This is a genomic window from Deinococcus sp. NW-56, from assembly GCF_002953415.1.
Classification (GTDB): domain Bacteria; phylum Deinococcota; class Deinococci; order Deinococcales; family Deinococcaceae; genus Deinococcus.
Window position 1 is genome coordinate 845515 of record NZ_CP026516.1, and the last position, 218962, is coordinate 1064476.

The 218962-nt window shown below is 70.6% G+C and carries 222 protein-coding genes and 3 tRNA genes (2 of these 225 running past the window's edge); 143 read left to right on the forward strand and 82 right to left on the reverse strand.

Annotation, left to right across the window (positions count from 1 at the left end):
• The 15 genes from C3K08_RS04320 to C3K08_RS04390 form a co-directional block, all read left to right on the forward strand.
• Positions 1-624, forward strand: the 3' portion of a protein-coding gene (locus tag C3K08_RS04320) for a sensor histidine kinase KdpD (RefSeq protein ID WP_104990187.1). It extends 528 nt beyond the left edge of the window; 624 of the gene's 1152 nt are visible here — the last part of the coding sequence; the start codon falls outside the window, past its left edge; its stop codon occupies positions 622-624.
• Between the two features lie 446 nt (positions 625-1070).
• A complete protein-coding gene (locus C3K08_RS04325) occupies positions 1071-1406 on the forward strand; it encodes an NADH-quinone oxidoreductase subunit A (protein WP_104991910.1) in 336 nt (111 codons plus the stop codon).
• A 121-nt stretch (positions 1407-1527) separates the two neighbouring features.
• The gene (locus tag C3K08_RS04330) at positions 1528-2064 is read left to right on the forward strand and encodes an NADH-quinone oxidoreductase subunit B family protein (RefSeq protein ID WP_104990188.1); all 537 of its coding nucleotides are present in this window, start codon (positions 1528-1530) and stop codon (positions 2062-2064) included.
• The gene (locus tag C3K08_RS04335; protein ID WP_104991911.1) at positions 2061-2678 is read left to right on the forward strand and encodes an NADH-quinone oxidoreductase subunit C; all 618 of its coding nucleotides are present in this window, start codon (positions 2061-2063) and stop codon (positions 2676-2678) included. The genes C3K08_RS04330 and C3K08_RS04335 overlap by 4 nt, the downstream gene beginning before the upstream one ends.
• Positions 2675-3901: an NADH dehydrogenase (quinone) subunit D gene (gene nuoD, locus C3K08_RS04340; protein ID WP_104990189.1), complete on the forward strand. Its 1227-nt coding sequence runs from the start codon at positions 2675-2677 to the stop codon at positions 3899-3901. The genes C3K08_RS04335 and nuoD overlap by 4 nt, the downstream gene beginning before the upstream one ends.
• 60 nt (positions 3902-3961) lie before the next feature.
• Positions 3962-4591: an NADH-quinone oxidoreductase subunit NuoE gene (gene nuoE, locus C3K08_RS04345; RefSeq protein WP_104990190.1), complete on the forward strand. Its 630-nt coding sequence runs from the start codon at positions 3962-3964 to the stop codon at positions 4589-4591.
• Complete coding sequence (gene nuoF, locus C3K08_RS04350; protein ID WP_104990191.1) at positions 4588-5928, forward strand: NADH-quinone oxidoreductase subunit NuoF; 1341 nt, start codon at positions 4588-4590, stop codon at positions 5926-5928. The genes nuoE and nuoF overlap by 4 nt, the downstream gene beginning before the upstream one ends.
• Positions 5925-8105 carry an NADH-quinone oxidoreductase subunit NuoG gene (nuoG, locus tag C3K08_RS04355; protein ID WP_104990192.1) on the forward strand — a complete coding sequence of 727 codons (2181 nt, stop codon included), beginning with the start codon at positions 5925-5927 and terminating at the stop codon, positions 8103-8105. The genes nuoF and nuoG overlap by 4 nt, the downstream gene beginning before the upstream one ends.
• Positions 8105-9274 (forward strand): NADH-quinone oxidoreductase subunit NuoH, encoded by a 1170-nt coding sequence (gene nuoH / locus C3K08_RS04360; protein WP_104990193.1) that lies wholly within the window; start codon positions 8105-8107, stop codon positions 9272-9274. The genes nuoG and nuoH overlap by 1 nt, the downstream gene beginning before the upstream one ends.
• A gap of 37 nt (positions 9275-9311) precedes the next feature.
• On the forward strand, positions 9312-9851 hold the full coding sequence (nuoI, locus tag C3K08_RS04365) for an NADH-quinone oxidoreductase subunit NuoI (protein ID WP_104990194.1): 540 nt from the start codon (positions 9312-9314) through the stop codon (positions 9849-9851).
• Between the two features lie 43 nt (positions 9852-9894).
• Positions 9895-10482 (forward strand): NADH-quinone oxidoreductase subunit J, encoded by a 588-nt coding sequence (locus C3K08_RS04370; RefSeq protein WP_104990195.1) that lies wholly within the window; start codon positions 9895-9897, stop codon positions 10480-10482.
• 5 nt (positions 10483-10487) lie between these two features.
• The gene (gene nuoK, locus C3K08_RS04375; protein ID WP_104991912.1) at positions 10488-10790 is read left to right on the forward strand and encodes an NADH-quinone oxidoreductase subunit NuoK; all 303 of its coding nucleotides are present in this window, start codon (positions 10488-10490) and stop codon (positions 10788-10790) included.
• Positions 10791-10796: 6 nt separating this feature from the next.
• On the forward strand, positions 10797-12713 hold the full coding sequence (nuoL, locus tag C3K08_RS04380) for an NADH-quinone oxidoreductase subunit L (RefSeq protein ID WP_199776992.1): 1917 nt from the start codon (positions 10797-10799) through the stop codon (positions 12711-12713).
• Positions 12710-14134 (forward strand): NADH-quinone oxidoreductase subunit M, encoded by a 1425-nt coding sequence (locus C3K08_RS04385; RefSeq protein WP_104990197.1) that lies wholly within the window; start codon positions 12710-12712, stop codon positions 14132-14134. The genes nuoL and C3K08_RS04385 overlap by 4 nt, the downstream gene beginning before the upstream one ends.
• A complete protein-coding gene (locus tag C3K08_RS04390; protein WP_104990198.1) occupies positions 14135-15595 on the forward strand; it encodes an NADH-quinone oxidoreductase subunit N in 1461 nt (486 codons plus the stop codon).
• Positions 15596-15656: 61 nt separating this feature from the next.
• Here C3K08_RS04390 and C3K08_RS04395 read toward each other — a convergent pair whose 3' ends face one another.
• Together C3K08_RS04395 and C3K08_RS04400 are read right to left on the reverse strand one after the other, a co-directional pair.
• Positions 15657-17138, reverse strand: a complete 1482-nt coding sequence (locus tag C3K08_RS04395) for a diguanylate cyclase (protein WP_104990199.1) — start codon at positions 17136-17138, stop codon at positions 15657-15659.
• The gene (locus tag C3K08_RS04400; RefSeq protein ID WP_104990200.1) at positions 17122-18645 is read right to left on the reverse strand and encodes a hypothetical protein; all 1524 of its coding nucleotides are present in this window, start codon (positions 18643-18645) and stop codon (positions 17122-17124) included. Before C3K08_RS04400 ends, C3K08_RS04395 begins: the two co-directional genes overlap by 17 nt.
• 103 nt (positions 18646-18748) lie before the next feature.
• On the opposite strand from C3K08_RS04400, the gene C3K08_RS04405 reads away from it, so the two are divergent.
• Both C3K08_RS04405 and C3K08_RS04410 read left to right on the forward strand, forming a co-directional pair.
• Positions 18749-20626 (forward strand): ABC-F family ATP-binding cassette domain-containing protein, encoded by a 1878-nt coding sequence (locus C3K08_RS04405; RefSeq protein WP_104990201.1) that lies wholly within the window; start codon positions 18749-18751, stop codon positions 20624-20626.
• Between the two features lie 43 nt (positions 20627-20669).
• Positions 20670-21236, forward strand: coding sequence for a hypothetical protein (locus C3K08_RS04410; protein ID WP_104990202.1), 567 nt, complete (start codon positions 20670-20672; stop codon positions 21234-21236).
• Positions 21237-21242: 6 nt separating this feature from the next.
• Here the strand turns inward: C3K08_RS04410 and C3K08_RS04415 are convergent, their stop codons facing one another.
• The 6 genes from C3K08_RS04415 to C3K08_RS04440 all read right to left on the reverse strand — a co-directional run bounded on the left by C3K08_RS04415 (position 21243) and on the right by C3K08_RS04440 (position 26342).
• Positions 21243-22553 carry an erythromycin esterase family protein gene (locus tag C3K08_RS04415; protein WP_104990203.1) on the reverse strand — a complete coding sequence of 437 codons (1311 nt, stop codon included), beginning with the start codon at positions 22551-22553 and terminating at the stop codon, positions 21243-21245.
• Between the two features lie 2 nt (positions 22554-22555).
• The gene (locus C3K08_RS04420; protein ID WP_104990204.1) at positions 22556-23212 is read right to left on the reverse strand and encodes a phosphoribosyltransferase; all 657 of its coding nucleotides are present in this window, start codon (positions 23210-23212) and stop codon (positions 22556-22558) included.
• Positions 23213-23270: 58 nt separating this feature from the next.
• Positions 23271-23972 (reverse strand): uridine kinase, encoded by a 702-nt coding sequence (locus tag C3K08_RS04425; RefSeq protein ID WP_158679845.1) that lies wholly within the window; start codon positions 23970-23972, stop codon positions 23271-23273.
• Positions 23969-24151 (reverse strand): hypothetical protein, encoded by a 183-nt coding sequence (locus C3K08_RS04430; RefSeq protein ID WP_104990205.1) that lies wholly within the window; start codon positions 24149-24151, stop codon positions 23969-23971. Before C3K08_RS04430 ends, C3K08_RS04425 begins: the two co-directional genes overlap by 4 nt.
• Positions 24148-25368, reverse strand: coding sequence for a toxic anion resistance protein (locus C3K08_RS04435; RefSeq protein ID WP_104991914.1), 1221 nt, complete (start codon positions 25366-25368; stop codon positions 24148-24150). Before C3K08_RS04435 ends, C3K08_RS04430 begins: the two co-directional genes overlap by 4 nt.
• 113 nt (positions 25369-25481) lie before the next feature.
• Positions 25482-26342 carry a protease complex subunit PrcB family protein gene (locus tag C3K08_RS04440; RefSeq protein ID WP_104990206.1) on the reverse strand — a complete coding sequence of 287 codons (861 nt, stop codon included), beginning with the start codon at positions 26340-26342 and terminating at the stop codon, positions 25482-25484.
• 57 nt (positions 26343-26399) lie between these two features.
• On the opposite strand from C3K08_RS04440, the gene gatC reads away from it, so the two are divergent.
• The 4 genes from gatC (at position 26400) to C3K08_RS04460 (ending at position 30948) form a co-directional block, all read left to right on the forward strand.
• Entirely contained in the window at positions 26400-26714 is a 315-nt protein-coding gene (gatC, locus tag C3K08_RS04445) for an Asp-tRNA(Asn)/Glu-tRNA(Gln) amidotransferase subunit GatC (RefSeq protein ID WP_104990207.1), read from the forward strand.
• Entirely contained in the window at positions 26714-28006 is a 1293-nt protein-coding gene (gene serS / locus C3K08_RS04450) for a serine--tRNA ligase (protein WP_104990208.1), read from the forward strand. The genes gatC and serS overlap by 1 nt, the downstream gene beginning before the upstream one ends.
• A 400-nt stretch (positions 28007-28406) precedes the next feature.
• Entirely contained in the window at positions 28407-28985 is a 579-nt protein-coding gene (locus tag C3K08_RS04455; protein WP_104990209.1) for a hypothetical protein, read from the forward strand.
• Between the two features lie 34 nt (positions 28986-29019).
• A complete protein-coding gene (locus C3K08_RS04460; protein WP_104990210.1) occupies positions 29020-30948 on the forward strand; it encodes an endonuclease in 1929 nt (642 codons plus the stop codon).
• On the opposite strand, the gene C3K08_RS04465 is transcribed toward C3K08_RS04460, so the two are convergent.
• Entirely contained in the window at positions 30926-32035 is a 1110-nt protein-coding gene (locus tag C3K08_RS04465; RefSeq protein ID WP_104990211.1) for an erythromycin esterase family protein, read from the reverse strand. The genes C3K08_RS04460 and C3K08_RS04465 overlap by 23 nt on opposite strands.
• Positions 32036-32073: 38 nt before the next feature.
• On the opposite strand from C3K08_RS04465, the gene C3K08_RS04470 reads away from it, so the two are divergent.
• Positions 32074-32478 (forward strand): hypothetical protein, encoded by a 405-nt coding sequence (locus tag C3K08_RS04470; protein WP_104990212.1) that lies wholly within the window; start codon positions 32074-32076, stop codon positions 32476-32478.
• A gap of 17 nt (positions 32479-32495) precedes the next feature.
• Here C3K08_RS04470 and C3K08_RS04475 read toward each other — a convergent pair whose 3' ends face one another.
• A complete protein-coding gene (locus tag C3K08_RS04475) occupies positions 32496-32789 on the reverse strand; it encodes a hypothetical protein (RefSeq protein ID WP_104990213.1) in 294 nt (97 codons plus the stop codon).
• Positions 32790-33128: 339 nt separating this feature from the next.
• On the opposite strand from C3K08_RS04475, the gene C3K08_RS04480 reads away from it, so the two are divergent.
• Genes C3K08_RS04480 through C3K08_RS04495 form a run of 5 tightly spaced genes read left to right on the forward strand, consistent with a single transcriptional unit; the run spans position 33129 to position 35793 of the window.
• Positions 33129-33671, forward strand: coding sequence for a hypothetical protein (locus C3K08_RS04480; protein ID WP_369848473.1), 543 nt, complete (start codon positions 33129-33131; stop codon positions 33669-33671).
• A gap of 22 nt (positions 33672-33693) precedes the next feature.
• Entirely contained in the window at positions 33694-34317 is a 624-nt protein-coding gene (locus C3K08_RS04485; RefSeq protein ID WP_104991916.1) for a ComF family protein, read from the forward strand.
• Positions 34318-34373: 56 nt separating this feature from the next.
• Positions 34374-34541 (forward strand): hypothetical protein, encoded by a 168-nt coding sequence (locus C3K08_RS18240; protein WP_199776993.1) that lies wholly within the window; start codon positions 34374-34376, stop codon positions 34539-34541.
• A 47-nt stretch (positions 34542-34588) separates the two neighbouring features.
• Complete coding sequence (locus C3K08_RS04490) at positions 34589-35095, forward strand: hypothetical protein (protein ID WP_104990214.1); 507 nt, start codon at positions 34589-34591, stop codon at positions 35093-35095.
• Positions 35096-35100: 5 nt separating this feature from the next.
• Complete coding sequence (locus C3K08_RS04495; protein ID WP_234009161.1) at positions 35101-35793, forward strand: DUF2259 domain-containing protein; 693 nt, start codon at positions 35101-35103, stop codon at positions 35791-35793.
• Positions 35794-35842: 49 nt separating this feature from the next.
• On the opposite strand, the gene C3K08_RS04500 is transcribed toward C3K08_RS04495, so the two are convergent.
• From C3K08_RS04500 to C3K08_RS04515, 4 genes are all read right to left on the reverse strand, one after another.
• Positions 35843-37492 (reverse strand): VOC family protein, encoded by a 1650-nt coding sequence (locus C3K08_RS04500; protein WP_104990215.1) that lies wholly within the window; start codon positions 37490-37492, stop codon positions 35843-35845.
• Positions 37493-37559: 67 nt separating this feature from the next.
• Positions 37560-38045, reverse strand: a complete 486-nt coding sequence (locus C3K08_RS04505) for a MarR family winged helix-turn-helix transcriptional regulator (protein WP_104990216.1) — start codon at positions 38043-38045, stop codon at positions 37560-37562.
• Positions 38046-38230: 185 nt separating this feature from the next.
• On the reverse strand, positions 38231-39502 hold the full coding sequence (locus C3K08_RS04510) for an aminopeptidase (protein WP_104990217.1): 1272 nt from the start codon (positions 39500-39502) through the stop codon (positions 38231-38233).
• Positions 39503-39546: 44 nt separating this feature from the next.
• Entirely contained in the window at positions 39547-39993 is a 447-nt protein-coding gene (locus tag C3K08_RS04515; RefSeq protein ID WP_158679846.1) for an HIT family protein, read from the reverse strand.
• 40 nt (positions 39994-40033) lie between these two features.
• Between C3K08_RS04515 and C3K08_RS04520 the strand changes: the two genes are divergently transcribed.
• The 3 genes from C3K08_RS04520 (at position 40034) to queA (ending at position 41916) form a co-directional block, all read left to right on the forward strand.
• Entirely contained in the window at positions 40034-40216 is a 183-nt protein-coding gene (locus tag C3K08_RS04520; RefSeq protein ID WP_104990219.1) for a hypothetical protein, read from the forward strand.
• A 109-nt stretch (positions 40217-40325) separates the two neighbouring features.
• The gene (locus C3K08_RS04525; RefSeq protein ID WP_104990220.1) at positions 40326-40883 is read left to right on the forward strand and encodes an NYN domain-containing protein; all 558 of its coding nucleotides are present in this window, start codon (positions 40326-40328) and stop codon (positions 40881-40883) included.
• Complete coding sequence (gene queA, locus C3K08_RS04530; RefSeq protein ID WP_104990221.1) at positions 40852-41916, forward strand: tRNA preQ1(34) S-adenosylmethionine ribosyltransferase-isomerase QueA; 1065 nt, start codon at positions 40852-40854, stop codon at positions 41914-41916. The genes C3K08_RS04525 and queA overlap by 32 nt, the downstream gene beginning before the upstream one ends.
• Here the strand turns inward: queA and C3K08_RS04535 are convergent.
• Positions 41913-42881, reverse strand: a complete 969-nt coding sequence (locus C3K08_RS04535; RefSeq protein ID WP_234009162.1) for a GNAT family N-acetyltransferase — start codon at positions 42879-42881, stop codon at positions 41913-41915. The two genes, queA and C3K08_RS04535, sit on opposite strands and share 4 nt — an antisense overlap.
• 86 nt (positions 42882-42967) lie before the next feature.
• Between C3K08_RS04535 and C3K08_RS04540 the strand changes: the two genes are divergently transcribed.
• From C3K08_RS04540 to C3K08_RS18385, 3 genes are all read left to right on the forward strand, one after another.
• Positions 42968-45028 (forward strand): M3 family metallopeptidase, encoded by a 2061-nt coding sequence (locus C3K08_RS04540; protein ID WP_104990223.1) that lies wholly within the window; start codon positions 42968-42970, stop codon positions 45026-45028.
• A 434-nt stretch (positions 45029-45462) separates the two neighbouring features.
• The gene (locus C3K08_RS18380) at positions 45463-47319 is read left to right on the forward strand and encodes a hypothetical protein (protein WP_234009163.1); all 1857 of its coding nucleotides are present in this window, start codon (positions 45463-45465) and stop codon (positions 47317-47319) included.
• Positions 47320-48158: 839 nt separating this feature from the next.
• A complete protein-coding gene (locus C3K08_RS18385) occupies positions 48159-48461 on the forward strand; it encodes a BTAD domain-containing putative transcriptional regulator (RefSeq protein WP_234009219.1) in 303 nt (100 codons plus the stop codon).
• 9 nt (positions 48462-48470) lie between these two features.
• Here C3K08_RS18385 and C3K08_RS04550 read toward each other — a convergent pair whose 3' ends face one another.
• Positions 48471-49091: a Rad52/Rad22 family DNA repair protein gene (locus C3K08_RS04550; RefSeq protein WP_104991918.1), complete on the reverse strand. Its 621-nt coding sequence runs from the start codon at positions 49089-49091 to the stop codon at positions 48471-48473.
• A 92-nt stretch (positions 49092-49183) separates the two neighbouring features.
• Here C3K08_RS04550 and C3K08_RS04555 point away from each other — a divergent pair, with 92 nt between their 5' ends.
• Positions 49184-49951: a 3-hydroxybutyrate dehydrogenase gene (locus tag C3K08_RS04555; RefSeq protein WP_104990224.1), complete on the forward strand. Its 768-nt coding sequence runs from the start codon at positions 49184-49186 to the stop codon at positions 49949-49951.
• A 6-nt stretch (positions 49952-49957) separates the two neighbouring features.
• On the opposite strand, the gene C3K08_RS04560 is transcribed toward C3K08_RS04555, so the two are convergent.
• From C3K08_RS04560 to C3K08_RS04570, 3 genes are all read right to left on the reverse strand, one after another.
• The gene (locus tag C3K08_RS04560) at positions 49958-50443 is read right to left on the reverse strand and encodes a CAP domain-containing protein (protein ID WP_104990225.1); all 486 of its coding nucleotides are present in this window, start codon (positions 50441-50443) and stop codon (positions 49958-49960) included.
• A gap of 105 nt (positions 50444-50548) precedes the next feature.
• Positions 50549-51064: a chromate transporter gene (locus C3K08_RS04565; protein ID WP_104990226.1), complete on the reverse strand. Its 516-nt coding sequence runs from the start codon at positions 51062-51064 to the stop codon at positions 50549-50551.
• Entirely contained in the window at positions 51061-51615 is a 555-nt protein-coding gene (locus C3K08_RS04570) for a chromate transporter (RefSeq protein WP_104990227.1), read from the reverse strand. The genes C3K08_RS04565 and C3K08_RS04570 overlap by 4 nt, the downstream gene beginning before the upstream one ends.
• A gap of 84 nt (positions 51616-51699) precedes the next feature.
• On the opposite strand from C3K08_RS04570, the gene C3K08_RS04575 reads away from it, so the two are divergent.
• Positions 51700-52185, forward strand: coding sequence for an NUDIX hydrolase (locus C3K08_RS04575; RefSeq protein WP_234009164.1), 486 nt, complete (start codon positions 51700-51702; stop codon positions 52183-52185).
• Here C3K08_RS04575 and C3K08_RS04580 read toward each other — a convergent pair.
• On the reverse strand, positions 52144-52878 hold the full coding sequence (locus C3K08_RS04580; protein ID WP_199776994.1) for a hypothetical protein: 735 nt from the start codon (positions 52876-52878) through the stop codon (positions 52144-52146). The two genes, C3K08_RS04575 and C3K08_RS04580, sit on opposite strands and share 42 nt — an antisense overlap.
• A 115-nt stretch (positions 52879-52993) precedes the next feature.
• Between C3K08_RS04580 and C3K08_RS04585 the strand changes: the two genes are divergently transcribed.
• The 4 genes from C3K08_RS04585 to C3K08_RS04600 all read left to right on the forward strand — a co-directional run bounded on the left by C3K08_RS04585 (position 52994) and on the right by C3K08_RS04600 (position 56463).
• A complete protein-coding gene (locus C3K08_RS04585; protein WP_104990228.1) occupies positions 52994-54001 on the forward strand; it encodes an ATP-binding cassette domain-containing protein in 1008 nt (335 codons plus the stop codon).
• A 63-nt stretch (positions 54002-54064) separates the two neighbouring features.
• Positions 54065-54868 carry an ABC-2 family transporter protein gene (locus tag C3K08_RS04590; RefSeq protein ID WP_104990229.1) on the forward strand — a complete coding sequence of 268 codons (804 nt, stop codon included), beginning with the start codon at positions 54065-54067 and terminating at the stop codon, positions 54866-54868.
• Positions 54865-55653, forward strand: coding sequence for an ABC transporter permease (locus C3K08_RS04595; RefSeq protein ID WP_104991921.1), 789 nt, complete (start codon positions 54865-54867; stop codon positions 55651-55653). Before C3K08_RS04590 ends, C3K08_RS04595 begins: the two co-directional genes overlap by 4 nt.
• A gap of 120 nt (positions 55654-55773) precedes the next feature.
• Positions 55774-56463 carry a hypothetical protein gene (locus C3K08_RS04600; protein ID WP_158679847.1) on the forward strand — a complete coding sequence of 230 codons (690 nt, stop codon included), beginning with the start codon at positions 55774-55776 and terminating at the stop codon, positions 56461-56463.
• Here the strand turns inward: C3K08_RS04600 and C3K08_RS04605 are convergent.
• Positions 56460-56876, reverse strand: a complete 417-nt coding sequence (locus tag C3K08_RS04605; protein WP_104990231.1) for a GNAT family N-acetyltransferase — start codon at positions 56874-56876, stop codon at positions 56460-56462. The genes C3K08_RS04600 and C3K08_RS04605 overlap by 4 nt on opposite strands.
• Before the next feature lie 92 nt (positions 56877-56968).
• Between C3K08_RS04605 and C3K08_RS04610 the strand changes: the two genes are divergently transcribed.
• Positions 56969-58063: an NADH:flavin oxidoreductase/NADH oxidase gene (locus tag C3K08_RS04610; protein ID WP_104990232.1), complete on the forward strand. Its 1095-nt coding sequence runs from the start codon at positions 56969-56971 to the stop codon at positions 58061-58063.
• A gap of 49 nt (positions 58064-58112) precedes the next feature.
• On the opposite strand, the gene C3K08_RS04615 is transcribed toward C3K08_RS04610, so the two are convergent.
• From C3K08_RS04615 to C3K08_RS04625, 3 genes are all read right to left on the reverse strand, one after another.
• Positions 58113-59330, reverse strand: a complete 1218-nt coding sequence (locus C3K08_RS04615; protein WP_104990233.1) for a VanW family protein — start codon at positions 59328-59330, stop codon at positions 58113-58115.
• Positions 59331-59409: 79 nt separating this feature from the next.
• Positions 59410-59901 (reverse strand): fasciclin domain-containing protein, encoded by a 492-nt coding sequence (locus C3K08_RS04620; protein ID WP_234009165.1) that lies wholly within the window; start codon positions 59899-59901, stop codon positions 59410-59412.
• A gap of 217 nt (positions 59902-60118) precedes the next feature.
• Positions 60119-60877: an ABC transporter ATP-binding protein gene (locus C3K08_RS04625; RefSeq protein WP_199776995.1), complete on the reverse strand. Its 759-nt coding sequence runs from the start codon at positions 60875-60877 to the stop codon at positions 60119-60121.
• Positions 60878-60897: 20 nt separating this feature from the next.
• Between C3K08_RS04625 and C3K08_RS04630 the strand changes: the two genes are divergently transcribed.
• On the forward strand, positions 60898-61590 hold the full coding sequence (locus C3K08_RS04630) for a Crp/Fnr family transcriptional regulator (RefSeq protein WP_104990236.1): 693 nt from the start codon (positions 60898-60900) through the stop codon (positions 61588-61590).
• A 65-nt stretch (positions 61591-61655) separates the two neighbouring features.
• Here the strand turns inward: C3K08_RS04630 and C3K08_RS04635 are convergent, their stop codons facing one another.
• A complete protein-coding gene (locus tag C3K08_RS04635; protein ID WP_158679848.1) occupies positions 61656-62846 on the reverse strand; it encodes a class I SAM-dependent rRNA methyltransferase in 1191 nt (396 codons plus the stop codon).
• Between the two features lie 53 nt (positions 62847-62899).
• Between C3K08_RS04635 and C3K08_RS04640 the strand changes: the two genes are divergently transcribed.
• Complete coding sequence (locus tag C3K08_RS04640) at positions 62900-63655, forward strand: alpha/beta hydrolase (protein ID WP_104990237.1); 756 nt, start codon at positions 62900-62902, stop codon at positions 63653-63655.
• Positions 63656-63702: 47 nt separating this feature from the next.
• Here C3K08_RS04640 and C3K08_RS04645 read toward each other — a convergent pair whose 3' ends face one another.
• From C3K08_RS04645 to C3K08_RS04665, 5 genes are all read right to left on the reverse strand, one after another.
• The gene (locus C3K08_RS04645) at positions 63703-64458 is read right to left on the reverse strand and encodes an ABC transporter ATP-binding protein (RefSeq protein WP_234009166.1); all 756 of its coding nucleotides are present in this window, start codon (positions 64456-64458) and stop codon (positions 63703-63705) included.
• A complete protein-coding gene (locus C3K08_RS04650) occupies positions 64455-65231 on the reverse strand; it encodes an ABC transporter ATP-binding protein (RefSeq protein ID WP_199776996.1) in 777 nt (258 codons plus the stop codon). Before C3K08_RS04650 ends, C3K08_RS04645 begins: the two co-directional genes overlap by 4 nt.
• Positions 65228-66205: a branched-chain amino acid ABC transporter permease gene (locus tag C3K08_RS04655; protein WP_104990239.1), complete on the reverse strand. Its 978-nt coding sequence runs from the start codon at positions 66203-66205 to the stop codon at positions 65228-65230. Before C3K08_RS04655 ends, C3K08_RS04650 begins: the two co-directional genes overlap by 4 nt.
• Positions 66202-67062: a branched-chain amino acid ABC transporter permease gene (locus tag C3K08_RS04660; RefSeq protein ID WP_104990240.1), complete on the reverse strand. Its 861-nt coding sequence runs from the start codon at positions 67060-67062 to the stop codon at positions 66202-66204. Before C3K08_RS04660 ends, C3K08_RS04655 begins: the two co-directional genes overlap by 4 nt.
• A 129-nt stretch (positions 67063-67191) precedes the next feature.
• Entirely contained in the window at positions 67192-68352 is a 1161-nt protein-coding gene (locus tag C3K08_RS04665) for an amino acid ABC transporter substrate-binding protein (RefSeq protein ID WP_104990241.1), read from the reverse strand.
• Between the two features lie 109 nt (positions 68353-68461).
• On the opposite strand from C3K08_RS04665, the gene C3K08_RS04670 reads away from it, so the two are divergent.
• The 4 genes from C3K08_RS04670 to C3K08_RS04685 are packed head-to-tail and all read left to right on the forward strand — an operon-like array spanning position 68462 to position 71583.
• Complete coding sequence (locus tag C3K08_RS04670) at positions 68462-69535, forward strand: alpha/beta fold hydrolase (RefSeq protein ID WP_104990242.1); 1074 nt, start codon at positions 68462-68464, stop codon at positions 69533-69535.
• A complete protein-coding gene (locus tag C3K08_RS04675) occupies positions 69528-70241 on the forward strand; it encodes an alpha/beta fold hydrolase (protein ID WP_104990243.1) in 714 nt (237 codons plus the stop codon). The genes C3K08_RS04670 and C3K08_RS04675 overlap by 8 nt, the downstream gene beginning before the upstream one ends.
• Before the next feature lie 17 nt (positions 70242-70258).
• Positions 70259-70954 (forward strand): CoA transferase subunit A, encoded by a 696-nt coding sequence (locus C3K08_RS04680; protein ID WP_104990244.1) that lies wholly within the window; start codon positions 70259-70261, stop codon positions 70952-70954.
• A complete protein-coding gene (locus tag C3K08_RS04685) occupies positions 70954-71583 on the forward strand; it encodes a CoA transferase subunit B (RefSeq protein WP_104990245.1) in 630 nt (209 codons plus the stop codon). Before C3K08_RS04680 ends, C3K08_RS04685 begins: the two co-directional genes overlap by 1 nt.
• A 52-nt stretch (positions 71584-71635) precedes the next feature.
• Here C3K08_RS04685 and C3K08_RS04690 read toward each other — a convergent pair whose 3' ends face one another.
• A complete protein-coding gene (locus C3K08_RS04690; protein WP_104990246.1) occupies positions 71636-72994 on the reverse strand; it encodes a cytochrome P450 in 1359 nt (452 codons plus the stop codon).
• A gap of 93 nt (positions 72995-73087) precedes the next feature.
• On the opposite strand from C3K08_RS04690, the gene C3K08_RS04695 reads away from it, so the two are divergent.
• The 5 genes from C3K08_RS04695 (at position 73088) to C3K08_RS04715 (ending at position 78689) form a co-directional block, all read left to right on the forward strand.
• Complete coding sequence (locus C3K08_RS04695; RefSeq protein WP_104990247.1) at positions 73088-74758, forward strand: acyl-CoA carboxylase subunit beta; 1671 nt, start codon at positions 73088-73090, stop codon at positions 74756-74758.
• A gap of 155 nt (positions 74759-74913) precedes the next feature.
• A complete protein-coding gene (locus tag C3K08_RS04700; protein ID WP_104990248.1) occupies positions 74914-76116 on the forward strand; it encodes an acyl-CoA dehydrogenase family protein in 1203 nt (400 codons plus the stop codon).
• 465 nt (positions 76117-76581) lie between these two features.
• The gene (hpf, locus tag C3K08_RS04705) at positions 76582-77145 is read left to right on the forward strand and encodes a ribosome hibernation-promoting factor, HPF/YfiA family (protein WP_104990249.1); all 564 of its coding nucleotides are present in this window, start codon (positions 76582-76584) and stop codon (positions 77143-77145) included.
• Positions 77146-77248: 103 nt separating this feature from the next.
• On the forward strand, positions 77249-78313 hold the full coding sequence (locus C3K08_RS04710; RefSeq protein ID WP_104990250.1) for a butyrate kinase: 1065 nt from the start codon (positions 77249-77251) through the stop codon (positions 78311-78313).
• Between the two features lies 1 nt (position 78314).
• Positions 78315-78689, forward strand: coding sequence for a hypothetical protein (locus C3K08_RS04715; RefSeq protein WP_104990251.1), 375 nt, complete (start codon positions 78315-78317; stop codon positions 78687-78689).
• A gap of 85 nt (positions 78690-78774) precedes the next feature.
• On the opposite strand, the gene C3K08_RS04720 is transcribed toward C3K08_RS04715, so the two are convergent.
• Positions 78775-78851, reverse strand: a tRNA-Met gene (locus C3K08_RS04720).
• Between the two features lie 126 nt (positions 78852-78977).
• Here C3K08_RS04720 and fni point away from each other — a divergent pair.
• On the forward strand, positions 78978-80000 hold the full coding sequence (gene fni, locus C3K08_RS04725) for a type 2 isopentenyl-diphosphate Delta-isomerase (RefSeq protein WP_199776997.1): 1023 nt from the start codon (positions 78978-78980) through the stop codon (positions 79998-80000).
• A 3-nt stretch (positions 80001-80003) separates the two neighbouring features.
• Here fni and alr read toward each other — a convergent pair whose 3' ends face one another.
• Positions 80004-81062 (reverse strand): alanine racemase, encoded by a 1059-nt coding sequence (gene alr / locus C3K08_RS04730; RefSeq protein ID WP_104990252.1) that lies wholly within the window; start codon positions 81060-81062, stop codon positions 80004-80006.
• A 116-nt stretch (positions 81063-81178) separates the two neighbouring features.
• Between alr and C3K08_RS04735 the strand changes: the two genes are divergently transcribed.
• Both C3K08_RS04735 and C3K08_RS04740 read left to right on the forward strand, forming a co-directional pair.
• Entirely contained in the window at positions 81179-83158 is a 1980-nt protein-coding gene (locus C3K08_RS04735; protein WP_104990253.1) for a hypothetical protein, read from the forward strand.
• Between the two features lie 68 nt (positions 83159-83226).
• Positions 83227-83682 carry a hypothetical protein gene (locus tag C3K08_RS04740; RefSeq protein WP_104990254.1) on the forward strand — a complete coding sequence of 152 codons (456 nt, stop codon included), beginning with the start codon at positions 83227-83229 and terminating at the stop codon, positions 83680-83682.
• A 63-nt stretch (positions 83683-83745) separates the two neighbouring features.
• On the opposite strand, the gene C3K08_RS04745 is transcribed toward C3K08_RS04740, so the two are convergent.
• A complete protein-coding gene (locus tag C3K08_RS04745) occupies positions 83746-84432 on the reverse strand; it encodes an ABC transporter ATP-binding protein (protein ID WP_104990255.1) in 687 nt (228 codons plus the stop codon).
• Positions 84432-85592 carry an ABC transporter permease gene (locus C3K08_RS04750; protein ID WP_104990256.1) on the reverse strand — a complete coding sequence of 387 codons (1161 nt, stop codon included), beginning with the start codon at positions 85590-85592 and terminating at the stop codon, positions 84432-84434. Before C3K08_RS04750 ends, C3K08_RS04745 begins: the two co-directional genes overlap by 1 nt.
• A 702-nt stretch (positions 85593-86294) precedes the next feature.
• Between C3K08_RS04750 and C3K08_RS04755 the strand changes: the two genes are divergently transcribed.
• Genes C3K08_RS04755 through C3K08_RS04760 form a run of 3 tightly spaced genes read left to right on the forward strand, consistent with a single transcriptional unit; the run spans position 86295 to position 88288 of the window.
• Positions 86295-87554, forward strand: coding sequence for a DUF4127 family protein (locus C3K08_RS04755; RefSeq protein WP_104990257.1), 1260 nt, complete (start codon positions 86295-86297; stop codon positions 87552-87554).
• Between the two features lie 9 nt (positions 87555-87563).
• Entirely contained in the window at positions 87564-87731 is a 168-nt protein-coding gene (locus tag C3K08_RS17845) for a hypothetical protein (protein WP_158679849.1), read from the forward strand.
• Entirely contained in the window at positions 87728-88288 is a 561-nt protein-coding gene (locus C3K08_RS04760) for a hypothetical protein (protein ID WP_158679850.1), read from the forward strand. The genes C3K08_RS17845 and C3K08_RS04760 overlap by 4 nt, the downstream gene beginning before the upstream one ends.
• A gap of 3 nt (positions 88289-88291) precedes the next feature.
• Here the strand turns inward: C3K08_RS04760 and C3K08_RS04765 are convergent, their stop codons facing one another.
• From C3K08_RS04765 to metG, 5 genes are all read right to left on the reverse strand, one after another.
• Positions 88292-89164 (reverse strand): DMT family transporter, encoded by an 873-nt coding sequence (locus C3K08_RS04765; protein ID WP_104990259.1) that lies wholly within the window; start codon positions 89162-89164, stop codon positions 88292-88294.
• Entirely contained in the window at positions 89161-89913 is a 753-nt protein-coding gene (locus C3K08_RS04770; RefSeq protein ID WP_234009167.1) for a glucodextranase DOMON-like domain-containing protein, read from the reverse strand. Before C3K08_RS04770 ends, C3K08_RS04765 begins: the two co-directional genes overlap by 4 nt.
• Before the next feature lie 78 nt (positions 89914-89991).
• Positions 89992-91263, reverse strand: coding sequence for a uridine diphosphate-N-acetylglucosamine-binding protein YvcK (yvcK, locus tag C3K08_RS04775; RefSeq protein WP_104990261.1), 1272 nt, complete (start codon positions 91261-91263; stop codon positions 89992-89994).
• Between the two features lie 53 nt (positions 91264-91316).
• Complete coding sequence (gene rapZ, locus C3K08_RS04780) at positions 91317-92156, reverse strand: RNase adapter RapZ (protein ID WP_104990262.1); 840 nt, start codon at positions 92154-92156, stop codon at positions 91317-91319.
• A gap of 81 nt (positions 92157-92237) precedes the next feature.
• A complete protein-coding gene (metG, locus tag C3K08_RS04785) occupies positions 92238-94256 on the reverse strand; it encodes a methionine--tRNA ligase (protein WP_104990263.1) in 2019 nt (672 codons plus the stop codon).
• 269 nt (positions 94257-94525) lie between these two features.
• Here metG and ruvA point away from each other — a divergent pair, with 269 nt between their 5' ends.
• Together ruvA and C3K08_RS04795 are read left to right on the forward strand one after the other, a co-directional pair.
• Positions 94526-95128, forward strand: a complete 603-nt coding sequence (gene ruvA, locus C3K08_RS04790) for a Holliday junction branch migration protein RuvA (protein ID WP_104990264.1) — start codon at positions 94526-94528, stop codon at positions 95126-95128.
• Positions 95125-96363: a low temperature requirement protein A gene (locus C3K08_RS04795; RefSeq protein ID WP_104990265.1), complete on the forward strand. Its 1239-nt coding sequence runs from the start codon at positions 95125-95127 to the stop codon at positions 96361-96363. Before ruvA ends, C3K08_RS04795 begins: the two co-directional genes overlap by 4 nt.
• A gap of 16 nt (positions 96364-96379) precedes the next feature.
• On the opposite strand, the gene C3K08_RS04800 is transcribed toward C3K08_RS04795, so the two are convergent.
• On the reverse strand, positions 96380-98182 hold the full coding sequence (locus tag C3K08_RS04800) for a hypothetical protein (protein WP_104990266.1): 1803 nt from the start codon (positions 98180-98182) through the stop codon (positions 96380-96382).
• Positions 98183-98417: 235 nt separating this feature from the next.
• Here C3K08_RS04800 and C3K08_RS04805 point away from each other — a divergent pair, with 235 nt between their 5' ends.
• The 7 genes from C3K08_RS04805 to C3K08_RS04835 all read left to right on the forward strand — a co-directional run bounded on the left by C3K08_RS04805 (position 98418) and on the right by C3K08_RS04835 (position 105206).
• Positions 98418-100421 (forward strand): protein kinase, encoded by a 2004-nt coding sequence (locus tag C3K08_RS04805; RefSeq protein WP_234009168.1) that lies wholly within the window; start codon positions 98418-98420, stop codon positions 100419-100421.
• Positions 100418-100678 (forward strand): glutaredoxin family protein, encoded by a 261-nt coding sequence (locus C3K08_RS04810; protein ID WP_104990268.1) that lies wholly within the window; start codon positions 100418-100420, stop codon positions 100676-100678. Before C3K08_RS04805 ends, C3K08_RS04810 begins: the two co-directional genes overlap by 4 nt.
• A 43-nt stretch (positions 100679-100721) precedes the next feature.
• A complete protein-coding gene (gene ftsY, locus C3K08_RS04815) occupies positions 100722-101678 on the forward strand; it encodes a signal recognition particle-docking protein FtsY (protein ID WP_104990269.1) in 957 nt (318 codons plus the stop codon).
• A 59-nt stretch (positions 101679-101737) separates the two neighbouring features.
• Complete coding sequence (gene hisB / locus C3K08_RS04820) at positions 101738-102331, forward strand: imidazoleglycerol-phosphate dehydratase HisB (RefSeq protein WP_104990270.1); 594 nt, start codon at positions 101738-101740, stop codon at positions 102329-102331.
• The gene (hisH, locus tag C3K08_RS04825; RefSeq protein WP_104990271.1) at positions 102328-102966 is read left to right on the forward strand and encodes an imidazole glycerol phosphate synthase subunit HisH; all 639 of its coding nucleotides are present in this window, start codon (positions 102328-102330) and stop codon (positions 102964-102966) included. Before hisB ends, hisH begins: the two co-directional genes overlap by 4 nt.
• Before the next feature lie 102 nt (positions 102967-103068).
• Positions 103069-104952: a 1,4-alpha-glucan branching enzyme gene (locus C3K08_RS04830; RefSeq protein WP_104990272.1), complete on the forward strand. Its 1884-nt coding sequence runs from the start codon at positions 103069-103071 to the stop codon at positions 104950-104952.
• A complete protein-coding gene (locus C3K08_RS04835; RefSeq protein ID WP_104990273.1) occupies positions 104949-105206 on the forward strand; it encodes a hypothetical protein in 258 nt (85 codons plus the stop codon). The genes C3K08_RS04830 and C3K08_RS04835 overlap by 4 nt, the downstream gene beginning before the upstream one ends.
• Positions 105207-105211: 5 nt before the next feature.
• On the opposite strand, the gene C3K08_RS04840 is transcribed toward C3K08_RS04835, so the two are convergent.
• Positions 105212-105859, reverse strand: coding sequence for a methyltransferase domain-containing protein (locus C3K08_RS04840; protein ID WP_104990274.1), 648 nt, complete (start codon positions 105857-105859; stop codon positions 105212-105214).
• Between the two features lie 235 nt (positions 105860-106094).
• On the opposite strand from C3K08_RS04840, the gene trpE reads away from it, so the two are divergent.
• The 4 genes from trpE to C3K08_RS04860 are packed head-to-tail and all read left to right on the forward strand — an operon-like array spanning position 106095 to position 110325.
• Positions 106095-107516 (forward strand): anthranilate synthase component I, encoded by a 1422-nt coding sequence (gene trpE, locus C3K08_RS04845; protein ID WP_104990275.1) that lies wholly within the window; start codon positions 106095-106097, stop codon positions 107514-107516.
• Positions 107517-107569: 53 nt separating this feature from the next.
• Positions 107570-108187: an aminodeoxychorismate/anthranilate synthase component II gene (locus C3K08_RS04850; protein WP_104990276.1), complete on the forward strand. Its 618-nt coding sequence runs from the start codon at positions 107570-107572 to the stop codon at positions 108185-108187.
• Positions 108184-109212, forward strand: a complete 1029-nt coding sequence (trpD, locus tag C3K08_RS04855; RefSeq protein WP_104990277.1) for an anthranilate phosphoribosyltransferase — start codon at positions 108184-108186, stop codon at positions 109210-109212. The genes C3K08_RS04850 and trpD overlap by 4 nt, the downstream gene beginning before the upstream one ends.
• Positions 109213-109248: 36 nt before the next feature.
• On the forward strand, positions 109249-110325 hold the full coding sequence (locus C3K08_RS04860) for an aldose epimerase family protein (RefSeq protein WP_104990278.1): 1077 nt from the start codon (positions 109249-109251) through the stop codon (positions 110323-110325).
• 3 nt (positions 110326-110328) lie between these two features.
• On the opposite strand, the gene C3K08_RS04865 is transcribed toward C3K08_RS04860, so the two are convergent.
• Positions 110329-110790, reverse strand: a complete 462-nt coding sequence (locus C3K08_RS04865) for an Lrp/AsnC family transcriptional regulator (RefSeq protein WP_104990279.1) — start codon at positions 110788-110790, stop codon at positions 110329-110331.
• A 158-nt stretch (positions 110791-110948) separates the two neighbouring features.
• Between C3K08_RS04865 and ablA the strand changes: the two genes are divergently transcribed.
• From ablA to C3K08_RS18390, 5 genes are all read left to right on the forward strand, one after another.
• Positions 110949-112400, forward strand: a complete 1452-nt coding sequence (gene ablA, locus C3K08_RS04870; RefSeq protein WP_104990280.1) for a lysine 2,3-aminomutase — start codon at positions 110949-110951, stop codon at positions 112398-112400.
• A 54-nt stretch (positions 112401-112454) separates the two neighbouring features.
• Complete coding sequence (locus C3K08_RS04875) at positions 112455-112850, forward strand: four helix bundle protein (protein ID WP_104990281.1); 396 nt, start codon at positions 112455-112457, stop codon at positions 112848-112850.
• A 45-nt stretch (positions 112851-112895) separates the two neighbouring features.
• On the forward strand, positions 112896-114254 hold the full coding sequence (locus tag C3K08_RS04880; protein ID WP_104990282.1) for an acetyl ornithine aminotransferase family protein: 1359 nt from the start codon (positions 112896-112898) through the stop codon (positions 114252-114254).
• 96 nt (positions 114255-114350) lie between these two features.
• On the forward strand, positions 114351-114854 hold the full coding sequence (locus C3K08_RS04885; RefSeq protein WP_104990283.1) for a Panacea domain-containing protein: 504 nt from the start codon (positions 114351-114353) through the stop codon (positions 114852-114854).
• 9 nt (positions 114855-114863) lie between these two features.
• On the forward strand, positions 114864-115289 hold the full coding sequence (locus C3K08_RS18390) for a hypothetical protein (RefSeq protein WP_234009169.1): 426 nt from the start codon (positions 114864-114866) through the stop codon (positions 115287-115289).
• A 10-nt stretch (positions 115290-115299) separates the two neighbouring features.
• Here the strand turns inward: C3K08_RS18390 and C3K08_RS04895 are convergent, their stop codons facing one another.
• Positions 115300-115758 carry a peroxiredoxin gene (locus tag C3K08_RS04895; protein WP_104990284.1) on the reverse strand — a complete coding sequence of 153 codons (459 nt, stop codon included), beginning with the start codon at positions 115756-115758 and terminating at the stop codon, positions 115300-115302.
• A gap of 35 nt (positions 115759-115793) precedes the next feature.
• On the opposite strand from C3K08_RS04895, the gene C3K08_RS04900 reads away from it, so the two are divergent.
• Together C3K08_RS04900 and tilS are read left to right on the forward strand one after the other, a co-directional pair.
• A complete protein-coding gene (locus C3K08_RS04900; protein WP_104990285.1) occupies positions 115794-116699 on the forward strand; it encodes a DUF72 domain-containing protein in 906 nt (301 codons plus the stop codon).
• A complete protein-coding gene (tilS, locus tag C3K08_RS04905; RefSeq protein ID WP_104991925.1) occupies positions 116696-118291 on the forward strand; it encodes a tRNA lysidine(34) synthetase TilS in 1596 nt (531 codons plus the stop codon). Before C3K08_RS04900 ends, tilS begins: the two co-directional genes overlap by 4 nt.
• 24 nt (positions 118292-118315) lie before the next feature.
• On the opposite strand, the gene C3K08_RS04910 is transcribed toward tilS, so the two are convergent.
• From C3K08_RS04910 to C3K08_RS04930, 5 genes are all read right to left on the reverse strand, one after another.
• A complete protein-coding gene (locus tag C3K08_RS04910; RefSeq protein ID WP_104990286.1) occupies positions 118316-118561 on the reverse strand; it encodes a hypothetical protein in 246 nt (81 codons plus the stop codon).
• 153 nt (positions 118562-118714) lie between these two features.
• Positions 118715-120592, reverse strand: coding sequence for a 1-deoxy-D-xylulose-5-phosphate synthase (dxs, locus tag C3K08_RS04915; RefSeq protein ID WP_104990287.1), 1878 nt, complete (start codon positions 120590-120592; stop codon positions 118715-118717).
• Positions 120593-120655: 63 nt separating this feature from the next.
• On the reverse strand, positions 120656-121348 hold the full coding sequence (locus tag C3K08_RS04920) for a DUF3108 domain-containing protein (RefSeq protein WP_234009170.1): 693 nt from the start codon (positions 121346-121348) through the stop codon (positions 120656-120658).
• Positions 121349-121474: 126 nt separating this feature from the next.
• On the reverse strand, positions 121475-122188 hold the full coding sequence (locus tag C3K08_RS04925) for a PspA/IM30 family protein (RefSeq protein WP_104990289.1): 714 nt from the start codon (positions 122186-122188) through the stop codon (positions 121475-121477).
• 150 nt (positions 122189-122338) lie between these two features.
• The gene (locus C3K08_RS04930; protein WP_104990290.1) at positions 122339-123130 is read right to left on the reverse strand and encodes a hypothetical protein; all 792 of its coding nucleotides are present in this window, start codon (positions 123128-123130) and stop codon (positions 122339-122341) included.
• A 129-nt stretch (positions 123131-123259) separates the two neighbouring features.
• Between C3K08_RS04930 and C3K08_RS04935 the strand changes: the two genes are divergently transcribed.
• The 3 genes from C3K08_RS04935 (at position 123260) to C3K08_RS04945 (ending at position 125982) form a co-directional block, all read left to right on the forward strand.
• Entirely contained in the window at positions 123260-124288 is a 1029-nt protein-coding gene (locus C3K08_RS04935) for a PIN/TRAM domain-containing protein (RefSeq protein ID WP_104990291.1), read from the forward strand.
• Between the two features lie 45 nt (positions 124289-124333).
• On the forward strand, positions 124334-125194 hold the full coding sequence (locus C3K08_RS04940) for a hypothetical protein (RefSeq protein WP_104990292.1): 861 nt from the start codon (positions 124334-124336) through the stop codon (positions 125192-125194).
• A 62-nt stretch (positions 125195-125256) separates the two neighbouring features.
• Entirely contained in the window at positions 125257-125982 is a 726-nt protein-coding gene (locus C3K08_RS04945; RefSeq protein ID WP_158679851.1) for a MerR family transcriptional regulator, read from the forward strand.
• A 54-nt stretch (positions 125983-126036) separates the two neighbouring features.
• Here C3K08_RS04945 and C3K08_RS04950 read toward each other — a convergent pair whose 3' ends face one another.
• The gene (locus C3K08_RS04950) at positions 126037-127254 is read right to left on the reverse strand and encodes a saccharopine dehydrogenase family protein (RefSeq protein ID WP_104990294.1); all 1218 of its coding nucleotides are present in this window, start codon (positions 127252-127254) and stop codon (positions 126037-126039) included.
• Positions 127255-127296: 42 nt separating this feature from the next.
• Here C3K08_RS04950 and C3K08_RS04955 point away from each other — a divergent pair, with 42 nt between their 5' ends.
• From C3K08_RS04955 to C3K08_RS04965, 3 genes are all read left to right on the forward strand, one after another.
• Positions 127297-127572 carry a hypothetical protein gene (locus C3K08_RS04955; RefSeq protein ID WP_104990295.1) on the forward strand — a complete coding sequence of 92 codons (276 nt, stop codon included), beginning with the start codon at positions 127297-127299 and terminating at the stop codon, positions 127570-127572.
• A gap of 47 nt (positions 127573-127619) precedes the next feature.
• Positions 127620-127895 (forward strand): hypothetical protein, encoded by a 276-nt coding sequence (locus C3K08_RS04960; protein ID WP_104990296.1) that lies wholly within the window; start codon positions 127620-127622, stop codon positions 127893-127895.
• 61 nt (positions 127896-127956) lie between these two features.
• On the forward strand, positions 127957-128511 hold the full coding sequence (locus C3K08_RS04965; RefSeq protein WP_104990297.1) for a DUF1572 family protein: 555 nt from the start codon (positions 127957-127959) through the stop codon (positions 128509-128511).
• 3 nt (positions 128512-128514) lie between these two features.
• On the opposite strand, the gene C3K08_RS04970 is transcribed toward C3K08_RS04965, so the two are convergent.
• Positions 128515-128934, reverse strand: coding sequence for a hypothetical protein (locus tag C3K08_RS04970; protein ID WP_104990298.1), 420 nt, complete (start codon positions 128932-128934; stop codon positions 128515-128517).
• A gap of 58 nt (positions 128935-128992) precedes the next feature.
• Here C3K08_RS04970 and aroA point away from each other — a divergent pair, with 58 nt between their 5' ends.
• The 7 genes from aroA (at position 128993) to C3K08_RS05005 (ending at position 135588) form a co-directional block, all read left to right on the forward strand.
• Positions 128993-130318 (forward strand): 3-phosphoshikimate 1-carboxyvinyltransferase, encoded by a 1326-nt coding sequence (gene aroA, locus C3K08_RS04975; RefSeq protein WP_104990299.1) that lies wholly within the window; start codon positions 128993-128995, stop codon positions 130316-130318.
• Positions 130319-130363: 45 nt separating this feature from the next.
• Entirely contained in the window at positions 130364-131455 is a 1092-nt protein-coding gene (locus C3K08_RS04980; protein WP_104990300.1) for a sorbosone dehydrogenase family protein, read from the forward strand.
• Between the two features lie 67 nt (positions 131456-131522).
• A complete protein-coding gene (locus C3K08_RS04985; protein ID WP_104990301.1) occupies positions 131523-132557 on the forward strand; it encodes a hypothetical protein in 1035 nt (344 codons plus the stop codon).
• A 12-nt stretch (positions 132558-132569) separates the two neighbouring features.
• On the forward strand, positions 132570-133394 hold the full coding sequence (locus C3K08_RS04990) for a nitroreductase family protein (RefSeq protein ID WP_104990302.1): 825 nt from the start codon (positions 132570-132572) through the stop codon (positions 133392-133394).
• Positions 133391-133822 carry a hypothetical protein gene (locus C3K08_RS04995; protein WP_104990303.1) on the forward strand — a complete coding sequence of 144 codons (432 nt, stop codon included), beginning with the start codon at positions 133391-133393 and terminating at the stop codon, positions 133820-133822. The genes C3K08_RS04990 and C3K08_RS04995 overlap by 4 nt, the downstream gene beginning before the upstream one ends.
• 18 nt (positions 133823-133840) lie before the next feature.
• Positions 133841-135016, forward strand: coding sequence for a PLP-dependent aspartate aminotransferase family protein (locus tag C3K08_RS05000; protein ID WP_104990304.1), 1176 nt, complete (start codon positions 133841-133843; stop codon positions 135014-135016).
• Positions 135017-135027: 11 nt separating this feature from the next.
• Positions 135028-135588, forward strand: coding sequence for a DUF99 family protein (locus C3K08_RS05005; protein ID WP_104990305.1), 561 nt, complete (start codon positions 135028-135030; stop codon positions 135586-135588).
• Here the strand turns inward: C3K08_RS05005 and C3K08_RS05010 are convergent.
• From C3K08_RS05010 to C3K08_RS05020, 3 genes are all read right to left on the reverse strand, one after another.
• Complete coding sequence (locus tag C3K08_RS05010) at positions 135585-136673, reverse strand: M48 family metallopeptidase (RefSeq protein ID WP_104990306.1); 1089 nt, start codon at positions 136671-136673, stop codon at positions 135585-135587. The two genes, C3K08_RS05005 and C3K08_RS05010, sit on opposite strands and share 4 nt — an antisense overlap.
• Positions 136673-137827, reverse strand: coding sequence for a YjgN family protein (locus C3K08_RS05015; RefSeq protein ID WP_104990307.1), 1155 nt, complete (start codon positions 137825-137827; stop codon positions 136673-136675). Before C3K08_RS05015 ends, C3K08_RS05010 begins: the two co-directional genes overlap by 1 nt.
• Before the next feature lie 118 nt (positions 137828-137945).
• Positions 137946-138224, reverse strand: a complete 279-nt coding sequence (locus C3K08_RS05020) for a cold-shock protein (RefSeq protein ID WP_104990308.1) — start codon at positions 138222-138224, stop codon at positions 137946-137948.
• Between the two features lie 217 nt (positions 138225-138441).
• On the opposite strand from C3K08_RS05020, the gene C3K08_RS05025 reads away from it, so the two are divergent.
• The 4 genes from C3K08_RS05025 to C3K08_RS05040 are packed head-to-tail and all read left to right on the forward strand — an operon-like array spanning position 138442 to position 140587.
• Positions 138442-138969, forward strand: coding sequence for a gamma carbonic anhydrase family protein (locus tag C3K08_RS05025; RefSeq protein WP_104990309.1), 528 nt, complete (start codon positions 138442-138444; stop codon positions 138967-138969).
• Positions 138966-139769, forward strand: a complete 804-nt coding sequence (locus tag C3K08_RS05030; RefSeq protein ID WP_104990310.1) for a hypothetical protein — start codon at positions 138966-138968, stop codon at positions 139767-139769. Before C3K08_RS05025 ends, C3K08_RS05030 begins: the two co-directional genes overlap by 4 nt.
• A 45-nt stretch (positions 139770-139814) precedes the next feature.
• On the forward strand, positions 139815-140252 hold the full coding sequence (locus tag C3K08_RS05035) for a hypothetical protein (RefSeq protein WP_234009171.1): 438 nt from the start codon (positions 139815-139817) through the stop codon (positions 140250-140252).
• Entirely contained in the window at positions 140249-140587 is a 339-nt protein-coding gene (locus tag C3K08_RS05040; RefSeq protein ID WP_104990312.1) for an RNHCP domain-containing protein, read from the forward strand. Before C3K08_RS05035 ends, C3K08_RS05040 begins: the two co-directional genes overlap by 4 nt.
• A 58-nt stretch (positions 140588-140645) precedes the next feature.
• Here the strand turns inward: C3K08_RS05040 and C3K08_RS05045 are convergent, their stop codons facing one another.
• Positions 140646-141431, reverse strand: coding sequence for an ABC transporter substrate-binding protein (locus C3K08_RS05045; protein ID WP_104990313.1), 786 nt, complete (start codon positions 141429-141431; stop codon positions 140646-140648).
• A gap of 207 nt (positions 141432-141638) precedes the next feature.
• Between C3K08_RS05045 and C3K08_RS18245 the strand changes: the two genes are divergently transcribed.
• The 11 genes from C3K08_RS18245 to C3K08_RS05095 all read left to right on the forward strand — a co-directional run bounded on the left by C3K08_RS18245 (position 141639) and on the right by C3K08_RS05095 (position 152446).
• Positions 141639-141812 carry a hypothetical protein gene (locus tag C3K08_RS18245; RefSeq protein WP_199776998.1) on the forward strand — a complete coding sequence of 58 codons (174 nt, stop codon included), beginning with the start codon at positions 141639-141641 and terminating at the stop codon, positions 141810-141812.
• Between the two features lie 41 nt (positions 141813-141853).
• Complete coding sequence (locus C3K08_RS05050) at positions 141854-142765, forward strand: MBL fold metallo-hydrolase (protein ID WP_104991926.1); 912 nt, start codon at positions 141854-141856, stop codon at positions 142763-142765.
• Positions 142765-144018, forward strand: a complete 1254-nt coding sequence (purD, locus tag C3K08_RS05055) for a phosphoribosylamine--glycine ligase (protein ID WP_104990314.1) — start codon at positions 142765-142767, stop codon at positions 144016-144018. The genes C3K08_RS05050 and purD overlap by 1 nt, the downstream gene beginning before the upstream one ends.
• A 33-nt stretch (positions 144019-144051) precedes the next feature.
• Positions 144052-144134, forward strand: a tRNA-Leu gene (locus C3K08_RS05060).
• A gap of 58 nt (positions 144135-144192) precedes the next feature.
• The gene (gene secG / locus C3K08_RS05065) at positions 144193-144417 is read left to right on the forward strand and encodes a preprotein translocase subunit SecG (RefSeq protein ID WP_104990315.1); all 225 of its coding nucleotides are present in this window, start codon (positions 144193-144195) and stop codon (positions 144415-144417) included.
• A gap of 349 nt (positions 144418-144766) precedes the next feature.
• A complete protein-coding gene (locus C3K08_RS05070; protein ID WP_104990316.1) occupies positions 144767-146527 on the forward strand; it encodes an ABC transporter substrate-binding protein in 1761 nt (586 codons plus the stop codon).
• Positions 146528-146606: 79 nt separating this feature from the next.
• Positions 146607-147587, forward strand: coding sequence for an ABC transporter permease (locus tag C3K08_RS05075; protein ID WP_104990317.1), 981 nt, complete (start codon positions 146607-146609; stop codon positions 147585-147587).
• Between the two features lie 13 nt (positions 147588-147600).
• Positions 147601-148737, forward strand: coding sequence for an ABC transporter permease (locus tag C3K08_RS05080; protein WP_104990318.1), 1137 nt, complete (start codon positions 147601-147603; stop codon positions 148735-148737).
• 127 nt (positions 148738-148864) lie between these two features.
• Entirely contained in the window at positions 148865-149911 is a 1047-nt protein-coding gene (locus C3K08_RS05085; protein ID WP_104990319.1) for an ABC transporter ATP-binding protein, read from the forward strand.
• The gene (locus tag C3K08_RS05090; protein WP_234009172.1) at positions 149908-150963 is read left to right on the forward strand and encodes an ABC transporter ATP-binding protein; all 1056 of its coding nucleotides are present in this window, start codon (positions 149908-149910) and stop codon (positions 150961-150963) included. The genes C3K08_RS05085 and C3K08_RS05090 overlap by 4 nt, the downstream gene beginning before the upstream one ends.
• A 187-nt stretch (positions 150964-151150) precedes the next feature.
• A complete protein-coding gene (locus tag C3K08_RS05095; protein ID WP_104990320.1) occupies positions 151151-152446 on the forward strand; it encodes a DUF4139 domain-containing protein in 1296 nt (431 codons plus the stop codon).
• Between the two features lie 87 nt (positions 152447-152533).
• Here the strand turns inward: C3K08_RS05095 and C3K08_RS05100 are convergent, their stop codons facing one another.
• From C3K08_RS05100 to C3K08_RS05115, 4 genes are all read right to left on the reverse strand, one after another.
• A complete protein-coding gene (locus C3K08_RS05100; protein WP_104990321.1) occupies positions 152534-153286 on the reverse strand; it encodes a methylenetetrahydrofolate reductase in 753 nt (250 codons plus the stop codon).
• Positions 153283-156963: a methionine synthase gene (gene metH / locus C3K08_RS05105; protein ID WP_104990322.1), complete on the reverse strand. Its 3681-nt coding sequence runs from the start codon at positions 156961-156963 to the stop codon at positions 153283-153285. Before metH ends, C3K08_RS05100 begins: the two co-directional genes overlap by 4 nt.
• 310 nt (positions 156964-157273) lie before the next feature.
• A complete protein-coding gene (locus C3K08_RS05110) occupies positions 157274-157591 on the reverse strand; it encodes a hypothetical protein (RefSeq protein ID WP_158679852.1) in 318 nt (105 codons plus the stop codon).
• Positions 157588-157845, reverse strand: a complete 258-nt coding sequence (locus tag C3K08_RS05115; RefSeq protein ID WP_158679853.1) for an SDR family NAD(P)-dependent oxidoreductase — start codon at positions 157843-157845, stop codon at positions 157588-157590. Before C3K08_RS05115 ends, C3K08_RS05110 begins: the two co-directional genes overlap by 4 nt.
• 779 nt (positions 157846-158624) lie before the next feature.
• Between C3K08_RS05115 and C3K08_RS05120 the strand changes: the two genes are divergently transcribed.
• Together C3K08_RS05120 and C3K08_RS05125 are read left to right on the forward strand one after the other, a co-directional pair.
• Positions 158625-159962: a multicopper oxidase family protein gene (locus C3K08_RS05120; RefSeq protein ID WP_104990325.1), complete on the forward strand. Its 1338-nt coding sequence runs from the start codon at positions 158625-158627 to the stop codon at positions 159960-159962.
• Between the two features lie 77 nt (positions 159963-160039).
• Positions 160040-160345 carry a hypothetical protein gene (locus C3K08_RS05125; RefSeq protein WP_104990326.1) on the forward strand — a complete coding sequence of 102 codons (306 nt, stop codon included), beginning with the start codon at positions 160040-160042 and terminating at the stop codon, positions 160343-160345.
• 1 nt (position 160346) lies between these two features.
• Here C3K08_RS05125 and C3K08_RS05130 read toward each other — a convergent pair whose 3' ends face one another.
• Positions 160347-161228 carry a prephenate dehydratase gene (locus C3K08_RS05130; RefSeq protein ID WP_104990327.1) on the reverse strand — a complete coding sequence of 294 codons (882 nt, stop codon included), beginning with the start codon at positions 161226-161228 and terminating at the stop codon, positions 160347-160349.
• A gap of 75 nt (positions 161229-161303) precedes the next feature.
• On the opposite strand from C3K08_RS05130, the gene C3K08_RS05135 reads away from it, so the two are divergent.
• On the forward strand, positions 161304-162710 hold the full coding sequence (locus C3K08_RS05135; RefSeq protein WP_104991928.1) for an amidase family protein: 1407 nt from the start codon (positions 161304-161306) through the stop codon (positions 162708-162710).
• Between the two features lie 61 nt (positions 162711-162771).
• Positions 162772-162846, forward strand: a tRNA-Val gene (locus tag C3K08_RS05140).
• A gap of 61 nt (positions 162847-162907) precedes the next feature.
• On the opposite strand, the gene C3K08_RS05145 is transcribed toward C3K08_RS05140, so the two are convergent.
• Positions 162908-164215 carry a hemolysin family protein gene (locus C3K08_RS05145; RefSeq protein ID WP_104990328.1) on the reverse strand — a complete coding sequence of 436 codons (1308 nt, stop codon included), beginning with the start codon at positions 164213-164215 and terminating at the stop codon, positions 162908-162910.
• Positions 164216-164288: 73 nt separating this feature from the next.
• Here C3K08_RS05145 and C3K08_RS05150 point away from each other — a divergent pair, with 73 nt between their 5' ends.
• Positions 164289-165644: an MFS transporter gene (locus tag C3K08_RS05150; protein ID WP_104990329.1), complete on the forward strand. Its 1356-nt coding sequence runs from the start codon at positions 164289-164291 to the stop codon at positions 165642-165644.
• Between the two features lie 17 nt (positions 165645-165661).
• Here C3K08_RS05150 and C3K08_RS05155 read toward each other — a convergent pair whose 3' ends face one another.
• Positions 165662-166156 carry a DUF6756 family protein gene (locus tag C3K08_RS05155; RefSeq protein WP_104990330.1) on the reverse strand — a complete coding sequence of 165 codons (495 nt, stop codon included), beginning with the start codon at positions 166154-166156 and terminating at the stop codon, positions 165662-165664.
• A gap of 17 nt (positions 166157-166173) precedes the next feature.
• The gene (locus tag C3K08_RS05160; protein WP_104990331.1) at positions 166174-166560 is read right to left on the reverse strand and encodes an Hsp20/alpha crystallin family protein; all 387 of its coding nucleotides are present in this window, start codon (positions 166558-166560) and stop codon (positions 166174-166176) included.
• A gap of 37 nt (positions 166561-166597) precedes the next feature.
• On the opposite strand from C3K08_RS05160, the gene miaA reads away from it, so the two are divergent.
• The 6 genes from miaA to C3K08_RS05190 all read left to right on the forward strand — a co-directional run bounded on the left by miaA (position 166598) and on the right by C3K08_RS05190 (position 173733).
• On the forward strand, positions 166598-167521 hold the full coding sequence (miaA, locus tag C3K08_RS05165) for a tRNA (adenosine(37)-N6)-dimethylallyltransferase MiaA (protein ID WP_234009173.1): 924 nt from the start codon (positions 166598-166600) through the stop codon (positions 167519-167521).
• 81 nt (positions 167522-167602) lie between these two features.
• Positions 167603-168844 carry a glucose-1-phosphate adenylyltransferase gene (gene glgC, locus C3K08_RS05170; protein ID WP_104990333.1) on the forward strand — a complete coding sequence of 414 codons (1242 nt, stop codon included), beginning with the start codon at positions 167603-167605 and terminating at the stop codon, positions 168842-168844.
• A gap of 128 nt (positions 168845-168972) precedes the next feature.
• Positions 168973-170910, forward strand: coding sequence for a serine/threonine-protein kinase (locus C3K08_RS05175; RefSeq protein ID WP_104990334.1), 1938 nt, complete (start codon positions 168973-168975; stop codon positions 170908-170910).
• Positions 170911-170979: 69 nt separating this feature from the next.
• A complete protein-coding gene (locus C3K08_RS05180) occupies positions 170980-171279 on the forward strand; it encodes a twin-arginine translocase TatA/TatE family subunit (RefSeq protein WP_104990335.1) in 300 nt (99 codons plus the stop codon).
• A gap of 76 nt (positions 171280-171355) precedes the next feature.
• On the forward strand, positions 171356-172234 hold the full coding sequence (locus tag C3K08_RS05185; protein WP_234009174.1) for a DegV family protein: 879 nt from the start codon (positions 171356-171358) through the stop codon (positions 172232-172234).
• Positions 172234-173733, forward strand: a complete 1500-nt coding sequence (locus C3K08_RS05190; RefSeq protein ID WP_104990336.1) for a YifB family Mg chelatase-like AAA ATPase — start codon at positions 172234-172236, stop codon at positions 173731-173733. Before C3K08_RS05185 ends, C3K08_RS05190 begins: the two co-directional genes overlap by 1 nt.
• A 15-nt stretch (positions 173734-173748) precedes the next feature.
• Here the strand turns inward: C3K08_RS05190 and C3K08_RS05195 are convergent, their stop codons facing one another.
• A complete protein-coding gene (locus C3K08_RS05195; RefSeq protein ID WP_104990337.1) occupies positions 173749-174009 on the reverse strand; it encodes a hypothetical protein in 261 nt (86 codons plus the stop codon).
• 127 nt (positions 174010-174136) lie between these two features.
• Here C3K08_RS05195 and C3K08_RS05200 point away from each other — a divergent pair, with 127 nt between their 5' ends.
• The 3 genes from C3K08_RS05200 to C3K08_RS18250 all read left to right on the forward strand — a co-directional run bounded on the left by C3K08_RS05200 (position 174137) and on the right by C3K08_RS18250 (position 177003).
• Positions 174137-174985 carry a hypothetical protein gene (locus C3K08_RS05200; RefSeq protein ID WP_104990338.1) on the forward strand — a complete coding sequence of 283 codons (849 nt, stop codon included), beginning with the start codon at positions 174137-174139 and terminating at the stop codon, positions 174983-174985.
• A gap of 31 nt (positions 174986-175016) precedes the next feature.
• Positions 175017-176759, forward strand: a complete 1743-nt coding sequence (locus C3K08_RS05205; RefSeq protein WP_104990339.1) for an SLC13 family permease — start codon at positions 175017-175019, stop codon at positions 176757-176759.
• A gap of 94 nt (positions 176760-176853) precedes the next feature.
• Positions 176854-177003: a hypothetical protein gene (locus C3K08_RS18250; protein WP_199776999.1), complete on the forward strand. Its 150-nt coding sequence runs from the start codon at positions 176854-176856 to the stop codon at positions 177001-177003.
• 84 nt (positions 177004-177087) lie between these two features.
• Here C3K08_RS18250 and C3K08_RS05210 read toward each other — a convergent pair whose 3' ends face one another.
• Positions 177088-178395: an MFS transporter gene (locus C3K08_RS05210; RefSeq protein WP_104990340.1), complete on the reverse strand. Its 1308-nt coding sequence runs from the start codon at positions 178393-178395 to the stop codon at positions 177088-177090.
• 225 nt (positions 178396-178620) lie between these two features.
• Between C3K08_RS05210 and C3K08_RS05215 the strand changes: the two genes are divergently transcribed.
• On the forward strand, positions 178621-179568 hold the full coding sequence (locus C3K08_RS05215) for a C40 family peptidase (protein ID WP_104990341.1): 948 nt from the start codon (positions 178621-178623) through the stop codon (positions 179566-179568).
• 134 nt (positions 179569-179702) lie between these two features.
• Here C3K08_RS05215 and C3K08_RS05220 read toward each other — a convergent pair whose 3' ends face one another.
• A complete protein-coding gene (locus C3K08_RS05220) occupies positions 179703-179930 on the reverse strand; it encodes a transcriptional regulator (RefSeq protein ID WP_104990342.1) in 228 nt (75 codons plus the stop codon).
• A 263-nt stretch (positions 179931-180193) separates the two neighbouring features.
• Here C3K08_RS05220 and murA point away from each other — a divergent pair, with 263 nt between their 5' ends.
• Entirely contained in the window at positions 180194-181477 is a 1284-nt protein-coding gene (gene murA / locus C3K08_RS05225; protein WP_104990343.1) for a UDP-N-acetylglucosamine 1-carboxyvinyltransferase, read from the forward strand.
• A 104-nt stretch (positions 181478-181581) separates the two neighbouring features.
• Here murA and C3K08_RS05230 read toward each other — a convergent pair whose 3' ends face one another.
• The 3 genes from C3K08_RS05230 to ald form a co-directional block, all read right to left on the reverse strand.
• A complete protein-coding gene (locus C3K08_RS05230; RefSeq protein ID WP_234009175.1) occupies positions 181582-182463 on the reverse strand; it encodes an aldo/keto reductase in 882 nt (293 codons plus the stop codon).
• A 45-nt stretch (positions 182464-182508) separates the two neighbouring features.
• Positions 182509-184344, reverse strand: a complete 1836-nt coding sequence (locus C3K08_RS05235) for an ABC transporter ATP-binding protein (protein ID WP_104990345.1) — start codon at positions 184342-184344, stop codon at positions 182509-182511.
• Between the two features lie 125 nt (positions 184345-184469).
• Positions 184470-185576, reverse strand: a complete 1107-nt coding sequence (gene ald, locus C3K08_RS05240; protein WP_104990346.1) for an alanine dehydrogenase — start codon at positions 185574-185576, stop codon at positions 184470-184472.
• A gap of 165 nt (positions 185577-185741) precedes the next feature.
• Between ald and C3K08_RS05245 the strand changes: the two genes are divergently transcribed.
• From C3K08_RS05245 to C3K08_RS05255, 3 genes are all read left to right on the forward strand, one after another.
• Positions 185742-186212, forward strand: coding sequence for an Lrp/AsnC family transcriptional regulator (locus C3K08_RS05245; protein WP_104990347.1), 471 nt, complete (start codon positions 185742-185744; stop codon positions 186210-186212).
• Between the two features lie 62 nt (positions 186213-186274).
• Positions 186275-186622: a hypothetical protein gene (locus C3K08_RS05250; protein WP_104990348.1), complete on the forward strand. Its 348-nt coding sequence runs from the start codon at positions 186275-186277 to the stop codon at positions 186620-186622.
• Positions 186623-186666: 44 nt separating this feature from the next.
• On the forward strand, positions 186667-187434 hold the full coding sequence (locus C3K08_RS05255) for a peptidylprolyl isomerase (protein ID WP_104990349.1): 768 nt from the start codon (positions 186667-186669) through the stop codon (positions 187432-187434).
• 3 nt (positions 187435-187437) lie between these two features.
• On the opposite strand, the gene C3K08_RS05260 is transcribed toward C3K08_RS05255, so the two are convergent.
• Genes C3K08_RS05260 through C3K08_RS05270 form a run of 3 tightly spaced genes read right to left on the reverse strand, consistent with a single transcriptional unit; the run spans position 187438 to position 189186 of the window.
• On the reverse strand, positions 187438-188094 hold the full coding sequence (locus C3K08_RS05260; RefSeq protein ID WP_104991930.1) for an LrgB family protein: 657 nt from the start codon (positions 188092-188094) through the stop codon (positions 187438-187440).
• A 25-nt stretch (positions 188095-188119) separates the two neighbouring features.
• Complete coding sequence (locus C3K08_RS05265) at positions 188120-188491, reverse strand: CidA/LrgA family protein (RefSeq protein WP_104990350.1); 372 nt, start codon at positions 188489-188491, stop codon at positions 188120-188122.
• Positions 188488-189186 (reverse strand): 5'-methylthioadenosine/adenosylhomocysteine nucleosidase, encoded by a 699-nt coding sequence (locus C3K08_RS05270; RefSeq protein ID WP_104990351.1) that lies wholly within the window; start codon positions 189184-189186, stop codon positions 188488-188490. Before C3K08_RS05270 ends, C3K08_RS05265 begins: the two co-directional genes overlap by 4 nt.
• A 307-nt stretch (positions 189187-189493) precedes the next feature.
• Here C3K08_RS05270 and C3K08_RS05275 point away from each other — a divergent pair, with 307 nt between their 5' ends.
• From C3K08_RS05275 to mnmA, 5 genes are all read left to right on the forward strand, one after another.
• Entirely contained in the window at positions 189494-189730 is a 237-nt protein-coding gene (locus C3K08_RS05275) for a ferredoxin (protein WP_104990352.1), read from the forward strand.
• 2 nt (positions 189731-189732) lie between these two features.
• A complete protein-coding gene (locus tag C3K08_RS05280) occupies positions 189733-190119 on the forward strand; it encodes a hypothetical protein (RefSeq protein WP_104990353.1) in 387 nt (128 codons plus the stop codon).
• Between the two features lie 44 nt (positions 190120-190163).
• Entirely contained in the window at positions 190164-190856 is a 693-nt protein-coding gene (locus C3K08_RS05285) for a Crp/Fnr family transcriptional regulator (RefSeq protein WP_104990354.1), read from the forward strand.
• Positions 190857-191030: 174 nt separating this feature from the next.
• The gene (locus C3K08_RS05290) at positions 191031-192200 is read left to right on the forward strand and encodes a S1C family serine protease (protein WP_104990355.1); all 1170 of its coding nucleotides are present in this window, start codon (positions 191031-191033) and stop codon (positions 192198-192200) included.
• Between the two features lie 60 nt (positions 192201-192260).
• Entirely contained in the window at positions 192261-193400 is a 1140-nt protein-coding gene (mnmA, locus tag C3K08_RS05295; protein ID WP_104990356.1) for a tRNA 2-thiouridine(34) synthase MnmA, read from the forward strand.
• Positions 193401-193471: 71 nt separating this feature from the next.
• Here the strand turns inward: mnmA and C3K08_RS05300 are convergent, their stop codons facing one another.
• Positions 193472-194224, reverse strand: coding sequence for a tryptophan-rich sensory protein (locus C3K08_RS05300; RefSeq protein WP_104990357.1), 753 nt, complete (start codon positions 194222-194224; stop codon positions 193472-193474).
• Between the two features lie 65 nt (positions 194225-194289).
• Positions 194290-195453 carry a bifunctional glutamate N-acetyltransferase/amino-acid acetyltransferase ArgJ gene (argJ, locus tag C3K08_RS05305; RefSeq protein WP_104990358.1) on the reverse strand — a complete coding sequence of 388 codons (1164 nt, stop codon included), beginning with the start codon at positions 195451-195453 and terminating at the stop codon, positions 194290-194292.
• A 129-nt stretch (positions 195454-195582) separates the two neighbouring features.
• Here argJ and C3K08_RS05310 point away from each other — a divergent pair, with 129 nt between their 5' ends.
• The 4 genes from C3K08_RS05310 (at position 195583) to C3K08_RS05325 (ending at position 198393) form a co-directional block, all read left to right on the forward strand.
• A complete protein-coding gene (locus C3K08_RS05310; RefSeq protein WP_104990359.1) occupies positions 195583-196107 on the forward strand; it encodes a hypothetical protein in 525 nt (174 codons plus the stop codon).
• A gap of 78 nt (positions 196108-196185) precedes the next feature.
• On the forward strand, positions 196186-197004 hold the full coding sequence (locus tag C3K08_RS05315) for a serine/threonine-protein kinase (protein WP_104990360.1): 819 nt from the start codon (positions 196186-196188) through the stop codon (positions 197002-197004).
• Entirely contained in the window at positions 196995-197897 is a 903-nt protein-coding gene (holA, locus tag C3K08_RS05320; protein WP_104990361.1) for a DNA polymerase III subunit delta, read from the forward strand. Before C3K08_RS05315 ends, holA begins: the two co-directional genes overlap by 10 nt.
• Before the next feature lie 58 nt (positions 197898-197955).
• A complete protein-coding gene (locus C3K08_RS05325; protein ID WP_104990362.1) occupies positions 197956-198393 on the forward strand; it encodes a hypothetical protein in 438 nt (145 codons plus the stop codon).
• 64 nt (positions 198394-198457) lie between these two features.
• On the opposite strand, the gene C3K08_RS05330 is transcribed toward C3K08_RS05325, so the two are convergent.
• Positions 198458-199471 carry a DsbA family protein gene (locus tag C3K08_RS05330; protein WP_104990363.1) on the reverse strand — a complete coding sequence of 338 codons (1014 nt, stop codon included), beginning with the start codon at positions 199469-199471 and terminating at the stop codon, positions 198458-198460.
• Between the two features lie 25 nt (positions 199472-199496).
• On the reverse strand, positions 199497-200486 hold the full coding sequence (locus tag C3K08_RS05335) for an NADPH:quinone oxidoreductase family protein (protein ID WP_104990364.1): 990 nt from the start codon (positions 200484-200486) through the stop codon (positions 199497-199499).
• Positions 200487-200608: 122 nt separating this feature from the next.
• Between C3K08_RS05335 and C3K08_RS05340 the strand changes: the two genes are divergently transcribed.
• The 4 genes from C3K08_RS05340 to C3K08_RS05355 all read left to right on the forward strand — a co-directional run bounded on the left by C3K08_RS05340 (position 200609) and on the right by C3K08_RS05355 (position 205194).
• Positions 200609-202687: a 3-hydroxyacyl-CoA dehydrogenase NAD-binding domain-containing protein gene (locus C3K08_RS05340; RefSeq protein WP_104990365.1), complete on the forward strand. Its 2079-nt coding sequence runs from the start codon at positions 200609-200611 to the stop codon at positions 202685-202687.
• Between the two features lie 10 nt (positions 202688-202697).
• A complete protein-coding gene (locus tag C3K08_RS05345) occupies positions 202698-202943 on the forward strand; it encodes a hypothetical protein (protein WP_104990366.1) in 246 nt (81 codons plus the stop codon).
• 24 nt (positions 202944-202967) lie between these two features.
• Positions 202968-204143 (forward strand): acetyl-CoA C-acyltransferase, encoded by a 1176-nt coding sequence (locus C3K08_RS05350; protein WP_104990367.1) that lies wholly within the window; start codon positions 202968-202970, stop codon positions 204141-204143.
• Between the two features lie 100 nt (positions 204144-204243).
• Positions 204244-205194: a ring-cleaving dioxygenase gene (locus tag C3K08_RS05355; RefSeq protein WP_104990368.1), complete on the forward strand. Its 951-nt coding sequence runs from the start codon at positions 204244-204246 to the stop codon at positions 205192-205194.
• 85 nt (positions 205195-205279) lie between these two features.
• Here the strand turns inward: C3K08_RS05355 and C3K08_RS05360 are convergent, their stop codons facing one another.
• Positions 205280-206926 (reverse strand): methylmalonyl-CoA mutase family protein, encoded by a 1647-nt coding sequence (locus tag C3K08_RS05360; RefSeq protein ID WP_104990369.1) that lies wholly within the window; start codon positions 206924-206926, stop codon positions 205280-205282.
• A 144-nt stretch (positions 206927-207070) separates the two neighbouring features.
• On the opposite strand from C3K08_RS05360, the gene C3K08_RS05365 reads away from it, so the two are divergent.
• The 4 genes from C3K08_RS05365 to C3K08_RS05380 all read left to right on the forward strand — a co-directional run bounded on the left by C3K08_RS05365 (position 207071) and on the right by C3K08_RS05380 (position 210664).
• Positions 207071-207640, forward strand: a complete 570-nt coding sequence (locus tag C3K08_RS05365; protein ID WP_104990370.1) for a type 1 glutamine amidotransferase domain-containing protein — start codon at positions 207071-207073, stop codon at positions 207638-207640.
• 153 nt (positions 207641-207793) lie between these two features.
• Complete coding sequence (gene typA / locus C3K08_RS05370) at positions 207794-209575, forward strand: translational GTPase TypA (RefSeq protein ID WP_104990371.1); 1782 nt, start codon at positions 207794-207796, stop codon at positions 209573-209575.
• Positions 209576-209724: 149 nt separating this feature from the next.
• On the forward strand, positions 209725-210258 hold the full coding sequence (locus tag C3K08_RS05375) for a hypothetical protein (RefSeq protein ID WP_234009177.1): 534 nt from the start codon (positions 209725-209727) through the stop codon (positions 210256-210258).
• Positions 210259-210454: 196 nt separating this feature from the next.
• Positions 210455-210664, forward strand: a complete 210-nt coding sequence (locus C3K08_RS05380; RefSeq protein ID WP_104990373.1) for a DUF1540 domain-containing protein — start codon at positions 210455-210457, stop codon at positions 210662-210664.
• Positions 210665-210730: 66 nt separating this feature from the next.
• Here the strand turns inward: C3K08_RS05380 and C3K08_RS05385 are convergent, their stop codons facing one another.
• Positions 210731-211618, reverse strand: a complete 888-nt coding sequence (locus C3K08_RS05385; RefSeq protein ID WP_104990374.1) for a cation diffusion facilitator family transporter — start codon at positions 211616-211618, stop codon at positions 210731-210733.
• 109 nt (positions 211619-211727) lie between these two features.
• Between C3K08_RS05385 and C3K08_RS05390 the strand changes: the two genes are divergently transcribed.
• Positions 211728-215018, forward strand: coding sequence for a UvrD-helicase domain-containing protein (locus C3K08_RS05390; RefSeq protein WP_199777000.1), 3291 nt, complete (start codon positions 211728-211730; stop codon positions 215016-215018).
• A 2-nt stretch (positions 215019-215020) separates the two neighbouring features.
• Here the strand turns inward: C3K08_RS05390 and C3K08_RS05395 are convergent, their stop codons facing one another.
• From C3K08_RS05395 to C3K08_RS05410, 4 genes are all read right to left on the reverse strand, one after another.
• Entirely contained in the window at positions 215021-215482 is a 462-nt protein-coding gene (locus C3K08_RS05395) for an NUDIX hydrolase (RefSeq protein ID WP_104990375.1), read from the reverse strand.
• 85 nt (positions 215483-215567) lie between these two features.
• A complete protein-coding gene (locus C3K08_RS05400) occupies positions 215568-216713 on the reverse strand; it encodes a branched-chain amino acid ABC transporter substrate-binding protein (RefSeq protein ID WP_104990376.1) in 1146 nt (381 codons plus the stop codon).
• A 184-nt stretch (positions 216714-216897) separates the two neighbouring features.
• Positions 216898-217233 carry a hypothetical protein gene (locus C3K08_RS05405; protein ID WP_104990377.1) on the reverse strand — a complete coding sequence of 112 codons (336 nt, stop codon included), beginning with the start codon at positions 217231-217233 and terminating at the stop codon, positions 216898-216900.
• A 41-nt stretch (positions 217234-217274) separates the two neighbouring features.
• A complete protein-coding gene (locus C3K08_RS05410) occupies positions 217275-218678 on the reverse strand; it encodes a hypothetical protein (protein WP_104990378.1) in 1404 nt (467 codons plus the stop codon).
• Between the two features lie 50 nt (positions 218679-218728).
• Here C3K08_RS05410 and C3K08_RS05415 point away from each other — a divergent pair, with 50 nt between their 5' ends.
• Positions 218729-218962 carry the 5' end (the start) of a metallophosphoesterase gene (locus C3K08_RS05415; protein WP_104990379.1) on the forward strand. The gene runs 456 nt beyond the window's last position, so 234 of the gene's 690 nt are visible here — the first part of the coding sequence; its start codon is at positions 218729-218731; its stop codon lies beyond the right edge, outside the window.

Here is a 218962-nt window from a genome sequence, read left to right on the forward strand (position 1 = left end):
CGGGTGCCCGCCGACCTGCGCGAACTGCTCAAGATCGCCCGCGACGAGACGCAGCACCTGCTGCACCTCTCGGTGAACATGCTCGACGTGCGCAAGATGCAGGCGGGCAAGATGCGCCTGCGCCCCGAGCTGGTGTTCAGCCCGATGTTTATGGACGTGATCGCGCAGGCCCGGGGCGACGTGGGCAGCGGCCTGCGCGACCGCCTGGTCGACGTGCAGGTCGCCCCCGGCCTCAGCCCCACCCGCGCCGACCCCGAGATTCTGCGCCGGGTGCTCGCCAACCTGATCAGCAACGCGATGAAGCACACCGCGACCGGGGGCGCCATCCGCATCCGCGTCGGGCAGGACGGCGACCAGACCCACATCAGCGTGGCCGATGACGGCGAGGGCATCCCGGAAGAAGATCTCCCCAACCTCTTCGCGGCCTTCGAGCAGTCACGCCTGACCCTGCATGGCCGCTTCGACACCGGGATGGGCCTGGCCTTTTGCAAGCTCGCCGTCGAGGAACACGGCGGGCGCATCTGGGTCGAGTCCGAGCGCGGCGTCGGCACCACTTTTACGCTGACCCTACCGCTCGCTGTCGATACCGAGGATGAGGACGAGTTCGTCGAGCTGCTGAGCTAAAGGAGCGGCGGGCTGAGCATGGTGACGGGCGGCAACCCGCAGCCGGTGGGCAGGGGGAGCTAAGCCAGTGCATTTCAGGTCTCAGCCCACCCGGAGACGGCCACAGCAGGGTGGTCATTTGGTGCTCTAGGCACTGAGGCGCCACTGTGCCGCTCGGAGGGAGGTGGGCATTCCGGACGGCCTGCGAGCAACTTATCTGTCTGATTCCTCCCCCTGGTTCGGGAACGCGCGAACCCACCGTCCTCTGGCTTCCACAGCGTGTTCGCGCACAACCTGAGGGGCCTCCTCGTGCTAGAACATGAGGCGTACCACAAGTCGGTTTCGTTACGGTTTCGTCAGGCCCGCTCTCTTTTTTTTGGCTCTTTCGTGCGATTTTTCACGAGCAGTTCAAGGATAGAGCGTCGGGCAGAAGGGAGCTTCCCATCGAGTACGCGAATTTCGTGATCATGCTGGTCATTGCCCTGGGCATCGGCGTGCTGGCCGTCATCGTCTCGGCGCTGCTGGGACCGAAAAAGGCCAGCCGCACCAAGCTGATGGCCTACGAGAGCGGCAACGACCCCGAACACGGCGGCGTGGGCACCGGTCAGCGCTTCCCAGTGCACTTCTACCTCGTCGCCATGCTCTTTATCGTTTTCGACATCGAGACGGCCTTTTTCTTCCCGCTGGCGGTGGCCTACCAGAAGCTGGTGCCGTTCGCCTTCTGGGAGGCGCTGACGTTCGTGGGGCTGCTGCTGGTGGGCTACTACTACATCCTCAAGAAGGGGGTGCTGGAGTGGACCTGAGCGCTGCGGGCGCTTCGCGCCGTCCAAGGGTCGAAGAGTCCAAGGGTCTAAGAGACCCGGCGGCCCATCTCCTTAGACCCTTAGCCCTTTTGACCCTTAGACCCCCTCCCGAGGTCCCCGCATGGCCCTGAAAGAACTGTTCGACCGCGACTGGCAGGAGCTGGAATCCGAGGGTATCCTCTTTTCCAGCCTGGAAAAGCTGGTGGCCTGGGGCCGCAGCAACAGCCTGTGGCCCGCGACCTTCGGGCTGGCGTGCTGCGCCATCGAGATGATGAGTTCGACCAACGGGCGCAACGACATGGCCCGCTTCGGCTCGGAGGTCTTCCGCGCCTCGCCCCGGCAGGCCGACGTGATGATCGTGGCGGGGCGCCTCTCCAAAAAGATGGCCCCGGTCATGCGCCGCGTGTACGACCAGATGCCCGACCCCAAGTGGGTGATCTCGATGGGCGCGTGCGCGTCCTCGGGCGGGATGTTCAACAACTACGCGATTGTCCAGAACGTGGACCACGTCGTGCCGGTCGACATCTACGTGCCGGGCTGCCCGCCCCGCCCCGAGGCGCTGATCTACGCCGTGATGCAGCTTCAGAAGAAGGTGCGCGGCGAGGCCTTCGACGAGCGTGGGCAGGAACTCCCAATGGTGGAGGCGTGGACCCGATGACCGCCCCTGACCGAAGCCAGGCCATGCGGCAGGCCGTCACCGAAGTCATCGCCAATTTCGGCCTGACGCCCGACGACAGCCTCGAACCCACCGTGGTCGTCCCGGCCCCGCGCGTGCGGGACGTGGCGCGGGCGCTGGCCGAGCGCGGCTTCATGCTGATGGACGCGGTGGGGGTGGATTACCTCGCCTACCCCGACCCCCGCCCGGCCCGTTTTGCCGTGCTGTACAACATCTACCACCCCTACGAGCACCTGCGGCTCTTCCTGCGGGTGTGGTTGGAAGACGGGCAGAGCGTGGACAGCCTCTACCCGGTGTGGCGGGCCGCCAACTATCTGGAGCGCGAGGTGTACGACCTGCTGGGCATCGTCTTTGACGGGCACCCCGACCTGCGCAAGATCCTGACCCCCGACGACATGGAGGGCCACGCACTGCGCAAGGATTTCCCGCTGGGCGAGACGCCCACCCTCTTCCGCGAGGGCCGCTTTATCGACCCGCCCACCTTCCGCGCCGGGCTGACCGGGGAGAGCCGGGGCCTGACCGGCTGGCGCGGCGAGCTGCGCCGGGGCCAGGGCGAGGACCGGGTGCCGCCCGTGATGCCGGAGGGACCACGATGACCGCCGAATCCCTGCGCCCTGCCACCGAGGCCCCCGCCGAGGGGGGCACGCTGCTGCACACCGAGATCATGTCGCTGAACGTGGGGCCGCAACACCCCTCGACCCACGGGGTGCTGCGCCTCGTGGTGGACATGGACGGCGAGCGGGTGGTGCGGGTCACGCCCCACATGGGCTACCTGCACACCGGCTTCGAGAAGACCTTCGAGCACCGCACCTACCACCAGGGCGTGACCTACGCGCCGCGCACCGACTACCTGCATGCCTTCGGGCACGAGCTGGCTTACGTCCTGAGTGTGGAAAAGCTGCTGGGGGCCGAGGTGCCCGAGCGGGCCAGGGTCGTGCGGGTGATCCTGCACGAGCTGGGGCGCATCCACTCGCACCTCGTCTTTGTGGGGACGGGCCTGCTGGACCTCGGGGCGCTCACGCCCTTCTTCTACGCCTTCCGCGAGAAGGAGTCGGTGCAGGACCTGTTCGAGGCCGTGTGCGGCTACCGCATGAACCAGGGCTACTTCCGGGTGGGCGGGCTCTCGCGCGACGTGCCCGACGGCTGGCCGGAGGCGGTCGCCCGCTTTCTGGAGCAACTCGAACGCGGCGTGGACGAGTACACCACCCTGTTCGCCGGGAACCCCATCTTCATCGACCGCGCCAGGGGCGTCGGCGTGATTCCGGCAGGGGTCGCGCTCGACCTCGGGCTGACCGGGCCGAACCTGCGGGCCTCGGGCGTGCCCCTCGACCACCGCAAGGACAATCCCTACAGCGGCTACGAGGAATACGACTTCGAGGTCATCACCAGCCCCGACGGGGACAGCCTCGCCCGCTTCAACCTGCGGCTGTGGGAGATGCGCCAGAGTGCCGCCATCATCCGGCAGGCCCTGAAGAAGCTGCGCCCCGGCCCGGTCAAGGACCCCAACCGCAAGATCAGCCTGCCGCCCCGGCAGGAGCTGGAGACGAGCATGGAGGCGGTCATCCACCACTTCAAGCTGGTCACCGAAGGCTTCCACCCCCCGCGGGGCGAGGTCTACGTGCCCACCGAGTCGGCGCGGGGCGAGGTCGGCTACTACATCGTCTCGGACGGCGGCTCGATGCCGTACCGGGTCAAGATCCGGGCGCCCAGCTTCGTGAACCTGCAAGCGCTGGAATACGCCTGCGTGGGAGCGCAGTTCGCCGACCTGATCACGATCCTGGCGACCATCGACCCGGTGCTGGGAGACGTAGACCGGTGAGTCCTGAGCTTTCGGCCGCCTGGCTGGCCGAGTGCTTCTCAGTAAGGAGATGAGGCCCCTTTGAGTTACTTCGCAGACAAACACTCCCTCGTCGCGGACATCTTCTCGCGCTACCCGGACAGCCCGCAGGGCCGCCGATCGGCGCTGATGCCGCTGCTGCGCGAGGTGCAGGACGCCGAGGGCTTTGTTTCGGAAGCGCGAATGGCCGAAATAGCGGCCCTGTGCGGCACTACCGCCACCGAAGTTCGCTCGGTGATGAGCTTCTACTCGACCTACCACACCCTCCCCACCGGGCGGTACCACCTGCAGGTCTGCTCGACCCTGATGTGTGCGCTGGCGGGCAGTGACGAGCTGTGGGACCACCTCGTGTCCCACCTCGACGTGCAGCCCGGCGACGTGAGCGCGGACGGGCGCTTCAGCGTGCAGAAGGTGGAATGCCTGGGGTCGTGCGGCACCGCGCCCGTCGTGCAGATCAATGACGAGGGCTACTACGAGAACGTGACCCGCGGCAAGTGCGACCGCTTGATCGCCGCCTTGCGCCAGGACGCCCCGCCCCCGCCCGACAACCCCGTGCCCGTCACCGTGCGTGAGGACGGGCGGCAGATGACGGCGACGGGCGAACGCGTCGGCGCGAGCATCCACGACCGGGGGCCGCTGCCCATGCCCGCCGGGGCCGGAGGTGAGGCATGACCGTCGCGGACCCCGCCCCCAGGGCGATCACCAGCGGGAAAGACCCCCGCTTCGCCCCCAGCCTGTACGCGCATGTGGGCCAGGACCGGAGCTGGACGCTGGACTATTACCGCGAGCACGGCGGCTACGAGGGCGTGCGCCGCGCCTTTGCGATGGGTCCCGACGCCGTCATCGACGAGGTGAAGAAGTCGGGCCTGCGCGGACGCGGCGGCGCGGGCTTCGCTACCGGGCTGAAGTGGTCCTTCATGCCGCTGAACGACGGCAAGCCGCACTTCATCATCTGCAACGCCGACGAGTCCGAGCCGGGTTCCTTCAAAGACCGCTACCTGCTGTCCGAAGACCCGCACCAACTGATCGAGGGAATGCTGATCGGCGGGTACGCGATGCGGGCGTCGGTGGGTTACATCTACATCCGGGGCGAGTATGTCCATGCCGCCGAGCGGATGTGGGCCGCCATCGAGGAAGCGCGGGAAGCAGGGCTGCTGGGCAAGAACGTGCTGGGCAGCGGCTTCGACTTCCAGCTCTACGTGCACCGGGGAGCCGGGGCGTACATCTGCGGGGAGGAAACCGCGCTGATGAACTCGCTGGAGGGTCTGCGGGCCAATCCCCGCCTCAAGCCGCCCTTTCCCGCCGCCGCCGGACTGTATGGCCTGCCCACGACCATCAACAACGTGGAGACCTTCTGCGCGGCGACCCAGATTCTGAAGTACGGCGCCGACTGGCACGCCTCGATGGGCACCGAAAAGTCCAAGGGCATGAAGCTCTTCCAGATTTCCGGCCCGGTGGCGCGGCCCGGCGTGTACGAGTTGCCGCTGGGAACCACCTTCCGCGAGCTGATCTATGACTGGGCGGGGGGGCCGCTGGAACCCATCAAGGCGATCATCCCCGGCGGGTCCTCCTGCCCGATGCTGCGCTGGGACGAGGCCACGCTGGACACGCCGATGGACTACGAGGCGATCGCCGCCGCCGGGTCCATGCTGGGCACGGGCGGGGTCACCCTCATCCCGCAGGCCGACTGCATCGTGGACGTGACGTGGAACCTCGTGCGCTTCTACGCCCACGAGTCCTGCGGCAAGTGCACCCCCTGCCGCGAGGGCATCAGCGGCTGGATGGTCAAGATGTACGAGAAGCTCGTGCGCGGGCGCGGCGTGCCCGGCGACGTGGAGCTGGTTCTCGACATGTCGGAAAACATCGGGGGCCGCTCCTTCTGTGCGCTCGCCGACGCCTGCCTGGGGCCGGTCCTCAGCTCCATCAAGCTTTTCCGCGACGAGTACGACGTGCTGGTGCAGACGGGCCAGCCTACGTACCCGGCCCGCAACCGCTGGAGGAACGAATGAAAGTCACCATCGACGGCATCGCCGTCGACCTCCCGGCGGGCACCAGCGCGATCGACGCGGTGTTTCACGCCGGGCGCGACGTGCCGTATTTCTGTGCCCACCCGTACCTCTCGCCCGTGGGCGCCTGCCGGATGTGCCTGGTGGAAGCCGGAACGCCCCGCAAGGGCAAGGACGGGCAGTTCGAACTCGACGAGGCGACCGGGCAGCCCAAGATCTTCTGGATGCCCAAGCCGATGGCGTCCTGCACCCTGCAGGCCACCGATGGGATGCACATCCGCACCGCCAAGACCTCGGACGTGGTCGCCAAGGCGCAGGCGGGCATGATGGAGTTCACGCTCCTGAACCACCCGCTCGACTGCCCCACCTGCGACAAGGGCGGCGCCTGCGAACTGCAAGACCGCGCCTTCGAGTACGGGTACGGGGCCAGCCGCTACGGCTTCGACCGCCGCCACGCGGACAAGCACTACGCCTTGTCGGACTTCATCATCCTCGACCAGGAACGCTGTATCCACTGCAAGCGCTGCGTGCGCTACTTCGAGGAGGTGCCGGGGCAGGAGGTGCTCGACTTTATCGAGCGCGGCGGGCACACCTTTATCGACACGGAGGAGGGCGGCCTGCCGGTCGGCTTCCAGGGCAACATCGCGGACATCTGCCCGGTGGGGGCACTGCTCGACAACGTGGCCCGCTTCCGGGGCCGCAACTGGGAGTACGACCACACCCCGACCACCTGCACCCTGTGTCCGGTGGGCTGCTCCATCGTCGTGGACGCCCGCAACGGCCGCCTGGAGCGCGTCGTGGCGGGCGAGAACCGCGACGTGAACGAGATGTGGATCTGCGACGCGGGCCGCTTCGGGCACGTCTTCGCCACCGAGGAGCGCCTGACCCTGCCGCTGGTGCGCGTCGGCGGCGAGCTGCGCGAGGCCACCTGGGACCAGGCCGTGGACGCGATGCGCCAGGGCTTCCTGGGGCACGGCGGGAGCGTGGGCCTGTACCTGAACGCCGACTCCACGTTGGAGGAGGGGGCGGCGCTCGTCGCCCTCGCCGAAGCCATCGGCACCGCCTCTCTCGACCACTGGCCGCGCTACGCCCATACCCCGATGGGCACCGCCACCCTGACCGACGTGGCGACCGCCGACGGGGTCGTGGTGCTGGGGGCTGACCTGGGCGAGGAGGCCCCGGTCGTCGAGCTGCGGATTCTGGAGGCCCTGCGCGGCGGCCTGCTGCCCGCCGAGTTCGCGCACGGCACCGCCATCGCGGACCTGCGCCTCACCGAGCGGCCCGCCCGCCAGCCCGAGAAACTGGCCGTGATCGGGCGCGAGTCGCGGCTGTGGGAGCACGCGGGGATCCGGGTTGCGGCCAGCGGGCCGGACGCCCTGACCCGCCTCGCCCGCCCCGACACCCCCGAACTTCAGGCAGCGCTGCGGCTGCTGGAAGGGGCCGAGAAACCCGTGCTGATCCTGGGCGCCGACGTGCTGAACGGGGCCGACGCGGCTTTCTCGGCGGTGCTGAACAGCCTCGCCGCGCGGGTGGGCGCGAAGGTGCTCGCCATTCCCGCCGGGGCGAACAGCCGGGGGCTGGGGGGCCTCAACCTCGTGCCTGGCACGGGGGGCCTGCCCTACGCGCGGCTGGACGGGGTGGGGGCGGCGTTCCTCTCGCGCCTGGACCCCGCCGCCCAGGGCCTGCCGGGCCGCGCCCGCGGCTTCACGGTCGTGCACGACACGCACCTCACCGCGACCGCGCAACTGGCCGACGTGGTCCTGCCTGCCGTCACGAACTACGAGAAGCGCGGCACCACCGTGAACCTCGAAGGCCGGTTGCTGCCGCTCACGCAAGCCCCGCTGCGGGCGGGCGAGGGAGCCGACCTGATTCGCGCCCTCGTCGCGGTGGCCGAGGCGCTGGGCATTCGGCCCCCGGTGCGTGGATTGCGTGGAGCACAGACCTGGCTGGAGGGCCGCTACGGACTGCGGCTGGCCGACGTGCCCGAGAAGGGGGTCATTCAGCCGCCCCGGCCCCCGCAGGACGCGGCCACCGGGTTGGCCTATAAGCCGCAGCTCTGGAAGCCGCGCATGGTGCCGCACCCCGAGCGCCGGGGCAGCGGTGTCCTGGGCCGCGAGGCCCGCACCGAGCTGTGGGAACTGCCGATGGCGCCCTCGCCGCAGCCGGGAGGAGACGACTGATGCCCGACTGGCTCGCCACACTGCTGATCACGCTGCTCAAGGGCGTGCTGGTCGCCCTCGCGCTGCTGACCACCTTTGCCTACATGACCCTGGTCGAGCGGCGGCTGCTCGCCCGGATGCAGATTCGCTACGGCCCGAACCGGGTGGGGCCGGGAGGCCTGCTCCAGCCCCTCGCCGACGCGGTCAAGAGCATCTTCAAGGAAGACCTGCGCGTCACGCTGGCCGACAAGCTGGTCTACACGGTGGCCCCCATCGTCGCCATCGGCATGGCGCTGACCGCCTTTGGGGGCATCCCGGCGGGTCCGGCGGGCTCGCTGTTCGGGGAAGACCCCTGGGTCTACCAGCTCGACGCGGGCATCCTCGCGCTGCTGGCGATCACCTCCATGGGCGTGTACGGCATCTTCCTGGGGGGCTGGGCCTCGGGCTCGAAGTATCCCATCCTGGGCGGCCTGCGTTCCAGCGCCCAGATGATCTCCTACGAACTCGGCATGGGCCTGAGCATTCTGGGCCTGCTGATGCTGGTGGGCAGCACGGCCTTCGTGAACATCGTGGAGTGGCAGGCCGCCAACGGGTGGATGCTGCTGTTCCAGTCACTAGGCTTCGCGCTGTTTCTCGTCAGCTCCTTCGCGGAGACCAACCGCACCCCCTTCGACCTGCCGGAAGCCGAGCAGGAACTCGTGGCGGGCTACCTGACCGAATACTCCGCGATTAAGTGGGCGCTCTTCCAGATGGCCGAGTACGTCAACATGATCACGGCCTCGGCGATCATGGCAACGCTCTTTTTCGGCGGCTACCGGGGGCCGGTCTTCCTGGAAGGCCTGATTCCGGGCATCTCGGGCTGGCCGATTCTATGGCTGGTCGTCAAGATCGCCTTCTTCCTGTTCCTGTTCATCTGGGTGCGGGCCACGCTGCCGCGCTTCCGCTACGACCAACTGATGCGCTTCGGCTGGAAGCTGCTGCTGCCGCTCGCGCTCGCCAACACCATGATGACCGCCGCCTACCTCGCCTTCGCGCGGGGCCTGGGGCTGTGGCCGCTGGCACTGCTGAGCCTGCTGGGGCTGCTCGCCCTCTTCGCCATGAGCGACCGGGTGCGCGTGCTGTGGAACAAGCCGACCGGACGCCGGGGCGCGGACGACTCGTGGCCCACGCGGCCACTGGGGGGGGACTGATGGTGCCGGTCCCCTCCACCCGAAGGAGGAGGCAACTATGAGCGTGCTCGACATCGCCAAGGGCATGGGCGTGACCCTGGGTAAGCTGTTTCAGAAGCCCGTGACCGTGAGTTACCCGGAGGAGCGGGCCACCCTCCAGCCGCGCTTCCGGGGACGGCACGTGCTGACCCGGCACCCCGGCACCGGCCTGGAAAAGTGCATCGGCTGCTCGCTGTGCGCCGCCGTCTGCCCCGCCTACGCGATCTACGTGGAGGCGGCCGAGAACGACCCCCTCAACCCCACCAGCCCCGGCGAGCGCTATGCGAAGGTCTACGAGATCAACATGCTGCGCTGCATCTTCTGCGGTCTGTGCGAGGAAGCCTGCCCGACGGGGGCGGTCGTGCTGGGCAACGAGTTCGAGATGGCCGACTACCGCTACCGCGACCTCGTGTACGGCAAGGAAGACATGCTCGTGGGCGTGGACGGCTCGCTGCCGCAGCGCCGCGAGGCCGCCCGCACCGGCAAACCCCTGCGCCGGGGCTTCCGGGTGGAGGGCGGCGCCCGCAAGGAACTGGAAGGGGTGGAGTACCCGACATGACCCAGGCAAATGACCTCAACTTCATTCCGGCCGGGGGGCAGCCATGATCGCCTTCATCCTTCTGGGAGCGCTCGCCCTCGTCGGCGCGGTGATCACGGTCGCGGCCCGCAATGCCGTTCACGCGGCGCTGGGACTGGTGGGCACCCTGCTGAGCGTGGCGGGGCTGTTTGCCAGCCTGAGCGCGTCCTTTCTGGCGGCCATTCAGGTGATCGTGTACGCCGGGGCGATTCTGGTGCTGTTTCTCTTCGTGATCATGCTGCTCAACGCCAACCAGCCCATCACCGGGCGCGACCCGGTGCCCTTCGTGCGCGAACTGGCGGGCCTCGGCGGGGTGATTCTGGCGGGAGCGCTGGCGATCATCGCTTTCTCCTACCGCGATCCCCGGCCCCTCACTGAAAGCGCAGCGGTGCTGCGCGGCGGCACGGCGGGCGCGGTGGGCGAGACGTTGCTGACGCGTTTCCTGCTGCCGTTTGAGGCGGTGAGCATCCTGCTGCTCGTCGCCATCGTGGGGTCGGTGGCGCTCGTCAAGCGGCCCGTGCCCCAGCCCGACGGCCTGACCGACGCCGAGGGCGTGGCGTTGCCCGGCGAAGCGCCCGAGCGCACGGCCCCCGAAGGCGGGGTGAGGGCCTGATGGACATGGCACCGACCGCCTACTACGTGGCCCTCTCTGGGCTGCTCTTCGCCATCGGGATGATCGGGGTGCTGACCCGCCGCACGGCGATCATGATCTTCCTCAGTGTCGAGCTGATGCTGAACGCCGCCAACCTCGCGCTCGTGGCCTTTGCCCGGTCGTGGGGCGACCTCGCCGGGCAGACGGCCGTCTTTATCGTGATGACGCTGGCCGCCGCCGAGGTCGCCATCGGCCTCGCCATCATCGTCGCCATCTTCCGCAAGCGCGAGACGACCAACGTGGACGACCTCGCCACATTGAAAGGCTGAGTGCGCGTGCCCCTGTATCTGCTTCCCCTGCTGCCGCTCATCGGCTTCGCGCTGCTGATGCTCTTTCCCCGTCTCTTTCCCGGTCGCTCGGCGGGCTGGCTCGCGTCGGGCACGGTGCTGGTGAGCTTCGTCATCGCCGTGATGCGCTACCTCGGTCAGGGCGACGAGCCCGCCCGCGAGGTGCTGTGGACGTGGCTGCCCAACATGGCGCTGAACGCCAACCTGTCGGTGGGCTTCTGGTACGACCAGCTCTCCGCGCTGATGGCCCTGATCATCACGGGCGTGGGCTTCCTGATTCACCTGTACTCGGTGAGCTACATGGGCCACGACCGGGGGTTCGCTCGCTTCTTCGCCTTCCTGAACTTCTTCGTGGCGATGATGCTGATTCTGGTCCTCGCCGACTCCTACCCGCTGATGTTCGTGGGCTGGGAGGGGGTGGGCATGGCGTCCTACCTCCTGATCGGCTTCTGGTTCTCGGGCCGCAACTCGGAGGCGTCCCAGAAGGATGTGCGCGAGGCCAGCGACCGTGAGGGCGTGGCGAACTCCAACGCCGCCCGCAAGGCCTTCATCATGAACCGCATCGGGGATCTCGGCTTCATGCTGGGGATGTTCCTGATCTACAAGCTGTACGGCACGCTGGTGATTCCCGAGCTGGCCGAGCGGGTGGAGGGGGCACAGGTGGCCGTCGCCGGAATCGAACTCGCCTGCCTCTTCCTGCTCGTGGGCGCGGTGGGCAAGTCGGGCCAGTTGCCGCTGACAACCTGGCTGCCGGACGCGATGGCGGGGCCGACGCCCGTCTCCGCGCTGATCCACGCCGCCACGATGGTCACGGCGGGCGTGTACCTGATCGCCCGCAGCCACTTCCTGTACGACCTCGCACCGACGGCCTCGACCTGGGTGGCCTGGGTCGGCGGCCTGACCGCGCTGTACGGGGCGCTCTCGGCGCTCAACCAGCATGACATCAAGAAGATCCTGGCGTACTCCACCGTCTCGCAACTCGGCTACATGTTCATGGCCGTGGGCCTGCACGCCTACTCGGCGGGCGTGTTCCACCTGCTGACGCACGCCTTTTTCAAGGCGCTGCTGTTCCTCTCGGCGGGCGCGGTGATTCACGCGCTGCACGAGGAGCAGGACGTGCGGCGCATGGGCGGAATGCGCAAGTTCATGCCCTTTACCCACATCACGGCCCTGATGGGCGTGCTGGCGATCGCCGGGATTCCCATCTGGAGCGGCTTTTTCTCCAAGGACGCGATTCTGGCCTCCGCCTTTGAAGCGAGTCCGGGCCTGTACGTGATCGGGCTGGGCGTGGCCTTCCTGACCGCCTACTACATGGGCCGCTGGTACTTCCTGGTCTGGCGCGGCGAGTACCGGGGCAACGTGACGCACCCGCACGAGGCCGACGGCCTGATGAAGGTGCCGCTGGGCATCCTCGCGGCGCTGGCGACCTTCGCCGGATTCCTGAATGTGCCGACCTTCCTGGGGGGCGGGCACGCCTTTGACGACTATCTGGGCCGGGCAATTCCGGTTCACGGCCACGAGATTCCCGTCTCGACCGAGTGGCTCTTGACCATCCTCGCGGTGGCCGCCGGGGTGGGCGGGCTGTTGTGGGCCTACGCCGAGCACCGCCGCCGCACGCTGGCCTCCGGGCCGCTGGGCGCGGCGAGCACGAACGCGCTGTACCTCGACCGGGTGTATGACGGGCTGGTCGCGGCCCCCAGCCGGGCACTGGCCGCCGGGCTGGACGCGGTGGACCGGGGCGTGGACGGCACGCTGTCGGGCGTGGCCCGCAACAGCGCGGCCCCCGGCGGGCTGTTCTCGCGCTGGCAGAGCGGCTTCGTGCGGACCTACGCGGTGTCCATGCTGCTGGGCACGGCCCTGCTGCTGGGCTACTGGGCGCTGCGGACGATTGGAGGCGGCGCGTGATTCACCTGATGATTTTCTTGCCCCTGCTGGGCGCCCTCCTGCTGCTCGTCACGCCGCGCACGTGGCGCGAGGAGGTGGCGGGCTTTTTCGCCGCGCTCACCCTGGGCCTGGGGCTGTGGCTGTGGCGCGACGGGGGAGCCGCCCTCTACAGCGCCCCCTGGGTTCCCGCGCTGGGCGCGACCTACTCGGTGGAACTCGCGGGGCCGAGCCTCGCCCTCGCCCTGATTACCGCGCTGATGACGCTGGTGGCCGTGATCTACGCGGCCCGCCGGATCGAGAATCCCGGCACCATGCTCGCGCTGGTGCTGGCGATGGAGTCGGCGCTGCTGGGGCTGTTCGCCGCCCGCGACCTCGTGCTGTTCTACGTGTTCTTTGAGGCGGCGCTGCTGCCTTCCCTGCTGATGCTGGCGATCTACGGCGGCCCGGAGCGGATGCGGGCGCTCGTCAAGTTCGCGGCGTACACGCTGCTGGGCAGCCTGCTGATGCTGCTCTCCATCATCGGGGTGCGCTACTACGGGGGCAGCCCGACCTTCGCGCTGGCCGATCTGGTGCGCTTCCCGGTGGAGGGCGCCGCGCAGACGTGGCTGTACCTGGGCTTCCTCGCGGCGATGGCGGTCAAGCTCCCGCTGTGGCCGCTGCACGCCTGGCTCCCCGACTTCCACGAGCAGAACCACGCCAGCGGGATTCCCGACCTGATGGGCACCCTGTACAAGGTGGGCGGCTACGGGCTGTTCGCCTTCGCGCTGCCCCTTTTCCCGGACGCCTCGCTGGAACTGCGCCCGGTGCTGATGGCGCTCGCGGCCTTTACCGCGCTGTACGGGGCCTGGATCGCCTTCCGGCAGACGAACTGGAAGCGGCTGCTGGCCTACGCGGGGCTCTCGCACATGGGCATCGTGGGGCTGGGCATCTTCAGCCTGAACGAGACGGCCACCGTGGGAGCGCTGTACCTGCTGGCCTTCCAGAACGTGTACACCGGGGCGCTGTTCCTGGGCGTGGGGATGTTGCAAGACCGCATCGGCAGCGTGGACACCCGCGTGGGCGGCGTGATGACGCAGGCGGGGGCCTTGAGCGGCCTCACGATGGCGCTGTGGTTTGCCTCCATCGCCGTGCCGGGACTGGCGGGCTTCATCGGGGAATTCAGCGTGCTGCTGGGGGCCTATCAGGTTGCGCCGTGGCTGGCGTTTATCGCGGGCCTCTCCACCATCGCCGCCGCCGCCTACGCGCTGACGGCCTTCCAGACGACCTTCTGGCAGGGGCGCCCGCTGGGGTCGGTGCGGGTCGCGGACCTGCGGCAGACCGAGTGGCTGGTGCTGGGCATCCCGCTCGCGGTCGCCATCCTCTTCGGGGTGTACTCGGCCCCCGCGCTCAACCTGATTCAACCCGCCGTGCGCGGGGTGCTCTCTGCCCTGGGGGGGCAATAAATGTTGCAAGCTCCTGATATCGCCCTCGCGCCGCTGCTGCCCATCCTGCTGGTGCTGGCGGGGGCCGTGTCCAGCACGGTGCTGGGCTTTCACCTGCCCCGGCGCACGCTGACCTACATCAACCTCGCGCTGCTGATTCTGAGCGGACTGGCGATGGGCCTGCTGTGGAGCGGCCCCGGCGAGGTCCCGGCGACCGCCTTCGGCGGCGGCCTGCAAGCCGACAACGCCGCCATCCTGCTGGGCCTCACGATTCTGGCGGGCAGCGTGATGACCCTGCTGGTGAGCCTGGACACGGCCTACCGCGCCCGCGTGAGCTTTCCGGAGTTTGACGCGATGCTGATGTACGCGATCACCGGGACGCTGCTGATCGCCTTCTCCGGCGACCTGATCGTGATGCTGATCGGGCTGGAGGTCATGAGTCTGGCAAGCTACGTGCTGGCGACCCTGCAGGACTCGCGCCGCGCCGAGGAATCCGGCCTGAAGTACTTCCTGCTGGGGTCGGTGGGCAGCGCCATCCTGATCTACGGTCTCGCGCTGGTGTACGGGGCGACGGGCAGCCTGAGCTACGCGGGCATCGCGGAGGCGACGGCGGGCCTGACTCCCGGCAATCTCGGCCTCCTCGTGGGCGGGGCGCTGCTGCTGCTGGCGGGCTTCGGGTTCAAGGTGGCGCTGGCCCCCTTCCACCAGTGGACGCCCGACGTGTACTCCGGGGCGCCCACCTCGGTCAGCCTCTTCCTGAGCACGGTGGTCAAGGTCGCGGCCTTCGCGGGAATGCTGCGGGTCTTCGGCGGGGCGCTGCAAAACGCGCCCTTCTGGGCCTCGGCGCTGCAACTCCTGATCGCGGCGACCTTGATTATCGGGAACGCGGCCTCGCTGTTCCAGACCAACTTCAAGCGGATGCTGGCGTATTCGGCGGTTGCCCACACCGGCTTCGTGGCGATGACCCTGCTGGGTACACCGGGGCTGGGCGGCGCGGCGCTGGGCTACTACCTGCTGATCTACACGCTGATGACGGCGGCCGCCCTGGCAGTCGTGGCGGCCCTGCAACGCAGCGAGGCCGGGATGGAGATCAGCGACTTGCGCGGGTTGTACTACCGGCACCCCGGCTACGCGATCGCGCTGGCGGTGTGCCTCGCCAGTCTCGCGGGGCTGCCGCCCTTCGCGGGCTTTTTCGGCAAGTACCTCGCGTTCCAGGCGGCCTTTCAGAACGGGTACGTCTGGCTGAGCATCCTCGCGGTGCTGGCGAGCGTGGCGGCGTTGGTGTACTACCTGCGCCCCGCGATGCTGCTGTTCATGCCCGACCGCACCCCCGCCCGCGAGTACGCGCACGGCCAGCGCCCCGCGACCAACCTGACGGTGGCGCTGGGCGTCGCCGGAATCACCGTGCTGGGGCTGCTGCCCAACCTGTGGTACGGGTGGGTGGCGGACCCGGCAATCTGGGAGCTGTTGGCGGGGCGGTAGGGGAGACGCCAAAGGAAGAGGAGCGAAGGCATCTGCTTTCGCTCCTCTTCCTTTGCTGGGGCTACTCCCGCTGCGCCTGCCCGTACTTCATCCGGTAGCGGCTGCGGCTGGCCGCTTCCAGCAGGTCGGCGGGGCCAGAGGTGTCCGGGCTGGTGGTCGCCGCCCCCACCGAGGCCCGCAGGGGCAGGTCGCGGTAGCTCAGGCCGTCCAGCGAGGCGATCAGGTTGTCCGAGAGGCCCCCGATCTCGGCGGGGCCGACGTTGTCGAGCAGCACGGCGAACTCGTCCGGTCCCCAGCGGAAGACGAGGTCGCCCCGGCGCTTCTGGGCCTGCAGGCGGGCAGCGAGGTCCCGCAGCACCTCGTCCCCCGCGCCGCGCCCGTACTTCTCGTTCACGGCCCGGAACCCGCTGAGGTCCACCAGCAGCAGCCCCAGTGGGCGCCCGGCGCGGCCCGGCCAGCGGTGCTCGACGGCGCGGGTAAAGGCGAGGCGGTTGCCCATCCCGGTCAGGGGGTCGCGGGTGCCCAGCGTCCGCAGGGTCCACCAGCGTTCCAGCGCGACGAGCGCCATACCCAGAATCGCGGCGACCGAGACGGTCACGCCGGGGAACCACAGGTTCACCAACCACAGCGGGGCCGCCAGCCCCAGCGTACCCAGCGCCAGCCCAAAGCCCCACAGCCCGCCCAGCCACGCCGCCAGCGCCGCCGCCGCGACCGCGAGCAGGGCGACCAGCCAGCCCGGCAGCAGGGTGGGCGGGGGTGCGAGCAGGGTGGACACCGCCTGGGCCTGCAGCACGGGCACCGGGGTAGGTTGCCCGGCCGGGTCGAGCAGGGTGGTGTCCGGCTCGCTGGCGGCCGTCACACCCAGGATCACCACCCGCCCCTGCAGGTCCCCGAAGCGCACATTGCCGTTCACCACGTCGCGGAAGGGGATGGCGGCCAGGCGGCTGGCGTCGCGCCGGAACTGCCGCAGCAGCCGGGGCTGGGGGTCGAGCGGCACCGTCTGCCCCGCACTGACGGCGAGCTGGCGCGAGAAGCTGGGTTGCAGCTCGCCTGAAGGGTCGGGGAGGGCCGTTCGGAAGCGCCGTACCATGCCCCGCGTGTCGGGGTCCAGGGTCACCACGCCGGTAGGAAGGCGCTGGCCTTCCAGGGGTGCGAGCGGCTCGCCGGGCGTGCTCGACAGCACCACGTTGGGCCGGGCGAACACCCAGGCGAGGTCCGGCGTCCGCGCCAGCGCCGAGAGCCGGGGGTCCAGGCCCACCGTCTGCACCCCGGCCTGATCCAGCGTGTTCAGGGCCTGCGCATACAGCTCGGGAGGCCACACGGTGGGCGGGCCATAGTCGCGCAGCGACGTGTCGTCCACCCCCACGACCACCACCCGCCCGTCCGGGGGCGCGGGGAGGGCACGGTTGAGGCTGTCCCACAGCCGCCCATTCTGCGGAAAGAGCAGCCCCACCCCCAGCCCCAGCAGGGCGGCGGCGGGCACCGTCAGCCGGGAGAGGGGCCGTTCCCCGCCCCCCCGGCCGCGCTCAGGGAAGGACCGCATACGCCTCGTTTCCGGCCTCGTCGCGCACGGTGACCCGCACCGGGGTGCCGTCCGGTGGGGCGGGGAGGGGGAGGTCCAGCACGGCCACCCCGTCCGGCCCCACGGCCACCCGGCGGGTCTGGGTCTCGGTGCCCAGCCGCAGCGTGAGCGTGAGGCGTCCGGCGCGGCTCTGGGCGGTGCCGAGGTCGCGCAGGGTGCCGGTCACGCGCAGCAGCCTCCCCTCTCGCTCGGCCCGCAGCCCGGTCAGGGAGGGGGGCGTGCGGTCCACGACAACCGTCACCCGCCGGGTGCGCCGCTGTCCGCGCCAGTCGGCCCGGACCTCCACCCGCGCCTCGCCCTCGGGGAGACTCGCCCCGGCGAGCCGGAAGCGGCCCGGCTGCCCGGCCACGGGGGACAGCGCCAGCACCCGGCTCCCCACCAGGGCGCTTACCGTCGCCCCCGGCTGGGTGGTGACCCCCAGGGAGAGGGACCGCGTGGGGCTGCTCACCGGGTCCAGCCGCAGGACAAGGGGCGCCAACACCTGCGCGTCCAGTGCCGGGTTGGGCAGGGGGGTCGCCCCGCTCCCCGTCGGCGCCGCGAATACCCCGAAGGTCTTGCGCAGGCCCGCGACCTCCACGGCAAAGGCGCTGCCCCGCAGTCCACTCCCCACCAGCGCGGGCTGCCCCGCCCCGCTGCGAACCACGTTCCAGGCTTGCCCCCGCAGCAGGCCCAGGCTGGTCGTACCGGACTCCGGCCCCGCCGTGGCCGTCAGTTCACTGTTCTCCTGAAGTCGCAGGTAGCCGCCTCCTAGAAAGCCCACCTCTGCCCAGGCGCCCACGCCGGTGCTCAGGCGGGTGCCGGGGTCCAGGGTCGCCCCCACCCGCGCGACCGTGCGCGTGCCGCCCGCCGTGACGTACACCGGCCCGCGCGTGGCCTGCACGCTGGCTCTCCCGGTGCCCGTCAGCCGGGGGGCGTACCACGGACCCTCCTCCTCGCGGAAGGCGGTCACCCGGCCGGTGCCCAGCGCGACAGCCTGCCCGGCCTTTAGCCGCGTGGCCTTGCCCGCGACCGTCACTCGTGCTCCGCCCGCCAGAACCGCGACCCGCTTGAGGCCCCCCACACCCAGGTCGGCCCGCACCTGCGCCCCGGCGTCCAGCGTGAGGGGCTGCCCCAGCGCAGTCAGGCTCAGCGGTCCCAGTAGCAGAAACCGGCCTTCCTGAAGCTCGGCCCGCCCGCCCGCCACCCGCAGCCGCGAGGCCGGGCCGAGGAGGAGTTTCCCCGTCGTGCCATTGCGAATGGTGGTCCAGACCAGCCCGTCGCCCCCCGTCCGCAGGCCCGCCGTGACGGTCGCGGGTACTCGCAGGGACACCCAGCGCCCCCCCGTCAGCGCTTCGGCCCGCCCTTGAAGCTGCTCGGCTTTGACGAGGGGGGATGGGCCGGAGGCCGCGTCCGCCGCCGGTCCCAGCAGCGCCGCGAGCAGGGCCGTGCGGAGGGGCAGGGAGGGGCGGGGCACGGGTGGCAGACTCACCCGGCCAGTCTACCGGGTCGCTTCCGCCCGGCACCCGGCAAAACACCACGAAGACGGCAACCGGAGAAGAGCTGCACTCACAGGGCGCCCTATACTGCCCGCCGTGCTTGTCGCCTTGCAGGACGCCACCAAGGAATACGGCCCCCTCACTGTGCTGTCGGACATCACCTTCGCCGTGCAGCCCGGCGACCGGGTGGGGCTGGTGGGCCGCAATGGGGCGGGCAAGAGCACCCTGCTGCGCCTGCTGACGGGCGAGTTGAAGCCCGACGGCGGCACCGTGCGTCGGGCGCCAGGGGTGCGGGCGCGGGCCTTGCGGCAGGACCCCACCTTTCCTGGGGGCGCGACCGTGGATAGCGTGCTGGAGGCGGCCTTTCATGACCTCGACGCGCTGGAGGCCGAGCTGAGTCAGGCGGCGGAGGCGATGGCGAGCGGCACCCCCGAGAGCGTCCTGCACCACGAGGCCGTGCTGGAGCACTACGTCCGCCGGGGCGGCTTCGAGCGCCGCAGCCGCAAGGAGGCGGTGACGCTGGCCTTCGGCTTCCGGGGCCGCGAGCACGACCCGGTCGCCGGGCTCTCCGGCGGCGAGCGCACCCGCCTAGGCCTCGCCGCCCTGCTGGTGGAAAACCCCGACGTGCTGCTCCTCGACGAGCCCACCAACCACCTCGACATCGTGATGGTGGAGTGGCTGGAGGGCTTCCTCTCGCGCTATCCCGGCGCCGTGCTGGTGATCAGCCACGACCGCGCCTTCCTGGACGCCGTGACGAACGAGACCGCCTACCTGCGCGGCGGCGGGCTGAGCGTCTACAAGGGCGGGTACACGACCTTCCGCGAGACGCTGGCCGCCGAACAGGAGCAGCAGGCCGCGCAGCACGCGCAGGACGCCCGGCAGATCGCCTCTCTCCAGGCCAGCGCCGACCGCATGAAGATCTGGGGCCTGGGCATGAGCAAGCTCGCCCGCCGCGCGAAGGCGATGCAGGCCCGCGTGGACCGGATGCAGGCCCGTGCCACGAGCGCCCCACCCCCGGAGGAACGCACCACCCGCATCACCTTTCACGCGCCCGAGAGCGGCGACGTGGTGCTCGACGCCCGGCACCTCACCCGCCGTCTGGGGGGGCGCACCCTGTTCGAGGACGTGAACGTGCAACTGCGCCGGGGCGACCGGGTGGCGATCATCGGGCGCAACGGGGCGGGGAAGACGACCCTGCTGCGGGCCTTGCTGGGCATGGACCCCTCCGACGACCCGCGCGGGCGGGTGCTGACGGGTGCCCGCGTCAGCGTGGGCTACTACGACCAGGCCCTGCGCGGGGTGGACCCCTCCCAGACCCTCTACGACGTGGCCCGCGAGTACGTGCAAAAGGACTTCGAGGCCCACAACCTGCTGGGCACCTTTCTTTTTCCCTACGACCAGCACGACAAGCAGGCCCGCATTCTCTCGGGCGGCGAGCGGGCGCGGCTGGCGCTCTTGAAGCTCGCGCAGGAAGACCACAACCTCCTCGTCCTCGACGAGCCGACCAATCACCTCGACATGGAGATGGTGGAGGCGCTGGAGGACGCCCTGAGCGCCTACTCCGGCACCCTGCTCATGGTGAGCCACGACCGCGCCTTTATCGAGGGCCTGGCCGACCGCATCTGGCTGATCGAGGACGGCGTGTTCTACGAGTACCCCGGCTGGGCCGACTACCGCGAGAAGCACCGACCCGCTGTGGTGGAGGAAGTCAGGCCCACGTCAAAGCCAGTGTCTGCACCCGCTCCGAAGGGCAAGGGCCTGTGGCACCTCAAGCGCGAGGTCGAGGCGCTGGAAGCTGAGATTGCCCGGCTGGAGGCCGAGCTGGAGGAGGCCCAGGCCGCCCTCGCCGCCGCCCCTCCCGACGCCGATTTCGTGGCGCTGGGTCAGGCCGCGCACGACCTCGAAGTGCGTCTGGAAGCGAAGATGACCGCCTGGGGCGAGAAGCAGGCGGAGGTGGAGGCGCGGGGGGGTTGAGACTCGTCAGGTTGCTTTCACCTGTGCCCCCCACACTGCGGCCATGAAGCGTCTCGCCTCCCTTCTTCTGGCACTCGCCGTGAGCGCGGGGGCCAATTCCTACGTGCCCCCGCGCCCGCTGCTGATCGGCTCGGACTTTGGGAGCTACGGCTTCAAATTCCTGCCGCATGGAGTAAATGACGCCAACGCCAGTGCGCGGGAGAGCTGGGGCGAACTGTTCGTGTTGCAGCCTGACGGCACCCTGAGAACCCTCTGGAAGCGCAAGCTCGTGAACATCCCGAGCCGCGTCCTGATCAGCCCGCGCGGACAGGTGGTCACGCTCGACAACTGGGCGGGCTCCGGCAGCCCGAAGCACGCCGTGGTGATCTATGACCTGCAAGGCAAGGTGACGGCGGACCTCAAGTTCTCCGATGTGGTTCCCGCCCCGGACGCCTGCCCGCGCTGCCAGTCGATGGACGGTCCCTTCCTGAGCTGGGGTTACACGCCCAAATTCACCTTCTACGGCGAAGACGTACATCTGGCGTTGCGAAACCCCCAGGGAAAAGGCCCCAGCCTGAACCTCGTCACCGGGAAACTCAAGACGCTCTGGAACGGCCAGCCCCGTCCCTGACGGCCTTCACAACCCCGCCGGGTACGTGTCCGGCACTTCCCCTTCCTCCTCCACCCCGGAGGTCGTGTCCAGCGGCACCAGCGCCGTCGTCCGGTCGAAGTGCAGCAGGGCGTCGTACATGTGCGCCGGGCGGGTGTGGACATAGTGGCTCCAGCGCTCGGTCTCGGGGCGGTAGATCACGCCGATGAAGCGCTGAAGTTGCTCCTCGTCCAGCACGTCGGCCACCTCCGCCGCCCGCAGGTCCAGCCAGAAGTCGCCGCCGACCGCGTGCAGCCGCTCTTCCAGGCTGCCCTTCATGCCGGGCCGCACCCGCTTGAGCCGTGCGGGTTCGTCCCAGTCGTCCGAGGCGGTCACGCTCCCGTGGTGGGTGGTCTGCCCGAGGATAAAGGTGTCCAGGGGCCAGCGCTCGCGCACGAGCTGCCCGAGGTTGTGCTCGCCCCGTGCCCACCCCATCTCGCTCGCGCGGGCGTCCCCCAGGTGCGAGTTGTGTGCCCAGACCACGACCTTCTGCGGCCGACCCTGCGCCTCGCCGTGGTCGACCAGCGCGGCCAGCGTCTCGGCCATGTGCGAGTCGCGGATGTTCCACGATTCCTCGCGGCCCCGGAACATGGAACGGTAATAGCTCTCGGCGTTCTTGGCGAGGCGGGCGTTCTGCTCGGCGTAGAAGAGTTCGTCGCCCCCCAGCGGCCCGTGGGCGGGGTCCGGCTCGCGGCGCTGGAGTTCGAGCAGTTGCGCGACGGCGGCGTCCTCGCACGGTTCCTGGCGGCCGGACTCGGCCGCGTACCCGTAGGCCTGCGGGTTGTCCCCGAAGTGGTCGAAGCAGGCGTAGCGCTTCCGGGCGCGGCCCGCCGCCTCGGGGTCTACCCCTTCCAGATAACGCACCACCTCCGAGACCGAGCGGTGCAGGCTGTAGAGGTCGAGGCCATAAAAGCCCGCCTCCCGCCCCGGCTGCCGTGCGCCAAAGTCCCGCAGCCAGCGGGCGAACTCAGCCACGTCCTCGTTGCGCCACATCCAGCGGGGAAAGCGGGAAAAGTCGCTCAGGGCCTCTATCGCGTCGCCGTCTTCCCCCTGGCCGCGCACCCAGCGGTTGACTCGGTAGGCGTCGGGCCAGTCGGCTTCGACGGCGACGGCGGTAAAGCCCTTCTCCTCGATCAGGCGCCGGGTCAGCCGCGCCCGCTCGCGGTAGAACTCGTGGGTGCCGTGCGAGGCTTCCCCGATCAGGACGAAGCGGGCCTCCCCGATGCGCTCCAGCAGGGCGTCGTAGTCGTGGGAGGCGCCGGTCAGCGGCCGGGCGGCGGTCTGGAGGGGGTCGGTCATGGTCACTCCTGGGGGCGGGCGGCGCGGGTCAGGGCCTCGCGCACCTCGTCGTCGGTCGTCTGGGCGAAGTCGCGGTAGAACTGCCCCACCGCCATGAAGTCGGGCGGGGTATGGAGGCAGACCACCTCGTCGGCCTCGACTTCTAGGGCGCGGGCGGTCTCGGGTGGGGCGACGGGGACGGCGACGACGACGCGGGCGGGGGAGAGGGCACGCAGCGCCTGCAACCCCGCCCGCAGCGTTGCACCAGTCGCGATGCCGTCGTCCACAAGGAGGACGGTGCGCCCGGCAATAGGGGCAGGGGTGCGGCCCTCCCGGTACACCTGCTCCCGCCGGGCGAGTTCGGCGCGTTCGCGGGCCTCCACCGCTTCAATCGCGTCCGGCCTGACCCCCGCGCGGCGAATCAGGTCGCCATTCAGGTAGCGCACGCCCCCGGAGGCGACCGCGCCCATCGCCACTTCCTCGTAGCCGGGCACGCCCAATTTGCGGACCAGAAACACGTCGAGCGGGGATCCGAGTGCCCGCGCCACCTCCGCACCCACGGGCACGCCCCCACGTGGGAGGGCCAGAACGGTGGTGTTCGGCCAGGCACCCCGCTCGCGCAACCGGGCGGCGAGGTGCTCGCCCGCGTCCCGGCGGTTCAGGAAAGGGGGATAGGACATGTCGGACCTCGCCCCGATTCTGGGTTGGTCCTGCCCCGCGCGGCTACCCCAACTCGCTTTACCCGGCTGTGGAAGTGGACTCACGCGGGGCGCCCACAGGTGAGAGCCGCACGACAAAGGGTGCGGCGAGGTCGGCATTGTCCACCACTACGCCCGCGTGCCGCTCTGGGTCGGCCTCGCGGAAATACAGGCGATTCCCCTCCACGTAGCGCCGGTTGGACTCCGCGTGCGGGTCGGGCGAGCCGTACCCCGACCCCCGCGCCCCCCCACGCGGCACCGACACCTCGAAGGGGACGTGCAGGAAAATAGAATCGTCCGACACGTCCCGCAGTTCCGGGCGATGCAGAAAGAGGCCGTCGAGAATCAGGAGGCTGCCGGGAGGGGCGACCTCCTCCGATTGATGCACGGGTGAGTCGGTGGTGCGGTCGAAGATCGCCGTTCGGTAGCGCCCCGACCCACCCGGCCCCAGCGGGTCCAGCAGCGCCGACCGCAAGCCCGCGAGATCATAAGAATCCCGGTAGAACCCCCACGGCGAGGTGCGCCCCCGGCGGTAGCGCACGGCCCTGGGAACGTGAAAGCCGTCTATCGAGGCTCGAATGACGGTTTGGCCTCTCGCCTGCAGAACTTCGGCCAGCTCGTCCGCGAAGGTCGTCTTGCCCGCGCCGTCCACGCCGTCCACGGCCACGCGCAGGACGGGGGCGGGGGGCTGGGCTTCCAAGCGGTCAGCCAGACGGCGCAGCAGTTCGGTGCGGATGTTCACCCCCGCCCACGGCTTTCACGCCAGATCATTACTCCAGCTCCGATCAGGTACACCACGCTCAGCACCGCATTGAAGACCCAGGACTCGCCCGCCTGCCAGTCGTTGAACGTTTCCGAGGCCCTCACGATGCCGAGAATCAAGACCAGCAGGACCAGGGCAAGCTTCCAGCGGTCCCTCACAACTTCAGGTCACCCCTCTCCGTCACGTTCAGCCCCTGCGCCACGTCCCGCGCGGCGGTCTGGCGTTCGCGGTCGAGGTAGGTCTGCGCCTGCGAGACCTCGCGCCCCAGCACCTGAATGGTGTCCTTGAAGCGGTCGAGGGCCTGGGTACGGTAGGTGCTGATGGCGTCGAGCGCCCCGTACACCTCGCGGAAGGCCTGCTGGATGATCTGCGGGTCCACCGTCGCGCTGCCCGCCTGCCGCTGAATCTCGGTGGACTGCTGGCGCAGCAGGCTGGCGGTCGAGCCGATCATCTTGCCGGTGGTGTCGTTGATCGCGGTGACCTGCCCCAGCACCGCCTGCTGGGTGCCCAGCGCCTGCGCGACCATGATGGCGGTCCGCAGGGCACTCACCGTCGTGGTGGTCGCCCGGTCCACCCCCTTGATGAGTTCGAGGTTGTTGCGCCGCACGAGGTCGAGGGCGAGGTACCCCTGAATCGCCACCGCGAGCTGGGTCAGCAGGTCGGTCACGCGCTGGCGCACCGCGAACAGCAGTTCCTCGCGCACCACGCGGGCCTTTTCGGGGTCAGTCTGCTCCAACGTGTGCAGCCGCACGGTGAGCGCCTCGTCCACCGCCGTCCCCACGTGGGCGTACTGGCGCAGCTTCTGCATGGTTTCCCAGAGGTGGACCTTCTCCGTCTCGATGCTGGCGTTGTCGCGCCGCAGCTCGTCCTGCGAGCGGTAGAGCGTCTCCAGAATCGCGTTGAGGTGGCTCTGGGCGCTCTGGTAGCGGTCCATCGCGTTCACGGCCTTGCGCCCACCCGGCAGCTTACGCAGGAAGCCCCGCGCGGTGGGCGTGCGGCCGGGGTCGAGGTCTTCCACCGTGCGCCGCAGGTCGGTCAGGCCCTTCAGGATGTCGCTGCCCTCGGCGAGCGAGCCTGCCTTGGTCGCCCGCAGGGGCCGCTCCAGCATCCGGCTGGACACCTGCGCCGCCGCCCGCTGCTCCGGCACGCCGAGGTCATGCACCGCGTCGAGCTTGCGCTTGAAGTCGGGGCTGTGCGTTCCGGCGTGCAGCACGTCCTCCACAAAGGCCCGCGCCATCGCGTCGAGCCGGGTGCGGTCCTCGGGCGAGAGGGGCACCATGTCCGGGGCTTCCTGCGCCTTTACCGGGGCCACCGCCTCGGGCGCTTGCAGCAGGGCGTCGGGCGGAGTCAGGGGGCCGGGCTTGTCAGCACTCATGCCCATCAGTACGGCACAGGAGCGGGCGAGGTTGCATCGGGCGAAAGGCGGAGGGGGCAGCAAGCCAAAACCCCACCGGCCGGAGCGGGTGGGGTCGGGGAGGAGGGGGGAGGTCAGCGGGTCTGGTCGCCCGCCCCGCTCCCGAGTTGAACGGGGCGGCCCGCCGCATCCACAAGCTGCACGCGGGTAAAGGTCCCCGGCACCCGCACCAGTGTCCAGGGGCTGGTGATGGCCTGGGTGGTGATGCTGCCCTCGCCGGGCGCCCGGACCTCCACCGTCAGGGTCAGGGTTCCGTTCTGCACGCTGGCCCCGGTCACCCGGATGCCGTAGCCCCCGGTGGGCCGCTGTCCCAGGAAGACGGCGACCACAGTTTCGCCGGAGCGTAGGGCGGGGGCGGCGGGGACGCCCGTCTGGTTGCCGTAGGCGACCCGGTACAGGGCGTTCAGGCCCGCCTGGGTGCTGGCGACCTGCACGGCGGGAGTGAATGCGGCGGCGTTGGTGCCGCTGGCGAGTTCGGTGACGGTCACGCGGCCTGCGGCGGTGGGAGGCGTCACGGGAGCGGGGGTCGTCGGCGTGGGAGAAGGCGTGATCGGCGTCTCGGTCACCGTGCCAGTCGCACCGCCCGTCGCGTTCGCCGTGAACGTCACCACGCCCGTGGGCAGCCCCGCCTGGGTCAGCCGTTGCAGGACGGCGACCCGCTGCACGGCGGTGCCCACCGTCACGCGCAGGCGGCCCTGGGCCGGGTCGAGTTCCAGCGCGGTCAGGCCGGGCAGCCCCTGGAGCGCCGCCGCCGCCGCTTGAAGCTGGGCGGCCGTGTAGCCCGACGGATAGGTGGCCGCGCGCGGCGGCGTGGTCTGCACCGGGGTCGTCTGGCTGGGAGCGCTCAGCGGCGTGGCGGGAATGGCGTTGACGCCCTGCGCGGCGGCGAGGGTGCCCGCGCCCAGGGCCAGGGTCAGGAAGAAGGTCCGGGTCATGCCCCCAGCCTCTCCCGCGGGCGCTGACCGTGCATGAGCGCCCGTATACTCCCGTTCATGATTGATCCCGTCAGCTCGGCGCCGCTGGACGTGCGGGAGGTCGAACACCTCGCCCGCCTCGCGCGGCTGGACCTCACCCCGCAGGAGCAGGGCGCCCTGCGCAGCGACCTCGGCCGCATCCTGGGGTACTTCGAGCAGCTCCGCACGGTGGACACCACCGGGGTGGAGGAGATGCAGCGCCCCGTCTCCCTCGTCAACGTCCTGCGCGACGACGTGCCCGGTGAGGTCTTCGCGCCCGAGGTCGTGGCGGCCCTCGCTCCCGAGATGGAGGGTGGATTCATCCGCGTGCCGCGTACAGTGGAGACCGACTGATGTTGGACCTCAAATTCATCCGCGAAAACCCCGAAGCCGTTCGCCACGCCACCAAAGTCAAAGGAATAGACCTGGACCTGGACGAGCTGCTGAACCTCGACCGGGAGGTGGTCGCCTCGCGTCAGCGCGTGGAGGCCCTCCAGACCGAGCGCAACGCGAACGCCAAGCTGGTCCCCAAAGCGTCCCCCGACGAGCGCCCGGCCCTGATTCAGAAGGGCAAGGACCTCGGCGAAGAACTCAAGGCCCTGGAACCCGAGCTGCGCAGCGCCGAGGAGCGGCTGCGCGGGCTGCTGCTGCGGGTGCCCAACATCCCCCACCCGTCGGTCCCGGTGGGCAAGGACGACTCGGACAACGTGGAACTGCGCCGCGAGGGGCAACTGCCCGAGTTCGCCTTCACGCCGCTGGACCACGTTGAATTGCTGGAGCGTCAGGGCTGGAGCGACCCCGAGCGGGTGGCGCGGGTGTCGGGCAGCCGCTCGTACCTCCTCAAGGGCGACGCGGTGATGCTGGAGATGGCCGTGTTGATGTTCGCCGTGGACTTCCTGCGCGGGCGCGGCCTGACGCCCCTCTCGACCACCGCGCTGGTGCGCCCGGAGACCTTCGTGGGGTCGGGCCACTTCCCCGGCGGCGAGGACCAGGTGTACAAGGTGGAAGGCGACGAGCTGATGCTGGCCGGAACCGCCGAGGTGCCCGTGAACAGCCTGTACGCGGGCGAGCAGCTTTCCGCCGAGCAGCTTCCCCTCGCCTACGCCGCGATCAGCGCCGCCTTCCGCTCGGAGGCGGGCTCGGCGGGGCGCGACGTGCGCGGCCTGATCCGGGTCCACGAGTTCCGCAAGGTCGAACAGTACGTGCTGACGCGGGCCGACGAGGAAGAGGCGCTGGGCTGGTTCCGCACCATCCTGGAAAACGCCGAAGCGCTGTTGCGGGCGCTGGAGCTGCCCTACCGGGTCGTGCAGAACTGCACGGGCGACATGGGCGCGGGCAAGGTGCTGATGTACGACCTCGAAACCTGGGTGCCCAGCGAGGAAAAGTACCGCGAGACGCACTCCTGCTCGTACCTGGGCGACTGGCAGGCCCGCCGCACCGGCCTGCGCTACCGCGACGAGTCGGGACGGCTGGTGTACGCCCACACGCTGAACAACACCGGCATCGCCTCGCCGCGCATCCTCGTGCCCCTGCTCGAAAACCACCAGCAGGCTGATGGCACGGTGCGCGTGCCCGCCGCCCTGCGCCCCTACCTCGGCGGGCGTGAGGTGCTGGGCGTCCCCGTGCGGGAACTGGCGACGGCGTAAACGGAAGGAGCCGCGAGCCGGGGCCTCCTCTGCGGAAAGCCCCAGCCTTCGAGTACCATCGCAGGGTCCCGAAAGGGACGGGGCGCATGACAACCGGGGAAAGCGAGGGGGAACAACGAGACGGAGCGTGGAAGCGCCCGGACTCGTCCTCCGGGCGCTTCGGAAAGGGGGTGGTCGCTGTGGCTCGACACCACAAGCGTACCAAAAAACCCCGCTGGAGATCACTGAAGCCTGCTGAATTCGCCGCGATCCTCGTGGCGTTCGGCACGGCCCTCAGTGGGCTGGCGGCCCTGACTCAAGCCCTGAGATAAGCCCTCTCGGCCCCGGTTGCGCCTCTTTTCTTGTATCACGGCGGCGTCAGGTCAGGTGGCCTGGCCCTTTTTTGTATAGCTTGCCGGGCATGAAAGGGTGTTTGCGGTCGGCACTGGCGCTGGGTGCGTTGCTGGGTGGCGGGACTTTGGCGGGCGGTGTCGACACCCCAGTCTCCTGGCTGGGCCAGCGGATAGACGTGGCCCAGACGGCGTTTTGCAGGGCACAGGGGTGCGAGCTGGTGGAGGTGCGGGAGAACGCCCGCGATGTGGTGGGGGCATTCGACGGCACCCTCCGCCGCTACCGCCTGCGGAACGGCTGGACAATGGATGTCGGCGTGCGGCCCGCCGGGTGGGTCAGCAACGCGCGGCTGTACCTGGCCGCCCAGCCTGGTCCCATCGTCAGCACCGAACTCAACCCGCTGTCATCCCAGGGACACCGCGTGGCCGCCGAGTTCCTGACGGCCCTGACCGGGCGCCGCTTCAGCCCCAATGCCGTTGCCGTCTGCGAGAGACAGGAACTGGCCGAGTACAGCCGCGATCCGGTAAGGTTCCGCTCCACTCCCGGCCGCCTGCTCAGCCGCTGGACGACCCCGGCCGGGTTGCCCTACCGGGCGTGGTGTACGGCCGTGAACGAACCGGGTGTCCGTGCCGGGTGGCAGCAGGACTGAGCCTCTCCCATCCGCACCCGTTACCCTGGCCCGCATGGACATTCCGCGTGAGCTGCTGGAGCAGACGCAGGCCCGCTTTCTCCGCCGGGACCCCGAGCGGGCACAGACCTTGGAGCGGCTGAGCGTGGGTGGCCCCCTCGCCGCCGACACGGAGACGCGGGTGGAAGCCCGCCTGACCCGCCTGGGCGTGCCCCTCCCCGAGGCGCGGGCCGTGGCGGAAGGGCAGGCCGATGGGCTGGCGGTCGCCGCCCGGCTCCCCGAGGACACCCGGCTGCCGCTGGAGCGCGTGCTGGGCGCCAACGACCTTGTGGGCGTCGCCTACCTCGACCTCGCGCGGGCGGCGTCGCGGGCGGTGGGGCGCATCGTGCTGCGTGACAGCCGGGGCCGAACGCGCGGCTACGGGACAGGCTGGCTATGCGGCCCCGGTGCCCTGCTCACCAACCACCACGTGCTGGAGGACGCGGCCTCGGCCCGTACCGCCGCCGTCGAGTTCGACTACGAGCTGCGGCCCGACGGTACCCTGCGCGACCGGGTGACGCTGAACCTTGACCCAGACACCCTCTTCGTGACCTCGGAGGCGCTGGACTATTCGCTCGTCGCGGTAGGGGGCGACACGTCGGCCTTCGGGTGGCTGCCCCTCTTCGGCAGCGTGGGCAAGGTGCTGGTGGGCGAGGCGCTGAGCATCATCCAGCACCCCTCCGGCGAGCCCAAGCAGATCGCCCTGCGCGAGAACCGCCTCGTGGACCTGCTGCCCGACTTCCTGCACTACGAGACGGACACCGCGCCGGGGTCGAGCGGCAGCCCCGTGTTCAACGACGCCTGGGAGGTCGTGGCCCTGCACCACAGCGGCGTGCCGCGCAAGGATGCCCAGGGCCGCACCCTGCGCCGTGACGGCCAGCCCGTGCAGCCCGGCGACCAGGACACCCTGATCGACTGGATCGCCAACGAGGGCGTGCGAATCAGCCGCATCGTGGAGGACCTGCGGGCACGGGCGGAGGGGGCCTCCAGTCCCCTGCTGGCAGGCGTGCTGTCGGCCCAGCGGCCCTCCGTGGCGACCGAGCGGCAGAGCGCCGGGGCTGCCCCCGTCCTCGACCTCGGCAGCGTGACCGTGGGGGCAGACGGGGTGGCGACCGTGCCCGTCACCCTGCGGTTGCGGGTGGGGGGCGGGGAGGTAGGCCGCCCGGCTCCGGCCCCCTCCCGCCCGTACCTCGACCCGGCGGATGCGGAGAAGGCAGCGGCGTACTACGCCGGGCTGCCGGAGGGCGGCACTCCCCAGGCCCGCTTTCAGGCCCTCTCCGAGCTGGTGACGGGCACCCACACGCGCACAGTGGGCTACGACCCCGCCGACGAACTCTACCCCTGGGTGGACCTCTGGCCGGACGGGAAGCTGCGCAGCCTCTACTCGGCCCGCGAGCATGTACCCGAGGAATTCATCGCCGCCGACCGCGCCGCACAGGAGCGCCGTGTGGCCCTGGCCGCCCGCGAGGGGCTGGACACGGAGGCGCTGGAAGGGGCGCTGCCCTACAACTGCGAGCATGTGGTGCCGCAGTCGTGGTTCGGCAAACGTGAACCCATGCGCGGGGACCTGCACCACCTCTTCGCGTGTGAGCCGGACTGCAACTCGTTCCGGGGCAATACCCCCTACTTCGACTTTCCCGACTACGGCGAGGCCCTGCGCAGCGACTGCGGGCGGCGCGAGCCCGGCGAGTTCGAGCCCGCGCACGGCAAGGGGGCGGCGGCCCGCGCGACCCTCTACTTCCTGCTGCGCTACCCCGGCGTGGTGCGGCAATACGCGGAGCGGCACCTCCAGACCCTGCTCGCGTGGCACGCCGCCGACCCGCCCGGCGACTGGGAGCGGCACCGCAACGCGGCCATCTTCGAGCGGCAGGGGAACCGCAACCCCCTGATCGACTGCCCGGACTGGGCGGCGGGGGTGGCTTTCAGCGAGGGGCTGGGACGGTAGCGGGCAGGGGCTGCGCGGGAGTGGTCCGCTCCTGAAACACGAGCAGGTCGAAGTCGGACAGGGGCCGGGCCAGCTCGAAGACCTGCGGCTCCCGCCGCGCCCAGTCTGGCCCATACTGCCCGCCCAGAAAACGCCGGGGGCCGGGGTGGGGATGGTCGCGGGTGTCGTGCAGCCCATCCCCCCGCCCCATGAAGAGGGCTTCCGAGTGGTGAGCGGCGGGTGGTCCCACCGGGAGGTCGGCCAGCGGCTTCGGGTGACCCGGCGCGTCGTGGTCGCGGGCTCGGAAGGTGCCTTCCCCCATCAGCATCCCGACCGCGAGGTACGCCGGGCCAAGCTGTTCGCGCAGCACGAATCCGGCGGCGGGCGAGCCGTGGAAGTCGGGATTGACGGCCACATGCTCGTTGTGTGCCCAGAAGACGGTCAGGCCGCCTTTCTCCAGCCCCTCCTCCAGCAGCGTCTGCGCCATGAAGCGGTCGCGCAGGCCCAGGCGGGTGTAGCCCGCCTCCAGCAGGTAGGCGTCCACATAGCGCCGGGCGTTGCGGGCGAGGCGGCGGCGCTCTGGGTGGGGTTCGACTGCCTCCACCTCGCGCAGCACTTCATAAAGTTCGCGGGCCTCCTGACTTCCAGCCTCCACCCGGCCCCGTGCGGTCAGCCCGGCGAGTGCAGGGTGCGCGTGTCCGGCGGCGATAAGTTCGGCGACTCCCCGGTACGGCTCTTGCACGTCCACTCCGACGAAGCGGACCTGCCGGTCTCCCTGCTGAGACAGGTTCCAGTCGCGCAGTTCGGTCAACGCGGCCAGAATCTCCCGCGTTTCCCAGGTCCAGAAGCGCTGGGCAAGGAGGGCAGCTTCCAGGTCGCCTTCCCCACGCAGGGCTGCATCCAGCAGGCGGCCAGTGGCAAAGCCGCATTCCCAGGCCAAGACGCGCAGGCGCCCGGACTGGGCCAGGGCCAGGAGGACCTCACCCTTCCACTGGAACGCTTCGGCGGTGCCGTGGGTGGGTTCCCCCAGGCCCAGCACCTGCACACCCTCCAGTCGGCTCAGCGGGGCGGAGAGGGGCGGTGGGGAGTTTCCGGGCAGTGGGCACATGGCGCCCAGCCTAGCCGCCGACCCGCTACCCTACCCCCATGACCCGCCCCCCCACCTCCAGCCGCACCGACAAGGGCGTGCGCGGCTTCGACCTCGACCTGCACGTCGCCTTTGCCCACGCCCTCCCGCGTGAGCAGGCGCTTGCGGTGCTCGCCGCCGCCGAGGGCTTCACAGTGGACCTTTACGCCCGGCACGACGAGCCCGGCGCCCCGGTGCCGTCGGCCCGCCTGACCGGTCCCCTGCGCGACCCAGAGGCGCTGCGGGCAGTGCTCGCCGCCTGGCTGCACGGCGAGGCCCGCACCGTGGAGGTCGGCCTGCACGGCTACCTGCGCTCCTCGACCGGGCAGACCGAGTGGGTCCCCTGGCGACGCAATGTGGTGCTGCCCCGCACCGAGGTGGAGCGGGTGCTGTTCGAGGAAGGCGTGAAGTACGTGCTGGAGTGACCCTGCCCGCAACAGGGTCAGGCGCTCAGCGGCAGCACCAGCGCCCGCGCCTTGACGGTGCCATCCGCTTCCCGGTGCAGCACGAAGACATTCAGCCGCACGTCGGGCCGCAGCAGGTAGGGCAGCAGGGTGGTGTCGAGCGTCCGCAGCGCCCGCACGCCGTGGGCCTCGGCCTCGGCGGGGGGCAGGCCGCGCAGGACCAGCACCGCCCGATCTCCGCTCCGGCTGCGCCACAGGTCGGCGCTTCCCAGGCGGTCGACGCCGTGGTGGTCGCGGTATTCGAAGGGGTGGGCCTGCCGGACAAGCTGCATCGTGAAATCACACTCCAGGGAAAAAGGGGGGGAGAAGTCGCCCGCCGCGTGGGGTCACGCGGTCGGGGGCGGATGGCCGGGGGAGGCCACGACGCTGGGGTACCCCCCCAGGGTACCGGCGGGGGGTGGGGGCGGGCGAGTGGCCTTTGTCCCGTCGCTTCCTCTGGTTGCCGTCCAATCCGTTGTTGAACCAGGGAGGCACCGGTTCGACCACTCCCTCTCTGCTCCACGGGTCCGCTCGGGTGGACCAGTTGGAGTCCCTGTTGGGCCGGAATTCATCTAACCGGGGCGCAGTCTGGCTCACGGTCCGGTGGGAAGGGGGGACGGCAGAATGGCGCGGTGACCCCACCCCATTCCGCGACGGGCGGCGTGCCGGAGATGCTGCGCGAGTACCAGGGCTACGTGCTGGCCCACCGCCTGCGCCGGGCGGTCGGGGGGCGGGTGGCCCCGGCGGGGGAGGTGCTCACGCTGGCGGGTTACGCGGCGCGGCGGATCGAGCGGCAGGACCTCGCCCGGCGGCTGGTGCGCGGCGAACTGCCGCCGGGGGGGATGGGGAAGCTCGACGCCCTCTCCGGCGAGCTGATGTTCGGCTTCTGGCTCAATCCGGCGGAAGTGGCGGCCTTTCTGCGGGCGGCACTGCGGCAGGGCGGGCATCCGGCGCTGGGCGACCCCCACGCCTTTGCCGACCTGCTCAGCCCGGAGGAGCGCGAGCGGCTGGGTGAGACGGGCGTGCGGCTGGTGTGCGCCCACCACCTGAGCTGCCTGACCCTGGCCGCGCCCATGCTGGACCCCGACGCGCTCGCGGGCGTCTGGGCGCGGGTGGAGGCGACCACGCCGCCCCTCTTCGTGGACGAACTTGCCCGGTCAGGGCAGGCGGGATGACGCGGAGGGCAGGGTGACGGGACTGGGCGACCTGCTGCGGGCGCTGCTGCCCCGCCCCTGCCCCGGCTGCGAGGCGCAACTGGGCCGCGAGCGCGGGCTGTGCCCGGCCTGTCGCGCCACGCTCACGCCGCGCGTGGAGACTTACTCGCCCCTCTCGTCCCGGCCCACCCCCCACCTCGTCACCCTGGGGCCGTACCGGGGCGTCTCCCGCCGGGCCGTGCGGGCGCTGAAGTTCGGCGGGGCACGGGACCTCGCGGGGGCGCTGGGGGAGAGGGTGGCGGCGGGCGTGCCGCCGGAGTGGGGGGTGCGGGCGGTCGTCCCCGTCCCCCTCCATTCTTCCCGCGAGCGTGAACGGGGCTTCAACCAGGCCGAGTTGCTGGGTCAGGCGGTCGCCGCGGAGCTGGGCGTTCCCTGCGTCCCTGCCCTGCGCCGCACCCGTGCCACGGCTCAGCAGGCCCGGCTGCACGCGGCCGAGCGTGGGGCCAACCTTGCTGGGGCGTTTCAGGCCGATACGCGGCGGCTCCCGGCTGGCCCAGTCCTTCTGCTGGATGACGTGCTGACCACTGGCCATACCTTGTTGGCCTGCCGCGACGCCTTGCACGCGGCGGGCGCGGGGCGGGTCTATTTCGCGGTCGTCGCCCGCTGAGGCCAGGATCAAGGTCCGCCTCACCTGCCCAGCCCCCTGACCCCTCACCCTGGGGCATGACCCGCAACACGGATCCGCAGGACCACAGCAACTCCAACGACGGCAAGGGGCAGGGCAAGCGCAACCCCGGCGGCAACAAGCCCAGCGCCGACGACAAGAACGGCGACGGCCGTCGCAACGGCAGCGAGAGCGGCGGCGGCAAGACGAACAAGAAGGATTCCTGATCCTCCCCACAGGCGCGGCACTCACCTTGGCCCCTTAGGGTGACCGCATGAAGCGTGTCCTGCTCCTCTCATTGCTCGTCACCCTGCCCGCCACAGCGGCGGCCCAGACCCTCAAGGCCGTGGACGACAAGCGCCTGCCCTTTACCGTTCAGTTGCCCCAGGACTGGTACGGCTTTCAGGCGGAAGACGGTGCCCAGGGCATCAGCGTGGTGTCCGCGCAAAAGCCGCCCGCCACCCTGATGCGCTTCCTGTTTCTGAACAAGGGTGGCAAGAACGTCGACCTCGGCACCGAGTTCCGCAACTTCGAGGCGGGGGTCAAGGGGACAGGCGGAAGCCTCCGCCTGATCGGTGGCAAGAACAGCACGTACGGCGGTGTGCGCGGGGCCGAGCGTGTCTATGCCCTCAAGCACAGTGGTGGCGAACTGCGGATGCGGGTGTGGTTCGGCAACGGCTCGAAAAACCTTTACTCCTTCCAGGTCACGGACAGCGCCGCCCGCTTCGCGAAGAGTGACGCCCTCTTCAAGCGGGTGCTGGGCACCGTGCGCTTCCGGTAAGCGCCGTGCGCCGCCTGCTCGCGTGTCTGGGGCTGGCCCTGCTGGGGATGGCCGGGGCCGGAAATCGGCTGGACGTGGAGCGGGTCGCCTTTTCCCCGGACGGCACCCGCGCCCTTGTCGTGGAGGCCGGGAGTCTGGACGGCAGCGGCTTCGGGGCCGCCCGGCTGTGGGTGCTCAGCACGACCACGGGGGCAGTGCTGCGCCGCGCCCAGGCCCAGGCGGACTCGCCCGACCCGGCCCCGGTCGTGGCCCGGCTGCTGCGGCAGGAGGCGGGCGTGCTGAAGTTGCACGCCCTGAACCCCGTGCGGGTGGCCCGGCCCGTCTACGCCCGGACTTTCCCGGTGATGGCCCCGGTCTGGACCGAGGGGGTGGAGGCGGGCACCGCCCTGATTCGCCCTATTCGGCTCTGGAGCGTTCCGGTGCCCGTCAGCCTGAGCGTGCGCCCGGTGGGGTCGAGCTGCCGCTGGGGTGAGCTGTTGCCGACCGGGGAAGGGCCTGCTGGATTCACCCTGACCGTGCGTGATCAGGTCATTCACAGCGACCGCACGCTTCCGCCGGGGCGCGAATGCGCCGCCCGTTATGCCCTCGACCGCGCTTACGTGCAGGGCAACCGCGCGGTCTTCATCGTGCGGGCCTACACGCCGGGCTTTGAGGGGCCGAACGCGGACGTGGTGCCGGTAGCGGCGCGGCTGCGGTAAGAGCAAAAGGGAGGGGGGCGCGGGAGAGACACTCCGCGCCCCCTTCCCCTTACACCTGTCCCGCCACATGCTGCATGATCGCCCGCACCGCGTCCAGCTCGTCCTTGTTGACCGAGTGCCCCAGTCCCGGATACACCCGGTCGTCCACCGCCGCCCCCCGCGAGCGCAGGTGCGCGGCGCTCTCCTGGAAGCGCGAGAGGGGGATGTGGGCGTCGTCGGGGGCCACGCCCATAAAGACCGGGACCCCCGACAGGTCGCCCTCTTGGTCGAGCGTGATCAGCCCGCCGCTGAGGGCCACCACGCCCCCCAGGGGCCGCCCGGAACGGCTGGCGTACTCCAGCGCGAGGCAGGCGCCCTGCGAGAAGCCGCCCAGCACCACCTTCTGCGGCGGAATGCCCTGACGCTCCAGCTCGGTCAGCACCGCGTCCACCGTCGCCAGCGCCCGGTCGAGGTGAGGCTGGTTCTGCTCCACCGGGGCCAGGAAGGACAGCGGATACCACGTGTTTCCCGGCGCCTGCGGAGCGAGGTAGGCGAAGGCGCTGAGGTTGAGTTCGTCCGCAAGGCCCAGGATGTCCGGGGCCGTTCCCCCCCGCCCGTGGAGCAGCACCGCCGCCACCCGCGCTTCCCCGAGGGGCCGCCCGGCGGTATGCACTTCGATGCCTGTCTCGCCCGACTCGGTGACGGGCGCGGCGGCGCTCAGGTCGCGGGACCCCAGCGTGTTGCCGTACTCGCGGTTCACGATTTTCGGCACGTGCGCCTCGATGGTCGCGCGGCGGTCTTCGTACCACGCGGGGAGCTTGAGGTGCTTGCCCAATTCCTCCACCGGCTCGTCGTCGGGGAAGCCGGGCGCGTCGGTGGCGATCTCGAACAGCACGCCGTTCGGTTCGCGGAAGTAGATGGAGTGGAAGTACTGGCGGTCCTGCACAGGCGTGGGTCGGTAGCCGACTTCCGTCAGGCCCGTCAGGTACGCCTCCTGCTCGGCGTCATCACGGGTCCGCAGGGCGACGTGGTGGATACTGCCCGCGCCGAAGGTGCCGCGCGGCTTTCCGGGCCGCTCCACCACGTCCACGTACAGCCCCACGCCGTCGCCGCTGCCCCGGAAACGGGTGCGGGTACCCTCGGGGTCGGCCTCGCTTCCGGCCTCCGTGAAGCCCAGGTGCCCCACCAGCAACTCGCGCACCGCGCCCGTGTCGCGCACCCAGGCGGTCACCGAATGGAAGCCGCGCAGTTCATGCTCGGCGGGGACCGGGCTGGCGGGCCAGGGCTGCACGGCCCCGCCGTCCTCGAACACCAGTTCCACCCAGGTGCCGTCGGGGTCTTCCACCGTCAGGACGGGCTGCCCGAAGCGTTCCGAGCGGGTCGGCGCGAAGCCCTGCTCGCGCAACCGGGTCTCCCAGTACCCTTCGCTCCCGCGCGGGGCGCTGTAGGCGGTCGCCACCACCTCGCCGTTGCCGCGCACGCCCTTTTTCGCGCCGGGCCAGGGAAAGTGGGTCATGATCGTGCCCGGCTGCCCGGTCAGGTCGCCGTAGTAGAGGTGGTAGGTGCCGGGGTCGTCGAAGTTGACCGTCACCTTGACCAGCCGCTGCCCCAGCGTCTGCGAGTAGAAGTCGATGTTGCGCTGCGGGTCCGAGGCCATCACCGTGACGTGATGCAGGCCCTGGACGGGGCTGGTGCCGGGAATGGGGGAGAACGTCGTCATGCCCTCAGTATAGTTCAATGTTGAACGATTCTGGGTGGGCCGGGTTGGGTTTGGGTGGAGGAGGGAGTCAGCGCCGGGCGGCTGGCGTCAATTCGGCGGCCTCGCCCATCAGGGAGCGCCCCAGCTTGCGGGAGAGGGCCGCGAGTTGACCGAGTTCGTCGGGGGTAAGTCCGGCGAAGACCTCGCGGATACCGCGCACATGGTCCGGCAGCACCCGCGTGATCAGGGCCTCGCCTGCTTCGGTCAGGAAGACGTTGGTCACCCGGCGGTCGTGGGCGTCGCGCTCGCGGCGCACCAGCCCGTCGCGCTCCAGATTGTCGATCACCAGCGTGAGGTTGCCGCTGGAGCGCAGAATCTTCTCCGCGAGCTGGCGCTGGCTGAGCGGCCCGAGGTGGTACAGGGCTTCGAGGACCCCGAACTGGCTCACCGTCAGGCCGTGCTCCGCGAGGTGCCGGTGCGCCGTCGTCTCGACCGCGTGCGCGGCCCGCCACAGCTTGATGTAGGCGTCGAGCGCGGCGCGGTCTTCGGGGGTTCCAGCATAACGGGTGGGCATCTCCCCGCCATGGTCGCGCGGGGAGGGTGGGAGCGCAAGGGCGGGTGGCTTCCGGGGTGGAATGACAGGAACACCCCTCTCCCCTCGGAGAGGGTTGTTTGACCCCTCTACCATGGGGAGACTCGTATGAGCTGCTTGCAGAGGGGCGCTGCGAAGCAGCGGGGTGAGGGGTCCCTTCCCCAGCCTCAGCCCCGTCCCGCCCGCACTTCCTCCGTCGCCAGCCGGATGCACGCCGCGAGGCCCTGCATCGCCACCCGGACCTCCTCCAGCGGGGGGCGCGTCGGCGCGAGGCGCAGGTTGCGCCCGGTGGGGTCCTGCCCGCCCGGATAGGTCGCCCCGGCGGGCGTGAGGCTGACCCCAGCCGCGTCCGCGAGTTCGACCACCCGCGCCGCGACGGGTTCGGCGGTGTCCAGGCTGATGAAGTACCCACCGCGCGGCACCCGCCACGTCGCGTACTCGCCCCCGGTGCCCAGTTCGGCCCGCAGCACCTCGTCCACCGCGTGGAACTTGGGGGCGATCAGCCCGGCGTGGGCCTGCATCAGCCCTTCGAGGCCGCCGGGGTAGCCCTCCAGAAACTTGACGTGCCGCGCCTGCTCGACCTTGTTGGGGCCGATGCTCTGGGCGTTGAGGTAGGTCGACAGCCACTTCACGTTGTCCTCGGAGGTGCCCACGAAGCCCAGCCCCGCGCTGGCGAAGGTGATCTTGGACGTGGACGCGAAGACGAAGGCGCGGTCGGGGTGTCCGGCGTCGCGGGCCAGCGTGACCAGATTGACCGGCTCGTCGCGCTCGGTATCGGAGAGGTGGTGCGCCCGGTAGGCGTCGTCCGCGAACACCGTGAAATCGGGAGCCGCCGCCTGCACGCCCATCAGCCGCCGCGCCTTGTCCGCGCTGATGCTCTCGCCGCCGGGGTTGGAATAGGTCGGCACGAACAGCACGCCCTTGACCGAGGGGTCCCCCGCCGCCAGCCGCTCGATGGCCTCCACGTCGGGGCCGTCGGGCTGCATGTCCACCGTCAGCATCTCGAAGCCGAGCGTCTCCAGCAACTGGAAATGGCGGTCGTAGCCGGGCACGGTCACGATCATCTTGGGCCGCCCATGAATCCAGCCGCCCTCGGAGCCGCGCAGCCCGTGCAGCAGCGCGAAGGTCAGCACCAGCCCCTGGAGTTCCAGGCTGGAGTTGTTCCACACGACCATGTTCTCGGCCTTGAGGTCGAGGTACCCGGCGAGCAGCGCCCGCACCGAGGGCAGCCCGGTGACCCCGCCGGGATAGTTCCGCAGGTCGAGGCCATCCATCCGGTAGTCGTTCTCGCCCAACGCGGTCAGGAGCCCGTTCGACAGATCGAAGTCGGCGTCCGAGGGCTGGCCGCGCTGCATGTTGAGCTTCAGGCCCCTGGCCCGGAAGGCGTCGTAGGCGGCGCGGGCCTGTTCCAATGCCGGGGAGGTGGCGTGCTTGGTCATGCCCCCACGTTACCCGCGCGGAGCAGGAGAGGGGAGGGGGTTGGTTAGGAGGCCGCCCCCGCGTAGGCCCGCCGGAGCCGCTCGGCCAGTGCCATGCTGCCCTCCGGCGTCAGAGGTCGCACGGGGGCGGGAACCGCGTAGTGCGCCGGGTAGTCGGGATCCGCGAAGGTCTGCCCGGCGAACTCTCTCGGCCCGCTGTAACGCGGAATGACATGCAGGTGGATATGGCGGTCCTGATTTTGCAGGAAGGCGTAATTGAAGTGCTCTGGCGCGAACAGCCCAGCTAGCGCCGCCGTCGCCCGGCCCATCACGGCGTGCAACTCGGCCCACTCCTCCGGGCGCAGATCGGGCACGGCCTCGGCATGACGGCGCAGCACCAGCATCAGCTTGCCGAGCAGGTTCTGGTTGCGGTTGAGGACAACCGTCCAGTGTTCTGCCTGCGCGATCACCGGGCCGAGCGTGGGCGAGCAGAGGACACAGGGCGTCGTCATACCGCACGTTACCCGCGCCAGAGCAGGCTTACACTGCCCTATGTCTCTCCGTTCCGCCCTGCGTCTGGTGCTGGCTGCTCTGCTCGGCGGCTTCGCGTTCCTGCTGGGCTGGACGGCCTTTCCTGTCGCGGAGAAGGGCGCGTCCTGGCGGACCTTTATCGTGGTCGCGGGAGGGGTCGTCGTGCTGGCCCTGACGCTGGGTTGGTTGGTCGCGCAGGGCTGAACTGGGCGCACACCTCCAACGATTTGCCCTATCCTGCGGCGGCTCTCCACGTTGGGGAGCTTTGCCCCCGCCCCCTCTTTTTCCGGTTCTGCCCAACAGGAGATTTCCAATGCAGTACGTCGTATCCCGCCCCCGCGTGGGCGTTTTTATCGATACCCAGAACCTCTATCACTCGGCCCGCGACCTGCTGGAGCGCACCGTCAACTTCGAGACGATCCTGCGCGAGGCTGTCGCCGGGCGCGAACTCGTCCACGCGATCTCCTACACCGTCGAGCGTGAGGGTGAGGCCACCGCGCGGCCCTTCATCTACAAGCTCTCGGCGCTGGGGTACAAGGTGCGCCGGATGAACCTGACCCTGCACCACGTCGCGCAGGACGGCCGCGCGATCTACGAGGGCAACTGGGACATGGGCATCGTGGCCGACATGGTGCGGCTGATGGACCACCTCGACGTGGTGGTGCTGGGCAGTGGCGACGGCGACTTCACCGACATCGTGGAGGTCTTGCAGGAGCGCGGCAAGCGGGTCGAGGTGATCGCCTTCCGCGAACACACGGCGCAGAAGCTGATCGACGCCGCCGACCGCTTCACCCACCTGCCCGACCTCGACGGGGCGCTGATGCCCGCCCGCCAGAAGAATGGAGCCAAAGCCAGCAGTGACGAGGCCTGACCCCGACGCCGTCCTCGCCCGGCTGCACTTCGACCTGCCCGAGTCGCGCATCGCCCAGACCGGGGCCGAACCGCGCGACGCCTCGCGGCTGATGGTGGTGGGCGAGAGCGTGGAGCATCACGTCTTCCGCGACTTGCCTGACCTGTTGCAGCCCGGCGACCTCCTCGTCTTCAACGAGAGCCGGGTGATTCCCGCGCGAGTGATGGCCCGCAAGCCGATCGTGAATGGCCTGGGTGGCGGCCAGATCGAAGTCTTGTTGCTCCGCGAGGAAGAGGCGAACGTCTGGTCCGCGTACCTCAAGCCTGCCAAACGCGCCGGGAACGAACTCTGGCTGGGCGAGCACCGGGCCGAGGTCGTCGGCGTGCTGGAGGACGGTGCCCGGCTGCTGCGGTTCGCGTACGACATCAAGCCGCATCTGGATGAGATCGGGCGGCTGCCGCTCCCGCCCTACATCGCGGCGGGCGACTCGGACGAGACGTGGCGCGAGCGGTACCAGACGGTCTACGCCCGCGAGCCGGGGAGCGTGGCGGCGCCGACGGCGGGCCTGCACTTCACGCCAGAGTTGCTGGAGCGGCTGGAGGCGCGGGGCATTGAGCGCGTGGCGGTGACCCTGCATGTCGGGGCGGGCACCTTCAAACCCATCACGGGTCCGGTGGCCGAGCACGTCATGCACGCCGAGCGCTACACCATCGGGCAGGCGACGGCGGATGCGATCAACCGGGCGAAGGCCGAGGGCCGCCGCGTCGTTGCGGTGGGGACCACCACCGTCCGCGCCCTGGAAAGCAGCGCGGCCCCAGACGGGACCGTGCGCCCCGGCGAAGGCGACACCCGCATCTTCATTACGCCGGGGACGCCGGTACGGGTACCCGACCTGCTGGTGACCAACCTGCACCTGCCCGGCTCGACGCTGCTGCTGCTGGTCGCTGCCTTTGCCGGGGAGGAGCGCATCCGGGCGGCGTATGACGCGGCGCTCGCCCAGGGATACCGCTTCTACTCGCTGGGCGACGCGATGCTTCTGGAAAACAGGGGCTAACCGGCCCCCTCCAGGCTCCGAATCAGCGTCACCGTCGCCGCCTCCCGCACAAAGCCCAGCCGCTCGTTGATGGCGAGCATGGGGCGGTTGCTGGGGTGGTTGCTGGTGCGCGAGTGGGTATAGCCCCGCGTTAGGGCCGCCCGCGCCGCCGCGAGCTTCAGGGCCAGTCCCAGCCCACACCCGCGCCACGCAGGAAGCACCCCGGTCAGGCCGTTGTGCAGGGTGCCGGGCCGGGCGGGGAGCGGCTGGGCCAGTTGGCTGGTGCCCACCCATTCGCCACTCGGGGCGACGGCCACGAACAGCCCTTCGCGCGGGGTGTCCTTCCCGAACCGCCGCTGCCACACCTCGAAGGGCCAGGGTTCGATACGCCGGGCGCTGGGCACGTCCGCCAGCAGGGCGATGGTCAGCTCGTAGTAGTGCCGCTGCTGCGCCTCGTCCCAGGGGCCGAGGTCGGTCAGGGGGAGGAGGCGGAACCCGGCCTCCCGCACCCGCGCCTCCTCGCCGGCAAAGGCGGCGAAGTCCAGCATCCGCAGGTCGAGGGTGGAGGGCCACATCCGGTCGTGTTCCCCCCACCCCCGCGCGAGCAGAAAGGGGAGGTCGGGGGTGTCCTCCCGCACGCGGGTGACGGCGGTCTGCGCTCCCGCCGCCGTGACGGTCGCCAGCGCTTCGGTCCAGAGTGCCTCCCGCAAGCTGTCCTCCGGGCGCAGGGTGTGGACAACGAGCTGGAGCCAACCCTCGAAGCTGTCCATGCGGGGCAACTCGGTTTCCAGGGCGCCCACGACCTCCCCGCCCTCCCACGCCAGGCGCCGGGTGTGGTGCTCGCCGGGGGCACGAGCCGCGTCGAGACGCTGCAAGTCGGCGGCGGAAATCGGCGCGTCGGGGGTCGCGGCATTGACGGCGGCGGCAAAGCCCTCCGCGTCGGTGGGCTGAAAGGTGAGTTGGGCGGGCGGGGCGGCGCGTTCCATAGGGCAGAACAGCACAGGTTGCGGGTGGCGGGATATCCGCCGTTTGGCGCAGTGCTCCCCCGGCAGGGCTGCCTATACTCAGGGCCATGACGCAAGCGCCCACCGCGCCCGTTCAGAGCGACAACCCGCTGCTGAACGTCGGCTTCCGCATTCCCTTCGACCAGATTCGCCCCGAGCACGCCGAACCCGCCGTGGACACGCTGCTCGCGCAGACGCAGGAGCGCCTCGACACGCTGGCGCGGGCGGGCGAGCGCGATTACGCGGACTTCATGGCGGACCTCGACACGCTGACCGAGCAGCTCGACACCGTGCGCGTGATCGTGGGCCACCTCGACAGCGTGGTGACCAGCCCCGAGTGGCAGGCCGCCAAGCGGGCGATTCTGCCCAAGGTGACCGAGTTCTACACCAACCTCAGCCTGCATCCGGGACTGTGGACGGCGCTGAAGGGCTTTGCCGAAACGGAAGCGGGGCGCGGCCTCGACCCCGTGCGGGCGCGTCACCTGAAACTCACCATCGATGAGTTCCGCCGTCAGGGGGCCGACCTGCCCGAGGCGGAAAAGGCCCGGCTGCTGGAAGTCAACACCCGGCTGGCGCAGATCACCAACGACTTTTCCAAGAACGTGCTGGACGCGACCGCCGCCTTCGAGCTGTACGTGCCTGCCGAGCGGCTGGCCGGAGTGCCCGAGCGCGTGCGGGAAGCGACCCGGCTGGAGGCCGAGAAGCACGGCCAGGAGGGTCACCGCCTGACCCTGCACCTGCCCACCCTGGAGCCCATCTTGACCTACGCCGACGACCGCGAGCTGCGCCGCGAGCTGTGGCTGGCGCAAAACTCGGTGGGCACGCAGGAGGGCCGCGACAACCGTCCGCTGGTGGGCGAGATTCTGCGGCTGCGGCGCGAGCAGGCCCGGCTCCTGGGCTTCGGCGACTTCGCCGACTACGTGCTCGAAGACCGCATGGCGGGCGGCGGCGAACGCGCCCTGACCTTCGAGCGCGACATGGAGGCCCGCGTGCGGCCCTTCTACGAGCGCGAGAACGCCGAGCTGGAAGCCTTCTACCGTGAGCAGGTGGGAAGTGACGCTCCGGCCCTGGAAGCCTGGGACATGGGCTACTGGGCCGAAAAGCAGCGGCAGGCCAAGTACGCCTTCGACGAGGAGGCGCTGCGTCCCTACTTTGCGATGGACAGCGTCCTCTCCGGACTCTTCGAGATCTGCCGCCGCGTCTTCGGCATCACGGTGACCGAGGCCCAGGCTCCCGGCTGGCACCCCGAGGTGCGCTACTACGACATCCGCGACGAGGCGGGCACGCACCTCGCTTCCTTCTACACCGACTGGTTCCCCCGCGACACCAAGCGGGCGGGCGCGTGGATGAACGCCTTCCTGACCGGCGGCCCGCGCGAGGACGGCGTCGAGCCGCACCTCGGTCTGATGTGCGGCAACATGACGGCGCCCTCGGGCGACACCCCCGCACTGCTCTCGGTGCGCGAGGTCGAAACCGTCTTCCACGAGTTCGGCCACCTGCTGCACCACGCGATGTCGAACGTGGAGGTCCGCTCGCTCAGCGGCACCCGCGTCGCCTGGGACTTCGTGGAGCTGCCCTCGCAGATCATGGAGAACTGGGTGCTGGAGCGCGAGGCCCTGGACCTCTTCGCCCTCCACTGGCAGACCGGGGAGCGGTTGCCGGACGACCTGTTCGAGAAGCTGGTCGCTGCCCGCAACTACAGCGCGGCGAACGCCACCATGCGCCAGCTTTCCTTCGGCACGGTGGACCTGGAGCTGCACGTCACCTTCGACGCCGATGCGGCGGGGGCCGATCCGGTCACCTTCGCCCGCGACATCATGGCCCGGTTCTACCCCTACGCGCTGCCGGGGGACTACGCCCGCATCGCGCAGTTTGGGCACCTGTTTTCCAGCCCGGTCGGGTACGGGGCGGGGTACTACTCCTATAAGTGGGCGGAAGTGCTCGACGCCGACGCCTTTAGCCGTTTCGCGCAGGAAGGCATCTTCAACCGCGAAACGGGGCGGGCCTACGTGGACACGATTCTGAGCAAGGGCAACAGCAAGGACGCCGCCGAACTGTACCGCGACTTCATGGGGCGCGACCCGGATGCGGAGGCGCTGCTGCGGCGGAGTGGGCTTGTAGAGGCCTAGACGTAGCTCTTGGCTTTGGGCCTCTGCCTTCGGGTGGGGGCCGGTTTTTTTGATTGCGGTTTGCCCCCACCCCCAGCCCCCTACCCCCGAGGGGGCAGGGGGAGCAGCGCTGCGCTCGGCAAAGGTCGTCCCCCCATCGGTGTTTCCGCTTGCCCCGGTTCCGTTTCCCCCTCCACGCCATCCTTTCGCCCAACGCAATGCCTCGGCGCTGACGCGCCGAACGGCTCGGCTGCCTGGAACGTGGGCTTGATAGGTGGGGACGCTTCGGGCGGCTGACACAGGGAAAGACAGCTTTAGCAAGAGCAGGTTAGTGTCTGCTCCCTCCCTCCTTGTGGGGGAGGGCTGGGGAGGGGGGTGGCAAGCAACGCTTGCCCTTTCTGGCGGCTGACCATTCCCCCTCGTCCCTCCCCCCGCCCATGCCCTACCATCTCCCCGTGATCCTCGACTGGCGCGAACACGCCTCCGCGCGGCGGGCGCGGCCTCCGCAGGTGCGCGGTGCGGTGGCGCGGCCCCGGCTGCTCGCGCTGCTGAACTCGGCGCGGGTGCTCAGTGTGGTGGCCCCGGCGGGCTACGGCAAGACGACGGCGCTCGCGGCGCATCTGCCCGAACTGGGGCGCTCGGCGTGGCTCACGCTGGATGTAGACGACGCCGACCCGCAGGTCTTCGTGGCGGGGCTGGCGGTGGCGGTCGCCGGGCTGCCGGGCGGCGAGGGGCCGGGGGCGCTGCTGGACGCGGGGGCCACGCCCCGCCGGGTGGCCGCGCGGGTGGCCGACGTGCTGGACGCGGCGGGGGCGCTGCTCGTGCTGGACGAGGCCGGGCACCTCGCCGGGCCGCTGGCGGGGGACGTGCTGCGGGAACTGCTGGGGGGGCGGGTGGCGCTGCTGTCGCGGTTGCCGCTGGAGCACCCGGCCCTGACCCGGCTGGAGGCGGAGGGCGAACTGCGCCGCCTCAGCGCCCCCGACCTCGCCTTTACCCGGCAGGAACTGGGAGCGCTGCTCGCCGCGCAGGGGGTCGTGGCGAGCGCGGAGGAGGTGCGGCTGGCGCACACCCTGACCGAAGGGTGGCCCATCGCGGCCCGCTTTCTGGCGCAGGCGGCGGCGCAGGGGCGGGTGCCCCTCTCGGCGCTGGCGGAGCTGGACGGCGGCGAGGCGCAACTGGCGACCCTCTTCACCTACCTCGCGCAGGAGGTGCTGGGGCCGCTGGACCCCGCGCTGCGGGCGCTGCTGACGCGCGGCAGCGTCTTCGAGGAACTCTCGCCGGGGCTGCTGGAAGCCGTGCTGGACGTGCGCGAGGCCGCCACCCTGCTGGGGGCGCTGGAGCGGGGTGGCACCTTCCTGACCCGCACGGGCGAGACGTACCGTGCGCATCCCCTGTTGCGGGCGCACCTGCGCGGCCTGCTCTCGCCCGGCGAGGCGCGGGAGGTCGCCGCGCGGGGGGCCGACTACTTCGAGCGCACCGGGCGGCCCCGGCGGGCGCTGGCGGCGCACCTTCAGGCGGGGAACACGGCGCGGGCGGCCGAACTGCTCGCCCACTTCGGCGGGCGCTGGCTGGAACAGGGACGGGTCACGCTGGTGGGCCGCAGTCTGGCGCGGTTGCCGGGGGAGGCGTGGACGCCTGCCCTTTACGCCTTGAGCGGTGACGCCCGGCGGCTCTCCTCCCGCTACGCCGAAGCGCTGGCCGCCTACGCGCAGGCGGACCCCCTCGCGCGGGCGCTGGGGGAGGCGCAGGTGGCGCTGGACACCGTGCAGCCCGACCACGCCTGGGCCGCGCTGGACACGGCGGCGGCCCTCGCCCCGGACGAGGACACCCAGGCCCGGATCGCCCGGATGCGGGCCGAGAACCACCTCAACGCGGGTGACCTCGCGCGGGCGCTGGAGCTGGCCCCGGCCCTGGCGCGGGGGCACGCTACGCTCTGCGCTCCGGTGACCTGGGGCGGGCGCTGGACCTCGCGCTGGAGGCCGCGCGGGGCGAGGCGGGCGGGGCGCGGGCCGCGCAGAACCACCGCGAGGGGCTGCTGCTCGCCTCCTTCCTGCACGCCGCGCTGGGCGAGCCGGGGGAGGCCACCCGCCGTGCCCGCGAGGGCCTGGCGGAGGGCGAGCGTCTGGAAAGCCGCTTCGTGCAGTCCCTCGCGCAGGCCCGGCTGGGGCACGCGGAGGCCATCGCCGGGCGGGAGGACGCGGCGCGGGCGGCGTACACGGCGGCCCTGGCCCTCGCGCAGGACGTGGTGCCCCGCTTGCAGGTGGAGCCCCGCCTCGGCCTGGCTTATCTGGAAGGCCGTGCCGGGAACGTGACCGAGGCCGGAGCACACGAGGCGGCGGCGCTCGCCAGCGTCGGCGGCGACCGCTACGTGGTGGGGCTGACCCGGCTGGTGGCGGCGCTGGGGCGGTGGCAGGGGGGAGACGCGGTGGGGGCGCGGCCCGGCCTGGAGGCGGCCCACGCGACCTTCACGGCCTGCGGGGACCGCTTCGGGGCGGGGGCGGCGGCCCTGGCTCGGTACGCGGCGACCGGGGAGGGCGCGGTGGAGGCGGCGGGCGCGGTCGCCCACTTCCCCTTCCTGCTCGCGCGGCGTTCGCTGGTGTCCCCGGTACCTGGGCGGGCAGGCCGCGCGGCGTTGCTGGCCCGGCTGGGGGCGGCGGTCCCGGAGCGGCAAAACGAGTTGCGCCCCGTGGCACGGGCACTGGGCTACCCCGACCTTCCCAGCCCGGACGCGCTGCCCGGCGTGGACGTACGGGTGCAGGTGCTCGGCCGGGTGGCGGTCACCCGCGATGGTGGCCCCGCCCGCGAGTGGGGCCGCGCCCGCGCCCGCGACCTGCTCGCGCTGCTGGCGGTGTCGCCGGGTGGCCTGCCCCGCGAGGCCGCGCAGGAAGCCCTCTTTCCCGACGCCGACCCGCAGGTGGGCGAGCGCAACTTCCGGGTGACCCTGCACGCGCTGGGGCAGGTGCTGGAGGAGGGCGTGGCGAGCGGCACCTTCCTGGAACGCGGCGACTGGCTGCGGCTGCAACCCGGCCCCGACCTGACGGTGGACCTGCACGGGGCGCGGGCCTGGCTGGACGCTTCCCCCGGCACGCCTGGCCGCGCGGGGTCGCTCCTCGCCCTCCCCGGCGAGCTGGCGGGCAGCGACCTCGACGCGGTGCAGGCCGAGGCCGAACGCTACGCCGCCCGCCTCCCCGAAGCCCTGGGCGAGGAAGCCGAGGTCACGCTGCGGGCCGGAACGCCGGACCTCGCCGCGCGGCTGGCCGAACGTGCGCTGACCCTCGACCCCGCCTTTGAGCCCGCCGCCCGTGCGCTGATGCGGGCGCACCATGCCCGCGCCCACCCCGCCGCCGCCGCCCGGACGTATGCGGCCCTGGGCGCGGCGCTGGCCGAGCTGGGCCTCAGCCCGCTGCCCGAGACGGCGGCGCTGCACCGGGCGCTGACGGGGCAGGATCACTGAGGGCGCTGACTACAGCCTCAAGCTCGCCGTGGCCTCCGGCGCGGTTGCCGCCCGCTCCACCGTGTCCAGCGCCGCCCGGAGGTGGCGGTAGACCTCGCGCAGTTGTCCCACGTCCTGTGGGAGTCCAGTTCGCAGGGCGTCGAGCGCCCCCAGCACGTGGGCCGCGCCCGGCGTGCGTTCCTCTTCAGGCAACGCCCACTCGGGGAGCCGGGGCGGGTCGAGGGGAGCGCGGCGGCCCTCATCCCAGGCGACCCAGGTGCGGGGCAGGTCGTAGAGGTAGCGCCCCACCCCGAAATGCACCGCGCAGCGCTTCAGGGCGTCCGAGGCGGCGGCCTTGAGGGTTCCGGCCTCACCCTCGTCTGCTTCGCCCACGTCACTGCGGGTCAGGCCCAGCACGGTCAGGCGGCCACGGGCGGTGGGCGGCTGGCCCGGCTGCCCCGGAGAGAGCTTCACGTCGAAACTCCACTCGCCCGCACACACGTCGTCCAGCCGTTCCATCACCGTGCGGGCGTCCACGAACGCCACCATCAGCGCCGAGGAACGGTCCCGGCTGACTGTCTGGGGCTTCCAGGCGACCCGCGCCGCCGGAAAGGGGGCCGCGAGACGATCTTTCACCTGGGCATACGTCACGTCCATACCCTAAACCATACCCTCTTTTTCGATATGGACAGAAGCAGGCGCACTGCAACGCCCCCGTGACGCCCTCCCACTACACTCCGCGCATGACCCCTCAGGAATCCCGCGTCGCCCTCGTCACGGGCGGCACCAGCGGCATCGGCCTCGCCATCGCCCGGCGGCTTCACTCGGACGGCCTGCGCGTGGCCGTCCTCGACCTCGACCGCCCGCAGGCCCGCGAGGTGGCGCAGGAGTACGGCCTGACCTTCATCGGGGCCGACCTCTCCCGCCGGGCCGACTGCCGCCGCGCGGTGAACGAGACGGTGGCGGCGCTGGGCGGCCTGGATGTGCTCGTGAACAACGCGGGCTTTCAGCACATCGACCCCATCCCCGACTTTCCCGAAGACACCTGGGACGCCATGCTGCACGTGATGCTCACGGCGCCCTTCCTGCTCAGCAAGTACGCCTGGGCACACCTCACGCGCTCCGGCCAGGGCCGCATCGTGAACGTGGCGAGCATCCACGGGCACGTCGCCAGCCCCTTCAAGAGCGCGTATATCAGCGCCAAGCACGGCGTGATCGGCTTCACGCGCACGGCGGCGCTGGAGGCGGGCGAGCAGGGCCTCACCGTGAATGCGATCTGCCCCGGTTATGTCCGCACGCCCCTGGTCGAGGGCCAGATCGCGGACCAGGCCCGCACGCGTGGCCTCAGCCCCGAGGAGGTCGAGCAGAAGGTGATGCTGGAACCCGCCGCCATCAAGCGGCTGCTGGAGCCGGAGGACATCGCGGCCCTCGCCAGCTACGTCGTCAGCCCCGCCGCGTGGGGAATGACGGGCGCGGTGCTGGACCTCGATCTGGGGTGGACGGCGCGGTAACCCGCCCTACTTCGGCTGGCTGCTCAGCACCACCACATACGCCGTTCCGCGCGACCCCTGCACCACGGCCGCTCCCGCGTGCGTGTAGCGGGCGTCGGTCAGGATCGCGCAGTGCAGCGGCGAGGCGAGCCACCAGTTCAGCGCCGACTGCGGACCCGTCCCCATGTAGATGATCTCGGTCACGCTGACCGCCTGCACGCCCACGCTGGCCGCCCGGATGCGCGGGGTGGTGCCCCCAGCTCCCGCGTGCGTGACCCCCGCGCGGCTGCTCATGTAGCCCGCCTGGTTCCGCGCGGCGAGGGCATGGGCAGAACTGGGCATCAGCGGCGCCGCGACGGGCCGCCGTCCGCTGGCCGGACAGGTGACACCCTGTGCCCTCGCTGCGTTCAGCCCCGCCAGCACCTGCGCCTCGGCGGGCGACTGCGCTACTGCGGAAAAGGAAGCCAGCGCCGCGAGCATCCCCGCCGCAATCGTGAGTTGGGCACGAAGCATGATGGCGGCAGCATAAGGACTGACTTCAGGCTGAGAAGTGAAACGGGGTGCAGACAGGGAGGGGATGGGGATGGTAAGAGGCGAAAGCGTGCAGCCCCTGCCCCCTCACAACCCCAGCAGCGCCCCCACCACCGCCGCTCCCAGCACCACCACCGCGCTGTTCACCCGCGTCCGCCAGAGCAGCAGAAACGCGCCGACCGCCACCGCCACTCCTGCCCACGACGTGATGCTGGTCTGCCCCAGCACCAGCGCTCCTGCCAGCACCACCCCGCCCCCGAAGGGCAGGAGCGCCTGCCGAAACGCGACCACCCACGGATTGGCCCGGTGCCGCTCCCACGCGAGGGCCGCGACCGCCCCGATCAAGGCCGTCGGCCCGTAGAACCCCAGGGTGGCGACGAGTGCCCCGGCGAGGCCAGCGGCAGCGTACCCGTAGTGGGTGACCGCCAGCGTGTTCGGCCCCGGCATGAGCTGCCCCAGCGCGAAGCCATTCGCCAGCGTGCCCGCGTCAATCCAGCCCCGCTCACCCACCAGCACCCGCTCCATCTCCGCGACGTTGGTGCCCCCGAAGCTGATCAGTCCCAGCCGCACGTAGGCCAGGAACATCGCCCACAGCCCGGTCACCCGGACCTCCGGGGGCGGTGCAGCAGCAGTCCGGCCCCCACCATCGCCAGCAGCACGGGCAGCAGGTCCAGCCGCAGCACGCCGAGCGCCAGGAAGGTCAGCCCCACCACCGCCGGGCCGCCCCGCACCCCCCAGCCCACCCGCACGACGGGCAGCGCGGCGGTCAGCAGCACCGCCAGCGCCGCGCACGCCGCGCCCCGCAGCGCACTTTGCAGGGTGGGGGAGAGGTCCCCGGTCCCCCCTAGCGTCAGCACGCTGACCGCTAGCATGACCAGCAGGCCCGGCGTCAGCACCCCCAGCACGCTGGCGAGCGCTCCCAGCCGCCCCGAGAGCCGCGCCCCCACCATCGCTGCGAGGTTCACCGCGTTCGGCCCCGGCGTGAGCTGCGCGAGGGTAAAGGTCTCCGCGAATCCCTCCTCGGTCATCCAGCCCCGCGCCAGCAGTGCCCGCCGCGTGTGGGCGGGCAGGCCCCCGCCGATCCCCGCCAGGGCCACTCCCACGAACATCCGCGCGAGGGCGAGGGGCGTGGGGGTGGTTTCCGACGGCGTCATGGGCAGAGGCTACGCCCACGCCCCCCGGCCCTGGCCGTGACTGCGGCGGGAACAGCCCGGCCCCCACGCTAGCCTGCTCCCACCGTGACCGATTCTGCTCCCCCCGACTACATCGCCTCCCTGCGCTCACTGATCGGCACCCGCCCCGTCAATCTGATGGGCGCGGTCGGCCTGATTCTCAATGACCGGGGTGAACTCCTGCTCCAACACCTCGCCGGTCGGGACGTGTGGGCGGTGCCGGGCGGCCTGTGCGAACTGGGGGAGCCGCCGCTGGAGGCCATGCGCCGCGAGGTCCGCGAGGAAACCGAGTTGGAGGTGCGCGGGGCGGAGCTGCTCGACCTCCTGACGACCGGGCACCGCCGGGTGTCCAACGGCGACGAGGCGTACTTCTACACGGCGGTGTATCTCGTCACCGACTGGTACGGCACGCCCGTCCCGGATGGGGTAGAAGGCGTAGAGGTGGCCTTTTTCAGCCCGGACCATCTGCCCCCCATGCGCGGGCAGCCCGGCGCGTGGGCCGCCGAGTGGCTAAGGGCGCGTGGACCGCTGGCGACCTCCGCCCGGCCCTGAACGCCCCTGCCCCGGACCGGGGGCGTGGGCCAGCCAGATGGTGTGGTGCGCTCCCTTGCCGGGGCGGGCGCGGGCGGTTCGCACGTCCACCCGGAATCCGGCGCGGTTCAGGCGAGCAGTGAAGCGGCTGTCCCCGCTCGCCGACCACACCGCGAGGACCCCGCCGGGCTTGAGCGCGAGCCGGGCGGCGCTCAAGCCAGCGGGCGAATACAGCCAGTTGTTGCCGTGGTGGGTAAACCCCTCCGGGCCGTTGTCCACGTCCAGCAGCACGGCGTCGTAGGTGCTGTGGCCCCCGCGCAGCAGCTCGGCCACGTCGCTCACATGAACGCGGGTGCGGGGGTCGTCCAGCGGCCTCCCCGCGCACTCGCCCAGCGGCCCCCGATTCCATTCCACGACCTCGGGCACGAGTTCGGCCACCGTGACCACGCCCCCCGGTCCCACCCCCCGCAGCGCCGCCGCCAGCGTGAAGCCCATCCCCAGCCCACCCACCAGCACATGTGGTCGGCTCCGGCCCGCGATGGCCGCGCACGCGAGGTCGGCCAGCGCATCCTCCGAGGCGTGCATCCGGCTGTTCATCAGCTCGCTCGTCTGGGTGCTGAGGTGGATGGAGAATTCGTCCCCCCGCCGCGAGAGCCGCATTTCTCCGTCAGTGCCGGGAATGATGGCGCGGCCCAGCAACTCCCAGGGCTTCACGCGGGGGCCTGGGTGATGGTGAAGAGGTGGCAAGAACACATGGGGGGACTCTAGCGGGCGGCTAGGCGCTTTGCCGCATTCTCCGCTCCTGCCCAGCGCGTACCCTGAGACACCTATGACCACACCCACCCCGGACGCCGCCGTGCACGTCCGTGACCTGCGCAAGAGCTACACCGTCCACGAGAAGGAACCGGGCTTTCTGGGCAGCCTGCGTTCCTTCGTGAGCCGCCAGTCCCGCGAGGTCGAAGCGGTGCGCGGCGTCTCCTTCGACCTCGCGCCCGGCGAGGTGGTGGGCTTCCTGGGGCCGAACGGGGCAGGCAAGACGACCACCCTCAAGATGCTCTCCGGGCTGCTGCACCCCAGCGGGGGCGAGGTGCGGGTGGCCGGGTTCGAGCCCAGGCGCCGCCAGAGCGAGTTCCTGCGCCGCATCACGCTGGTGATGGGGCAGAAGCAGCAGCTCATCTGGGACCTCCCGGCGCTCGACTCCTTTCTGGTCAATCAGGCCATCTACGAGATTCCCGATCCGCAGTACCGCGCCACCATGCACGAGTTCACCGAGGTGCTGGGGCTGTCGGGCATCCTGAAAAAGCAGGTGCGCAAGCTCTCGCTGGGCGAGCGGATGAAGTGCGAACTCGCCGCCGCACTGCTGCACCGCCCAGGGGTGCTCTTTCTGGACGAACCCACCATCGGCCTCGACGTGAACATGCAGGAGTCGGTGCGGGCCTTTATCCGCGACTACAACGAGCGCTACGGGGCGACCGTCATCCTGACCAGCCACTACATGGCCGACGTGACGGCGCTGGCCCGCCGCATTCTCGTCATTGACCAGGGCCAGCTCGTCTTTGATGGCGACCTCGCCCGGCTGGTCGAGCGGGGAGGCGGAGGCAAGACCGTCCGGCTGCAACTGCGCCGCCCGGTGGAGGCCGCCTCTCTCGCCGCCTACGGCTCGGACGTGAAGGTGGACGGCCTCAGCGCCGAACTCACCGTTCCCCGCGCCGAGGTCAGCCCCCGCGCGGCCCGCCTGCTCGCCGACCTCGACGTGGCCGACCTGACGGTGGAGGACCCCCCCATCGAAGCGGTGATGGCGGAGCTGTTCGGGGGAAAGGCGGCCGTGCGTGGGTAGGTGGGCGGTGCCTCTTCCCTGCGTCCCGCCCACCGCGCACCGCGTCCGCCACGGGGGCCACCCATGACCGCCGCCTGGCGCAAGGTCCGCGTCCTGTTCTCCACCCGTTTCGCCGAGATGGTGGAGTACAGGGCCGAGGTCGTCATCTGGATGCTCTCCGGCACCCTCTCCCTGGTGATGATGCTGGTGTGGATGGCGCAGGCGGCATCGGCCCCGGACGGGAAGGTGGGCGGCTACACGCCCGCCGAGTTCGCCTCCTATTTCCTGGGCATCTGGGTGACCGGACAACTGCTGGTGGTGTGGGTGGCGTGGGAACTCGACATGGAGGTGCGGCAGGGGACCCTCTCGCCCAAGCTGCTGCGCCCGCTGGACCCCCTGTGGGAGCACTACGCCGCGCACGTGGCCGAGCGGGTGGTGCGCCTTCCCGCGATGCTGGGGCTGGTGGCCCTCTTCGCGTGGCTGGCGGGGGCGAGCTTCAGCACCGAGCCGCTGAACTACCTCGCCGCCTTCGGGCTGGCGATGCTGGGCTTCAGCGCCCGCTTTCTGTACGAGTACACCATCGGGCTGCTGGCCTTCTGGACTGAGTCGAGCACCAGTTTTCAGGAACTCGTCTGGCTGCTGTACGCCGCGCTGGGCGGCATGTTCGCGCCGCTCGCCTTCTACCCGCAGTGGATACAGAATATTGCGGCCTGGACGCCCTTTCCGTACATGCTGGGTCTCCCGGCGCAGCTCCTCGCGGGCAAGGCGTCCCTGGCCGATGCCGGGCGCGGCGCACTGGTGCTGGGGGCGTGGTTGATCGTGTTCTGGTTCGTGCGGCTGGCCGTGTGGCGGCTGGGGCTGCGCAAGTACGGGGCGGTGGGGGCGTGACCCGCTACCTCCGGCTGATGCGCCTCTTTACCGGGGCCACGCTCTCGGCGCAGTTGGAGTACCGGGCCAATTTCGTGGGGGCGGTGCTCGCCAGCCTGGGGGAAGTGGGGGTGGCCCTGCTGGGCATCGGCGTGCTGTTCGGGCAGCCGGGCACGGACACGGTGGGCGGGTGGACCTTTCACGAGGCGCTGCTGGTGACGGGCTTTTTCATGCTCACCGAGGGCGTGATCAGCGTCTTTATCCAGCCCAACATGAGCAAGATCGCGGAGGCCGTCCGCACCGGCAGCATGGATTTCACGCTGCTCAAGCCGCTGGACGCGCAGTTCGGGGTGAGCACCCGGCACCTCAACGTGCTGCGGGCGGGTGACCTCTTGATCGGGCTGGGGCTGATCGCCTACGCCGCCTCGCACCTGACGGTGACGGCGGGCGGCCTCGCGGGGGCGGCGGTGCTGTACCTCTCAGCGGTGGTGATCGTGTACTGCATCTGGCTGGCGCTCTCCACGACGGCCTTCTGGTTCGTGAAGACGCAGAATGCCTCGGAATTGTTCAACGGCGTGTTCGGCGCGGCCCGCTTTCCGGTCACGGCCTTTCCGGTGCCCATCCGGGCGCTGCTGACCTTCGTGGTGCCCGTCGCCTTTGTCACCACCGTGCCCGCGCAGGCGCTGACGGGCACGCTGACGCCCGCGCTGGCGCTGGCCTCGCCGCTGGTGGCCGCCGCCGCCTTCGTGCTGACACGGCTGTTCTGGCTGAAGGCCGTGGCGAGCTACACGAGCGCGAGCAGTTGAGGAACTTGCGGTGAGGCGAAGCCGAGCCCGAGGGGAGCGAGAGACAAGGGACAGCGGCTCGCGGAGATGGAAGAACAGCCGGTGTCCCGTCCGGCTGTTCTGGAATCGGAGGGAGGCGCGGTGAGCAAAGACCGCTGGTCCGCCGCTTTCACTCGGGCGGGGCTGAACTGGCCGGGGCCGACTCCGCCGGGTTCGCTGGCGGAAGTGTCGGCCGCTTTCCCCGAGATGGAGGATGCCGACCTGCGCCGGGCCGTGTGGACCGCTCTGGGTCAACCCCGGCCCCGATCGTTGAAGCTCTCGCCCCAGGCCCGTGCCCGCCTCTCGCACCTCACCGAACTGCACGACGTGTTTTCGCCCGCCGACGCCGCGCGGGTGGGGGCGGAACTGGCGGGGGAGAGGGGGCTGGCCGCCGACCTCCTCACGGTGCGGCCCTGGCTGCCCTCCGAGATTCCGGCCCGTGAGGTGCTGAACGTGGTCCTGCGCGGCGAGTGGTCGGGCCTCCTCGCCCTGCTGGGGGAACATGGCCCCTGGGTCTACGCGGCGACGGTGGCCGATCTGCAAGCCCTCGCCCGGCTCAATGGCGAGCTGGTCGCGGCGGCTTCCCGTGCCGACGAGGAAGCTGTGCTGGATGCAGCGCTGGCCTCCGGGCGCACCTTTCCCGCATTGCTCGCCCGATTGGAAGCGACCGACTACCGCCGCCCAGCTTCCGGTCCCGCTCCCGACCTTGCCGTGCTGGAGGCCGCCCTCTGGCGGGAGGCTGAGCGGCAGGCCCAGGCCGCCCACGAGCGGTGGCAGGCCCGGCGACGCTAGCGGCTTTCCTCCGGCACTCCGCTCTGCCGCGCGTAGTTCCGCTGGTACATCGCATTCGCCCGCTCCATTCCCAGCCGCTCATAAAAGGGCACCACGTCGTCGTCGCAGCTCAGGTCCACCGCGTACAGGTGCCCGAGTTGCTCCAGCAGATGCCGCATCAGCGCGGTCCCGAGGCCCTGTCCCTGGTGCTCCGGCAGCACTTCCAGCAGCGGGATAAAGGCCGTCAGCACCCCGTCGCTGATCGCCTGCGCGAAGCCGACGACGCGCCCGCGCTCGTCCAAGGCGAGCGAGATCCGGTACGACCCGGCGAGGAGGTGGTGAAAGGTCTCCGGGGAGGGCGGGTTGGGCCAGCCCACGAAAAAGCCCTGCAAGTCGTCTGGCGTGAGGCCTTCCAGAGAGTCGGTGAGACGCATGGCCCCAGCCTGCCCCGGCGGGCCGCCCTTCGGCCTCGGCCATCTGGCCTGGCCTGCGCGGGTACCTCCCCACCCGCGCTAGATTTTCCCCCATGACGACGCCCCCCGCCGACGCCCCGGCTCCCCTGCTGTTCAGTCCCCTGAAGCTCCGCACCCTGACCCTGAAAAACCGCACCGTCGTCTCGCCCATGTGCATGTACAGCGCCCAGAACGGGGTGGCAAACGACTTTCATCTCACGCACCTGGGGCAGTTCGCGCTGGGTGGGGCCGGGCTGATCGTCACCGAGGCGACCGCCGTCTCGCCGGAGGGCCGCATCAGCCCGGAAGACCTGGGCCTGTGGGCCGACGAGCAGATCGTGCCGTTGGGCCACATCACCGATTTCGTGCACCGCCACGGTTCCCTGATCGGCGTGCAGCTCGCGCACGCGGGGCGCAAGGCGAGCACCTATGCGCCCTGGCGTGGGCGCGGCGCGGTGCCCGCCGAACTGGGCGGCTGGCAGGTCATCGGGCCGGACGGCGAGCGCTTTCACGAGCTGTACCCGGCGCCCGCCCCGATGACCGGGGATGACCTCCGCCGGGTGGTCGCCGACTTCGCGGCGGCGACGCGGCGGGCGGTCGTGGCGGGCTTTGACGCCGTGGAGATTCACGCGGCGCACGGCTACCTGCTGCACCAGTTCCTCTCGCCGCTCTCCAACACCCGCACCGACGAGTACGGCGGCTCCTTCGAGAACCGCACCCGCCTGCTGCTGGAGGTCGTCCGGGCGGTGCGCTCGGCGTGGCCCATGCACCTGCCCCTCTTTGTCCGGGTGAGTGCCACCGACTGGGCGGAGGGCGGCTGGGACCTCGACCAGACCGTCCAGCTCGCCTCGCTGCTGCGCTACGAGGGCGTGGACGTGCTCGACGTGAGCAGCGGGGGCCTGACCACCGCGCAGCGCATCACCGTGGGACCGCTGTATCAGGTGCCCTTCGCCGCCCGCGTCCGGGCCGAGGTGCCCGATCTCCTCACGATGGCGGTCGGGATGATCGAGACGCCCGAGCAGGCCGAGGGCATCCTCCAGAACGGCGATGCCGACCTCGTGGCGCTGGGCCGCCCCTTCCTGCGCGACCCCCACTGGCCCCAGCGGGCCGCCCGCACCCTGGGCATGACGCCGCCCCTGCCCGACGTGTACGCGCGGGCTGGGTGGTAGGAAGCTTGGGGAGAAGGGGGAGCCGTTTCGCGCGGCTCCCCCTTCTCACTTAGCGCAGCCGCGCGTCTCCCGGCGCAACCGCGAACACGCCTCCCCAGGGCCGGTACTGGCTGCTGGTGCGGTCGGTCGTGGTCTGGCCGCGCCGGGTGATGCGGCGGACGATCTGCGTGTTCATCCCGGCAGCGGGCATGTCGAGGCGCCGGGCCTCGCCGGGGCGCAGGGCGGGGTCCACGACAAAGGTGGGCGCGGGTGCCAGCGCCGTGGAACGCACCTGCGGCGCGGACACCGTGACCTCGCGGTCGGGGGGCGCTCCGAAGAGGTGGACCTCCAGCGTCCCGGCCTCCAGATTCCACTCCACCTGCATCAGCAGCGGCGCGGCGGTGTCGTTGCGCAGGCGCAGGTTCTTGGCGGGAGCGTAGACCGTCGCCTCGAAGCCTGGCGGGTCGTAGTAGGCGACGTGGTGGGAGTGCTGGTGGCGCTCGACGACCTCCAGCCCCGCCTGGTACCCCGCCCGGAAAACGGTCGTGCTGACCTGACAGATGCCGCCGCCGGGTTCCATCGTCAGGCTCGCCCCGGTGATCACGTAGCCCGGCACGAAGCCCCGGTCCGCCGTGATGCGCCCTACCGTCCGGTTGAAGTCCAGCACCGTGCCTGGCTCCAGCCACAACCCCTGAAAGCGGTCTGCCCCCACCCGGATGTTGTGGACCCGGAAGTCGGGGCTGCCCGCGAAGCTCGACCCCCCGGTCGTCAGGTGTGTGGTCACGCCGCGCGAGTGCAGCTCGGCCACCGTTCGGTCGGGTGGCAGGAGCCGCAGGGCGACCGTCGCTTCCCCCCGCCCCGCCAGCAGCGCTGCCCGCAGCCGCTCGGCAGTGGGACCCCGCCGCACCGCCCACCCGGTCCGGGCCTGCGCGATCCATCTCCCGCCCTCCCGCACGAAGCGGGCGTCACGGGGCCGCCGCGCCTCGATTTGGGCATACAGCCCTTCCAGCCGCACGGCGAGGTCGCCCGTCACCTGCCCCTCACGCAGCCTGCGCCGCTCCTGCGCACTCAGGGTGAGGGTGTGGGTCTGCACGACGTCACGGGAGCGAATCTTGCCGCCACTCAGCACCGGCTCGGGCGCCACGACTTTCAATTGCAGGGTCTGGGGCCGCAGCTCCCGGTCCACGCTGGGTGACACCGGGGGAGCCTGCCCGGCGGTCAGCAGCAAGGCGCCCGCGAGGAGGGCGAGCCGCCTGGCCCCGCGCCGCAGGGTCAAAGGAAGAGTCATCGTGGCGTCCTCCGGAAGGGTGGGACGAGAAGAGGGTCAGTCGCCACTTCGGGCCTGACCCCCTCCTTGCCGCGCCCGGTCAGTTGGGGGGAAGCAGCACCGTGTCGATCACGTGGATGATGCCGTTGCTGGCCCGCACGTCCGCGCGGGTGACGGTCGCGTCGTTGATCCGCACCGTGCCGCCGCTGGCGTTGATGCGCACGTTGGCGCCCTGCACAGTGCGGGCGCTGCTCAGGCGCGTCACCTGTGCGGCGGTCACCCGGCCGGGCACGACGTGATAGAGCAGCACGGCGCGGAGCTGCGCGGGGTTGTTCAGCAGGGCCTGAAGCTGGTCGGCGGGAATCTTGGCGAAGGCCGCGTTCGTCGGGGCGAAGACGGTGTAGGGGCCGGGCTGCGACAGCGTTTGCGTCAGTCCGGCGGCCTGCACCGCTGCGAGCAGCGTGCTGAAGTTGGGATCGTTCGAGACGATCGCGGCGATGGTGTTGCCCGCAGGCACGCTCTGGCCGCCCCCCGCGACGGCGGGCGAGGCGAGCAGGAGCACGGTGCTGATCCACATCAGGCGCTGCTTCACGGTAGACCTCCCTGGAGTCCGCTTCCAGCAGGGACGACGCCGGGGAGGGCCTGTCCCTCCCGAACCGGGCGCCCGACCTCGCATTGATGAGTTCCCTTAGCCTGGAAGGCTCCCGCAGCGTAAGCGGCCTCTGCTGTCCGGGGGGTACGGGGCCGTACAATCCCGCGCCCACAAGGCCTCTTAACAGGAGATACAGGGAACGCTCAGGCCGGGAGGGTCAAAGGGCGTGGTGGCCGCGCTCTTCTTCCTCAATTCGCCCGTCGAGGAGGTGCAGCGCCCGGTCTGCCCGCCCTGCTTGCCGCTCGTCGTGGGTGACCAGCAGCACCCCGGACCCCTCCTCCCGCGCGAGGCCGAGGAGCAGTTCGGCCACCCGGTCGGCATTCGCCCGGTCGAGGCTCCCGGTCGGCTCGTCGGCCAGGACGATGGCGGGGCGGGTCACGAGCGCACGGGCCAGGGCCACCCGCTGCCGCTCGCCGCCCGACAGCACACCGGGCAGGTCGCGCCCCCGGTCCCCCAGGCCCACCCGCTCCAGCAACTCCCGCGCCCGCTCCTCGCCCCCCTCGCCACTCAGCAGCGCGGGCACCCGAACGTTGTCCAGCACGCTGAGGTCGTCGAGCAGGTAGTGGTGCTGAAAGACCAGCCCCACCCGCCCGGCCCGCCGTCGCGCCCGCGCCTGGGTGTCGAGAAGGTCCACCCGCTCGCCCGCCCACCACACCTCGCCGCCCTGGGGGGTGTCCAGCCCGCCCAGCAGGTGCAGCAGCGTGCTCTTGCCGCTCCCCGACGGCCCCGAGACAGCCACGACCTCGCCCGGCCCCACCACCAACGAGACTCCGTGCAGCACGATCTGGTCCCCGAAGCCGTGCCGCACCTCGCGGGCTTCCAGGGCGGGGGGCGGGGCAGAGGGAGCGGCGGTCACGCGCGGCACTGTAGCGCAAGGGGCGTGCCCCGGCCGGGGACAACACGGGGGCCGGGGCATGCTCTAGCATGCGGCCTGAGATGTCGGTTCTGGACGAGTTGAGAACTTCGCCGCTGTTCCAGGGCGTGCCGGAGGACGCGGTGCGCGAGGCCGCCGGAATTGTGACCCCCCGCCACTTCCGGCGCGGTGAACTGATCGTCGAGCAGGACGCCCAGGGCGAGGCGATGCACCTCGTCACGCGCGGGGTGGTGCGGGTCAGCCGCGTCAGCGTGGGGGGCCGCGAGCGGGTGCTGGGCGACCTCTACGCACCGGGCGTGATCGGGGAAACGTCGGTGCTGGCCCGGCAGGAGCGCAGCGCGTCTGTGCGGGCGCTGGAGGAGGTCCGCACCCTGATGCTGTACCGCAGCCACTTTGAGCTGATCCTGCGTCACCACCCGAAGGTGCTGTGGAACCTCGCCGAGATGCTGGCCCGCCGGGTGACCCTCCTGAACGACGAGCTGATCGCCTTCGGGCTAAATACCGAAGCCGCCCTCGCCCACGTCTTCGGCCACCTCCACGCGGTCCGGGTGGCGGCGGGGGTGCCGCGCCCGGAAGTGCTGCCCCTCTCCACCGCCGACATCATGGCCCGCACCAGCAGCAGCCGTGAGACGGTCGTGCGTGTCCTCAAGCGCATGGAGGGCCACGGCCTGCTGCGGGTGGGTCCCCAGAGCGTGACCCTCCTCAACCCGGCGGCGCTCGATCAGGTGTCGCTGGAGGCGGCGGACGCGGACTGAGAGAAAGAGGACTACACGAAAGGCGGAAGGCTCCCATCGGTGGCCCTCCGCCTTTCCCGTGACGCCTACGCCTCCTTCTTCAGCAGCACACTCTTGAGGTACAGGCTTTCCGGCACGCTCAGCAGGTGGGGGTGATCGGCGGGCTGGTAGGTGATCGCCACGACCTCCGCGCCGCACCCGGCCTCGCCCGCCGCCACGCGGGCCGCGTCGAGCAGGTCGTCCACCCGGATGTAGTGGGCGCAGGTGCTCACGAGCAGGTGGCCGCCGGGCCGCAGCATCCGCAGGGCGCGGGCGCTGCCGTCGGTGAAGATGCGCTTGGCGCGGGGCACATCCTCCTTGCGCTTGGCGAGGGTGGGCGGGTCGAGGACCGCCGCCCCGAAGGTCCGCTTCTCGCGCTCCAACGCCGTCAGCGTCTCGATGGCGTCTCCCCAGCGCACGCCGACCTGCACCCCGTTCTCGCGGGCCTCGCGCTCCAGCACCCCCAGCGCCGCTTGGTCCTTGTCGAGCGCGACGGGTTTCGCCCCCGCCCGCGCGGCGTGCAGGCTGAAGCCCCCGGTGTACGAGTACACGTCGAGAAAGCCCTCGCCGGGCGCTGCGAGCGAACGCATCAGCCGCCGGTTGTCGCGCTGGTCCAGAAAAAAGCCCGTCTTCTGCGCGTCGAAGGGGCTGAAATGCAGCGAGAGGTCATCTTCGTGGAAGGTCACGCGCTCCGGTACATCGCCCCACAGCACGCCCGTGCGGAGCTCCAGCCCCTCACGGCGGCGCTCGCCCGTGTCGCTGCGCTCGAAGGCCGAGGTCGCGTCCGTCTCCTCGCGCAGCGCCCGCAGGATCAGGTCGCGGTGGCGCTCCACCCCTGCGTTGCGAAGCTGCACGCTCAGCACGTCCCCAAACTGGTCGGCCACCACGCCGGGCAGCCCGTCGGCCTCGGCGTACAGGACGCGGCGGGCATCGGTGTTCTCGATGCGGCCCTCGCGGCGGGCCAGCGCCGCCCGCACCCGCGAGCGGTAGAAGGCGAGGTCAATCGCCTCGCCCGGCGTCCACGTCAGCATCCGCAGCGGCGTCGCGCCCTGCGGGTTGAAGTACCCGCGTCCGATCAGCGACCCGTCGGGTGCCCGCACGTCCACGACCTCGCCCGCCTCTATCCCCGGCCCCGCCTCCCCGATGTCCCCCGCGTGCCCGAAGGGGTAGCGGCCCGAGATGCGCCGCACCGCCCCCGGCTTCAGGGTCACGCTTGCCAACCTGCTCGCCTTCGTCATGGGTGCAGGCTAGCAGGGGCCGGGGGGGTGCCCGCTCTGCCATCATCGGGCGCATGGAACAGTTCGCGCAGTTCGTGGTGGGCGGCCAGCGGGTCTACGGGATGCTGCACGTCCCAGAGGAACACAGTCTGGGGGGCGGGCGCCCGGCGCAGGGCTGGCCCAGCGTGGTCATGCTGCACGGCTTTACCGGCAACCGGGCCGGGGACCACCGCCTGCTGCCGCTGTTCTCGCGGTATCTCGCAGCGCGGGGGGTGGCGTCCCTCCGCTTCGACTTTCGCGGCAGCGGCGAGTCGGAGGGAGACTTCTCCGAGATGACGGTCGCCCGCGAGGTGGAGGACACGGAGGCCGCCTTCGGGTACGTGCGCGGCCTGCCCATGCTCGACCCCGAGCGGGTGATGCTGCTCGGCTTCAGCATGGGGGGCCTCGTCGCGGCCCTCGCCGCCGAGCGGGTGCGGCCCCACCGACTTGCGCTGTGGGCACCTGCCCTGCCGGAGCTGTGGCTGGGCTTCCTGCGCGGCGGCTACGCCCCCCCGGTCATCCGCGACTACGGCGGCTGGCCGCTGGGCCGCGAGTTCCTGCTGGAGATGCCCCGCGTGCAGCCCCTGGAGGCCGCCGCCCGCTGGGGCGGGGTCGCCCGCGTCTTCCACGGCGACGCCGACACGGTCTGCCCGCCCGACTTCGGGGTGCGCTACGCCCAGGCCCTCGGCTGCGACGCGGTGGCGATTCCCGGCGCGAACCACACCTTCGACTCGCTGGAGGCGGTGGAGAGGCTGTACCAGGAGACGGGGCGGTTTGTGACGGGGGGATAGGAGAGAGGGCCGGGGATCATCTCCCGGCCCCCTTCTATTCCCGCTACCTACAGCGCCAGATACGCTTCCCGCACCGCCGGGTCTGCGAGCAATTCCGCTCCGCTGCCCTCCTTCACGACCTGCCCGTTTTCCAGCACGTAGGCTCGGTGCGCGAGCTTGAGGCTCAGGCCCACGTTCTGCTCGACCAACAGGACGGTCACGCCCTCCTGGTTGACGGCCTTCAGCGCCTCGAACACGGTCTGGGTCATCAGCGGCGAGAGGCCCAGCGAGGGTTCGTCCACCACCAGCACTGAGGGACGGCTCATCAGCGCCCGGCCCACCGCGACCATCTGCTGCTCGCCGCCCGAGAGCGTTCCGGCAAGCTGCCCGGCCCGCTCGCTGAGGCGCGGGAACAGTTCGTAGACGTGCGCCAGCGTCTGCGCCTGCACCGCCCGCGCCTCCGGCCGCATCGCCGCGCCGAGTTCGAGGTTCTCGCGCACGGTCATCAGCGGGAACAGTTCGCGGCCTTCCGGGACGTGCCCCAGCCCCAGCCCCACGATCTGCGAGGGCGCCGAGCGCGTGATGTCCCGCCCGCCCAGCGTGATGCGCCCCGCCGAGGGCTTCACCACGCCGCTCACCGCCCGCAGCGTGGTCGTCTTGCCCGCTCCGTTCGCCCCGATCATGGCGACGAATTCGCCGGGAGCCACCCGCAGGCTCACGTCCCACAGCACCTGCACCTTGCCGTATCCGGCGGCGAGGTTCTCGATCACCAGTTCCTGGCCCTGGGTGCGGCTCGCGGCCGGATTCATCTGTGTCGCCGTCATGCGTGAAGTCCTTCCTCGGTGCCCAGGTATGCGGCAACCACCTGCGGGTTGGCCGTGACCTCGCGGTAGGTGCCCTCGGCGAGCACCTGTCCCTGGTCCATCACAACGACCCGGTCGGCCAGGTCGCGCACCACCGGCATGATGTGTTCGATGAACAGCACGCTGACCCCGCTGTCGCGCACGCTGCGGACGAGCCCCACGGCCTCCTGCGCCTCCCCCGGCCGCAGCCCGGCCATCACCTCGTCCAGCAGCAGCACGCGCGGCTGCGTCGCGAGGGCACGGGCGACCTCCAACCGCTTGTCTTGCAGCAGGGTCAGCTCGTGGGCCTCCTTGTCGGCGTGGGCGGCGAGGCCGGTGCGTTCCAGCAGGTCGTAAGCCCGCTCCCGCGCCTGCCCCAGCGTCACGCCGCGCTTGCCGAACAGCGCTCCCACCGTCACGTTCTCGTGCACGGTCATCTCGGGAAAGGGCCGCACGATCTGGAAGGCCCGCCCCAGCCCCGCGTGACACCGCGCTTCCATCGGCTCCTGCGTCACGTCGCGTCCCAGCAGGTGCAGCCGCCCGCTGCTGGGGCGGTAGACCCCCGACAGCAGATTCAGCAGCGTCGTCTTGCCCGCCCCGTTTGGCCCGATCACCGCCAGAATCTCGCCGTCGTACTGGCTGAAACTGACGTTCTGCACGGCGAGAAGGCCCCCGAACCGCTTGCTGAGGCCATCGGCCCGCAGCACCACGTCACCCTGGCCCACCGCTGAAGGCTGCACACCCACCGCCGTCATACGTCCCCCCCATGCTTGCCCCGCTTGAACAGGCCCATCAGCCCACGCGGCAGCCACAGGATGCTCAGCATCAGCACCAGCCCGTACACCACGAGGTAGCCGTTCTTGATGTAGGCGTGCAGGATTTCCTCGGCCACGCGCAGCACCGTCGCCCCCAGAATCGGCCCCAGGGTGGTGTACAGCCCCCCGAAAATCGAGGTGGTCAGCGGCGCGATGGAGTTGGCGAGGCTGAAGGTTTCCAGCGGGTTGATGAAAAAGGTCTTGCCCGCGTACAGCACCCCGCCCAGCGCGGCCAGGAACGACGAGATGAAAAAGGCCAGCAGCTTGTATTTCACGACGCTGACACCCAGCACCCGCGCCGTTTCCTCGCCCTGCCGAATGGCGGCGAAAGCGTGGTGCAGCCGCGAACGCCGGATGGCGAGGCTCACGAGCGCGGTGAACAGCAGGATGCCGAACGCGAGGAAGTACTGCGCCCGCGCATTCCCGCCCAGCAGCGCCGGGACGAGCAGCCCGTTTGCGCCTCCCGCCGTGGCTTCCGGCAGGTTCTGGATGATCGTCCGCACGACCTCAGTGAAGGCGAGCGTGGCGATGGCGAAGTACATTCCGCTCAGGCGCATGGTCACGGCGCCCAGAATCAGCGAGATCAGCCCGGCGATCAGCGCCGCGACCGGCATCGCCAGGAACCAGGGCATCACCTTGCTCAGTAGCGCGAAGCCGTAGGCCCCCAGCCCGTAAAAGGCGGCGTGCGCCAGGGAGACCTGTCCGCTCCGCGCCAGAATGTCCCACGACAGCGCCAGCACCCCGGCCACCAGCGTGAAGAAGGCGATCTGGAGCAGGTACTCGGCCCGTTCTCCCAGCGGCAGGAACGGGAACACCAGCGCCAGCAGGAAGAACAGGCCCAGCGGCAGCAGCGACCGCAGGGGCACGTCGGGGCGGCGGACCACGGCCCGGCCTCTATCCAATGCCTGACTCATTTCGCCCCCCGGTAGGAGCGGTAGACCAGCGTGGCGAAGATCAAGAGAAAGAACACCGCGTCACTCCAGCCGCCTCCGCCCGGCACGTAAGTCTGCACCAGCGCCTCCGACACGCCCAGCACCACCGACGCCCACAGCACGCCCGTCAGGTTGCCCAGCCCCGCCATCACGATGATGGCAAAGGCCTTGAGGGCGAAGACCAGGCCCACCGTGGGCGAGGCGAACAGCAGCACGGCGACCAGCACGCCCGCGATCGCCGCCAGCGCACAGCTCACCCCGAAGGCGATCAGGTACACCCGGTCCACGTTGATGCCGATGAGCTGCGAGCCCCGGCGGTTCTGCGCCACCGCCCGCATCTGACGGCCCAGGGTGGTGCGGTACAGCACCCCGTACAGCGCTCCCAGAATCAGCACCGCGAACCCGAACGCGATCGCTTTGGGACCGCCCACGCTAAGTTCCCCGATGGAGAGGCTGCTGCCCTGGTACCCGGTCGTCACCGTGCGGGTGTTGCCCCCCAGCCAGATCAGCGCGAGGTTTTGCAGCAGGATGCCCAGCCCGAAGGTCAGGAGCATCTGGTTGAGTTCGGGGGCCAGCAGCACGTGCCGGATGCTGACCCGGTAGGTCAGCGCCCCGACGCCGAAGACGGCGAGCGCGGCGAAGGGCAGCGAGATCAGGGGGTCCACGCCCAGGTAGGTGCTCAGCGCCCAGGCCAGAAAGGCCCCGATCATCAGGAACTCGCCGTGCGCGAAGTTCACGATGCCCACCACGCCGACCGCCAGCGCCAGCCCCGACGCGACGAGCGCGTAGATGCCGCTTTGCAGCAGGCCGTTGAGCAGGGTTTGTAAAAAGAGTTCCATGCGAGGCTCCGTAGGGGAGAAGGGTAGAGGAGGCAAAAGGGGAGCCGCCCCGGTGGTGGCGGGCGGCCCTGGCGGGGGAGTCGGTGGCCGGGCTCTAGGTCAGAGGGCCAACCACCGACCCCGTCAGGCTCACTTGCCCCAGACCGTCGTCTTCTTGGCGAACTTCAGCGGGTAGACGGGTGCGCGGTCGTCGCCGAGGTACTGGAAGCTCAGCCAGCTTCCGGCCTTGAAGCCCTGGTAGCGGGTCTTGTTGCTCTTGGTGAAGGTCAGCGGACCGAAGGGCGTCTGGGTGTTCGTCGCCGCGAGGGCAGCGGCCACCTTGTCCTTGTCGGTGCTGCCCGCCTTGTTGATGGCGGCGGCCAGCGTCTTGAGGTTCACGTAGGCCAGCGGCGCGAAGTATTCCTCGGTCACGTTGCCGAACTTCTTGCGGTAGGCGTTGACAAAAGCGCGGCTCTGGGCGTTCGGGCTGGTCGGGAGCCACAGGCTCAGGCCCGCCACGTTGTCGGCCAGTCGGTTTTTCTCGAAGCCGACGGGCCACGAGGGAGGCGTGCCGTAGATCAGGCCCACGTTCAGATTCTGCTGCTTGATCTCGGTCGCCAGCGGCAGGGCGTCGGTGTCGTAGCCCACCCAGTAGAAGATGTCGGGGCGGGCGGCCTTCGCCTTGGAGACGATCGGCCCGAAGTTGCCGCTGCCCGTCTTGAACTTCTCGGTCATCACGACGTTGAAGCCCGCCTTCTTGAAGGCCGCGACCGTGTCGCCTATCCCCGCCGACCCGAAGGGGCCGTCCTCGTAGGCGATGGCGATGTTGCGGGCCTTCTTCGTCACGCGCAGGTGCTTGAAGTAGTCCAGGATCGCTTCAAAGTTGTAGTAGGACCACGGGTGGTAGTGGAAGAAGTACTTGTGGTCCGCGAAGGCGTCCTCCACGGGCACCGCCGCCGCGCCGATCCAGGCCATGAAGGTGTTGTACTGCTTGGCCGGGCCGCTGATCGCGATGGAGGTGGCGCTGCTGACCCCGCCCACCATGAAGTCCACCTTCTCGACCGTCACCAGCTTGACGAACTCGGGCACGGCCTTGGCGGGGCTGCTGCCGTCGTCCGCGAATTCCAGTTCCAGGGGCCGCCCCAGCACGCCGCCCGCCTTGTTGATCTCCTCCAGCGCCAGCAGGTAGCCGTTGCGGGCCGCCTGCCCCGACACGCTGCCCGCCCCCGAGAGGGGAAGGAGTGCGCCCACCTTGACCGCGCCCGCGCCGGACAGCGCGAGCAGAACGCCCGTCAGAAGCATCTTTTTCATGTTCGTCTGGGAGTGTAGCTGGGCCGCGTCACGCCCGCGTTACAGCCGGGGAGCCGCCCGTGGGGGTGTGACCGCTCCGTAACGTTCCCCCCCTACCCTCGGAAGCGACATGCGACAAGGCGAGGACAGGGGGGGCGCGGCGTTCACGCTGGAGGTGGACGCCGCGCTTGGGGGGGTGAAGGTCCCGGTGCGGCTGGGCGGGCGCACCTGGGGCCAGCCCACGGAGGCGCGGGACAACGCCGTGCTGGTGTGCCACTACTACACCGGCACCGGGCAGGCGGCGGGCGAGGCGGAGGACGGCACGCCCGGCTGGTGGGCACCGCTGATCGGGCCGGGGCGGGCGGTGGACACGGACCGCTACTTCGTGGTGGCGCTGAACACGCCGTCCAATGTGCAGGTCCACGACCCGGCCGTCGTGACGACTGGCCCCGACACCCTGCACCCCGACGGTCAGCCGTGGGGCGGCCGCTTTCCGGCCTGGGACTTCGCCGACCTCCACGCCCTGCAACTGGAGGTGCTGCGTCAGCTCGGCCTGGAGCGCTGGCACGCGGTGATCGGTCCCAGCTTCGGGGGCATGCAGGCCCTCCAGTGGGCGGCCCGCACACCGGACCTCGCCCCGCGCGTGGCGGCGGTGGCGACCAGCCCGTGTGCGGGACCGGTCCTGCGCGACGCCTTCGGGCCGCTGCTGCGCGACGTGGCCCCGACCGGCGGGCTGGCGGGGGCGCTGCGCCTGATCTCCTTCTTCGGGATGGGGGCAGACGGGCTGGAGGCGGCCTTCCGGGACACCGACTTTGGGGCTTACCTGCGCTCGCGCTCGGGGACGGCCAGCCTCGCGCACATCCTCGACATCGCGCGGGTGGTGCAGACGCACGACCTGCACGCGGTCGCCCCCCGCCCCGAGCTGTTCACCCGCTGGCGGGACGCGGGCCTACGCCTGCTGACTGTGAACATCCGGGGCGACCAGTTCTTCCCCGCGCACGAGATGCGGGCTTTCGCGGAAGCGAGTCGGGCGGCGGGCGTGGCGCACACCCACTTCGAGTACGACTCGGCGTGGGGGCACCTGGGGTGCGTGCAGGACACCGCGCCCTTCGCGGGGCTGCTGCGTGGGCTGCTGGACGACACCCTGCCCGCCGCCGCGCCGCCTCCCGACCTCGCGGGCGCGGGGGAGGTGCCCCATGCCTGAGCGCGTGCTGGTCGCGCTGCACGGCAACTTCGCCTCCTCGGCTTGGTGGGTGGACCTGCTGGCCGCTCCGCCGGAAGGCTGGCGTGTCCTCGCCCCCGACCTCCCCGGCTTCGCGGGGACGACTCACGAGGGCGAGGTCGGCATCGCCGCCTACGCTGACTGGCTGGAAGGCTGGATGGAGGGTGAGGGCGTCACGCGTCCGGTGCTGCTGGGGCACTCGCTGGGGGGGGCGGTCGTGCTGGAAGCGGCGGCCCGTCGCCCCGACGCCTACGCCGGACTGATTCTGGCGGCGTCGGCTCCCCTGACTGGCCTGGTCACCCCCGAGGAGAATTACCCCGTGCTGGAGCTGCTACGCGGCAATGCGGGACTGCGGGAGATGAGCTTGGGGGCGCTCTTCCCATCGCGCCGGCCCGACAACTTCGCCACGCTGCTGGACCACGCGGGCCAGATGGCTCCCAGCCACTACAGCGGCAACGCCCGCGCCCTGGCCGCGTGGAGCGTGGAGCCGGGGCGCCTCGCCGGGCGGCCCGTGCTCGTGCTGGGGGGCGAGCTGGACGCGCTGGTCACGCCGGAGCTGGTGCGGGCACAAGCCGCCGCGCTGGGAACGGACGCGATGGTCTTGCCCGGCGTCGGCCACGGCTTTCCACAGGAAGACCCCGCCGCCTTCCGTGCCCTGCTGCAATCGTTCCTCGATACGCTGTCCTGAATTAGTCTGGAGCCGACATGAACAAGGTCTACCCGAGCGCGAGTGAAGCGCTGCAAGACATTGTGGCCGACGGCCAGACCGTCGCCGTGGGAGGCTTCGGCCTCTGCGGAATTCCCGAGCAACTCATCCTCGCGCTGCGCGACAGTGGGGCGAAGGACCTCACCGCCGTGAGCAACAACGCGGGTGTGGACGGCTGGGGCCTGGGGCTGCTGCTCCAGACCCGGCAGATTCGCAAGATGATCTCCTCCTACGTGGGCGAGAACAAGGAATTCGAGCGCCAGTACCTCGCCGGAGAGCTGGAGCTGGAGTTCACCCCCCAGGGCACCCTCGCCGAGCGGATGCGGGCCGGGGGCGCGGGCATTCCCGGCTTCTACACGAAGACCGGCGTGGGCACCGTCGTCGCGGATGGCAAGGAGCACAAGGACTTCGATGGCGAAACGTACATCCTCGAACGCGGCATCCGCGCCGACCTCGCGCTTGTCAAGGCGTGGAAGGCCGACCGGTCCGGGAACCTCGTGTACCGCAAGACCGCGCAGAACTTCAACCCGATGGCCGCAACCTGTGGCCGCGTGACCGTGGCCGAGGTGGAGGAGATCGTGGAGGTGGGCCAGCTCGATCCCGACGAGATCGACACCCCCGGCATCTACGTGCAGCGCGTGGTGCTGAACCCTGAGCCTGAAAAGCGCATTGAGCAGCGGACGGTGAGACAGTAATGCCCTGGACCCGAGACGAGATGGCGGCCCGCGCCGCCCGCGAACTGCAAGACGGCTACTACGTGAACCTCGGCATCGGCCTGCCCACTCTGGTCGCCAACCACATCCCCGAGGGCGTCTCCGTGATGCTGCAATCCGAAAACGGCCTGCTGGGGATCGGTCCCTTCCCGACCGAAGACGAGGTGGACCCCGACCTCATCAACGCGGGCAAGCAGACGGTGACGGCACTGCCGGGCGCGAGCTTTTTCTCCAGCGCCGATTCCTTCGCCATGATCCGGGGCGGGCACGTCAACCTCGCCATCCTGGGGGCGATGCAGGTGTCCGAGCGGGGCGACCTCGCCAACTGGATGATTCCCGGCAAGATGGTCAAGGGCATGGGCGGCGCGATGGACCTCGTGGCGGGCGTGCAGCGCGTGGTCGTGCTGATGGAACATGTCGCCAAGGGAGACGCGCACAAGATTCTCCCCGAGTGCACCCTGCCGCTCACCGGTCAGGGCGTGGTGGACCGCATCATCACCGACCTCGGCGTGCTAGACGTGACGCCGGAAGGATTGAAGCTGGTCGAACTCGCTCCCGGCGTGACGCTGGACGAACTGCGGGCGAAGACGGGCGCTCCGATTCACGGGTAGGGGAGACGGAGCTGGCCGGGCGCTTCTGCGGAGGCGTCCGGCCTTTGCCGATCTACGCTGGCCCCTGACCCGCCGACGCCTGAACCCGCGCCCGCACCGCCCCGTCCGGCTTGAGGGTTACGCCCGCGACGAGTCCAGTCGGCCCACCCCCCGGCACCTCCAGCCCGAAGTCGCGCAGCACCAGCGCCGCGATCAGCCCCGCCTCCATCAGCGCGAGGTGGTTGCCGATGCACATCCGCGCCCCCGCCCCGAAGGGCAGGAAGGCTTCCGGCGTGCGGCCTCCCTCCACCCAGCGCTCTGGCCGAAAAGCGTCGGGCTGCGGCCAGTACCGGGCGTTGCGCTGAATCAGGAAGATGTTCACGCTGACATTGCCGCCCTCCGGCACCTCCACCTCCGCCACCGTCACCGGGGCGGTCGCCTGCCGGGGGACCAGCCACGCCGGGGGGTAGAGGCGCAGCGTCTCCTGAAGGCAGGCGTTCAGCAGCGGCAGCTCACGCAGGTCAGCGGCAGTGGGGGTTCGGTCGCCCAGCGCTGCCCGCACCTCAGCCTGCACCCCGGCGCGAACCTCAGGATGGCGCGAGAGGCTCAGGAACAGGAAGGTCAGCAGCGTCGCGGTCGTCTCGTGCCCCGCCAGGAAGAGGGTCATCACCTCGTCGCGCAGCTCGGCGTCGGTCAGGCCGCCCCCGCCGTCCTCGTCCCGCGCGGCGAGCAGCATTCCCAGCAGGTCCCCGCCGCCCTCCCCGGAGGCCCGGCGCTCGCGGATGATGCGGTGCACGATGGCGTCCAGCGCTTCCCCCGCCGCTTGCTCGCGGCGGCGGGCGGGGGTGGGCAGGTCCCAGTCCACCAGCGAGCGGATGCGGGCCGAGGTGCGTTCCAGCAGTGGCGGCAGCTCGCGCTCCACCACTGCCAGCTCGCGGTCATCGAGCGCGGTGCCGAACAGCACGGCGGCCACCGCCCGCAGGGTCACGTGCAGCATCTCGGAGCCCACGTCCACCTCCGCGCCGGAGCGGGCCGCCGCCTCCAGCCGGGCCAGCAGCGGCGCCACCGCCCCCACGATGTCCCCGGCCATGCCCTCCAGCGCCGCGCGGTGAAAGGCGGGCTGCATCAGGCGGCGGTGCGAGCGCCACGTCTCGCCCTCGGCGGTCAGCAGGCCGCTGCCCAGGAAGGGCTCCATCTTCTGAATGCCGCGCCCCTTGCGGAAGCTCGCGGCCTTCGTGACCAGCACCTCGCGGGCGGCGGCAGGCTCGGCCACCACCAGCACCTCGTTCCGCCCGAAGCGAATGGGGAACACGTCCCCGTAGGCCGCCCGCGCGTGGCGCAGGAACCCCAGCGCGTCGCGCCGCAATTCAGGCAGGTGCCCCAGGACGGGGTGAGGCCGGGGACCAGCGGGCCGGGAGAGGGTGGCGGTCATGGGGGCAGTATGCGCCCGCACGCCGGGGCTGGCTGACAGAACCGGACGCACCGCTCCGCTTCCAAACGGCCGTTTGTTAGACTGCCGGGGCAGATGACCCAACCTGACACCCGCGCTCCGGCGCCCCCCACCCCGCAGGGAGCCTGGGCCGAGGCCCTTGCCCGCCTCGCCGCCGACCAGCAGCAGGTCCGCGCGGGCGGTGGCCCCAAGGCCCAGCAGCGTCAGCACGAGAAAAACCGCCTGACCGCCCGCGAACGTATCGCCCGCCTGGTGGACGAGGGCACGCCCTTTGACGAACTGATGACCTTCACCGGGTACGGCATGTACGAGGACGTGGGCGGCTGCCCCAGCGGGGGCACCGTCACGGGCATCGGCACCATCGCGGGCCGTCCCTGGATGATCATCGCCAACGACGCCACCGTGAAGGCGGGCGCGTTCTTCCCGATCACCGCCAAGAAGGTGATCCGGGCGCAGACGATCGCGCTGGAAAATGCCCTCCCCGTCGTCTACCTCGTGGACTCGGCGGGCGTGTACCTGCCCATGCAGGACGAGATTTTCCCCGATCAGGACGACTTCGGGCGGGTCTTCTACCTGAATGCCCGCATGAGTGCCCAGGGCATCCCGCAGATCGCCGCGATCATGGGCAACTGCGTGGCAGGCGGCGCGTACCTGCCCGTCATGTGCGACACGCTGATCATGACCGAGGGCTCGGGCCTCTACCTCGCCGGACCCGCGCTCGTGAAGGCGGCCATCGGGCAGGTCGTGGACTCCGAGGAGCTCGGTGGCGCGGACATGCACGCCTCGATAGCCGGAACGGTGGACTACAAGGAACCCGACGATGACGCGGCGCTCGCCCGCATCCGCGCCCTGGCCGACCTGTACGCGCAGGGCGACCCCGCCCCCTTTGCTCGCCGCCGCAAGGAGACGCTGCCCGCGCCCGAGCGCGACCTCACCGAGCTGGTGGGCTTCGACGGCTCCAAGACCTACGACGTGCGCGACCTGATCACGTCCATTGTGGACAGCGGCGAGTTCCACGAGTTCAAGCCCGAATACGGCGAAACCATCGTGTGCGGCTTTGCGCGGGTGGGCGGCTTCCCGGTGGGCTTTGTCGCCAACCAGCGCACCGTGATCAAGAAGAAGCTCAAGTCGGGCGGCGAACCCGGCCTGCGCACCCGCATCGAGGTCGGCGGCGTGATCTACGGCGACTCGGCGGACAAGGCGGCCCGCTTCATCCTCGACGCGAATCAGGCGGGGGTGCCGCTGGTGTTCCTCTCGGACGTGACCGGCTTCATGGTGGGCCGCGACTCCGAGCAGGAGGGCATCATCCGCCGGGGCGCGAAGCTGGTGAACGCGGTGTCCAACTCCGTCGTTCCCAAAATCACCATCATCACGGGCGGCTCGTTCGGGGCCGGGAACTACGCGATGAACGGCAAGGCCTATGCGCCCCGCTTCCTCTTCGCGTGGCCCAGCGCCAAGTACGCCGTGATGAGCGGCAACGCGGCGGCCAAGACGCTGCTCGACATCCAGCTCGCGGCCCTGAAGCGCTCCGGCCACCCCCCCGACGACGTGGAACTCCAGAAGCTCTACGACGAGGTCAAGGCCAAGTACGACACCGAACTCGACCCCCGCTACGCCGCCGCCCGTCTGTGGGTGGACGAGATCATTCCGCCGAACGACACCCGTAACCGATTGATCCGCGCTCTGGAAGCCTGCGCCCAGAATCCGGTGCAGGAAGAGTTCAAAGTGGGCGTGTTTCAGGTGTAGGGCGCTGGCGCGCCCGTCTAAGGGTCGAAAGGTCTAAGGGTCTAAGAAAGCCCTGACTGTACTTGACCCTGTGCCGCCCCGCTTCATGACGTCCCGCGCCCATTTTCCTTAGACCCTCTGACTCTTATACCCTTTGACCCGCCGGAGGCGACCCCATGACCAGCACCCTCGACCGCCCGACCAACCCCAACACCGCGCCCCTCAACGACGACCAGCGCACCATCGTCTCGGCGCTGGGGAGCTTCTTGAAGACCCGCGTGGAACCCGGCGCCGCCGAGCGCGACCAGACTGGCGAGTTTCCGTTCGAGATCGTGCGTGAACTGGGCGAGATGGGCATCATGGGCGCCCAGACGCCTGAGGAGTACGGCGGCTCGGGCCTCGACACGGCCACCTTCGCCATGATCATCGAGGAGATCGCGGCGGTGGACGGCTCGCTGTGCCTGACCGTCGCCTCGCACAACTCGCTGTGCCAGGGGCACATCCTGATCGGCGGGACCGAGGCGCAAAAGCAGAAGTTCCTGCCTGACCTCGCCTCCGCGAAGAAGCTGGGGGCCTGGGGCCTGACCGAACCCGGCAGCGGCTCGGACAGCGGCGGCATGGTGTCCAACGCCAAGGAGCAGCCCGACGGGTCGTGGATTCTCAACGGTTCCAAGAACTTCATCACCCAGGGCAGCGTGGGCGGTACCTACGTGATCCTGGCCCGCACCGACGCGCCGCGTCCCGGCAAGGGCAAGAACGACGGCATCTCGGCCTTCGTCTTCAACCGCGACGAGGTGCAGGGCTTTTCCATCGGGCGCAAGGAGGACAAGCTGGGCCTGCGCTCCAGCGACACCGCGCAGCTCATCTTCGAGGACATCCACCTCCCCGCCGATGCCCTGCTGGGCGAGCGTGGCAACGCCTTCAAGGACGTGATGAAGGTGCTCGACGGTGGCCGCGTGGGCATCGCCGCGATGGGCCTGGGCCTGGGCCGCGCCGCCTACGAGTACGCGGCCCGCTACACCGCCGGGCGCGAGCAGTTCGGCAAGCCGATCTCGCACAACCAGGACATCGCCTTCCGCCTCGCGGACATGGACACGAAGTTGGAAGCCGCCCGCCTCCTGATCCGCAAGGCCGCCGATCTCAAGGATGCGGGCATGACCTTCACCGTGCCCGTCGCCCGTGCCAAGCTGTTCGCCACGACGGTGGGCGTGGAAGCCTGCGACGAGGCGATTCAGATGCTGGGGGGCTACGGCTACATCAAGGAGTACCCGGTCGAGCGCTACTGGCGCGACAACCGCCTCACCCGCATCGGGGAGGGCACCGACGAGGTGCAGCGCCTCGTGATCAGCCGCGACGTGCTCAAGCGGTTCGCCGAGTAACGGCACCGTTCACCGGCCCCGGAAAGCGACTTCTCCGGGGCCTTGTCCATGAGGTGTTTTGCCGTCCCCGGTGAAGTTTTGCGCAATGGGGGCATCGTAAGCGGGGGCGCATCTGTCCCGGCCCCCGGCCTCTAGACTCTCTCCATGAAGGGCCTACGTGAATTCATCGACTGGCTGCGCGAGGCGCTGAAGGGAGCGCCGCAGCCCCAGCCGGTGCCCGTGCCGGTCCGCGTGCGTGACCGCCGCCGCTGACCCGTTTTCGACTTCCAGTGCCCACTTCCCTCGGGGGTGGGCACTTTGCTGCTCCGCTCGCCCCTCGGGGCGGCTCACTCCCCCACCATACCCCACCCGTCCGGGCGCGGCTGTGGTCTCCTCGCCTGACGGGGGCCGGGGGGGTGGCCTAGAGTGCAGGTGCCCGGAGGGGCCGATTTCCCCCTTCGGAGAACCGAGAACGAGGAGACCAGTATGCATATCTACCAGTTGTCCGGCCGGAACGTGGAGGTCACCGACGCGCTGCGCGAGTACGTGCAGGAGAAGTTGACGCGCCTGGACCGCTACAGCGACCAGATCACCGACGCGCGCGTGACCCTGACGGTCCGCGACGTGCGGGACGCCGGGCGGCGCAACCGCGTGGAAGTGCAGCTCAACGTGCCGGGCGGCATCGTCCGCGCCGAGGAACACCACGCCGACATGTACGCGGCCATCGACCGCGCCAGCGACGTGCTGGAGCGTCAACTGCGCAAGTTCAAGACCCGCTACATGAAGCACCGCCAGGACGCCCCGCCCCAGCCCGAGCCGGGCCTGGCCGAGGCGGACGTGGACGCGGGGCTCGACGACGTGACCGAGTTTCGCCCCGAGATCGTCCGCACCAAGCGCTTCGACGTGCGCCCCATGAGCCCCGAGGACGCCATCACCCAGATGGAGGCGCTGGGCCACGACTTCTACGTCTTCCGCAACATGGATTCGCAGGGCGTCGGCGTGGTCTACCGCCGCCGTGACGGACACTACGGGCTGATTGAACCGAGCTGAGCGGGAGCCCCTGGAGGGGGAGGGGAGCCTGCACAGCAGCGGCTCCCCTCCCCCTCCCCCTGTTCCGGCGGCAGGCCGGGGCATCTGCTAGGCTGGGGCGTTCATGATCGCGCACGTGGTCAACCCCGGAACCAGCAGCGTCAAGCTCGCGTGCGCGGCCATCTCGCCCAGCGACAATCCGGCCCTGCCGGGGCAACTGCGCCTGAGCCTGGAGCGCTCGGAGGTGCCCCTGGCCGCCGAGCACGATCCCCAAGCGCTGATGGCCGCCATTCTGGACGCCACGGCGGGCTGGCCTGCCCCCGACGCCGTGGTGGGGCGCGGCGGCTGGCTGGGCGCGGTGGCGGCGGGCACCTACCGGGTCACGCCGTCGCTGGCCGCCTACGCCGCCGAGCCGGGCCGCGACGGGCTGGGGGCGGCTCTGGCGCTGCGGCTGGGGCAGGCGCGGGGGGTGCCCGCCTACGTGGTGGACCCCCAGAGCGTCAACGAACTGCTTCCCGAAGCCCGCGAGACGGGGGTGCCCGGCGTGACCCGCGAGCCTCGCTTCCACGCCCTCAATGCCCGCGTGGTGGCCCGCCGCGCCGCCCATGAGGTCGGGCTGCGGCTGCAAGACGCGCGGGTGGTCGTCGCGCACCTGGGGGCCACCACCAGCGTGACCGCCTTTGACCGGGGCCGGGCGGTGGACACCACCGGAAGCGGGGCGGGCGGCGGCCCCATCGGGGCGATGCAGGCCGGACCCCTGCCCGCTCCCGCACTGCTGCGGCTGGCCGAGGGACACCGCCCGGACGAGGTGCTGACCCGGCTCGCGTCGGGCAGCGGCTTCCTGGCCCTGACGGGGAGCGCCAACCTGCGCGACCTCGAAGCCCGTGCCCAGGAAGACCCTGACGTGCAGGCGGCGGCCTCGGCGCTCGTGCATCAGGCGTGCAAGGCGGTGGGCGAGCAGTGTGGGGCGCTCTCCGCCCGGCCCGACGCGCTGGCGCTGACGGGTGGAGTGGCCCGCTGGGAGGCGGTCGTGGACCGGATTGAGCGCCGGTTGAGCTGGATCGCCCCCGTGATCGTGGTGCCCGGCGAACTGGAACTCGAAGCCCTTGCGGAGGGCGCGGGCCGGGTGCTGCTGGGCCTGGAGACGCCGCGCGAATGGACCCCACCCCACGCCGAGGCGCCTGCCTGAGATGGCCCGCCGACGTCCCCTCCGTTCAGCCCCCGAGCCCATCCGCGCCACGAGCATGTGGCGGGTGGATCAGGTGTTCCTGGCTCGCCGGGGCCAGCGCATCGAGGTGACCTGCTCGCTCGTCAACGACCGGGGCGGGCTGCGCAACCTGCGGGTAGTGGCACCCACCGACGATCCCGGAGACGCCCTGCGCCACGCCGCCCACTTCGTCGCCGGGCAGGGCAATGTCAGCACCGCCCGCGAGGTCCGGGTGCGCTGGACCCGCGAGCAGACCACCACCCTGCAAGACGAGTTGATCCGCGACCGCCTGCTGGAGGACGTGTTTGACGACGCCTTCGAAGAGACCTTGCAGGAGGTACGCGACCGAATGCGCTGAGGAAGGTGGGGGAGGGAGGGACACCTCTCGGGCGCCCATTCATCCATCAACGAAGAACCCCCACCGAAGTGGGGGCCATTCTCTCTGGTTGCAGGGACAGGATTTGAACCTGTGACCTCCGGGTTATGAGCCCGACGAGCTACCAGACTGCTCTACCCTGCGTCATCTGCCTCCTTCGGAACCTCGGTTCTTCCGGCGCTCAGGAATAGTAGCGCCGGACTTCCGAACTGTCAACACGTGTGGCAGGCCCGACCGTTCTCACCCGGCTCCGGCAGGTAGGCTGGCCGGGTGACGGGGAGCGGGGACATCCAGACGCGCAAACTGCGCCACCTCGACGCCTGCCTGCGCCCCGAGAGCCAGTACGCGGGGGTGTCCACTGGTCTCGCGAGGGTGCCGTGGCCGTACCGAGCACTGCCGGAGCTGGACCTGGGAGCGGTGGACCTGACCACCTCCTTCCTGGGACGTCCGCTGGCTGCGCCCGTCCTGATCGGTGCGATGACAGGCGGCGCCGAACGAGCGGGGACCATCAACCGCCACCTCGCGCAGGCGGCGGCGCGGCTGGGCCTGGGCATGATGCTGGGGTCGCAGCGGGTGATGCTGGAGCGGCCGGAGGCAGCGGTCAGCTTTCAGGTGCGGGACGTGGCGCCGGACATCCTGCTGGTCGGGAATCTGGGAGCGGCGCAGTTCGGGCTGGGCTACGGGGCGACCGAGGCGATCCGGGCCGTGCGCGAGGTGGGGGCCGACGCCCTCGCCATTCACCTCAACCCCTTGCAGGAGGCGATGCAGGCGGGGGGTGATACCCACTGGGCGGGGCTGGCGGACCGGCTGACGGAGGTGGTGCCTCAGTTGCCCTTCCCCGTCGTGCTCAAGGAGGTCGGGCACGGACTGGACGCGGCGACGATCCGGGCGGTGCGGGACGCCGGATTTGCCGCCTACGACGTGGCCGGGGCGGGGGGGACGAGCTGGGCGCGGGTCGAGCAGCTCGTGCGCTTCGGGGAGGTGCGTTCGCCGGAGCTGTGCGAGCTAGGGGTGCCCACCGCACGGGCATTGCGGGAGGCCCGGCGGGAGGCTCCCGGCACGCCGCTGATCGCGTCCGGCGGCATCCGCAGCGGCCTAGACGCGGCCCGCGCCCTCGCGCTGGGGGCACAGGTCGTGGCGGTGGCCCGGCCCCTGCTGGAGCCCGCGCTGGAAAGCGCGGAGGCGGCGGAGGCGTGGCTGGCAGGCTTCATCCACGAATTGCGGGTCGCCCTGTTCGTGGGAGGGTATAGCAGCGTGGAGGCGGCGCGGGGGGCGGCGGTGTCCCTGGACTGACCCTTAGGGCGCGGCCCGGCGCTCCACCCGCGCTCCGACCCCGGTCAGCACCTCGTACTCGACCGTCCCCCCCCAGGCCGCCACGTCCGAGACGGTGATCTCGCCCGCGCCCCAGACCTCCACCCAGTCGCCCACCCGCACGGGCAGCCCGGTCACATCCACCATCATCTGGTCCATGCAGATGCGCCCCAGCACCGGGCGGCGCTCGCCCGCGACGAGGACCTCGGCCTGCCCGGTGGCGTTCCGGGGGTAGCCGTCCGCGTAGCCCACGCCGACGGTCGCCACGGTGGTGTCGCGGGCTGCCCGCCACAGGCCGCCGTAGCTCACGCTCTCACCGGGCTGGACGGGGTGAATGTGGGTCACCCGTGCCCGCAGGGTCATCACCGGGGTCAGCGGCGCCCGGTCGCGCAGGTGCGCGGGGGCGTAGCCGTAGGCGGCGAGGCCGGGCCGGGCCAGCCCCATACCGGGCAGCGGGCCGAAACTCAGCACCCCGCCCCCGTTCGCGGCGTGCGCGAGGACCGGGGGCAGCGCCGCCAGCACCGACCCGAACAGCGCAAGTTGCCGGTGCGCGAAGGAGAGGTCCGGCTCGTCGGCGGTGGCGAAGTGGGTGTAGACGCCCTCCAGCAGCCCCCGCTCGGCGAGGCGGCGGCCGATTTCCACCGCCTCCTCGGGCCTCGCACCCAGGCGGTTCATGCCGGTATCCACCTTGAGGTGGGCGCGGGCATGGGCGGGCAGGGCCTCGGCTTCGGCGAGCGAGGCGACGGGCAGGCGCACGCCGAGGTCCGCGAGGGGCCGGACCTCCTCCGGGGTGGGGGGAGTCAGCAGCAGGATGGGCTTGCCAGGGGCGAGGGCGGCCAGCGCGGCGGCCTCCTGCGGCACCGCGACCGCGAAGCCCCACACGTCGGGGTGCCGGGCGGCGAGGGCCGCGACCTCGGCCAGCCCGTGCCCGTAGGCGTTCGCCTTGACGGGCAGCAGCAGCGGCACCCCCGCCCGCCGCGCGAGGGCCGTGAGGTTGCCCGCGAGGGCGGACTCGGACATCAGGGCCACGGCGCGGGACTGCATCGCCGCGCATGCTAGAGCATCGGTCTGCGGGGGTTTCGCGGGTGGGCAGGTGTGGGAGCGCAGGTCCGTCCCCGTTCCGGCTTTCCGCCCCGCCCCCGGCCCTTTATCCTGCCTTCATGCCCCGTCCCCCCACGGCCGCCCTCCTGCTGTCCGCCCTGCTCCTCGCCGTGCCCGCTGCCGCCCAGACCACCTCCACCCCAGCCTCCCCCACACCCGCCGCGCCGAGTGCGGCCGGGGGCATCCTCCCGCTGGTGTCGGTGGGCGAGCGCTGGCCGCAGGCACAGGAAACCTACGTGATCCGGGTCGCGCCGGGGGACGCCGGGAAACCGCTGGGACTGGAAGCCTACAGCCCCGGCTTCAACCTCGCGGACTACGTGGACGGGCGGCGGGGGGCGGGCTACTTTGGGGACGAGTTGTACAAGAAAAATGAGCCGTTCGAGACCACCTTTACCCTGACGGGTCCGGGCGGCACGGTCGCCGAGCGGCGCTACGCGGCGGGGCGCGAGCACACCTGGGACAGCCTCTACGCGGGGGGGTTGCCCGCCGGGACCTACACGCTGCGGGTGAGCAGCCGGGGCGACGGCAAGAACTCGTTCGCGCTGCGGGTGGCCGAGCCGTTCAGTCTGGAGACGAGCGACTTTTCGGTCAACGCCCGCGACACCGAGCAGACGCCGCTGCTCGCCGCGCGGCTCACCGTGCCGCCTGCCTGGGTGGGGCAGACCCTCAGCCTGCTGAACTACGACGTGGACGGGGCGCAGGAGGCCGAAACCTGGGTGGTGCAGCCCGGCGGGGCGCGGGTGAACCTGACCACCAGCGCCAACGGGCAGGCCGCGACCGACCGCTTCCCGATCACGCCGGAACTGGTGGGCGAGTGGCAGGTGTATATCCGGGTCCTGCCGACCACCAAGCAGTATTCCAACGCGGTGCGCTACTCCTTCCGGCTGGGGGAAAATGCCGTCCCCGCCCGCGTGGGGGGCTTCGCGCCGCCGACCGGGGCGCGGCTGGACAACCAGCTCCTCGTGGAGGTCGTGGACCCGCAGGGCCGGGCGATTCCGGGGGCGGGCTATACCCTGATCGGGGAGCGGGTGGTGCGGCCCAGCCTGCCGCCGGGCTACCTGCCGGTGGGGGGCAGCATCGTGCAGGGGACCGGGAACATCGTCTCGCCCACCGAGATCCGTTACCAGCCGGGCTTCACCAAGGTGCGCTTCGTGGCCCGCCCGCCGGAAGGCCAGCTCGCGGTGGAGGCGGTCGCGGTGTACGGGGACCAGCGCATTCCCCTCAGCGGCGTGGCCTTCGAGGTCGCGGGGCAGACGCTGACCGCCCCGGCCACCCTGCCCCTCGCTCCAGGCGAGTACCCGGTCAAGCCGGGCACCCTGGCGGGCAGCACGGTCACGGCGCCCCCTCCCGGCCGGGTCGCGGACGGCGGCACCGCGCGGGTGACCCTGGAATACGTGGTGCGGACCGAGTTGACGCTGGTCACCGCCCCCGACATCCTGAATGCCTGCGACGTGACCCAGCTCACCGCGACCCTCAAGACCGACTTTCCCCAGCGCCTGCCCGCCCGCGTGCGCCTGAACCTGCCGACCGGGTGGGCCAGCGACTACCCGCTGGAGGTGCCCGGCGAGGTGGGGGGCGGGCAGCCCCTGCGCCTCAAGGTCCCGGTGCGGGTGTGCCGCACCGACACGGCGGAGGCGGTCGCCGAGCCGCTGGACCTGCGGGCGACCGGGCAGGCCCGCGTCCGCAATCCCGGCGGGGCCAACGTGACGCGCACGGTGCAGGGCGGCGGCCGGGCCACCCTCACCAAAAGCGTGGACGTGGCGCCTCAGGGCTACGCCGTCACCCTGGCCCTCACGGTGGACCGCACCCTGGAGAACGTGCGCCTGATCGACCCCCTGCCCGTGGCGGAGGGGGGTACCTCGGCGGTGCGCGGGCCGCTCACCGTGCAGGGACCCAGCCTCGCGGGGGTGAATGCCCGCGCCGAGGGCGACAGCATCCTGCTCGCGCGGGTGATTCCGGGCACCTACACGGTGAGCTACACCCTGCTCACCGACCAGCCCGCCGACGCGGTGGTGACGGCGCCCGACCTCGCCTGGTAAGGGGCCGCAGCGTGGGGAGGGGGAGGTCGCTCACCCCGCCGGGACCCACTTTGGGTTAAGCTGGACTCATGAAACGCACGTGGTTCCTGGCTCCTGCCCTGGCTGCCCTGACAGCCTGCGGCACGCTGGGCACGCCCCCCGCTCCCACCACGGGGGACCTGCTGGGGGCGCCCACGTCGCTGCAGCTCGGCCCCCAGCGCCTGAGGGTCGAGGCCGCCCCGCAGCTCGGCGGGGACACGCTGCGGGTGCGCGTGCGGGTGCAGGGACAGCGCGGTGCCGAGGCCCTGCCGCCCCTCGCCGTGACGGGCGTGTACGTCGTGACCCGCGAGGGGGTCTGGTCCGCTCCCGCCGCACGGGCCAGCCGTCAGGGCTGCGGCGAGCGCCCCTGCCTCCAGACCAGCGGGAGCGGGGCGGCGGGCCGGTTGGCAGCGGGCGAGGGCGTGCAGGTCGTGGTCAGCCTGGAAGACCCGCGGGGCCGCGTGCTGTGGCTGCGGGATGCCCGCGTCACCATTCGGGACGAGTAACAGCGATCAACGCAGAGGGGCGAGGTGGAGTTCCCATCCTCGCCCTTTCGCTCCGCGCTTGCCCTACACCCCTACTCCGGCTCCCTCTGCCGTCACCACCCCGTCGCGGACCCGCAGGGTGTGGTCGGCCAACGCCGCCACGTCGCGGTCGTGGGTGATCAGGACGACGGTGCGGCCTTCGCGGGCGGGAGCGGTCAGGAGTTCGAGCACCCGCTCGCCCGTGCGCGTGTCGAGGTTCCCGGTCGGTTCGTCGGCGAGCAGCACGTCGGGGTCGTTCGCCAGGGCGCGGGCGAGGGCGACCCGCTGCGCCTCCCCGCCCGACAGTTGCGACGGCAGGTGTGAGGCGCGGCCCGCCAGCCCCACCCGGTCGAGCAAGGCCCGCGCCCGGTCTCGCCGCTCGCGGAGGGGTACACCCGCCAGCGTGAGTGGGAACTCGACGTTCTCCAGCGCCGTCAGGATGGACACGAGGTTGTGGTTCTGGAACACGAAGCCGTAGTGCGTCAGCCGGAAGTCGGCCCGCCCCGCCTCGGGCAGCGCGTGCAGATCGGTGCCGTTCACGACCACCCGCCCGCTGGTCGGCGTATCGAAGCCCGCCAGCAGGTTGAGCAGGGTGCTCTTGCCGCTGCCCGACGGCCCCACCACCGCCGTCAGGCCCGGCGCGAAGGTGTGGGTGAAGGGGGCGAGGGCGGTCACCTGTCCCTCGCCGCTGGGGTAGACCCGCGAGAGATTCTCGACCTGTAGGGTGCCCATCAGACCCTCCCCAGCGCTTCGGTGATGTTCAGGCGGCTGGCGCTGCGGGCCGGAAGCAGTCCCGAGAGCAGCCCCAGCAGCAGGCTGATGGCGAGCGCGAGCAGGGTCAGCCGGGGCGTCAGGGCCGCCGCGTCGATCCCGGCGAGGTCCTGGGTGTAGAGGTTCACGCCCCAGATGCCCACCAGTCCCAGCAGCAGCCCCCCCAGGCCGCCCGCCAGCGAGAGCAGCAGCGACTCGGCCATTACCAGCCCCCGCACGAAGCCCGGCCGCGCCCCGATGGCCCGCAGGGTGCCGAACTCGCGGGTGCGCTCGAAGACGCCCATCATCACCGTGTTCGCCACCGCCAGCCCGCCCACGATCAGGGCGATCAGGCTGATGCCGAATCTCACGGCGTCGCTGATCCGCAGCGCCCGGTCCACGAACGACACGAAGTCCGACTGCGTCTGTGCCTCCACGTCCAGCCGCGCGGCGACCGTGTCGGCGACCGCGCGGGCCTGCCGGGGGTCATTCAGCTTCAGGGCGACCATCGAGACGCGGCCCTCGGCGCCCTCCGCCGCCTGAAGGGTCCCGATGGGCAGAAAGATCAGCGAGTCCACCAGCCCCGACTCGGGCGCGAGCACGCCGACCACCTTCACCCGGCTGCGGCGGTTGAGGTTGAGGGTGCTGCCCAGCCCCAGGTTCAGGTTCTCGGCGGTCTTCGACCCGATGACCGCCACCGCCCCGTCCTCGTCGGCCCCGGTCAGGGCGCGGCCCTGGGTCACCCGCGTGTTGGGGAAGATGTTGGTCATCCCCCCGGCAGCGGGCACCCCGTACAGCACCGCGCTCTGGGTCACGTCGAGGCTGCCGCGCACCGTGACCACCACCGGCGTCACCGCCGTGATGCCCAGCTCGTCCGAGAGGCCGCGAATCTGTCCCACCACGTCCTGCGGCAGGTTGGGCGAGGGCGCGAAGCCCTGCGAAAATCCGCTGAGGCTGACCTGCACGTCGGGGCCGATGCCGCCCAGCTCGGCGGTAAACACCTTGCGGATGCCCTCGCCCAGCGACAGGAACACCACCATGCTGGCGACCGCCACGGTGATGCCCAGCGCGGTCAGCAGGGTCCGCACCGGGCGGCGGGTCAGGCCGCGCCACGCCAGGGTCCATAAGTCTTTGCCGTTCATCGGGAGACAGGCTACGCCGCTGGGCCAGGGGAGAGGGCGGGAAGGGCTGCGATGTGTGGGCGGGTGCGTTTCCGATGTTGGGGTGGGGGGGTTTGGCGGTTGGTGGGCTGAGCATCTTGATCCGCCTTGCCCCCACCCCCAGCCCCTCCCCCCAGACTCGTAGAGCTGCGCAGCAGAGGGGGCCACGTCTCCGCCGCGCGGGGCGGCCCGCGCGTTGCCGCTGACTTATTCAGCGCGTCTGATACTGGGTGGAGGGGAGCAGCGCTGCGCTAGGCAAAGGTCGTCCCTTCAGGCTTCGGCGTTGCTCGCCCAGCCCCCGTTTCCCCCTCCACGCCATCCTCTGCTGCGCAGCTTTGCAAGTCCCGCCCGAGTGAAAGGCCTCGGCGCTACCCAAGCCGAACGGCTCGTCTGCCTGGAAAGTGAACTCGCAAGGCGGGGACGTTGAGACCGGCTGACACAGGGAAAAGAGGGCTTTCGCAAGAGCAGGTCAGTGTCTACTCCTCCCCCCTTGCGGGGGACTTGCAAAGCTGCGCAGCAGAGGCTGGGACTCGTAGAGCTGCGCCGCAGAGGGGGGTGGCGGGCGAAGCTCGCCCTCATCCCAGACCAGAGAAACCATCCTGCATGCCTCGCCCACGCGCCTTATCCGCCCCGCCCCTTTGTCTGCTCGCCCAACTCCTCACCTCTGGCCCCTACGCTGCCCCCATGCCCCGCCCCATCCCCCTCCTCGCCCTCCTGCTCGCCGCCCAGGCGGGTGCCCAGACCCTCCTCCCGCTCGACTCCCGCCCGGCGACCCGTGTCCTGCCCGCCCTGATCGCCGGACTGCGCGGCGGCGACGTGCGGGTGCCCCCCGCCGAGCTGCTGGGCACGGCGGCATGGGGAGCCGACCCGGCCGCCCTGACCGCGTGGCTGGAGGCCCAGCCCACCGGGGTGCCGCTGGTGGTGGCCCTGGATGCCCTGGCCTACGGGGGCCTGGTGCAGTCGCGCACCAGCCCGCTGACGGCGGCGCAGGCGCTGGCCCGCCTGGAACCCCTGCGGACGTGGACCGCGCGAACCGGGAGCCCGGTCTACGCCTTTATCACCCTGCCGCGCGAGCCGGACGCGACCGACCGGGGGCGCAACCTCGCCGTGGTGCGCGGGGTGATGCGCTGGGCGGGCGAGGGGGTCTTCCGCGAGTTGCACGTTACCTGGGACGACGCCCTGCCCGGCAGCCCCGCCCCGGCCGAGGGTGCGGCGCTGGCGCAGGAGGCCCCGGCCAATGTCCGCGTCTACCCCGGCGCCGACGAGGTGCTGAGCCTGCTGGTGGCGCGTGCCCTCGCCCCGGCGGGGCGGACCGTGCGGGTGGAGTACAGCGATCCCGTGAAGGCCGAGGGGATCATCCGCTACGAGGGTATTCCGCTGACCCAGAGTGTGCTTAACCATGCCGAAGCAGGCGGCTTCCGGGTCGTGGAGGGGGACCGCGCAGACCTCACCCTCTACGTCTACAACGGTGGCGATCCCCGCCGGGCGGCGCTGCGGGTGAGTGCCCTGCTGCGCCGGGGGCCGGTGGCGGTGGCGGACGTGGCGCAGGTCAACCTGGGAAACGTGCGGCTGTGGCGCGACCTCGCCACCCTGCGCCAGCACGCGAATCTGCGTTCGCTCGCGGCCTGGGGCACGCCGGGCAACAACGTCGGCACGGCGCTCGCCCACGCCCGCCTGAGCCTGGAGGGAGCCGACCCCATCCGGCAGGACGCGCTGCTGGCCCGCGAATACGCCAATGACGTGATCTACAGCGCCGAGGTGCGGGCGGCTCTCAGAAAAGCTGTTCCCGAGGCCGAGCTGAATACGCCTGCCGGGCAGGCGCGGCTGCTGGAGATCGCCCGCGAATATTTCCCGCTGCGGGTCGGCCTGACCTACACGCTGGAGGACGCCGCACTGCCCTGGGGCCGCTCCTTCGAGTGGGACTTCCGGCTGGAGGGGCGGTAGCCTGGGGTGATGCTCGCCCTCCCGGTCGCTGGAGTGGTCCTCTTTCTGTTGGCCGGAGGACTGATTCTGCTGGGCGTGACCTTCCTCGTGCCGCGCCGCTCATGGCCGTGGCTGCTGCCCATCGGCTGCCCCGTCCTCGCGCTGTGGCCGCTGGCACTCGCGGCGCTGCCCGAATGAGGCGTGGGCTTCTGCTCGGCGGGGTGGCCCTGCTGAGCGTGGCCTTCGCGGTCTGGGGCTTCGCGGGGTCGTCGTTCTCCACGGGGGCCGCCGTCGCGGGGGCGCTGGGAGCCGCATTGCTGGGGCTGGCCGTCTTCTTCCGTGTGCGGCGAGGGGCGACGGGCTGGGGCGTGACAGCCGTCGTGGGAACCCAGTTTCTCTACCTCGCCCTGTGGACCCTCGGGGGGCTGCTGTTGGCAGGACCGCCGCGGGAATTGCCGCGTTTCGCGTCGCTCTCTGGACTGGCCTTGGAAGACGTTCAAGGCCGTTGGACACGGGAGGACGGGCGGGCCTATGAACTGCGGGGAACATTCCTCTGCCCGGTACGGCAGCCGGGCCGACCCTACGCCGTGGCGCCCACCGGTCCCTGCCTACGACTTATGCCCGAGCATCGGGGCTTCTCCCTGCTGCTGGACGATGTCACCCTGCCCCTGCGGACCTCCCGCCGCTGGGGACGCGAAGAGATGGACGCGGGCATGTTCGGTCTGACCTTTTCCCGCTCCATCCCGAACCGCTGAGCACTAGGCCGTGGCCGCCTCGGCCTTCTCCCGGCCCCCCACGCTCAGCAGCAGCGCGGCCCCAACCACGAGCGCCGCGCCCACCAGCGCGACCGCCGAGAGCCTCTCCCCGAACAGGGCAGCGGCGAGGCCCGCCGCCACGACGGGTTCCAGGCTGGCGATCACACTGGCGCGGGTGGCGGGCAGGTGTTTCAATCCCGCGCTGTAGGCGAGGTAGGCGAAATAGGTGCTCAGCACCGCGATTCCCGCGAGGCTGGCCCACGCCGCAGGTGTCTTGGCGCTGAACTCCACGAAGGGCAGCAGCCCCAGCGCCCCCACGGGGAGGGCGACGGCGTACAGGGCCGTGGGAGCGTAGCGTCCGAAAAACGCCTTGCCGTACAGGTAGTACAGGCTATAGGTCAGTCCCGAGAGCAGCCCCCAGCCCAGCGCTGCCCCGGTCACGGTCACGCCCTCGCCCCCGCCCAGGCTGATCAGGGCGATGCCCCCCAGCGTGCCCGCGACGGCCAGCGCCTCCCGCCCGCCCAGCCGCTCGCGCAGCAGGCCCCAGCCCAGCAGCGCGACAAAGGCGGGCGCGGTGTACAGCAGCACCGAGGCGAGGCTGGCCCCACCGGTCCGCACGGCGAGCTGGTAGGCCCCGTAGAACACGCTGACCCCGACGAGGCCGAACACGGCCGTCACTCCCAGGTCGCGGCCACGCGGCAACGTGGCGCGGGTCAGCCCAGCATGCAGGGCGAAGAGGCCGCCTCCCAGCGCGGCCCGCCAGAAGGCGACCTCCAGCGCCCCCACGCCCGCCCCCTGAGCACCTTTCCCCAGAATCCCCAGCAGGCCCCACAGCACGGCGGCGGTCAGGATCAGCCCGGCGGGGGAGGGCCTCACGCCGGGGTCCGCCGCGAGCGCAGGGTCGCCACGATCACCGCGAGCAGGCCCAGCCCGCCCAGCGCCGCCAGCGTCAGGGCGCGGGTGTCGCGGGCGCGGCCCACTGGGGCCAGGGTGCCCCGCGTGAAGGGAGTCACGTCGCCCGCCGGGGCCAGCACGTCCACCGGAACGGGAGCCCCCGCGCGGCCCGCTTGCAGCACCGCCGGACCGGGGGCAGTGACCGGGCGCAGCACCCCGGCCGGGGTCAGGGGCGAGTACACGCTGGAGGTGACCCAGTAGGCGTAGTGCCCCGGCGGCACCGCCGCGTCCACGATCAACCGGTTGCCCTCCAGCCGCACGGTGGGGTCTTCCAGGGGCGTGGGGTCGTCCCCGGCTTCCGCGACCCGCGTGAGCTGACTCCCGAAGCCCGTCACCCGCAGGTGGTAGGTCCAGCCCTGGCGCCCGGTGCTCAGCCGCAGGTCGGCCAGTTCGCGCTCGCCGCCCACGCTGCCCCCCACGAAGATGTCGGTCACGTTGGCCGAGAAGCCGGAGGGTGATCGCCAGGGATTCCCGATGGCCTCCAGCCCCACCGTGAAGCGCATCCCGTCCCCACGGGCTTCGGCCTGAAAGGAGCGCAGGTCGAGGGCCGCCTCGGGCACGGCGGGGCGCCGGGGCAGCACGTAGCCCCCGTCCCCCCGCGCGTCCCCCGCCGGGTCGGGAACGGAAAGCAGCGTCCCCGTGAGCAGGGTGGCCGTCAGCAGCGTGAGCACGGGCGCCAGCATAGCTCAGGGAGTTTTGCAGCCCTCTGGGGGCCGCTCCCCTTCCGGTGTCTCTCCCCGGCCTGCGCGTCAGAGCGTCGCCCGCCGGGGCGCCAGGGCCACCAGCGCCTCCGCCAGCACGTCGGGGTCGTGCCGGGCCTGCTCGCCGGGATGCAGCAGGGGGGCGTGCCGCAGCCGCCCGCGCAGGTCGCCCCCCACCGCGCCGGGGTCCAGCACCTCGGCCCCCTCCCCGGCGTAGCGGGCGCGGATGGCGGGCGGAACGGGCGTGCTGTTCACCAGCACCCAGTCGGGCGTGCGGCGCAGGTGCCCCGTGACCGCGCCCACGTGGTCCGCGAGGCTCAGGCCCGTCGTCTCGCCGGGTTCGGTCATCAGGCTGGCGACGTACACGACGGGTGCCCCCGACTCGCGAATCGCGCGCGCCACATCCGGCACGAGCAGCGCAGGAATGATCGAGGTAAACAGGCTCCCCGGTCCCAGCACGATCAGCTCGGCCCCCTGAATCGCCTCCAGCACGGCGGGCAGCGCGGGGAGGTCCGGGGGATCGAGACGCACCGCCTCCACCCGCGCTTCTCCCACCTGCGCGGCCAGCCCACTCTCGCCGCGCACCTCGCGCCCGTCCGAGAGCCGGGCGACCAGCGTGCTCGGCGTGGTCGTGGCGGGAAAGACCTGCCCGCGCACCCGCAGCACCTCGTGCACGTCGCGCATGGCGTCCCCCAGGCCGCCCTGTTCCTCCGAGAGGGTGGCGAGCAGCAGGTTCCCGAAGGTGTGCCCGGCCAGCCCCTCGCCCCGGTCGAAGCGGTGCAGCAGCAGCCTGGAAAGCACCGGGCTGTCCGAGAGCGCCGCGTAGCAGTCGGTCAGGTCGCCCGGCGCGATCATGTCCAGCGACTCGCGCAGCCGCCCGCTGGACCCCCCATCGTCCGAGACGGTCACGACCGCCGTGATGTTGCTGGTGTGCGCCTTGAGGCCACTCAGCAGGTTCGACAGTCCCGTCCCGCCTCCCACCGCCACGATGCGGGGGCCACGCGCGAGGGTGCGCTTGGAATAGATCACGTCCAGCGCCTGATCGGGTGCGGTGCCCGTCGAACGCAGCATGGAGCGGTTGAGCATCACGATGCTCAGCAGCGCTCCCCCCAGCGCCAGCGCCATCACCCCCATGCCGCCCACGTAGAGGGGCATCACCTCCGGCGTGGTCAGGGCGTTGAGCCACAGAATCCAGCGCGTCGCCACGAAGTGCAGCGGCCCGGTCCAGGTGAAGTGCAGGAAGCCCACCGCCCCCACCAGCGTGCAGAGCACGAACAGCACCAGCCAGCGCTTGACCCCCAGCCCCGGCACGAGCCACATCCGGGCGCGGCGGGCACGGCCCGGCCGGGGGTGTTGCTGCGGTGCCGGAGGCGTCAAGCCTCGCCACCCACCCGCATGTCGCGGTGGTCGGCCACCTGTGCGCCCAGGTCCGCGAGGTCACCTGCGAGCCGCGCCGCCACCGCCACCGAGCGGTGCTGTCCCCCGGTACACCCGATCGCCACCGTGTACCCGTGCCGCCGCGCCGCCCGCGCCCGCTCGGCGCTCGCCCGCACGAAGTCGCGCACCTCCGCGTAGAAGCGCTCGGATTCCTCGTCCCCAAAGACGTACCCGGCCACGTCCGCCTCCAGCCCGGTGCGGGGCCGCAGTTCGGGGACATAGTGCGGGTTGGGCAAAGAGCGCACATCCACCACGAGGTCGGCGTCGCGCGGGGGCGTGTGCTTGAACCCGAAGCTCAGCAGTCGCAGGTCGAAGTCCTGCTCCAGACGGCAGGCCCGCAGCACCCGCTCCGCGAGCTGCGCCGGGGTGAGGTTCGTCGTGTCGATCACCGTGTCCGCAATGGCCCGCAGCGGCGCGAGCAGGTCCCGTTCGCGCTGAAAATCCAGCATCAGGTTCTCGCCCAGCGGGTGTTCCCGGCGCGAGAGGTTGTAGCGCCGCAGCAAGACCTCGGAGGTCGCCTCCAGAAACAGCACCCGCAGGTCCTCGCGCCGCCGCGAGAGCCGCACGTAGCTGTCTTCCAGCGCACTCAGAAAGTCGCGGGTGCGGGCGTCCGTGCTTACCGCCACCCGCTCCAGCCCCCGCGCCGTGGCGAGGTCGTGCATCGCCCCCCACAGCTCGGGCGGAAGGTTGTCGGTGACGTAGAAGCCCGCGTCCTCCAGCGTCCGCAGCGCCGTGCTTTTGCCACTTCCCGACAGGCCGGAGACGATCACGAACATGCGCGCAGTCTAGGGCGTAGGAAGAAGGGCAGAGGGGCAGAAGGCTCGCGCCCCTGCCCCTCCCGGCTGACGGCTGGCCGCTTACCGGACCTTCGTTCCGCTCGGCAACTCCAGCCGGGTGCCCACCAGATCGAGGTTGCCGTGCTCGTCCTCGGCGGCGAGGATCATGCCCTGCGACTCGATGCCGCGCAGCTTGGCAGGCTTGAGGTTGGCGACCAGAATGACCCGGCGGCCCACCAGGTCCTCGGGCGCGAACCACTGGCGGATGCCGCTGACCACGGTGCGCGTTTCCCCCCCCAGCCGCACCGTCAGCTTGAGCAGCTTGTCGGCCCCCCGCACCGCCTCGGCCTCCACGACTTCCGCGATGCGGAGGTCCACCCGCGCGAAGTCGTCGATGGAGATCAGGTCCTGGGTGGGGGCGACCGTCTCGGTGGGCTGGGCGGCGGGCTGCTGGGCAGGCATCGTTTCAGCGGGTTGGGTCATGGTTTTTTTCTCTTTCTTGTTGGTCGGTTTGGGAGTGGGGGCGGCTTCGGCTTTCGGCAGCGGCTCGGGTTTGGGGAAGAGGACCGGGCCGCCGGGCACGGCGGTTCCAGCGGGGATCAGGCCCCAGGCCGCCGTGAGCGGATAGCTCTGCCCCGCCAGCCCGAGCTGGGCGCGGAGTTCCTGCGCCTTGGCCGGAATCACGGCCTCCAGCGCCACGCTCGCCACCCGCAGGCCCTCGGCGGCGGTGTACAGCACCGTGTCGAGCCGCCGCTGGGTGTCGTCCGACTTCGCCAGCGTCCACGGGGCACTTTCCGCGATGTAACGGTTGAGGTCGCGCACGAAGTTCATGGCGGCCTCGATCGCCATGTTGACCTTCAGGTCGTCCACCAGCCGCAGCACCTCGCCGGGCAGGGCCAGCGCCGCCGACTCGATCTGGTGCTCGCGCGTGCCCTGTTCGCAGGCTTGCGGGAGCACGCCGCCCCGGTACTTCTGGATCATGCTGACCGTACGCGAGAGCAGGTTGCCGAGGTCGTTGGCGAGGTCGGAGTTCAGCCGCGAAACCAGAATCCCCTCGCCGTAGGGGCTGTCGGCCCCCAGCGACGCCTCGCGCAGCAGCGTGTAGCGGATCGCGTCGGCGGGGTACTCGTGCACCAGCGCTTCCGGGTCAATCGCGTTGCCGAGGCTCTTGCCCATCTTGCGCCCGTCTTCCGCGAGGATGTGGCTGTGCACCACCAGGCGGCGGTACACAGGCAGCCCCGCCGCCCGCAGCATGGTGGGCCAGAAGACCGCGTGCGGCTTGAGGATGTCCTTGCCGATCACGTGCCACGCGGTCCCGATGGTCTCCTCGCCCAGGCCGAGGCTGACCGGCCCGGAGACGTAGTTCAGCAGCGCGTCGAACCACACGTAGGTGACGTGGTCGGGGTCCCAGGGCAACTCGATGCCCCAGGGCACCCGCGCCTTCGGGCGGCTGATGGAGAGGTCGCCGATGGGCTCGCGCAGCATCTCCAGCACCTCGTTGCGGTATCCGGCGGGGCCGATGAACTCGGGATGGGTCTGGATATGCTCCAGCAGCCACGCCTGGTACTTCTCCATCCGGAAGAAGTAGTTGGCCTCACGCCGCCGCTCGGGCGGATCCTTGTCGCCGGGAAAGCGGCGCACCCCGTCCGGCCCCTCGACCAATTCCTTCTCGGTGACGTACCGCTCGGCGCCCACCGAGTACAGGCCCTCGTACTCGGCGAAGTAGATGTCGCCCGCGTCGTACACGCGCTGCAAAATCTCCTGCACGTAGCGCTTGTGGCGGTCTTCGGTCGTGCGGATAAAGTCGTCGTAGCCGATCTCCAGCCGGTCCCACAGGCCCCGGAAGGCCCGCAGCGCGAGGTCGTCCACGAACGCCTGCGGGGTCTGCCCGCTCGCGGCGGCGGCCTTGGCGATCTTCTCGCCGTGCTCGTCGGTGCCGGTCAGGAAATGTACCCGGTCCCCGGCGAGGCGGCGGTAACGGGCGATGGCGTCGGTCAGGATCTTCTCGTAGACGTGCCCGATGTGCGGCAGACCGTTGGCGTAGTCGATGGCGGTCGTGATGTAAAAGGTGGGCGGCTCGGCCCCCGTTGGTCTGCTCATGCTCGCTCTCTCCCCGCCCGGCACGCTCTGTTCCTCGCAGAGGGGGGCCGGGCAACCCCGTCAGGATACGGAAAAACGGCCCAATGGGAGGAGGGGCGGGGCGGACTCTCGCGTCTCACCCCGCCCCTCCCGACCGACCTGTCAGGGACGCGGGGGCATTCGCATGGGCTTGGCGGCGCGGGCGGTCATGCGGGCAGTGTACCCGGCCGGGGGCGGTCCCGTCACCTTTCCCCCGGTTGGGTGAGGAGTGGCCCCCTAGAATCGGTCGTGTGATTGCCTACCTGAAAGGCACCGTGCGCGAGGTGCGCGACGCGAGTGCCGTGATCGTCGCCGGGGGCGTGGGCTACGAGGTCCACTGCCCGGCGTCCGCCCTGGGCAAGTTGAGTGTGGGCGACGAGGCCGAACTCAACATCCGCCACATCGTGCGCGAGGACGCGCAGCTTCTCTTCGGCTTCAGCGACGCCGACAGCCTGCGCCTCTTCGACCTGCTGACCGGGGTGAGCGGCGTGGGGCCGAAGCTGGGATTGGCGCTGCTCTCGGCCATGCCGGTGAGCGCCGTGGCGCAGGGCCTGCTCACGGGCGACGTGAAGCTGCTCTCCAGCGTGTCGGGCGTGGGCAAGAAGACCGCCGAGCGGCTGGTCCTCGAACTCCAGAACAAGGTGCCCGAGCATCTGGTGGCCGGGCCAGCGGGGGGCGGCGCGGCGCGGGCGGCGGCCCCCACCTCGACGGCCGGGCGCGACGCCATCGAGGCGCTGTTGGCGTTGGGCTTCCGCGAGCCGCAGGTGCGCGGGGTGGTGGCCGAACTGCTCGCCGCCGACCCGGCCCAAAGTGCCGACGCCCTGATTCGCAAGGGCCTGGGCCGCTTGCGATGAGCCACGGCGAACCCAGCAGTGTCACCCTGCAAGACGGCCCCAGCGACAAGCGGCAGGCGACCCCCGGCACGCCCGAGGAGCAGAAGGTCACCTGGCTGGAGCTGTTCTTCGACCTCACCTTCGTGGTGGCCTTCGACCAGCTTGCCAAGCGGCTGGGCGACGCGCCGAGCGGGATCAACCTCGTCAACTTTCTGGTGATGTTCGGGGCGGTGTGGTGGGCGTGGGCGGGCAACACCACCTTTGCGGCGCGGCACGGCAACCAGGAGCGGGTCTACCGTTGGGGCACGCTGGCGCAGCTCCTCACCGTGGCGCTGATGGCCCTGTCCGAACGGGGTGAACTCGCGGAAAACGGCCCGGTCTTCGCCGCCGCCTTCGCCGCCAACCGGCTGATTCTGGTCGCCATGCACGGGCTGATGATTCGCAAGGATCCCGACGTGGCCGCCTTCGCCCGTCCGCTGATGACCGGGTATGGGCTGGCCGCGCTGATCTGGCTGGGGAGCGCCTTTCTGGGCGGGACCGTTCAACTGTTGGCCTGGGGGGTCGCGCTGGCGGTGGATCTCGTGACGCCGCTGCTGATCAAGGACCGCCACGGCCACGCGCTCCCGCATCAGGAGCACCTGCCCGAGCGGGTGGGCCTCCTCCAGATCATCGCGCTGGGCAACATCGTGACCGAGTTGGTCGCGGGGGGGCGGCAGCGCCCGCTGACCCTGGCCGACCTCGCGCCGTCCTTCTTCGCGCTGCTGGCGGCAGTGGGACTGTGGCGGCTGTATTTCGACCAGGCCCGTGCCCTCCCGGTGCTGGAGGCGCACCGCCGGGGCCGGGTGGGGTCCTTTTTGCTGTGGCTGTACAGCCACATCCCCTTCACGCTGGGGCTGGTGATGCTGGCGGTCGGGCTGGGCCACGGCATCAGCGACACCGAAAATGCCCGCGACGCCGTGAACCTGCAACTCGTGGTGTGGTCGCTCTTCTCGCTGCTCTTTTCGCTGGTGCTGCTGCGCTTCACGGCGCTGCGGCTCTCGCGCCGCCAGCCCCAGCGCGACCGCAGCCTGCTCGCGCTGCTGGGGGGGCTGCTGGTGGCGGCGGGGCTGTCGCTCACCGACCTGGGCACCCTGCCCCTGCACGCGGCGGTGGCGGCGTTGACGCTGGGCCTGGCGGCGATCACCGCCACTGACCCCATGACCGAGCACCTCGGTGACCTGGAGGAGCGGTTGGGGGCCGGGGGGTCGCCGCTGTAGCCTCCCTCCCCGGTGCTCAGCCCGTCAGCACCGCCGCCCCCAGGTCCTCCAACGACCGCACGAGCAGGACCTGGGCGCCCGGCAGGTTCACGATCAGCAGGTCGTCGAGCACCTGTTCCGGCTCCCCGAGGGCCTGCACGCTGAGCGCCCCCAGGGCGGGCCGCACCTCCAGCTCGGTTCCGGCGGCCCGCAAGACGAGGTGGGGCTCACGCGGCAGCCGCAGCCGGACGGGGGTGCCGTCTGTGGGCAGCGTGGCCTCGCCCCCGGCGACGGGCTGGGCGGCGCGGGGGAGCCCCCCTCGGGCGGCGAGGACGGCCCCGCGCAGCCGTTCGGTGGGGTCCGTGCCCAGCCCCAGGCGCTCACGGGCCTCCTCCAGCACGGGGCCGAGCTCCTCCGGGCGCAGGCGGGCGGCGCGGGCGTGCAGGGCGGCGGCCCCCTTGCGGGCGAGGGTGAGGAGGGCACCCGGCGGGGCGGCGGCGTAGCGGGCGGCGCTGTGGGGACCCAGGGCGCCTTCGTCCACCGGGGCGCCGCGCAGCAGCCCCGCGACCGCGCGGGCGAGGCGCAGGCCCGCGTACCCCTCGTCCGGGCGCAGCAGGGCCGCCACGATCCGGGCCTGTGCGGCGAGGTCGGCCAGCCCCGGTCCCGGCGGCGTGAGCCAGTCCAGGGTCAGGTACGCGCCGCTCAGGGTCAGCCGCAGCGCCGCTTCCTCGGGGATCAGCAGCTCCAGCGGCAGGGTCTGGACCCGGTCGGCGGCGGGGCGCTCGGGGTGCAGCAGGGCGACCGTCCGGCCCCCCGGCCCCTCGACGAGCAGTTGCCAGCCTGCCCCTACCCGCTGCCAGGCCAGGTGCAGGCCCCGCCAGGTGGCCTCCCGCCCTCCCGCGAGGTGCAGGGTCAGGGTGTCCCCCTCCGGCGGGGGAGCCGCCAGCGCCGCGCGGGGCGTGGCCGCGTACAGGATCGCGCCGCCCGGCAGATCGGTGCCGGGGGCGAGGCTGGGCGAGGGGGCACGCTCCATCAGGGTGTCCAGCCGCCGCCGGACCTCGGCCGCCGCCTCGCGCAGCAGCGGGCGGTCGTGGGCCGCCTGCCCGGCGGGGTGGGCCTCGCGCAGCGCCCGCACCAGTTCGCCCCGGGCGGCCGGGGCCAGCGGCTCTCGCTCAGCGGCCCGCAGGTGCGCGGCGAGCACGTCCGCGTCGGCATGGCGGGGGAGCGGCTCGGCCTCCAGCGCCAGCAGCGCCGAACGCAGCCTCGCCCAGCCGGAGGGCGTGCCCATCCGGGCGGCCACCCCGTGCAGCAGGTCACGGGCGACCGTGGGGCGGTCCAGCGCCACCAGCGGGTCCCCGGCGGCGGGCACGGCGACCTCGCCGCTCTGCCCCTGCGCCGCCCGCTCGGCGCTCTCGGCGGCGGCGTGCAGCACCCGCAGGGACGGTTGCCCCCGTTGGGCGAGCCACTCGCGGCCCAAGGCCTCCAGCCCGGCCCGCAAGTCGCGTTCCCAGCGCAGGCCGCGCAGCTCGGCCCAGGCGCGGACCTCGGCAGGGTCGGCGGGGGCCGTCTCGTCGGGGGTGCCCACCGCCCGGGGGGGAGGTGTGGCGGTACTGAGAGCGGGTTCGGCGGGTGTATCGGTCCCCGCCCGGTAGGCCCGGTACAGGCGGTCGGCGGCCCGCAGGCGACGGGTCAGGCTGGGGTCGAGGGAAGCGGCCTGCAGGCGGGTGCGTAACTCGCCCAGCGCCCGCAGGCCCCCCCGGGGGCGTCCCCCCGCCCGCACGTCGGCCACCCGGTACTCATACAGCTCGACGAGTTCGGCCCACACGGTCTGCTGCGTCACGCGCCCCACTGTAACGGGGGCACTCTGACAGGATTCGGACCCCGCCTCCCGCATCCGGGCCGCGCCGCGCCGCCGGGGTTCGCTATAACGGGGGCACCGATGTTGCCCTGCCCCGCCGCCCTGCCCCCCTTCCCGCCCGGCCGGAGCCGCCGTTGACCCCGGACACGCTGCCCGGCGGGGATGGCCCAACCTGCTGCTGCTCGCCGGGCTCTTCGCGGCGGGGCTGCTGCTGTTCGTGCGGCTGCCCGAGCGGGCGCTGGCGGTGCTGGCGGGGGGCTGGCGACGGGGCTGGCGGGGGGCTGGCCGCGCTGGCGGTGCTGGCCGGGGGCACCCCCGAGCGGGCACAGGGGCACTGGTCGCGGCGGCGCTGCTGCTGACCGGGGCGCCGCTGGTGGTCTCGGGCGGGGCGGCGGCCGCCTTCCGGCGGCGCCCGGTGCGGGTGCAGCGCACCGACCGCGCCGCCCCGCCGCGCTCGGCCACGCCACTGCCCGACCTGCACTTTCAGGACTACGAGGTGCTCGAACGGGTCGGCATCGGCGGAATGGGCAGTGTCTACCGCGCCCAGCGGCGCTCGGACGGGCGCACGGTGGCGCTCAAGGTCCCCCAGGACAAGTACCTCGCGGACACCAAGTTCGTGCGCCGCTTCTACCGGGAAGCCGAGGTCCTCAAGCGCTTCAACCACCCCGGCATCGTCCGCGTCTACGACTTCCGGATGGAGGACCCCGAGCACTACATCGCCATGGAGTTTCTCGACGGCGAGAGCCTGGAAACGTTGATGGACCGTGAGCGGCTCCCCTTCGAGCAGGGCGTGCAGGTCGTGCGTGCGCTCGCGGACGCCCTGCGGCACATCCACATGCAGAACGTGATCCACCGCGACATCAAGCCCGCCAACGTGATGGTTCTCAAGGGGGCCTTCCGCGACGGGCGGCTGCGCGAGGGCGGCATCAAGCTGATGGACTTCGGAATCGCGGTGGGCAAGGTGCTGACGCGCCTCACCATGACGGGAGCGCGGGTGGGCACGCCGATCTATATGGCCCCCGAGCAGGCCAAGGGGGGCCGGGTGGACGCCCGCAGCGACGTGTACTCGCTGGGCCTGCTGGCCTACGAACTCGCCACCGGCCAGACCGCCTTCAAGGGGAGTTACGAGGCGGTCGTCCACCAGCAGGTCTTCGAGGCCCCCAAGCCCCCCAAGCAGGTGCGGCTGGAGGTGCCCGGCAAGCTCAGCGACCTGATCCTGCACATGATCGAGAAAGACCCCGCCCAGCGCCCTGGCCTCGACGAGGTGATCGCCCGCATCGACGCCGGGGTGCTGGAGGACGAGACCTTTACCGACCCCTGGGCGCTGGCACTCGGCGTGGAGGAACGCCGGGGCACCCTGCGGCTGCTCGACCTCTCGGGCAAGCTGCGCCTCAGCCTGCGCGACGGCCCCGGCAGCGCCTCGCTGGCGACCGGGCAGGAACCGGCCGCCCCCAGCCTCCCCGCCGCGCCCCGGGCGCTCGCCGCCGACGACGCGGGGCACCTCTATGCCGCCGTCCTCGACTACGGCCGGGCGGGCACGGCGGGCCTGATCCGGCAGCTTGCCCCCGACGGCACGGAGCTGCGGAGCTTCGGGCGCTACGGGCTGGGCGAGGGCGAACTGCTCGATCCGGTCAGCCTCGCCTGGGCCGGGGGGCAGCTCTACGTTCTCGACGGCGAGGCGCTGCGGGTCAACGTGTATGGCCCGGCGGGGGAGTTCCGGGGCTCCTTCGGCGGGCGCGGCACCGGGCCGGGCGCCTTCGAGGCCCCGCGCACGGTGGCCGCGACGCCGGGGGGCGAGGTGCTCGTGCTGGACCCCGGACGGCGCGAGGTGGGCCGCTTTTCCCCCACGGGCGAGTATCGGGGCCGCTACGCCTTTCGCCTCGACCGCAGTTCCGAAGCCCTGCGCGAGCTGGAAGGGCTGGCGGCCGGAGCCGACGGGACCGTCTATATCGTGGACGGGGTGGCCCGCAAGGTCCGGCGCATCGACCCTGGCGGCACCCCGGGCGGCGCCTTTGCCCTGGAGGGCCTGGTGGGCGAACCCGCCTCTGCCCCGTGGCTGCTGCACCCCGGCCCGGAGGGGCAGCTCTACGCCGTGCGGCAGGGCGGGCAGATGCTGCGGACCTTCAGCGCGGCGGGCGACCTACTCTCCACCCGCGACATGTATACCCCGGTCCTCGCGCTGACCCTGCTGCCCCGACCCCAGGGTGGGGGCCAGGCATGAGCCGCCTGCCCCCCCTGACCCTCTACACCCGCCGGGGCTGCCACCTGTGCGAGCAGGCCGAGGAACGGCTGCGCCTCCTCGACTTCGCTTACACCCCCGTGGACGTGGACACTGACCCTGCCCTGCGTGCCCGCTACGGCGACGACGTGCCCGTGCTCGCGGCCGGGGAGCGGGTGCTGCTCAGGGGCGTCTTGAGCCGCGCCCGCCTGAGCGAGCTGAAGCTGCGGCTGCTGCGGGAGGCGGGCGAGGGGGCGTGAGTTCCGGCCGGTGCGGGCCAGCCCCCCGCGCTATGGTGACCCCATGAGTTGGCTAGACCGTCTGCGCCAGGGCCTGAGCAAGACCCGGCAGCAGATCAATGACACCGCCGGGGACCTCGGCACCGACCTCCGCGAGACCCTGACCACCCGCCTCGACACGGTCGAGGACCTCGAATACGCCCTGATCGCCGCCGACGTGGGCCGCGCGGCCACCGAGGAAATCCTCTCGGACATTCGTGCGAGCAACAAATCCAACCTGCAAGACGCGCTGATGGAGGCCTTGACCCTGCAGCTCGAACCCGACCTGCGCCGGGCGCAGTTCCGGCAGCTCGGCTTCACGCCGGACGCCCGCCGCACCGTCGTGGACCCGCGCGGGCACGTGGTCATGGTGGTGGGCGTCAACGGGGTGGGCAAGACGACCACCATCGCCAAGCTGGGCGAGTACTACCTCGGCCGGGGCCGCAGCGTGATGTTCGCCGCCGGGGACACCTTCCGCGCGGCGGCGGGAGCGCAGCTCGGCGTGTGGGGCGAGCGGCTGGGCATCCCGGTCGTGCAGGGGCCGGAGGGCGGGGACCCCGCCGCCGTCGCCTACGACGCGGCTTCGGCGCGGGCCGCGCGGGGCACCGACCTGCTGTTCGTGGACACCGCCGGACGGCTGCACACCAAGCACAACCTGATGGAGGAGCTGAAAAAGGTCCGCCGCGTCGTGGACAAGGCCGACCCCGGCGAGCCCGCCGACGTGTGGCTGGTCCTCGACGCCGTGACCGGGCAAAACGGCCTCGCGCAGGCCAAGAAGTTCCACGAGGCCACGCCGCTCACCGGGGTGATCGTGACCAAGCTCGACGGCACGGCCAAGGGCGGCATCCTGGTGCCCATCGTCCGGGAACTCGGTGTGCCCATCAAGTTCATCGGGGTGGGGGAGGGGGCGCACGACCTCCAGCCCTTCGACCCGCAGGAGTTCGTGCGGGCGCTGTTCGACGTGGACGTGCCGAGGGACTGACCCGCTCCCCTATCCCGCCCCCCATTCGGCCCTGGCCCCGCGCCGTAGCATGGCCGCCTATGCCCGCCCACCGCACCGCTGCCGTGACCCGCACGACGGGGGAAACCGACCTCACGGTCCGGCTCGACCTCGACTCGCCCGCCTACGACGCCCCCGCGACCGGGCACCCCTTCTTCGACCACATGCTCGACGCGCTGGCCCGGCATTCGCGCCTGGGCCTGAGCGTGCGCGGTACGGGCGACCTGCATGTGGAGCCGCACCACCTGATCGAGGACACCGGGATCACGCTGGGGCAGGCCATGACGCAGGCGCTGGGGGACCGCCGGGGCATCGAACGCTACGGGTCGGCTTTCGTGCCCATGGACGAGACGCTGGCTCACGTGGTGGTGGACCTCTCCGGGCGGGCGCACCTCGCCTTCGAGCCGGAGACGCTGGACGTGTGGGGCACGGCGGGCGGGATGACCCATTACCACCTGCGCGAGTTCCTGCGCGGCTTTTGTAATCACGGCGGCGTGACCCTGCACGTCCGGCTGCTCGCGGGCCGCGAAGCTCACCACGTCATCGAGGCGGTCATGAAGGCGCTGGCACGGGCGCTGCGGGACGCGGTGCAGGTGACCTCCGGCGACCTCGCCTCCACGAAAGGAGTCCTGTGAGCACCCCCGAAGTCCTCCTCCTCGACTACGGCGCGGGCAATGTCCGCTCGGCCGCCCGCGCCCTGGAACGCGCGGGGATGACGGTTCAGATCTCCGACAACCCCGCCGACGTGCCGCACGCCCCCGCCCTCGTCGTGCCGGGGCAGGGCCACTTCCGGCAGGTTATGGAAGCGTTCGACCGCCACGGCTTCCACGGCCCCGTGACCGACGCGGCGCGGGGCGGCGTGCCGCTGCTGGGCATCTGCGTGGGGATGCAGATGCTGCTCTCGGGGTCGGAGGAGGCCCCCGGCCTGCCGGGCCTCGACCTCGTGCCCGGCACCGTGCGCCGCTTCGAGGCCGCGCCGACTCAGAAAGTGCCGCAAATGGGCTGGAACAGCCTCGACAAGGTGGGCGACTCGCCGCTGCTGCGCGACCTCGCGTGTCCCGCCTACGCCTACTTCGTCCACTCGTACTACGTGCCCCTCGACGTGGAGGTGGACGCCGGGGCGCTGACCGAGTACGGGGTGCCCTTCTGGTCGGCCTTCAGCGCCGGGAACCTGCACGCCACCCAGTTCCACCCGGAAAAGAGCGGTGCGGTGGGGCTGGCGATCCTGGAGCGCTTCCGGCGCTACGTGCTGGAGGGCGAAGGCGAGTAAAGGGCGGGGAGGCTCCGGTCCTGCTCACCCACCGCTTCCTCCCCTTCAGTGCTTCCTGAGGCATCTCTTTCCCCCTACGCCTCACCCGCTACACTCGCCCGCATGAGTGCCCCCCACCTGCCCCTTCCCCTGGACCACGAGCACCTGCAAAAGCTGGTCACCGCCGACCTCGTGCGGCCCGACCACCTGCTGGGGGCGCACCCGGTGCGGGAGGGGGAGGTGGACGGGGTGCGGTTCGCGGTCTGGGCGCCGAACGCGAGGCACGTCAGCGTGGTGGGGGACTTCAACGGCTGGAACGGCTCCTCGCACCCCCTGACGCGCCTCGACTTCGGCTTCTGGGGCGCCTTCGTGCCGGGGGCCTCGGCGGGGCAGCGCTACAAGTTCCGGGTCACGGGTGCGGACGGGCGCACGGTGGACAAGTCCGACCCCTACGGGCAGCACATGGAGTTGCGGCCGAATACGGCCAGCGTGGTCTGGCAGCCCGCCTTCGAGTGGACCGACGGCGACTGGATGGCGGCGCGGGGCGTGGACTACGACCGTCCGGTCAGCATCTACGAGGCCCACGTCGGCTCGTGGGCGCGGCGAGACGACGGCGGCTTCCTGAACTACCGCGAGCTGGCGCACCGGCTGGCCGACTACGTGACGTGGCTGGGCTACACCCACGTCGAGCTGCTGGGCGTGATGGAGCATCCTTTCGACGGCTCGTGGGGCTATCAGGTCACGGGCTACTACGCCCCGACGAGCCGCCTGGGCACGCCCGACGACTTCGCCTACCTCGTCAACCACCTGCATGGGCGCGGCGTCGGCGTCCTTCTCGACTGGGTGCCCGGCCATTTCCCCACCGACGAGTCGGGCCTCGCCCGCTTCGATGGAGCGGCGCTGTACGAGTACGCCGACCCCCGCAAGGGCTTCCACCACGACTGGAACACGTACATCTTCGACTACGGCCGCAACGAGGTCGTGATGTTCCTGATCGGCTCGGCCCTGAAGTGGCTCCAGGACTTCCACGTGGACGGCCTGCGGGTGGACGCGGTGGCCTCCATGCTGTACCTCGACTTCTCGCGCACGGAATGGGTGCCCAACATTCACGGCGGACGCGAGAATCTGGAGGCCATCGCCTTTCTGAAGCGGCTGAACGAGGTCGTGCATCACATGGCCCCCGGTGCCGTGATGGTCGCGGAGGAGAGCACCTCCTTTCCCGGCGTGACGGCCCCCACGCCCTTCGGCCTGGGCTTCGACTACAAGTGGGCGATGGGCTGGATGAACGACAGCCTCTTTTACTTCGAGCAGGACCCGCTGTGGCGCAAGTACCACCACCACAAGCTGACCTTTTTTAACGCCTACCGCACCTCCGAGAAGTTCATCCTGGCGATCAGCCACGACGAGGTGGTGCACCTCAAGAAATCGCTCGTCATGAAGATGCCCGGCGACTGGTACGCGCAGCGGGCGGGCTACCGGGCCTTCCTGGCGCTGATGTGGACCACCCCCGGCAAGAAGCTGCTGTTCATGGGCCAGGAGTTCGCGCAGCCCACCGAGTGGAACCATGACGTGTCGCTGCCCTGGCACCTCGCCGAGCACCCGGACCACCGGGGCGTGCTGGAGCTGGTGCGGCGGCTCAACGGCCTGTACGTGGGGCGCCCTGACCTCCACACCGGGGACATGCTCGACGAGGGGATGCTGTGGGTCAGTGCCGACGACACCGAGGCCAGCGTGTACGCCTATATCCGCCGTGACCCGCAGGGGGGGACGTGGAGCCTGGTCGTCGCCAACCTCACCCCCGTCTACCGCGAGGCCTATCCGGTGGGCGTGCCCCAGGGCGGCGGCTACCGTGTGGTGCTCTCCACTGACGACGGCGAGTTCGGCGGCTTCGGCACCCAGCAGCCCGACCTCACCGCGCGGGAGGAGGGCTGGCACGGGCAGACGCATCACCTGCGGCTGAACCTGCCGCCCCTGAGCGTGCTGGTGCTGGAGCCGGACCCCGCATGACTGGCCCAGGGCGCCCCGATCCCCTGACCGCCGTGAGCCTGCTGCTGCTGGTGGGCGTGGCCGCGCTGCTGCTGGTGCCGCTGCTGGGCGGGCCGCTGCCGAGTCCTTACCTGGTGGTGGGCCTGCTGCTCGCCCGGTTGGTTATTCAGATTCTGCGGGCACAGCGGCGGCCCGAACTCAAGCGCCCGGCGGCGTGGGCCTTCGACCTCCTGCTGATCGGCCTGCTGCTGTGGGTGGCGGCGAACCGGGGGTAAGCGGTTTACTCCTCCCCGTGCACCGCCCGCCCCACCACCGCATACAGCGGGTCCGAGCGCCCCAGCCGGGGACTGCGGTCCAGGCCCGCAATGTCCCGGAAATTTCCCGCCATTCGCAGCAGTTCCTGTACCAGCGCGACGTGGCCTGCGTCGTCCAGAGCGTGCCAGACCGCGACCGCCTTCGTCGGGAAGCAGCGGTTGGAAAAGGTGATGACGACGGGCGCCCCCGGCTTCAGCACCCGCCCGACCTCGCGCAGCACGGTCATGGGGTCTGTCAGGTAGTCGATCGAAACGCAAATCCCGCAGCCGTCGAAGCTCGCTGTCTCGAAGGGCAGAGAGGGGTCCGTGTTGAGGTTCTGCACCACCCGCCGCGTCAGGCGGGGATTGCGCTCCAGTTCGGCGCGGTTCAGGCCCAATCCCGTCACGCCCGCGTACTCGACCTCAGGCGGGAGGTGGCTCACCCAGGAACTCATCAGGTCGAGGACGTGGCCGCCCGGAGGAAAGTACTCGCGGTAAAGCTGCGTGACGGCGGCAATCGCCGCATCGTCAATGTGGGTCACGAAGCGGGGCTGGGCGTAGAAGCGTTCGTCGGGCGTCTCGTCCACCCGGCGGAAGGCTTCGGGCGGCAGCTCTGGGCGGGGGTGATCGGGCATGGCCCCAGCCTCTCACCCCGCCGCCGGGCAGACGGCAAGCGGGGGCACAGGGCAGAAGTTGTCTAAACGCCCTCATGAGTAGGTGGCCGGGCCGGGCGCTATCTTCCCCGCATGACCCCCTTCGGTGCGTGGTGGTGGCCCAGCTTCGCCTGGGTCTGACGCGCCGTTTTCCCAACCCCCGACGCGCCCAGGTGGAAGTCCCACCGGGCGCTCTTGTGTTGTTCCCAGGAGCCCCATGACCCAGACGTATCCCCAGCCCCTCGCCGTCGCCGTGCAGGAACTCAACGCCGACCTCGACACGCCCGTCACGGCCTACCTCAAGGTGGCGCGGGGGGAGGCGGTCAGCTTCCTGCTGGAGAGTGTGGAAGCGGGCGAGAAGCTGGGCCGCTATTCGTTCATCGGGGTGGGGGAGGCCGGGCGCTTTACGTACCGGAATGGACGGGTGACGAGTTCGGGCGTGTTCGGGGACTCCGACGGCCCCGAGACCGACCCCCTGGCTCGGTTGTACGCGGCGGCGACCCGGCCCGCGCCGCTGCCAGAGGGTTTGCCCGCCTTTATCGGCGGTGCAGTGGGCTATGCGGCCTACGACGTGGTGCGGGCCTACGAGCGCCTGCCAGACAGCAATCCCGACGAGCTGAACGTACCCGACGCCCTCTTCGTCGCCCCGCGCGGCATGGTGATTTTCGACCACCTGCGACACCGCCTGAACGTGGTGGCGACCGCCGAAGCCCAGGCCGACGCCGACGCGGTGGTCGCCGACCTCGCCGCCCGGCTGCGCGGTCCCCTGCCCGAGGTGCCCGGCCGCGACCCGGCCCCCGCGCCCCACTTCACTAGCAATTTCACCCCGGAAGGCTTCATGGCTGCCGTCGAGCGGGCGCTGGAGTACATCCGCGCCGGGGACATCTTTCAGGTGGTGCCCTCGCAGCGTTTCAGCGCCGAACTGGGGGAGCTGCACCCCTTTGCCCTGTACCGCGCCCTGCGGCGAGTCAATCCCAGCCCCTACCTGGGCTACCTCGCGCTGGGGGACGTGACCCTGGTGGCCTCCAGCCCGGAGAGCCTGCTGCGCTCGGACGGTCACGCGCTCGTCACCCGGCCTATCGCCGGAACGCGGCGGCGCGGGGCCACGCCGGGGGAGGACGAAGCGCTCGCCGCCGAACTTCTCGCCGACGAGAAGGAGCGGGCCGAGCACCTGATGCTGGTGGACCTCGGGCGCAACGACCTGGGGCGGGTCAGCCGCTACGGGACGGTGCGGGTGCAGGACGCCTTCTCGGTCGAGCGCTACAGCCACGTCATGCATATCGTCTCTACCGTGACGGGCGAGCTGGCACCGGGGCAGACGCCGCTGCACGCCCTGGCCTCCGTGCTGCCGATGGGCACGGTGTCGGGCGCTCCCAAGATTCGCGCGATGGAGATTATCGAGGAACTCGAACCCGTGCGCCGGGGACCATATGGCGGCGCGTTCGGCTATATCGCCCTCGATGGCAGCCTCGACATGGCCCTCACGCTGCGGACGATGGTGATCGCGGGCGGCCGGGTTCATATCCAGGCCGGAGCCGGGGTAGTGGCCGACAGCGATCCGGCCAGCGAGGAGGCCGAGACGCGGGGCAAGGCGGCGGCGCTGATGTGGGCCGTCGAGCTGGCGGCGGGGGGGCTATGACGCCGGAGGTTGCTCCCCCAAGCCCTCTACGCCCCCTCCCAGGAGACCTGAACATGACCCCCAATGCTCCCCTATCTGTCCTGCTGATCGACAACTACGACTCCTTCACGTACAACCTCGTTCAGTACCTCGGCGAGTTGGAATGTGAAGTCACCGTCTGGCGCAACGACGCCTTCACGCTGGATGACGTGCGGGCGCTTGGGCCCGACGCCATCGTCGTCTCACCCGGTCCCTGCACGCCGCGCGAGGCGGGGCAAAGTGTGGCCGTGATCCGCAAACTCGGGCCGCAGGTCCCCACGCTGGGTGTCTGCCTGGGGCACCAGAGCATCGGAGAGGCGTTCGGGGCGCGGGTGGAGCGGGCGCGGCGGCCGGTGCACGGCAAGACCAGCCCGGTGCGGCATGAGGGCACGGGCCTCTTCGCAGGACTGCCGGAGGAAGTGGCCGTCACCCGCTACCATTCGCTGGTGGTCCGTGACCTGCCCGCCGAACTCGTGCCCGTCGCCTGGACGACCGATCCCGAAGAGGAGGTGCTGATGGCCCTGCGCCACCGCGATTACCCCGTCTACGGGGTGCAGTTTCACCCCGAATCGGTCGCCACCGAGGGCGGGATGGCCCTGCTCGCCAACTTCCTGACGCTGGTGCGCGAGCACCGGGCCGGGGTGGGCGCATGACCGCTCCCACCGACCCCCGCACCCTGCACCTGCGGCTGATGAACGGCGAGGCGCTCTCGCAGACCGAGGCCGCCGCCTTCATGCGCGAGGTGATGGAGGGGAGCGTCAGTGGGGTGCGCCTCGCCGCCGCCCTGGCCGCCCTGCGCGTGCGCGGCGAGACGCCGGAGGAGATCGCGGGCTTCGCGCAGGCGATGCGGGAGAATGCCGTCCACGTGCAGGTCGAGCCGCGCGACGTGCTCCTCGACGTGGTGGGCACGGGCGGCGACGGTGCCCACACCTTCAACATCAGCACGACGACCGCCTTCGTGGTGGCTGCCGCCGGGGTGCCCGTCGCCAAGCACGGCAACCGTGCCGCGAGCAGCCGGGCCGGAAGCGCGGACGTGCTCGAAGCGCTGGGGGTCAACCTCGACGCCCCGCCAGAGGTCGTTGCGGACGGCATCAACCGCCTGGGCATCGGTTTCATGTTCGCCCGCAATTACCACCCGGCCCTGCGGCACGCCGCGCCCGTCCGTGCTGAACTCGCTGCCCGTACTGTCTTCAACATCCTGGGGCCGCTGTCCAATCCGGCCGGGGCCACCCACCTCGTCGTGGGGGTCTACCGCCCGGAACTGACGCGTACGCTGGCCGAGGTGCTGCGGCTGCTGGGCGCGAAGGGGGCTACTGTCGTCTACGGCGACGGCCTCGACGAGTTCACGGTCTGCGGCCCCAACACGGTGTCGGGGTTGCGGGAGGGCGAGGTGATCGACCGGGTGGTGTCTGCCGCCGAGACGGGCGTGACTGAGCATCCCCGCGCGGCCATCGTGGGCGGCACTCCCGCCGAGAACGCCGAGATCACCCGCGCCCTGCTGACGGGGGGCGGCACCCCGGCCCAGCGCGACATCGTGGCGCTGAACGCGGGCGCAGCGCTGAGGACCGCCGGACGAGTCGCCAGCATCCGCGAAGGAGTAGCTCAGGCCCGCGAGGTCATGGCGAGCGGCGCGGCCTGGGACCTGCTCCAGCGGTACGCGGCGCACACGCGGCGGTAGGGGAGAGTCGGCCCCGCCGTGTGGCACCCTGGGGCCATGCTGCAGCATCAGCCGGTCGGAAGCGTGGAGGAACGCGAGTGGGGCCGCACTCCTGCGGGTGAGGCGGTCGCCCTTTACGAACTGCGTCTGCCGGGTGGGATTCAGGCCAGCCTGACCAACTACGGCGGCGTCCTTGTACGCCTGCTCACCCCCGACCGCGACGGAGAGCTGGGCGACATCGTGCTGGGGTACGACACGCCGGAGCCGTATTTCGACCGGGCCACCGCCTCCTTTTTCGGGGCCTTGATCGGGCGCTACGGCAACCGCATCGCGGGGGGCCGCTTCGCGCTGGACGGGCAGACGTATCAACTGGCGTGCAACAACGGCCCCAATGCCCTGCACGGCGGCGAGCGCGGCTTCGACCAGCGGCTCTGGCAGGGCGAGGCATCGGTGGGAGAGGACGGCCCCCGCGCCGTCTTCACCCGTGTCAGCCCCGACGGCGAGGAAGGTTACCCCGGCACCCTCACCGTGCGGGTGACATACACCCTGCGGCCGGAAGGTGCCCTCCAGATCGACTACGAGGCGACGACGGACGCGCCCACTGTCCTCAACCTCACCAACCACAGTTACTGGAATCTGTCGGGCGACGCCCAGCGGGACATCCTGGGCCACGAACTGACTTTGGACGCCGACCACTTCACCCCTGTGGACGCGACACTGATTCCGACTGGGGAGCGGCGGGCGGTGGCGGGCACGCCGTTCGACTTCCGCAAGGCCCAGCCCATCGGCGCACGGGTGGACGCGGAGGACGAGCAACTTCGCTTCGCCGGGGGCTACGACCACAACTTCGTGCTGCGTGGGGACGGGGGACCAGCGGCCATTCTGTACGACCCGGTCAGCGGGCGGCGGCTCACGGTCCAGACCGATCAGCCCGGAATGCAGTTCTACAGCGGCAACTTTCTGGATGGTTCGCTCATCGGCAAGGGCGGGCAGCGCTACGGCCACCGCTGGGCCGTCTGCCTGGAAACCCAGCACTTCCCGGATTCGCCCAACCAGCCCGGCTTCCCCTCCACGGTGCTGCGCCCCGGCGAGCGCTTCACGTCGCGAACGGTGTATAGCTTCTCCGCCGAGTAAGGCTCAGGCGGGCGGCAGCAGCACCTTGCCCTCCAGCGGCGTGCTCAGCACGATGGAGGTCGCGCAGGTAAAGCCCATTGCAATCAGTTCGCCCAGCAACCCCTCCAGCGCGGCCACGTCGGACACGGCGACCTTCAGGATGCAGGAGTTGTCACCCGTGACCGAGTGACATTCCAGCACCCCGTCGTGTTTTTTGGCCCAACGCACCAATGCGGGGTCGTTGCGCCCGCTGTCCTGCACACCGATAAAGGCCGTGATCGCCCGGCCCAGTGGCCCCGTGGCGACCCGGATGCCGTAGCCCAGGATCACGCCCGCGTCCTCCAGCCGCCGCACCCGCTCGGTCACGGCGGGGGCTGAGAGGCCGACCCGCCGTCCCAGTTCGCGCATGCTCAGCCGCGAGTCGGTTTGCAGTTCTTCGAGGATGCGGTGGTCGAGTGGATCGAGGGGGCCGCCGTGCTGCTTCATAAGGTCATCTTAACGTTTGATAGGTCGGACATGGCGTTTGTCAGTTTGGTGTGGGCGGCGGGGCAGGCATCGGCCGTTCCACGCGCCTTCCAAACCGCCTTTGGGGTCGTCAGAATTTTGGAGACCGCACTCACGTTTCATCACCCCCAGGAGGCCCCATGCCCACCCCCATGACCCTGCACCCGCAGGCGACCGTCCGGTCCCAGCAGATGCTGCCCCGCAACCACCGTGCCCCCAAGTGGGCGGACGTGCCCGACGAGCAGTGGTACGACTGGAAATGGCAGCTTAAGAACCGCATCAACTCCGTCGAGGAACTGGAAGAGGTCATCCGCCTCACCGAGTCCGAGCGGGCGGGAGCGAGCGCCAAGGGCATCTTCCGGCTGGACATTACCCCGTACTTCGCCTCGCTGATGGACCCCGAAGACCCCACCTGCCCAGTGCGGCGTCAGGTCATCCCGACCCACCACGAGCTCGAGCCCTTCACCGCGATGATGGAGGACTCGCTCGCGGAGGACAAGCACAGCCCCGTGCCCGGCCTGGTGCACCGCTACCCCGACCGGGTGCTGATGCTGGTCACGACCCAGTGCGCGTCGTACTGCCGCTACTGCACCCGTTCGCGCATCGTGGGGGACCCCTCCGAGACCTTCAACCCCGCCGAGTACGAGGCGCAACTCAACTACCTGCGGAACACGCCCCAGGTGCGCGACGTGCTGCTCTCGGGCGGCGATCCGCTCACCCTCGCCCCGAAGGTGCTGGGCCGCCTGCTCTCCGAGCTGCGGAAGATCGAGCACATCGAGATCATCCGCATCGGCACCCGCGTGCCCGTCTTCATGCCCATGCGCGTGACCCAGGAACTGTGCGACGTGCTGGCCGAGAACCACCCGCTGTGGATGAACATCCACGTCAACCACCCCAAGGAGATCACGCCGGAGGTGGCCGACGCCTGCGACCGCCTCACGCGGGCGGGTGTGCCCCTGGGCAACCAGAGCGTGCTGCTGCGCGGGGTCAACGACCACCCGGTGATCATGCAGAAGCTGCTGCGCGAACTCGTCAAGATCCGGGTGCGGCCCTACTACATCTACCAGTGCGACCTCGTGCACGGGGCCGGGCACCTGCGGACCACGGTCAGCAAGGGCCTGGAGATCATGGAGAGCCTGCGCGGGCATACCTCGGGCTACTCGGTGCCCACCTACGTGGTGGACGCGCCCGGCGGCGGCGGCAAGATTCCGGTCGCGCCCAACTACGTGCTCTCGCACTCGCCCGAAAAGCTGATCCTCCGCAACTTCGAGGGCTACATCGCCGCCTACTCCGAGCCGACGGATTACACCGGCCCCGACATGGCGGTGCCCGAAGACTGGCAGCGCAAGGAACCCGGCCAGAGCGGCATCTACGGCCTGATGGAAGGCGAGCGCATCTCCATCGAGCCCAAGGAGTTCAGTGAAAGCCGCAATCGCCCCGGTGCGACCCAGCACCGCCTGAACAGCCGCGAGGACAAGTGGGTCGCGCACGGCGTGGGCGGCGCGGGCGGGGTGACTGACACGGCCCCCGACGGCATGGTGCAGGTGCCTCAGCCGCTGGAGAGCGAGCCGCAACCTGTCAGCGGCGACTGAGGGCCGCTGATGCGGCGTCTAAGGGTCAAGAGTCGAAGGGTCTAAGGTTGCAGGATGGAGGAGACGTATTTTCCATTTGAGCAACTGGACGTGTATTCGCTGGCGGTGGAGTTTGGCGCCGACGTCTATCGCCTGACCGACGCCTTCCCAGATGCTGAGCGATTCGGACTCACGAACCAGATGCGCCGTGCGGCTGTCTCCATCTCGCTCAACATCGCTGAGGGACGTGGACGGGGTACGGACCGCGAGTTCGTCCGTTTCCTGATGATGTCGCGCGGTTCCCTCTTTGAGGTGGTGAGCGCCTCCCAAATTGCTCACCGCCTGGGCTACCTGGATGACGCGAGCCTTCGCCTCCTCCGTACTCAGGCCCGAACCCTCTCCGCCAAGCTTATGACCCTGACCAAGCGCCTCCAACCCAAGTCCCTCCCCCCTAACGGTCAATCTCCTTAGACCCTTAGACCCTCAGACCCTTAGACGGTCTCCGAAGGAGCCCCCATGACCACCGCCACCCAGCCCCGCCAGCCCCTCCTCAAGACCGCCCTCCCCGGCCCCAAGACGAAGGCCATCATGGAGCGCGACGCCCAGCACCTCTCCACCTCCTACATGCGGCCCTACCCCTTCGTGCCCGACCACGGCGAGGGCGTGTGGCTCACCGATGTGGACGGCAACACCATGCTCGACTTCTTCGCGGGCATCGCGGTGAGCACGACCGGGCACGCCCACCCGCACGTGGTGCAGGCCGTGCAGCAGCAGATCACGCGGTTCGCCCATGTCTGCCTGACCGACTACCCGCAGGAGATCACCACCAGCCTCGCGGAGCGGCTCGTCTCGCATATCGAGCGGCCGGGCGAGAAGTGGCGCGTCTTCTTCGGCAACTCCGGCGCGGAGGCGGTCGAGGCGGCGGTCAAGCTGGCCCGCAACCACACCGGGCGCACCCACATCATCTCGACGCTGGGCAGCTTCCACGGCCGCACCTACGGGGCAATCACCCTGACGGGGTCCAAGACGAAATACAAGCGCGGCTTCGGCCCGCTGCTGCCCAATGTCAGCCACGTGCCCTACCCCAACCCCTTCCGTCCGCCGCTGGGCAGCACGCCCGAAACCTGCGGACAGGCCGTGCTGGACCACATCGAGGGGCTGTTCAGCACCGTCATTCCTGCCGACGAGGTCGCGGCGATCATCATCGAGCCGATGCAGGGCGAGGGCGGCTACATCGTGCCGCCCGCCGATTTCCTGCCGGGACTGCGGGCGCTGTGCGACAAGCACGGCATCATGCTGATCTTTGACGAGGTGCAGGCCGGGATGGGCCGCTCCGGGAAGATGTTCTCCTTCCAGCACTTCGACGTGCAGCCCGACATCGTGACGCTCGCCAAGGGCATTGCCTCGGGCCTGCCCATCTCCGCGATGCTGGCGAAAGAAAGCGTGATGACGTGGGCGGTCGGCTCGCACGGCTCGACCTTCGGCGGCAACCCGGTCGCGGCGGCGGCGGCGCACGCCACCCTCGACCTGCTGGAAGGGGTGGTGACGCACCCCGGCTGCGGCGAGAGCCTGATGGACAATGCCCGCGAGGTCGGCGGCTACATCCTGGCCGAACTGCGGAAGATGCAGGCCGAGTTCGGGTTCCTGGGCGACGTGCGCGGCGAGGGCCTGTTTATCGGGCTGGAGTTCGTCAAGCCTGACGGCTCCCCCGACGGAGCCTTGCGCGACCGCGCCAGCATGGCGATGTTCGAAAAGGGCCTGCTCAACCTCGACTGCGGTGAGGCCGTCATCCGCATCAGCCCGCCCCTGATCCTGACCCGCGAGGACGCGGAAACGGGGCTGAAGATCATGCGGGAGGCGCTGGCCGCCCTCTAAGGTCTGCTGCACCGAGGCTGGGCCGTGGAGCGAAGGGTTCCACGGCCCAGCGTTCATGTCCCCGTGTTACGCTGGCATCAGAAAGGAGCGCCGCCCATGACCCTGACGGACTCACCGCTCAAAATCGCTGACCCGACCCGGACCGGTTACGCCGCCGAGGTCGTGGCAAACGCTTTTCTCGACCTCGCGCGGGCTGAGGGCCGCAGCCTCACGCAGATGCAGCTTCACAAGCTGGTGTACATCGCGCATGGGTGGACGCTCGCGCTGCTGGGGCGGCCGCTGATCTACAACACCGTTCACGCCTGGCAGTACGGCCCCATCGTGCGGCGGCTGTGGGACCACTGGGGCGGGCGGGGCCGGGCACCCATCGCGGAGCCGCTGGCCGTCTCGCCTGGCGAGCCCGACCTGAGTGACGACCCGGCCGCGCTGGAGGTCATCCGCAGCGTGTGGGCCACCTACGGCCAGATGAGCGGCGAGGAACTCTCGCGCCTGACCCACCTGGACGGCAGCCCCTGGCGGCAGGTCTTCGGCCACGCGGCCGACCTGATTCCCAACGAGGTCACCCGCGAGTACTACACCGCCCTGGCCCGCAGCGCCTGAGCCGGGGGCATGAGCGACCCCCGCTCCGAGCCGCCGCTGCCGCTGAGCGCCATTCATGCCCGCGTGGAGGGCGGCCTGGAAACCGAGCGCCGCCAGCGGGCCGACGAGGATTACCTGCGCCAGCGGCAGGCTCTCACGCTCCGGGAGGTCCGGGCGCAGCAGCGGTGGCGCGGCTGGGCGGGCTTCGCGGTCTTCGCGCTGGCGACCGCGTGGCTGATCGCGGACGTGGTCCTGACCCTGGCGGTGGGCTGGGGCACCCTGGGGGGCCGCCCCTTCCGGCTGGAGCCGGGCGTGATCATCGCCTTCCTGACCACAAGTACGGCGACCGTGATCGGCCTCTTTCTGGTCTTCCTGCGCTGGCTCTACCCGCAGGACCCCGTGCGCGAGGCCACCACGACGGTCCTCGCCGAGAGCCGGGACAGCCGGGGGCGATAGCCCTCCCCAGCTACGCCGTCTGCCGCAGGTAGCGCACCACGTCCGCCGCGTGGCTCGCCGGGTTCACCGTGCGCCAGTGGTGGGCGACCTTGCCCTCGGGGTCGATCAGGAAGGTCTGCCGCCCGGCCAGCCCCATCAGCCCGCCGAGGCCGCCCATCACGCCGTAAGCGCGGCACAGGGTGCGGTCGCCGTCGGGAATCAGGGGGAAGGAGAGGTCGCAACTCTCGCGGAACTTGGCCTGCCGCGCTTCCGTGTCGGTGCTCACGCCGATGACGGCGGCGTTCAGGCGCTCGAACTCCGGCAGGGCCGCCTCGAAGCGCTGCGCTTCCACCGAGCAGCCGGGCGTGCTCGCGCGGGGGTAAAAGTACAGCACGACCCAGCGGCCCCGCAGGTCCGCGAGCCGGACGGGCTGGCCGTCGTCGCTGCGGGTGTCGAAGTCGGGAGCGGGCTGGCCGACGCGGGGAGACATGCCCCCGATTGTACCGGGCCACCTACAATGCGCCCGTGCCCGCCCCTCCGCCTGCCCCCGGCCGCCTCTTTGTCGGCACCTCCGGCTGGACCTACCGCCACTGGCGGGGCGAGTTCTACCCGGCCGGGCTGGTGCAGCGGCGCGAGCTGGCCTACCTCGCCGAGCGGCTGGGCAGCGTGGAGATCAACGGCTCCTTCTACTCCTTGCAACGTCCGGACACCTACGCCCGCTGGGGGGCCGAGGTGCCGCCCGGCTTCGTTTTCGCGGTGAAGGGTGGGCGCTTCGTCACCCATATGAAGAAGCTGCGCGGGGTGCGCGGCCCGCTCGCCAACTTCTTCGCGTCGGGGGTGCTGCGGCTGGGTGGGCGGCTGGGGCCGGTGCTGTGGCAACTGCCCGAACAGGTGCGCTTCGCCCCGGAGGTGCTGGGGGCATTCCTGGCCCTGCTGCCGCGCACCACCGGGGAAGCCGCCCGCCTCGCCGCCGAACACGACGAGCGGCTGACGGGCCGGGCGTGGACCGAGGCAGGGGAGGACCGCCCCCTGCGCCACGCGCTGGAGGTGCGGCATGGGAGTTTCCTCACGCCCGAAGTGCCCGCCCTGCTGCGCCGCTTCGGGGTCGCCCTCGTCGTCGCGGACGCGGCGGGGCACTTTCCGCTGGTGGAGGAGGTGACCGCCGACTTCGTGTATGTGCGGCTGCACGGTTCGCGCGAGCTGTACCGCAGCGGCTATGACCCCGACGAGATCGGGGCCTGGGCCGCGCGAGTACGGGCCTGGCGGGAGGGCGGGGAACCGCCGGATGCCCGCCGCCTGACCGGCCTCCCGCTGCCCCGGCAGCCCCGCGACGTGTACGTGTACTTCGACAACGACATCGGCGCCCACGCTCCCCGTGACGCGCTCGCGCTGGCCTCGGCGCTGGGGGTGACGTGGCCGGGGGAGAGGTGAGGCGGCCCCCGGCGCTGGGCCGTCCGCTTCAGCCCTACGCCGGGCAGACTGTCGTGGTGGGCGTCTCCGGTGGGGCCGACAGCGTGGCCCTCCTGCGGGCGCTGCTCCTGGCGGGGGCGCGGCCCGTCGTCGCCCACCTCGACCACGCCCTGCGCGAGGATTCAGCCCAGGACGCGGCCTGGGTGGAGGCGCTGGCGGGGCGGCTGGGGGTGCCCTTCCACGGCACGCGGGTGGAGGTGGGCGCGGTCGCCGCCCGGCGCGGTTGGAACCTGGAAGACGCGGCCCGCCGAGTGCGCTACGAGTTCCTCTCGCGGGCGGCGAAGGCGGCGGGGGCCTCGGCCATCCTGACGGCCCACACCCGCCGCGATCAGGCGGAAACGGTGCTGGTGGAACTGCTGCGCGGTGAGGCAGTCCTGAGCGGCATTCCCCCCGTGCGGGGCCGCGTCCACCGCCCCTGGCTGGACGTGTCCCGCGCCGATGTGGAAGCCTTCCTGCGCTCGCTGGGCCAGGACTGGCGCGAGGACCCCACAAATGCCGACCTCACCCGGACGCGGGCGTGGCTGCGTGGCGAGGTCATGCCTCTGCTGGCCACTCGCTTTCCTGGCCTGGAGGCTGCCCTCGCCCGCCTCGCCCGCCTTGCCCGTGAAGACGATGCGGCCTTGGAGGCCCTCGCCGCCCGGCTGACCGAGCACGCGCCCCGGACCCGGCAGCCCGCCGCCGTCCTGCGCCGTCACGTGGCGCGGGCGCTGGAGGACGCGGGCCTGGCCTACCACGCCGAGCACGTCGGGGCACTCGCCGCTGCTCTGGGGGCGGGGGAGACGGCCCACGTCACCCTGCCGGGGGGCCGGGACGTGACCGCGACGGGCGGGCGGCTACACCTGCGCCCGCTGGGGTGGCCTGCCCCCGATTTCCCGGTCCCACCCGGCTGGACCCTCCGCACCCGGCAGCCCGGCGATCGGCTGCGTCTGCCCGGAGGCACCCGCAAGCTCAGCGACGTGTTCACCGACGCGAAGGTGCCCCGCCCCGAGCGGGACCGCGTGCCCCTGCTGACGGTGGGGGATGACGTGCAGTGGGTGGGCCTGCACCCCCCCGTGTGGGCGGTCGGAGCGCGGGAAGCGGCGGGCGTGGCCCCGGACCCCCTCCATACGGCGATGGGCGAGGCCCTCGCGCTGGCGGGGGAAGCGGCGGGGCACGGCGAGGTCCCCGTGGGCGCCGTCGTGCTGGGGCCGGACGGCGCGGTGGTCGGCCGGGGCCGCAACACCAGCCGCGAGCATGGCGACATGACCCGGCACGCTGAACTCGGAGCGCTGCGAGAAGCGACCCGTACCCTGGGGACGCCCTACCTCACGGCCTGCACCCTCGTCGTGACGCTGGAGCCGTGCCCGATGTGCCTGGGAGCGGCGTTGGAGGCGCGGGTGGGCCGGATCGTGTACGGGGCTGCCAACCCCAAGGCGGGAGCGCTGGGCGGCGTCAGCGACCTATTGGCCCACCATTGGGGCCACCGCCCCGAGGTGACGGGCGGTGTGCGGGCGGGGGAAGCGGCGCGGCTGCTCCGGCAGAGTTTTCAGGCCGTGCGGCGGCAAACCGAATAGTCCCCCCCGCTCGCCCTCACGGTCCTACGCGGCACCGCCGTCGCAGCCGCCACCATCAGACCCGCTGCCCAGGTCGCAGGCGTCCCCGACACTGCCTCCGACGATGGAATCGCTGTCTGCGCTGCGGAGGAGAGGCAGGAAACCGCTCCGGGGAATCGTTCCCAGCCCCAGGATGACCAGGACGCCACCCAGCACCGAGGCCCAGTCCCAGGGCAGCAGGAAGCACAGGGTGGCAAGCAGCAGAGCAACGGCGAAAAAAGGGAGTCGCATAGAAAACCTCCGGACCGCGAATGGAATGGGGGAACCTCCTGCAGTTGAGCAGAGGACCGTCAAGCCAGCGTCAGCCGGGAGGCCCGGTCCACGACCCGCCGGTCCAGCAAAGGGGCCGGGGCGGGTGCTCCGGCCTCCCTCCTTCATCCGTGCCTACACTTCCAACGGCACATCCACGCCGAGTTCGGCCAGCACGGTGCGGATCGCCGCCGTGTCCATTCCGGCGCGGGCGTGGACGCTCTCCACCGTCGCGTGCTCCTGAAACTCGTCGGGGAGGCCCAGCACCCGCACGGGCACCCGCAGGCCCATCCCGTTCAGCGCTTCGAGCACCGCACTTCCGAAGCCGCCCACGATGGTGTTGTCCTCCACCGTGATCAGGGCGCGGGCTTTGCCCGCCACCTCGCGCAGCATCGCCTCGTCGAGCGGCTTGACGAAGCGGGCATTCACCACACCCACGCCGGGGAGGCCCTCGGCGGCCTTGCGGGCGTAGTCCAGCGCCTTGCCCCCGGCCAGGAGAACCACGTCGTCCCCCTCCTGCACGCGCTCCCAGGTGCCCCATTCCAGCTCGGGCCAGGTGCCCTCCGGCACGCGCTCGGTGTTGCCGCGTGGGTAACGGATGGCGAAGGGGCCGGGATGCTCCTGCGCGTACTTCAGCATCCCGCGCAGCTCGGCGGCGTCCTTGGGGAGGCCAATCCGGACGTTGGGAATCGAGCGCAGGTAACTCAGGTCGAAGACCCCGTTGTGGGTGGCCCCGTCCGCCCCCACGATGCCCGCCCGGTCGATGGCGAAAGTCACGTTGAGGTTCTCGATCGCCACGTCGTGCAGCACCTGATCGTAAGCCCGTTGCAGGAAGGTCGAATAGATCGCCACGACGGGCCGCAGCCCCTGCAAGGCCATACCTGCCGCCGCCGTGACGGCCACGTCCTCCGCGATGCCCACGTCGAGGTAGCGGTGGGGGTGGACCTGGCTGTAGCGCACCAGCCCGCTGCCCTCGCGCATGGCGGGGGTGACCACGAAGGTGCGGGGGTCGCGGGCGGCGAGTTCGGTCACCGCGTCCCCGAAGGCGCTGCTCCACGAGTAGGCGCTGCTCGGCGCGTACTCCCCGGTCGCGGGGTCGAACTTGGCGGGGCCGTGCCAGAAGATGGGGTCGGCCTCGGCGTAGCTCAGGCCCTTGCCCTTCTTGGTGACCACGTGCAGCAGCGTGGGGCCGTCGAGGTCCACGAGGTGTTCGAGCAGCCACACGAGTTCCTGCACGTTGTGCCCGTCCACCGGCCCGACGTAGCGCAGGCCCATCGCCGCGAAGGGGTTCACGCTGGCCGGGTCGAAGAAGTGCCGGGTGGAACTCTTGGCGCGGCTCATCAGGTCGGCCAGCGGCTTGCTGAGCGCCTCCACCGCCTTTTTGCCCGCCCCCTCACCCTCCTGGAACCACTTCTGGACCTGCAGGCCGCGCATGAACTTGTTCAGCGCCCCCACGTTCTCCGAGATGCTCATCTCGTTGTCGTTCAGGACAATCAGCATGGGCCGCCCCAGGTCCCCGATGGTGTTCAGCGCGGCCAGGGCCATGCCGCCCGTCAGTGAGCCGTCCCCGATCACGGCGGCGATGCGGTGCTTTTGCCCCTGCGCGTCGCGGGCCAGCGCCATGCCCAGTGCGTTGGCCAAGGACGTGCTCGCGTGCCCTACCGTGATCGCGTCGTGCTCGTTCTCGCTGACCTTGGTAAAGCCGCTCAGCCCCCCCTCCTTTTTCAGGGTGGGCATCTGCCCCCGGCGTCCGGTGAGCATCTTGTGCGCGTAGGCCTGGTGCCCCACGTCGAAGAGGATGCGGTCGCGCGGCGAGTCGAGGACGTAGTGCAGCGCCACGATCAGGTCGGTGGCTCCCAGCGAGGACGCGAGGTGCAGTCCGCCCACCGAGCAGACCCGCACGATCTCGTCCCGCAGTTCGGCGGACAGCTGCGGCAGGTCCTCGCGGGCGAGCGTCTTGAGGTCTTCCGGACTGTGGATGCGGTCGAGGAGGGGAGTCAGGGGTTCAGTCATGGGACGCCTCCTGGCGGGTGGGCACGGGGCCGGTCATGGCCCCACGGTAGCGGGTGGGGAGGCTCACGGCTTCCCCCCAAAGTTGCGGGCGGTCAGGAGCAGGCCCTCCGGGGTGCGGACCTCGCCCACGAAGGGCGCAAACCACAGCTGCTGCACCTGCGGCGAGAAGAGGCCGCCCACGTCGTCCCCGATCTGCCGGGTGACCACCCAGACCTCGAAGGTCCCGGCGGGGGTGGTGACCCGGCGGCGGTCCTGCACGTCGTAGCGGTAGCGCAAGGTGCCCTGGGCCTGCACCTTGCCGTCGTCGCCGGTCAGGGTCACCCGGCTGACGCCCTCCCAGTTCAAGCCTACCCGCCACGCGCCCTCGGCGGGGGCCTCCAGCCACGCGGGGTCCAGCCGCACACTCACGCCGGGTTTGCGAAAGCCCAGCAGCCGCACCCCCTCGGCGCCGATCTGCCGGAACCACGTCTGCTGGGCGCCGCGCCCCGTCAGCTCGAAGGCCAGCGCCGTCTGCCCGGCGAACACCGTCGGCCCCAGCGCCCGCAGGGTGTAGGGCTGCCCGCCCGCCGCCTCGCCCTCGGGCTGGTAGGTCCAGGTCAGGCCCGTCTCCAGCGGGGAGAAGGACACGCGGTTGACGGGCGTGCTTGACGCCACGGGCGTCCCCTGCGACTGCGGTGCCGTGGCGGGCGCACAGCCCACCAGCAGCGCTGCCCCCAGGAGCGCTGGGGAAAGGATTCGGCGGAGGTGGCCGGACATGGTGGACAGGGTAAGGCTGGGCATCCCCTCCATTCTGTCAGCCATCATGAAGTTCCGCTGACGGGTGGGGGAGGGCCACAGCAAAAGAGGGCACCCGGCGGTGCCCCCACGAGGACCGGGTGGGCCTCAGCCCTGGCTGTCGCTGGGAGGGGTGCTGCCCTGCCCCGCGCCGCCCTGGCCGCCCTGCACCCGCGCCTTGAGCGCGGCGAAGGCGTCGTCGAGTTCGCGGTCGCGCCCGAGGTCGGCGAGCTGGGCGTCGAGGTCGCCCTCCTGCCGCAGCTGGGTCATGGCCTGGTTGCGGTCTTCCATGTGCAGGACCTTGCGTTCCATGTCCTCGAAGGCGTCCATCGCGCCGCCCGCCTTGCCGAAGCCGCTGACGCGCTCCAGGGTCGCTCCGGCCTGCGCGGTCTTCTGCCGGGCAGCGAGCAGCGACTTGCGCGACTCCATCTCGTCGATCTTGGCTTCCAGCGCCCGGAGCTGGGTCTTGAGCTGATCGACCGTGGCCGTCTGGGTGCCGACCTGCTCCTCGAACCCCCGGGCGAGGTCCTTGTGGTTCTGCGAGCGGCGCAGGGCCTCGCGGGCAAGCTCCTCGTTCCCGGCCCGCAGCGCCTCTTCCGCCTTCTTCTCGTATTCCTCGGCGAGCTTGCGGTTGGTGCCCGACTCGCGGGTGAGCTTGGCGCTCTGGCTCATGGCCTCGGCCACCTCGCTGCGGGCCTCGGCGTAGGCCGAGCGCATGTCGAGCAGGGCCTGGTCGATGATCTTGGCGGGGTCCTCGGCGCGGCTGATCAGGTCGTTGACGTTGGCACGGAGCAGGCGGGACAGGCGATCGAGAATGCTCATGGGTGGTTCCTCCTTGCGGTCATGATTACGCAGGGGGGCCAGCGTGGGTTGCGTCCGGGCCAAAGCCTCAAGGGGACGTGAAGTGCTGGATGAAAGGCGCAGGGGAGGCGGGCCAGATGGCTGCCTCCCCCCACGTTGGTGCAACGGCGCTCAGAAGATGATCGGCCTCAGCCCCACGCTGGCCGACCCGCAGGCGACCGTGACGTTGTTGCCCGCCGGGCTGAAGGTGCAGCCCAGCGCCCGCAGGCCCGCGAGCGGGAAAATCAGGTTCTTGCCGTCCGAGGCGGGGACCAGCGGAAGCTGCACGGTGCCCGAGCCGAGTTGCGCGGCCTTCTGGCCCGCCGTCACGGTGAGGGGGTCGCCGCCGCTGCGGGCGAGGCGGAACTTGCCGCCCCCCAGCGAGGTCACGTTGACCACACCCACGAGGTCGCTGCCCAGGACGTAGGGCTCGCCTCTCACCACGCCCGCCGGGGTCGCGGGACGGGGAGCCGCCGCCGTGGCCGTGGCCTGCGCCGCGTCCACCACCAGCAGCGTCTCGGTGGCCGAGAGGGGCGCCATCAGCAGGTAGGCGGCCACCGGGCCATTCGCGGTGCCCGACACCAGCAGCGAGCTGGCCTGGCTGTTCGCGGGGGTCTTCCAGTCCCCCAGGGCGCGGGTGCCCAGCTTGCCGCGCACGAGTGCCCGCGTAGACGCGGGGGAGTTCTTGACGTACAGGCACACCGCCGCCGCACTGACCTTGAGGGTCCCTGGGCAGCTCACGATCTGGCCCTTGACGGCGCCGCTGATCTCCACGGCAAGGCTGCTCGCGGCGCGGGCGGTCGCGGCCGAGACGGTGGCTTTGGGCGCCGCCGCAGGGGTGGCGGGAGCCGTCTGCGCGGCGGCGAGGCTGAGGAACCCGCTGAAACCGAGGCCCAGCAGGGCAGCACTGGAGAGTTGACGCATGAACGGCATCTTAGCCACCGACCATGAGGTGTTCACGGGGGGCCTCCACATGAAGGCGTCAGCTTCTTCATGAAGGGGTGGTGCCGGGGTGCGTCCCGCCGGGCGGGGGCCTCAGGTACACTCGGGGCCGTGCCTGCCTTTCGCCTCCTGCTGCTCCTGCTGGGTTTGCTTGTCGGATGGGGTGCCGGGCAACTCCTCGCCGCGAGCACCGGGGACGACGGGACCGCCTGGGTCAACACCCTCAGCCTGATGCTCGCCGGGGCGCTGGCGGCCCTGCTGCTGGGTCCCCACGCCGAGCGCACCGCCACGCGGCTGTGGGACCGCCTCAGCCGCTGGTACGGGGGCCTCTCGCCCCGGCGGGTGGCGGCGGCGACTTTCGGGCTGATGGTGGCGCTGCTGCTCAGCGTGCTGCTGGGGCCGCTGGTGCGCTCGCTGCCCTTTTACGCCTGGCCCCTGAGTCTGCTGGTGACGGCTGTGCTGGCCGCCTTTTTCGTGCCTTTCGCGGTGCGGCACGAAGGCGCCTTCGGCTTTCTGGACGTCGGGCCGGTGCGGCGGCGCTCCGGCGGCAAGATTCTGGATTCCAATGTGATTATCGACGGCCGGGTGCTGGACCTCGCCCGCAGCGGCTTTCTGGAGGGCGAGGTGATGGTGCCCGGCTTCGTGCTGCGCGAGCTGCAACTGCTGGCCGACAGCCAGGACGCCCAGAAACGCACGCGCGGCAAGCGGGCGCTGACCCTGCTCGAGGACCTGCGGGCGGCGCGTCCCCTGCGCGTCGAGGACTGGGACGACCCCGCCCTGCCCACCGTGGATGACAAGCTGGTGCGCCTCGCCCGCGAGACCGGCGCCAAGCTGCTGAGCAACGACGCCAATCTCGCCCGCGTCGCGCGGCTGCACGGGGTGGAGGTGCTGAGCCTGCATACGCTCGCGCTGGCCCTGCGGCCCCAGGTGCAGGCCGGGGACGTCCTCACCGTGACGGTCACCAAGGGCGGCCAGCAGCCCGGCCAGGGGGTCGGCTACCTGGAAGACGGCACGATGGTCGTCGTGGAGGGCGGCATCAAGCTGCGCGGCAAGCCCGCCCGCGTGCAGGTCGTCAACAACGTGCAGACCGGGGCCGGGCGCATGATCTTTGCCCGCCCGGAGGACGCCGGGGCCGCCTGACCCGTCCGCGTTGCCCCGCTCCTGCCGGGGGCGGATACTGGAGTCATGGACCCCGCGCCCGGCCCCGATCCGTCGCCTCCCGCCGTGCGCTCCTCCCGGCGGCGGGACAAGCAGCGACGTGGTCAGCGGCGGCGCAAGGATGCCCAGGGGGGACTCTTCGCCCTGCTGATCCCGATCTTCGTGCTGAGCCAGGTGTTCTCGCGGGGCAACCCGCTGCCGGGGCTGGCAGTGCTGCTCCTCGTGGCGTTGGCGCTGCTGCTGCTGTTCGGCAACCCCCGCACGGGCGCGAACCTGCGGGCGGTCTTCACGCGGCCCGAGGCAGCGGCGGTCCTCGCCCTGCTGATTCCAGCGGTGGCCGTCAGCGGCGTGTTCGGCGGGCCGTGGCTGATGCTGGCGGTGCTGTCGCTCGCCTTCGTGGGGCTGGGGCTGGCGGCCTTCCGGGGGGTGGACCTGATTTACGAGGCCGGGCTGACTTCGGCCCCGCCCGTCCCCGCCGTCCCCCAGCCTGCGCCCGCCGCCCTTCCTGCCCAGCCCAGCGCTGAAGTCCTCCCACAGCTCGACGTGCGCGAGCTGTGCCGGGGGCTGCCTTCCGCGCTGGCGGGCGAGGTGCTGTCCACCGTCGACCACCTCGAAACCGTGGCGGTGCAGGCCCGCGAGGGTGGGGATACCCGCCGCGCCTTCGACGCCCGGCAGGGCCTGAGCGACTACCTCCCCGGCACGGTGCAGGCCTGGAAGGCGCAGCCGGAAGACGAGCGCGACCCCGCCGAACTCGAACGCGCCCTGGGGCAGATTCGCCGCATCGCCGGATCGGACACCTCCTCCCGCGAGAGCGCCCGCCGCGCCTGGGAAACTCAGCAGCGCTTTCTGGAGGCCCGGACGGATAAGAGTCACGGCGACCCGGAGTGACCCGGCCGGGGGCTTGAACCGGACGTAACGTCAGCCCTTACGGTGAGGTGCGGAGGGAAGCGGTGAAACTCAGAATCGGTGAACTCGCCCGGCACAGCGGTGTCACGGTGCGGACCCTGCGCCACTACGACCAGATCGGCCTGCTCTGCCCCGGCGAGCGCACCGACGGCGACCACCGCCTCTACTCCGAGGGCGAGGTGCGGACCCTGCACCAGATTCAGACCCTGCGCACGCTGGGGCTCTCGCTGGACCAGATTCGCGGGGCACTGCACGACCCGGTCCATGATCCCGCCGCCGTTCTCGCCGCCCATATCCGCCTGCTGGAGGAGCGGCTGGAGCGCGAGCAGACGCTGCTGGAGCGTCTACGGCGGCTGGACCCGCGCGGGGCGAGCTGGGCCGAACTTCTGGAGGTGATTCGAATGAACGAGAAGGTGGAGAAGATGCTGGACGTGGCCCGTCAGGTGGGCGAGCAGCCTAAATTTGACGACGAGCAGATGAAATACCTGGAGCAGCGGCGCGAGGTTGTCGGCGAGGCCCGCATCAAGGAAGTCGAGGCCGAGTGGCCCCGCCTCATGGCCGAGGTGCTGCGCGAGATGGAAGCGGGGACCCACGCGTCGGACCCGCGTGTCCTCGACCTCGCCCGGCGCTGGCAGGGACTGGTGGCCGAGTTCACCGGGGGCCGCCCGGACATCGGTGGAACACTGAACGAGTCCTATCAGGCCCACCTGACGCCGGAGATGCAGGCGATGTGGAGCTACATCGGGGAGGCGATGGGGCACCTGAAGTGAAGTCAGCACAAGCGGCGGCCCGTGCGCATGGGCCGCCGCTTTGATGTGCGCTGCTCAGTCTTTGACGAGTTCAATCCCCGCCAGTTCGTCCACCGGCAGGCCCCACTCGTTCATCGCGGCGATGAAGGGATCGGGGTCGAACTCCTCGACGTTGTAGACGCCGGGCTTCATCCACGTTCCCTGAAGCATCAGCATCGCGCCGATCATGGCGGGCACGCCCGTCGTGTAAGACACGCCCTGCGCCTGCACTTCGCGGTAGCACTCGGCGTGGTCCTTCACGTTGTAGATGAAGTGGACGTTCGGCTGGCCATCCTTGCCCAGCCCCTTGGCCTGCACGCCGATGCAGGTCTGCCCGGTGTAGCCTTCCGCCAGCGACTCGGGCGCGGGCAGCACGGCCTTGAGGAACTCGATGGGGGCAATCTGCATGCCCCGGAAGTTGATCGGCTCGATGGAGGTCATGCCGATGCCCTCCAGCACGCTCAGGTGCTTGATGTACGCCTCGCCGAAGGTCATCCAGAACCGCGCCCGCTTGATGGTCGGGAAGTTCTGGACCAGCGACTCGAGTTCCTCGTGGTACAGCACGTAGCTCTTGCGGGTCGCCACCTTGGGGTAGTAGATGTCCTGGCTGATCTCCAGCGGCGCGGTTTCCACCCACTCGCCGTTTTCCCAGTAGCGGCCATTCGCTGTGATCTCGCGGATGTTGATCTCCGGGTTGAAGTTGGTGGCGAACGCCTTGCCGTGGTTACCGTTGTTGCAGTCCACAATGTCGAGGTAGTGAATCTCGGAGAAGTGGTGCTTGGCGTGGTAGGCGGTAAACACGTTGGTCGCGCCGGGGTCGAACCCGCAGCCCAGCAGCGCCATCAGCCCGGCCTGCTCGAAGCGCTCGCGGTAGGCCCACTGCCACGAGTACTCGAACTTCGCCACGTCACGCGGCTCGTAGTTGGCGGTGTCGAGGTAATGCACGCCCGTCTCCAGGCAGGCGTCCATGATCGTGAGGTCCTGGTAGGGCAGCGCCACGTTGATCACGAGCTCGGGGCCAAACTCGCGGATCATGGCGGCGAGTTCGGGCACGTTGTCGGCGTCCACCGCTGCCGTGGTGAACTTCGTCCGGCTCTGGGGGAAGTGCTCGTGGATTTCCGCCACGATCTTGTCGCACTTGCTCACCGTGCGGCTGGCGAGCAGCACCTCGGTGAACACGCTGTCGTTCTGGGCGCACTTCTTGGCGACCACGTTGCCCACGCCACCCGCGCCGATAATCATGACCTTGCTCATCGGGGGCCAGTGTACCCGCTCGCGGCTGCTAGCCTGCGCCCCATGCGGACCTTTGGCCTGATCCTGCTCGCCTTCGTGACCGGCGTGGGCCTGATGGTTGCTGCCCTGTCGTGGCAGGGCCGCGCCGCCCGCGAATACGCGGAGGAGGCGGTGCGGGCCGCCGTCCGCGCGGGCATCACCCAGGAGACCCCCTGCGCCGCCGTGCTGAAGCGCGAGCCGCCCGCCACCGTGCAGGGCTGCGTCGTGGGAGTGCAAGACGGTCAGCTCGCCGCCACTGTGACGCTGGAAGGCGGGCGAGTGTCAGTGGCGCGGCCCTGAGTGCTCCCAGAACTCTTGCCCGGCCCCGGATGGGGTACGGTCGGGGGATGCTGACTCTTCAGGGAACGTACCAGGTCGCGCCCAACAAGCGCCTCATCATCCTCGCTGAACCGCAGGGCACGCACGCGCAGATGCCGCTGCTGCGCGGCGACGCCCAGGCGCTGCGGGCCGCGTGCGAGGTGGGCGAGGGCCGCTGCGAGGTGCAGGTGCAGACCCAGCACGGCCCCATGCGCGGCACGCTGGTGGAAAAGCGGCCCCGCAAGTTCTCGCTGTGGCAGTTCGAGGGCCACCTCGGCTTCCTGCCGCGCGAGGAACGCGCCTGATACGCAGCCCCTGACCAGCGCGGGGGTTCTCCCGGCCGGGCAGATGTGGTCTGCTGGCCCCATGACCACTGCTGTGGCGGACCTCTACCTCTCTGACGTGCGGTCACGGATGCGTGGCGTCAAGACGCTGGGGGACGGGGCGCTCGCGCAACTTCAGTCCGGCGAGTGGCACACGGCGCTTTCGGAAGGGGGCAATTCTGCGGCCGTCCTCGTGCAGCACATGGCGGGCAACATGCACTCGCGCTGGGGCGGCCTGCGCGGGGGGTACGCGCCGGGCATGGAGGGGGAGACGCCGGGCCGCCACCGCGACGCCGAGTTTGAGGAGGGCAACCGAGCCGGGGACGAACTGCGCCAACTCTGGGAAGACGGCTGGACCGTCTTTCTGGACGCGCTGGACCACCTGCGGCCCGCCGACCTGACGGGCACGCTGACCATCCGGGGGGAGCCGCACACCGTGCTGGAGGCAATTCAGCGGCAGGTGGCCCACTACAGCGGACACGTCTATCAACTCGTGCTGCTGGTCAAGACCCTGCGGGGCGCGGACTGGCAGACCCTCAGCATTCCGCGTGGCGGGTCGACGGCCTATAACGCGCGGCTGGAGGCCGAACACCGCTGAGCTTCAGCGGTTGCTCTTGCGAAAGAGCCCGCCCTGACCCGCCGCCGCGTCCCGCACCGCTTGCTCCATCAGCGTGACGATCTGCGACACAGGGAGGGTAAAAAAGCCCGCCTCGCCCCGTGCGTGCGCGGCCCGCCACGTCTCGTACCCGCCGCCGTCGTCGGCCATGACGCCCTGCTCTAGCAGTTCGGTCACGCTCTGGCGCACCTCGGCCTCGCGGATGGGCAGGTGGCCGATAGAGGTGGTCAGGCCGCTCTCGGTCAGCGGGCTGGGAATTCGCAGGCCCTGAAGCTGGACGTGCAGCAGGGCCTCGCCGCCCACCGTCTCGCGGCGCAGGACGATCAGGGTGGAGCCTTCCTCGCCGGGGCGGGTGCGGTAGGCCCAGCGCTGGCCGGGGGCGAAGGTCGGAGTGGGGTCGGTCATGGCCCCAGGCTAGCCGACGCCACCGCACCCCCACTACCGGGGCGCTAGCCTCCCTCCCATGAGTGGTGACGGCCTGCCCGAACGGTTTGACGTGATCGTCCACCCCGCCCGCGAACTGCGCGGCGAGGTGCGGGCGCAACCCAGCAAGAACTACACGACCCGGTATCTGCTCGCGGCGGCGCTGGCCGAGGGGGAGACGCGGGTGGTGGGGGCTGCCACCAGCGAGGACGCGGAGGCGCTGCTGGCCTGCCTGCGCGACTGGGGCGCGGGGGTCGAGCGGGTGGGGGGAGACGTGACCGTGCGCGGCTTCGGGGCACATCCACGGCCCGGCGTGACCCTCAACCCCGGCAACGCGGGCGCGGTGGCCCGCTTTCTGATGGGGGTGGCTGGGCTGACCACGGGCACCACCTTCGTCACCGACCACCCCGACTCGCTGGGACGGCGGCCCCAGAGCGACCTCCTCGCGGCGCTGGAGCGGCTGGGAGCACGGGTGACGAGCGAGGGCGGACGCCTCCCGATCACGATTTCCGGCCCGGTGCGCGGCGGCGCGGTGGAGGTGAGCGCCGAACGCTCCAGCCAGTACGCCTCCGCGCTGATGTTCCTAGCACCGCTGTTGCCGGAGGGGCTGGACTTGCACCTCGCAGGCGAGATCAAGAGCCATGCCCCGCTGCGGCAGACGCTGGACACGCTGGCGGCCTTCGGGATTCAGGCGACGGCCTCGGGCGATCTGCGCCGCGTGTCCATTCCCGGCGGGCAGGCGTACCGGGCGGGGCGCGTGCCCGTGCCGGGGGACTATCCGGGGAGTGCGGCCCTCCTCGCCGCCGCCGCCGTGCTGCCGGGCGAGGTGACGGTCACCAACCTGCGTGAGCATGACCTTCAGGGCGAACGCGAGGCTTTGGCCGTGCTGCGCGAGATGGGCGCGGAGGTTGTGCGCGAGGGCGACCGGGTGACGGTGCGCGGCGGACGGCCCCTGCGGGCGGTGACCCGCGACGGCGACGGTTTCACGGACGCGGTGCAGGCTCTCACCGCCGCCGCCGCCCTTGCCGACGGCACGACCACCTGGGAGAACGTGGCGACCCTGCGGCTCAAGGAATGCGACCGCATCAGCGACACCCGCCGCGAGCTGGAGCGGCTGGGGCTGACGGCGAGCGAGACGGGGGGCAGCCTTAGCGTGACGGGCACGGGGCGAATTGCCGGGGGCCTCACCGCCGACGGGCACGGCGATCACCGGATGATCATGCTGCTGACCGTGCTGGGCCTCCGGGCCGACGCCCCCATTCGCATCAGCGGGGCGCACCACATCCGCAAGAGCTATCCGGAATTTTTCCGACATCTGGAGGGGCTGGGGGCACGCTTCCAGTATGTGGAGGCCACGCGGGATTGACCGCCGTCACGGTTCCGGCTCACGGCCCCGTGATCTTCTGCCCCCATGCGGAAACGATTGCTGATGGCGGGGATGCTGGCGCTGGCGGGCATGGCGGGCGCACAGGCCCCCACCCTCAAGGCCCCGGACGGCTTCAAGGTCACCGTGTACGCGGACGGCTTCCAGCAACCGCGTTTCATGGCGGTCGCCCCAAACGGCGACGTGTTTCTCTCGGATTCGCGGGCGGGGAGGGTCGTGGTGCTGCCCGACCGTGACCGCAACGGGCGGGCTGACCGCCAGATCGTCTTCGCGTCGGGGCTGAACCGCCCGCATGGGCTGGCCTTCCACAATGGTTTCCTGTACGTGGCGAACACGGACGGGGTGGTGCGCTTCCGGTACGCGAGCGGGCAGACGAAGGCGAGCGGGGCCGCGCAACGTGTCGTCTCGTTGCCTGCCAACGGCGGCCACTGGACCCGCACCGTGGAGTTTGGCCCCGACGGGCGGATGTACGTCTCGGTCGGCTCCAACTGCAACGTCTGCGAGGAAACCGACGACCGCCGCGCCGCCGTGTGGGTCTACGACGCCGACGGGAAGAACGGCAAACCCTACGCGACGGGCCTGCGCAACGCGGTCGGGCTGGAGTGGTTCGGCGGCGCCCTCTACGCCACCAACAATGGCCGGGACATGCTGGGCGACGACCTTCCGCCTGAGGGTTTCTACAAGCTGAGGGCAGGCGGCTTCTACGGCTGGCCCTACTGCTACACGGTGAGGGCAGGGCAGGCGCAGGTCTGGGACAAGGACTTTGGGCAAAAGAGCGCGGCGGTCTGCAAGTCCGCGACCCCCGCCTTCGCCCTGACGACCGCACATTCCGCGCCGCTGGGCCTCGCCTTCTACACGGGCAAGACTTTCCCCAACACCTACCGGGGCCAGATGTTCGCCGCCCTGCACGGCTCGTGGAACCGCAGCGAGAAGAGCGGGTATAAGGTCGTCACCGTGAACCCCCAGACGGGCCAGGTGCGCGACTTCCTGACCGGCTTCCTGCGGGGTGACGAGGTGCTGGGGCGCCCGGTGGACCCGGTGGTGGCGCGGGACGGGGCGCTGCTCGTCACCGACGACGGCGAGGGGCGGGTCTGGCGGATTCAGTACGTGGGACGGTAGGACTCCGGGCCTCCTGACCGGGACGCAGGGTGGGCATCCCGGTCTCTTGGTCTGACTACACTGACCCATGACCACCACCCTCCCCGCCCCGCCCGCGCCCGTCGCCGCGCCTCCCCGCGCGACCCCGGCGCAGAACCTCGTCACGCTGGGGCTGGGGTGGTGGCTGACCACGGGCATCTTCGTGGACGGCTGGGCGCACAACCGATACGGCGAGAGCCTGGAGACCTTCTTCACGCCCTGGCATGCGCTGTTCTATTCGGGCTTCTTGGCGGTGGCGGCGTGGGTGCTGTGGCTGGGGTACCGGGGCTGGCGGTCGGGGCGGCGGGGCCTCGCGGCCTTTCCGGAGGGGTACGCCCTCGCCGCGCTGGGGGTGCCGATCTTCGGGCTGGGCGGGCTGGGGGACATGACCTGGCACACCGTCTTCGGGATCGAGGTCGGTATCGAGGCGCTGCTCTCGCCCACCCACCTGCTGCTGTTCGCGGGCGCCTCGTCCATCTTGGCGGCCCCGCTGGTGAGCAGTTGGCGGGTGCCCACGCCCCGCGCGGCCCCGGCGGGGGTGGTGTGGCCCGCCGTGCTGTCGGCCACGGCGCTGCTGAGCTTCACGTCCTTTATGCACATGTACCTGTGGGGCCTGCTGGCCGCTCCGCAGGGCCTGGGCTACGTGCAGACGCGCGGGGAGCTGGGCAGCATCCTGCTCACCGCGCTGATCCTGGCTGCGCCCCCCCTTCTGCTGCTGCGGCGCTTCCGGCTGCCTTTCGGGGCCATGACCCTGATGTATGGGCTGAACACCCTGCTGATGACCCTGATGCTGGTGCCCGGCGAGTGGCGCGTGCCCCTGCTGATGCTCGCCGCCGGGCTGGTGGCCGACGCGGGGCTGCTGCTGCTGAACCCGTCCCCGGCGCGGCCCTGGGCGCTGCGGGCCTTCGCCTTCCTGTTGCCGCTCGCCGTGTGGGTGCCGTATCTGGGCGGGCTGGCGCTGCTGGGCCTGACCAACCTCAGCCTGGAGCTGTGGCTGGGCGTCGCGGTCATGGCCGGGCTGGGCGGCGTGGGGCTGAGTGCGCTGGTGGTGCCGCCACCCGTGCCCGCCGAAGCGGGCGGCTGATAGCCTCCCCCCATGACCCCCCGCACGCCCGAGGAAGTCCGGGCCTTTTTCGACGCCCACCGCACCGTTCGCCAGTACGTCACCGGGGAGGACGGCTCGCCCCTCCCCATGCCACCCGAGCATCTGGACGTGCTGCTCCACGCCGCGCAGCGTGCCCCGACCGACGCGACGGCGCAGCTCTACTCCTTCATCCGCCTCGTTTCGCCGGAGGTCCGGGCGCGGGTGGCCGAGCTGACCACGAACGCGCATGTGCAGACGGCCTCTGAAGCCTTCGTAATCTGCCTGGACGTGCGGCGGGTGGGCCAGTTCCTACGAGTCGCCGGGCACGAGGTCGGGCACTGGCCTGCCATCGGGGTGCATTTCGGCCTCGGGGACGCGGTAATGGCGGGGCAGAATCTGCTGACCGCCGCTGAGCTGCTGGGCTATCAGGGCTGCTGGATCGGTGGGGTGATGAATGGGTTGGAGGGGCTGCTGGACGTGCTGGAGCTGCCCGAAGGGGTGTTGCCCTTCGCTGCCCTCACGGTGGGCCTTCCCGCCGAGACGCCATCCCAGCGTCCGCGCGTGCCCCGGTCCCTCGTCGTCCATGAGGACCGCTACCGGGACGGAACTGACGAGGAGTTGCGCCAGGCCATCGAGGTTATGAATCCCATCGCCGCGCGGCGAGATCAGCCCGGCGACTGGGCGCGGCTGCTGCGGGCGTACTGGGCACCGGGCGGGGGTATGGAGAAGCGCGAGCCGCACCTCATCGCGGCGCTGAGGCGGCAGGGGCTGTGGGCCGGGGAGGAGGCGGAGGCGACCGTGCCCCCGGCCGAGGCCGCGCCCGCCCGCGAGGGGTGACCGGCTGGGCGGTGGGTGGCCTGGAACTGGCTGTCAGCCTGATGCTGGGATTGGCGCTCGTGGGGTTCCTGCTGACGTTCATTCAGTGGATGCGGTCGGCGCCTCTGGGTCGGCTGAGGATGGTCTGGGGGCTAGCCGCTTCGGTCGCAGCGCTTACGCTTCTGCTGCTGTGGTGGCACCTGCGAACGCCGGATGCCGAGTGGCAGCCCCTCGTGAGTCCGGAGCCGCCCGTCTCGGTGCCGTTCGGGAAACGTACCTTCTCCGGTCTGTTCTGGGGGTTGCAGCTTTATCTGGCTGGAGTCGCTGCCGCGACCATGTGGGCCACCCGGCCCCCGACCATGATGGAGCAGCTCAGCGTGAGGCAAATCGGGGCGCTGATGGGGATGGTGGTGCTGACCTGGCTGGCCTGGTTCATGCTGCTGCTCTGAAGTCTCTATCCTCCCCCCATGCCCCGCTCGCCGCTTGACCTCACCACCCTCGCCGCCCGCGCGGGGGAAGAAGCCCGGCCCGCTGCCTCAACCCCGCTCGCCGAGCCGATCTACCAGTCCACTGTCTACGCCTTTCCCGACCTTGACGCCCTGGAACGGGCGATGAGCGGCGAGGAGCCGCACCCCTTCTACTACCGCAACGGCACGCCGAACGCGGGCACGCTGGAGCGGACGCTCGCGGCGCTGGAGGGAACGGAAGCGGCCCTCGTCGCCGCGAGCGGCATGGCGGCGATCAGCGCGGCGCTGTTGGGGGTGCTGGAGGCGGGCGACCACGTGGTGGCCGACGCCCGCGTGTATGGCGTGACCTACGCGCTGCTGGCCGAGGAGCTGCCCCGGCTGGGCATCCACACCACCTTCGTGGATGCCTGCGACCCGGAGGCGGTGGAGGCGGCCTTCCGCCCCGAGACGCGCGTTTTGCACGTCGAGAGCCTCACCAATCCGCTGATGACCGTACCCGACGTGCCCCGGCTGGCTGACCTCGCGCATGGGCGGGGAGCGGTCCTCAGCGTGGACAACACCTTCGCCAGTCCCGCCGTGTTCCGGCCTGCCGAGCATGGGGCCGACCTCGTGACCCACTCCGTCAGCAAGTACCTCAGCGGGCACTCCAACGCCTTCGGGGGCGTGGTCTGTGGGCGGGCGGACCTCGTGGCGGCGGCGCGGACGCGGCTGACCCGGCTGGGGGGCACGATGAGCGCCTTCGATGCCTGGATGACGCTCCAGGGCCTCAAGACGCTGGGCTTGCGGATGCGAGCACACTCCGGCAACGCGCAGGCGGTGGCCGACGTGCTGGCGAACCACCCACGGGTGCGGGCCGTGTACCACCCCGGCCTCTCCGATCACCCACAGTTTCAGCGGGCAATGGAGTTGTACCCGAATGGCTTCGGCGGGATGCTCAGCGCGGACATCGAGGACGCCCCCGCCTTCGTCCGGGCACTCGCGGGCCGGATTCCCCTGGCCCCCAGCCTCGCGGACGTGGTGACCACCCTGTCGTGGCCGTGGGGCACCTCGCACCGGGCGCTGCCGGAAGCCGAGCGCCGCCGCCTGGGAATCACGCCGGGGCTGCTGCGCCTGAGCATCGGCATCGAGGACATCGGCGACCTGCTGGGCGAGTTGGAGGAGGCGCTGGAGGGCTAAGGGCGGGCCAGGTGTTCTCCCACGCCATCGGCTTCGACGACGCTCCCTTCGCCCGAGAGCACCGGGGCGATGTGGCGGTATTCGGCACCGTCTATGCGCGGCACACCCTGCATGGGGTTGTCCGTGGCCGGGTCCGGCGCGACGGGCGAAACAGTACCGCCGAACTCGCCCGGCTGGTGGGGGAGAGCGGTGCCCGCGAGCACCTGCACCTGATCCTGCTGCAAGGGGTCGCCCTCGCGGGATTCAACGTGGTGGACGTACCCATGTTGAGTCGGTTGACTGGATTGCCTGTCCTCGTCGTGGCGCGGCGGTCTCCGAACCTGGAGCGTATCCGGGCGGCTTTGCTGACGCGGGTGCCCGGCGGGACGCGGAAATGGCGACTGATTGAGGCGCTGGGGCCGATGGAACCCTGCCGGGGGGTGTGGGTGCAGCGGGTGGGCCTAAGCTTGCCGGAAGCGGAAGCGGCCCTCGGTGCCTTGACCCTCACGGGCCGCATTCCCGAACCCCTGCGGGCCGCGCACCTGATCGCCGGGGGCGTGACGCGGGGCAGCAGCCGGGGTGGGCGGGTTTAGCGCCCCTCCGCCTCGATCTCCCGCAGGTGCTCGATCCGCCCCGCCGTCCCTGGATGCGTCTCCAGCAGGTCGCCCAGACCGCCTTCCCCGGCCTGCACATCCGACTCGTCGGTATTCCGGCGGCCTGTCTCCAACCGGGCGAGGATGTCGCGCAGGGGCTTGGTGGTGCCGTAGGTGTCCATCAGGTAGGCCCCGGCAACCCGGTCCGCTTCGGTTTCGGCGGCGCGGGAGTAGCCGCCGCGCAGCAGGGCAGCGGGCACGGCGGCGGCGAAGGTGCCCGCGCTGACCACGTCGCCCGTGACGGCCACGGTCAGGAGCGTCAGCCCTAGCCCCTGGTACACCGCCGCCAGCCCGTGCCGCCCGGTGACGTGCCCCGCCTCGTGGGCCAGGACCCCCACGAGTTCGCGGTCGCTCCTGGCGAGGGCCACGAGTTGATCGGTCATCACGACGGTGCCGTTCGGTAGGGCGAAGGCGTTCGCTCCCAGCGCGAGGGGACTGTCTTCCGGTGATCCGTCGCGCAGCAGCAGGCGGTAGCCGTAGCCCCCGCCCGCCGCCCGCGTGACCCGCCGGAAGGCCGCCTGGAGTTCCGCCTGCCGCGCCCGGCTCAGCCGCGTGGGGCCGAGGTAGTCGCCGTCGAGAAACTCGATGGTTTCCCGGTCGAAGGTCGCCAGCACCGGGCGGGGGGTGGCCGATGCTGCCGTGCGGGCCAGGGCGGGAATGCCGAACACCACGAAGGCCGCGACGAGGGCGAGCGTCACGGCGAGCGCTCCCAGTGCCGTCGCCCAGCGCGACTCCAGCCGCCGCACCCCGCCCAGCCCCCGGTTGCGGCCCAGCCGAGCCTCCAGCGCCGTGACGGCCGCGTCGTCGCGCGTCTCGAAGCGCGAGCCGTCCGGGAACTTCAGCACGCGCGGCAGTCCCGGCACGGGCGGCTCGATCTGCACCTGCGCGGGGAGCCACGGCGTCTCCGGGCCATCCTCCAGCCGAAGTGTCAGGCCCTCGCCCCGGACTTCCAGCGTCGCGGGGTGGGGGCGGCTGCTGCGTCCGTCGAAGGCGCGGCCGTCCAGCCCGAGGTCGGGAGGCGTCATCAGAACCCCAGGTCGATGTCGAGAAGTTCGGTGGCGGCCTCGCCCAGCGCGTCCTCGCCGGGGGTCACGTCCGCCGTGAAGGACTCCAGCGGCACCAGCGCCCGCACCTGCATCCCCGCGAGCACGTACCGCGCCCGCCGCACCGCCGCCCAGGGGGTTGCCAGCCCCAGCGTCAGGACCTGCACGACCGCATTCGACACCCCGATCCACACCAGCCGCCACGGGCTGAAGGTGGCCCCGGTGCGGACCACGCCGCCGACCTCCACCCGGTTCAGCACCAGCCGCAGGGTGGCCGCCCGCACGTACTGCCAGGCCACTCCGTAGAGGGCCAGCACCAGCAGGTAGCCCCCCGCCAACGCGGCGAGAAAAGCAGGCCCCAGAAAGTCCTCCTCGGTCTGGGGCACGTCCAGCACGCCCGTCCCGAACAGCACCCCCAGGAGGGGCACCGCCAGCAGCAGTCCGCCTCCCAGGGTGAGGGCCAGCCCGGTCAGCCCGATCAGGTAGAACTCGCCCACGTCGCCCCGGAACCGTGCCCGCGCGGTGCCGTAGGCCGCCCCGTCCACCTGGTAACGCCGTTGCAGGAACCACGCGAAGGGCAGCGCCAGTCCCCCCGACAGCAGCGCGGCCAGGTTGCCCAGCCCGTAGGCCGCGTAGGCCCCGCCCGCCCGGCCGTGGTGCCGGAACTTCAGGCCCCGGTGGGTGGTGCTGACGGCCAGAAAGCGCAGCGACTTCATCACCAGCCAGGGGTACAGCGCGAAAAACAGCACCGCGATGGTCCCCGCCACGTACTCCCAGCCGGTGAACTGAAACTGGCTCGCCAGCGTGTAGGTCAGAAAAAAGGCGCCCACGATCAGGTACCCCCGCAGCAGGGCGAGGGGCCTAGCGGTGTATTCGAAATTTGCCCCGTCCAGCCAGGTGTGCCCGTAGAAATACTGCCGCTGCCGCACCCGCGCCCAGGGAAGGTACAGCCCCAGGGTCACGATGGTCAGGGCCGTGTTCACGATCCAGAGCCGGAAGTATTCACCCGCCTGCCCGGTAAAGGAAAAGGCGTGGCTGGTCACGGACACCGGCACGTCCGCCGTCTCCGCCGGGGGGAGGCTGCCGGGCCGGGCGGCGTGGCGGCCCAGCGGCACGGAAGGCGGCACGTCGGTCATGTCCGCATGGTACGGGGCGGCGCGGCCGGGGAGGGCGGCAAGTCGTGCGCGGCTTCCCGGCAGCGAAACGGGAGCGGACGCACGCGGCGCCCGCCCCCCGAAACCGGGACGTTCCGGGTTACCAGCGGCTCCCGCCGCCCCGGTTGCCGCCGCCGTAGCCGCCCTGACCGCCCATGGGGGCGGGCGCGGCGTTGGTCACCACGACGTTCTTGGCCTGGGGACCCTTGTTGCCCTGCCCGGCCTCGACCTCGAACTCGACCTCGTCGCCCTCGTTGAGCTTGCGGAAGCCGCCGCTCTGGATGGCGCTGTAGTGCACGAACACGTCGGGGTTGCCCGGATGCTCGATAAAGCCGTAGCCCTTTTCCACGTTAAACCACTTCACACGACCTTGCGCCATAGCACTCCTTGCATCTTCACCAACGTCACCCGGGCGAGCGGCCCTCTGGGCGGCTGCCGGTGGTGCAGGGTAAACGGGGAAGACGGGCCGATTATCGCACGGCCCGGCCCCGGTGAGCGCCGGAGGTGCGCCGTTCCCCGCTTCCCCCGGCCCCTATACTCGGTTCAGACGTTTCCCGCCTTCTCCTCTTGTTCCCGCTCCCCGCCCCGGAGGCCCCATGCCGCTCTACGCCCTCGCCGACCTCGTGCCCGACCTTCACCCCAGCGCCTTTGTGGCGCCCAGCGCTGACCTCACGGGCGCGGTGTCGGTAGGCGAGGAGGCCAGCGTGTGGTTCGGGGTGGTCGCGCGGGGCGACATCGAACCCATCGTGATCGGGCCGCGCTGCAACGTGCAGGACGGCGCCGTGCTGCACACCGACGAGGGCCACCCCTGCACCCTGGAAGAAGACGTGACGGTCGGCCACCGGGCGGTCGTTCACGGGGCCGTGTGCGAGGCCGGAAGTCTGGTCGGCATGGGCGCGGTGATGCTCAGCGGTTCGCGGCTGGGGCGCGGAGCTGTGCTGGCGGCCGGAGCCTTGCTGCGTGAGGGGCAAAGTGTGCCGGATGGGATGCTCGCCGTGGGCGTGCCCGCCCGCGTGGTCCGTGCGGTCGAGCCGCCCGACAATGCTGCCCGGTACGTGGAGCAGGCCGCCCGTTACCGCCGGGAGGTCCGTCGCCTCCCCGACCCCACCGGAGGCCAGCGGTGACCGCCCCCGGCGAGGTCCCCCGCGAAGGTCCCGAGGAGGTCGTGCCGGAACTCGCGCCGATGTTTCCGGGGGTCGCTCCCTTCCTGGCCCGCTTCCTGCCGCACTCGCCGCCCACCCACACCGGGCTGAGCGTTCCTTTCTGTGACCTGCACGGGCTGCTGCGCCACTTCCACGACCAGAGCTGGTACGGTTACCTGCACGCGCAACTCGGTGACCAGCACGCCGTCGTGCTGCTGTACGAGGGCCGGGCGGTGACGGCGGCCTCGGTCAGTGGGACGGGCGAACAGGCGCTGGGCGACCTGCTGGGCCTCTACGAGCAGGGGGCCGTGCTGAGCGCCCATCCCCTTACCCCGCCCCTGGCCCACGCCCTGAGCGGGGTGGGCAGCCGGGCCTGGAAGGTGGACGTGACGGGCGATTTCACCGGGCTGCACGTCTGCGCGTCGGGGGCGACCTTCTACGCGGGGGGGGCGGCGGTGGCCACCCTACCTGTCACGCTGCCCTACGAGGGGGCCTTTCCCGCCCCGCTGCGGCCCCAGACGCTGATGCTGCCGCGCAGCCTGGCGGGGTGGGCGCACCATCCCTACACCCTGACCCTGCGGGGCCGCGACGCCCTGCACCCCATCACCGACGTGCACCGCACCTTCCGGCTGGGGCATGGGCCGCTGGGTCTGGGCTTCCTGCGGGCGCTGCGCGAGGGGCTGACCCCCGCCGAACACGCCCTGCGCGGCGACCTCGCCCTGCACGACCTCGAACCCCTGCTGCGCGAGTTCGTGGCCGAGGGGCTGGTGCGCGGCGAGTGACGTTCGGCCCGGTCACCGCGCTCCGCCTGTGCTGGAATACGGGGCGTGACCCTGCCCTCCCGGTCCCCTTCCCCCCCCTCTGACCCGGCGCTCGCCGCGGGCCGCACGGCCACGCTGGCGGTGCTCGCGGGCCTGTTCATGCTGGCGACCACGCCCTTCCTGGGGCGGCTGGTGCAGGGCGAGACGGACCACCTGTTCCGCAACGTGGCCTACGCGGTCGCCACCGCCGTGCTGCTCTGGCAGGTGTGGCGCGGCAGCGTGTGGGCGTGGCGGCTGACGGTGGGCTTCAGCGTCTTTTCGGGGCTGCTGGTCTTCATCGTGGGGATGCTGGCAGGCGTCAGCAACTGGCAGGGCTGGGTCATCAGCGCGGCGGGGCTGGGGTTCATGGTGCTGGGGCTGTGCCTGGTGTCGGTGCCGGGCATCCGCGCCTACCTGGACTCGCGCTGGGCGGCGCGGGGGCGGCGTTCGGGGGGGCAGGCATGAGCCGCCGCTTCACCGTGCAGGGCACGAACAACGCCTTCGCCTGCGCCCACTGCGGCGCACAGGTGCAGCCCCTGGGCAATGGATCGGTTCGCAACCACTGCCCCGAGTGCCTGCATTCCCTACACGTGGATATCCTGCCCGGTGACCGCGCCAGCGACTGCCACGGCGTGATGGACCCCGTGGGCGTGGACCAGAGCGGCAAGAAGGGTTGGGTCATCCTGCACCGTTGCCGCAAGTGCGGCTACCAGGGCCGCAACAAGGCCGCCCTCGACGATTCGGGGCAGCCGGACTCCTGGGACGCCCTGGTGGCGCTCAGCCGACGGGTGCGGGAGTAGGGGCCAAAAAGAAAGGGGCCGGGCGTGACGCGCCCCGGCTCCCTTCCCCCTGTGGCGCTCAGCCCTTGCAGCGCACGTCCTTGCCGAAGTGCTTGGATGACAAGAAGGCGTAGCTGTTGGTGGAGAAGTAGGCCTGGATGGCCGAATTCAGGGCGAGGCGGGCCTGGTCGTTGTCCTCGCGGACCATGAAGCCCAGGGGCACGCTCCACAGTTCCGGCCCGAAGTGGATCTTGATCTTGGGAAAGTTGCGCTTGGCGGCGGGTTCCATCACCGTATAGGCGAAGGTGGCGTCGACCGCCCTGGAAATCACCGCGAACATCAGGTCACCGTTGGACTTGTAGACCTTGACCTGCTTCTCGAAGGGAAGCTTTTGCACGTAGGAGTGCATCAGCGATCCGGTCCCCACGCCGATGGTCTTGCCCGCGAGGTCGGTGTGCTTTTGCAGGGCGGGGTCGAGCGACGCCACCGACACGCCCGCGCAGGCGGTGGGCACCGTGAAGTCCACCTTGTTCTCGCGGGTGCTCGTCACGCCCAGGGCACCCACGGCCACGTCGGCGCGGTCGTCTTGCAGGGCCTTGATGAGCTGGTCGGCGGCGACCTTCTGCATCTCGACCTTCAGGCCCATCGCCCCGGCGACCGCCTGCAGCAGTTCGACCTCGTAGCCGCTGTACTTGTCTCCGGCGGCCATGGTGAAGGGGGGCAGGTCGCCGGGCGTGGCGACCCGCAGCACGCCGCTTTGCTTGATCTGCGCGAGGGAGCGGGCCTCGGCCGCGTTCAGGCTGGTCAGGCCCGCCGCGGCCGCGAGGGCGAGGGTGGACACGAGAAACCGTCGGGTGGGAAACATAGGCACGTCCTTTCAGAAGGACCGCCGTAAGAGGGGCGGCCCGTGGAGGGCTTGGAAGGGGAGTGGAAGGGAAGGCACGTGCCCGGCAGCCCGGACCTCGTGGCCCCTGGGGGTCGCGTGAAGGCAAGGTAAAGGGCTGACCCTGTCAAAATCCTGACGGCGCGGGGAGAGGCGGGGGGTGCAGGCCGGCCGTATTACACTCGCCGCATGGTTCTGTGGCTGGTGGTGGCTTTTATCGTGCTCAGCGCGTCGCTGATCCTGGCGCTCTCCTATGGCCCGCTGCGAACGGCGGCCAACGTGCGGACCGTGCGGACCTTCGCTGCCGTGCAGTACCTCGCGGCGGCGGTGCTGGCCGCTGCCCGCCTGATGGGGCAGGCGTGAGCGCTCCCACGACGGGACTGGCCACCCCCGACGCCTGGGTCATGGACCTGCACTTTCAGGACCAGCCCGGCGTGATCGCCTCCTACGCCCTCGACACCGGGGACGGCCTGGCCCTCGTGGACGTGGGGCCGGGGAGCACCCTGGGGGCGCTGGAGGCCGGACTCTCGGAGCGCGGCGCCTCTCTCTCCGACGTGCGCCACATCCTGCTGACCCACATCCACCTCGACCACGCGGGCGCGGCGGGCACGCTGCTGGAGCGGCTGCCCCGCGCCCGCGCCTATGTCCACGAGCGCGGCGCGGCCCACCTCTCGCGGCCCTCGCGCCTGCTGACGAGTGCCGCCCAGATCTACGGCGACCAGATGGAGCGGCTGTGGGGGGAGATGAAGCCGATCGACCCCGACCGTCTGACCGTCCTCTCCGGCGGCGAGGCCCTGCGCTTGGGCCGCCTGGAGGGCGAGGCCCTGTCTACCCCCGGCCACGCGGTCCACCACCTCGCCTACCACCTCGGAGACGACCTGTTCGTGGGGGATGTGGGGGGGATTCGGTTGGACATCCGCCAGACGCCCCGCGCCCCCACTCCGCCGCCCGACATCGACCTCCCGGCGTGGCAGCGCAGCGTGAACCTTCTCCGCGCCCGCGACGCCCGCACCGTGGCGCTGGCGCACTTCGGCACCTTCCCGCAGGCGGCGGCCCACTGGGACGGCCTGCTGGGCACCCTGGAGCGCGACGCCGCCGTGGTGGGGGAGGGGCTGGGAGGCGGGCAGACGCTGGAGGAGATCACCGAACGCTTCACCGAACACCTCTTCGCAGACCTGGAGGCGGAGGCGCCCGGCCTGTCTGAACGCTTCGGCTTCGCCTGCCCTCCCTGGATGAGCGTGCAGGGCCTCGCCCGCTACTGGGGCCGGGCCGCCGTGCGGGGCGGAGGCGAACGCACTCGGGGCGAGGCGGGCTGATGCGCGTTCTCGTCGTGGGCAGCGGGGGGCGTGAGCACGCCCTCGTGGACGCCTGCACTCGGTACGGCCACGAGGTGCTGTGTACGCCCGGCAACCCTGGCATTGCTGCCCAGGCGCGGGTGATCGCCAGCCCGCAGGACCCGGAGACGTTGGCCGACCTCGCCGTCCGGGAGGCGGTGGATGTGGTGATCGTGGGGCCGGAAGCCTACCTCAGCGCCGGACTCGTGGACGCTTGCCAGGCACGCGGCGTTCCCGCCTTCGGCCCCACGCGGGCCGCCGCCCGGCTGGAGAGCGACAAGGCCTGGAGCAAGGCCTTCATGGTCCGTCACGGCATCCCGACCGCTGCCCACCACTCCTTTGCCGAACTGGAAGCAGCCCTGACCCACGCGCAGGCCCAGCCGCTTCCCCTCGTCGTGAAGGACGCGGGCCTGCGGGCGGGCAAGGGAGTCACCGTTGCCCACACCTGGGCGGAGGCGGAGGCAGCCCTGCGGGACATCTTCTCCCAGCCTGGCGCACAGGCGGTGCTCGAGGAGTTTATGACCGGGCAGGAGGTCAGCATCCTGGCCCTCACCGACGGCGAACGCTATGCCCTGACGCCCCCCAGCCAGGACCACAAGACCATCGGCGAGGGGGACCGTGGCCCGATGACGGGCGGCATGGGCGTGGTCTGCCCCTTTCCATTGGGGGAGGGAGACCTTGACTTCATCCGCCGCGAGATCGTGGAACGGACCCTGGCGGGCCTGCGGGCCGAGGGCCTGCCCTTTTGCGGGGTGCTGTACGCCGGGCTGATGCTCACGCCGGAGGGGCCGCGCGTGGTCGAGTTCAACGCCCGTTTCGGCGACCCCGAGGCCGAGGCGGTGCTGCCCCTGCTCGCCTCCGACCTCGCCCGGCACGCGCTGGAGGCGGCGCAGGGACGGCTGGACCCCGGTCAGGTGCATTTCCGCGACGGAGCCAGTGCCGTCGTGATTCTGGCGGCCGCCGGCTACCCGACTGACCCTCGACGGGACATTCCCCTGGAGCTGCCCGACCCTGGCCCCGGCGAGGTGATCTACCACGCGGGCACGGCCCTGCGCGGCGGCAGGCTGGTCAGCGCAGGCGGACGCGTGCTGGCGGTGACCGCCACCGCCCCGACGCTGGAGGCGGCTCTGGAGCATGCCTACGGCCTTGCGGACCGGGTGGACTTTCCAGGCGGCCAGCTTCGGCGCGACCTGGGCTTCCGGCTGGGATTGCGCCCCGCCTCCGTCACGCGCTAGCATCCCGGCTGGCCCATCCATCCCGGGCTTCAAGCCGATGTGGCGGAATTGGTAGACGCACTCGACTCAAAATCGAGCGGGCAACCGTAGGGGTTCGAGTCCCCTCATCGGCACCACTTTGATCGGCAGCACTGCTCCGGGCGGCTCCGGTAGCCGCTCTCCCCGAGGTCCCCCATGATCCTGACCCTCTTCATCATCCTGTTTGCCCTGGTCTGTGTGGGGCTGGTCTTTTTTGTTCTCCTTCAGGTCCCCAAGCAGGCGGGGCTTTCGGCCAGCATGGCGTCGGGCGGCTCACTGCTGGGTGGGCGCGGCGTCGAGGGGGGCCTCATCCGGGTGACAAGTGTCCTGGGCGGCCTCTTCATGCTGCTCGCCCTCCTCATCAACGTCGTCTCTCGCTGACCCGCATTTCCCCTGAAGATGAGCCGCCTGAGTGCATAGGCGGCTCTTTCTATTCAACTTGTGGGCAAGGTGCGAACAGCGCCGAAAGGTGGTCCTCCTCGTCGCAGTGCCGAATTGGGCCTCCCAGACGAAAAGTTCACTCTGCGACAATCGCTGACCCTGCTGTGAATAGCCTGTGATTGGACATTCATCGTTGTACGCCTGGGGCTTGACCTTGAGCAAACCTTGTCGCTAGAGTGACCGCGCTGGAATCCCTCAAATGGCTTAGGTCGAACGGCTCATCTGATGCACCGCCAGATGGTGTTCACGTACCAGATTTCCAGAAGTAGCTCCCTTCAGGAGGCACCGCATGAAGAAAGCCCTGTTTGTCGCGCTCGCCATGACCGTCGGTTCCGCCGCCTCTGCTGCTCCCTTCGTCTGGCCCGCCGCCTGGACGGCCGAGCAGAACACCGCCAACAAGCGCGGTGGCGAGTACCGTTACTACTCCCTGTCGGACTACAAGACCTTCAACCCGTTCACCAGCGCGGAAGCGGACTCCATTCCCACGCTGATCGCGTCGGGGACCGGTCTGTTTGCCCAGGACCCCCGGAATGACGAGTTCATCCCCTACATGGCGGATGCCAAGCCGACCGTCAGCAACAACGGCAAGCGCTTCGTCGTGAAGATCCGTCAGGGCATGAAGTTCAGCGACGGCCAGCCCATCACGGCCGACGACTTCGTGACCACGATGCGCATCCACATGGACGACAAGGTCGGCAGCAACAGCTACGACTCTTTCCGTCTGGCGGGCAAGCCCATCACCATCAAGAAGATCGACAACTACACTGTGCAGTTCGACTTCCCCCAGGTCAGCTCCGGTGCCTACGAGCGCATGAGCTTTACCCCCTGGCCTGATCACGTGTTCGGCAAGGCCTACCGTGAAGGCGGCGCCGAGGCGATCAAGAAGATGTGGACGCTGGGCACCAACCCCAACCAGATCGTGTCCCCTGGTATGTGGACCCTGGGCAGCTACCGCGCCGGTGAGCGTGCAGTGCTGGAGCGCAACGAGCGCTGGGGCGAGTGGAACAAGGACAGCCGTGGTAACGCGCTGCCCTACCTGGCCAGCGCCTCCTACCGCATCGTGGGGGATGCCAATGCGGCGCTCGCGGCCTACCTGGCTGGGCAGATCGACGCCGTGAACGTTCGCAATGCTGACGATCTCGCGCAGATCAAGCGGGCGATGGACGCTGGCCGCCTGAAGGCCACGCTGATCCCCAACGTCAGCCCCCAGGCGACGAGCCAGTGGATCACCTTCAACTGGAACAAGGCGGGCGATCCCTTCAAGCAGAAGCTCTTCCGTGACGTGCGCTTCCGCCGCGCCATGAGCCACATCGCCAACCGCAAGGCGATGGTCGACCTCGCGCTGGGTGGCCTGGGCACCGAGACGTACTTCAGCGTCTACCCCATCTTCCGTCAGCAGATCGCGGCGGGCGCCAACGCTCCCAAGTACCCCTACAACCTGCAGGCGGCCAGCAGCCTGCTGCGTCAGATGGGCTTCACCAAGAAGAACGCCCAGGGCTACCTGGTCGACAACAGCGGCAAGGTGCTGGAGTTCAACCTCTCCACCAACGCGGGCAACACCGTCCGCGAGCAGCTGGGCCGCATCTTCGCCGACGAGGCCAAGAAGGTCGGCGTGAAGGTCAACTTCACCCCCATCGACTTCAACAACCTCGTCAACCAGCTCACCTCCAAGGGCGAGAACCGGCCCTTCGACGCGATCCTGCTGGGTCTGTCGGGCGGCAGCAACGTGTGGTCCTTCGGGTCCAACGTGACGCCCTGCGGCGGCAACCTGCACAGCTACAACAACAACTCCAAGGGCACCTGCCTGACCTCGCAGGAAACCCTGATGACCAAGCTGTACTACCAAGGCGACGCGACGCTGGACGACGCCAAGCGCCGCGCCATCGGTGGGCAGATCATGAAGGCCGAGGGCGAGCTGCAGCCCGTGATCTATCTGGTCGGTGGTAACTACCACGTGACCTTCAACGAGCGTCTCGGCGGCGAGTACCCCCGCAACCTGATGGACGCCTACTACGGCAGCCGCGACCTCGCGCTGACCTTCATCAAGTAACCTCCCGCCCGCACGTACACGGGGGGTGGCTCGCACACGCGGGCTGCCCCCCACTCGCGTGAACTCTCAGGAGTGCTCCATGATTCCATTTCTCCTGCGGCGGGTGGTCCAGTCCATTCCGACGCTGCTGCTCGCCAGCGTACTGATCTTTTTCGTGATTCAACTCGCGCCCGGTGACTTTCTGACCCCGGCCCGCCTCAACCCCAACATCAGTCCCGAGCAGCTTGAGATTCTCTCGCGCAACTTCGGCCTTGACCGTCCTGTGTGGGAGCAGTACTTCCGCTGGATGGGCAACATGTTCCGGGGCGATTTTGGGCTGTCTTTTCAGTACCAGCAGCCTGTGCTGGATGTGGTCTGGCCGCGCATCAAGAACTCGCTGTGGCTGGTGCTGCTGAGCACGCTGCTTTTCTACGCGATTGCCATCCCCGTCGGGGTGTATGGGGCCGTGCGTCAAAACTCGCTGGGCGACAAGTCCATCAACGTGGTGCTGTACTTCCTGCTGGGCTTCCCCAGCTTCTTCCTCGCCCTGATCGTCATCTATTTCATCCTGCTGGCGCGTGACTCCACCGGCCTGGATATTCCCATCGGTGGCATGACCAGCAACAATTACGAACAGCTCTCGACCCTGGGCCGCGTCTGGGACATCGCCAAGCACCTGATTATCCCGGCGGTGGTGCTGGCGGTCTCGGACGCGGCGGGGCTGACCCGCGTGATCCGGGGTCAGATGCTGGAAGTGATGCGCTCGGATTACGTGCGCACGGCGCGGGCCAAGGGCGTGGGCGAGCGCAGCGTGATCTGGAAGCACACCTTCCGTAACGGCATTCTGCCCATCGTGGCGGGGATTGGCGGGCTGCTCCCCGCCGCCATCAGTGGCGCCGGGTTCATGGAAGTGGTGTTCGCCTACCCTGGAGTCACTCCCATGCTGCTGACCGCCATCAACACCCAGGACCTGTACCTGATCGCCGGATTCACGGTGATTACGACCATCCTGCTGGTCATTGGTAACGCGATCAGCGACCTGCTCCTCGCCGTGGTCGACCCGCGCGTGAAGGTAGCCTGAGGAGTCTTCTGACATGACCACGACTTCTCCCACCACCAAAGCTCCCCGCGCCAAGGGGCAATCCCAGTTCTCGGTCGCCTGGGCACAGTTCCGGAAAAATCGCCTCGCCCAGATCGGCGGAACGTTCTTAATCCTGCTGTATCTGATGGCGATTTTTGCGCCCTTCCTGGCGCCTGATGGTCTGTCGACCTACTCGACCACCAACATCACCCGCTTCCACCCGCCCACGCCGATCCAGTTCCGCGATCCGGAAACGGGGGCCTTCACCCGGCCCTTCGTCTATCAGTACGGGCAGGAACTTAATCTGGACACCTTTGTCAACGAGTACCGTCCGACGGACACGCGCTGCCCGATTTACTTCGGCGTGCGCGGCGACGAGTACCGGCTGCTGGGGCTGATTCCGGGGAACATCCACCTGTTTGGCACCGGGCAGGAGAATCCGGACTGCAACGTGTACCTGTTCGGCGGCGAGGCCCTGGGCCGTGACCTCTTTACCCGCATCATGTACGCCTCGCAAATCTCGCTGACCATCGGTGTGGGCGCGGTGCTGATTTCCACGATCATCGGTCTGCTGATGGGTGCGATGGCGGCGTTCTTCGGTGGCATCGTCGATACCCTGATCATGCGTCTGGTCGAGGTGCTGGCGAGCATTCCGTACCTCTTCCTGCTGATCCTGCTGCGCTCGGTGTTTCCGCAGGACATCAACCCGATTTTCGCGCTGTACATGATTCTGGGCCTGCTGGCCTTTATCAGTTGGGGTGGTCTGGCCCGCGTCACGCGCGGCCAACTGATGAGTGTGCGCGAGCTGGATTTCGTGTCGGCGGCGCAGGCGCTGGGCGCGGGCAATGGCCGCATCATGTGGCGGCACATGCTGCCCACCATGACCACCTACGTGATCGTGGGCCTCAGCCTGGGGATTCCGGGCGCGATCCTGACCGAGTCGGGCCTGAGCTTCCTGGGCATCGGGGCCGTCGAACCATACGTGTCGTGGGGTAGCCTGCTCGCACAGGCGCAGGAAGGCGGCTTTTCCAGCTTCACCCAGCGGCCTTGGACGCTGATTCCCGGCTTCTTCATCGTGTTCACGGTGATGGCCTTCCAGCTGCTGGGTGACGGCCTGCGTGACGCCTTCGACCCGCGCAAGCGGTCGTGAGCGCCCCGGCTTCGTAAGACTTGTGACGGCGCCGCCCCGCGTGCGTGGGGCGGCGCAACTTATCCCCCCGTGATCCCTGTATGATGACGGGCGTGTTCCGCAACGTGGCGCAGGAGATGGAGGAAAAATGACCCATCAGGGTGAGGTTCTGCTGGCCGTCAATGGCCTGAAGACGTACTTCAACACCGACGACGGTGTGGTGAAGAGTGTGGACGGGGTGACCTTCCACATCAAGAAGGGCGAGACGCTCGCGGTGGTGGGGGAGTCGGGCTCGGGCAAGAGCGTGACCAGCCTCTCGATCATGCGCCTGATTCCGATGCCCCCCGGCCAGATCGTCGACGGCGAGATCCTGTTCACCGGCAAGGACGGGGTGCAGAAGAACATCGTGAATCTGCCGGAAGCCGAGATGCGCCGCATTCGCGGCAACGACATCTCGATGATCTTTCAGGAGCCGATGACCAGCCTCAACCCGGTGTACACCATCGGGGACCAGATCGGCGAGGCGGTCATGCTGCACCAGGGCAAGACCAAGCGCGAGGCCCTGGCGGTGGCGACCGAGATGCTGCGGCTGGTGGGTATCCCCGCGCCCGAGAAGCGCGTGAACGAGTACCCCCACCAGATGTCGGGCGGGATGCGTCAGCGCGTGATGATCGCCATGGCGCTGTCGTGCAACCCGGCCCTGTTGATCGCCGACGAGCCGACCACCGCGCTTGACGTGACCATTCAAGCGCAGATTCTGGACCTGATGCGCAAGCTGCAGCAGGAGATCGGCATGAGCATCCTGTTCATCACCCACAACCTCGGGGTGGTCGCCGAGATGGCCGACCGTGTCGTGGTGATGTATGGCGGGCGCGTGGTGGAAGAGGGTGACGTGGTGGAGATTTTCAAGGCGCCGCGCCACCCCTACACCATGGGGCTGCTGAACTCGATTCCGCGGGCCGGGGACGCCGCGCATGTGCCGGGCCAGCCCAAGCAGCGGCTGGAGGCCATTCCGGGCAACGTGCCCAATCCCCTCAACCTGCCGCCCGGCTGCCCCTTCGAGCCGCGCTGCAAGTTCGCCATCGAAGCGTGCAGCGAGGCCGTGCCCCCGCTATTCGACACGGGCGGCGGCCACGTGGCCCGCTGCATCCGCTGGCAGGAGTTCGAGCAGGCCCAGCATGAGGTGAACGCATGACCCGCACGGTGATTACCGCCGACCCCGGCGACGTGTCCGTGGCGGCCCAGACGCCCGCCACGCTCGCGGCGCCCCAGACCGCCGAGACGCTGCTGGAGGTCAACAACCTCCAGAAGTACTTCCCCATTCGCGGCGGCCTGCTCTCGCGTGTGGTGGGCAACGTCAAGGCCGTCAACGACGTGTCCTTCAAGCTGGGGCGGGGCGAGGTGGTCGGGCTGGTGGGCGAGTCGGGGTCGGGCAAGACGACCGCCGGACGCGCCATTCTGCGCCTGATTGAGCCGACGGGCGGGCAGGTCATCTTCAACGGGACCGACATCACCAAGCTCTCCAAGGGCCAGATGCGCGACTACCGCCGGGAGATGCAGATCATCTTTCAGGACCCCTTCGCTTCCCTCAACCCGCGCATGACGGTGGCCGACATCATCGGAGAGGCGATGCAGATTCATAACCTGCATCCTGGCAAGGACCGCATCGACCGCATCGCGGACCTGCTCGCCAAGGTGGGCCTGCGCCCCGAGCATATGCGCCGCTACCCCCACGAGTTCTCGGGCGGGCAGCGCCAGCGCATCGGGATCGCGCGGGCGCTGGCGGTGAACCCCAGCTTCATCGTGGCGGACGAGCCGGTGTCGGCGCTCGACGTGTCCATCCAGGCGCAGGTGGTCAACCTCCTGCAAGACCTTCAGGAAGAATTGGGCCTGACGGTGCTGTTCATCGCTCACGACCTCGCCGTCGTGGAGTACATCTGCGACCGCATCATCGTGATGTACCTGGGCCGCGTGATGGAGATCGCGCCCAGCCGCGAGCTGAACAACAACCCCAAGCACCCCTACACCGAAGCGCTGCTCTCGGCCGCGCCCGTGCCTGACCCCACCGTCAAGCGCCAGCGCATCATTCTGGAAGGCGACATTCCCAGCCCGATCAACCCGCCCAGCGGCTGCGTGTTCCGCACGAGATGCCGCTACGCGATCGACGACTGCGCCAAGATCGTGCCTGAGCTGCGCGAGGTGGGACCCCAGCACTTCAAGGCGTGCATCCGGGACGACATCCTGTAATCGCCGCCCCAGGTGGGGCCGAGCGGAGCGAGAAGCGACGAGGAGCACCGGGACAGCCCGGTGCTCTTGCCGTGATGGGTGTCGGCTCCCGCTGGAGGCTTGGACTTTCCGGGTTGCTCGTGACATTCGGCGGCTGAAACCCTATCTCTCTCACACTTCATCAGCCCCTACCCGGCAAGCTGCCCTCATGAGACAGCTCCTGACAGCGGCACTCACGGCAGCCCTGGGCGCGACCTTGCTGGGCACAGGCTCGGCAGCAGACCTCCGCATCTACCCCAGCTTCACGGAGGTGCGCGAGCCGGTGCGGGCCACCGGGACCACCCTCACCGTCACGCTGCCCGAGGCGGCCTGGGCCGGGCTGATTCCAGGCACGCTGGACCTCGACGGCCTGCCCTTCACCTCGGCGGTGCAGCGGCAGGAGCCCAACTGGCTGGCCTCGCTGGAGGGGAAGACGGTGTTTCTCAAGCGGGAGGGCGAGGCGACGCAGCCTGTCACGCTGATCCGGGCGCGGGACCTGCTGGTGCGCGACGCGCAGGGGCGCTACCTGACCGCCCGCTACGAGGACCTCAGCTTCGACGTGGCGCCGCCCGTGAATCCCCTGTCGCCCATCCAGACGCTGACCTTCACGCTGCCGCAGGCGGGGGCGGGGACGCTGGCGTACCTGACGCGCGGGGTGACCTGGGCGCCGCGTTACACCCTGCGGGCGGGCAATCAGGGCGCCCAGCTCTCGGCGCTGGCAGACATCCGCAACGGCACCGACCTCGCTTACGACGTGAAGGCGACCGAGCTGTACGCCGGGGACGTGGAAGTGCGGGGACAGCCGGTGCCCATGCCCGGTGCGCTTTACAGCCGGGCCGAGGCGGCCGACACAGTGGCCACTGCCGCCCCCACCATCAACTCTCAGGGCGAGCTGCGCGGCCTGTACCGCTACGCGCTCTCCGCGCCCTTTACCCTGCCCGCCAACAGTGTGGTGACGCTGCCCTTCCTGACGCCCAAGCTCACGGGATTCGAGCGCTACGCGGGCCTGAACACCTACTTCACCCCGCAGAACACGTCGGGGACGCTGAGCCGCTTCTACCGCCTCAAGGCCGACGAGCGGCTGCCCGGCGGTTTGATCACCGTGCGCGAGGAAGGCCGCCTGGTGGGCCAGACCAGCATCCCCGAGACGGCGCAGGGCGCCCAGATCGAGTTCAGCCTCGGCAACGACCCCGACGTGCGGTATACGCGGGCGGTGCAGACGGTCAGCAGCGAGCGGAACGCGCAGGGCAACCCGGTCAAGACGACCTACCGGGTCACCTACACCTTCGAGAGCAGCAAGGACCGCGCCGTGCGGGCCGAGGTCACCGAGATCGTGGGGGGCCGCCGCATCGTGATCGACTCGGCCCCTGCCCGCCAGAACCAGGCCCGCGCCGAACTGCGGGTGGACGTGCCCGCCGGGGGCAAGGTGACGCGCAGCTTCACGGTGGTGGTGGACAACAGCTAGCGGCCAGTCGGCCAGTCAGCCAGTCGCCAGCACAAGGGCCTCCGCTTAAGCAGAGGCCCTTTCTTGCTGGGTACTGAAAGCTGGCCGCTACACGATCCCTTCCAGATACGCCCGCGCGTCCGCCTTGACGGGCATGAAGTAGGCGTGCTGGCCCCGATCCCGCGCGAAGGCGAGCAGGCCAGCGGCAAAGGTGCGGTTCCACTCCAGCGTCGGCTCGAAGGTCCGGGGAAAGACCGCGTGGTTGCGTGCCCGCCAGTAGTTCAGCGAGGTCGGGGTCAGCACGCTCGTCGCGCCCCACCAGACCTCGGCTTCCCCGGGGATCAGGTCGGCGTAGGCGGCCAGCAGGCGCAGATCGAAGAAGGGCTGGGTGAAAAAACCGCAGGCGCCCGCCTCCAGCTTGCGCTCCAGATAGTCGCGCTCGCGGGCGAAGCTCTGGCGGTAGGGGTCGAGGCCCGCGTAGACCCGCACGTGCGGCAGCTCGCGCCGGAAACGCCGAATCGCCCGCACCGCGTCCACGTCGTACACGCGGGCGCTCATGTCGGCGGGGGCGTCCCCGGTGACGATCAGCACCTCGTCGATACCCTGGGCGGCGAGCGCGTCCGCCATCGCCAGCGGTCCGTCCGGGTCGAGGTCCACCGCACGGATATGCGGAATGGCGCGGTAGTGGGGCCGGGCCAGGGCGCACCCCTGCCAGGAACGGGTCGAGTAGCGGGTCAGGTCCACCACGTTGACGGTATCCACGCCCGGCAGATGCCGCGCGACCGCCTCCAGCTCGGCCCGCAGGCCGCTGCGCGAGCGGGGAACGAGTTCGACCGAGACGCGGGTGGAGGTGGTGGTCACGGAGCGCTCCCGGCAGGGTGTGGAGCGTGGGGTGTGGGGCGTGCGAGCGGTCTGGGGAGCTTCGCCGGGTCATATCCCAGGACCGGCCCCAGCCACCGCTCCGCTTCCTCCAGGCTCCACCCCTTGCGCCCCGCGTACTCTTCCACCTGATCGCGCCCAATCCGGCCCACCGCGAAATAGCGGGCGTCCGGGTGGGCCAAGTACAGGCCAGAGACGGCGGCGGCGGGCGTCATCGCGCAGGAATCGGTGAGCGAGAGGCCGAGTTCCTCCGCGTTCAGCAGACTCAAAATGGTGCGCTTCTCGGTGTGGTCGGGCTGGGCAGGGTAGCCAGGGGCGGGGCGAATGCCGACGTAGCGTTCGCGGATGAGGTCGTCGTTGCTCAGCGTCTCCCCGGACGCGTAGCCCCAGTAGCGCGTCCGCACGTCGCGGTGGAGCTTCTCGGCGAACGCTTCGGCCAGCCGGTCTGCGACGGCTTTGGTCAGGATGCTCATGTAATCGTCGTGCTGCCGCTCGTAGTCGCGGGCGAGTTCCTCGGCCCCGTGAATGGCGACGGCGAAGGCGCCGATGTGATCGTTCCGCAGCCCCACGAAGTCGGCCAGAGCCGTGTTCGGCGTTGCCTGATCGCGCTGCTGGCGCAGGGTGTGGAGGCGCACGGGGCCGGTATCCAGCGCCTCCACCACGATGTCGTCCCCCTGACGGTGGGCGGGCCAGAGGCCGATCACCCCTCGCGCGGTCATCAGGTTCTCTTCTGCAACCCGCCGCAGGAGCGCCTGAGCGTCGTCGAACAGCCCCCGTGCCTCCGCGCCGCGAAGGGGATCAGTGAGGATGTTCGGGTAGATGCCCTTCATCTCCCAGGCGATGAAAAAGGGCGTCCAGTCGATGTAGTCGAGAAGTTCCGCGACAGGTTGCTCAATGACCGTTCGCCCGAGGACACGCGGCGCGGGGACGGCGGCGGGGGAGAGGCGGGGGGCACGCTCGCGGGCTTCATTCAGAGGAATGAGCCGCACCTGCCGCTCGCCGTGCCGTTCGCGCAACGCCTCGTACTCGGCGCGGGTGCGCTCCTGCACGGCCTCCGGGTCGCTCAGCAGGTCGCCCACCACGCCGACCGCGCGGCTGGCGTCGAGGACGTGGACCACCGTGCCGTCGTAGGCCGGGTCAATCTTGACCGCCGTGTGGGCGCGGCTGGTCGTGGCGCCGCCGATCAGCAGTGGTGTCGTCAGGCCCCGCCGCGTCATTTCGCGGGCCACGTTCACCATCTCGTCGAGGCTGGGGGTGATCAGGCCGCTCAGCCCGATCACGTCTGCCCCCATCTCCCGTGCCGTATCCAGAATCTTCTCGGTGGGCACCATCACGCCGAGGTCGGTCACCTGGTACCCGTTGCAGGCGAGCACCACGCCCACGATGTTCTTGCCGATGTCGTGCACGTCGCCCTTCACGGTGGCGAGGAGAACCTTGCCCTTGCCGCTGCTCCCCACTTGCTCCGCCTCCAGGTAGGGGGTGAGGTGGGCGACGGCGCGTTTCATGACGCGGGCGGATTTGACGACCTGCGGCAGGAACATCTTCCCGGCCCCGAAGAGGTCGCCCACCACGTTCATGCCGTCCATCAGCGGCCCCTCGATCACAGCGAGGGGGGACCCGAGCAGACGGTAAGCCTCCTCCGCGTCCTCGGTCACATGGTCGGTGATGCCCTGGACGAGGGCGTGCTTCAGCCGCTCGGCGACCGGAAGCTCACGCCATGCGCTCTGGGCACTCGCCTCGCGCTTCACGTCCTTGTAGCTCTCGGCAAGCCCGATCAGCCTCTCGGTCGCGTCCGGTCTCCTCGCCAGAATCACGTCCTCCACCGCCTCGCGCAGCTCCGGCTCGATGTCGTCATACACGGCGAGCATCCCCGCGTTCACGATGCCCATGTCCAGGCCCGCGCCAATCGCGTGGTACAGGAAGACGGCGTGCATCGCCTCGCGGACGTGGTTGTTGCCCCGGAAGGAGAAGGACACGTTGGAGATGCCGCCCGACACCAGCGCCCCCGGCAGGTTCTGCTTGATCCAGCGCGTCGCCTCGATGAAGTCCAGCGCGTAGCGGTCGTGTTCCTCCAGCCCCGTCGCCACGGTGAGCACGTTGGGGTCGAAGATGATGTCTTGGGGAGGAAATCCAGCCTCCTGGGTCAGCAGCCGGTATGCACGGGAAGTAATCGCAATACGCCGCTCCAGGGTGTCCGCCTGCCCCTCCTCGTCGAAGGCCATGACGACGGCGGCGGCCCCGTAGCGTCGGAGGAGCCGCGCCCGCTCCAGAAATGTCACCTCCCCGTCCTTGAGGGAGATCGAGTTCACGGCCGCCTTGCCCTGCACGCGCTTCAGGCCCGCCTCCAGCACCTCCCAGCGCGAGGAATCGAGCATCAGCGGCACCCGCGCGATGTCCGGCTCCCCCGCGAGGAGGTTGACGAACTTCACCATCGCGGCCTCGCCGTCGAGCATCCCCTCGTCGAAGTTCACGTCCACGAGCTGGGCGCCGTTTTGCACCTGCTGCCGCGCGATCTTGAGGCCCGCGTCATAGTCGCCCGCGAGAATCGCCTTGGCGAACTTGGGGCTGCCGGTGACGTTCGTCCGCTCGCCGACGTTCACGAAGTTCGTTTCAGGGGTGACGGTGAAGGCTTCTAGACCACTCAATCGCAGGTAGGGCGGGAGCTTGGGGGCGGTTCGGGGGGGAAGACCCGCGACGGCCTCCTTGATCGCGCGGATGTGCTCCGGCGTCGTTCCGCAGCAGCCGCCCACGATGTTGACCAGCCCTTCCTCGGCGAAGGAGCGCAGGACGGAGGCCGTGTGCCCCGGCGTCTCGTCGTACTCCCCGAAGGCGTTGGGCAGGCCTGCGTTGGGGTGGACGGAAACGAGCGCCTCCGTGTTCGCCGCGATCGCTCGCAGGTGGGGCCGCAGCAGGTCCGCCCCCAACGCACAGTTCAGGCCCAGGCTGAACAGGTTGGCGTGCTCGGTACTCACCGCGAAGGCTTCCGGCGTCTGCCCGCTCAACGTCCGCCCTGAAGCGTCCGTGATCGTCCCTGACAGCATGATGGGGAGGGGCTTCCCGGCGCGAGCGAATACCTCCTCACACGCGAAGAGGGCCGCCTTCGCATTCAACGTGTCAAAGACGGTTTCGATCAGGAGGAGGTCGGCCCCGCCCGCGATCAGTCCCTCGACCTGTTCGGTGTACGCGGCGACCAGATCGTCGAAGGTGACGTTGCGGAACTCGGGCCGCTCCACGTCGGGGGAGAGGGTGGCTGTGCGGTTCGTGGGGCCGACCGACCCGGCGACCCAGCGCGGGCGACCGTCGCGGGCCGTGAACTCGTCGGCGACCTCGCGGGCCAGCCGGGCACCCGCCTCGTTCATCTTGCCCACGAGGTGCTCGGTGCCGTAGTCCACCTGGGAAATCACCGTCGAATTGAAGGTGTTCGTGGAGGCGATATCCGCGCCTGCCTCGAAATACGCGCGGTGAACGTCCCGGATCACGTCGGGCCGGGTGAGTTGCAGCAGGTCGAAGTTGCCCCGGTACATCCGCAGGGGGTCGGCGCCGTCCCAGCGGAAGTCCCCCTCGGTCAGCCCTGCCCGCTGGAGCATGGTGCCCCAGGCCCCGTCGAGCACCAGAATCCGTTCTCGCGCGTGGGCGCGAATGTCCTGTGTGTCTGCCATCCCCTCACCTCGGTGGGGCGGGCTGGCCTTCCGGCAGCCGCCCTGGAACTCTCGAATCCGTCTAAACAGCGCCAACGCTGGGGCCACCCTGCTTCCGCCGCGCCATCGTTGGCGCCTGAGCAGAAGCTTTCCCGTGGGGCACCGTGGCCGTGATGGGGGCCGGTTGCCGCGCCGTCAGGGGGCGGGAAAAGCCCTCGGGCGCTCTGGATGACCGTGCCGAGCGGGCACGACCTCGGGAGGATAGCGTGGGGGCTGGGGGACAAATTGGGGCGAGATGGACAGGTGCGGGGCAGTCCAGCCCATTCGGTGCTCACAAGTGCCACCGCTGCACCTTGCCGCTGGGGGTGCGCGGCAGTTCGGTCAAGCGGGTGAAGGCCAGCGGGCGCAGACCGCGCACTCGCGCACGCCGGGCAGCGCGGCGATCTGGGCCTCGACCACGCCGCACCAGTCCCGGCAGCAGCGCCAGCAGCAGCGCCGCCGGACCGCTGAAATTGACCGCGAGCAGCCGTCCGAGATCGTCCCGCGCGGCGCCCTCCAGCACCGGAGGCCGAACCGATTTCCCCGCGTTACTCACCACCGCCCACAGGTCCGGATGCTCGGTCCCTGGTCGCGCGGCGACGGCTTTCACTGCCTCGGGGTCGGCGGGGTAGACGTGCGCCCAACCTCCCCCGCGCGGATGCCCGCCGCGACCTCCTCCAGCCGCCCCGCCCGCCGCGCGAGCAGCAGCACCTCGGCCCCCGCCGCCCCCAGCCGCCGGGCCGTCGCCGCCCCGATGCCCGACGACGCGCCCGTCACGAGGACTGGGCGGCCCGCCACCGCCGCCCGCAGCGCCTCCGGGTCACGGCAGGCGGGTGGGGAGAGCAGCAGGCGGGCCACAGACATGGGCCGATGCTGGCACAGGCGGGGTGCAGGGCGAGCACAAGGTCGGCCATGCCGCTCGCCGAAGCCCTGCATCCGCCCAGTGGACCGTGTTGCCATCGCCCAGTAACGCCACCGTAATATGAAAAATTCAACATACTCGTGTTCCGGCAACTCCCCGTCGGTTCAGGGCCGCAGGTGTGGCACGCCTGGGTTCGTCGCTCGATCAGCTGCGGCCTTTTTTCCCCTCGCCCCCGCCAGGGCTGAGCGTGCCCGTCCCCGGCTTCCTCTGCTGAGGAGGCCTCTATGCCAACCGAACAGTACCGTCACCGCGCTCTGCCGGTCCTGACGGCGGGCCTGCTGCTGCTCACCGCTTGCGCCAGTGATTCGCCCCGGCCCGCCGTGGGGGGCCTCGCCCCAGAGTCAGGTCCGCATCCCGGCAGCGCCGTATTCTCTGCGCTGAGCATTCCCCAGGGCATCAACCCGCTGCCGCGTCCAGCCGATCTGTTCCTGCCGTCCACCGGCACGGTGCTGACCATGCAGCAAGGGCAGCACGACTTCGGCCTGCCGGGTGGGCGGCGCACCACCGTCTGGGGGTACGGGGTGCCGGGGCAGCCCCCCGGGTATCTGGGTCCCACGGGCGGCAGCCGCGTCGTCCCCGCGCTGGGTCGGCACCCCCCCGGGTATCTGGGTCCCACCCTGCGCGTCACCGGGAACACCCCACGACGATCCTCGTACGCAACAAGCTGCCCACCACTCAACTGCCTTTCCCGCTCGATGTCACCAGCCAGCCGGGGCCGCCGATGGTGGACCCTCTGGGCCACGCGGTTCCGCATCTGCACGGCGGCCACACCGACGCCGAATCGGACGGCCTGCCGGGCCAGAGTTTTCCCAGCGGGACGGAACGGTCCTTCACCTACCGCAATGACCAGCGCGGCGCGACCCTGTGGTACCACGACCACGCGATGGGCCTGACGCGGACCAACGTGTATGCCGGTCTGGCGGGCCTCTACCTGCTGCGCGACCCGTCGGAGGCCGCATGGAACCTGCCCTGGGCCGACGAGTACGACGTGCCGCTGGTGTTGCAGGACAAGGCCTTCGGCAAGGACGGCGGCCTCATCTACCCGGCCCGGTGGGTGCCCGAGTTCTTCGGGGACACGGCGGTGATCAACGGCAAGGCCTTCCCGCAGATGACGGTCGAGCCGCGCCGCTACCGCTTCCGGCTGCTCAACGGCTCCAACGCCCGGTTCTACGACCTGCGGCTTCAGGGCGCTCCCGGTGCCCTCCAGTTCCAGCAGATCGGGTCGGACGGCGGCCTGCTGCCTGCGCCGGTGGCTCTCGACCACCTGCTGCTCGCGCCCGGCGAACGCGCGGACGTGATCGTGGACTTCAGCGGGGCGGCGGGTAAGCTGCTCAGGCTCACCAACGAGGCGGAGACGCCCTACACCGGGCTGGCCGACCGCCGTGGGGGCACGCCCCCGCTGCCCGAGCTGATGCGGGTGCGGGTGGGCCGCCGCGTCTCGCAGCCCGACCGCGTGACCGTGCCGACCCTGGGCCTCGCCCCGGCCCCTGACCTGACGGCCGACCAGGTCCGCGTGACCCGCCACCTCACCCTCAACGAGGACCTCGACCCGGTGACGGGCACTCCCCGCCGCGCCCTGCTGGGCACGCTCGACCTCGGGACCGGGGCCGCCCTGCCCCGCGCCTTCCACGATCCCATCACCGAAACCCCGCGCATCAACGAGGTCGAGGAATGGGTGTTCATCAACAACACGGCCGACGTCCATCCCATCCACCTGCACCAGCTCCAGTTCATGGTCGTGGACCGTGCCCCGGTTGCCTACGTGCCGGGCACCGACGCTCCCGACCGGGGCTACCCTGGGCACCTCGTGATGGAAGACGGCCGCCCTGCTTTCGGCCTCCCCCGGTCCCCCGAGGCCAACGAGCGTGGCTGGAAGGACACCGTGCTCGTCTATCCCGGCGAGATGACGCGCGTTCGCCTGAAATTCGACCTGCCCGGCGACTATGTGTGGCACTGCCACATCCTCGAACACGAGGAAAACGACATGATGCGGCCGCTCCGGGTGCTGAGGGAGGGAGAAGCAGCGCCGAACAGCTCCGGTGGGCAGATGGGCCACTAGGGCCTGGCCTGAGGTGCCCGGCGAGCCGGGGCCGAGGCTGGCCCGGATCGGTCCCCGCCGTCACAATGGCCCCATCCATGTACCTCGTTCAACTGCTGCTCCCCCTGTACGGCAACGACGGCCAGCCCTTCGAAAAGGAACGTTACGCGGCCGTCTCCGGCACCCTCACCGGGCGCTTTGGCGGCCTCACCGCCTACACCCGCGCTCCCGCCGCCGGGCTGTGGCGGGACGGGAGGCAGACGGTGCGCGACGACGTGGTGGTCTACGAGGTGATGGTGCCCGACCTCGACCGGGCGTGGTGGCAGGGCTACCGCGAGGAACTGCGGCGCGACTTTCAGCAGGAGGCGCTGGTGGTGCGGGCGCAGGCGGTGGAGGTGCTGTGACTCAGCCCACCGTCTCCAGCGCCCTCGGATAGCTCCCGATAATCTTCGCGTAGCTCGCCTTCCTCAGCACCCCGGCGAGGGCCTGCGCCACCTGCGGGTCGTGGGCCGAGCCCTCGATGTCCACATAGATCAGGTAGCTCCAGGCGCGGTCCCGGCGCGGCCTCGACTCGATGCGCGAGAGGTTGAGGCCGCGCAACTCGTTCAAGGTCTCGACCAGAAAGCCGGGCGTGTGGCGCACCGCGAAGACGAGGCTGGTCTTGTGCGGCGCGTCGGACGGCTCGGGTTCGTGGCGCGAGAGCAGCAGAAAGCGGGTGAAGTTGAAGGGTTCGTCCTCGATCTCGCGGGCCAGGATGTGCAGGCCGTACAGCTCGGCGGCGCGGGCGGAGGCGATGGCGGCCTCGTCCCTCGCCCCCCGCGCGGCGAGGTCGCGGGCACTTCCGGCGGTGTCGTGTGCGGCGACGGGTTGCCAGCCGCGCTCGCGGATGAGTCCGGTGCACTGGTCGAGCGCGGGCTGCTGCGAGACGACCCGGCGAATGTCCTCCAGGGGTACGCCCGGCAGCGCCATCAGGCAATGGCTGACGCGCACGACGACCTCGCCCGCGACGTGCAGGTCGGTCTCGGCGAGCAGGTCGGTGGTCTGGTGAATCGCCCCCATCAGGCTGTTCTCGACCGGAAGGACGCCGTAGTCGGCCCCGCCGCCCTCCACCGCCGCCGCGACCTCGTGGAAGGTGGGAAAGCCGCGCGTGCCCACACCCATGTGGGGAATCCCGGCGCTCCCCAGCGCGTGCAGGGCGGCGATCTCGCCGTACGCTCCCGGATGGCCCTGAAAGGCCACCACGGGGGAAGGCCCTGTACCCGCCGGAGCTGTTCCTGACCCGTTCATGGAAGGCAGGCTAGCGTGCCCGGCCCGCCCCGGTGGGCCGTTCGGTGGGGCTACACTGCCGGGGTGCTTCCCCTGATGCCTGATCCGGTGCTCGACCTCGACGCCGCCGCCCTGGGCGCCGCCACGCGCCGGGGCGACCTCACCGCGCTGGAGGTGACCCGCACCTACCTCGCCCGGCTGCGGGCGCACAACCCCCGCCTGCGGGCCGTCATCACGGTGAACGAGGCGGCCGAGGCCGAGGCCGCGCACCTCGACGCCCTGCCCCCCGAGCGGCGCGGCCCGCTGCACGGCCTGCCCCTGCTGATCAAGGACAACATCGACGTGGCGGGCCTGCCCACGACCGCCGGAAGCCTGCTGATGACCCGGCACGTGCCCCGACAGGACGCGCCGCTCGTGAGCCGGCTGCGGGCGGCGGGCGCGGTGATTCTGGGCAAGGCCAACCTGACCGAGTGGGCCAACTTCATGACCCTGGGGATGACGAACGGCTACTCCGGGGCGGGCGGTCAGACGGTCAACCCCTGGGGCGAGGGGATCGACACGGGCGGGTCGTCGAGCGGGAGCGGCGTGGCCGTCGCGGCGCGGCTGTGCGTGGCGGCGATCGGCACCGAGACGAGCGGCTCGATTCTCAGCCCGGCCCAGCAGAGCGGCGTGATCGGCCTCAAGCCCACGGTGGGCCTGATTCCGCGCACGGGCGTGGTGCCCATCAGCCACAGCCAGGACACCGCCGGGCCGATCACCCGCTCGGTGCGCGACGCGGCCCTGCTCGCCGGGGTGATGGCCGGTCCCGACGAGGCGGACGAGGCCAGCCGCCGCTTCCCGGTGCCGGGGCTGGCCCTGCCGGAAGGCGCGTTGGCGGGCACCCAGATCGGCGTGATGCGCGAGCCTCCCGGCAGTCCCCTTTCTCCAGCGGAGACGGCCGCCCTCGCCCGCGCCGAGGCCGCCCTCACCGAGGCCGGGGCCAGGCTGCGTGACGTGAGCTTGGAGACCGCCGCCGACCTGAGCGGCTGGCGGCTGGAGGTGCTCGTCTACGAGTTCAAGCATGACCTCAACGCCTACCTCGCCGGGGTGCAGGACGGCCCCCGCAGCCTCGCCGAGGTGATCGCCGGAAACGACGAGGACCCCGAACGCTTTCAGCGCTACGGCCAGACGCTGCTCCATGCCGCCGAGGGCACGCGCGGCGACCTCTCCGAGCGGGCCTACCGGGAGGCGCGGGCGCGCGACCTCGACCTCTCGCGGACGCGGGGCCTCGATCCCCTCTTCGCGGACGGCCTCGACGCGCTGCTGTGGCCGGCACTGCGCGGCTACTCGGTGGCGGCCAAGGCCGGGTATCCCAGCGTGACGGTCCCGACCGGGCTGCACGGGGGTGCTCCGACCGGCGTGCTCCTGACCGGCCCGGCGGCGAGCGATGGGCGCGTGCTGGCGCTGGCCGCCGACCTCAACCTGCGCCTGGGTGGGGTTCAGTTTCCCCCCGACCCTGCCTGACCCTGCAGGGGGGCCGCTTGACCCCCCGCCCCGGCCCGTCCTACCATGCATCCGCTGGAGGGGGCGGTTAGCTCAGTGGTAGAGCTTTCGCTTTACACGCGACGGGTCGGGGGTTCAAATCCCTCACCGCCCACCACGAACAGGACGCATGAAAAGCCCACCCGCCGCGGGTGGGTTTCGTCTTGCCGAGCCTGTTCCTACGCCTCCTCGGGCGAGCGGGGCGCGGTCAGGATCACGTCCCCCGGCGGCACGATGAGCACCCGGTCGAGGCGCGGGCCGTCGAGGTCCACGACCTCCAGGGTCCAGCCGCCCACCTCGGCCCGGGCACCGACCTGTGGGAACTCGCCCAGGGCTTCAAGGACATAGCCCGCGAGCGTGCTGAACTCCTCCGGGCCGTGCCGGGGCAGGGGCACGGTGGCCCGCAGGTCGTGCATGGGCACGCCGCCGTCGACCAAAAAGGAGCCGTCCTCGCGCCGCACGATCATCTCCTCCTCGCCGGGCGCGTCGACCCCCGCCAGCTCGGTGAGCAGGTCGGTGGCGGTCAGCAGCCCGGAAAAGAGGCCGTACTCGTCCACCACCACGGCGAGGCGCTGCAACCCCCCCTCGCTGAGGCGGGACAGGACGTCCTCGGCCCAGGCCGTTTCGGGCACGAACAGCACGGGCTGCATCAGGTCCGTCAGCGTCTCGCCCGTGCGCGACGCCCGCAGCACGTCCACCACCCGCACCTGCCCGATCACCTCGCCCGCGGCGTCGGTGAGGGGGTAGCGGTCGTGCGGCGCCCCGAGGACCTGCTCGACGATCTCGATCAGGGGTGCCTCGGCAGAGAGCAGCACCACGTCGGCGCGGTGGGTCATCAGGTCGCGCACCCGGCGGTCGTTGAAGCGCAGCACGTGGCCGATGCGCTCCGTCTCGCCCGCTTCCAGGCTGCCGCTCTCGGCGGCTTGCCGGGCGAGCGCCTTGACGTCTTCCTCGGTGATCTTTTCCTGCGGTTCGCCGCGCAGCCCCAGCAGCCACAGCAGGCCGCGCGTGGTGCCCTCCAGGACCCACACGGCCGGGCGGGCCACCCGCGAGAGCACCGTGAAAAAGGAGGCCACCCGCACGGCCAGCCCCTCGGGGTCGCGCAGGGCGATGTTCTTGGGGGCAAGTTCCCCCAGCACCAGCGAGAGGAAGGTCACCAGCAGCACGACCGCCGCCGACGCCGCCGTGCCCGCCGCCTCCCCGAAGAGGGGCCGCAGCGTGGGTTCGAGGTAGCGGGTCAAGCTGCCCCCCGCAAACACGGCGCTGATGGTGCCGATCAGGGTGATCCCGATCTGCACGGTCGCCAGAAAGGCGCCGGGCCGCTCGGCGAGCGCCAGTGCCCGCGCCGCGCCCCGGTGCCCGGCGCTCGCCCGCGCCTGAAGCCGCGACTTTCGGGCCGACACCACCCCCAGCTCGGAACCCGAGAACAGACCATTCACGATCAGCAGCAGCAGCAGGATGCCAAATTCCAACCAGGGATTCCCCACAGGGGGCAGTGTACGGGAGTGGAGGTGAACGGCGCGGCGACTTCGCCCCCCGCCCCGGCCCCGATATGCGAGGATGCCCGCCGTGTCTGCCGTGTCCGCCGTCCCCCTGCCCGCCCCGCCCCGCACCCTGGGGGCCGGACTGCTGCTGACGGTTCTCGTCGTGGCCTTCGAGTCGATGGCGGTGGGCACTGTGCTGCCGCGCGTGGCGAGCGAGTTGCAGGGGCTGAGCCTGTACGGCTGGGCGTCGAGCGCTTTCCTGCTCTCCAGCCTGTTCGGGGCCGTGCTGGGCGGCGTATTGAGTGACCGCCGGGGCCTGATGTGGGGGGCCGGGTTCTCGCTCGCGGTGTTCGCGGCGGGGCTGCTGGTGGGCGGCCTGGCTCCGACCATGACGGTGTTCGTCCTGGGACGATTGATTCAGGGGCTGGGCGCCGGGGGGCTGGGGGCGCTGCCCTTCGCGGTCATCACCTCCCGCTACCCGGAAGCGCAGCGGGCCAGGATGCTCGCCGCCGTGTCCTCGGCGTGGCTGCTGCCCGCGCTCGTCGGACCACTGATCGCCAGCCTGATCGCGGACCTGTGGTCGTGGCGCACCGTGTTCTGGGGGCTGGTGCCCGTGCTCGCGCTCGTCGCGCCGCTGTGCCTGTGGCCGCTGCGGGGTCCGGCCCCCCGTGCGGAGGGCCGGGCAGCGCAGGCGGCCCTGCTGTGGCCCGCCCTGGGGCTGGCGGCGTCGGCGGGAGCGCTCGTGGAGGGATTGCGCTCACCGGGATTCCTCGGCGCGGGGCTGGTGGTGCTCGGCGCGGCTGGGGTCGTGTGGACCGCCCGCCGCCTCTTTCCAGCAGGGCTGCTGCGTTTTTCCGGCGGCCTGCCCACCGCACTCGCGGTGCGGGGGCTGGCGGCTTTTGCGCTCTTGGGAGCCAACTCCTTTCTGCCGCTGGCGCTGCACGAGCTGCGCGGCCTCTCGCTGACGGCGGCGGGCTGGGTCCTGAGCCTGGGCGGGGCCACCTGGACGCTGGGGTCCTGGGTGCAGGCGCAGGTCGAGCGGCGTCTGGGCGCCGAGTCCCGGCCCCTGCGGGTGCGGGTGGGCCTGGGGCTGATGGCGACCGGACTGCTCACCAGCGCCCTGGCCGTCCTGGGGGGGCTGCCGCTGTGGACCGTCTACCCGGCGTGGGTGCTGGCCTGCCTCGGCATGGGCGTGGGCTACAACAGCAACAGCCTCTACGCGCTGGCCGCCGCCGACCCCGGCGAGTCGGGGCGGCTTTCCGGGCAGCTCGCCAATATCGAGGTGTTGATGGTGGCCGTCGCTGCCGGGGTGGGTGGGGCCTTGATCGCCCGGCTGCCGCTGGAGCGGGCCTTTACGCTCGCCTTTGGGGTCACGCTGCTGGCGGCGCTCCTGGGGTGGCTGGCGGCGGGGCGGCTGCGGCGGGCTGAGTAGGACCCGGCTTCTTATCTCTACGAATCAGAGCTGCTTGGCGATAACTTCGCAGCAGCTTTAAGCCGCTCGGTAATGTGCGTACCTACGCCAATGAGCATGTTGTGGTGCGTCTCGCAGAGCAGCCACTGAAAATCCTTGGCAACGATGTAATACTCAAAAGCGAAAAGCTCGCGGAGAACCGCTCCAATGGCACCCACCCGGCCTCTGAACAACCAGTAATTCCCCTCCAGTTTCTGACCATCCCAGTCTTCTGCCAGAAGCCACACCTGCTCATCAGGTGGCACCAGTCGAGACAGCCAGTGCCAGCCTCCCGGCTCGTCCAGAGGAAGGGCAAAGTGTTCGCCCTTGAAACCTTCCCAGAGCCACAGGCGTTCCTGGCCCTGTGCACCATACACAGTGAATGTCTCCAAGATGCGGTTGAGGACGGCACGGTACTGGGTTGGCCGCACAGCGACCAAATCCTCTGGCGGCAGATGGAGGGCCTCCATGACTCTGGCAATTTCAGTCCGCATGACTGATACGGTGGCCCCTACCCCTCCCGCGTCGTCACCTCAATCGTCGGGTGGCGCTTCTCGAAACGCACACTCAGGACGCCCGCCGCGAGCTGCGCCTCGCCGGAGCCCGGCACGACGGCTTCCGGAAAGGTCAGGGTGCGGCGGAAGGTTCCGCCGGGGCGCTCGCCGTGCAGCAGCCGGGCGGGGGCCTCGCGGCGGCCCGCGACGGTGACGGCCCCTCCCTCCTCGTGCATTTCCAGGCTCTCCGGGTCCACGCCGGGCACGTCGAGCAGCAGCCGCAGATGGGTGTCCTCGTCCACCCAGTCGGCGGGCGGGGTCCAGGCCCCCAGGGTGCCCAGCGTCTCGACCTCCTCCCGCAGGGTCATGAGCTGTTGCAACCGGGCGAGGACGGGTTCGTTCATGCCTCCCACGGTAGCACCGGGCCGTAAACTCGCGCGTGTGACGTCCGCCCCGTCCCGCCCCGTTCCCATCCTGACCGCCCCCACCGCAGCGGGCAAAAGTGCCCTGGCCCTCGCCCTTGCGGCGACCCGCCCGGTCGAGATCGTGGCGGCCGACGCCTTCACCGTGTACCGGGGGCTGGACATCGGCACCGCCAAGCCGGGCGGGGCAGACCGGGCCGCCGTGCCCCACCACCTTCTCGACATGGTGGGCGTGACGGAGAGCCACGACGTGGCCCGCTACGTGCGGGAGGCGGAGGCGGCCATCGCGGACATCCGGGCGCGGGGCCGGGTGCCTCTGGTCGTGGGCGGCACAGGCTTCTACCTCTCCGCCCTGCTGCGCGGCCTGCCGCTGACCCCGCCCGCCGACCGCGCGGTGCAGGCGGAAGTGGAAGCGGACCTGCGGGAACGTGGCCTGGACGCGCTGCTATCGGAGATCGCCCACGTTAACCCGCAGGAGGCCGAGCGGATGCAGGGCAACCCCCGCCGGGTGGTGCGGGCGCTGGAAGTCTACCGCCGCACCGGGCGCTTTCCAGGCGAGTTCGGGTACAGCTCGCCGCGCTTCGCGTACCAGGTGTTCGCCTTCACCCGGCCCTGGCCGGAGCTGGAAGCCCGCATCGCGGCGCGGGTGGGGGAGATGCTCGCGGGCGGCTGGCCGGGGGAGGCGGCGTGGCTGGCCGCCCAGGTCCCCCCGGATACCGGGCCGCGCCCCACCGTCTGGCAGGCGCTGGGCTACCCGGAAGCGCTCGCGGCCGCACGGGGCGAGTTGACCCCCCAGGAGGCCGCCGCCCGCATCACCCTCGCCACCCGGCGCTATGCCCGGCGCCAGCTCACCTGGATGCGCACCCAGCTCGGCGCGGACGTCGGCGGGCCGGGGGAGACGGCGGCGAGCCTCGCCCGGCACCTGGACGTGGAGGTCCTCTAAAGTCGGCCCCAGCGGGCGCGGCAGCTAGACTGGACGGGTCACTTCTCTCCTCATCCCCTCTGGACCCGCAGGAGGCCTGCCATGAAACCACGCGTTCTGGGAATGATTCTGGCCGGAGGGCAGGGCTCGCGCCTGACGCCCCTGACCCTCAAACGGTCCAAGCCCGCCGTGCCCTTCGGTGGCAAGTACCGCATCATCGACTTCGCGATCAACAACTTCATCAACTCGGGCGTCTTTTCGATCTACGTGCTGACCCAGTACAAGGCGCAGAGCCTGACCGAGCATATCCAGCGCGGCTGGCGCTTCGGCACCTTCCTGCAGGACTACTTCATCACGCTGGTCCCCGCGCAGATGTACCGCTATGAGGAACTCGGCGCGGTGTGGTACCGGGGCACCGCCGACGCCGTGTACCAGAACCTGCACCTCGTGGACAACTTCGAGGCCGACTACGTGGCGATCTTTTCCGGCGACCACATCTACAAGATGAACGTGGAGCACATGCTCCAGTCGCATATCGACGCCCGCGCGGACGTAACAATTGCCGCCTACCCGATGCCGCGCTCGGAAGCGCACCGCTTCGGCGTGATGCATGTGGGCGACCGGGGCCGGGTCACCGAGTTTCTGGAAAAGCCCGCCGACCCGCCCGGCATGCCCGGCGACCCCGACACCACCCTGACCAGCATGGGCAACTACATCTTCTCGCGCCGGGCGCTCGAAGAACTGCTGCACACCTCCATCAGCGGGCAGGAGGACGGCTTCGACTTCGGGCAGGACGTGATTCCACGGGCGCTGGCGGACGGCTACTCCGTGCAGGCCTACGACTTTCACAAGAATCCCATTCCCGGCCAGCAGGGGCCGAACCTCTACTGGCGTGACGTGGGGACGCTGGACGCCTACTTCGACGCCAGCCTCGATCTGGTCAGCGTGAACCCGGAGTTCGACATCTACAACCCGCAGTGGCCGCTGCGCACCAGCAGCGAGTTCTCGCCCCCCGCCAAGTTCGTCCACGAGGCCGAGGGCCGCAAGGGACAGGCCTTCAACTCCAGCCTCGCCGGGGGCGTGATCGTCAGCGGCGGGACCGTGCGCGACTCGATTCTCAGCCGCAATGTGCATATCCACTCGTACTCGCTCGTCGAGAGCTGCGTCCTGTTCGACAACGTGGTCGTGGGGCGCCACTCGCACCTGCGCCGGGTGATCGTGGACAAGGACGTGACCATTCCGCCCGGCACCAAGATCGGCGTGGACCATGAGGAGGACCGGGCACGCGGCTTTACGGTCACCGAGAATGGCGTGGTGGTGGTGCCCAAGAGTTACACCTTCTGAGCGTGTTGCGCGTGACCCTCGAAGCACCTCTCTGCTTCACAGTTTTGCAAGTGCCTTGGGGAGCGGGCCGCGAAGCGGACTGAGGGGTTAAGGAGTTGACCCCCCGCCCTCCGCTATGCTTCCCCCTGATGGAAGTCGGCGCGGAGGTGGGGGGGCGCTACCGCTTGCACGCCCTGCTGGGCGAGGGCGGCAGCGCCCGCGTCTACCGTGCCGAGGACACCCACCTGGGCCGCGAGGTGGCGGTCAAGGTGCTGCACCCCCACCTGCCCGACGGCGACCGCGCCCGCTTTCTGCGGGAAGTGCGCACGCTCGCCCGCCTCTCGCATCCCGGCGTGGTGCCCGTCCTCGACCTGGGGGAGATGCCGGGGGAGGGGGGAGGCCCCGCCCGCGCCTTTTTCACCATGCCGCTGCTGGCCGGGCCGATCACGGCGCTGGGGCCGCTGGAGGACTCGCCCGCGTCGCTGACCCCTTTTCTCACGGCGGCGGGCTTCGCGTCGCGGGCGCTGGGCTTTATCCACGCGCAGGGGATCATCCACCGCGACCTCACGCCGGGCAACGTGCTGCTGGACGAGGCCCGGATGCCCCGGCTGATGGATTTCGGGCTGGTGGCCCTCTCCGAACACAGCCGCCACCTCACCCGCAGCGGGGTCACGCTGGGCACGCCCGCCTACATGGCCCCCGAGCAGGCGCGGGGGTCGGGGGTGGGGCCACGCAGCGACCTCTACGCGCTGGGCGCCGTGCTGTACCGGGTGGCCTGCGGGTCGCCGCCCTTTGTCGGGGACAGCGACCAGAGCGTCCTCTTTCAGCATGTCTACGAGCCGCCGCCCGACCCCCGCGACCTCAATCCCGCCGTGCCCGACGCGGTGGCGCGGGTGCTGCTCGCGCTCCTCGCCAAGAACCCGGAGGAGCGGCCCGAGAGTGGCGAAGCGGCCGCGCACCTGTGGGCGCTCGCCCGGCGCGAGGTCTGGACGGCGCATGCGCGGGGCCAGTACCGGGGTGGGCGCACCCGCACGGGCGAGCACCCCGACGGCCCGGCCCGCGTAGGCAACCTCACCGAAGCCTGGAGCGTTCCCCTCCCCGGCGAGGTGACCTGGCCCGCCGCCGTGGTGGGGGAGGGTGACCTGCTCGCGGTGGGCACGCGGGGCGGGCAGCTCGTGCTGATGCACACTTCCGGGCGGCCCTACGCCACCCACGCCGCCCGCGACGAGGTGACGGCCCCGGCGACCTTCGTGGGCGGCGACATCCTGTACGGCGCCTGGGACGGCACCCTGCGGCGGGTGCGGCTGCGCGGCGGCGAGCAGGTCTGGGAGCATCAGGCCCGCGCCGAGTTCACGGGCGCCCCGACCCTGTGGGGGGGGCGGGTCCTGGCCGCCAGCCGCGATGGGCACCTGCACGCGCTCAACGCCCGCACCGGGGACCTTGCCTGGGCGTACCGGGCGGGGGGGCCGGTCGCCGCCTCGCCGGTGGTGTGGGCGGGCGCCGCGCTGCTGTGCGACGAGAACGGCTGGCTGCATGCCCTGGACGCCCGCACCGGGACCCCGCTGTGGAAGGTCGAGGTCGGCACCGTCCACGCCACCCCCGCCCTGCGCCCCACCGCGCCGGGCCGCGCCACCCTGCTTGTCCCTACCTGGCCCGGCGAGGTCCACGCCCTCTCCCTGCGGGCCGATGGCGGCCGCGCCGTGCTCGACAGCCCCGAGCCGACCCTGTGGACCTACGACCTGGAAGACGAGATCTGGGCCGCTCCCGCGCTGACCGCCGACCTTGCGCTGGTCGCGGGTTGGGGCGGCACTGTGCGGGCGCTGCGCCTTTCAGACGGGGAGGACGTGTGGGCGCATACGCTGGAGGGCCGCGTGACTGCCAGCCCGGTCGTGAGCGCGGGGCTGGTCTTCCTGGCGTCGGAGGGGGGCGAACTCGCCGCGCTGGACATTCAGACCGGGGCTGTGCGCTGGCGCCGCCGCGAGCGCGAGGGGGTGCAGGCGACGCCGCTGGCCGCCGCCGGGACGCTGTACGTCGCCTTCATGAATGGGACGCTGCGGGCCTACCGGGAGGGGGAGGAGGGGGCGTAGTTGCCAACCCCGTCCCCATGACGTTTGCCTGTACCACCCCGGCGTACACTGCCCGCTGGAGGTCGCCCCATGCCCAATATCGGACCCGCTGAACTGCTCGTCATTCTGGTGATCGCCCTGCTGGTCTTCGGGCCGCGCAAGTTGCCCGAGCTGGGCAAGAGCCTCGGCGCCGGCATCCGCGAGTTCCGCCGGGGCACCCAGGGCCTCAAGGAAGAACTGGAAGGCAGCCTGCGCGAGACCTCGCCCGCCGCCCGCCCGGCTCCGGTGCCGCCCGCCCCGGTGCAGACCGTGGTCGCGCAGGCGGTGGTGCCCCCGGCCGAGGCCGCCGCGCCCCGCCCGGCCTCCGAAGTGCTGCCGCCCCGCTCGTAAGGCTGGCCCCACCGGGTCCCCCGCCTCCCCCGCACTTGGGGGAGGGCGACCGGGACTCGGCTGCTAGATTGGCCGCGTGATCCCGTCGAATGTGGCCCCCCGCCGCGTGGCCCTGGTGACCGACAGCACCGCCGACCTGACCCGGGCCGAGTGGGCCGAACTGGGCGTGTCGGTGGTGGCGCTGACGCTGGAGGTGGGAGGGACCCTTTACAGCGACCCCGGCACCGTGCGCCGCCCCGGCCTCCCCGTAATGGACCCGGCGACCCTGGTGCGCCGGATGGAGGAGGGCGCCGCGCCCCGCACCTCCCAGGCAGTCCCGGACGATTTCCGGCGGGCGTATGCGGAGGCGCTGGAGGCCGGGGCCGAGCGGGTGCTGTGTCTCCCGGTCGCCTCGCAGCTCAGCGGCACCTACGCCTCGGCGGTGACGGCGGCGGGGGAGCTCGGGGGGCGGGTGGAGGTCGTGGACACCCGGGCGCTCAGCGTGGGCCTGGGCGCGGCGGTGCGGCAGGCGAGGACGTGGCTGGACGGCGGGATGGAGTCCGGCGAGGTCGCCCGTCGGCTGACCGGACTCGGGGACCGCGTCTTTCTGCGCTTCGTGCCGGGCCGCCTGCGCTGGCTGGTCGCGGGCGGACGGCTCTCGCGGGTGGCGGGGGCGGCGGCGGGACTCCTCAATGTCCACCCGGTCATCCGCGCCGAGGGGGGCAAGGTGGAGGCGGCGGCCCGTATCCGGGGCTTTCACGCGGCGCTGCGGGAATTGGCCCGCTCCTTTCCGGAAGGGCTGGAGGTCACCATGCTGCACGCCGGAAATCCGGAAGGCGCCCGCACTCTGGCCGGGGAACTCGCCCTGCGCAACATTCGGGTGAGGGGAACGCGCGAGGTCACGGCGGTCCTGCTGGTCCACGCCGGGCCGGGCACCGTCGGGCTGGTGGGCCTTCCCCCGCTGGAGTCCGCCTGATGCTCGCCCATGCCCGCAGCGTGGCCCTGATCGGCGTGGACGCCGTGCCCGTCGAGGTCGAGGTGGATGTTTCACCCGGCTTGCCCGCCTTCACCGTGGTCGGCCTTCCCGATCAGGCCGTCAGCGAGGCCCGCGAACGGGTGCGGGCGGCCGTCCGCAACGCCGGGCTGCCCTTTCCCGCCGCCCGCATCACCGTGAACCTCGCCCCCGCCGACCTGCGCAAGGAGGGGCCGCTGTACGACCTCCCCATCGCGCTGGGGCTGCTCGCCGCGCAGGAGTTGCTGCCGCCGCAGGCCCTGCGCGGGCTGGTCTGCGCCGGGGAACTCGCCCTCGACGGGTCGCTGCGGCCCATCGCGGGAGCCGTCAACGTGGCCCTGCTCGCCGCGCAGGAGGGGGTGCCCGCGCTCCTGCCCGGGGCCAACGCCGCCGAGGCCGCCCTGATCGACGGGGTGACGGTCTTTCCGGCGGGGACGTTGCTGGAGGCGGTGCGGCACCTCAGCGGGGAGTGTGCCCTCACGCCCGCCTCGCCCCCGGAGTCGCCCCCCGACGAGGACACGCCCCTCGACCTCGCCGACCTCAAGGGCCAGAGCGGAGCCAAACGGGCGCTGGAGATCGCACTCGCGGGCGGGCACAACCTCCTGATGATCGGCTCGCCCGGCAGCGGCAAGACCATGCTGGCCCGCCGGGCACCGGGACTGCTCCCGCCCCTGACCCGCGCGGAAGCGCTGGAGGTGACGCGCATCCACTCGGCGGCGGGGCTGCTCACCGGACGGGGCGGGCTGGTGGGGCGGCCGCCCTACCGCGCTCCGCACCACACCGTCAGCGACGCCGGGCTGATCGGCGGCGGAAGCGTGCCCCGTCCCGGCGAGGTGTCGCTGGCGCACCGGGGCGTGCTGTTTATGGACGAGTTCCCGGAGTTCTCGCGCAAGGCGCTGGAAACCTTGAGGCAGCCCCTGGAGGACCGGACGGTCTCGATCAGCCGGGCGCGGGCGACCGTGACCTACCCGGCCAATTTCCAGCTTATCGCCGCGATGAACCCCTGCAAGTGCGGTCACTTTGGTGACCCCGAGCGGGCCTGCACCTGCACGCCGACCGAACGTGCCCGCTACGCCGGGAGGCTCAGCGGCCCGCTGCTGGACCGGGTGGACCTCCTGTGCCGTGTCCCCAGGTTGACCGTGGACGAGCTGTCCCGCGCCCCGGAGGGCGAACCCAGCGCCGTGGTGCGCGAGCGGGTGGCCTCGGCGCGTGCCCGGATGCTTGCCCGGCAGGGGGGGCGCAACAGCGACCTTGCCGGGCAGGCCCTGCGGCAGCACGCGCACCTGGCACCTGGACCGGAGGCCTTCGCACGGGCGGCGGCCCGGCAACTGGGTCTGACGGGGCGCGGCTTCGACCGGGTGTTGAAAGTGGCGCGGACGGTGGCCGACCTCGCCGGGCAGGAGCACATCTCGGAAGCCCACCTCGCGGAGGCCGTGACCTACCGCCCCCGCGACCTCGCCTGACCGGCGGACGGGCGCTCAGCTCGTCTCCTCGCCGCTGTCCCGGTTCGTGCGGGCCGTGCCGTCGTCCGCGCCGCCCCCACCCTCCATCAGGTTCCCGGGATTGACGATGGCGGGGCTGGCGCTCTGGTTGCTGTTCACGATGGCAGGCAGAGCGGCCGCGTCGTCGTCGCGGACCATCTCGCCCGGAACGGGGGAGTTGACGACATTGCCGCTCTCCTGTTCGATTTCCTCGACGCTGCGGCCCAGCGGGGCGTCTCCGTACCGGTTGTCGGTCATGGGTCAGTGTGGGCGCAGGAACCGGCCCAGCGGGTGAGCCGGGGGTAGAGGGGCGTTAAATCCTCACCGGCCCGGCTGCCTCCCGCCCGGGAGCCGCTATCCTGCCGGGCAAGGTGAGGACACAGTGATGAGCGAGCGAGTGCAGTCGGCCCTGCGGGGCCTGGGAATCGGCGGAACGCCCCTGGCGACCCTGGAGAAAGAAGACGCCCTGTTCGTGCTGCTGGAAGGTCTGCTGATCTATCAGGACGCGGGCGGCACCCGCCGGGTCACCCTGCGCGACCTCAACCGCATCCACAGCGACGGCGACGGCCTGCTGCGGGTCGAGACGCCCGCCGGGACGGCCCTGACCGCCAGCCTGCTGGGCTTCGACCCGGCCGAGGTTCAGGCCTTTTTTCCCCAGGTTCGCGACGCGACCGCCCGCGCGAAGAACCTTCCGTCGGCGCCCCTGCCCGCAGCGGGCGGGTTCAAGACGTTTGGCACCACGCCTGCCCCGGCCACCGTGCCCTCCTCCCCGGCGCCCAGCCCGGCGCCCGATGACCGCCGCGAGGCCAACCGCCGGGTGACCTCAGTCACCGCCGCGCCTTCCCCGGTCAGTCCGGCGCCGACTGAGGTCAAGCGGGCCGAAACTCCGGTGGTCACGGAGGCCGCAGCGCCTGCTGGTGCGGAGGCGACTCCGGTGGCCCCGCTTCCCGCCAAGCCCACCGCTCCCCTCGCGGCCCTGCCCATGCTGGCCGAGCGGGCGAACGCGGTGCACGCGCTCGTCGGGCGGCTGCGGGTGCTGGCGGTCGTGCTGGGGCTGGCGGCGGTGGGACTCGCCGTGGTGCAGTACCTCGGTGATCAGGCGTTCCAGGGGCTGTGGACCCTGATCGCGGGCGGGGTGGGGAGCGTGGCCCTGTTCATCTTCGCGGACGTGACCCGGCTGATCGTCACGCTGGCCCGCGCGGTCGCGGAACAGTCGCGCACGCCGGACGCCTGAGTCCCGCGCCTCCCCACGCCCGGACCCACTCATGGACCCCGTGACCATCCTGCTGCTGCTGTTCGGGCTGGCGCTGCTGCTGTTCGCCACCGAGTGGCTGCCCGTGGATGTCACGGCCCTGCTGCTGCTGGGCGCCCTGCTCGCGCTGGGCCTGCTCCCCACCCGCGAGGCCTTCGCGGGTTTCGGCAGCGACACGGTGCTCACGCTCTCGGGTCTCTTTATCCTCACGCAGATGCTGCTGCGGGCCGGGGTCATCGAGTGGATCGGCACCGCGCTGGCCCGCCGTGCCCGCAACGCCGCCGGGATGGTGCGCGGCATGCTGGGCACGGTCGCGGGCGTGAGCGCCTTTACCAGCAACACGGCCACCACCGCCGTCTTCCTGCCGCTGGTGACCGGGTTGGCCCGCCGGGCGGGAATCGCTCCCAGCCGGGTGCTGCTGCCGCTGGCCTACGCGAGCATCCTGGGCGGGACGATTACCGTGATCGGCACAAGCACCAACCTCGTCGTGTCGGGGGCGCTGCCGGGAGCGGGGCTGGAGCCGCTGGGCTTTTTCGAGCTGGCCTGGGTCGGGATTCCGGTGGCGGTCGTGGGGCTGCTGTACCTCTTTTTCGTGGCGCCGCGCCTGCTGCCCGAGCGCGAGGCCGAACTCGAAGCCTCGCTGCGGGCCTACCTCGCCGACCTGACGGTCGCTCCCGGCAGTCCGCTGGCGGGGCAAACCCTGCGCGAGTCGGGGCTGGGCCGCGACCACGGCCTGACGGTGGTGGCGGTGCGCCGGGGCGAGCAGACGATCTACGCCCCCGGCCCCGACTTTCAGGTGCAGGAACTGGATACCCTGGCGGTCGAAGGCCCCCCGGAGCGCATCCTGGCGGGCAAAGGCACGCTGGGCGTCTTTTCCAAGAGCGAGCAGAAATTGCAGGTGGAGGGCACGGCCCCGGTGCGGCTGGTGGAGGCGGTGGTGCTGCCCGGCAGCCTCTTGATCGGCCGCACCCTGCGCGAGGCCCGTTTCCGCGAGCGCTACGGCCTGTCGGTGCTGGCGCTGCACCGCCGCGCCCGGACCGTCGAGCGTCTGGGCGGGCTGCGGGTGCAGGTGGGCGACGTGCTGCTGATTCAGGGCACGCCCGACCGGATTGGCGGCCTGGGTGACCACCTCACCGTGCTGGGGGACCTCACCGAGGCCCAGCGGGACCTGCGCCGCGCTCCCCTCGCCCTGGGGCTGTTCGGCGGCGCGGTGGTGCTGGGCGGCCTGGGCGTGCTGCCCCTCAGCGTGGCGGTCGTGATCGCGGTGGCGCTGGCCCTGGCGCTGCGGCTGGTCACCCCGGAAGAGGCGTACCGCTCGGTGGAGTGGCCGGTGATCGTGCTGGTGGCCTGCATGCTGGCTTTCGGGACAGCCTTCGAGGACACCGGAGCCGCGCGGGTCCTGACCGGGGCCATCTCCGGGGTGCTGGAACCGCTGGGGCCTTACGGGCTGCTCGCCGCCCTTTTCGCGGTGACGGTGGCCCTCACCCAGCCCATGAGCAACCAGGCGGCGGCGCTCGTGATGCTGCCCCTCGCCATCGGCACGGCCACGGCGCTGGGGTACGATCCGCGCCCCTTCGTTATCGGCATCACCATCGCCGCCAGCAACTCCTTTATCACGCCGCTGGAGCCGTCCTGCATGCTGGTGTACGGGCCGGGGCGCTACCGTTTCCTCGACTTCGTGCGGGTCGGTTCGGGCCTCACGGTGGTGACCTTCGCGGTGTCGCTGCTGGTGATTCCGCGGGTCTGGCCGTTCTAGGCCAGGGCCGCCCGCCTTTAGAAAATGTTCCCGTGTCGGCGGCCCATTTTGTGGGCAAGGGAGAAGCGCCGGGCGCGGCTGTTATGCTGCCCGCATGAGTTCAGACCGCAGCCACGCCCCGATCACCTGGGTCTTCGCTCTCCTGGCGCTCGGTGCCCTCGTGGGAATCGGCACGGCGGCCGCGCTCCTGGCCCGCAAGGACCGCCCCCTGCCCGACGACCCCGACGCGCCGCTGTTCATCTGAACAGCCTGGAGGTTCCGGCCGACAGGAGACCGCCAGGGCGTAGGTTCCTGGCGGTTCTTGTTGTGGTGGAAGACCGCCTGGGGTTCAGTCTGCCGCCGCCGGAGCCGCGCTGGGTGCAGGTTCCGGGCGGGGGAGCTGCCGGGGCAGCCGTCCCCACAAGAAGAGCAGGCTGAGGCCCCCCAGCGCCGCCAGCGTCAGCAGGCCCACGCGCGGCCCCAGCGGTCCCTCCTTGCCGATCAGGAAGCTGGCAATCAAGGCTCCGGGCGGTCCCATGCCGACCAGGACGAAGGAATACAGGCTCATCACTCGCCCGCGCAGGTGGTCCGGAATGGAGAGCTGCACGGCGCTGTTCGCGCTGACGAGCAGCGAGAGCATCCCGAAGCCGCAGACAGCGAGGACCGGCCCAGCGAGGAGGGGACCCGGCGTGAAGGCCAGTGCCGCCGCGCTCGCCAGCAGAATCATGCCCCCCAGCCGCAGGTTCCGCAGCGGGTTGGGCTTGCTCGCCTGCCACAGCGCCCCCGCCATCGCCCCCAGGCCGAACATCGCCGAGAGGGTGCCGAAGGCCGCCTCCCGCGCCTCGAACACCACCCGCGCGTAATACGGAATGATCACGTTGAAGTTAATGATGGTCAGGCTCATCAGCCCGACGAGCAGCATCACGTTTCTCACGGCCGGGGTGCGCCGTACATAGGCCAGTCCCTCGCGGATGTTCTCGCCCACGCTGCCCTGCGGCACCCCCTCGCGCGGCGGGAAGGGCAGGGTGGCAATCACGAACAGCACCACGAAAAAGGACGACACGTTCAGGTAGAAGGGCAGGGCCAGCCGGGCGATGTTGTCCGGGTCCCCGGCGGCCAGCAGCGAGACGCCCAGCGCCGCGACGATGCCGAACAGGGCCTGCCCCACCGTGCGCGAGACGTTAAAGGACAGGCTGTTGAGCGCGACCGCGTTGGGCACGTCGCCCCGCGGCACGAAGTCCACGACCATGCTCTGGCGGGCGGGCATATCGAAGGCGTTGGCGACGCCTCCCACAAAGGCGATCGCCATCACCAGCGGCAGCGTGACCAGTCCGAGGTGGGTGGTTACCGCCAGGGTCGCCGCCGTGATCAGCAGCGTGATCTGGGTCGCCAGCAACACCCGGCGCCGGGGCACCCGGTCCACCACCGCCCCGGCGAACAGCGAGAGCAGCAGGCTGGGCAGAAACTGCGCGACCGTTACGTACCCCAGCGCCGTGCTGCTGCCCCCCGTCAGCTCCAGCACGAGGTACTGCTGCGCGGTCGCCTGCATCCACGACCCGACCAGCGAGAGCAGTTGCGAGAACCAGTAGCGGCGGTAGTGGGGGTGTCGCAGGGCGCTGAACGTCCGGGCACGCCACCCGGAGAGGCGGGCAAGCATTCGCCCAGCATAGGCTGACTGAACGGAGGGCGTTCCGGTCGGGAAGACGAAGGCTCCAGTTCCTGACGACCACCTGATGAAATGAAGGCTTTGCAAATGTGACTTCCGTCTGGTACAGTGCCCCTGTTTCAGATTTCTTCGGGCGGCTCTCATGTTCGCCCCATCCAGCCCGCACCCTGCTGGCTGCCCCGTCCTGTTGTCCTCCGCGCCCTGTGAGCCTCCCCCATGCCTGCATCTGCCCTGCCTGCATCGCGCTTCCCCGCCGCCGTCCGCGCCGCCCTGGTGATTGCCACCCTGAGCCTGTCTGGGAGCCTCACGTCGGCGCTTGCCGCCACCACCAACAACACCTCCGCCAGCCCGGCAAGCCCAGCGCTTCCGGGCAGCGTCCTTTCTGGAGGTGCCGTGACGGTGCAAAAGGGCGACACGGCCTACAGCCTCGCGCGGGCGCACGGCCTGAAGGTGGATGACCTGCTGGCCATGAACGGCCTGAGCACCCCGGATCTTCAGGTGGGGCAGGTGCTGCGGGTGCGGGCGGCAGCCGCGTCACACACCGTGCAGCCCAAGGAGACGCTGTACGGCATCTCGCGACAGTATGGCCTGAGCGTGGACGCGCTGCTGGCGGCAAACAATCTGCCCCCGACCACGGTGCTGGAGATCGGGCAGGTTCTTCAGGTGCCAAGCGCTGCTCCGGTCGCCGCGCCGCGCGTGCTGGCGCAGTCCCTGCCGGTACCTCCCGCTCCGGCCCAGCCCGCCGCCCGGCCCGCCGATTCCGCGACCGGCGACGACTGGCGCGGCACGGCGATGGCGCTGCTGGGGGTGCCCTACGTCTACGGGGGCACCAGCCGCAGCGGCCTGGACTGCAGCGGGTTCGTGCTCCAGGTCTTCACGCCCCTGGGGGTGGAGTTGCCCCGCACCAGCGCCGCGCAGGCACGCGTCGGTCAGCCCGTTGATGTCGAGAATCTGCAGGCCGGGGACCTCGTCTTCTTCGATACGGTGGGACGCGGCGACGTCACACACGTGGGCATCTACCTGGGCGAGAACCAGTTCGTGAATGCCAACTCCTACCGCAAGCAGGTCGCGGTCGACCGCTTGCAGGGAGACCCCTACTGGGGACCCAAGCTGCTCGGTGCTCGCCGGGTGCTGCCGCCCGTGATGTACGGGTCGGCCCGCTGAGGAGTCAGGAGGCCCACTGGAAGGGTCACCCTGGCGACGCGCCCGACCGGTCCGGTGGACCCTCGGCTCGGTAAGAAGCCGCCGGGGAGTTCCGGCGGCTTGTCTTGACCCTTTTTCCCGACCCGGCCCTTTCCCTACACCTTGTCGTCGGCCACGTTCTCGTCGCCCAGCAGGTGGCGGTACTCGTCGAGATGTTCGCCCTCGCCAAGTTCGCGGGCGATGCGCTCGATGGCAAGCCGGACGACCTCGCTCTTGCTGATCAGGCGCTCGGGGCTGGAGAGTTCGTAGGCTGTGCGCGTGAGCAGGGCGTCCTGCTCCTCGCTGATGACGACCTGGAGGCGTTTGCGTTCCTTTTTGGGCATGGTCCTCTGTGTCCTCTCCACCGGGTCCGCGCCCGGCCGCGGGCTTGGGCGGGGGTGTGCGCGGGCAGCGTAGCACGCACGATGAGGCACCTCAACATCAACCGCCTGGGTCTCTAGATGCTCCCCTGCAAGCATGAGCGTCAACTGGCGTAGACGTCCCCTGAGCATGGTGTGTAAGATGCACCCGTCTTCCGGCTCTTGCCGGACCCGCCGACCGCGCCGCCCTCCGGGCCTCTCCCGCCCGTGCCCGAAAGGAATGACCCATGGATCTGACGCCGCTGCACCTCGTAGGAGGCCGGGACCTGTCCGGCGAAATCGCCATTCAGCACAGCAAGAACGCGGCGCTGCCGATTATCGTGGCGAGCCTGCTGAGCCGTGAACCCGTCACCCTGCACGGCATTCCCCGGCTGTCGGATGTGGACACCATCCTGGAACTCGCGGCGCATATCGGCACCCAGCACGCCTGGACCGGCCCCAACAGCCTGACCCTGCACACCCCCGAGATTCTCAGCACCCACGCTCCCTACGCGCTGGTGTCCAGGATGCGGGCGAGCTTTATCGTGCTGGGCGCGATTCTGGCCCGCTCGGGCGAGGCCACGGTGTCCATGCCCGGCGGCTGCGCGTGGGGGCCGCGCCCGGTCGACCAGCATGTCAAGGCGCTGCGGGCGCTGGGCGCGCACATCACCGAGGAGGGCGGCGACTTCGCGGCGACCCGGACCGGGAGCTTGAGCGGTACCTTCGTCTTCGAGATGCTGACGGTGGGCGGCACCCACAACGCGGTCCTGGCCTCGGTCCTGGGCGACGGCGTGGTCCGGCTGGAAAACGCCAGCATCGACACCGACGTGGTGGACCTCGTGAACTTCCTGAACGCGCTCGGGGCACAGATCGAGGGCGCGGGCACGAACACGCTGACCATCCGGGGCGTGCCCGCCCTGCGCGGGGGCGAGTACACGGTGATTCCCGACCGCATCGAGGCAGGGACCTTCATGATCGCCGCTGCCGCGACCCGCAGCCGCCTCACGCTGACGAACGTGCGCCCCGACCACCTGCGGGCCGTAAGCGCCAAGCTGAGCGAGATGGGCGTGGACATTCTGGAATCCGGCGACCGCCTGATCGTGGACGCCCGCGACCGCGACCTGCGGCCCGTCAATGTCACCACCCAGAGTTACCCCGGCTTTCCCACCGACGTGCAGCCTCAGATGAGCGCCCTGCTCGCCACCGTGCCCGGCACCAGCGTGGTGCAGGACCCGGTGTACCCCGACCGTCTGACCCACGTGGCCGAACTGCAGCGCATGGGGGCCAACATCACCGTGAGCGGCTACACCCAGGTCATTCAGGGCGGCCCGCTGCACGCCGCGCCCGTCAAGGCGGCCGACCTCCGCGCTGGGGCCGCCCTCTTCATCGCCGCGATGACCACGGAGGGCGAGACGGTCATTGACGGGGTGCAGTACCTCAACCGGGGCTACGAACGCCTCGCCGAGCGGCTGCGGGGGATCGGCGTGCAGGCCTGGCAGCCCCAGCCGGTGCTGGCGAGCGCGATGGACTGAGCTGAGCCGGGGGGAACGCGCCCACGCCGGGAGAGGGGTGGGCGCGTTCTCCTGGGTCGAGCAAGCTGGAGTCGGGCGGGGGTCAGCGTGGGACGGACGCCTTATCAGACCTCCCCGCCCCAGGCCCCGCCGTGTTCCACCCACGCCCCCTCGATCTGCGCGAGCAGGTCAGCGGGCAGGGGACCACGCTCGACCAGAGCCGCGTTGCGCTCCAGATTCTCCACCCGCGCCGTCCCCACGATGGCGCTGTGCACGCCGGGCGCGAAGGCCGAGAAGCGCAGGGCGAACTCCGGCCAGTCCAGCCCGCCGGGATCGAGCTGCAGCGCCCCCAGCCGCTCCCAGTACACCTCAGCGTACTGGCCGACCGGGCGCTCTCGGAACTGCCACGCCGCGTTGGCGATGGGCCGTTTGGCGATCACACCCAGGCCCCGCGCCGCCGCGCCCGGCAGGACGTGGTGCAGGCTCCACTGGTCGGCCACGTTCACGCTCGTCTCCAGGCTGCCGAAGCGTCCGGACTCCGCCGCCCACGCCAGCGCCTCGTTCTCGCCGCTGTAGGCCGCGACGCGGATCAGCCCGGCCTCCCGTGCGCGGCCCAGTTCGGCCAGCAGGTCGTCGCGCCGCAGGGTGTCCAGCGGGCACGAGTGCAGGTGAAAGAGGTCGATCCGGTCGGTCCGCATCGTCCGCAGTGCCTGCTCGATGCCGTGGCGAATGGCCCCTGGCGTCCAGTCCTCTGACCCCTCCACCCCGTAGCCGCCCTTGGTGCTCAGGACGAACTCGTCGCGCCGCCCGGCGAGGTGCCGCCCGATGCGCTCCTCGCTCAGGCCGTAGCCCCGCGCCGTGTCGATCAGGGTCACGCCGAGGTCGAGGGCGCGGTGCAGGAGCCGCCCCGCCTCCCCGTCGTCGAGGCTCTCCGCGCCGACCTGCCCTGCGCCGAGTCCCAGGACGCTGACCCGGAAGCCTGTGGTGCCGAAGTCCCGCTGTTCCATGCGGCGGAGCATACGCCGTGGCGTGGCCCCGCGCCGACCTCTGCCTCAGCCCCCCACGCCGGGCACCAGTTCGGCCCGTTCCTCCTGCTCCTTGCGAAACTGGAGTTCGTACAGGTCGCGGTACAGCCCGCCCGCCGCGAGGAGTTCGCCGTGGGTGCCGTCCTGCACGACCTGGCCCCCCTCCATCACCAGGATGCGGTCGGCGCCCCGGACGGTCGAGAGGCGGTGGGCGATCACGAAGGTGGTGCGGCCCCGCATCAGCGTCTCCAGTGCCTGCTGCACCAGCGCCTCGGACTCGTTGTCGAGGGCGGAGGTGGCTTCGTCCAGAATCAGGATGCGCGGGTCTTTCAGCAGGGCGCGGGCGATGGCGACCCGCTGGCGTTGCCCGCCGCTGAGGCGCACGCCGCGCTCGCCCACCACGGTGGCGTACCCCTGCGGCAGCCCGGTGATAAAGCCGTGGGCGTTCGCCGCGCGGGCGGCGGCCTCGACCTCCTGGGGGGCGGCGTCGGGGCGGCCGTAGCGGATGTTCTCCTCGATGGACCCGGAAAAGAGCAGCGTCTCCTGCGGCACCAGCCCCACCTGTGCCCGCAGGTCGGCCAGCGCGTAGGCCCGCACGTCCTCGCCGTCCACCCGCAGGCGGCCGCCCGTCACGTCCCAGAAGCGCGGAATCAGGCTCACCAGCGTGGTCTTGCCCGCCCCGCTCGGCCCCACCAGCGCGACGACCTGTCCGGCGGGCACGTCGAAGCTCAGGTCATGCAGCACCGCCGAGTCGCCGTAGCTGAACCTCACCCCCTCGAAGCTCACGCGGCCCTCGGCGCGGCCCAGGGGGAGGGGGCGGGCGGGTTCGGGGAGGTCGCTGCGCTCGTCGAGCAGCTCGAAGATGCGCCCCGAGGCCCCCAGCGCCTCCTGAAACTGGCTGAACAGGCCCGACATCGCCGCGACGGTGGCGCCGACCTGCAAGGCGTAGATCAGGAAGGTCACCAGCCCGCCGGGGCTGAGGTCCCCGCCCATCACCAGCCGCCCGCCGTACCACAGCACCACCGCGAGCGAGGCGAAGGTCAGGAAGCTCATCACGCCGCTCATCAGGGCCTGTAGCCGCGCCCGGCGGAGCGCGGCGAGGAAGGACGCGAGCACGCCCTGCCCGTAGCGCCCGCGCTCGGTGTCCTCCGCCGTGAAGCTCTGCACGACCCGCACCCCACTGATCGCCTCCTCGGCGCTGGCGTTGGCCTCGGCCACCCGGTCCTGCACCTCGCGGCTGACCACCCGGATGCGCCGCCCGATCAGGATCGCCGTGCCGATCACCAGCGGAATCACCGCCAGCGTGAGCAGGCTCAGCCGAGGGCTGGTGATCACCAGCAGGGTGGTCGACCCCACGATATTGAAGGCCAGCGCCGCTGCCTGCGCGAGCGCCGTACTCGTCACGGCCTGCACCGTGCCCACGTCCGCCGTGAGGCGGCTGGTGAGTTCGCCCGTGCGGTGGTCGGCGAAAAAGCGCGGCGAGAGCGTCAGCAGGTGCGAGAAGAGGCTGCGGCGAAGGTCGGCCACCACCCCGGCGCCCACCTTCGCCAGCAGGTACGACTGCGCCGCCCCAAACAGGGACGACAGCGCAAAGATGCCCAGCAGTGCGAGCACCGTGCGGTCGAGCGGCCCGGTGTCGGTCGCCCCCACCCGCAGGAAGGAGGCGTCGATCAGCCGCCCGAACAGCAGCGGGAAGATCAGGTTCAGTCCGCTGGAAATCAGGGTGGCGAGCAGCCCGGAGATCAGCAGCGCCCGGTAGGGCCGCGCGTAGGCCAGCACCCGCCGCAGTTGCCGGGGGTCACGGGAGGGACGCGCCGGGGCGGGGGTCGCGGGGGCGGAGGCCGGGCGGCGGCGGGACAGCATGAGGCCAGGGTACGGCATGGAACGTGGCCCCCGGCCCTGTCCGGGACCGGGTTCGGTCTGGGGAGACCAGGGGAAGCGGCGGACCCGCACGCCCGCGAGTCCGCCGCCCCCTGCCAGCCTCCGGCTTACGCCAGCACCGCCTCCGGCTCCTCGAAGGCGAGTTCGAAGGCCTCCGCGACGCCCTGGTAGGTCAGCTTGCCCCCGTGGGTGTTCAGCCCCAACCGCAGCGCCTTGTTGCGGGAAAGGGCCGACACGCCCTGCTCGGCGAGTTGCAGCACGTAGGGCATGGTCTGGTTGGTCAGCGCGAAGGTGCTGGTGCGCGGCACGGCGCCCGGCATGTTTGCCACCCCGTAATGGATCACGCCGTCCACCACGTAGGTGGGGTCGTCGTGGGTGGTCGCGTGGATGGTCTCCACGCAGCCGCCCTGGTCGACCGCCACGTCCACGATGACGCTGCCTTCGGGCATCAGGGCCAGCATGTCGCGGGTGATGAGGTGCGGGGCCTTGGCGCCGGGAATCAGCACGCCGCCGATCAGGAGGTCGGTGTCGGGCAGCAGGGCACGGAGGTTGGCCTCGCTGCTCATCATGGTGGTCAGGCGCCCGAAGAACACGTCGTCGAGGTAGCCCAGCCGACGCTGCGACACGTCGAGGATGGTGACCTTGGCCCCCAGGCCCATCGCCATCTTGGCCGCGTTGGTGCCCACCACGCCGCCGCCGAGGATGGTCACGTGGCCGGGCTGCACGCCGGGCACGCCGCCCAGCAGCACGCCGCGCCCGCCCACCGGCTTCTGGAGGTGGTACGCGCCCGCCTGCACGCTCAGGCGCCCGGCGACCTCCGACATCGGCGTCAGCAGCGGCAGGCTGCCGTCGTCGAGCTGCACCGTCTCGTAGGCCACGCCCGTCGTGCCCGCTGAGAGCAGCGCGTCGGTCAGCGGGCGGTCGGCGGCGAGGTGCAGGTAGGTGAACAGCAGCAGGTCGTCCCGCAGATAGCCGTACTCGCTCTCGATAGGTTCCTTGACCTTCACGACCATCTCGGCGGCCCAGGCGTCGGCGGCGGTGCCCAGGGTGGCGCCCGCCTCCGTGTACTCGCTGTCCGCGATGCCGCTGCCCACGCCCGCGCCCTGCTCCACGACCACGGTGTGCCCGCGCCGCACCAGCGTCGCCACGCCGCCCGGCGTGAGCGCCACGCGGTTTTCCTTGACCTTGATTTCCTTGGGGAGTCCGATCTTCATAGTTCCTCCGCAGGGCCGCGCACCCCGCCGGGGCCGCCCGCCTGCTGTCATGCTGAAGTGGCGCAATGGTAGCAGGACGCTGGGCGTTCCCGATTGCCCGCAGGTGGAGCTGAGAGCGTATCCACGCAACCCGGTTGCGTCAGAGTTGCTAGCATGGGGCCATTCATGTCAAAGCTGGACCTCGACGCCACCGACCGCCGGATTCTGACCATCCTCCAGCGCGACGCCCGCATTCCCAACACCGAACTCGCCGACGAGATCGGCCTGACTCCGGCCCCCACCCTGCGGCGGGTGCGGCGGCTGGAGGAGGAGGGCATCATCAGCCGTTACGTGGCCCTGCTGGACCCCAAGCGGGTGGGGCGCGACCTGATGGTCTTCGTGCGGGTCACGCTGGACAAGCAGACCAAGCAGGGCTTCGAAACCTTCGCCGAGCGGATGCGCGGGCGGCCCGAGGTGCTGGAGTGTTACCTCTGCCTGGGGGATACCGACTACCTGCTCAAGGTGGTCGTGCCGGACCTCGACGCCTACCAGACCTTTCTGGTGGACGTGCTCGCGGCCATTCCGGGCGTGCGGAACACGGCCAGCACCATCGTCGTGAAGGGGGAGAAGTACACGACGGGGCTGGCGGTGGAATAGGGTCGTGGGGAGCGTTCCCCCGACACCTGCTGGAGGTCACGATGAAGGGTTGGAAGCGGACGGTGAGCCTCACTCTTGTCTGGCTGTTGACCGCGTGTGACGGCCAGCTCGCCGCCCGCGAGGAGCGGTATCTGGCCCAGGGCTATACCCGGCTGAGTGCCTACGCCTACGTGCGGGAAACCGACGATGGACACGGCTTTTCGCACATCTCGGAGGGCGAGCTGGGCGAGGCGGTCGTCCTGACCTACCTGCGAAGGAGGGCGGAGCAGGCCAGCGAGCGGTTGAGGCAGGCGCGGGCCGGGGGCGTGGACGCGGCAGAGTTGGAGCGGTTAGAAGGCCGGGTGAAAGCCGCCGAGTGGAGGCTTGACTCGTTTCTCAACAGTTTTGGCGAAAGGCCCGGCTGGCGCTGAAACGGGATGAGGCAGGGAAAGCCGCACGCGCTAGGCTGAGCCCCATGCGTCCTCTTTCCCTGACGGCTCGGCTGGCCCCGACCCCTGTCCGGCGTGCTCTTCCCGCCTTGCTCGCTTCCCTGAGCCTGGGCTTGATCGCCTGTGCGCCCACGACCCAGCGTCAGGCCTCGGCTTCACAGCCCACGGCCCCGGCGACTCCCGCCCCGGTGGCGGCCCCGGCGACCCCGACCTTCGTTCCGGTTCAGCCGCTCAGCGCGACCCGAGTCACGACCTTCACCTCCGCCGCCCAAGTCACCGACCCGGCGCGGACCTACCGGGCGGTGTTGAACACCAGCAAGGGGCCGATCACGCTGGAGCTGTACGCGAAGCAGGCCCCGGTCGCGGTGAACAACTTCGTGTTCCTCGCGCTCAACGGCTTCTACGACGGCACCCGCTTCCACCGCGTCATCGAGGGCTTCATGGCCCAGGGCGGCGACCCGCAGAGCACGGACCCCGCCCTCCGCGCCCGCTGGGGCACGGGCGGCCCCGGCTACAGCTTCCGCGCCGAGGTCGGGGGCGGCCTGCGCTTCGACCGCGCGGGCGTGCTGGGCATGGCCCGCGCCGCCAGCCTGGACTCGCAGGGCAGCCAGTTTTTCATCACGCTGGCCCCGGCCGACTTCCTGAGCGGCGGGTACACGGTCTTCGGTCAGGTCGTCTCCGGGTTAGACACCTTGCAGCGCCTGACCCGCACGGCCACCCCTAACGGCGAGGTGCCTATCCCCGGCGCCCAGCCCGACCTGATCCAGAGCGTGCAGATTCTCGTCTCGCGCTGAGGCTCAGCCCAGCAGCGCCACCACCAACGTCACCACCAGCGCGGCCAGACCCATCCCAATGGAGCTGGCTGCGCCCGCCTGCTCCCCCTCCTCGCGGGCGCGGGCGGTGCCCACCCCGTGCGCGACGCTGCCGATGGCGATGCCCCGCGCGAGCGGATGCCGCACGCCCAGCCGCGTCAGCGTGGGCGGCAGCACCAGCGCCCCCACCAGTCCCGACAGCACGGCGAGCGTGGCCGCCAGCGCGGATGGAGCGCCCGTGAAGGCGGCGAGTTGCAGCGCCACCGGGCTGGTCGCCGGAGCCGTCAGCAGGGCCTGCCGCGCCGCCGGGTCCAGCCCCAGCAGCCGGGGCAGCGCGGCGTCCGCCCCCATGCCCGCCAACGTGCCCGCCACGCCGCCCAAGCCCAGCGCCCGCCACTCCCGCGCCAGCAGCGCCCGCAGCCGGTAGAGCGGCACCGCCAGCGCCACGACCGCCGGGCCGAGCAGGAAGGAGAGGGGCCGTACCTCCGCCACGTACTCCCGGTAGGGGGTCGCTGTCGCGAGGAGCACGCCGGACACGATCACCGTCGCCACCAGCGTCGGATTGACGAGCGGATGCCGCACCCGCCACTGCGCGGCGACCCCCAGGGCGAAGGCGAGCAGGGTGAGGGCGAGCCAGGTCACGCCGCGTCCCTCCACAGGCAGTCCCTCATCCGCGCACCAGCCGCCCCGCCACCAGCCCCGCCGTTCCCGCGCCCAGCAGCAGCCCCGCCAGCATCACCAGCAGCCACAGGCCCCACGCCGCCCCCGCCGACAGGAACTCGATGAAGCCCACCGTGGCGGGCACGAACAGCAGCCCCAGGATGCCCAGAAGCCCGTCGGCGGCGGCCTCCAGCCACGAGAGCCGCACCACCCCCAGCGACAGGGCCGCCCACAGCAGCGCCATCCCGACCACCGACCCCGGCAGCGGCCACTCCAGCCACGTCACGAGGGCGGTGCCCAGCGCGGCGAAGGCCGTCAGCAGCCCCAGCCCCAGCACGACGCGCACCGGGGGCGAGAGGACGGGTGTGGAGGAGATCACGCCGGGGCGCCGCCCAGCCGGGCGAGCATGCCGCGCACGACCTGTTTGGCGTGCCGGGCCACCAGCGGCATGAAGGTGCGGTAGTCCACCTGCGCGTCGTGGTCGGCGGTGTCGCTCACCGAGCGGATCACCACGAAGGGCACGCCCGCCTTGGCGCACACCTGCGCGACCGCCGCCCCCTCCATCTCGGCGCAGGCGGCCCCGAAGCCCGTCCACAGCCGCCCCACCCCCTCGCGCGAGGCGATGAACTGGTCACCGCTCGCCACCCGGCCCTCCAGCACGCCCACGCCCTCGACCTCGCGGGCGGCCGCCAGCGCCACCTCGCGCAGTTCCGGATCGGCCTGCCACGCAGCCGTCTCGCCGGGCACGGTGCCCAGCGGGTAATCCAGCGCCGTCACGTCCACGTCGTGCTGCACGAGGTCCGTACTCACCACGAGGTCGCCCACCCGCAGCTCGGGGTGAACGCCGCCCGCGACCCCAGTGAAAATCACGCGGGTGGCCCCGGCGTTCAGCAGGTACGTGGCCGTCATCGCCGCGTTCACCTTGCCGATCCCGCTCTTGGCGAGGAGGACGGGCACGCCGTCCAGCACACCCCGGTAGAGGGTCACGCCGGGGGGCGTCAGGGTTTCGGCCTCTTGAAGGTCCGCCCTGAGCAATTCGATTTCTTCGTCCATGGCACCGAGAATGGCGAGCATGGGGGCCATGTTAGGGCGTGGGCGGGGGAGGGCGAGCTTGGCGCCGCAGCGGGGCAGGGTGATGGCGGCCCGGTCCGCGCCGAGCGACCCGTCTGCCCGGAAGGAGGATTTCGCAGCCTGGGCACGTTGAGGTCGGCTGACACAGGAAAAGAGGCAGCAGCTTAAGCAGCTCTTCTCCCTCGCCCCCTGCGGGAGAGGGGCGCTGCGAAGCAGCGGGGTGAGGGGGCGTGTGACCCCCTCCTCCGCCAACCGCCCCCCTTGACCCAGGTCATGGTCCCCGCCCGCCCTCACCTGCCATCCTGCCCGCATGCCTCACGTGATTGTCAGCCCCTGCATCGGCGTCAAGGACCAGGCCTGTACCGAGGTCTGCCCGGTGGAGTGCATCTACGACGGCGGCGACCAGTTCCTGATCCACCCCGACGAGTGCATCGACTGCGGCGCCTGTGTCCCTGCCTGCCCGGTCAGCGCCATCTTCCCGGAAGAGGACGTGCCCGCCGGGGAAGCCGAGTTCATCGCCAAAAACCGCGTCTTCTTCGGCCTCTGAGCATGGACCTGCTTCCGGGTCTGAACATCCTGCTGGTGGGGATGTGGGTAGGCATGTACCTGTTCACGACCTTCGTGGTCAGCCCCGCCTTCACCGAGCTGTTTCCCGACCACGCGACCCGCACCGGGCACCGCCGCGCGGTGGGACGGCACTACGCGCGGGTCAACGGCGTGCTGACGGCGGCCCTGTTCGCGGTGGTCCTGGCGCTGGGGCTGACCTCCGGTTTTCGGCCCGCGCTCGGGCTGGAACTCGGCCTGCTGGTGCTGATCGGCGCTCTGGTGGCGCTGCATGTGCGGCGCGGACAGGTCGAGACGCGGCCCCCGGCGTGGATCACGAACCTGACCCTCGCGGCGAGCGTAGGCCTGTGCGGGGCGGCGGTGCTGGCCTGAGCGCACTGGGGTCGGTGCCTCCCGCTGTGGCAGCATCGGGGCACGTGCCGACCCCACCCGACCCTGCCCGCGCTCTGAAGTTGCTGAGCCGCTCACCCGTCTTCGGGGGGGCCCCGCCTGCCGACTTGCAGCCGCTCGCCGCGCTGGGCCGCTTCCGGACCCTGCGGCGGGGCGACCGCTTGTTCCGTGCCGGGGACGAGTTGGACACCCTCTTTCTCGTCAGCAGCGGCAGCGTAAGAGTCTACCGGGTGGTGCGCGGCGGCACCCGTGAACTGACCCTGCATGTGGAGGGACCGCGCCAGCTGGTCGCGGGCGTCGGCGTGTTCAGCGGCAGCGACCCCGCCCCCGCGCACGCCGTCGCCCTCCAGACGCCTACCGAGGTTCTATGTCTGCCCGCCGCTGCCGTGCGGGAGCAGGTGTTCGGGACCCCGGCGCTGGCGGCGGCTGTCATCGCCGCGCTGGCCCGGCGGCAGGCCGAACTGCTCGCCCGGCTGGAAGGGCTGGTGTTCAGCGAACTCGGGGAGCGGCTGGCGGCTCACCTTCTCGAGCACGCCGCCGACGGGCCGCACGCCCTGCCCACCAACAGCGACCTCGCCGCCCTGCTGGGGACCGTGCCCGAACTCGTCAGCCGCAAGCTGGGCGAGTTCTACCGCCTGGGCCTCATCGAGCTGGAACGGCGGCGGGTGCGGGTCCTTGACCGCCCCGAGCTGGAGCGGCTGGCAGGGCGTGGGGGGTGATGGGGGAGGGGCCTATACTCCCAGCACCTCCAGAACCGTCTCGACCACGTGGGGAACGAGTGGCCGTCCGGCCTACAAGCACGTGCACACCCAAGTCCGAAGACAGCTTCACGTGTTCCTGCGCCGCCGGGTGAGGCGGGTACGCCACCCTGCGGTTCACTCAGGAGGAATGCCATGACCCGGACTGCCATGCTGACCCTGCTGCTCACCCTCGTGCCGCCGCTCGCCGCCGCCCAGACCACCCCAACCCAGACGTCCCCTGCCACCCCCGCCCTGCCTGCCGCCGAGCAGGCCACCGTGACCGTGATTGACCGGGCACTTGGCAGCGTGCTGTACATCACCGCGACCGTTCCCAGTGCCCGGCAGGGCACTTTTTCCAGCCCGCTGTTCGGCGGCCCCGACGAGGGGGACCAGGGCACCGGGAGCGGCTTTTTCGTGGACAACCAGGGCTACGCCCTGACGAACTACCACGTCATCGAGGGCGCCACCCGCATCACCGTGAACCTGCGCGGCGTGCGGCAGGACTACGCGGCCCGCGTGGTGGGCACCGCGCCCGACTACGACCTCGCGCTGATTCAGGTGCAGGGGGTTCCGGCGGGGCAGATTCGCCCCCTTTCCTTCGGCAACAGCGACGCGCTGCGGGTGGGGCAGACGACCATCGCGCTGGGGGCACCCTTCGGGTTCCAGTTCAGCGCGACCACCGGCATCGTGTCGGCCACCGAGCGCTCGGTGCCGGTCGGGGTGCGGCAGGTGCCGCAAAACACCATCCAGACCGACGCCGCCGTGAACCCCGGCAACTCGGGCGGGCCGCTGCTGGACTCGGCGGGCCGGGTGATCGGGATCAACACCCAGATCATCTCGCCGTCGGGGGCGGCCACCGGTATCGGCCAGAGCGCGGGGGTGGGGTTCGCGGTGCCCGCCAATGTCGCGCAGCGCCTGCTGCCGCAGTTGCGGGCCGGGCAGACCGTCCTGGGGCCAGTGCTGGGAGTCAGCCTCACCCCCTTCGAGCTGACCGACCTCAGCGAGCAGGCCCGGCAGCAGTACCGCCTGCCGCGCACCGGCGCCCTCGTCTCGGAGGTGCAGCCGGGCGGCCCCGCCGCCACCGCCGGGTTGCGCGGCGGCACGGCGGGCATCCGCACCCCGCTGGGGACCGTGTACCTCGGGGGGGACGTGATCACGGCGATTGGCGGCCAGCCGATCGAGTCAAACGCCGACCTGCGGGCCTACCTCTTCGGGCGTCAGGCGGGCGAGCGGGTGACCCTCACCGTGAACCGGGCAGGGCAGACCCTCACGCTGGCGGCGACCCTGGCTCCCGGCAGCCTGTCGGGGACGGGCGGGCGCTGAGCCTTCCCGCTGCCGCCCTCACGGTTTCCTGCCCGCGCACCTGCTAGGCTCCCCGGCGGTATGACCCAGGCCGCGCCCGCCCCCGCTGTGATCCCCTCCACCCCCACTCCCGCTCCGCGCGTGCTGTGCGCGATGTCGGGCGGGGTGGATTCCAGCGTGACGGCGGCGCTGCTCAAGGAACAGGGCTATCAGGTTATCGGCGCGATGATGCGCTTCTGGCCCGACGACAAGCGCACCGACACCTTCGACTCCTGCTGCTCGCCCGACGCCGCCTTCGAGGCCCGCCGGGTGGCCGAACAGGTCGGCGTCCCCTTCTACCTGCTGGACTACCGCGAGCCCTTCCAGCGCCACATCGTCGGCCCCTTCCTGGACGAGTACGCGCGGGGCCGCACGCCCAATCCCTGCGTGAACTGCAACACCAAGGTCAAGTTCGACGAGCTGGTGAAAAAGGCCCGGATGCTGGGCTGCCAGTACGTCGCCACCGGGCATTACGTGAAGCGGGTCGAGCGGGAGGGCGGCGCGGTCGAGTTTCACCGGGGCGACGATCCCCGCAAGGACCAGACCTACTTCCTGTGGGGCACCCCGCGTGACGCGCTGCCGCACATCCTCTTTCCGGTCGGCGAGCTGGAAAAGCCCCGGGTGCGCGAGCTGGCGGCCGAGCGCGGCCTGCTGACCGCGAGCAAGCCCGAAAGCCAGAACATCTGCTTCGTCCCCGGCAAGGTGCAGGACTGGGTCGCCGAGCACCTGCCGCAGAGCCAGGGCCTCATCCGCGAGATCGCTACGGGCGAAGTCGTCGGCGAGCACCTGGGCACCCAGTTCTACACGCTGGGGCAGAAAAAGGGCCTGGGCCTGTACCAGTCGCACCGGGTCCGGCACGTCGTCCACCTCGACCCCGCCACGAACACCGTCTGGGTGGGCGACTACGAGGACTGCGTGTGGGACGGCCTGCGGGCCGAGAGCGCCAACTACCTCCTCGACCTCGCGGAGCTGCCGCGTGAGCTGGAGGTGCAGGTGCGCTACCGCACGAAGCCGGTGCGGGCCACGGTCGTCCACGCCGACGAACACGGCTTCGAGCTGAAGTTCGCCGAGCCGCAGTTCGCCGTCGCCCCCGGTCAGAGTGCGGTGCTGTATGCGGGCTCCCGGCTGCTGGGGGGCGGACTCATCGCGGACCACGTGCGGGAGCTTCCGGCGCTGGGCTGAGCGGTGATCCAGACGGCCGCGCCCCCGCTGCAGGCCGGAGGTGCGGCCGTCTTGGTCCTGAGGCGGAGAGGTTACAGCGCCGCGCGGGGTCGCCGCGCCGCCGCGAACGCCCCCAGCACAATGAGGACAGCGCCCACGGCCACCCCCAGCGCCACCGCCGCCACGTCGGGCCGGGCAGCGTACACCCCGTAGAAGGACCACAGCAGCACCGCCGCGTAGGCGTAGTCGCGGAAACGGGCCAGGAAAAAGGTGCCCAGCCCCGCCGCGATCAGCAGCAGCACTGCCGACCACGCGGGCGCACTCAGGCCCGCCAGCCCCGCCGTGACGCCCTCGCTGACCAGCCACGCGGTCACGTTGGCGATGGTCGCCACGCTGATCCAGCCCAGGTAGAGGCTGGTGGGCAGCAGCAGCGTCAGCCCCTCCGCCCCCTGCGGCGGCAAGGCCCGCACGTTGAGGTACAGCCAGATCAGGCTGCCCAGCAGCGCGAGCATGATGGGCACGCTCAGGCCGATGTTCAGGCTCTGGAAAGCCAGCAGCCAGGAGACGTTGAGCAGGTTGCTCAGCAGGAAGGGCCAGAACAGGCGGTCGAGCCGGGGGCCGCGCTGCGCGGGCAACGCCTGGTACACCGCGAAGGTCAGCAGGCCCAGAAAGATCACGCCCCAGATGGCGAAGGTCAGCCCCGCCGGGGTAAAGGCGTTGGGCAGCGCGTCACTCACGTCCGCGTTGGAACGGCCGAAAAGCGGCAGCGCGTTGCTGAGGTAGTTCATGACCAGGGTCAGCACCGTGGCGGCCAGCAGCGTCACTTGGCGGGAGAGTCCAGTCATGTCCCACCTTAAGCGGCCTGCCCTCCCTCAGCCTGTCAGGGAAGTGACGGTTTCTGAGTGGGCACTCAGGTCGTGTATTCGGCGTTGATGCTGACGTATTCGGCGCTGAGGTCGCAGCCCCACGCCTCGCCGCTCGCCGCTCCCACGCCGAGGCCGACCTCGAAGACGACCTCCCCCGCCCGCATGGAGGCGCTCACCGCCGCCGCGTCGTACTCCAGGGGCCGACCCGCGAAGACGGGGGTGCCCTGCACCTTCACGGTCATCGCCGGGAGGTCCACCGCTGCCCCGCTGCGCCCCACCGCCATGATCACCCGGCCCCAGTTGGGGTCGTTGCCGTGCACCGCGCTCTTGAGCAGCGGACTGACGCAGCAGGTGCGGGCGGCGGCCAGCGCCTCGGCCTCGGTGCGGGCGCCCGAGACGCGTACGGTGAGCAGCTTGGTCGCCCCCTCCCCGTCCGCCGCGATCTGCCGGGCGAGGTCGCGCATCACGCCTTCGAGCGCGGCCAGGAACTCGGCGGGGTCCACCTCGCCTGCTCGCCCGTTCGCCAGCACCAGCGCCATGTCGTTCGTGCTGGTGTCGCCGTCCACGGTCACGGCGTTGAAGGTGCGGTTCACGATGGCGGGAAAGGCGGCCCGCAGCGCTTCCCCGTCCACCCGCGCGTCGGTGAAAGCGAAGGCGAACATGGTCGCCATGTCGGGGTGAATCATGCCGCTGCCCTTGGCCGTGCCGACGATGCGGGCGCCCGTGCTCAGCCGCGCCTGGGCGGTCTTGGGCCGGGTGTCGGTCGTCATGATGGCGGCGGCGAAGGGGTCGGCCCCGTCCGCGAGCGCCTCCGGCAGCCGGGTCAGGCCTTCCCCCACCCGGTCCATCGGCAGCAGGTGCCCGATGATCCCGGTCGAGGCCGTCAGCACCGCGCCCGACTTTAGCCCGAGGTGCCCGGCCAGGCCCGCCGCCATCGCCGCGTTGTCGGCCTCCCCCTGCGGGCCGGTCGCGGCGTTCGCGTTGCCCGCGTTCACCACCAGCGCCCGCACGGGCCGTCCGGAGGCGTAGAGCTCCCGGCCCCGCGTCACGCAGGCGGCGGCGGCGGTGCTGCGGGTGCCCGCGTAGGCCCAGGTGCAGTCCGCGTCGCTGACCACGCAGCTCAGGTCGGTCCGGCCGCTGGGCTTGATGCCCGCCGCCGTGGTCGCCGCGAGGAAGCCCTGGGGAAAGGTGAGGGGGGCTGCTGTCATGGAGGCCATGCTAGAGCAGCCGGGAACGGGGAAGGCACGGCCCCACCTGACCCCCCGATGATGCCCCCGCCACGATCCTCACCCGGCCTTCATGGGCGGGCGGCCCCCCTGCGGATAGGGTGAGAGGCCATGAAGAAGTCGCTGCTGACCCTGACGGCGCTGGCCCTGCTGGGCACCCCGGCCGCGCTCGCCGCGCCCCTCAAGCTCCAGAACGTGCCCGTCACGGTGGAATCCAGCCCCAAGCTCTATGTCCTGAACGACGCGGGCATCGCCAAGGCCTTTCCCTCGGCGGCGGGCCGCCCCGAGGCCGTCTTCCTGACCGAGGACCGCAAGGTCACCGTGGCCTTCGACTGGCGCGAGGCGCAACTGGCCCCCGCCGGGGTCGCCGCGCTGACGAACGAGTTCGCCGCCGGGCTGCGGACCCAGGTGCCCAACCTCAAGACCATCAAGTCGGCGGCGGTGCAGGTCGGCGGGCACCCCTGGGGCCAGATCATCTTCACCACGCCGGGGCAGGGCGACGACCGCCGCTTCGAGATGCTGCTCACCAGCGCGGGCGGGCGCCTGCTCGTGGTGACGGTCGCCAGCACCGTCAAGGACTACAGCCGCAACGAGAACGTGGTCCGCAACCTCGCCAGCAGCCTGCGGGTGGACTGAGTACGGGCGGGCACGCCCCAGCCGTGCGGCGGGCCACGGGGACCGGGGTGGGATTCGGCCGCGTCCCCCGCGCGTAAAATGCCCCGCGTGTGCCTTCCCTCCAAGCCCCCTGCCCTCTGCGCCCTGCGGGTGCTGGGTCATCAGGGCGGGCTGGAGACCGCGCAGGCCATCTGGGACGGCCGCCCCATCTTTGTCAAACGGCTGCGGCTGGCCGACCCCGTGACTCAGGCCTGCCTGACCCACGAGGGAACAGTGGCGGCCCGCCTGAGCCGTCCGGAGGCGGCCCATCCTGGCGTGGTGCCCCTGCTCGCGGCGGAGCCGGACCTCCTGCTCTTTCCCTGGGTGGCGGGCGGAACCCTGCGCGACGCGCTGGAGGTGGGTCCGCTCCCGGTCCGGGAGGCGCTGGCGGTGGCGCGGGGCCTGCTGGATGCCCTCGCCCACGTCCATGCCCAGGGGGTGATCCACCACGACCTCAAGCCCGAGAACGTGCTGCTGTGCGGCGGCGAGCGGCGGGCGGGGGCGGTGCGCCTGACCGACTTCGGCCTGAGCCACGCCCGCTTCCTGCCCGAGTGCCACGGCGCGGAGACGCGGCTGGGCACCCCGCAGTACATGGCCCCCGAGCAGTTCGCGGGTGTGCGCGGTGATCCCCGCAGCGACCTGTACGCGGTGGGGGCCATCCTGTTCGAGTGCCTCGCGGGGCATCCGCCTTACGCTGACCCCCTGGGCTGGCTGGCCGGGCACCGCCGCGACCGTGCTCCGCTGCCCGGCCCACCCGCGCTGCACCCCGTGCTGGAAGCGGCCCTGTGCCGTGACCCCGCCGGGCGTCCCCCGGGTGCCCTGGCCCTGCGGCGGCAGGTGGAGGGAGCCGCCCGCGCCCTGGAGGCCCCATGCCCCTGATCGCCTTTACCGGCAACCGTTTCCTGGCCGAAGAAGCCCTGCGCGACACGCTCGCCGCCCGTGGCCTGCCCCTGCGCGACCTGCCCCGACTCGCGGGAGAGGAAGTCACCGCCGACGCCGTGGCCCCCCTGCTCGCCCCCAGCCTGTTCGGGGACGGCGGCGTGGTCGTGGACCTCGCCGGAGTCAAGCCCGACAAGGCGCTGCTGGAACTGCTGGCCTCCGCGCCCGTCACGGTCGCGGTTCTGGACGAGTCGGCTCCGGCGGGCCGCGTCAAGCTCTACGAGTCGAGGGGCGAACATGTCTCCTCGCCCGCTCCCCAGAAGACGGGCGACGTGGCGGGCTGGGTGGCGGGGCGGGCCAGAAAGACGGGCCTGAAACTGGACCGGGACGCGGCCCTGTACCTCGCGGAAGTCTTCGGCCCCGACCTCACCGGAATCGCGGGCGAACTGAACAAGCTCGCGCTGCTGGACCCGCCACACACGGCCGACCTCGTGCGACGGGTGGTGGGCCGCGAGCCGCCCGGCGATTCGTTCGCCATGCTGGGCGCGGCGACCACCGGCAAACCCGGCGAGGCCGTGACCCAGCTTCGGCGCCTGCTCGCCTCGGGCGAGGACCCCTTCAAGCTGATGGGCGCGGTCGTGTGGCAGTACAGCCTCGTCGCCCGCTGCGTGGCGCTGTTGCAGGAGGGGGGCCGCGTCACTGAAGCGCTGGCCGCCCAGCGCCTGGGGGTCAAGCCCTACCCGGCGAAAAAGGCCCTGGAGGTCGCCCGCCGCCTGAACGAGGCCAAGATTCGCGCCCACCTCGCCCGCATCCTTGACGCCGATCTCGCCATGAAACGCGGCTTGGACCCCGCCGTCACCCTCGAGCGGCTGATCGTGCAGCTCAGCGTGTAGAACCTGGGCCGGGCCGACCGTCCCGCCGCCTTTCCGAGCGGTCAGGTAGGATGCGGGCATGGCGACCGTCTACCTCGTTTTGCTGACCCTTCACAACCTCACCCGCTGGCTGGTGCTGATCGCGGGCGTGTGGGCATTGCTGCGGGCCTTCCGGGGCGTGGGCGCCGCCCGCGAGTTCACCGCCGCTGACCGCCGCCCGGTGGCGATCTTCGCGGGAACCGTGCATCTGCAGCTCGTGCTGGGGCTGCTGCTGTTCGGGTTGCTGGGGTCGCAGGGGGCCGGGGCCTTCTCGGACAGCCGCCCCTCGTTCCAGTGGGAGCACGTCGGGTTGGGGGTGCTGGCGGCCGTGTTCGCCACCCTCGCTTCTGCCATCAGCAAGCGGGCAGCGACCAACCAGGCCAAGTTCCGCGCGGCGGCCCTGTGGACGGCCCTGGCCCTCGTCACTGTGCTGGTGATGATTCCGTGGTGGCGGCCGCTGGTGCGGCTGTTCTCGTAAGCCCGGCACGCCAAAGAGCAGCGCGCCCCGGCCCGCAGCGTGGCCGGGGCGTCTCCGTCTGAGGTCAGCGCAGGGTCCCGAGCCGGGCGCCGATCACCTGCGCCGCGTTCGGGACCGCCGTGGTCACCGCGCGAACGGCCGCCATCTCCTCCGGATCCGTGTGGTCCAGAAGTTGCACGCCGTTCAGGTACACGGTCGGCGTGCCCTGCACGCCCAACCGCAGGCCCGCCGCCTGCTGGGACCGGACGGTGGCGCGCGGCGCGGGGTCGGTCAGGCAGGCTTTGAAGCTGGCGAGGTTCAGCCCGGCGCTGCGGGCATAGTCGCTGAACTTCGTGGCCGCCGAGGGCAGCCGGGTCCACTCGGCGAAGTTCCCGAACAGCAGGTCCGCGTAGGTCCAGAACTTCCCCTGCCGGGCAGCACACTCGCTGGCAATCGCCGCCGGTTCCGCGTTCGGGTGGAAGTCCAGCGGAAAGTGGTGGTGAATGACCCGGTAGACGTTGGGCCGGGCGGCCCAGTCGCGGTGCGCGGTGTCCCAGAGTTCCTTGCAGTAGGGGCACTGGAAGTCGCTGAAGACCCGCAGCACGTTGGGAGCTTTGGGGTTGCCCTCGGCATTCGTCGGCGCAGGAAAGGCGCTGTCTGGGTGGACGAGGAGGGCCGTGTACGCGGTCCAGCGTTCGGCGCCGCCCGTGCCGCTCAGCCGCACGCGCAGGAGGCTGCCGTCGCTGTCGTCGCGCAGGCCCTGGGCGCTCCGGGCCTCCTGGCGAACGCCGGCCCGCCCCAGGGTCTGCGCGAGCGAGGAGACATTCGCCTCGGCCCCGCCCCAGGCCGCCGCCAGCGCCCGCGCCACGTCCTGCGGATTGTCCGAGTGCACCAGCAGGCCGACCACCCGGCCTCCCGCCACGTCCAGGGTCACGCTCGTCTTGCCCCGGGTCAGGGTGCGTCCGCTGACGGCATAGCCCTTGAACTGCGTCAGGGCGGTGGTCGTGGCCGGGGTCTCCAGCAACTGCGCGTGGGCGACGCTGCCCACCGGCAGCGTCGCCAGCATCGCGCCCAACATCAGAATCTTCATCGGCTGCATGGCCGCAGTGTACGGGCGCGCAGCTTCATCGCTGCGGCTCAATGATGACCTTGCCGGTCGTCTTGCGGTCCAGCAGGTCCTGAAAGGCCCGCGCACTCTGCGCCAGCGGGTACGTCGGGCCAACCTGGGGCACCACCCGCCCGCCCGCCATCAGGGTCGAGAGGGCCTGCGCCGCCTCGCGGGTGACCTCCCCATCCATCATCAGCGAAGTGAGCCACAGCCCGGTCACCGTGAGGTTGCGCTTCATCAGCTCGACCGGGCGCAGGTTGGCCTGCTCGCGGCTGGCGTTGCCGATCACGATGATGCGGCCCCGGTTCGCGGCCATGTCGAGGCTCTCCTGAAAACCCTGGCCGCCCACGACCTCCAGAATCAGCGGCACGCCCTTCCCGCCCGCTGCCTCGCGCACCTTCTGCACTCGGTCGGGGTCGTCTTGCAGCAGGGTCACGTCCGCGCCGAGGTCGCGGGCGATCCCCAACTTCTCCTCGGTGCTCGCCATCGCCACCACGTTCATCCCCATCGCCTTGGCGAGCTGGATGGAGGCCGTGCCCAGCGCTCCCGCCGCCGCCTGCACGAGCACCCATTCGCCTTCCTGCCCGTGCCCCAGCGTCTTCAGGCCGTGGTAGGCGGTGAAGTACGACACCGGGAAGGCGGCGGCTTGCGCGGCCGAGAAGCTCTCCGGCACCGGAATCAGCGCGGCGGCAGGGGAGAGGGCGTACTCGGCCATCCCGCCGCGACCGCCCAGGGAGGCGACCCGCTGCCCCACCTGCACACCTGTCACGCCCTCGCCCACCGCGTCCACCACGCCCGCGAACTCCATGCCCGGCGTGTAGGGCAGCCGGGTGCGCGTGAGGTACTCGCCCGACACGGCCAGCGCGTCCGCGAAGTTGATGCCGACGGCCTCCACTCTCAGCCGGACCTCGCCGGGGCCGGGCTGGGGCACGGGCAGCTCGCGCAACTCCATGACCTCGGGGGGACCAAGGCGCTCGACGACGATGGCCTGCATGGTTTCGCTCATGCGGCCCAGTGTACGGCCTGTCTCCCGGCGAGTGAACGTCCACGTACATTCTGAACGCGCACGTATTTGACCCGGCCCGCCGGGCGTGGAAGCATGGCCCCACACCAAAGGAGGCCACCTGCATGAGCATCGTCGATCAGACCCGCGAGGGGGACATTCTCGTCCTGACCATCAACAACCCGCCCGTGAACGCCTTCTCGCCGGGCGTGCCCGAGGGCCTGCACGCGGGCCTCGACGCCGCCGAGGGAGACGAGGGCATTCGCGGCGTCGTCATCATCGGCGGGGGGCGCACCTTCGTGGCGGGGGCGGACATCAAGACCTTCGACCTGCCCCGCGAGCAGGCGCCCGACCTGCGCGGCTTCATCTCGCGCCTCGACGCCTTTCCCAAGCCCACCGTCGCCGCCATTCACGGCACGGCGCTGGGGGGCGGCCTGGAAATCGCGCTCGCCTGCAACTACCGGGTAGCCGTGAGGGACGCGCGGATGGGCCTGCCCGAGGTCAAGCTCGGCGTCCTCCCCGGCGCAGGCGGCACCCAGCGCCTGCCCCGCGTGGTGGGAGTGCAAAAGGCGCTGGAGATGATGCTTTCCGGCAATCCCATCAAGGCGCCGGAGGCGAAGGACCTCGGTCTGGTGGACGCCCTCGTGGAGGGTGACCTGCGCGAGGGAGCCATTGCCTTCGCCCGCGAGCACGCCAACCTGCGCCCCCTTCCCCGCATCAGTGAGCGCACGGTGGAAGGCGTCAGCCCGCAGGTCTTCGCCGCCGCCCGCGAGGGCATCAAGAAGACCCACCGGGGCCAGCTCTCGCCCAGCTTCATCATCGATCTGGCCGAGATGACGACCACCCAACCCTTCGCGGTGGGCTGGGAGGAAGAAGCCCGCCTGTTCATGGCCGCCAAGGACTCGCCGCAGTCGCGCGGCCTGCGCCACATCTTCTTCGCCGAGCGCGAGGCGGGCAAGATTCCGGGCATTACCAAGGACACGCCGACCACCGACATTGGGTCCGCCGGAATCATCGGCGCGGGCACGATGGGCGGCGGCATCGCGATGAACTTCCTGAACGTGGGCATTCCCGTCACCATCGTGGAAACCACCCAGGAGGCGCTCGACCGGGGCCTGTCCGTCATCCGCCGCAACTACGAGAACACCGCGAAAAAGGGCCGCTTGAGCATGGAGGACGTGGAGAAGCGCATGTCGCTCCTCACACCCACCCTCAACATGGAAGACCTCGCGGACGCCGACATCATCATCGAGGCTGTCTTCGAGGACATGGGCGTGAAGAAGGACATCTTCACCAAGCTCGACGCCATCGCCAAGCCCGGCGCGATTCTCGCCACGAACACCTCGACCCTCGATGTGAACGAGATCGCCGCCGTGACCGGGCGGCCCGAGCAGGTCATCGGCCTGCACTTCTTCAGCCCGGCGAACGTGATGAAGCTCTTGGAGATCGTCCGCGCCGACAAGACCAGCGACTCGGTGCTGGCGACGAGCATGGCCCTCGCCCGGCGCATCGGCAAGGTCGGTGTGGTCGTGGGCGTGTGCGACGGCTTTGTCGGCAACCGCATGATTCACCGTTACGGCGACGAGGCCCGCAAATTGGTAGAGGAGGGCGCCAACCCCCAGGACGCCGACGCCGCGATGAACGCGCTGGGCCTGCCGATGGGACCCTTCCAGATGAGCGACATGGCCGGGCTGGACGTGGGCTACCTGATTCGCCAGCACCAGGCCAAGGTGCGCGGCCTGCCCAAACCCGACGGCTGGCTCGACCGCATCGTGGAGCGCGGACGCAAGGGCCAGAAGACGCAGGCGGGCATCTACGACTACGGCGAGGACCGGAAGCCCAGGCCCAACGCGGAGGTCGCCCAACTCATCGAGGACTACCGCGCCGAGAAGGGCGTGGAATCCCGTGAACTGAGCCAGGAGGAGATCACCGAGCGGCTGGTCTACTCGCTGGTCAACGAGGGCGCCCAGATTCTGGACGAGGGCATCGCGCAGCGGGCCGGGGACATCGACGTGATCTACATCTACGGCTACGGCTTCCCCGCCCACCGGGGCGGGCCGATGGGCTACGCCGACGAGATGGGCCTGAAGAACGTGGTCGCCGCCCTGGAGAAGTACGGCCAGACGCCCGCGCCACTGCTCAAGCGCTTGGCCGAGGAGGGCGGGTCGTTCGCGGGGTGGGACCGGGCGAAGGGAACGGCTTGAGGGAGGGCTGATGGAAGTGCGCGTGCGGTATGTCCACGGGTTCTGCACGAATCATCGGAAAGCTGTTCTGGCCTCTGAGAGGTGCGGCTGCTTCTACTGCGAACGCTTCTTCAATCCTTCTGAAATCACGGAATGGATTGATGAGGAGCAGACCGCGCTGTGTCCCCTCTGTGACATCGACGCCGTGTTGCCGGAATCAAAAACCTACACTCTTGATTCCCACTTGTTAGCCGCCATGCACGAAGCTTGGTTCTAATTCTTGTTTTTGAGGAGTTTCCCCATGCGTGAAGCTGTCATCGTCTCCACCGCCCGCACCCCCATCGGCAAGGCCTACCGGGGCGCCTTTAACGCCACCCCCTCGCCCACGCTGGCCGCGCAGGCCATCCGCGCCGCCGTGGAGCGGGCTGGAGTTCAACCCGCCGACATCGACGACTGCATCATGGGCGCCGCCATGCAGCAGGGCGTGCAGACCACCATCGGGCGCAACGCGGCGCTGCGGGCCGGGCTGGGGGTGGAGGTCGCGGGCATGTCCATCGACCGCCAGTGCGCTTCCGGCCTGATGTCCATCGCCACCGCCGCCAAGCAGGTCATCGTGGACCGGATGGACGTGGTCGTCGCGGGCGGCGTGGAGTCCATCTCGCTGGTGCAGACGCCCGAGATGCGCGTCGGCCCCGATCCCGAACTGCTCTCCATGCACAACGGCATCTACATGCCCATGATCGACACGGCAGAGGTGGTCGGCCAGCGCTACTCGGTCAGCCGCGAGCGCTGCGACGAGTACGCCCTCCGGTCCCAGCAGCGCACCGCCCGCGCCCAGGCCGAGGGCCTGTTCGACGCCGAGATCATCCCCGTGACCACCCGCATGAACGTGACCAACAAGGAGACCGGCGAGGTCACCCTGCGCGAGATCACGATCACCAAGGACGAGGGCAACCGCCCCGACACCACTCTGGAGGGCCTGCGCTCCCTCAAGGCCGTGCGCGGCGAGGGCAACCAGATCACGGCGGGCAACGCCTCGCAGCTCTCCGACGGGGCCTCCGCCAGCATCGTGATGGACGCCGAGATGGCCCAGGCGCGGGGCCTGAAGCCCCTGGGCCGCTACCTCGGCATGGCCGTCGCGGGTACCGAACCCGACGAGATGGGGATAGGCCCGGTGTACGCGGTGCCCAAGCTGCTGAAGCGCTTCGGCATGACCGTGGACGACATCGGCCTGTGGGAGCTGAACGAGGCCTTTGCTGTACAGGTGCTGTACTGCCAGGAGAAGCTCGGTATTCCCGACGACAAGCTCAACGTCAACGGTGGCGCGATCTCGGTCGGTCACCCTTACGGCATGAGCGGCGCCCGGCTGGTGGGTCACGCCCTGCTCGAAGGCCAGCGCCGGGGCGTGCAGCACGTCGTCGTGACCATGTGCGTGGGCGGCGGCATGGGCGCGGCCGGACTGTTCGAAGTGCTGTAAGAAGCGGTCAGCCGTCAGCAGACCCCCGGTTGCCTCGTGGCCGGGGGATTCTTGTGGCTCAAGCCATAATCGTTTAATGTTAAACGATTAGACTGGGGGCATGACGGGCTCTCCTCTCATTCCTCACGGGCTGCACCACGTCACGGCGGTGACGGCGAACGCGCGGGCTAATCTCGACTTTTACACGCGGGTGCTGGGGCTACGGCTGGTCAAGAAGACCGTCAATCAGGACGACGTGAGCGCCTACCACCTCTTCTTTGCGGATGGGGCGGGCAGTCCGGGCAGCGACCTGACCTTCTTCGAGTGGCCGGTGCCGCCCGAGACGCGCGGAAACAACTCGATTACCCGGACGGGCCTGCGGGTGCCGGGGGGCAGCCTGGAGTGGTGGGCCGGGCACCTGCGCGGGCAGGGGCTGGAGGTCACCCCGGTCACCCGCGCGGGCCGTCCTCACCTCGACTTCGCGGACCCCGAAGGCCAGCGCCTCAGCGTGGTGGGGGGCGGGCCAGCGGGCGTACCGTGGGAGGGCAGCCCGGTCCCCGCCGAGCATCAAATCCTCGGCCTCGGCCCGTCCGAACTCACCCTCCCCGGCCTCTTTCCCACCGAGCGGGTGCTGACGCGGGTGTACGGCCTGGGCGCGGCGGGTACCTACCCAGACCCCGAGGACCCCGCGCGGACCATCCACGTCTACGCGATGGGGGAGGGCGGCCCCCACGCCGAACTGCACCTGCGCCTCGACCCCTCCCTGCCCCCGGCTCGCCCCGGCGCGGGCGGCGTCCACCACCTCGCCCTGCGGGTGCGCGACGAGGACTACCACGCCTGGGCCGCCCACCTTGCGGGGCTGGGCCTGCGCACCAGCGGCGAGGTGGACCGCCACTGGTTCCGCTCGGTGTACTACCGCGAGCCGCAGGGCATCCTGATCGAACTCGCCACCGACGGCCCCGGCTTCGCGGTGGACGAGGACCCCGCCCACCTGGGCGAAACGCTGGTCCTGGCCCCCTTCCTCGAACCCCACCGGGCGCAGATCGAGGCGGGGCTGACGCCGCTGACCTGACCCACACCGAGAAGAGGGGCCGCCCCAACCGGGTGGCCCCCCTTCTTGTGCTGGCTGCTGAAAGCTGACGGCTGTCCGCTTCCTGTTACACCAGCACCGGCTCCACGTACTCCCCGTACACCTTCTTCAGCGTGTCCATCTGCTCGCCCAGCGTGGTGTAGGCGTGGGCGCACTCCAGGAAGGCGGGCATGGTGTTCGCCCCGGTAACCGCCGCGTCGCGCAGGGCTTCGAGCGCCGCCTCCGCCCGCTTGGGGTCACGCTCGCGCCGGACCTGCGCCAGTCGCGCCTCCTGCACCCGCTCGACCTCGGGGTCGATCAGTTGGATGGGCACTTCCACCGCGTCCTGCACGAATTCGTTGACGCCCACGATGATGCGGTCCCCCCGCTCCACCTCGCGCTGGTAGCGGTAGGCGGCTTCGGCCATTTCGAGCTGGAAGAAGCCGTTGTCGATCCCGGCCTCCACACCGCCCATCGCGCGAATCTGCTCGATGTAGCCCATCGCGGCGGCCTCGATGTCGCTGGTCAGCTTCTCGACGTAGTAGCTGCCCGCCAGCGGATCGATGACCCCGGCCACGCCCGTCTCATAGGCGATGATCTGCTGGGTCCGCAGGGCGATGGCCGCACTCTGCTCGGTCGGCAGGGCCAGCGCCTCGTCATAGGCGTCGGTGTGCAGGCTCTGGGTGCCGCCCAGCACCGCCGCGAGCGCCTGAATAGCGACGCGGGCGATATTGTTCAGCGGCTGCTGCGCGGGCAGAGATACCCCGGCGGTCTGCGAGTGCGTCCGCAACATCCACGACCTCGGGTTCTTCGCCCCGTAGTGGTCGCGCATCTGCCGTGCCCAGATGCGGCGGGCGGCCCGCAGCTTGGCGATTTCCTCGAAGAAGTCGTTGTGGATGTCCCAGAAAAACGAGATGCGCGGCGCGAACTCGTCGATGTCCAGCCCCCGCTCCAGCGCCTTTTCCACGTAGTGGAAGCCGTCCGCCAGCGTGAAGGCGAGCTCTTGCACGCCCGTCGCCCCGGCCTCGCGGATGTGGTACCCGCTCACCGAGATGAAGTTGAACTTGGGCACCACTTTGGGACCCCACTCGAAGGTATCGATCACCAGCTTCACGCTCGGGGCGGGCGGGTAGATGAACTCCTTCTGGGCGATGAACTCCTTGAGGATGTCGTTCTGGATCGTCCCGCCGATCTTGGTCAGGTCCTTGCCCTGCTTCTGCGCGTTGGCGATATACATCGCCCAGATCGCGTTGGCGGGCGAGTTGATCGTCATGGAGGTGGTGACTTTTTCCGGGTCAATGCCCTGAAAGAGAATCTCCATGTCCGCAAGGCTGCTCACCGCCACGCCGCACTTGCCGACCTCGCCCTTGGAGAAGGGGTGGTCGGAGTCGTAGCCCATCAGGGTGGGGAGGTCAAACGCCGTCGAGAGGCCCGTCTGCCCGGCCTTGAGCAGCGCGTGGAAGCGCTCGTTGGTCTGCTCGGCGCTGCCGAAGCCCGCGAACATGCGCATGGTCCAGAGCTTGCCCCGGTACACGCTGCTCTGCACGCCGCGCGTGTACGGGAACTCGCCTGGGTAGCCCAGGTCGCGCTCGGCGTCCCAGTCCCCCAGGTCGTCGGCCGTGTAGATCGGCTCGGGGTCCATGTCGGACAGGTTCTTGAAGTTGTACTTGCGCTCGGGAAATTTCTGCGCGGCGGGCTGGTAGACGCTCTGCATCCACTCGTTCTTGGTCTTCATGAAATTACCTCCGGCCGGGAGCCGAATCGAACGCTCGTTAGGTCGCGTTCCAGGGTAGCAGACGGGCCGCGCGTGGCCGGTGTCCTGATTCCGCGTTGAGCGTCCTCTCCGCCCGCGTCCATCTTCGCGCGGCAGGCTGGGGCCATGACGAAAGGACAGTTGCAGGGCAAGAAAATCGCCATCCTCGCCACCGATGGGGTGGAGGAGATCGAACTTACCAGCCCGCGCCAGGCGCTGGAGGAGGCCGGAGCCACCGCCGACCTGATCAGCCTGAAGCCGGGCGAGATTCAGTCCATGAAGGGCGACATCGAGCCGAAGGGCAAGTACGCGGTGGACCGGGTGGTGTCGGAGGTCCAGGCCTCGGACTACGACGGCCTGCTGCTTCCCGGCGGCACGGTCAACCCCGACACGCTGCGGCTGGACAAGGGCGCCATGCGCTTCGTGCGCGAGATGTACGACGCGGGGAGGCCCATCGCCGCGATCTGCCACGGTCCCTGGAGCCTGTCCGAGACAGGCATCAGCCAGGGCCTCCGCATGACAAGCTGGCCCAGCCTGAAACGCGAACTTACCCTCTCCGGCGCCGAGTGGGTGGACGAGGAATGCGTGACCGACAAGGGCGTCGTGACCAGCCGCAAGCCGGGCGACCTGCCCGCCTTCAACCGGAAGATGATCGAGGAGTTCGCGGAGGGGGACCACAGCAGCCGTCGGAAGTGACCTTCTGCCCCCGGCCCATCTGCTAGAATTTCCGATCGGGTATCCCGCCCACCGTCCAGACCGGACATGCGGCGGGCTTTTTTATGCAGATGAGCTGAGAGCTGAAGGCTGACCGCTGAGAGCTAACGGCTCCGCACAAAGGGAGCTGAAGACATGGAATACCGCAATATCGCCATCATCGCGCACGTCGACCACGGCAAGACCACGCTGGTGGACGGCCTGCTCAAGCAGACCCTCAAGCTCGGCCACGGCGAGGAGATCGCCGAGCGGGCGATGGACTCCAACGACCTCGAACGCGAGCGCGGAATCACCATTCTCGCCAAGAACACCGCCGTGGAGTACAAGGGCGTCAAGATCAACATCGTGGACACCCCCGGCCACGCGGACTTCGGCGGGGAAGTGGAGCGCGTCCTCGGCATGGTGGACGGGGCGCTTGTGCTGGTGGACGCGGCCGAGGGGCCGATGCCCCAGACCCGCTTCGTGTTGCGCAAGGCGATCGAACTGGGCCTCAAGCCCATCGTGGTCGTCAACAAGATCGACCGCAACGACGCTCGCCCGGAAGAGGTCGTCAACCTCACCTTCGACCTGATGGCCGAACTGGGCGCCAACGACGACCAGCTCGACTTCCCGATCCTGTACGCCATCGCCCGCGACGGCAAGGCCTTCAAAGACCTCGACAAGCCGCAAGACGACATGCACGAGCTGTTCGAGATGGTGCTGGAGCACATCCCCGCGCCGAAGGTCGACCTCGAAGCCCCCTTCCAGATGCTGGTGACCAACCTCGATTACTCCGAGTACCTCGGGCGCATCGTGCTGGGGCGGGTGCAGCGCGGCAAGGTGAAGAAGGGCGAGTTCGTGCAACTGATCCACAAGGACGGCACGATGACCAAGACCCGCGTGGTGCAGCCCTTCACGCACCTGGGCCTGCGCCGCATCGAGGCCGACGAGGTGGGCGCCGGGGACATCGTGGCCCTCGCCGGGATCGAGGACGCGCAGATCGGGGAGACGATCGCCGACCTCGCGGACCCCGAGGCGCTGCCCATCATCACGGTGGACGAGCCGACCGTGTCGATGGTCTTCCAGCCCAACACCAGCCCCTTCGCGGGCAAGGAGGGCAAGTACGTCACCTCCCGCCACCTCAACGACCGCCTGAAGCGCGAGGTGATGACCAACGTATCGCTGCGCGTCGAGGAGATCCGCCCCGACGAGTTCAAGGTCTCGGGGCGCGGCGAGCTGCACCTCTCGATCCTGCTGGAAACCATGCGCCGCGAGGGGTACGAGGTGCAGGTCGGGGCGCCGCAGGTCATTATCCGCGAGATCGACGGGCAGAAGCACGAGCCTATCGAGCACCTCGTCATTGACGTGCCCGAGCAGCACTCCAGCACCGTGATCGGCGTGCTGGGCGCCCGCAAGGGCCAGATGGTGAACATGGAGCCGCAGGGCAGCCGCGTGCGGGTGGAGTTCAAGATTCCCTCCCGCGCCCTGTTCGGCTTCCGCACCCAGTTCCTCTCCATGACCCAGGGCGAGGGCATCATGAGCCACATCTTCGACGGGTACGCGCCGTGGGCCGGGGACCTCAAGACCCGCCAGAACGGCTCGCTGGTCAGCATGGAAGACGGGGTGGCCTTCGCCTACTCGATCTTCAAGCTGCAAGACCGGGGCACCTTCTTTATCGACGCGGGCCAGGACGTGTACGTGGGCATGATCGTGGGCGAGAACGCCCGCGAGCAGGACATGAACGTCAACGTCTGCAAGAACAAGAAGCTCACCAACGTGCGCTCGGCGGGCGCGGACGAGGCCCTGACCCTGATTCCCCCGCGTCGCCTGAGCCTCGAAGACGCGTTGGAGTACATCGCAGACGACGAGCTGGTGGAACTGACTCCCCAGAGCATCCGCCTTCGCAAGAAGGTGCTGAACCCCAGCTTCCGCAAGTAAGCTCCCTCAGGAACAACAGGACCCCCCAGGTGCTTCTGGGGGGGTTTCTATGGAGCATCATTCGTCCCCCGTCCAGTCACACGGACAGCGACCTGTGTCCCTGTTCGGGGGCGGGCGCGTCCATTAACCTGAGCTTCAGAGTCAGGATGATGACGACGACCCTTACCCCCGCTTCCCTCCCAACGACCGCGCCCTCCGGCGACCTCCGCACCCCCTCGCTGCTGCTGGCGGCGGAGGCGGTGCTGGCCCACATGCACCCCCGCGCTCCCCTGCGGGTGGAGCGGGTGGCCCTGGGCGAGACGCCCGGCGTGACCTACGCGCTCGCGCCCGACCCCCAGGCCATGGCCCTGAACCGGGGCCTGCGCGAGGAGGTCGCCCTGGTCGGCCTGGCCCGCTCCGCGATGGGGCGGCTGCTGGGCCTCGCGGTGGGCGCAGGGGAGGGTCCCGTCTGCCGTGACTCCCGCGCCCTGCTGACCGCCACCCTCGCCGACCCCGAGGAGCTGGAAGTGCTGGACGCCCAGCTCACCGTGCTGGAAGCCCGCGCCCGCGCCCTGCTGCGACGCTCCTGGGCCGAGGTCGAGGTGGTCGCGGCGGGCCTGCGCGAACACGGCGAACTCGACGCGCGGGAGGTGGCCCACCGGATCGCCTGTGCCCAGGGCATCCGGGGCACGCTGCTGAACTGAGCTTTACCAAAGGCGGATGGCCGCTCGGAGCTGTGTGCTGGATGTGGTGACCTTCCCCTCGTCCAGCACAGCCTTTTCCGTACCCCCGGAGAATCCTGCCCGGATCAGTCAGGATTGTGGCTCAGCCTTCATTTTGCGGCAGAGGCTACGTTCCCCGGTTTCCTCCTGGCGCACCCTGCGTTCAGGAGGCCAGACCATGAACGACATGCAACAGGGCCGGAAGATGGGAGAAGGGCAGAGCGTCGTGAGCCGCTGCGGGGCCACGAACTGCCGCTACAACGAGCAGGAAAACTGCACGGCGGGTCAGATCGAGGTCGACTTCAGCGGCCAGATGGCCCAGTGCCTGACCTTCAGCCCCCAGGACGGCCAGGGCGACTCCGCACGGATGGGCGAGGGCACCCGCTGAACGCTCGACCTCTCAACACAGGGGCCGGGTGACGATTCCCCGGCCCTCTTTCATAGTGCTGCTGCGTCAGACCACCACGACCCCGTGATGCTTGGCCTTGTCGGGCGGCTCGACGTGGATGGTGACGGCCACGCCGGGCACCTCGGCAAACAGGGCCTCTTCCAATCGGTCGCAGATGGCGTGGGCGTCCTGAACGGTCATGGCACCCGGCACGACGAGGTGAAACTCGATGAAGGTCATGCGGCCCGCGTGCCGGGTGCGCAGGTCGTGAACCTCCAACGCTCCGTCCGCATGAACACGCAGGAGGTGGCGGATGCGGTCCTCGGTGGCCTTGTCCACCCCCGCGTCCATCAGGCCGCCCACGCTCTCGCGCACGAGGTGCCAGCCGCTCCAGAGAATGTTCAGGGCCACCAGCAGCGCGAGCGCCGGGTCCAGCCAGCCCACCCCGGTCAGGGCAGCGAGGGCGACCCCGGCCAGCACCCCCACGCTGGTCACCACGTCGGTCAAGACGTGCCGTCCGTCGGCCAGCAGCGCCGGGGACCGCGCTGCGCGGCCCGTCCGCAGCAGCACGCCCGCCCACAGCCCATTGAGCAGAGTGGCCCCCAGGTTGATCGCCAGGCCGTTCCAGGGAGCCTCCAAGGTGCGCGGAGCCCCCAGCGCGGGAAGCGCTTCGCGCACGATGCTGAAGGCCGCCAGCACGATCAGGACGCCCTCGGCCACCGCGCTGAAATACTCGGCCTTGGAATGCCCGTAGGGGTGCGTGGCATCGGCGGGCCGCGCCGAGACGCGCAGGGCGATCAGGGCGGCGGCGGCGGCGGCCACGTTGATGATGCTTTCCAGCGCGTCCGAGTACAGGGCCACGCTGCCCGTCACCTGATAGGCCAGCAACTTGAGGGCCAGCACGATAAGCGCCACCACCACGCTGCCCAGGGCAATGCTGGCCGAACGGTCCATCCGGCGAGCGTAACAGGATTGGATGAGGCGGGAGGCGGCACCGGGCCGGGAACACCCCCACCACCCGCCATTCTGTCCTGGGCGTAACCCGCTCTGCTACACTCCCCCGGTGACGACCGTGCCGGACCTGCCCGATTCCCCCCTGCTTTCGCAGCTCAACCCCAACCAGGCGCAGGCCGCCAATCACCACACCGGCCCGGCGCTGGTGATCGCGGGAGCGGGCAGCGGCAAGACGCGCACGCTGGTCTACCGCATCGCCCACCTGATCGGGCATTACGGGGCCGACCCCGGCGAGATTCTGGCCGTGACCTTTACCAACAAGGCCGCCGCCGAGATGCGCGAGCGGGCCAAGCACCTCGTGCAGGGGGCGGACCGCCTGTGGATGAGCACCTTCCACTCGGCGGGGGTGCGGATTCTGCGGGCCTACGGGGAGCACATCGGGCTGCGGCGGGGCTTTGTCATCTACGATGACGACGACCAGATGGACATCCTCAAGGAGGTCATGGGGTCCATTCCCGGCATCGGCCCGGACACCAACCCGCGCGTATTGCGCTCCATCCTCGACCGGGCCAAGAGCAACCTGCTGACGCCCGCCGACCTCGACCGCTCACCCGAACTCTTTATCAGCGGGATTCCGCGCGAGGCCGCCGCCGAGGCCTACCGGCGCTACGAAGCCCGCAAGAAGGGCCAGAACGCGATCGACTTCGGGGACCTGATCACCGAGACGGTGCGGCTCTTTCAGGAGGTGCCCGCCGTTCTCGACCGGGTGCAGGACCGGGCGAAGTTCATTCACGTGGACGAGTACCAGGACACGAACAAGGCGCAGTACGAACTGACGCGCCTGCTGGCGAGTCGGGACCGGAACTTGCTTGTGGTGGGAGACCCCGATCAGTGTCTGCCGCCCGGCACGCCCGTCTGTACGCCGCAGGGCGAGCGGCCCATCGAGACGGTCGAGGAAGGCGACTTCGTGTGCGGTACAGGTGGGGGAGGGGGACTGGTGCCCGGCCGCGTGACCCACGTCAAGCGGGGACACTTCCAGGGGCCACTCTGGAAGGTCACGGTGGGAGGACGGACCCTACGTGGCACACCCCATCATGTCGTCCTGGCGCGGCACGAGCCGATGGCCGGGCAGTGGTACGTCTACCTGATGTACCGCGAGGACCGGGGCTACCGGGTCGGCCTGACGGTGGGTGCCCGGCAGAACAGCGAGGGCAAGACGGACTACGGCTACCGGGTCCGGCTCAATCAGGAGAACGGCGACAAGGTGTGGGTGCTCCGTGTCTGTGACTCGCGTGCGGACGCCGCTTACTGGGAAGCGCTTTACGCGGCGCGTTATGGCCTGCCCACGGCCCTCTTTCACGGGGTCGGGCGCAACCTTGCCCTGAGCGAGGACCACCTGACTCGGCTCTTCGCCGAGCTGGATACGGCAGGAGCAGCGCGGCGGCTGATGGCGGACCTGCACCTGCATCCCGACTTTCCGCACCACCGGCCGCAAAACGGGGTACGTCGCCAGAGCGTGAACCTGATCATGTATTCCGATCACCGTCATGGTCTGATCGGCTATCACCGCATTCAGTGGAGCAGCAACCGAGCCGACATCGCCCAGAAGTTGCTGGACACTGGACACCCCGTCCGGGGCAACGGCAAGGGCGGCTTTCGCCTGGAGGTCAGCCGCAAGGACTACGCGCAGGCCCTGGTCGAGGCACAGCACATCGCCCGGGACGGTGGGCTGGAACTCCAGCGCAAGGCGCTGGTCGGCGGGAAGATGTATGTCTTCCTGCCCCTCTCGCACCTGCACCCCGGCATGAAGATGCTTGCTCAGGAGGAAGGCGAACTGAGGGAAGTGAGCGTGGAAGCCGTTTCCCAGGAAGCCTACGACGGCCCCGTCTATGACCTGACGGTTTCTCCCACCCATACCTATGTGGCGGGTGGCCTCCTCGTTCACAACAGCATCTATAAGTTTCGTGGCGCCGACATCCAGAACATCCTCGACTTCCAGAAGGACTACCCCGACGCCAAGGTCTACATGCTCGAACACAACTACCGTTCCAGCGCCCGCGTCCTGAACCTCGCCAACAAGCTCATCGAGAACAACTCCGAGCGGCTGGACAAGACCCTGAAGGCGGTCAAGGAGGACGGGCACCCCGTCGTCTTCCACCGTGCTCCGGACCACCGGGCAGAGGGCGACTTCGTGGCCGAGTGGATCACGCGGCTGCACGGCGAGGGGCGGCCCTTCACCGACATGGCGGTCCTCTACCGCACGAACGCTCAGTCGCGCGTGATCGAGGAGTCGCTGCGGCGGGTGCAGATTCCGGCCAAGATCGTGGGCGGCGTGAGCTTCTACGACCGCCGGGAAATCCGCGACATCCTCGCCTACGCCCGGCTCGCCATCAACCCGGACGACGACGTGGCCCTGCGCCGCATCATCGGGCGGCCCCGGCGCGGCATCGGGGACACGGCGCTCGAGCGGCTGATGGAGTGGGCACGGGTGAACGGCACCTCCCTCCTGACCGCTTGCGCGAATGCCCAGGAACTGAACATCCTGGACCGGGGGGCGCAGAAGCCCGTCGAGTTCGCTCAGCTCATGCAGGCGATGAGCGAGGCCGCCGACAACTACGAGCCGGGGCCGTTCCTGCGCTACGTGATCGAGCACAGCGGCTACCTCGACCTGCTGCGGCAGGAGGGGCAGGAAGGGCAGGTCCGCATGGAGAACCTCGACGAACTCGTCAACGCCGCCGAGGAATGGTCGGGCGAACACGAGGGCACCATCGCAGACTTCCTCGACGACGCCGCGCTGCTTTCCAGCGTGGACGACATGCGCTCGCGCACCGAGAACCGCGACAAGCCCGAGGAAGCCGTCACCCTGATGACCCTGCACAACGCCAAGGGGCTGGAGTTCCCGGTGGTGTTTATCGTGGGGGCGGAAGAAGGCCTGCTTCCCAGCAAGAACGCGCTGATCGAACCCGGCGGCATCGAGGAGGAGCGGCGGCTCTTTTACGTGGGCATCACGCGGGCGATGGAGCGGCTTTTCCTGACCGCCGCGCAAAACCGCATGCAGTACGGCAAGACGATTGCCGCCGAGGACAGCCGCTTTTTGGAGGAACTGGGTGACGGCTTCGACACCGTGGACCCCTACGGACAGGTCGTGGAGTACCGCCAGAAGAGCTGGAAAGACTACCGCCCGACCGTGCCCACCCGTCCTGCCGCCGTCAAGAACACCAGCCCGATGACCGAAGGCATGGCCTACCGGGGCGGCGAGAAGGTCAAGCATCCCAAGTTCGGGGAGGGGCAGGTGCTGGCGGTGGCAGGCGTCGGGGACCGGCAGGAGGTCACCGTGCACTTTCCCTCAGTGGGCACCAAGAAGCTGCTGGTCAAGTTCGCCAACCTGTCCCCCGCCTGAGGTCAATTCCGCTCGACGCGGTGGCGCACCTCGCCGGGGCCAGCGCTCAGGAAGTCCGCTACAGCGAGCGGGTAGACCGGCCGGGCGGACAGCTCGGAGAGGGGCACCCACTCACAGGTCGTCTCCGGGCTGTCCAGCACGGAAAAGGGGGTCTGTGGCAGCTCCGGTGGCGCCTCCATGCGGAAGTAGAAGCCCAGCTCATGCTGGCGCTTGCTCGACGGGCCGAAGAAGTTTTCCAGCACGCCCACGAGGTGCAGCGGGCCTGCCGGAACTCCCAGCTCTTCCTCCCACTCGCGGGCGGCGCAGGTCGCCACGTCCTCGTCCGTGGACAGGGCGCCGCCCGGCAGGAACCAGAAGCCCAGCCCGTCGGCGGTGTTGGCGAGCAGCTGGTCTCCCCGCACGCAGAGGATGGCGACCCGGACGCTGAACTTCAGGCCGCCCAGAGGCAAACGGATGTCGGTCATGGGGGCAGTCTGGCGCAGTGGGCAGGCCAAACAGCATCACGCCACGTCCAACTGGAGGACGTGGCGTGATGGGAGGGGCTGAACTTCAGCGCTTGCTGAGCTTGACCGGCAGGGTGGTGCTGAGCTTGACCTTGCCGCCGCCCACCTTCATCACGTACAGGGTGGCCGCCTGACGGTCCCCCACACTGTTGAAGTTGACCCGGCCCGACAGCAGCCCCGTGAAGGTGCCCTTGCGAATGGCCGACTCGACCTGCTGGCGGCTGGGGGCCTTGTTGCCGTTGGCCTTGGCCGCGTTCAGGATGCCCTGGAGCACGACCTTGGCGGCGTCGTAGCCGAAGACCGCGAAGCCCTGGGCGGGCTGCTTGAAGGTCTTCTGGTACTTGCTGGCGAAGGTCTTGGCGGCGGGCAGCGCCTCGACCGGGGCGGCGGCGGTGGTGTAGTACACGTTCTCCCCGCCCTTGCCCGCGATCTTGAGCAGTTCGGCGCTGTCCAGCCCGTCCCCGCCGACGACCGGGGTGGTGATCCCGGCTTCGCGCAGTTGCTTGAGGAACACGCCGACCTGGTTGTAGATGCCGCCGAAGTAGATGGCGTCGGGGCGCTGAAGCTTGATCTTGGCAATGATGGAGGAGAAGTCGCTCTTCTCCTCGGTGCCCTCGTTGCCCACGACCTGCACGCGCCCGGCCTTCAGCGCCTTTTCGACCTCATTGGCGAGACCTTCGCCGTAGGCCGTCTTGTCGTTCAGGATGTAGATTTTCTTGGCCTTCAGCGTGTTCGTGAGGAACTGCGCTCCTGCCGGACCCTGCGCGTCGTCACGGGCCACGATGCGGTTCATGTTGCTCAGGCCCCGGTCGGTCACGTTGTTCGCGGTGCTGGCCGAGCTGACCATCGCCACCCGGCTGGGAGCGAGCACGGCGCTCACCGGAATGGTCACGCCGCTGTTGAGCGCCCCCACGACCCCCAGCACCTGGCGGTCGGCGGCGATCTTGCGGGCGGCGGACGTGCCGGTCGCGGGGTCGGCCTGGTCATCAAAGGGCACGAACTGCAAGGTGAACCCCAGCTTCCTGAACTGCGGCTGGTACTCCGTCACCGCGAGCTGAATGCCGTTGCGGGCCTGAAGGCCGATGGCGCTCTGGCCGCCCGACAGCGGCGCGAGGCTGGCAATCTTGATGGTCGTCTGGGCGCCTGCGGTGCTCAGGGCGAGGGCAGCCATCACAGTCACGGTCGTTTTCATTCAGCCTCCTGATGCGCTCCGGCGCCGGGGCCTGGGGAGAGCCCCTGGAACTTCCGCCGCCGGGTGCGGGCAGTATTCCGGAGGAAGCTGAGACGACCAACCCACCTGGCCCGACTGGGTGGACAGCTGGGCAGGAGCGCCAGTAGCTGGGGCGGGGCAACAGCCGACACGAACGGCCTTTCGTTCAGACGCCCTCGCAGGTGACCCAGAAGGTCTGGTAGGGAATCCCGAACACCGTCAGCGCCTGGACCTTTCCCCGGTAACGCTGGCGGCTGACGAAAGGAAGTTCGCCGCAATCGCCTGGCACCCCTTCCGGCATGACGCTCACCACCCGCAGACGGAAGGTCAGAAGCCGCTGCGCTGGGTGGTCCAGAAGCTGGAAGGCGTCCCGCAGGGCCTGCCGGGCAAACACCCGCTCGTCGGTGCTCAGCCCTGGGGGAATGGTGGGCAGCAGCACTGGAGTGGAGGCGCCCGCCAGCAGCAGGGCAGAGGCCAGAGCAAGCGGGCGCAGCAGGTTCACTCGGGCATGGTGTACGCCTGCCGTCCCCTGCGCGTCCAACTTCAGAAGGAGGCTCCGCCCACCTCCGCCCGCACGCTGGGGTCGGGGTCGGCCCGCAGCCGCTCGCGCAGCTCCTCCGGCAGATCGTTTCTCCCCGCGGCCGCGAGGCGCACTCCCTCGTCGGCATCGGCGGCCAGCGCGGGCAGGAGGGCGGGGGAGAGGGCCGGGTGCCGGGCGGCGGCGCGGCGCACCCCGATGTTGGGGTCGGCGGCGAGGACGGTCAGCACCGCGTCACCGGGCGCCTCGGCGTAGGCCACCGCCCGGCGCACCTCTGGGTCAGGGTCGGCGGCGAGACGGGCTAGGCGCTCTGGACTGAGGTCGGGGCGCACGGCGAGCAGGGTCCGCACGGCGGTGTCCGAGTCGTCCAGCAGCACGTCCAGCACCGCGCCGCTCAGCCCTTCGGCGCTCGCCACATGCAGGCGGATGTCCTGCTCCGGGGCATGCGCGAGGGCGAGTACGGCGTCTTCCGGCAGGTCGGTGCGTTCCAACACGGCGCGGCGAACCTGTTCGGCCTCGTCGCCCGCCAGCCGCACCAGCAGCTCCGGCGGCGCGTCGGGGCGTCGGGCCAGGGCCGCGCGGACCTCGTCCTCGGCGTCGTGCTCGGCGCGGGCGAGGGCCTCCGGCGGCACGGTCCAGGCTTGCAGGGCCGCCGCCCGCACGCTGGGGTGCTCGTTCGCCGCCAGCCAGTCACGCACGTTGCGGGGCAGGTCCACCCGCCGCGCCAGGGTCGAGAGCACGTCGGGGTCGTCGTCGGTTGCCAGCGTGAGCAGGCAGTCCAGCGGCAGGTCCAGCCGCCGCGCGACCGAGGCCCGCACGAAGCCGTGCGCATCGGTCACCAACGTCCGCAGCACGTCGCCGGGGAGGTCGGGGCGGGCCGCCACCGCCTTGCGTACGTCGTAGTCGTCGTCGGCGGCGAGTTGCCGCACCAGCGGCTCCGAGAGGTCGGGCCGCCGCGCCACCGCCTCGCGCACCTGCCAGCCCGCGTCGGCGGCGAGGGCCTGCACCCGCTCGGCCCCCAGCCCCGGCCGGGCGGCGAGGGCCGTCCTTACCCCGAAGTCCTCGTGTCGGGCTGCGCCGTCTACTACCCAGGCTGGGGCCTCGGGCAGCGCGAGCAGGGCCGTGACCCCCTCCGCCGGAAAGAGGTTCAGCAGTCCCGGCCGGGCGAGGCGCATCAGCGGCAGGCCGGGATTGTGCAACACCTCGCGCGGAAAGGCGGGGGCCAGCGTGCCCAGCACCTCGGCGGGCGTGTTGGGGTGCCGCGCCACCTGCGAGCGCACCCGCGCGTCGGGGTGCCCGGCGAGGCCCGACAGGGTCCCCGCCGTCGCGCCGGGCGCCTGCGCTGCGGCCAGGGCCGCTTCCGGGGACAGGGCCGCCAACGTGCGCGAGTCGGGTTCGGGAATCGTCATGGGGCGATGATGCCAGATGCCGGGGCGGGAGGCTGTGCCACCATGACCCCATGCGCCTCGCCATCCTGACCGATGTTCATGGCAACCGATTCGCGCTGGAGGCGGTGCTGGAGGACCTCCGCGCTGTGAGTCCCGATGCCACCTCCAACCTCGGGGACACCGTGTGGGGCATGGCGGACCCGGCGGGGGCGTGGGCCTTGCAGCGCGAACACGCGCCCCCCACCGTGCGGGGCAATACCGACGAGTTCTTTCTGGCCGACCCCAGCGAACTGGAGGCCGAGACG

What these genes read in the sequence shown, in the direction of transcription:
- C3K08_RS04325 (WP_104991910.1), top strand. Translation starts at nt 1,071, where the DNA reads ATGCTGGTCATTGCCCTGGGCATCGGCGTGCTGGCCGTCATCGTCTCG.
- C3K08_RS04330 (WP_104990188.1), top strand. Translation starts at nt 1,528, where the DNA reads ATGGCCCTGAAAGAACTGTTCGACCGCGACTGGCAGGAGCTGGAATCC.
- C3K08_RS04335 (WP_104991911.1), top strand. Translation starts at nt 2,061, where the DNA reads ATGACCGCCCCTGACCGAAGCCAGGCCATGCGGCAGGCCGTCACCGAA.
- nuoD (WP_104990189.1), top strand. Translation starts at nt 2,675, where the DNA reads ATGACCGCCGAATCCCTGCGCCCTGCCACCGAGGCCCCCGCCGAGGGG.
- nuoF (WP_104990191.1), top strand. Translation starts at nt 4,588, where the DNA reads ATGACCGTCGCGGACCCCGCCCCCAGGGCGATCACCAGCGGGAAAGAC.
- nuoG (WP_104990192.1), top strand. Translation starts at nt 5,925, where the DNA reads ATGAAAGTCACCATCGACGGCATCGCCGTCGACCTCCCGGCGGGCACC.
- nuoH (WP_104990193.1), top strand. Translation starts at nt 8,105, where the DNA reads ATGCCCGACTGGCTCGCCACACTGCTGATCACGCTGCTCAAGGGCGTG.
- nuoI (WP_104990194.1), top strand. Translation starts at nt 9,312, where the DNA reads ATGAGCGTGCTCGACATCGCCAAGGGCATGGGCGTGACCCTGGGTAAG.
- C3K08_RS04370 (WP_104990195.1), top strand. Translation starts at nt 9,895, where the DNA reads ATGATCGCCTTCATCCTTCTGGGAGCGCTCGCCCTCGTCGGCGCGGTG.
- nuoK (WP_104991912.1), top strand. Translation starts at nt 10,488, where the DNA reads ATGGCACCGACCGCCTACTACGTGGCCCTCTCTGGGCTGCTCTTCGCC.
- C3K08_RS04390 (WP_104990198.1), top strand. Translation starts at nt 14,135, where the DNA reads ATGTTGCAAGCTCCTGATATCGCCCTCGCGCCGCTGCTGCCCATCCTG.
- C3K08_RS04395 (WP_104990199.1), bottom strand. Translation starts at nt 17,138, where the DNA reads ATGCGGTCCTTCCCTGAGCGCGGCCGGGGGGGCGGGGAACGGCCCCTC.
- C3K08_RS04410 (WP_104990202.1), top strand. Translation starts at nt 20,670, where the DNA reads ATGAAGCGTCTCGCCTCCCTTCTTCTGGCACTCGCCGTGAGCGCGGGG.
- C3K08_RS04415 (WP_104990203.1), bottom strand. Translation starts at nt 22,553, where the DNA reads ATGACCGACCCCCTCCAGACCGCCGCCCGGCCGCTGACCGGCGCCTCC.
- C3K08_RS04420 (WP_104990204.1), bottom strand. Translation starts at nt 23,212, where the DNA reads ATGTCCTATCCCCCTTTCCTGAACCGCCGGGACGCGGGCGAGCACCTC.
- C3K08_RS04435 (WP_104991914.1), bottom strand. Translation starts at nt 25,368, where the DNA reads ATGAGTGCTGACAAGCCCGGCCCCCTGACTCCGCCCGACGCCCTGCTG.
- C3K08_RS04440 (WP_104990206.1), bottom strand. Translation starts at nt 26,342, where the DNA reads ATGACCCGGACCTTCTTCCTGACCCTGGCCCTGGGCGCGGGCACCCTC.
- gatC (WP_104990207.1), top strand. Translation starts at nt 26,400, where the DNA reads ATGATTGATCCCGTCAGCTCGGCGCCGCTGGACGTGCGGGAGGTCGAA.
- serS (WP_104990208.1), top strand. Translation starts at nt 26,714, where the DNA reads ATGTTGGACCTCAAATTCATCCGCGAAAACCCCGAAGCCGTTCGCCAC.
- C3K08_RS04455 (WP_104990209.1), top strand. Translation starts at nt 28,407, where the DNA reads ATGAAAGGGTGTTTGCGGTCGGCACTGGCGCTGGGTGCGTTGCTGGGT.
- C3K08_RS04460 (WP_104990210.1), top strand. Translation starts at nt 29,020, where the DNA reads ATGGACATTCCGCGTGAGCTGCTGGAGCAGACGCAGGCCCGCTTTCTC.
- C3K08_RS04465 (WP_104990211.1), bottom strand. Translation starts at nt 32,035, where the DNA reads ATGTGCCCACTGCCCGGAAACTCCCCACCGCCCCTCTCCGCCCCGCTG.
- C3K08_RS04470 (WP_104990212.1), top strand. Translation starts at nt 32,074, where the DNA reads ATGACCCGCCCCCCCACCTCCAGCCGCACCGACAAGGGCGTGCGCGGC.
- C3K08_RS04475 (WP_104990213.1), bottom strand. Translation starts at nt 32,789, where the DNA reads ATGCAGCTTGTCCGGCAGGCCCACCCCTTCGAATACCGCGACCACCAC.
- C3K08_RS18240 (WP_199776993.1), top strand. Translation starts at nt 34,374, where the DNA reads ATGACCCGCAACACGGATCCGCAGGACCACAGCAACTCCAACGACGGC.
- C3K08_RS04490 (WP_104990214.1), top strand. Translation starts at nt 34,589, where the DNA reads ATGAAGCGTGTCCTGCTCCTCTCATTGCTCGTCACCCTGCCCGCCACA.
- C3K08_RS04500 (WP_104990215.1), bottom strand. Translation starts at nt 37,492, where the DNA reads ATGACGACGTTCTCCCCCATTCCCGGCACCAGCCCCGTCCAGGGCCTG.
- C3K08_RS04505 (WP_104990216.1), bottom strand. Translation starts at nt 38,045, where the DNA reads ATGCCCACCCGTTATGCTGGAACCCCCGAAGACCGCGCCGCGCTCGAC.
- C3K08_RS04510 (WP_104990217.1), bottom strand. Translation starts at nt 39,502, where the DNA reads ATGACCAAGCACGCCACCTCCCCGGCATTGGAACAGGCCCGCGCCGCC.
- C3K08_RS04515 (WP_158679846.1), bottom strand. Translation starts at nt 39,993, where the DNA reads ATGACGACGCCCTGTGTCCTCTGCTCGCCCACGCTCGGCCCGGTGATC.
- C3K08_RS04520 (WP_104990219.1), top strand. Translation starts at nt 40,034, where the DNA reads ATGTCTCTCCGTTCCGCCCTGCGTCTGGTGCTGGCTGCTCTGCTCGGC.
- C3K08_RS04525 (WP_104990220.1), top strand. Translation starts at nt 40,326, where the DNA reads ATGCAGTACGTCGTATCCCGCCCCCGCGTGGGCGTTTTTATCGATACC.
- queA (WP_104990221.1), top strand. Translation starts at nt 40,852, where the DNA reads ATGGAGCCAAAGCCAGCAGTGACGAGGCCTGACCCCGACGCCGTCCTC.
- C3K08_RS04535 (WP_234009162.1), bottom strand. Translation starts at nt 42,881, where the DNA reads ATGGAACGCGCCGCCCCGCCCGCCCAACTCACCTTTCAGCCCACCGAC.
- C3K08_RS04540 (WP_104990223.1), top strand. Translation starts at nt 42,968, where the DNA reads ATGACGCAAGCGCCCACCGCGCCCGTTCAGAGCGACAACCCGCTGCTG.
- C3K08_RS04555 (WP_104990224.1), top strand. Translation starts at nt 49,184, where the DNA reads ATGACCCCTCAGGAATCCCGCGTCGCCCTCGTCACGGGCGGCACCAGC.
- C3K08_RS04560 (WP_104990225.1), bottom strand. Translation starts at nt 50,443, where the DNA reads ATGCTTCGTGCCCAACTCACGATTGCGGCGGGGATGCTCGCGGCGCTG.
- C3K08_RS04570 (WP_104990227.1), bottom strand. Translation starts at nt 51,615, where the DNA reads ATGACGCCGTCGGAAACCACCCCCACGCCCCTCGCCCTCGCGCGGATG.
- C3K08_RS04585 (WP_104990228.1), top strand. Translation starts at nt 52,994, where the DNA reads ATGACCACACCCACCCCGGACGCCGCCGTGCACGTCCGTGACCTGCGC.
- C3K08_RS04590 (WP_104990229.1), top strand. Translation starts at nt 54,065, where the DNA reads ATGACCGCCGCCTGGCGCAAGGTCCGCGTCCTGTTCTCCACCCGTTTC.
- C3K08_RS04605 (WP_104990231.1), bottom strand. Translation starts at nt 56,876, where the DNA reads ATGCGTCTCACCGACTCTCTGGAAGGCCTCACGCCAGACGACTTGCAG.
- C3K08_RS04610 (WP_104990232.1), top strand. Translation starts at nt 56,969, where the DNA reads ATGACGACGCCCCCCGCCGACGCCCCGGCTCCCCTGCTGTTCAGTCCC.
- C3K08_RS04615 (WP_104990233.1), bottom strand. Translation starts at nt 59,330, where the DNA reads ATGACTCTTCCTTTGACCCTGCGGCGCGGGGCCAGGCGGCTCGCCCTC.
- C3K08_RS04625 (WP_199776995.1), bottom strand. Translation starts at nt 60,877, where the DNA reads ATGCCCCGGCCCCCGTGTTGTCCCCGGCCGGGGCACGCCCCTTGCGCT.
- C3K08_RS04630 (WP_104990236.1), top strand. Translation starts at nt 60,898, where the DNA reads ATGTCGGTTCTGGACGAGTTGAGAACTTCGCCGCTGTTCCAGGGCGTG.
- C3K08_RS04635 (WP_158679848.1), bottom strand. Translation starts at nt 62,846, where the DNA reads ATGACGAAGGCGAGCAGGTTGGCAAGCGTGACCCTGAAGCCGGGGGCG.
- C3K08_RS04640 (WP_104990237.1), top strand. Translation starts at nt 62,900, where the DNA reads ATGGAACAGTTCGCGCAGTTCGTGGTGGGCGGCCAGCGGGTCTACGGG.
- C3K08_RS04645 (WP_234009166.1), bottom strand. Translation starts at nt 64,458, where the DNA reads ATGACGGCGACACAGATGAATCCGGCCGCGAGCCGCACCCAGGGCCAG.
- C3K08_RS04650 (WP_199776996.1), bottom strand. Translation starts at nt 65,231, where the DNA reads ATGACGGCGGTGGGTGTGCAGCCTTCAGCGGTGGGCCAGGGTGACGTG.
- C3K08_RS04655 (WP_104990239.1), bottom strand. Translation starts at nt 66,205, where the DNA reads ATGAGTCAGGCATTGGATAGAGGCCGGGCCGTGGTCCGCCGCCCCGAC.
- C3K08_RS04660 (WP_104990240.1), bottom strand. Translation starts at nt 67,062, where the DNA reads ATGGAACTCTTTTTACAAACCCTGCTCAACGGCCTGCTGCAAAGCGGC.
- C3K08_RS04665 (WP_104990241.1), bottom strand. Translation starts at nt 68,352, where the DNA reads ATGAAAAAGATGCTTCTGACGGGCGTTCTGCTCGCGCTGTCCGGCGCG.
- C3K08_RS04670 (WP_104990242.1), top strand. Translation starts at nt 68,462, where the DNA reads ATGCGACAAGGCGAGGACAGGGGGGGCGCGGCGTTCACGCTGGAGGTG.
- C3K08_RS04675 (WP_104990243.1), top strand. Translation starts at nt 69,528, where the DNA reads ATGCCTGAGCGCGTGCTGGTCGCGCTGCACGGCAACTTCGCCTCCTCG.
- C3K08_RS04680 (WP_104990244.1), top strand. Translation starts at nt 70,259, where the DNA reads ATGAACAAGGTCTACCCGAGCGCGAGTGAAGCGCTGCAAGACATTGTG.
- C3K08_RS04685 (WP_104990245.1), top strand. Translation starts at nt 70,954, where the DNA reads ATGCCCTGGACCCGAGACGAGATGGCGGCCCGCGCCGCCCGCGAACTG.
- C3K08_RS04690 (WP_104990246.1), bottom strand. Translation starts at nt 72,994, where the DNA reads ATGACCGCCACCCTCTCCCGGCCCGCTGGTCCCCGGCCTCACCCCGTC.
- C3K08_RS04695 (WP_104990247.1), top strand. Translation starts at nt 73,088, where the DNA reads ATGACCCAACCTGACACCCGCGCTCCGGCGCCCCCCACCCCGCAGGGA.
- C3K08_RS04700 (WP_104990248.1), top strand. Translation starts at nt 74,914, where the DNA reads ATGACCAGCACCCTCGACCGCCCGACCAACCCCAACACCGCGCCCCTC.
- hpf (WP_104990249.1), top strand. Translation starts at nt 76,582, where the DNA reads ATGCATATCTACCAGTTGTCCGGCCGGAACGTGGAGGTCACCGACGCG.
- C3K08_RS04710 (WP_104990250.1), top strand. Translation starts at nt 77,249, where the DNA reads ATGATCGCGCACGTGGTCAACCCCGGAACCAGCAGCGTCAAGCTCGCG.
- C3K08_RS04715 (WP_104990251.1), top strand. Translation starts at nt 78,315, where the DNA reads ATGGCCCGCCGACGTCCCCTCCGTTCAGCCCCCGAGCCCATCCGCGCC.
- alr (WP_104990252.1), bottom strand. Translation starts at nt 81,062, where the DNA reads ATGCAGTCCCGCGCCGTGGCCCTGATGTCCGAGTCCGCCCTCGCGGGC.
- C3K08_RS04735 (WP_104990253.1), top strand. Translation starts at nt 81,179, where the DNA reads ATGCCCCGTCCCCCCACGGCCGCCCTCCTGCTGTCCGCCCTGCTCCTC.
- C3K08_RS04740 (WP_104990254.1), top strand. Translation starts at nt 83,227, where the DNA reads ATGAAACGCACGTGGTTCCTGGCTCCTGCCCTGGCTGCCCTGACAGCC.
- C3K08_RS04745 (WP_104990255.1), bottom strand. Translation starts at nt 84,432, where the DNA reads ATGGGCACCCTACAGGTCGAGAATCTCTCGCGGGTCTACCCCAGCGGC.
- C3K08_RS04750 (WP_104990256.1), bottom strand. Translation starts at nt 85,592, where the DNA reads ATGAACGGCAAAGACTTATGGACCCTGGCGTGGCGCGGCCTGACCCGC.
- C3K08_RS04755 (WP_104990257.1), top strand. Translation starts at nt 86,295, where the DNA reads ATGCCCCGCCCCATCCCCCTCCTCGCCCTCCTGCTCGCCGCCCAGGCG.
- C3K08_RS17845 (WP_158679849.1), top strand. Translation starts at nt 87,564, where the DNA reads ATGCTCGCCCTCCCGGTCGCTGGAGTGGTCCTCTTTCTGTTGGCCGGA.
- C3K08_RS04760 (WP_158679850.1), top strand. Translation starts at nt 87,728, where the DNA reads ATGAGGCGTGGGCTTCTGCTCGGCGGGGTGGCCCTGCTGAGCGTGGCC.
- yvcK (WP_104990261.1), bottom strand. Translation starts at nt 91,263, where the DNA reads ATGTGGCTCGTGCCGGGGCTGGGGGTCAAGCGCTGGCTGGTGCTGTTC.
- rapZ (WP_104990262.1), bottom strand. Translation starts at nt 92,156, where the DNA reads ATGTTCGTGATCGTCTCCGGCCTGTCGGGAAGTGGCAAAAGCACGGCG.
- metG (WP_104990263.1), bottom strand. Translation starts at nt 94,256, where the DNA reads ATGAGCAGACCAACGGGGGCCGAGCCGCCCACCTTTTACATCACGACC.
- C3K08_RS04795 (WP_104990265.1), top strand. Translation starts at nt 95,125, where the DNA reads ATGAGCCACGGCGAACCCAGCAGTGTCACCCTGCAAGACGGCCCCAGC.
- C3K08_RS04810 (WP_104990268.1), top strand. Translation starts at nt 100,418, where the DNA reads ATGAGCCGCCTGCCCCCCCTGACCCTCTACACCCGCCGGGGCTGCCAC.
- ftsY (WP_104990269.1), top strand. Translation starts at nt 100,722, where the DNA reads ATGAGTTGGCTAGACCGTCTGCGCCAGGGCCTGAGCAAGACCCGGCAG.
- hisB (WP_104990270.1), top strand. Translation starts at nt 101,738, where the DNA reads ATGCCCGCCCACCGCACCGCTGCCGTGACCCGCACGACGGGGGAAACC.
- C3K08_RS04830 (WP_104990272.1), top strand. Translation starts at nt 103,069, where the DNA reads ATGAGTGCCCCCCACCTGCCCCTTCCCCTGGACCACGAGCACCTGCAA.
- C3K08_RS04835 (WP_104990273.1), top strand. Translation starts at nt 104,949, where the DNA reads ATGACTGGCCCAGGGCGCCCCGATCCCCTGACCGCCGTGAGCCTGCTG.
- C3K08_RS04840 (WP_104990274.1), bottom strand. Translation starts at nt 105,859, where the DNA reads ATGCCCGATCACCCCCGCCCAGAGCTGCCGCCCGAAGCCTTCCGCCGG.
- trpE (WP_104990275.1), top strand. Translation starts at nt 106,095, where the DNA reads ATGACCCAGACGTATCCCCAGCCCCTCGCCGTCGCCGTGCAGGAACTC.
- C3K08_RS04850 (WP_104990276.1), top strand. Translation starts at nt 107,570, where the DNA reads ATGACCCCCAATGCTCCCCTATCTGTCCTGCTGATCGACAACTACGAC.
- trpD (WP_104990277.1), top strand. Translation starts at nt 108,184, where the DNA reads ATGACCGCTCCCACCGACCCCCGCACCCTGCACCTGCGGCTGATGAAC.
- C3K08_RS04860 (WP_104990278.1), top strand. Translation starts at nt 109,249, where the DNA reads ATGCTGCAGCATCAGCCGGTCGGAAGCGTGGAGGAACGCGAGTGGGGC.
- C3K08_RS04865 (WP_104990279.1), bottom strand. Translation starts at nt 110,790, where the DNA reads ATGAAGCAGCACGGCGGCCCCCTCGATCCACTCGACCACCGCATCCTC.
- ablA (WP_104990280.1), top strand. Translation starts at nt 110,949, where the DNA reads ATGCCCACCCCCATGACCCTGCACCCGCAGGCGACCGTCCGGTCCCAG.
- C3K08_RS04875 (WP_104990281.1), top strand. Translation starts at nt 112,455, where the DNA reads ATGGAGGAGACGTATTTTCCATTTGAGCAACTGGACGTGTATTCGCTG.
- C3K08_RS04880 (WP_104990282.1), top strand. Translation starts at nt 112,896, where the DNA reads ATGACCACCGCCACCCAGCCCCGCCAGCCCCTCCTCAAGACCGCCCTC.
- C3K08_RS04885 (WP_104990283.1), top strand. Translation starts at nt 114,351, where the DNA reads ATGACCCTGACGGACTCACCGCTCAAAATCGCTGACCCGACCCGGACC.
- C3K08_RS18390 (WP_234009169.1), top strand. Translation starts at nt 114,864, where the DNA reads ATGAGCGACCCCCGCTCCGAGCCGCCGCTGCCGCTGAGCGCCATTCAT.
- C3K08_RS04895 (WP_104990284.1), bottom strand. Translation starts at nt 115,758, where the DNA reads ATGTCTCCCCGCGTCGGCCAGCCCGCTCCCGACTTCGACACCCGCAGC.
- C3K08_RS04910 (WP_104990286.1), bottom strand. Translation starts at nt 118,561, where the DNA reads ATGCGACTCCCTTTTTTCGCCGTTGCTCTGCTGCTTGCCACCCTGTGC.
- dxs (WP_104990287.1), bottom strand. Translation starts at nt 120,592, where the DNA reads ATGACTGAACCCCTGACTCCCCTCCTCGACCGCATCCACAGTCCGGAA.
- C3K08_RS04920 (WP_234009170.1), bottom strand. Translation starts at nt 121,348, where the DNA reads ATGTCCGGCCACCTCCGCCGAATCCTTTCCCCAGCGCTCCTGGGGGCA.
- C3K08_RS04925 (WP_104990289.1), bottom strand. Translation starts at nt 122,188, where the DNA reads ATGAGCATTCTCGATCGCCTGTCCCGCCTGCTCCGTGCCAACGTCAAC.
- C3K08_RS04930 (WP_104990290.1), bottom strand. Translation starts at nt 123,130, where the DNA reads ATGCGTCAACTCTCCAGTGCTGCCCTGCTGGGCCTCGGTTTCAGCGGG.
- C3K08_RS04940 (WP_104990292.1), top strand. Translation starts at nt 124,334, where the DNA reads ATGGACCCCGCGCCCGGCCCCGATCCGTCGCCTCCCGCCGTGCGCTCC.
- C3K08_RS04950 (WP_104990294.1), bottom strand. Translation starts at nt 127,254, where the DNA reads ATGAGCAAGGTCATGATTATCGGCGCGGGTGGCGTGGGCAACGTGGTC.
- C3K08_RS04955 (WP_104990295.1), top strand. Translation starts at nt 127,297, where the DNA reads ATGCGGACCTTTGGCCTGATCCTGCTCGCCTTCGTGACCGGCGTGGGC.
- C3K08_RS04960 (WP_104990296.1), top strand. Translation starts at nt 127,620, where the DNA reads ATGCTGACTCTTCAGGGAACGTACCAGGTCGCGCCCAACAAGCGCCTC.
- C3K08_RS04965 (WP_104990297.1), top strand. Translation starts at nt 127,957, where the DNA reads ATGACCACTGCTGTGGCGGACCTCTACCTCTCTGACGTGCGGTCACGG.
- C3K08_RS04970 (WP_104990298.1), bottom strand. Translation starts at nt 128,934, where the DNA reads ATGACCGACCCCACTCCGACCTTCGCCCCCGGCCAGCGCTGGGCCTAC.
- aroA (WP_104990299.1), top strand. Translation starts at nt 128,993, where the DNA reads ATGAGTGGTGACGGCCTGCCCGAACGGTTTGACGTGATCGTCCACCCC.
- C3K08_RS04980 (WP_104990300.1), top strand. Translation starts at nt 130,364, where the DNA reads ATGCGGAAACGATTGCTGATGGCGGGGATGCTGGCGCTGGCGGGCATG.
- C3K08_RS04985 (WP_104990301.1), top strand. Translation starts at nt 131,523, where the DNA reads ATGACCACCACCCTCCCCGCCCCGCCCGCGCCCGTCGCCGCGCCTCCC.
- C3K08_RS04990 (WP_104990302.1), top strand. Translation starts at nt 132,570, where the DNA reads ATGACCCCCCGCACGCCCGAGGAAGTCCGGGCCTTTTTCGACGCCCAC.
- C3K08_RS05000 (WP_104990304.1), top strand. Translation starts at nt 133,841, where the DNA reads ATGCCCCGCTCGCCGCTTGACCTCACCACCCTCGCCGCCCGCGCGGGG.
- C3K08_RS05010 (WP_104990306.1), bottom strand. Translation starts at nt 136,673, where the DNA reads ATGACGCCTCCCGACCTCGGGCTGGACGGCCGCGCCTTCGACGGACGC.
- C3K08_RS05015 (WP_104990307.1), bottom strand. Translation starts at nt 137,827, where the DNA reads ATGACCGACGTGCCGCCTTCCGTGCCGCTGGGCCGCCACGCCGCCCGG.
- C3K08_RS05020 (WP_104990308.1), bottom strand. Translation starts at nt 138,224, where the DNA reads ATGGCGCAAGGTCGTGTGAAGTGGTTTAACGTGGAAAAGGGCTACGGC.
- C3K08_RS05025 (WP_104990309.1), top strand. Translation starts at nt 138,442, where the DNA reads ATGCCGCTCTACGCCCTCGCCGACCTCGTGCCCGACCTTCACCCCAGC.
- C3K08_RS05040 (WP_104990312.1), top strand. Translation starts at nt 140,249, where the DNA reads ATGAGCCGCCGCTTCACCGTGCAGGGCACGAACAACGCCTTCGCCTGC.
- C3K08_RS05045 (WP_104990313.1), bottom strand. Translation starts at nt 141,431, where the DNA reads ATGTTTCCCACCCGACGGTTTCTCGTGTCCACCCTCGCCCTCGCGGCC.
- C3K08_RS18245 (WP_199776998.1), top strand. Translation starts at nt 141,639, where the DNA reads ATGGTTCTGTGGCTGGTGGTGGCTTTTATCGTGCTCAGCGCGTCGCTG.
- C3K08_RS05050 (WP_104991926.1), top strand. Translation starts at nt 141,854, where the DNA reads ATGGACCTGCACTTTCAGGACCAGCCCGGCGTGATCGCCTCCTACGCC.
- purD (WP_104990314.1), top strand. Translation starts at nt 142,765, where the DNA reads ATGCGCGTTCTCGTCGTGGGCAGCGGGGGGCGTGAGCACGCCCTCGTG.
- secG (WP_104990315.1), top strand. Translation starts at nt 144,193, where the DNA reads ATGATCCTGACCCTCTTCATCATCCTGTTTGCCCTGGTCTGTGTGGGG.
- C3K08_RS05070 (WP_104990316.1), top strand. Translation starts at nt 144,767, where the DNA reads ATGAAGAAAGCCCTGTTTGTCGCGCTCGCCATGACCGTCGGTTCCGCC.
- C3K08_RS05075 (WP_104990317.1), top strand. Translation starts at nt 146,607, where the DNA reads ATGATTCCATTTCTCCTGCGGCGGGTGGTCCAGTCCATTCCGACGCTG.
- C3K08_RS05080 (WP_104990318.1), top strand. Translation starts at nt 147,601, where the DNA reads ATGACCACGACTTCTCCCACCACCAAAGCTCCCCGCGCCAAGGGGCAA.
- C3K08_RS05085 (WP_104990319.1), top strand. Translation starts at nt 148,865, where the DNA reads ATGACCCATCAGGGTGAGGTTCTGCTGGCCGTCAATGGCCTGAAGACG.
- C3K08_RS05090 (WP_234009172.1), top strand. Translation starts at nt 149,908, where the DNA reads ATGACCCGCACGGTGATTACCGCCGACCCCGGCGACGTGTCCGTGGCG.
- C3K08_RS05095 (WP_104990320.1), top strand. Translation starts at nt 151,151, where the DNA reads ATGAGACAGCTCCTGACAGCGGCACTCACGGCAGCCCTGGGCGCGACC.
- metH (WP_104990322.1), bottom strand. Translation starts at nt 156,963, where the DNA reads ATGGCAGACACACAGGACATTCGCGCCCACGCGCGAGAACGGATTCTG.
- C3K08_RS05115 (WP_158679853.1), bottom strand. Translation starts at nt 157,845, where the DNA reads ATGTCTGTGGCCCGCCTGCTGCTCTCCCCACCCGCCTGCCGTGACCCG.
- C3K08_RS05120 (WP_104990325.1), top strand. Translation starts at nt 158,625, where the DNA reads ATGGTGGACCCTCTGGGCCACGCGGTTCCGCATCTGCACGGCGGCCAC.
- C3K08_RS05125 (WP_104990326.1), top strand. Translation starts at nt 160,040, where the DNA reads ATGTACCTCGTTCAACTGCTGCTCCCCCTGTACGGCAACGACGGCCAG.
- C3K08_RS05130 (WP_104990327.1), bottom strand. Translation starts at nt 161,228, where the DNA reads ATGAACGGGTCAGGAACAGCTCCGGCGGGTACAGGGCCTTCCCCCGTG.
- C3K08_RS05135 (WP_104991928.1), top strand. Translation starts at nt 161,304, where the DNA reads ATGCCTGATCCGGTGCTCGACCTCGACGCCGCCGCCCTGGGCGCCGCC.
- C3K08_RS05150 (WP_104990329.1), top strand. Translation starts at nt 164,289, where the DNA reads ATGCCCGCCGTGTCTGCCGTGTCCGCCGTCCCCCTGCCCGCCCCGCCC.
- C3K08_RS05155 (WP_104990330.1), bottom strand. Translation starts at nt 166,156, where the DNA reads ATGCGGACTGAAATTGCCAGAGTCATGGAGGCCCTCCATCTGCCGCCA.
- C3K08_RS05160 (WP_104990331.1), bottom strand. Translation starts at nt 166,560, where the DNA reads ATGAACGAACCCGTCCTCGCCCGGTTGCAACAGCTCATGACCCTGCGG.
- glgC (WP_104990333.1), top strand. Translation starts at nt 167,603, where the DNA reads ATGAAACCACGCGTTCTGGGAATGATTCTGGCCGGAGGGCAGGGCTCG.
- C3K08_RS05175 (WP_104990334.1), top strand. Translation starts at nt 168,973, where the DNA reads ATGGAAGTCGGCGCGGAGGTGGGGGGGCGCTACCGCTTGCACGCCCTG.
- C3K08_RS05180 (WP_104990335.1), top strand. Translation starts at nt 170,980, where the DNA reads ATGCCCAATATCGGACCCGCTGAACTGCTCGTCATTCTGGTGATCGCC.
- C3K08_RS05190 (WP_104990336.1), top strand. Translation starts at nt 172,234, where the DNA reads ATGCTCGCCCATGCCCGCAGCGTGGCCCTGATCGGCGTGGACGCCGTG.
- C3K08_RS05195 (WP_104990337.1), bottom strand. Translation starts at nt 174,009, where the DNA reads ATGACCGACAACCGGTACGGAGACGCCCCGCTGGGCCGCAGCGTCGAG.
- C3K08_RS05200 (WP_104990338.1), top strand. Translation starts at nt 174,137, where the DNA reads ATGAGCGAGCGAGTGCAGTCGGCCCTGCGGGGCCTGGGAATCGGCGGA.
- C3K08_RS05205 (WP_104990339.1), top strand. Translation starts at nt 175,017, where the DNA reads ATGGACCCCGTGACCATCCTGCTGCTGCTGTTCGGGCTGGCGCTGCTG.
- C3K08_RS18250 (WP_199776999.1), top strand. Translation starts at nt 176,854, where the DNA reads ATGAGTTCAGACCGCAGCCACGCCCCGATCACCTGGGTCTTCGCTCTC.
- C3K08_RS05210 (WP_104990340.1), bottom strand. Translation starts at nt 178,395, where the DNA reads ATGCTTGCCCGCCTCTCCGGGTGGCGTGCCCGGACGTTCAGCGCCCTG.
- C3K08_RS05215 (WP_104990341.1), top strand. Translation starts at nt 178,621, where the DNA reads ATGCCTGCATCTGCCCTGCCTGCATCGCGCTTCCCCGCCGCCGTCCGC.
- C3K08_RS05220 (WP_104990342.1), bottom strand. Translation starts at nt 179,930, where the DNA reads ATGCCCAAAAAGGAACGCAAACGCCTCCAGGTCGTCATCAGCGAGGAG.
- murA (WP_104990343.1), top strand. Translation starts at nt 180,194, where the DNA reads ATGGATCTGACGCCGCTGCACCTCGTAGGAGGCCGGGACCTGTCCGGC.
- C3K08_RS05230 (WP_234009175.1), bottom strand. Translation starts at nt 182,463, where the DNA reads ATGGAACAGCGGGACTTCGGCACCACAGGCTTCCGGGTCAGCGTCCTG.
- C3K08_RS05235 (WP_104990345.1), bottom strand. Translation starts at nt 184,344, where the DNA reads ATGCTGTCCCGCCGCCGCCCGGCCTCCGCCCCCGCGACCCCCGCCCCG.
- ald (WP_104990346.1), bottom strand. Translation starts at nt 185,576, where the DNA reads ATGAAGATCGGACTCCCCAAGGAAATCAAGGTCAAGGAAAACCGCGTG.
- C3K08_RS05245 (WP_104990347.1), top strand. Translation starts at nt 185,742, where the DNA reads ATGTCAAAGCTGGACCTCGACGCCACCGACCGCCGGATTCTGACCATC.
- C3K08_RS05255 (WP_104990349.1), top strand. Translation starts at nt 186,667, where the DNA reads ATGCGTCCTCTTTCCCTGACGGCTCGGCTGGCCCCGACCCCTGTCCGG.
- C3K08_RS05270 (WP_104990351.1), bottom strand. Translation starts at nt 189,186, where the DNA reads ATGCTCGCCATTCTCGGTGCCATGGACGAAGAAATCGAATTGCTCAGG.
- C3K08_RS05275 (WP_104990352.1), top strand. Translation starts at nt 189,494, where the DNA reads ATGCCTCACGTGATTGTCAGCCCCTGCATCGGCGTCAAGGACCAGGCC.
- C3K08_RS05280 (WP_104990353.1), top strand. Translation starts at nt 189,733, where the DNA reads ATGGACCTGCTTCCGGGTCTGAACATCCTGCTGGTGGGGATGTGGGTA.
- C3K08_RS05290 (WP_104990355.1), top strand. Translation starts at nt 191,031, where the DNA reads ATGACCCGGACTGCCATGCTGACCCTGCTGCTCACCCTCGTGCCGCCG.
- mnmA (WP_104990356.1), top strand. Translation starts at nt 192,261, where the DNA reads ATGACCCAGGCCGCGCCCGCCCCCGCTGTGATCCCCTCCACCCCCACT.
- C3K08_RS05300 (WP_104990357.1), bottom strand. Translation starts at nt 194,224, where the DNA reads ATGACTGGACTCTCCCGCCAAGTGACGCTGCTGGCCGCCACGGTGCTG.
- argJ (WP_104990358.1), bottom strand. Translation starts at nt 195,453, where the DNA reads ATGACAGCAGCCCCCCTCACCTTTCCCCAGGGCTTCCTCGCGGCGACC.
- C3K08_RS05310 (WP_104990359.1), top strand. Translation starts at nt 195,583, where the DNA reads ATGAAGAAGTCGCTGCTGACCCTGACGGCGCTGGCCCTGCTGGGCACC.
- C3K08_RS05315 (WP_104990360.1), top strand. Translation starts at nt 196,186, where the DNA reads ATGCCCCGCGTGTGCCTTCCCTCCAAGCCCCCTGCCCTCTGCGCCCTG.
- holA (WP_104990361.1), top strand. Translation starts at nt 196,995, where the DNA reads ATGCCCCTGATCGCCTTTACCGGCAACCGTTTCCTGGCCGAAGAAGCC.
- C3K08_RS05325 (WP_104990362.1), top strand. Translation starts at nt 197,956, where the DNA reads ATGGCGACCGTCTACCTCGTTTTGCTGACCCTTCACAACCTCACCCGC.
- C3K08_RS05330 (WP_104990363.1), bottom strand. Translation starts at nt 199,471, where the DNA reads ATGCAGCCGATGAAGATTCTGATGTTGGGCGCGATGCTGGCGACGCTG.
- C3K08_RS05335 (WP_104990364.1), bottom strand. Translation starts at nt 200,486, where the DNA reads ATGAGCGAAACCATGCAGGCCATCGTCGTCGAGCGCCTTGGTCCCCCC.
- C3K08_RS05340 (WP_104990365.1), top strand. Translation starts at nt 200,609, where the DNA reads ATGAGCATCGTCGATCAGACCCGCGAGGGGGACATTCTCGTCCTGACC.
- C3K08_RS05345 (WP_104990366.1), top strand. Translation starts at nt 202,698, where the DNA reads ATGGAAGTGCGCGTGCGGTATGTCCACGGGTTCTGCACGAATCATCGG.
- C3K08_RS05350 (WP_104990367.1), top strand. Translation starts at nt 202,968, where the DNA reads ATGCGTGAAGCTGTCATCGTCTCCACCGCCCGCACCCCCATCGGCAAG.
- C3K08_RS05355 (WP_104990368.1), top strand. Translation starts at nt 204,244, where the DNA reads ATGACGGGCTCTCCTCTCATTCCTCACGGGCTGCACCACGTCACGGCG.
- C3K08_RS05360 (WP_104990369.1), bottom strand. Translation starts at nt 206,926, where the DNA reads ATGAAGACCAAGAACGAGTGGATGCAGAGCGTCTACCAGCCCGCCGCG.
- C3K08_RS05365 (WP_104990370.1), top strand. Translation starts at nt 207,071, where the DNA reads ATGACGAAAGGACAGTTGCAGGGCAAGAAAATCGCCATCCTCGCCACC.
- typA (WP_104990371.1), top strand. Translation starts at nt 207,794, where the DNA reads ATGGAATACCGCAATATCGCCATCATCGCGCACGTCGACCACGGCAAG.
- C3K08_RS05375 (WP_234009177.1), top strand. Translation starts at nt 209,725, where the DNA reads ATGACGACGACCCTTACCCCCGCTTCCCTCCCAACGACCGCGCCCTCC.
- C3K08_RS05380 (WP_104990373.1), top strand. Translation starts at nt 210,455, where the DNA reads ATGAACGACATGCAACAGGGCCGGAAGATGGGAGAAGGGCAGAGCGTC.
- C3K08_RS05385 (WP_104990374.1), bottom strand. Translation starts at nt 211,618, where the DNA reads ATGGACCGTTCGGCCAGCATTGCCCTGGGCAGCGTGGTGGTGGCGCTT.
- C3K08_RS05395 (WP_104990375.1), bottom strand. Translation starts at nt 215,482, where the DNA reads ATGACCGACATCCGTTTGCCTCTGGGCGGCCTGAAGTTCAGCGTCCGG.
- C3K08_RS05400 (WP_104990376.1), bottom strand. Translation starts at nt 216,713, where the DNA reads ATGAAAACGACCGTGACTGTGATGGCTGCCCTCGCCCTGAGCACCGCA.
- C3K08_RS05410 (WP_104990378.1), bottom strand. Translation starts at nt 218,678, where the DNA reads ATGACGATTCCCGAACCCGACTCGCGCACGTTGGCGGCCCTGTCCCCG.